143 protein-coding genes and 1 riboswitch (1 of these 144 only partly in view) are annotated in these 230686 nt (G+C 46.2%); of the genes, 63 read left to right on the forward strand and 80 right to left on the reverse strand.

The genetic code is table 11. The features are described 5' to 3' along the window. Positions 1-392 precede the first annotated feature (392 nt). From moaA to BLR32_RS07025, 8 genes are all read right to left on the reverse strand, one after another. Positions 393-1373, reverse strand: a complete 981-nt coding sequence (gene moaA / locus BLR32_RS06990) for a GTP 3',8-cyclase MoaA (RefSeq protein ID WP_089830031.1) — start codon at positions 1371-1373, stop codon at positions 393-395. After that, a complete protein-coding gene (locus BLR32_RS06995) occupies positions 1363-1971 on the reverse strand; it encodes a nucleotidyltransferase family protein (RefSeq protein ID WP_089832081.1) in 609 nt (202 codons plus the stop codon). The genes moaA and BLR32_RS06995 overlap by 11 nt, the downstream gene beginning before the upstream one ends. Before the next feature lie 11 nt (positions 1972-1982). Beyond that, complete coding sequence (locus BLR32_RS07000) at positions 1983-3101, reverse strand: XdhC family protein (RefSeq protein ID WP_089830033.1); 1119 nt, start codon at positions 3099-3101, stop codon at positions 1983-1985. Between the two features lies 1 nt (position 3102). Beyond that, positions 3103-3762 (reverse strand): hypothetical protein, encoded by a 660-nt coding sequence (locus BLR32_RS07005; protein ID WP_089830034.1) that lies wholly within the window; start codon positions 3760-3762, stop codon positions 3103-3105. A gap of 38 nt (positions 3763-3800) precedes the next feature. Then, entirely contained in the window at positions 3801-5984 is a 2184-nt protein-coding gene (locus tag BLR32_RS07010; RefSeq protein ID WP_089830036.1) for a xanthine dehydrogenase family protein molybdopterin-binding subunit, read from the reverse strand. Continuing rightward, positions 5981-6454 (reverse strand): (2Fe-2S)-binding protein, encoded by a 474-nt coding sequence (locus BLR32_RS07015; RefSeq protein ID WP_089830038.1) that lies wholly within the window; start codon positions 6452-6454, stop codon positions 5981-5983. The genes BLR32_RS07010 and BLR32_RS07015 overlap by 4 nt, the downstream gene beginning before the upstream one ends. Before the next feature lie 695 nt (positions 6455-7149). Then, positions 7150-7485, reverse strand: coding sequence for a hypothetical protein (locus BLR32_RS07020; protein WP_089830040.1), 336 nt, complete (start codon positions 7483-7485; stop codon positions 7150-7152). Next, positions 7485-11720, reverse strand: a complete 4236-nt coding sequence (locus BLR32_RS07025) for a DUF6443 domain-containing protein (RefSeq protein ID WP_089830042.1) — start codon at positions 11718-11720, stop codon at positions 7485-7487. The genes BLR32_RS07020 and BLR32_RS07025 overlap by 1 nt, the downstream gene beginning before the upstream one ends. Positions 11721-11771: 51 nt before the next feature. Here BLR32_RS07025 and BLR32_RS33965 point away from each other — a divergent pair, with 51 nt between their 5' ends. After that, entirely contained in the window at positions 11772-11945 is a 174-nt protein-coding gene (locus BLR32_RS33965) for a hypothetical protein (RefSeq protein WP_176842194.1), read from the forward strand. Positions 11946-12101: 156 nt separating this feature from the next. On the opposite strand, the gene BLR32_RS07030 is transcribed toward BLR32_RS33965, so the two are convergent. Next, the gene (locus tag BLR32_RS07030) at positions 12102-12767 is read right to left on the reverse strand and encodes an NAD-dependent epimerase/dehydratase family protein (protein ID WP_089830044.1); all 666 of its coding nucleotides are present in this window, start codon (positions 12765-12767) and stop codon (positions 12102-12104) included. 652 nt (positions 12768-13419) lie between these two features. On the opposite strand from BLR32_RS07030, the gene BLR32_RS07035 reads away from it, so the two are divergent. The 3 genes from BLR32_RS07035 (at position 13420) to BLR32_RS07045 (ending at position 16210) form a co-directional block, all read left to right on the forward strand. Next, entirely contained in the window at positions 13420-13740 is a 321-nt protein-coding gene (locus tag BLR32_RS07035) for a helix-turn-helix domain-containing protein (protein ID WP_089830046.1), read from the forward strand. Positions 13741-13760: 20 nt separating this feature from the next. After that, complete coding sequence (locus tag BLR32_RS07040) at positions 13761-14168, forward strand: ribosomal maturation YjgA family protein (protein ID WP_176842195.1); 408 nt, start codon at positions 13761-13763, stop codon at positions 14166-14168. Positions 14169-14440: 272 nt separating this feature from the next. After that, the gene (locus tag BLR32_RS07045; protein ID WP_089830050.1) at positions 14441-16210 is read left to right on the forward strand and encodes a cellulase family glycosylhydrolase; all 1770 of its coding nucleotides are present in this window, start codon (positions 14441-14443) and stop codon (positions 16208-16210) included. A 118-nt stretch (positions 16211-16328) separates the two neighbouring features. Here the strand turns inward: BLR32_RS07045 and BLR32_RS07050 are convergent, their stop codons facing one another. Continuing rightward, positions 16329-16700: a DUF779 domain-containing protein gene (locus tag BLR32_RS07050; RefSeq protein ID WP_089830052.1), complete on the reverse strand. Its 372-nt coding sequence runs from the start codon at positions 16698-16700 to the stop codon at positions 16329-16331. Positions 16701-16934: 234 nt separating this feature from the next. Further along, positions 16935-18467, reverse strand: a complete 1533-nt coding sequence (locus tag BLR32_RS07055; protein ID WP_089830054.1) for an aldehyde dehydrogenase family protein — start codon at positions 18465-18467, stop codon at positions 16935-16937. A 167-nt stretch (positions 18468-18634) separates the two neighbouring features. On the opposite strand from BLR32_RS07055, the gene BLR32_RS07060 reads away from it, so the two are divergent. Beyond that, positions 18635-19555, forward strand: coding sequence for an AraC family transcriptional regulator (locus BLR32_RS07060; protein WP_089832083.1), 921 nt, complete (start codon positions 18635-18637; stop codon positions 19553-19555). Here the strand turns inward: BLR32_RS07060 and BLR32_RS07065 are convergent. Beyond that, positions 19552-21432 carry a M1 family metallopeptidase gene (locus BLR32_RS07065; RefSeq protein ID WP_089830056.1) on the reverse strand — a complete coding sequence of 627 codons (1881 nt, stop codon included), beginning with the start codon at positions 21430-21432 and terminating at the stop codon, positions 19552-19554. The two genes, BLR32_RS07060 and BLR32_RS07065, sit on opposite strands and share 4 nt — an antisense overlap. A 97-nt stretch (positions 21433-21529) precedes the next feature. On the opposite strand from BLR32_RS07065, the gene BLR32_RS07070 reads away from it, so the two are divergent. Then, entirely contained in the window at positions 21530-21778 is a 249-nt protein-coding gene (locus BLR32_RS07070) for a hypothetical protein (protein WP_089830058.1), read from the forward strand. Between the two features lie 268 nt (positions 21779-22046). Here the strand turns inward: BLR32_RS07070 and BLR32_RS07075 are convergent, their stop codons facing one another. After that, on the reverse strand, positions 22047-22547 hold the full coding sequence (locus tag BLR32_RS07075; RefSeq protein WP_089830060.1) for a 2'-5' RNA ligase family protein: 501 nt from the start codon (positions 22545-22547) through the stop codon (positions 22047-22049). 248 nt (positions 22548-22795) lie between these two features. On the opposite strand from BLR32_RS07075, the gene BLR32_RS07080 reads away from it, so the two are divergent. Next, entirely contained in the window at positions 22796-25819 is a 3024-nt protein-coding gene (locus BLR32_RS07080) for a ligand-binding sensor domain-containing protein (protein WP_245705374.1), read from the forward strand. Between the two features lie 24 nt (positions 25820-25843). Continuing rightward, complete coding sequence (locus tag BLR32_RS07085; RefSeq protein WP_089830063.1) at positions 25844-26491, forward strand: response regulator; 648 nt, start codon at positions 25844-25846, stop codon at positions 26489-26491. Positions 26492-26890: 399 nt separating this feature from the next. Here BLR32_RS07085 and BLR32_RS07090 read toward each other — a convergent pair whose 3' ends face one another. From BLR32_RS07090 to BLR32_RS07100, 3 genes are all read right to left on the reverse strand, one after another. Continuing rightward, the gene (locus tag BLR32_RS07090) at positions 26891-27316 is read right to left on the reverse strand and encodes an SRPBCC family protein (RefSeq protein ID WP_089830065.1); all 426 of its coding nucleotides are present in this window, start codon (positions 27314-27316) and stop codon (positions 26891-26893) included. A 93-nt stretch (positions 27317-27409) separates the two neighbouring features. Continuing rightward, positions 27410-28072, reverse strand: coding sequence for a flavin reductase family protein (locus tag BLR32_RS07095; RefSeq protein ID WP_089830067.1), 663 nt, complete (start codon positions 28070-28072; stop codon positions 27410-27412). A 139-nt stretch (positions 28073-28211) separates the two neighbouring features. Beyond that, a complete protein-coding gene (locus BLR32_RS07100; protein ID WP_143011381.1) occupies positions 28212-36731 on the reverse strand; it encodes a T9SS type B sorting domain-containing protein in 8520 nt (2839 codons plus the stop codon). Positions 36732-37319: 588 nt separating this feature from the next. Here BLR32_RS07100 and BLR32_RS07105 point away from each other — a divergent pair. Continuing rightward, entirely contained in the window at positions 37320-37817 is a 498-nt protein-coding gene (locus BLR32_RS07105; RefSeq protein ID WP_089830072.1) for a DinB family protein, read from the forward strand. Between the two features lie 134 nt (positions 37818-37951). After that, positions 37952-38374, forward strand: coding sequence for a VOC family protein (locus BLR32_RS07110; protein WP_089830074.1), 423 nt, complete (start codon positions 37952-37954; stop codon positions 38372-38374). Between the two features lie 88 nt (positions 38375-38462). Here BLR32_RS07110 and BLR32_RS07115 read toward each other — a convergent pair whose 3' ends face one another. The 7 genes from BLR32_RS07115 to BLR32_RS07145 form a co-directional block, all read right to left on the reverse strand. Then, entirely contained in the window at positions 38463-39800 is a 1338-nt protein-coding gene (locus BLR32_RS07115) for an alkaline phosphatase family protein (RefSeq protein ID WP_089830076.1), read from the reverse strand. A gap of 92 nt (positions 39801-39892) precedes the next feature. Continuing rightward, complete coding sequence (locus BLR32_RS07120) at positions 39893-40945, reverse strand: acyltransferase family protein (RefSeq protein WP_089830077.1); 1053 nt, start codon at positions 40943-40945, stop codon at positions 39893-39895. A gap of 25 nt (positions 40946-40970) precedes the next feature. Further along, positions 40971-41825, reverse strand: a complete 855-nt coding sequence (locus BLR32_RS07125; RefSeq protein ID WP_089830079.1) for a PKD domain-containing protein — start codon at positions 41823-41825, stop codon at positions 40971-40973. Between the two features lie 18 nt (positions 41826-41843). Beyond that, positions 41844-43358 (reverse strand): RagB/SusD family nutrient uptake outer membrane protein, encoded by a 1515-nt coding sequence (locus BLR32_RS07130; RefSeq protein ID WP_089830082.1) that lies wholly within the window; start codon positions 43356-43358, stop codon positions 41844-41846. 14 nt (positions 43359-43372) lie between these two features. Beyond that, complete coding sequence (locus BLR32_RS07135) at positions 43373-46633, reverse strand: SusC/RagA family TonB-linked outer membrane protein (protein ID WP_089830084.1); 3261 nt, start codon at positions 46631-46633, stop codon at positions 43373-43375. Positions 46634-46823: 190 nt separating this feature from the next. Beyond that, positions 46824-47975, reverse strand: a complete 1152-nt coding sequence (locus BLR32_RS07140) for a FecR family protein (protein ID WP_089830086.1) — start codon at positions 47973-47975, stop codon at positions 46824-46826. A 58-nt stretch (positions 47976-48033) separates the two neighbouring features. Next, positions 48034-48615 (reverse strand): RNA polymerase sigma factor, encoded by a 582-nt coding sequence (locus tag BLR32_RS07145; RefSeq protein ID WP_089830088.1) that lies wholly within the window; start codon positions 48613-48615, stop codon positions 48034-48036. Positions 48616-48736: 121 nt separating this feature from the next. Between BLR32_RS07145 and BLR32_RS07150 the strand changes: the two genes are divergently transcribed. After that, positions 48737-49597: a hypothetical protein gene (locus BLR32_RS07150; RefSeq protein WP_089830091.1), complete on the forward strand. Its 861-nt coding sequence runs from the start codon at positions 48737-48739 to the stop codon at positions 49595-49597. Positions 49598-49777: 180 nt separating this feature from the next. Here the strand turns inward: BLR32_RS07150 and BLR32_RS07155 are convergent, their stop codons facing one another. Then, complete coding sequence (locus tag BLR32_RS07155) at positions 49778-50869, reverse strand: redoxin domain-containing protein (RefSeq protein ID WP_245705375.1); 1092 nt, start codon at positions 50867-50869, stop codon at positions 49778-49780. A gap of 324 nt (positions 50870-51193) precedes the next feature. Further along, positions 51194-51259 (reverse strand): hypothetical protein, encoded by a 66-nt coding sequence (locus BLR32_RS34580; RefSeq protein ID WP_394331200.1) that lies wholly within the window; start codon positions 51257-51259, stop codon positions 51194-51196. A 97-nt stretch (positions 51260-51356) separates the two neighbouring features. Here BLR32_RS34580 and BLR32_RS07160 point away from each other — a divergent pair, with 97 nt between their 5' ends. After that, a complete protein-coding gene (locus BLR32_RS07160) occupies positions 51357-51728 on the forward strand; it encodes a hypothetical protein (RefSeq protein ID WP_089830096.1) in 372 nt (123 codons plus the stop codon). Positions 51729-51826: 98 nt separating this feature from the next. Here the strand turns inward: BLR32_RS07160 and BLR32_RS07165 are convergent, their stop codons facing one another. Genes BLR32_RS07165 through BLR32_RS07180 form a run of 4 tightly spaced genes read right to left on the reverse strand, consistent with a single transcriptional unit; the run spans position 51827 to position 56233 of the window. Beyond that, positions 51827-52234 (reverse strand): hypothetical protein, encoded by a 408-nt coding sequence (locus BLR32_RS07165; RefSeq protein ID WP_089830098.1) that lies wholly within the window; start codon positions 52232-52234, stop codon positions 51827-51829. Positions 52235-52259: 25 nt separating this feature from the next. Then, on the reverse strand, positions 52260-53849 hold the full coding sequence (locus BLR32_RS07170; RefSeq protein WP_089830100.1) for an MFS transporter: 1590 nt from the start codon (positions 53847-53849) through the stop codon (positions 52260-52262). Further along, on the reverse strand, positions 53842-54909 hold the full coding sequence (locus tag BLR32_RS07175) for an HlyD family secretion protein (protein WP_089830102.1): 1068 nt from the start codon (positions 54907-54909) through the stop codon (positions 53842-53844). The genes BLR32_RS07170 and BLR32_RS07175 overlap by 8 nt, the downstream gene beginning before the upstream one ends. Positions 54910-54913: 4 nt before the next feature. Next, a complete protein-coding gene (locus BLR32_RS07180; RefSeq protein ID WP_089830104.1) occupies positions 54914-56233 on the reverse strand; it encodes a TolC family protein in 1320 nt (439 codons plus the stop codon). Positions 56234-56353: 120 nt separating this feature from the next. On the opposite strand from BLR32_RS07180, the gene BLR32_RS07185 reads away from it, so the two are divergent. After that, complete coding sequence (locus tag BLR32_RS07185; protein ID WP_089830106.1) at positions 56354-57139, forward strand: helix-turn-helix domain-containing protein; 786 nt, start codon at positions 56354-56356, stop codon at positions 57137-57139. 305 nt (positions 57140-57444) lie between these two features. Here the strand turns inward: BLR32_RS07185 and BLR32_RS07190 are convergent, their stop codons facing one another. Further along, complete coding sequence (locus tag BLR32_RS07190) at positions 57445-58974, reverse strand: choice-of-anchor Q domain-containing protein (RefSeq protein WP_089830107.1); 1530 nt, start codon at positions 58972-58974, stop codon at positions 57445-57447. Between the two features lie 210 nt (positions 58975-59184). Between BLR32_RS07190 and BLR32_RS07195 the strand changes: the two genes are divergently transcribed. Both BLR32_RS07195 and BLR32_RS07200 read left to right on the forward strand, forming a co-directional pair. Further along, positions 59185-59655, forward strand: coding sequence for a glycine zipper family protein (locus tag BLR32_RS07195; protein WP_089832085.1), 471 nt, complete (start codon positions 59185-59187; stop codon positions 59653-59655). Positions 59656-59810: 155 nt separating this feature from the next. Then, positions 59811-60887 carry an alpha/beta fold hydrolase gene (locus BLR32_RS07200; protein WP_089830109.1) on the forward strand — a complete coding sequence of 359 codons (1077 nt, stop codon included), beginning with the start codon at positions 59811-59813 and terminating at the stop codon, positions 60885-60887. A 97-nt stretch (positions 60888-60984) separates the two neighbouring features. Here BLR32_RS07200 and BLR32_RS07205 read toward each other — a convergent pair whose 3' ends face one another. The 6 genes from BLR32_RS07205 to BLR32_RS07235 all read right to left on the reverse strand — a co-directional run bounded on the left by BLR32_RS07205 (position 60985) and on the right by BLR32_RS07235 (position 69947). Next, on the reverse strand, positions 60985-61239 hold the full coding sequence (locus BLR32_RS07205) for a hypothetical protein (RefSeq protein WP_089830111.1): 255 nt from the start codon (positions 61237-61239) through the stop codon (positions 60985-60987). A 226-nt stretch (positions 61240-61465) separates the two neighbouring features. Next, positions 61466-62671, reverse strand: a complete 1206-nt coding sequence (locus BLR32_RS07210) for an MFS transporter (RefSeq protein WP_089830113.1) — start codon at positions 62669-62671, stop codon at positions 61466-61468. Between the two features lie 137 nt (positions 62672-62808). Beyond that, positions 62809-65022, reverse strand: coding sequence for a hypothetical protein (locus tag BLR32_RS07215; protein WP_089830115.1), 2214 nt, complete (start codon positions 65020-65022; stop codon positions 62809-62811). Positions 65023-65322: 300 nt separating this feature from the next. Continuing rightward, positions 65323-66792 (reverse strand): hypothetical protein, encoded by a 1470-nt coding sequence (locus BLR32_RS07220; RefSeq protein WP_089830117.1) that lies wholly within the window; start codon positions 66790-66792, stop codon positions 65323-65325. Positions 66793-67208: 416 nt separating this feature from the next. Then, a complete protein-coding gene (locus BLR32_RS07230; protein ID WP_089830121.1) occupies positions 67209-68282 on the reverse strand; it encodes a hypothetical protein in 1074 nt (357 codons plus the stop codon). A 369-nt stretch (positions 68283-68651) separates the two neighbouring features. Continuing rightward, positions 68652-69947 (reverse strand): cobyrinic acid a,c-diamide synthase CobB, encoded by a 1296-nt coding sequence (locus BLR32_RS07235; protein ID WP_089830123.1) that lies wholly within the window; start codon positions 69945-69947, stop codon positions 68652-68654. A gap of 29 nt (positions 69948-69976) precedes the next feature. Here BLR32_RS07235 and BLR32_RS07240 point away from each other — a divergent pair, with 29 nt between their 5' ends. The 3 genes from BLR32_RS07240 to cbiB are packed head-to-tail and all read left to right on the forward strand — an operon-like array spanning position 69977 to position 73394. Continuing rightward, the gene (locus tag BLR32_RS07240) at positions 69977-71455 is read left to right on the forward strand and encodes a cobyric acid synthase (protein WP_176842196.1); all 1479 of its coding nucleotides are present in this window, start codon (positions 69977-69979) and stop codon (positions 71453-71455) included. After that, a complete protein-coding gene (locus BLR32_RS07245) occupies positions 71452-72477 on the forward strand; it encodes a pyridoxal phosphate-dependent aminotransferase (protein ID WP_089830127.1) in 1026 nt (341 codons plus the stop codon). The genes BLR32_RS07240 and BLR32_RS07245 overlap by 4 nt, the downstream gene beginning before the upstream one ends. Continuing rightward, positions 72459-73394, forward strand: a complete 936-nt coding sequence (cbiB, locus tag BLR32_RS07250; protein ID WP_089830128.1) for an adenosylcobinamide-phosphate synthase CbiB — start codon at positions 72459-72461, stop codon at positions 73392-73394. The genes BLR32_RS07245 and cbiB overlap by 19 nt, the downstream gene beginning before the upstream one ends. A 32-nt stretch (positions 73395-73426) precedes the next feature. On the opposite strand, the gene BLR32_RS07255 is transcribed toward cbiB, so the two are convergent. From BLR32_RS07255 to BLR32_RS07290, 8 genes are all read right to left on the reverse strand, one after another. Further along, entirely contained in the window at positions 73427-81562 is an 8136-nt protein-coding gene (locus tag BLR32_RS07255) for an RHS repeat-associated core domain-containing protein (protein ID WP_089830130.1), read from the reverse strand. Between the two features lie 33 nt (positions 81563-81595). Continuing rightward, on the reverse strand, positions 81596-85087 hold the full coding sequence (locus BLR32_RS07260; protein WP_089830132.1) for a hypothetical protein: 3492 nt from the start codon (positions 85085-85087) through the stop codon (positions 81596-81598). Between the two features lie 48 nt (positions 85088-85135). Next, positions 85136-90706: a PA14 domain-containing protein gene (locus BLR32_RS07265; protein ID WP_089830134.1), complete on the reverse strand. Its 5571-nt coding sequence runs from the start codon at positions 90704-90706 to the stop codon at positions 85136-85138. Positions 90707-91191: 485 nt separating this feature from the next. Beyond that, positions 91192-91854, reverse strand: coding sequence for a hypothetical protein (locus BLR32_RS07270; protein ID WP_089830137.1), 663 nt, complete (start codon positions 91852-91854; stop codon positions 91192-91194). A 5-nt stretch (positions 91855-91859) separates the two neighbouring features. Next, entirely contained in the window at positions 91860-99818 is a 7959-nt protein-coding gene (locus BLR32_RS07275) for an RHS repeat domain-containing protein (RefSeq protein ID WP_089830139.1), read from the reverse strand. A gap of 33 nt (positions 99819-99851) precedes the next feature. After that, entirely contained in the window at positions 99852-103349 is a 3498-nt protein-coding gene (locus tag BLR32_RS07280) for a hypothetical protein (protein WP_089830141.1), read from the reverse strand. Positions 103350-103376: 27 nt separating this feature from the next. Then, complete coding sequence (locus BLR32_RS07285; protein ID WP_089830143.1) at positions 103377-103886, reverse strand: hypothetical protein; 510 nt, start codon at positions 103884-103886, stop codon at positions 103377-103379. A 23-nt stretch (positions 103887-103909) separates the two neighbouring features. Continuing rightward, complete coding sequence (locus BLR32_RS07290; RefSeq protein ID WP_089830145.1) at positions 103910-109474, reverse strand: PA14 domain-containing protein; 5565 nt, start codon at positions 109472-109474, stop codon at positions 103910-103912. 854 nt (positions 109475-110328) lie between these two features. On the opposite strand from BLR32_RS07290, the gene BLR32_RS07295 reads away from it, so the two are divergent. Together BLR32_RS07295 and BLR32_RS07300 are read left to right on the forward strand one after the other, a co-directional pair. Beyond that, positions 110329-111270 (forward strand): hypothetical protein, encoded by a 942-nt coding sequence (locus BLR32_RS07295; RefSeq protein ID WP_089830147.1) that lies wholly within the window; start codon positions 110329-110331, stop codon positions 111268-111270. 168 nt (positions 111271-111438) lie between these two features. Beyond that, positions 111439-113925, forward strand: coding sequence for an eCIS core domain-containing protein (locus BLR32_RS07300; protein WP_089830149.1), 2487 nt, complete (start codon positions 111439-111441; stop codon positions 113923-113925). Between the two features lie 133 nt (positions 113926-114058). Here the strand turns inward: BLR32_RS07300 and BLR32_RS07305 are convergent, their stop codons facing one another. The 9 genes from BLR32_RS07305 to BLR32_RS07355 all read right to left on the reverse strand — a co-directional run bounded on the left by BLR32_RS07305 (position 114059) and on the right by BLR32_RS07355 (position 131909). Next, entirely contained in the window at positions 114059-118492 is a 4434-nt protein-coding gene (locus tag BLR32_RS07305) for a WGR domain-containing protein (RefSeq protein WP_089830150.1), read from the reverse strand. 138 nt (positions 118493-118630) lie between these two features. Next, the gene (locus tag BLR32_RS07310; protein WP_089830152.1) at positions 118631-119164 is read right to left on the reverse strand and encodes a hypothetical protein; all 534 of its coding nucleotides are present in this window, start codon (positions 119162-119164) and stop codon (positions 118631-118633) included. Positions 119165-119650: 486 nt separating this feature from the next. Continuing rightward, complete coding sequence (locus tag BLR32_RS07320; protein WP_089830156.1) at positions 119651-119902, reverse strand: hypothetical protein; 252 nt, start codon at positions 119900-119902, stop codon at positions 119651-119653. Positions 119903-120072: 170 nt separating this feature from the next. Then, the gene (locus BLR32_RS07325) at positions 120073-120825 is read right to left on the reverse strand and encodes a hypothetical protein (RefSeq protein ID WP_089830158.1); all 753 of its coding nucleotides are present in this window, start codon (positions 120823-120825) and stop codon (positions 120073-120075) included. A 902-nt stretch (positions 120826-121727) separates the two neighbouring features. Continuing rightward, complete coding sequence (locus BLR32_RS07335) at positions 121728-122120, reverse strand: hypothetical protein (protein ID WP_089830162.1); 393 nt, start codon at positions 122118-122120, stop codon at positions 121728-121730. Between the two features lie 414 nt (positions 122121-122534). After that, complete coding sequence (locus BLR32_RS07340; protein WP_143011382.1) at positions 122535-122918, reverse strand: hypothetical protein; 384 nt, start codon at positions 122916-122918, stop codon at positions 122535-122537. Positions 122919-122922: 4 nt separating this feature from the next. Beyond that, positions 122923-127263, reverse strand: a complete 4341-nt coding sequence (locus BLR32_RS07345; RefSeq protein ID WP_245705376.1) for a DUF6443 domain-containing protein — start codon at positions 127261-127263, stop codon at positions 122923-122925. Positions 127264-127344: 81 nt separating this feature from the next. Continuing rightward, positions 127345-130830, reverse strand: coding sequence for a hypothetical protein (locus BLR32_RS07350; RefSeq protein WP_218124157.1), 3486 nt, complete (start codon positions 130828-130830; stop codon positions 127345-127347). Between the two features lie 80 nt (positions 130831-130910). After that, entirely contained in the window at positions 130911-131909 is a 999-nt protein-coding gene (locus tag BLR32_RS07355) for a hypothetical protein (protein WP_089830170.1), read from the reverse strand. Positions 131910-132384: 475 nt separating this feature from the next. After that, positions 132385-132584, forward strand: a riboswitch (cobalamin riboswitch). A gap of 138 nt (positions 132585-132722) precedes the next feature. On the opposite strand from BLR32_RS07355, the gene BLR32_RS07360 reads away from it, so the two are divergent. From BLR32_RS07360 to cobN, 20 genes are all read left to right on the forward strand, one after another. After that, the gene (locus tag BLR32_RS07360; RefSeq protein ID WP_089830172.1) at positions 132723-133082 is read left to right on the forward strand and encodes a (2Fe-2S) ferredoxin domain-containing protein; all 360 of its coding nucleotides are present in this window, start codon (positions 132723-132725) and stop codon (positions 133080-133082) included. After that, positions 133082-133909 carry a HoxN/HupN/NixA family nickel/cobalt transporter gene (locus tag BLR32_RS07365; RefSeq protein WP_089830173.1) on the forward strand — a complete coding sequence of 276 codons (828 nt, stop codon included), beginning with the start codon at positions 133082-133084 and terminating at the stop codon, positions 133907-133909. Before BLR32_RS07360 ends, BLR32_RS07365 begins: the two co-directional genes overlap by 1 nt. Before the next feature lie 2 nt (positions 133910-133911). Beyond that, positions 133912-134745, forward strand: coding sequence for an SDR family oxidoreductase (locus BLR32_RS07370; RefSeq protein WP_089830176.1), 834 nt, complete (start codon positions 133912-133914; stop codon positions 134743-134745). A gap of 9 nt (positions 134746-134754) precedes the next feature. Further along, the gene (locus tag BLR32_RS07375) at positions 134755-135684 is read left to right on the forward strand and encodes a sirohydrochlorin chelatase (RefSeq protein ID WP_089830177.1); all 930 of its coding nucleotides are present in this window, start codon (positions 134755-134757) and stop codon (positions 135682-135684) included. Positions 135685-135687: 3 nt separating this feature from the next. Next, on the forward strand, positions 135688-136395 hold the full coding sequence (gene cobI / locus BLR32_RS07380) for a precorrin-2 C(20)-methyltransferase (RefSeq protein ID WP_089830179.1): 708 nt from the start codon (positions 135688-135690) through the stop codon (positions 136393-136395). Beyond that, on the forward strand, positions 136392-137747 hold the full coding sequence (gene cobJ / locus BLR32_RS07385; RefSeq protein WP_089830181.1) for a precorrin-3B C(17)-methyltransferase: 1356 nt from the start codon (positions 136392-136394) through the stop codon (positions 137745-137747). The genes cobI and cobJ overlap by 4 nt, the downstream gene beginning before the upstream one ends. Continuing rightward, positions 137747-138931, forward strand: coding sequence for a precorrin-6y C5,15-methyltransferase (decarboxylating) subunit CbiE (gene cbiE, locus BLR32_RS07390; protein WP_089830183.1), 1185 nt, complete (start codon positions 137747-137749; stop codon positions 138929-138931). The genes cobJ and cbiE overlap by 1 nt, the downstream gene beginning before the upstream one ends. 1 nt (position 138932) lies before the next feature. After that, positions 138933-140765: a precorrin-4 C(11)-methyltransferase gene (gene cobM, locus BLR32_RS07395; protein WP_089830185.1), complete on the forward strand. Its 1833-nt coding sequence runs from the start codon at positions 138933-138935 to the stop codon at positions 140763-140765. Next, positions 140766-141524, forward strand: coding sequence for a precorrin-6A/cobalt-precorrin-6A reductase (locus tag BLR32_RS07400; protein ID WP_089830187.1), 759 nt, complete (start codon positions 140766-140768; stop codon positions 141522-141524). Then, a complete protein-coding gene (locus tag BLR32_RS07405; RefSeq protein WP_089830189.1) occupies positions 141521-142603 on the forward strand; it encodes a cobalt-precorrin-5B (C(1))-methyltransferase in 1083 nt (360 codons plus the stop codon). The genes BLR32_RS07400 and BLR32_RS07405 overlap by 4 nt, the downstream gene beginning before the upstream one ends. A 1-nt stretch (position 142604) precedes the next feature. Then, positions 142605-143300 (forward strand): hypothetical protein, encoded by a 696-nt coding sequence (locus BLR32_RS07410; RefSeq protein ID WP_089830190.1) that lies wholly within the window; start codon positions 142605-142607, stop codon positions 143298-143300. Positions 143301-143317: 17 nt separating this feature from the next. Beyond that, on the forward strand, positions 143318-144262 hold the full coding sequence (locus BLR32_RS07415) for a magnesium chelatase ATPase subunit I (protein WP_089830192.1): 945 nt from the start codon (positions 143318-143320) through the stop codon (positions 144260-144262). A 47-nt stretch (positions 144263-144309) separates the two neighbouring features. Then, positions 144310-145023, forward strand: coding sequence for a vWA domain-containing protein (locus BLR32_RS07420; protein ID WP_089830194.1), 714 nt, complete (start codon positions 144310-144312; stop codon positions 145021-145023). 102 nt (positions 145024-145125) lie between these two features. Beyond that, the gene (locus BLR32_RS07425; protein ID WP_089830196.1) at positions 145126-145629 is read left to right on the forward strand and encodes a bifunctional adenosylcobinamide kinase/adenosylcobinamide-phosphate guanylyltransferase; all 504 of its coding nucleotides are present in this window, start codon (positions 145126-145128) and stop codon (positions 145627-145629) included. A gap of 20 nt (positions 145630-145649) precedes the next feature. Next, entirely contained in the window at positions 145650-146696 is a 1047-nt protein-coding gene (cobT, locus tag BLR32_RS07430) for a nicotinate-nucleotide--dimethylbenzimidazole phosphoribosyltransferase (protein ID WP_089830198.1), read from the forward strand. Next, a complete protein-coding gene (locus BLR32_RS07435; RefSeq protein ID WP_089830200.1) occupies positions 146693-147496 on the forward strand; it encodes an adenosylcobinamide-GDP ribazoletransferase in 804 nt (267 codons plus the stop codon). The genes cobT and BLR32_RS07435 overlap by 4 nt, the downstream gene beginning before the upstream one ends. Beyond that, complete coding sequence (cobC, locus tag BLR32_RS07440; RefSeq protein WP_089830202.1) at positions 147481-148005, forward strand: alpha-ribazole phosphatase family protein; 525 nt, start codon at positions 147481-147483, stop codon at positions 148003-148005. The genes BLR32_RS07435 and cobC overlap by 16 nt, the downstream gene beginning before the upstream one ends. A gap of 7 nt (positions 148006-148012) precedes the next feature. Then, positions 148013-148591 (forward strand): cob(I)yrinic acid a,c-diamide adenosyltransferase, encoded by a 579-nt coding sequence (locus BLR32_RS07445; RefSeq protein ID WP_089830204.1) that lies wholly within the window; start codon positions 148013-148015, stop codon positions 148589-148591. Positions 148592-148630: 39 nt separating this feature from the next. Then, positions 148631-149677, forward strand: coding sequence for a cobalamin biosynthesis protein CobW (gene cobW / locus BLR32_RS07450; RefSeq protein ID WP_089830207.1), 1047 nt, complete (start codon positions 148631-148633; stop codon positions 149675-149677). A gap of 8 nt (positions 149678-149685) precedes the next feature. Beyond that, positions 149686-153483 carry a cobaltochelatase subunit CobN gene (gene cobN, locus BLR32_RS07455; protein WP_089830209.1) on the forward strand — a complete coding sequence of 1266 codons (3798 nt, stop codon included), beginning with the start codon at positions 149686-149688 and terminating at the stop codon, positions 153481-153483. Positions 153484-153486: 3 nt separating this feature from the next. Here cobN and BLR32_RS07460 read toward each other — a convergent pair whose 3' ends face one another. Continuing rightward, the gene (locus BLR32_RS07460; RefSeq protein WP_176842197.1) at positions 153487-155448 is read right to left on the reverse strand and encodes an amidohydrolase family protein; all 1962 of its coding nucleotides are present in this window, start codon (positions 155446-155448) and stop codon (positions 153487-153489) included. 330 nt (positions 155449-155778) lie between these two features. Between BLR32_RS07460 and BLR32_RS07465 the strand changes: the two genes are divergently transcribed. From BLR32_RS07465 to BLR32_RS07485, 5 genes are all read left to right on the forward strand, one after another. Then, the gene (locus BLR32_RS07465) at positions 155779-157296 is read left to right on the forward strand and encodes a ferritin-like domain-containing protein (RefSeq protein WP_089830214.1); all 1518 of its coding nucleotides are present in this window, start codon (positions 155779-155781) and stop codon (positions 157294-157296) included. 22 nt (positions 157297-157318) lie between these two features. Beyond that, positions 157319-159667: a hypothetical protein gene (locus BLR32_RS07470; protein WP_089830216.1), complete on the forward strand. Its 2349-nt coding sequence runs from the start codon at positions 157319-157321 to the stop codon at positions 159665-159667. Next, positions 159667-161052, forward strand: a complete 1386-nt coding sequence (locus tag BLR32_RS07475) for a radical SAM/SPASM domain-containing protein (RefSeq protein WP_089830218.1) — start codon at positions 159667-159669, stop codon at positions 161050-161052. The genes BLR32_RS07470 and BLR32_RS07475 overlap by 1 nt, the downstream gene beginning before the upstream one ends. A gap of 12 nt (positions 161053-161064) precedes the next feature. After that, positions 161065-162537 carry a flavin-dependent monooxygenase QhpG gene (gene qhpG, locus BLR32_RS07480; protein WP_089830220.1) on the forward strand — a complete coding sequence of 491 codons (1473 nt, stop codon included), beginning with the start codon at positions 161065-161067 and terminating at the stop codon, positions 162535-162537. 149 nt (positions 162538-162686) lie between these two features. Then, a complete protein-coding gene (locus BLR32_RS07485; RefSeq protein WP_089830222.1) occupies positions 162687-165041 on the forward strand; it encodes an ABC transporter permease in 2355 nt (784 codons plus the stop codon). Positions 165042-165209: 168 nt separating this feature from the next. On the opposite strand, the gene BLR32_RS07490 is transcribed toward BLR32_RS07485, so the two are convergent. The 11 genes from BLR32_RS07490 to BLR32_RS07540 form a co-directional block, all read right to left on the reverse strand. Continuing rightward, positions 165210-166748: a RagB/SusD family nutrient uptake outer membrane protein gene (locus BLR32_RS07490; protein WP_089830225.1), complete on the reverse strand. Its 1539-nt coding sequence runs from the start codon at positions 166746-166748 to the stop codon at positions 165210-165212. 21 nt (positions 166749-166769) lie between these two features. Continuing rightward, positions 166770-169868 carry a SusC/RagA family TonB-linked outer membrane protein gene (locus BLR32_RS07495; protein ID WP_089830226.1) on the reverse strand — a complete coding sequence of 1033 codons (3099 nt, stop codon included), beginning with the start codon at positions 169866-169868 and terminating at the stop codon, positions 166770-166772. A 474-nt stretch (positions 169869-170342) separates the two neighbouring features. Beyond that, positions 170343-172880 (reverse strand): zinc-dependent metalloprotease, encoded by a 2538-nt coding sequence (locus BLR32_RS07500; protein ID WP_089830228.1) that lies wholly within the window; start codon positions 172878-172880, stop codon positions 170343-170345. A gap of 18 nt (positions 172881-172898) precedes the next feature. After that, a complete protein-coding gene (locus BLR32_RS07505; RefSeq protein WP_089830230.1) occupies positions 172899-174269 on the reverse strand; it encodes a RagB/SusD family nutrient uptake outer membrane protein in 1371 nt (456 codons plus the stop codon). 12 nt (positions 174270-174281) lie between these two features. Next, on the reverse strand, positions 174282-177821 hold the full coding sequence (locus tag BLR32_RS07510; protein ID WP_176842198.1) for a SusC/RagA family TonB-linked outer membrane protein: 3540 nt from the start codon (positions 177819-177821) through the stop codon (positions 174282-174284). Between the two features lie 209 nt (positions 177822-178030). Next, a complete protein-coding gene (locus BLR32_RS07515) occupies positions 178031-179215 on the reverse strand; it encodes a FecR family protein (protein WP_176842199.1) in 1185 nt (394 codons plus the stop codon). A gap of 50 nt (positions 179216-179265) precedes the next feature. Continuing rightward, positions 179266-179856: an RNA polymerase sigma factor gene (locus BLR32_RS07520; RefSeq protein ID WP_089830236.1), complete on the reverse strand. Its 591-nt coding sequence runs from the start codon at positions 179854-179856 to the stop codon at positions 179266-179268. 141 nt (positions 179857-179997) lie between these two features. Next, positions 179998-180438 carry an SRPBCC domain-containing protein gene (locus tag BLR32_RS07525; protein ID WP_089830238.1) on the reverse strand — a complete coding sequence of 147 codons (441 nt, stop codon included), beginning with the start codon at positions 180436-180438 and terminating at the stop codon, positions 179998-180000. Between the two features lie 195 nt (positions 180439-180633). After that, positions 180634-181341, reverse strand: a complete 708-nt coding sequence (locus BLR32_RS07530) for a DUF3823 domain-containing protein (protein ID WP_089830240.1) — start codon at positions 181339-181341, stop codon at positions 180634-180636. Positions 181342-181356: 15 nt separating this feature from the next. Further along, the gene (locus tag BLR32_RS07535; RefSeq protein WP_089830242.1) at positions 181357-183180 is read right to left on the reverse strand and encodes a RagB/SusD family nutrient uptake outer membrane protein; all 1824 of its coding nucleotides are present in this window, start codon (positions 183178-183180) and stop codon (positions 181357-181359) included. Between the two features lie 12 nt (positions 183181-183192). Continuing rightward, positions 183193-186420 (reverse strand): SusC/RagA family TonB-linked outer membrane protein, encoded by a 3228-nt coding sequence (locus BLR32_RS07540; protein WP_089830244.1) that lies wholly within the window; start codon positions 186418-186420, stop codon positions 183193-183195. Between the two features lie 714 nt (positions 186421-187134). On the opposite strand from BLR32_RS07540, the gene BLR32_RS07545 reads away from it, so the two are divergent. Next, positions 187135-189039 carry a transglutaminase domain-containing protein gene (locus BLR32_RS07545; protein ID WP_089830246.1) on the forward strand — a complete coding sequence of 635 codons (1905 nt, stop codon included), beginning with the start codon at positions 187135-187137 and terminating at the stop codon, positions 189037-189039. 12 nt (positions 189040-189051) lie between these two features. Further along, complete coding sequence (locus BLR32_RS07550; protein ID WP_089830248.1) at positions 189052-191238, forward strand: DUF3857 domain-containing protein; 2187 nt, start codon at positions 189052-189054, stop codon at positions 191236-191238. Between the two features lie 107 nt (positions 191239-191345). Here the strand turns inward: BLR32_RS07550 and BLR32_RS07555 are convergent, their stop codons facing one another. The 3 genes from BLR32_RS07555 to BLR32_RS07570 all read right to left on the reverse strand — a co-directional run bounded on the left by BLR32_RS07555 (position 191346) and on the right by BLR32_RS07570 (position 198721). Further along, positions 191346-193583: a Kelch repeat-containing protein gene (locus BLR32_RS07555; protein ID WP_143011385.1), complete on the reverse strand. Its 2238-nt coding sequence runs from the start codon at positions 193581-193583 to the stop codon at positions 191346-191348. A gap of 437 nt (positions 193584-194020) precedes the next feature. Further along, positions 194021-197515 carry a T9SS type B sorting domain-containing protein gene (locus tag BLR32_RS07565; protein WP_089830253.1) on the reverse strand — a complete coding sequence of 1165 codons (3495 nt, stop codon included), beginning with the start codon at positions 197513-197515 and terminating at the stop codon, positions 194021-194023. Between the two features lie 243 nt (positions 197516-197758). After that, positions 197759-198721, reverse strand: coding sequence for a DUF5996 family protein (locus tag BLR32_RS07570; RefSeq protein WP_089830256.1), 963 nt, complete (start codon positions 198719-198721; stop codon positions 197759-197761). 249 nt (positions 198722-198970) lie between these two features. On the opposite strand from BLR32_RS07570, the gene BLR32_RS07575 reads away from it, so the two are divergent. After that, positions 198971-200089 (forward strand): pectate lyase family protein, encoded by a 1119-nt coding sequence (locus tag BLR32_RS07575; protein ID WP_218124158.1) that lies wholly within the window; start codon positions 198971-198973, stop codon positions 200087-200089. A 138-nt stretch (positions 200090-200227) separates the two neighbouring features. On the opposite strand, the gene BLR32_RS07580 is transcribed toward BLR32_RS07575, so the two are convergent. Beyond that, complete coding sequence (locus tag BLR32_RS07580) at positions 200228-203263, reverse strand: T9SS type A sorting domain-containing protein (protein WP_089830260.1); 3036 nt, start codon at positions 203261-203263, stop codon at positions 200228-200230. A 267-nt stretch (positions 203264-203530) separates the two neighbouring features. Between BLR32_RS07580 and BLR32_RS07585 the strand changes: the two genes are divergently transcribed. Continuing rightward, entirely contained in the window at positions 203531-205099 is a 1569-nt protein-coding gene (locus BLR32_RS07585) for a hypothetical protein (protein ID WP_143011386.1), read from the forward strand. Between the two features lie 153 nt (positions 205100-205252). On the opposite strand, the gene BLR32_RS07590 is transcribed toward BLR32_RS07585, so the two are convergent. The 3 genes from BLR32_RS07590 to BLR32_RS07600 are packed head-to-tail and all read right to left on the reverse strand — an operon-like array spanning position 205253 to position 206730. After that, positions 205253-205501 carry a hypothetical protein gene (locus BLR32_RS07590; RefSeq protein WP_089830263.1) on the reverse strand — a complete coding sequence of 83 codons (249 nt, stop codon included), beginning with the start codon at positions 205499-205501 and terminating at the stop codon, positions 205253-205255. After that, a complete protein-coding gene (locus BLR32_RS07595) occupies positions 205498-205704 on the reverse strand; it encodes a hypothetical protein (protein WP_143011387.1) in 207 nt (68 codons plus the stop codon). The genes BLR32_RS07590 and BLR32_RS07595 overlap by 4 nt, the downstream gene beginning before the upstream one ends. A 42-nt stretch (positions 205705-205746) precedes the next feature. Next, positions 205747-206730 carry a quinone oxidoreductase family protein gene (locus tag BLR32_RS07600; RefSeq protein WP_089830267.1) on the reverse strand — a complete coding sequence of 328 codons (984 nt, stop codon included), beginning with the start codon at positions 206728-206730 and terminating at the stop codon, positions 205747-205749. Between the two features lie 53 nt (positions 206731-206783). Between BLR32_RS07600 and BLR32_RS07605 the strand changes: the two genes are divergently transcribed. Next, entirely contained in the window at positions 206784-207233 is a 450-nt protein-coding gene (locus BLR32_RS07605; protein ID WP_245705377.1) for a winged helix-turn-helix transcriptional regulator, read from the forward strand. A gap of 42 nt (positions 207234-207275) precedes the next feature. Here the strand turns inward: BLR32_RS07605 and BLR32_RS07610 are convergent, their stop codons facing one another. The 5 genes from BLR32_RS07610 to BLR32_RS07630 are packed head-to-tail and all read right to left on the reverse strand — an operon-like array spanning position 207276 to position 214344. Next, entirely contained in the window at positions 207276-209459 is a 2184-nt protein-coding gene (locus tag BLR32_RS07610; RefSeq protein ID WP_089830271.1) for a peptidase domain-containing ABC transporter, read from the reverse strand. Between the two features lie 2 nt (positions 209460-209461). Beyond that, a complete protein-coding gene (locus BLR32_RS07615; protein ID WP_089830273.1) occupies positions 209462-210577 on the reverse strand; it encodes a glycosyltransferase family protein in 1116 nt (371 codons plus the stop codon). Positions 210578-210587: 10 nt separating this feature from the next. Further along, complete coding sequence (locus BLR32_RS07620) at positions 210588-211745, reverse strand: beta/alpha barrel domain-containing protein (protein ID WP_089830276.1); 1158 nt, start codon at positions 211743-211745, stop codon at positions 210588-210590. Next, the gene (locus BLR32_RS07625; protein WP_089830278.1) at positions 211735-213468 is read right to left on the reverse strand and encodes a galactosyltransferase-related protein; all 1734 of its coding nucleotides are present in this window, start codon (positions 213466-213468) and stop codon (positions 211735-211737) included. Before BLR32_RS07625 ends, BLR32_RS07620 begins: the two co-directional genes overlap by 11 nt. A 3-nt stretch (positions 213469-213471) precedes the next feature. Beyond that, entirely contained in the window at positions 213472-214344 is an 873-nt protein-coding gene (locus BLR32_RS07630) for an alpha-1,2-fucosyltransferase (RefSeq protein ID WP_089830279.1), read from the reverse strand. 263 nt (positions 214345-214607) lie between these two features. On the opposite strand from BLR32_RS07630, the gene BLR32_RS07635 reads away from it, so the two are divergent. The 7 genes from BLR32_RS07635 to BLR32_RS07665 all read left to right on the forward strand — a co-directional run bounded on the left by BLR32_RS07635 (position 214608) and on the right by BLR32_RS07665 (position 223858). Next, the gene (locus BLR32_RS07635) at positions 214608-215960 is read left to right on the forward strand and encodes an HlyD family secretion protein (RefSeq protein ID WP_089830281.1); all 1353 of its coding nucleotides are present in this window, start codon (positions 214608-214610) and stop codon (positions 215958-215960) included. A 2-nt stretch (positions 215961-215962) separates the two neighbouring features. Beyond that, positions 215963-218293 (forward strand): S41 family peptidase, encoded by a 2331-nt coding sequence (locus BLR32_RS07640; protein WP_089830283.1) that lies wholly within the window; start codon positions 215963-215965, stop codon positions 218291-218293. Continuing rightward, the gene (locus tag BLR32_RS07645) at positions 218280-219491 is read left to right on the forward strand and encodes a lanthionine synthetase LanC family protein (RefSeq protein ID WP_089830285.1); all 1212 of its coding nucleotides are present in this window, start codon (positions 218280-218282) and stop codon (positions 219489-219491) included. Before BLR32_RS07640 ends, BLR32_RS07645 begins: the two co-directional genes overlap by 14 nt. 34 nt (positions 219492-219525) lie before the next feature. Further along, positions 219526-219771 carry a class I lanthipeptide gene (locus tag BLR32_RS07650; RefSeq protein WP_089830287.1) on the forward strand — a complete coding sequence of 82 codons (246 nt, stop codon included), beginning with the start codon at positions 219526-219528 and terminating at the stop codon, positions 219769-219771. A 62-nt stretch (positions 219772-219833) separates the two neighbouring features. Then, positions 219834-222047: a lantibiotic dehydratase family protein gene (locus BLR32_RS07655; RefSeq protein WP_089830289.1), complete on the forward strand. Its 2214-nt coding sequence runs from the start codon at positions 219834-219836 to the stop codon at positions 222045-222047. Next, complete coding sequence (locus BLR32_RS07660) at positions 222044-222910, forward strand: thiopeptide-type bacteriocin biosynthesis protein (protein ID WP_089830291.1); 867 nt, start codon at positions 222044-222046, stop codon at positions 222908-222910. Before BLR32_RS07655 ends, BLR32_RS07660 begins: the two co-directional genes overlap by 4 nt. A gap of 9 nt (positions 222911-222919) precedes the next feature. Further along, positions 222920-223858, forward strand: coding sequence for an FkbM family methyltransferase (locus BLR32_RS07665; RefSeq protein ID WP_089830293.1), 939 nt, complete (start codon positions 222920-222922; stop codon positions 223856-223858). Here BLR32_RS07665 and BLR32_RS07670 read toward each other — a convergent pair. From BLR32_RS07670 to BLR32_RS07680, 3 genes are all read right to left on the reverse strand, one after another. Further along, a complete protein-coding gene (locus tag BLR32_RS07670) occupies positions 223851-224966 on the reverse strand; it encodes an alpha-mannosyltransferase (protein ID WP_089830295.1) in 1116 nt (371 codons plus the stop codon). The genes BLR32_RS07665 and BLR32_RS07670 overlap by 8 nt on opposite strands. Before the next feature lie 30 nt (positions 224967-224996). Then, complete coding sequence (locus tag BLR32_RS07675) at positions 224997-225626, reverse strand: glycosyltransferase family 32 protein (RefSeq protein WP_089830297.1); 630 nt, start codon at positions 225624-225626, stop codon at positions 224997-224999. A 91-nt stretch (positions 225627-225717) separates the two neighbouring features. Then, complete coding sequence (locus BLR32_RS07680; RefSeq protein ID WP_089832087.1) at positions 225718-226305, reverse strand: DUF4202 domain-containing protein; 588 nt, start codon at positions 226303-226305, stop codon at positions 225718-225720. A gap of 263 nt (positions 226306-226568) precedes the next feature. Here BLR32_RS07680 and BLR32_RS07685 point away from each other — a divergent pair, with 263 nt between their 5' ends. The 6 genes from BLR32_RS07685 to BLR32_RS07710 form a co-directional block, all read left to right on the forward strand. After that, positions 226569-227039 (forward strand): hypothetical protein, encoded by a 471-nt coding sequence (locus BLR32_RS07685; protein ID WP_089830299.1) that lies wholly within the window; start codon positions 226569-226571, stop codon positions 227037-227039. Between the two features lie 351 nt (positions 227040-227390). Next, complete coding sequence (locus tag BLR32_RS07690) at positions 227391-228176, forward strand: hypothetical protein (RefSeq protein WP_089830301.1); 786 nt, start codon at positions 227391-227393, stop codon at positions 228174-228176. 22 nt (positions 228177-228198) lie between these two features. Beyond that, the gene (locus tag BLR32_RS07695; protein WP_089830303.1) at positions 228199-228831 is read left to right on the forward strand and encodes a hypothetical protein; all 633 of its coding nucleotides are present in this window, start codon (positions 228199-228201) and stop codon (positions 228829-228831) included. Continuing rightward, entirely contained in the window at positions 228813-229625 is an 813-nt protein-coding gene (locus BLR32_RS07700; RefSeq protein WP_089830304.1) for a sensor histidine kinase, read from the forward strand. The genes BLR32_RS07695 and BLR32_RS07700 overlap by 19 nt, the downstream gene beginning before the upstream one ends. Beyond that, positions 229615-230247 (forward strand): response regulator transcription factor, encoded by a 633-nt coding sequence (locus BLR32_RS07705; RefSeq protein ID WP_089830306.1) that lies wholly within the window; start codon positions 229615-229617, stop codon positions 230245-230247. The genes BLR32_RS07700 and BLR32_RS07705 overlap by 11 nt, the downstream gene beginning before the upstream one ends. Before the next feature lie 112 nt (positions 230248-230359). Next, on the forward strand, positions 230360-230686 hold the beginning of the coding sequence (locus BLR32_RS07710; RefSeq protein ID WP_089830307.1) for a C25 family cysteine peptidase. Its footprint extends 2796 nt past the window's final position; 327 of the gene's 3123 nt are visible here — the first part of the coding sequence; the start codon lies at positions 230360-230362; its stop codon lies beyond the right edge, outside the window.

Here is a 230686-nt window from a genome sequence, read left to right on the forward strand (position 1 = left end):
CGGAGCTAATTGCAGCGGATGATCACATTATATTCTAATATCTGATTTGGCCTTTCTAACGGACGTATGCGTTTCATTCACGACCCGCATCATTTCCCCGGGGTTATCACCCATCCCGGGGTTATCATCCCGCGTTACAAACACGTCGCTCCTAACGGAGCTAATTGCAGCGGATGATCACATTATATTCCAATATCTGATTTGGCCTTTCTAACGGACGTATTCGTTTCATTCACGATCCGCATCATTTCCCCGGGGTTATCACCATCCCAGGGTTATCACCCCGCGCTACAAACACGTCGCTCCTAACGGAGCTCAATGCAGCGAATGATCATCGCATCGTATCATCAAAACATGCAGTTTTCGCTTGCAATTTATATCATTCGATGAAACTATCCTCCGATAGTGATCATACTCCTGTTTTTAATAGCTGCTGCCTCCACTTCTTCCAGTTTACCGGAGAATTGACCTCCCAGCGCTTTCGCCTTACTGAGGATGCTCTGCTGGATCAATGGCAATACATCTTCACCATTTCTCAGGGCAGTCAGCAGATCTGTTTCACCATTCGAGAAGAGACAATTCTTCATTTTGCCATCAGCGGTGAGACGCATTCTGTTGCAGGTATCGCAGAAAGGTGCAGTCATGGTACTGATCACAGAGAATGTACCAGCATGACCTGGTACAATGAATCCCTTCGCAGTATCATGTGCACCACCTTTTAAGGGCAGATAGTCATACTCCGTACTGATACCTTGCAAGATCTCCTGTAAAGACATTACCTTGTTGCTGGTCCACCTGTTACCACTGAAAGGCATAAACTCTATAAAGCGTACATGCACCGGCGTATGTTTCGTCCAGGCCACAAAATTGTTGATCTCTGTATCATTCAGGCCCTTCATCACCACCACGTTGACCTTTACATGAATGCCTTTACTGATCAGCAGATCGATATTGCTTTTTACCTGGTGAAAGTGATCGCGCCTTGTAATGAGCATAAACCTTTCGGCCTGCAGGGTGTCCAGGCTGATATTCAGGGATCGTACGCCTGCTTCTTCCAGCACATCTGCAAATTCATGCAGGCGAACGCCATTGGTAGTCATGGTAAGTTCCACAGGCAGGCGGGAAAGGGAAAGGATGATCTTTGCCACATCTTTTCTTACCAGCGGCTCACCGCCGGTAAGTCTGATCTTACGTACTCCGTTGGCTGCAAAGATGCCTGCTAAAGTGGCTATTTCATCGGCCTGCATCAAGCGGGAGGCCGGTGTAAAATCATAATCTTCTTCCGGCATGCAGTAAAAACACCGCATGTTGCAATTATCTGTCAGGGATATCCTCAGGTAATCATGCACACGGTTAAAAGAATCAATTATCATCTGCTAAAACTTGCCCTGTTAGTAATCGCTGATAGTCCTCAGCTGTATCGATATCTAGAGCTCCAAGCGGAAAAGGCACCAGGGCCAGGTCGTCTGTCGATTGCTGTAGTATCCTTTTAGCGCCTTCCTGCCCCTCTAAGGCCGTCAGCGCATCGAAATATGTATTTGTAAAGAGCACGGGCGTACCCGCGGTATTATCGTACGTACAGGCAATGATCCCTTTGCCGGCAATTAACTGCTGATCCATCAGCTGCCTTAACAAGGCTGCGTTGACAAAAGGCTGATCGCACACCATGATGATCACCCCTGCCAGGCCTTCGTGTTTTACCAACGTTTTCATCCCGGTACTGATGGAGGAACCCATGCCCTCAATCCAGTGATCATTCTCCACTATTTCAATCGCAAATCCGCAAAGCTTTTCCAGTATCTGGGGTGCATTAGCGCCCGTTACCAATACCACAGGACTCCCTACCGCCTCAATTGCTTCTTCCGCCATCTGACAGATCAGGGTTCTGCCCTTATACATCAGCAGTTGCTTCGGCTGTCCCAGGCGGGAGGAATTACCCGCCCCCAAAATGATTACACCGTAATTTTCCATATCCATACGATTTACAAAGTATGTATCGGGCCGTTTTTCTCTCTTAAAGGAATGCCAGTCCTTTCTGAAAGTACGCTTTTTATTTCAGCCGTCACAGACAATGCAATTTCTTCTGCCGTTTCTGCACCTATATCCAGGCCCACTGGTCCATGGATCCTGGATCTTGTCTCTTCCCCTATTGTGATGCCTTTCGCCGCCAGTTCGTCCAGCATGCGCTCCAGCTTCTTTTTAGGCCCCAGCGTACCGATGTAAGTTACTTCTTTTTGCAGGAGTAATTCCAGCAGTGCCAGGTCATAATTATAATTATGGGTCATCAGGACAAAAACAGTCCTTTCATCAATAGCCACTTTCTGCAGCACTTCCGCCGCTTTGCTCACGATCACCCTGCGTGCGCCGGGAAATCGGGCAGGCGTTGCATACAGCGCCCTTCCATCCACCACCGTCGTATGCCAGCCCTGGATACGGGCTATTTCCACCAGAGGCATTGCGTCATTTCCTGCCCCTGCGATGATCAGGGAAACGGGAGGTTTCAGTAATTCGACAAAACCATGCAATGCAGGTTTCTCGTCGCCATACTGTTTGACCATCCCCTGCCTGGTACTGAACACTTCCAGCACATCCCTGACGATCTCCGTTTTCAGTTCCCCATCTTCCAGGCTGCCTGCAAAGTTATTCCCTGAATAACGAAGACAGGTGCCAGGCTGCTGAGCAGCCTGGTTTAACCTGAAAAGAGTTACTAATACGGCATCTTCCCGTTTCTCCAGCACCTGCTCCAATAGCCTGATGGCATTATGCGGGGAGGCAGGGTCTATCGGTTCAAACAGGATGTGAACGATCCCATTACAGCCGAGCTGTACACCTATTTTTGCATCATCCTCATCTGTCGTATCATAGGTGACCAGTTTATTCTGCTGCTGGATGATGGCCAGAAGCGCTCTTCTCAAAGCATCTCCTTCCAGGCATCCGCCGCTGATAGCGCCGGTCATCTCACCATCTTCCGTTACCAGCATCCTGGCTCCCGGCCGGCGATAGGATGATCCTTCCACATGCACAACAGTAGCGAGCGCCACCTTTTTCCCGTTCTCGCGGGATTGTGCATATGCCCGTAAAATGTCCTCGATTTCTTTCATCTTATTTATCCGGCAAGTAAGCGCCCTTATCCAGCCATGTTTTAAAGTTTTTCACAAATTCAGCGCGGCTCATAGGTAAGTGGGCCAATCCTTCTGCGGGATTCCATCCGCTACCCACCAGTGAATCCTTGCTTACGTGCTCGATCAGTGCTTCATGGTCTTTGTGACCATTCTCATTCTGATTCAGCATAGTCATTGCCAGTTGTCTTGGCGTTTTACCCTGGAACACCATCTTCATATCAGCCGGTGGCAGATGCCAGTTCGGATTACCCGGAGGCATGTGTAATCCCGGTGTATTCTGTGGCTGGTGACAGTTGGAACATTTCATTGCGTAAAGCCCCTTACCGTCTGTACCACGCTGTACGTTCATGGTGTGTATGTGGCTATCGTCGCCCTGTAGTGGTCTGTCGCCTTTCGGATGACAGTTCATACACCTGGGATGCATCAGCACTTTATAAGCCTGTAAAAAGGCCTTTTTCGAGATCACACTATCCGGCTCTGCTACCTCTGCCTTTGCAAGGGTTGTTTTATCTTCCGAAGGTACTCCATTAAAAGCATCTGTACGGAAAGATACTACAACCGAAGAAATTGCCGTTGCTGCCAGCAGCAGATATACGGCTTTCTTTGTATTAAAAAACTGGTTTTTAGTTGATTGTGCCATAACATCTCATTACGTGTAAAAAATCAGGATATCTCTCCTTATGCCGGCAGGTTGGCCTTATTGAAAGGCATCTGTCTCAGGCGCTTTCCTGTAGCGGCGAAGTACGCATTCGCAATAGCCGGTGCCACTGGTGGTACGCCTGGTTCACCCACGCCACCCATTTTACCTGTGCTGTCTACAATATGCACTTCGATATCCGCCGGGGTGTCAAACATCCTGGCTACCACGTAATCATTAAAGTTGCCTTGTTTTACATGCCCCTTTTCCAGGGTGATCTCTCCAAGCAGGGCTGCGGATACCCCGAAATTGATACCGCTTTCGATCTGGGCTTTCACGCCATCAGGGTTTACCGCCAGACCACAATCAATAGCACTTACTACACGATGTACCTTAATTGTACCGTCTTCATTCAGGGAGATCTCCGCTACATGCGCTACATAGCTAAGGAAGGATTCATGTACAGCGATACCTCTGAATCGTCCGGCAGGCAGTGGCTTACCCCAACCAGCTTTTTCTGCTGCCAGGTTCAGTGCTGCCAGGTGTCTCGGACTGTGTTTCAGCAATTCCTGACGGTATGCCAAAGGATCTTTACCTGCTGTATGCGCCAGTTCATCGATCATAGCTTCCATTGCCATAGCGGTGTGGGTATGACCTACGGAACGCCACCATAATACCGGCACTTCATTCTTGGGAGAATGCAATGTTACCAGGCGGTCGGGGATAGCTTCCATATAAGGGGAATCAGACACCCCCTCTACAGAGGAACCGTCTATGCCATCCTTGATCATTCCTGCGAAGAGTGTCCCTTCCATAATGGACTGGCCCACAATCGTGTGTTTCCAGGCAATTGGCAGGCCCTGTGCATTCAGCCCGGCAGTTATCTTGTGCAGGAACGCCGGACGGTAATAACCGCCTTTTACGTCATCTTCACGAGACCATACCATTTTCACCAATGGCTTACCACTGGCTTTAACAATTTCAGCCGCTTCTTTTACGAAGTCGGAGGAAGGCGTAGCCCTTCTACCAAAGCCTCCACCCAGGAATACGGTATTCACCCTGATCTGTTCAGGCTTCAGTCCCAATACCTGCGCTGCTGCTCCCTGATCCAGGCCAGGCATCTGTGTACCTGTCCAGATCTCACACTTACCATCTTTCAGCTGAATGGTTACATTCAGTGGCTCCATCGGCGAGTGTGCGAGGTAAGGGAAAGTGTATTCCGCTTCCACTGTTTTTACTGCTTTCGACATCGCGCTGTCTACGTCACCTGCTTTATTAGCTGTAGCACCAGGTTTCTGGGCCAGTTGTTTATATTCAGCCAGCATAGTGCCTGAATCCACCTTCACACCTGATCCCAGGTCCCAGTCCACTTTCAGTGCTGCCCGGCCTTTTTTCGCTGCCCAGTAGTTGTCTGCCAGTACCGCTACCCCGCTTGGGATCTGTACTACCTGACGTACACCTGCTACTGCTTTCGCCTTTGCGGAGTCCACGGTTTTCACCTTAGCGCCAAAAACAGGGGCGTGCAGCACTACTGCTGTCAGCATACCTGGAAACTGCATATCCATTCCGAATTTTGCAGTACCGTTTATTTTTGCCGGCGTATCCAGGCGTTTCACGCCCTTGCCGATATACTTCCAACTCTTCGGATCTTTCAGCGGCACATCTCCCGGTGCTGGCAATGCTGCCGCTGCAGTGGCCAGTTCTCCGTAAGTCGCGCTTTTATCGCCTGCCGTCACCACACCGTTTTCTGTTTTACAGTCGGCAGGGTTCACGCCGAATTTCTGCGCGGCTGCCTGAACCAGCAGCGCTCTCGCAGTAGCACCGGCCTTGCGGTACCTGTCAAATTCAGACCAGGTAGTGCTGGAACCTCCGGTGATCTGTATCCCGAACATCGTGTGATTGTATGGTTTCCACGCATCTCCATGCTGTACCACCATCTTGTTTACATCTACATCCAGTTCTTCTGCTATCATCATCGATAATGTCGTCCAGATACCTTGTCCCATTTCAGCATGCGCCAGGTACACCAGTACTTCATTATCGGCTGTTATATTCAGGTATGCGTTTGGTGCGAATGCTGCACCGCTTTGTGGGCCCAATACCGCTGCTCCTGCTCCTCCGAGCTTTTTGGCGCCGGGTACTGTGAATGAGATCAGCAGTCCGCTGCCCAGTAAAGCGCCGGTCTTCAGGAAATTACGCCTGCTTGCGTTCAATGTTGTGCTCATTTGTCTTTACCTCCTTCCCGCTGCATTTTTGCGGCCAGGTGAATGGCCTTTCTGATACGGGGATAGGTGCCGCAGCGGCAGATATTCCCGGACATTGCGCTATCAATGTCTTCGTCAGTTGGATTAGGGTTTTCCCTTAATAACACGGCTGCAGACATAATCTGGCCTGACTGGCAGTAACCGCATTGTGGTACGTCCAGCTCTATCCATGCTTTCTGCAGGTAGTTATCCGGATCTGCAGATAATCCTTCAATAGTTACTATCTCCTTTCCAACGGCCCGCGACACCAATGTAACACATGAACGTACCGCTTCTCCATCCAAATGAACGGTACATGCGCCACACTGCGCCATACCGCAACCGAACTTGGTACCAGTTAATCCGACTACATCCCTGATTGCCCACAACAGTGGCATGTCAGGACTGGCGTCTACTGAGTACTCTTTCTGGTTGATCTTAAGCTTAACCATAAAGAATTGCTTTTCTGTAAATAATAGATCTAAATAGGTTGACTTGCGGCAGGGGACTATTGATAGATGAGAAAACCCGGAGTTGCGGTGCACTGTTTCACCGGAACTTTCCTGACTGGGTTATCCAATACCAAATTTGACCTTTGCTTCCTGAATCGTTAACGTTTGAAAGCAAATTTAGTTCGAAGAAGGGGAATGGCGATTGCAATATTCAAACAGATAAGTATAAATTTCAAAGGTAAATTTGAGGGGGTGAGCTGAATAGTATAACTTGCGTTGTTTCTTTTTAGATATAACGCATGTATGGGAGGTGTTGCGTTGCAGCGTCGGGGTTATGGTGAGGTTGCATTTTTCAAAGTATTGTCTGTTTATGTTTTGAGATGATTATATATCTCACGTCTGAGAACTGCGCGAATGAATATTGTTTTACTCCTTTTTCGGTGGTTGAGTTTTAGTTTTGTTCAGCGCAGGTCTTTTTTTGTGCGAATCATTACGTAGCTCGCGGTCTGAGGTGGGACCACGGGCTGTACCCCCTTTTCGAACGTACGATTGAGCTTTATCAAGCGTAGGGGCTTAGGAATGCTATTAAACCCCTATCAATCGTATCGGCTCTCAAATGGGCTAAGGCCCGTAGTCTCCACCTCTGACCGCCTGCTACTCATTGCGTCCCGAGGGATTTCTTGTGTCAAGATTCTTTAGAAAAAGAAATAGACGCCAGTGCCACGTTCGAGGGCTTCTTGGAAAAGGACTTTCAGTCGATCAAGGATGTCGTTGGAAACAGGCATGTTAAATACATCACTATTTAACACCTTTTCTAAGTTTTCTTTTTCTACAATTTGGGCGCTTTCAAAATCGTCAATCATAGCAAATGTCATGTCGTTTAGAGCGTCGAAGAAGCCTATACGCCATAACTCTTTAAATTCATCGTCGGTAAACGACACTTCGATTAGTTGGTCTGGAGTTGCCTCATCATAATCTAATGCACTTTCGGCATCTCTATCCCTAGGCACAGTCATTACTTTTGAGCTCATTATTGATCGGTATTTTTAAAGTGAGTAATTTGTTCGTATTCTGGTTGACTTCTTCCGTATTGTTTTCCATTGACTAGTTTATTATTGGGCACTTTTTCATTGAAATCTAAATAAACCCTTTTCCCCTTTAGATTTGTATTCTGTATTCTGAAATAATCACCAAGATTATCATATACAATCTGAATCTTTGTCTCACTATTAAGGTAGTAAGTCTTCTGTCCATTCTCTGCTAAGACCCCCTCCGCCCCAGGAGCAAATTTCTCTATCGCATCTTTCAAACTAGCTCTAGGCCAAGTATCCCCCCACTTCGCGGCACGCCCCGCACCATCCAGTTTGGCGTTCATTTGAGCGGTCACTTCAAACCCTTCCGCGGTCTTGGCACCTGCATCTGCGGCTTTTGAGCTGAGGGCGAACTCTTTGGCGGCAACGGTGCTGAGTTTTACTTCCAGGCCTCCGATGCCGGTGGCGGCGCCGAGGGGATTCTGGCGGAAGTCTCCAAAAAGGAGTTGAGGCGTTGTTGTGCCGGTCGCGATACGGTCCTTGAAATTATTGATTCCCTGCTGTACTTTTTCACGGATGAAGTTCTTTTGGTTGGTGGTGTTGCGTCGGAAGTTGTCTTTGGCGTTCGCGGCGAAATTGAGGAGCCGCGTGAAGAAGCCGTCGCCAGGGCCGGGCCAATCGCCGGAGGGGTCGCTGTAGCGGATTGGATTGTCGTAGTTGGAGGCGTAGGGCGACCAGGATTCCATGTGGTCAATCTTTGGATCGATCTGCTTCCATCTGCCAATCTGGGGGTCCAGGGTACGGTGGAAGGCGTCGTATTGGTGGAGGTTCAGATGTTTGCTGAAGTCGATTCCGTTGTATTTTTTGTTGTTTTCAGGGTACAGGCCTCCTTTTAAGGCGTTTCTGCTGATGCCTGCCATTGTTAGGCCGAACGGGTAATAGTGCGTTTCTTCAAGCAGTGCGCCTCCGTTATGGGTCACTACCAGGTTATCGAAGAATACATCCTGCCCGCTTTCATTGCTGGTGTAAATGTAGAGGAAGCCTGACTTCTTTATCCGCATCTTTTGTACTGCCAGCGTCTGTAAGGCGTCTATGGCGCCGCTTACCTGACGAGTGCCGGAGTTCTCGTCAACGAGGTTAAACTGATCGTCAAACATCACATAGCTGAGATAAGCTTTGGGCTTGTCTTGCTGGTTCTGAGAGGCGTCCTTGCTCTTTAACTGGTTATAGGTATTGCTGTTCAGGGTGTATACGGGTGAGGTATTGCCTGTTGCCTGATGGATACCGTCTATGACGCCCGCCTCGCTAAAGGCATCTAAAATGGCGGCTACCATGGCTGCGGCGGTAGTGCTGGAGGTGGCGGCTCCTGCGTTTTTGTATAAGGCCCTTACGCCTATTTGTATGCTGTCGCCTGCCATTACCCTCAATACCAGTGATGGCCCGATCTTTTGCCCGTTTATGGCGTTGAGCCTTGCCACATAGGCGTTGGGATTGGTGGTGTTGTCTGTCGGATAGTTGGCAGGTTTGGGCGTACGGGTATTGTCGATGTTGCTGAATAAGGCGTTCTCTACGCCTGCCATGCCTGATTCCATTGTGGCGGCATAGATAGCGGTGTCTTTCTGGCTGCTTAGTACCATGCGGACGTTGCCCAGTTGATCTTTTATGAAGTAGTCGAAGGTGTAAGTTACTGGTTGGCCTGTTCTGTATATGGGCCGGATCCTTCCCTCTTCATGAGAGATAAATTGCAGGCTATCCTGCTCGTATTGGAAATCGTTGATGTAATGGGTGGTACGGAAAAATTGCGGCTGCACGCTTACATCAGATACCATCTTTGCCAGCCGCTCACCAGTGCCTCCTGCATAGAGGTAGTAAATGGAGGCCTCTTTGTTCTTTGCATAAAGAATGGCAGGCAATTGCTGGTGGTTGTAGTAGATAGTGTCTATGGCTTTGTTCTTGTCTTTCGCGATGTTGCCGTTTGGGTCGTACCAGTAGTCCTGTACTTCCCGGTTGTCAGTTTCTGTGAAGTCGCCTAATGTGGTGGAAGGATTATTCTTTTTGTCGGTTACATAGCTAAGCCGGTGACTGTTGGGGAAGTACCCATATTTTAAACTGTCAATTGTTTGAATGATAGGCCCGTTCAGCCCTGTCTGCTTCATGGAAAAGATGTTGCCGCCTGCGTCGTAGGTTAGTCCGCTTACGGAGAAGTCCGCCTTTGTATTTGTCCAGGCGGTACTGCCGCTTTGTTGTTCTGTGAAGTCAGCGCGGGTCAGGCGGTCTGCTTTGTCGTAGTCGTAGCCGTAAGCACGAGGGATGCCGTCTGATATGCTCTTCCATTTGATGCCGGCGATGTTTCCGGTGTAGTCGATGCTGTCGAATCCATAGTCGTAGCAGTATTCCTGTCCGAACCAGTTGGTGGCGGCATTGGGAGTGCTGACGAACGGTTTGTTGATAGATTTTAGCCAGCCCCGGATGTTGTATTCATATTGCAGCTGTTCTAAGTGAGTGGCTGGTCCGCTTACATCCAACCGTTTTGTTTTCAGTCGTCCGAGTTCGTCATAGCTATTGACTGCTATGGTGCGTTGCAGGGCGGGATTGTCGTTGATGCGTTTTTTGATGCTGTCAATTCTGCCGGCAGCGTCATAGTCGAACTGTGTGAGTATCGTTGTCTGCGGCGTTAACGTGCTGCGCGGATTGGTGTGTTTCAGATAGGTGCTTAATACCTTACCACTGAAATCATAGAGGGTATTCGTAACATCCCTCCCTCCGGCCATATTCTCAGCAATGGTTTGGATGAGCCGCCCCTTCTCGTTGTAATAGATGGTGGTTGTATTGAACTGCTCCATGGCCTCAATACGGGAACGTTTACCGGTTACCAGTCCTCTGGTCATGGTGCTGGCAGTTGTTGGTAGTGGTTCTGCGTACGGATTGGCTCCTGCCTGTACCTTTGTGAGGTCGGTAGTGACATAGCTTTGCCTGCCGGGGAAGTTGTAGTTGTCGTAGTAGGTGTTTGTCAATACCCGTAAGGCGGATGCGTCGATGAATGGGAAGGCATTCGGCGGATTAAACCCTGCCTGATTGACGGCGGTCTGCATAGCGTCCCTGCTCCTTGTATCATAGAATAAAGCGGTTTGTTGTTCCCGGTCCAGCTGGTCGTACCAGGTGCCATGCCACATGCCTAATGTTTTCAGAATGCCATCCCGTTTGCCGATCAGCCGGCCTCTTTCATCATATACCATTTCGGTGCTGTCAGCGCCCGGTACCTTTTGTACGATGAGCCGGTGACGTTTGTCGTAACGGTAGCAGAAACATAACTCCCTGGCTATTTCGACGGATATCGCCCAATTATTGCGGATAGCCTCTATTGCTTTGGATGGGATAATAAACCGCAGATCTCCCATCCCATCGTAGACGTAATACGTGCAAAGCCAGCCTGTATGGGCGGTGCCGGGTGTTGTTGCCAGCTGGGCCTTCTTCAGTACTACATGTTCTTCTTTGTCCTTGTAGGTAATGGTTTGTGTGCCAGATTCATTGATGACGACTTCCTTCAGTAGCTCTCCGTTGCCATAGGCACGGCTGCTAATGGGTATGAGTGAGGTAGCTGGTATGTCCCAGTGTCTCACGGAATCGGCTATACTGTTTACCTGGTATTGCTGTTTTACTGGGTGATTGCCCCCTTCTTTTGCCCAGCTGTTTCCTGGCGCCCAGGTCTGTAATACACGGTTTAGCGGAGAGGCTTCATAGGCGGTTTGCGTGTAGTAGATGCTGTCGCTGCCTGTTCCGGGCATCAGGGTACTGTCCCTGTAAAAACCCTGCTGACTGGCAAACGGCGTCGTCTTAAAAAGACCGTCATTCACGTTCCCTGTCTTCGGTACATAAGGCAGGTACTTATACTGCTCCCTTCCGAAAGCATCATAATCTACCGGTGTAACCAGGTCTCTGCCTGCAGGACTAACACCCTTTTCGACGGTCTGAAGCAAGCGGCCCAGTCCATCGAAATACAGGGTTTCCTGTTTCACTTCCGTCACCGTTCTGGCGGCAGACATGACCACGGCGCTTTCAGACACTGGCATTGATGGAGTCCATGTGCGGACGGAATTGATCATGGCCGTGGTATAAGAGGCCGGCGTCGCTGCCGGAACAGCCATAGGCCTGCTTGTATTGGAGGGCCGGTTCTGCGCCCGTAAAGCCCCAACGATACATAAAGGAATCAATAAAAGAATACTGACAGTTTTCATGGTATGGTTGTAAATAATAATAAACTCAACGCGGATAAGTGACGCGCACTAATGACAATCAACATAGCAGCAGCAATAGCGGAAGCAGCATGGCTGCAAAGACAATCAACAATCAATGGAGGCTACAACAGCCAGCACTGCACAGATCCGGGACTAACAATCATCTATGTAAATCGGAAATTGATGGCTACAACGATAGGTATTGCAGATAGCAGTTTTTCATAATTAAAACAATGAATGATTATACAAAAAACAAATGGTTATTTGAACGATGCGAAGTACGGCTATCTTTTTGAGAAAAGAGTTAATGCGAAGTTAACGAAACGAAAAAGTTGCGGGAAGGAAGCATACGTTGATCCTTCCCGGTTAAAAAAGAAGATACTATGCCGGCTTTGCCAGCGCAATAATGTCTTTTCCTTCAATTATCTTCTTAGTGTAGCCATTCAATGTTACATTGATCATCGCCCGGCCTATCTCCTCCAGCTTTGCAAATCCGCCTGGAAACAAGGCACGCCCTATAGGGAACATCCAGCCAATGTATTTGTAAAAGGGATGCGTAAACTTCAAGCCTTTAATACGCCTGATAAAACCAGGCCGGAAGGCAAATACTGCCCTGAAAGGCAATTTCATCAGGTCGTTTTCAGTTTTTCCCTTTACCCTTGCCCAGTTTGACCGGCCTTTCTCCGTACTGTCGGTACCAGCGCCGGATACATAACAGAAAGTCATGTCCCTGTTCAGCAGACTCAATGTTTCCGCCACATGCATGGTCAGGGTATAGGTCATCCTGTAATAGGTCTCTTTGGCCATTCCTACGGACGAAACACCCAGGCAGAAGTAACAGGCATTATAACCGCTCAACTGGTCCCGTATAGGGCTAAAATCAAAGAAATCGGGGTGGATGATCTCCTTTAGCTTGGGATGTGTTACGCCACAAGGTCTCCGGTTGACGACCAGCACCGATTCTACTTCCTCACTTAACAGGCATTCATGCAGAACGCCCTCTCCTACCATACCTGTCCCTCCCGTAATGATGGCTCTTATTTTCATAGCTCTTGCTGGTTTTCTGGATTACTGCACACGAGTCTGGTATCTGACCCATTGTCCCGTAAAGATAAACGAAGCGCTCCAACTGCCAAAAGCCGTCTTCATACCCTTCCAGTAAGGAACGATTCGCTTCCATTACTCATATCTAAAACATCATCAAGCCATATATAACCCATATATAACCCATATCTCTTAAATATGGGTTATATATGGGTCATATATGGCTTATATATGGGTTATATATGGGTTATCTCACCGAATGCACTGGGATAGCGGCCTCACAAAGCATATTGTATCTGCTTAATTTATTACTGCATTGATAAATGGTTCGTAAGAAATAACAGATAATCCGTATATGGCAAACATTATGTTAAATCCCCCCGTTTCTCAGATGGTATATTTCTGCTTCATCGGATCGATCATCATCCCATCATGGTTCTTGCTGAGATGTGTAAAAAATCCTCCTTTCTCCGGGAAATCCGTCCGCTGCAGCTGGCTGAGGGTTAGCAGTGCCGGTGAATTAGGAATACCCAGTGCTGCTCCCGGAAGATATTTACCTCCGCAGGATCTTTCAGTCCCGATTCAAAATCCATGGGATTGCCACCTACACCGTTAGGTGAGTCGAAGGCCCAGTATCTTTTGCCGTCTGACCCGGATGTTCACCGACGCAGATCTGACGCTGGATAAACTCGCAGCAGCTATCGGCATCAGTAAATATCATCTTTCGGAAACACTGAACTGCTACGCTTGTAAAACATTCTACCAGTTCATCAATGAACTGCGCATTGAACGTGCTATTCAGCAGATACAATTTATGTGTAGTAAAGCGCTGCCCGTGAATGTACTGACACTCGCCTTTGATTGCGGGTTCAAAGCCAAATCTTCCTTCAACCAGTATTTTAAGAAAATAACCGGCGTTACGCCCACAGAATATCTACGCACCTTTGCAGGGAATATGAATGCGGAAACAATCTAATGTTTCCTATATTTGGAGCTATGAAACCTATGAGAGCGAAGAAGATCTTCCTATACTTTGTGCTGTTCCTGCTTACTATTCCGATTGGAATGGCCACCCGGCTCTACCCGAATTACTTTCCTGATCTTATCAGGATCTATGGAGGCGATGTATTGTATGCCACCTGCCTGTTCTTCTTCCTGCGGTTTTTATTCCCTGTTACAGAACTGGTAAAACTAGGTATACTCAGTTTCCTGGCATGCATTATTATCGAGCTGCAGCAATTATATAAAGCATCCTGGATCGTGCACTTAAGGCATACTTTTCCCTTTGGACTGATTCTGGGTTATGATTTCGCCCTTAGCGACTGCATTTGCTACGCCATAGGTTGCCTGTTGGGAATGAGCATTGCACTACTGCTGGAGAGGTCCTGGGCCCTCGGTAGGTGATATGTTTGATGCTTATGAAAGTGAAGAAGATATTCAAATACGTGGTATTGTTCCTCATCACTATCCTGGTAGCGCTGACAGTTCCTTATCTTTTGCCAGGGTGATGGTTTTATTCTTATAAGAGGCGATGTATTGTAAGCTATGAACTGTTTCCGGAACAGTCAGGAGGTTCCGTTAATCCCGTATGTCAACCCGCTTATCAATCCCCCTCCTTTTTCTACCTATAAATTCCTATTTTACCTTCTTGTCAATTTTTCGTCTAATTCATTGTTATGAAACTAAAACACGTCACGTTATTACTATTGGTCTCCCTCTCCTTTAAACCCATCCACAGCCGGAGCCAGGGCTTCCTCAGCGCCAAAGGCACACAGATCGTCAACCAGAAAGGAGAAAATGTACTGTTACGCGGCATTGGTCTTGGTGGCTGGATGTTGCAGGAAGGATATATGTTACGGGTAAACGGTCAGGGTCAGCAACATAAGATCCGTGCAGGTATTGAAAGCCTGATAGGGCCGCAGAGAACGCAGGAGTTCTATGATGCCTGGCTGGAGAACCACACCACCAAAGCGGATATTGATTCCCTGAAAGCATGGGGCTTCAATTCCGTTCGTTTACCCATGCACTTTAACCTGTATACTTTACCGGCAGATAAAGAGCCTGTAGCCGGACAAAATACCTGGCTGGAAAAGGGATTTGCTATGACAGACAGTTTGCTGGCATGGTGTAAGGCCAACAATATGTACCTGATCCTGGACCTGCATGCGGCTCCCGGCGGACAAGGCAATGATCTCAATATCTCTGACCGCGATGGTTCCAAACCTTCTCTCTGGGAGAACGAGGCTGACCGCTTAAAGACGGTGGCATTATGGAAGAAGCTGGCAGAGCGTTATCGCAATGAGCCTTTCGTCGGCGCTTATGATATCCTGAATGAACCTAACTATGGGTTTGAAGATCCGGAGAATGATAAGAATGGCCTCAAAGAACAAAACAACGTACCACTTAAGCAACTCCTACAGGATATTACCAAAGCGATCCGCGAGGTAGATGACCGCCATATCATTATCATTGAAGGAAATGGCTGGGGGAATAATTACAACGGCATGCTACCACCCTGGGACAAGAACATGGTGCTGAGCTTCCATAAGTACTGGAACCTGAACGATACCAAATCGATCCAGCACATACTGGATTTCCGTCAGAAATATAACGTACCGGTATGGCTGGGTGAAACAGGCGAAAACTCGAATGTCTGGTTCACAGAGGCGATCCGCCTGTTCGAAAAGAACAATATCGGCTGGTCATGGTGGCCCCTGAAGAAGTTAGGCGCAAACAATCCGCTGGAGATCAGGTCCAACGAGAAATACATGCGCGTGATCAATTATATCAGCGGCAAAGGCAGCGCACCTGCCAGCGACATGGCTTATGAAGGATTGATGGAGGTAGCCAGGGGAGCGAATATCAGCAATAACATCCTGCACCGTGATGTGATTGATGCGATGATCCGTCAGCCGTTTTCTGATAAAACGCTGCCTTTCAAAAACAATATAATTAACAATACTGGTACGCTCGATGCAGTGGATTATGACCTGGGCGCCAACCGTGCTGCTTACTTCGATACTGATACGGCGAATTACCGCATCAACAATCCCAAATGGGTAGGCGGCAACCGTGGCAGGGTATACCGGAATGATGGTGTGGACATTGTAGCTGATTCAGCGAAGGCAGGCAGTTATTATGTCACCGATTTTGTAACGGGTGAATGGCTGAAATACACAATAAATATCTCCCTGAAAGGAAAATATACACTTTCCTTTTTAGCGGCTCCGGGCAAAGCGCCGGGTAAACTGGCCGTTACAATAGACGGAAAACCAGTTGGCAATGTAATGGTGGCTCCCGCGAAGGAGCCGGTGAGTGGTGAATGGCAGACCTACAACCTACAGAACATTGTACTGAAGAATGGCCGCCAAACCCTCCGGCTATATGCAGCAACCGGAGGATTTGACTTGAAAGCCATTCGTTTTGAAAAGTCCCCTGTACCATAAAAATTTAACATGCCATACGGGCACGGGGGCATTATACACTGATCATCATAAGTTGTCAAAATGATGTGAAAAGTCCTGTCAGTTGAAACTGCAGGACTTTTCATTTTCGGGATAGTGTTTAAGTCAGCGGTTGTGTCGTTTCAAGCTCCGCTACCTCCTCATCGGAGAATACACGTGAGCGAATATGAAATCTGACTCCCAGTGGGATCTCCAGTGAAAAGCTACTGCCACGCCCCTTGATGACGTCCAGAATCAGTTGCGTGTGTTTCCAATATTCAAACTGGTCCCCACTCATATAAAATTTACATCCATCAACTTCGCCCAGACATACATCTGTAGCGCCTGTTTTGAACTCTCCCTCCGGAAAGCACATCGGTTGTGAGCCGTCACAACAGCCCCCACTCTGGTGAAACATCAGGGGGCCATGTTTGTGACGGAGCTCATTGATCAAGGATATGGCCTCCTCTGTTGCTATGATTCTCTTAGTCATGAAAAAAGTTAAGACACTGTATAAAAAAACAAGATTTAAGCATTTCGGAATACTGATTTACCAACTGCTATCCCTTGCATTAAGCTCCGTTAGGAACTTTATGTTCCCCTTCTCTGCCCTAATGGAATCATTCACTGCCATCGGCTCCAAAGGTGCCGTGTGTTTGTAGCCAGGGGGGATTAACCCCCTGGAACAAACGCCAATCAATTGTTAATTGCTGATCCATTATTATTTTTAGAAGAATCCTAGTTTCTGTTTACCATAAGATATCAGCATATTCTTCGTCTGCCGATAGTGATTCAACATCATCTTATGTGTTTCCCTTCCGAAACCGGATTTCTTATATCCTCCGAATGGTGCATGCGCCGGATAAGCGTGATAACAATTCACCCATACCCTGCCCGCCTGCAGCGCTCTTGGTACCTGGTACAGTTCATGTGCATCCCTTGTCCAGACACCTGCGCCCAATCCATAGAGCGTATCATTGGCGATCTCAATCGCTTCTTCTGTTGTCTTAAAAGTGGCTACACAAGCTACTGGTCCAAATATCTCTTCCTGGAATACCCTCATCTTGTTGTTTCCTTTCAGCAGTGTAGGCTGTACATAGTATCCATTTTCCAGTCCGTCGTTCTGATGATAAGCATCACCGCCGCATAATACTTCCGCTCCCTCCTGTTTACCGATATCCAGGTAGCTCAGGATCTTCTGGAACTGGTCATCACTGGCCTGGGCCCCCATCATAACAGTTGGGTCCAGCGGGTTGCCCATCTTGATAGCTTTTGTACGCTGAATTACCCGATCCATAAAGCGGTCATAGATATGCTCATGTACCAGTATACGGCTTGGGCAGGTACATACTTCACCCTGGTTCAGGGCAAACAATACGGCTCCTTCTATCGCTTTGTCAAAGAACTCATCATCTGCATCAGCTACACTTTCGAAGAAGATGTTAGGACTCTTACCACCCAGTTCCATGGTAACCGGGATCAGGTTTTCAGAGGCATACTGCATAATAAGCCGGCCAGTAGTGGTTTCTCCCGTAAAAGCTACTTTCTGTACTTTCGGAGAAGAAGCCAGTGGTTTACCTGCTTCCACACCGAAGCCGGTTACTATATTCAATACACCTTTAGGTAATACGTGACCGATCAGTTCCATCAACACCATAATACTGGTAGGTGTCTGTTCAGCAGGTTTTACCACTACGCAGCAACCCGCAGCCAGGGCAGGTGCAATCTTCCAGGTTGCCATAAGCAGCGGGAAGTTCCACGGAATGATCTGTCCTACAACGCCGATAGGCTCATGCAGGTTAATACTTACGGTCGTTTCGTCATGTTCACTGATCGTGCCTTCCTCACTGCGGATCACCCCGGCGAAATACCGGAAATGGTCTATTACCAGTGGCAGGTCGGCTGCTTTTGTTTCCCGGATTGGTTTTCCGTTGTCTATCGTCTCTACAACGGCCAGGTAATCCAGGTTATCTTCCACTATCTGTGCGATTTTCAGCAACAGGTTACTCCGGTAAGATGCAGCAGTCTTGCTCCATGTTTTAAATGCCTCATGGGCTGCATCTATTGCTCTATCAATATCCGTAGCATTGCCTCTTGCAGCTTGTGTGAAAACCTTACCATCTATGGGAGAAACGTTATCAAAATATTCACCGCTGGATGGTGGCACCCATTCCCCGTTAATAAAATGCTCATACCTGGTCTTAAATTCAGGACGTGCTGCCAGGGTTGAAGAAGGGGCAGCAGATGTTGCAACGCTCATAATTTGTGGAGTTTTTTAAACGTGAAATAATACGTGAAATTATACATGCAATATCCTGAACTGGGAACAAGAGACGGATATTATCGTACTTATTTATAGCACAATCGTACCTTAATTTTGAGATGGTGAGGAAATTGGTTAACTTGTTAGTAGTAAACAGATTTCCTATGCAGATAAAGAATTATTTGCAGACGATAGACCTTACTATTCCCCGGCAGCTGCAAACTTTAGTAGAGAACAGGCGTGTATTTAACCTCCGCAATTGTGAGCTGAGTATTTTTGAAAGTTATGAGCAGGCCTACGATGTGCCGCTTACTTTCAATGATCTCGTCATTACCAGTATGACGAGAGGTAAAAAGATCATGCATCTCACCAACAAACCTTCTTTCGATTACCTGCCGGGAGAATCGCTCATCGTACCGCCACAGGAAACCATGATCATAGACTTTCCGGAAGCTACATCGGATAACCCCACACAGTGTATTGCACTGGCTATAGATGACAGCTATATCCGGGAAACGATCAATTACCTGAATCTCTATTACAATAGTGACAATGAACAGCAAAACTGGCAACTGTCCTTCAGTCAGTACCATTTTGAGAACAATCATGAGATCACAGAATTGATCAATAAACTGATCCGCATCTGCAGTAGTAGTGATAAGTCAAAAAATATCTATGCTGATCTGCAGCTGAAAGAACTGCTGATCCGTCTGCTGCAAAGTCAGCAGTTGGGACAGGCGGAAGAGGGCAACAATGTAAATGGTAACAGGCAGAATTTTGTACTCAATTATATCCAGGAGCATCTGACGGAGAAGATCGCCGTAGATGCATTAAGCCGGAAGGCATATCTCAGCAGGAATCTGTTCTTCAAATGGTTCCGCGAACAGTTTGGCATCACTCCGCTGGAGTATGTCAATAAGGAAAGAATAAAACTCGCCAAACAGTTACTGGCAAAGCCGCAAAGCAATATTTACGATGTAAGTAAGCTTTGCGGCTTCACAGATGTTAACTATTTTATCAGGGTATTCAGGAAGGTGGAAGGCACCACTCCTAAAGTATATCAGTCCTCCTGCAACTGTAATTAGTTTGCTTTCCACGCATTATCTGCCGGGGTGTAGTCTGTATACAATACACCATCCAGCATTACTGCAGCCACTTTTTTGCTCACAGGCACTGTTACAGTCACCTGTTTATTGCCGCTCTTCCAGATAGCTGGTGTCTGGTGCACGGTTTTGGTGGTACCATCGTCATAAGTAACTACTATATCAAAGGGAATAGCGAAGCCGCCGGCATTGACAATTGCCAATTCAGCATTGTTGCCCTTTGTCTTAACGCCCGCCAGTTGCAGATCAATATAGTTATTGCTGAAGAACCAGTTATTCCAGAACCAGTTCAGGTTCTGGCCCGTGTAATTATTGAAGGCATTAAAGAAGTCCCAGGGAATAGGATGTTTGCCATTCCAGTCGTGCATATAACCATGCAGGCCTTTGCGGAACAGGCCATCACCCAACAGATCTTTCAGTGCGAGATAGGCTAAGGAAGGCTTTCCATAGGAATTGTTGCCATACCCTCTGCCACTTACCTGGTGTGACTGGGAAATAATCGGCTGATCTTCTTCTCCTGATGGGTCTTTGATATAGGAATCTACCCGGAAGATTTTGTAGAACTTATCGGCGGCGGCCTTACCTTTCTCTGATATTCCGATCAGGTATTCAAAAGTAGTGGCCCATCCTTCATCCATAAAGGCATAGCGGCTTTCATTAATACCCATATAAAAAGGGAAATAAGTATGTGCAATCTCATGGTCCTGCACCAGCTGTGCAAAACCGAGCTGGTCGCCTACGGTCGCATCATTGACCATCATAGGATATTCCATATCTGCAAATCCCTGGAAGGCGGTCATAGTTGGGAAAGGATATGCCACACCCGGCCAGTTACGGGAGAACCAGTCTAATGCATAGCGGGAAAAATCCACAGAATGGTGAAAGTCCGCAGCAGCGTCATCATAAGCGGCCTGCACACTGGTACGGCGGCCAGTAGCGCTATCCACCACCACACTGGCAGCATCCCATACATAGTGATTGCTCATACCGAAGGTCACATCTGCTATATGGGAGGCGCTGAATTTCCAGGTATTCCAGTCCTTCTGTGCAGTTACTTTACCCGTAGCCATTTCATCTTTACCGGCAATATGCATCAGGCGGTCTGAGGTATAAGATTCTTTCAGGCGCTGCGCGATGGCAGGCTGCAATACCTCTGCTCCGTTCTGCAATACGCCCGTACCCCATACTACATAATTCTTCGGTGCAGTGACTGCCACATTATAGTCATTAAAATCACTGTAGAACTCTACCCTGTCCATGTGTTCAATCACATCCCATCCGTTGTAGTCGTCGTACACAGAAATACGCGGATAAGCATAGGCCAGGAAGAAAGTGGTACTATCGATCTTTCCCTCCCTGCCGCTCTGTTTAGACAAGGTATAATGCCAGCTGATATGCAGGTCGAGACTGTCTTTCGACGCCAGGGGTTGTGTCAATTTAACCGTACCTACGGTTGCAACGTCATTGTCAAAGGGAACGTTGACGCCGTCAATGATCAGGGTATCGATAATCACTCCGTCTTCCGTCAGAAAATCCTTGCCGACATACCCGGAACGGGGCGCATTCACCTTATGCAGGTTACAGATCAGGCGGATGACGAGTTCCTGCAGTGTATCAGGACTATTGTTAATATAACTGATCTTTTCCTGCCCGTATACCAATCCTGAAGGTGCATTTACCTTCAACTGGATATCATAGCGGCCTTTATTTTGCCAGTAACGGGGGCCTGGAAGGCCATTCTTTGCCCTTGTCTGATTAGCATATGCCTTTTTGATGTTCCTGGGCATGTAGAGCTCCTGGGCAGACGCGGCGCCCGCATAGCCGAGCATGAGCGTCAGTGCGATTACGATCCTGATCATAAGTAGTGTTTAGAGATATCCGGCAAATATACAACCACCAGATAGTAATGTGAAAGTAGGCATAATGATTGCGCCTATTACCATAAAGATATTATATATGATTACGTTCACCATCGACCACAATAATGAACAGATCACAGTAATACAATCGAGCCAATGCCACTTTAAAGTGGAAAGACCTGGCGGAAAAATATTATTACTGCTGAAACAGGATAATGAAGGGGCCGACCATTGGTTTGAAGATGGCACTGATAACGAAACGCCTGAAACCAAGGCTATCGGCGCAGCGATCGATAATTATATGGCAAAGTATGATTCGCTGCCAACGCCCGATCCTTATAATTAGTCATGCAGTCCGCGTAAAGTAAGAACTTTATGCGGATTGTTTAAAAAGCAGCGCCGGCGATTGTGATGAGCGGTAAACCGCTGTCTGAAGACACCTAGCCATTCGTGTCATCATGCACCTGTGAACTAACGCTGTTAGGCTCCCCGTATCGGGAGAAACTCTCGCCTACCTGCGTAAAAAAGGACTGCATAAATAAGCGGTGCTTATTTTAGTACATACACTTGTAACCGTTAGACGATGCACTTTGTAACGAAGGTGCATCGTCTTCTTATTTACTGAAAGGATATGTTTCAAGCGCTTTCCATGGACCATGGAGGTAACGCCATGTCTGTAGCCCGATGGCTTTGATCTCAAAAGGTGTAAAGTCCTGTGACAATACCTCATGTACATGCTGGGCCTTAAATGCGGTGACTTTGTTCTGCACGGTAATATGCGGTCGTAGTGGCTGCCTGTCCTGCTTTATCAACCAGGGATCAAATGCATGTTGTAACTGCTGATGCATTATCAGCAATTCATCTGATACCAGTCTGTAGGCAACGCCCTTTCCGAAATTGACGATACCTGCTACCGTTAGTATCAGTGGACCTTTTTGTGCAACCTCCTGTAAAGCGGCTGTGATAGCGGGTTCTCCCAATGGCAGATGATAGAACAACGTAATATGAGCATCCAGGTAATTGGCATGAGCTGGAAAATAAAGTTGGCGCAAAGCGTTGAAATGTGCCTGATACGCTTCCTCCATCTGCAATGTAATAATCTGGATACTACTCATTGTTTGTATAAAATACTACTCAATATTAAACACTTCTGTGTAACAAAAAAACGTCGAAATCCGTTCAGGATAACAGTTACAGCAATACGATGTTGTAACATGGATAAAAAATTAACGTTAGTTTTATAAAAAATGAATAAATCCTTACAATTTAATATTATTAAACGTGTAAATTTGGTTTTCAACAAAATCAGCAGAGGAAGAAACCTATCATGAGAAAAACTTACCTTTTATTGGTAACGATAATCATGTTAACCCAAACCATTATAGCACAACAACAGACACCTTATTTCAATACATTAAGGACTGAAAACGGGCTTTCCCACAATAAAGTCAACTGTATATTACAGGACAAGCGGGGATTTATATGGTTTGGAACGGAGGATGGTCTCAATCGTTATGACGGTAAGTATTTTACCATTTTCAGAAGAACTCCCGGTGATAGCACCTGTATATCCGGCAATATTATCAGCGATCTTCTGGAAGATGAGAATGGCATTATCTGGATTGCTACTGAAGATGGAGGATTAAGCGCTTATGACTACCGTCTGTCACCATCAAAGCAGTTCAGGCAATACCGGTACACAGCAGGCAATGAAACCGGTATTCCGGAAAACCATATCAACGTCATAGTGGATGATCATAAAGGCTATCTCTGGGTAGGAACAGGTAATTATCGCACCAGGAGATTCAACAAGAAGACGGGAGAATTTTCACATCCCGTAAAGACAGGCACCACTTCCATTCTGTCACTTGGCATGGATACCCAGGACACGTTGTGGGTAGGCAGAACCGGCGGTGGCATACTGAAGGTGAATACCCGCACCCTGCGCTTCACTGGTGATAAACGATATGATGACCTATACGCAAGGCTTCCACATGTTTCCGTTACCTCCCTGTTCCTTGATGCTGACAAGGACATGTGGTATGGTGCGTGGGACAAAACTCTCTATCATTACGATCATATTAAAAAAACAGAGGAAGCATTCCGGCTTATACCGGGAAAGAACTCATTTCCGGATGATGAGATCAAAGACTTCGCTGAAGACAATGAACATCGTCTATGGATGGCAGGCAAGGATTCCGGCCTGATCGTGTATGACAGAAAGCATGATCATTTTTATCACTATAAACACGAACCCTATCTGGATGGGGCTATAGTGGATAACCATGTTAATGCCGTCTATATCGATAAAACGGGTATCGTATGGGTAGGTACCAACAACGGGATCAGTTATCACAACCCTTTGTATTACCCTTTTAAACAGACCTTCCTTCCCCGGACGGGAAAGGATATCTATATTTTTGATTTCTATAAGGATGCGGCCGGCCGCTTATGGATAGGCACCAATGATGGTATTTTTATCCAGGCTCCCGGTAAACAATCATTCGAGCACCGCAAACTAACCTACAAAGGGCAGCAGCTGGCGGTCACCAAGTTCTTTGCAGACAGCGACGGTACCTTTTATATCGGTACCGACTACACTGTCTTTATATATGATACGCTGAGAGGTACGCTCACTACTCTTCCCAATACAGAGAACGATCCGATAATGAAGAAACTCATTGCGTCGAGGATTGTATCTATTGTGAAGGATACCATGGCCATGGGTACACGCCCTGTGCTGATCGTATCGCCATATGGGCATTACCTCAGCTATTATGACTTTAAAGACAAGACCTGGGTGACCCGCAGCGATTCCACGAGAGCGATACTAAAGCGTTACAACCTGAAGGATAATCTCGTAAGGAAAATATCCAAGAGCTCGAGCGGTAACATCTGGCTGGCTACTGCCAGGCACGGACTTGGCGACTGGCCTCAGAAAGAAGGTTTACAGGTGAAATACCTGAAAGACATCAGCAGTGACGATGTCTTTGATATCCTGGAAGGAAAGCAGGGCCATGTATGGATCAGTACTTATGGCGGCGGACTGAATTACCTGGATGCGCATACGCAGAAAGTGCAGCACATTGCGGAATCCAGCAATCTGACAGAAGGGATGCAGGCTGATGACAAAGGCAATGTATGGATGGTGTGTAATGGCCACATACATAAGTATGATCCCGGCAGCAGGATCTACAGCTGTTATGATCTGCCTCCCCTGGAAAAAGATGGCGGCGTAAGAGGTTATATGTATAAGGATAACGACGGTATGATGTATGTGGGCGGTACCAACTACTACCTGTCGTTCCATCCGCATAATATAGCCAGGGTCAACGCCGAACCGCCGGTATACCTGACAGACTTCAGGATCTTCAATGACTCACACAGCGATCTGCTGCAAGAGCAGACCATTCAGCTGGACTACACCAAAAACTATTTCTCGATAGAGTTCTCCGCACCTGAATTCAGCGGAAACAATATCCAGTACTCCTACATGCTTAGCGGCGTGGACAAGGAATGGAACAATGTGGGCAAACGTAACTTTGTCTCCTATTCCAACCTGAAAGGCGGAGACTATACGTTTATGGTGAAGGCCAGTAACTGGAGGGGAGTATTCGGTAACAAGGTGACAGCTTTGCACATTACCATCATTCCTCCTTTCTGGACAATGTGGTGGTTCTACCTGTTGTGTGCAGTCGTGCTTGCAGGTACCATTTATCTGATTTACCGTTACCGTATCAATGAGTTGCTGAAACGGCAGGAGATCAGGAATCGTATTGCGCAGGACCTGCATGACAGTGTGGGGTCAACATTGAGTGGTATTTCCGTTTACAGTGAAGTTGCGAGAATTTACAGCGAACAGCAAAAAAGTGAACAATTGAAAGAATTGTTAACCACCATTGGCACTACAGCCAATGAAATGATCTCCGAGATGTCTGATATTGTATGGGCGATCAATCCGAAAAATGATCACGTAAGTAGTATTGTTAAGCGGATGGAGTCTTATGCGAAACCCTTGTGTACCGCTAAAAAGATCCATTTTATATTCGACTGCGACCAAAAAATTGAGACATTGAACCTTGCCATGCATCAACGGAAGAACTTCTATCTCATTTTCAAGGAAGCAGTGAACAATGCATTAAAACATGCAGCATGCAGTATTATCAGAGTGAACATTAGCTACCGCCGGAATATCCTGGAGCTGAACATCCAGGACGATGGTATAGGATTTGATCATCAGGCAGTGCAGGATCCTTCCGTCAGGACCCTGTCTGGCAATGGGCTCAGCAACATCAGGCACAGGGCCAGCGAAATGAAGGCCGACCTGGGGATAGAGAGTAAACCACACCAAGGGACATATTTAAAACTAAGCTTTCCCGTTGCCTAACCAGCAACAAAAAAACGACAAACCATGAGTATACGCGTTGCCATCTTTGACGACAACAAAAACATCCGTAACAGCATCACGTTATTGCTAAACACGGCCCCTTCAATTGAAGTAGTGGGCGTATTCAGTGACGCCCGTAACTGTGTGAATGATGTATTGAATTGTAACCCGGACATTGTGCTGATGGACATTGAAATGCCGGAAATGAGCGGTATTGAAGCTATCAAACTGCTCAGTAAAGAAGTGCCTCATGTACAGATCCTCATTCAGACGGTGTTTGAGGATGATGACAGGGTCTTTGATTCCATTTGTGCCGGCGCCTCCGGTTACATTCTGAAAAACCATCTTAACACACGACTGCTGGACGCTATCCAGGAACTGCAGACAGGCGGCTCGCCTATGAGTCCTTCGATAGCGCGCAGAGTATTGAACCTGCTTCAGAAAAGCGTAGTACAGAAGCCGGAACCGAACAATGACAGCTACAATCTGACAGCGAGAGAAAAAGAGGTATTGACCTGTATCGTCAACGGATTGAGTTACAAAATGATTGCCAGTGAACTTAACATCAGCTACGAAACAGTACGTAGTCATGTGAAAAAAATTTATGAAAAGCTGCACGTAGCTTCGCTTACAGAGGCCGTTGCGCTTGCAATCAATCAACGTATTGTGTGATACAGCTGTAGCAGCTCCCCACTCTGAGTCATCGGTTCTCCCCGATTTAGGTGATTTTCTAACATGTGAAGATGGTCTACATTTGCTATAGAAAAGGCGATGAGGCCTGTTCAAAGAAACAAGAACTTAAAATTATATCCTGCTAGAGATAAACTAAATTCAAATGATCTGTTTACGTTAATTTATCTGGTGTAGCCCTGTTCTCAGGGCTCTTTTTTTTTGTGTATGCGTTCCGCTGGCATACGTTTCCCCGGGGTTATCACCCCGCGCTACAAACACTACGGCTCCTAACGGAGCCGATTGCCGTGGATGATCATGTTATGTTATACCGGGTTATCACCTCATGCTACAACACTACGGCTCCTAACGGAGCCGATTGCCGCGGATAATTCAATGCTGTTATCCTTCCCGGTAAGGACTACCCTTCCCCTCTTCCAGGTATTGCTTCAAACTAAGCAGAAACATCGCCCAATGATAATTACAGCTGCGGTAATAGTCGGTTACCTCCTGCCAATTGTAATGCTTCAGGATAAGCGTGGTAACGCCTTCTTTTTCCGCGAGGATCTTAAAGCAGATGAAGGTGCCGATCCATTCCGGATCTGACTCTGTGCATTCCCAGAGTACCTTTTCTTCGGGGCGCAGTTCCAGGATCTGCATTTTCGTGATATACTCTTCCCCCCAGTTAAACTCATTCTCAAATCCGATCTCTGGTTTTACCTGCAGTTTTGTTGTCCATGTTGCTCCTAATCCTTCCTGTGTGGTAAGGGCCTCGTAAACTTTCGTCCGGCTTGCCCTGATCTGGAGCAGATGCTCGATTGCCACCATATATTCCGTTTTAGCTTATATCAAAAGTAACAATGTCGTGGTAGTAATGGGATGGCTAAACTGGACATATCAGCGAGGGGTTTCTGCCAACTATCATTCTCTGGCCAGTTCAATATCAGCCGTCCGGTATAAATGTTCAGGGATCTGTGCCAGTGTGGAGGGGTGTACTTTATTACCCAATCCGTAAAATTCCTGGAAACTCATGATCAGCGGTCGCCACTTGTCTGGGTCTACCTTATTGTCTTGTCCCTGCATTAAAATCGATTCATCCAGGTGTATCCGGGTGATCCGCATTTCAAATGTAACAATCTTTCCCCGTTGTGCCGCATTGTCTGTCGCCAAATCATGTGAAGCCGCCAATACAGCCTCCAGGTGTACAGGACATTCGAGTACCCGGGGTGCGGTAACTGTCTCGGCGGCAATGGGTGTTAAACCGGCTATCCCAAACTTATCTTCTTCATAGCGGTAGCCTTTCTGCTGCTTGCCTGCCGGTACCGGGTCGCTTCCTGTAGTACGCGCCAGGCGGTTCACAGCTGCTGCCTGGTGAACGGAAGGCAGGTTCAATACACATTGCCCGGTACGGAGAATGTTCTCTGTTGTTTTCGATAAAGCAGAAAGCCCCAGCATACACCGCCAGCCCAGCCAGAAGATAGATGACATAGGCGCCAGGTTGTAGGTCCCGTTTTCGTTTTCAGTGCCGATCAGCACTACGGGTGTACCAAAATAAAGGATCGATGGTTCGCTGCGGAGATGCATAAAAATATCGTTTAGACATCCCAAAAGTAGAGCGACTGCTATGGTCTTTCAACCCGGTTCTTGCGGAAGTAGGCTACAAATGAAAAGGCGCCCCGTGATCAACCCGGGACGCCTTTTTGCCTATTGTACTTTACACTTCTTATCTGATTACTGTGATCTGGCCTGTTACCTGTGTTATCGGACCTCCTACTTTCTTCTTGTAGCTAACCACCCATATATAAGAACCACTCTCAACCAGGTTTCCTACGTGTCTGCCATCCCATCCCGTTCTGTAATCTTTAATAAAGCAAACCATCTGGCCCCAACGGTTAAATACGCGCAGCTCATAGTCATACATCGGACCTTCTGCTGTTGGCTTGAACACATCGTTCTTACCGTCGCCGTTAAGCGTGAAGGCAGTCGGGAACTGCGGATTCGCTTCACAAGGCTTATAAGTCACCGCAATATGGTCAGATACGGATCCGCAATCGTTATATACCAATACTGTGTAGTAACCGGTGCTGGTCACATTATAAGTGCTGGTAGTAGCACCATCCTGCCAACGTACACTGTTACCCTCGCCGGCGTTCACCTTCAGCACCAGGGTCTTTTCAAGACACAGCGTGGTATCGCGACCCAGGTCAAATGCAGGGATGCCTGCTACTGTTACGTTCACACTATCCATCGTGATCTGGGAACAGAACCTATCCATCACAGAAACAACATATTTACCTGGCTTATTCACTTCCTTCACAGGGTTGGTATCACCGTCATTCCAGAGGTAAGATACCGCGTCGGCATTCTCCGCATTCAATACTACGCTGCCGCCGTTACAGATGGCACGCTCAGGACCGATATCGATATTCAGGTGTGATTTCAGCGTTACCCTTACAGTATCTTCCACCACACAACCATCGCGGGTAACAGTTACCCAATAATCACCCGGTCTTGATACTACAAGCTCGTTGGTTGTTTCTCCGCTGTTCCAGCGTACATTACCACCATCAGGATCTACTGTCAGTATGGCTGTTTCGTCAGGACAGATCTGTGTATCCTCACTCAGTACCACATTCGGAGCAGTGGCTACCGTCACGGTTACATCATCATGTGTGGTACAGCCATTCAGTGTTACATCCACACCATATGTACCTGCCATATATACTTCTATCGAAGCAGTAGTCTCACCTGTGCTCCATACGTAGGTAGCAGCAGGGATGTAAGCATTCAGCTTCACGCTTGAGCCTTCACAGATAGTGGTATCAGGTATATTTACTACCGGTGGATTATTTACTGTTACTTTCACTTCATCAGTAGTGGCACAGATGCCATTGAATACAGTCACACTGTAAGTACCGCTGGTGGTCACCGTAATGGTCTGGGTACTTGCACCTGTTGACCAGCGGATGTTATAATCTACGTTATTGATACCTGCATCCAGTGTTACAGATTCACCTATACATACTGATACATCCGGGCCCAGGTCAACTACTGGTTTCTCCAGGTATTTCAGATCGTAGGTAACGGTATCTGATACGCAACCGGTTACCCCGTTAGTTACTGTAAAGCTGGCCTGTGTAGCCCCATTCAGATCGAATACGTTACTGCTCTGTGTCAGTGGCGTAGTAACTGCGGTAGCTGGTACCACACTTACCAGGGTGAACTTCGGCTTGCTTACTTTATTCTTTAAGAGTATTGCAAATTTGGTATTGTTAGAACAGTTGGCTGGCAGGTTCGGATCCAGTTCCGGTTTAGGAGCCGGACTTACCGTAATAGTCTGCACACGTTCTATAGCGGCGTTGCCACAGGCGTCGGACACGTTCCATCTTCTTACAACAGTATATCCTGCACACTTATCTGCTACAAACGGATCCTGTACCATTGTTACCTTCTTAGGGAAGTTCACATCACAGTTATCAACCGCATACAGGGTTGCCGGAACAGGGAGCTTCTCATCATAACTGATCGTTACATCTGCCGGAGCCGGATCGATCTTCGGTCTGGTTGTATCTGCTACAGTGATCACCTGGCGGGCAACAGTGGTATTGCTACAAGCATCTTTCGCAGTCCATGTACGGATCAGACGGTAGTTGCCTGCGCATGCACCGTCGATATTCTCACGTACCTGCAAATAAGTCACCTTCACAGTACCACAATTATCTGTTGCAGTCAGCAGCGCTGGTGGTTCAGGTACTTTATTACAATCTACCGTAGTGTCAGCAGGTGCTGCAGAAGTGAATACTGGTTTTGCCGTATCCTGTACAGTGATTACCTGTTGCATGGTAGCGGTATTACCACAATTATCGATCGCAGTCCATACACGGGTCAGTCGGTAATTACTTGGACAGGTGTTGGAAAGGAACTCTTTACGCTGGGATACTTTCACTTTTACAGTAGCGGTACAGTTGTCTGTAGCTGTTACTGCCGCTACGTCCGGTACGCTGTCACAATTCACGGTGATCACCGGAGGTACTGTTACAGAGAATACCGGTTTAACGTTGTCCTGTACGGTGATGGTCTGCGTCAGGGCAGCCTTGTTGCCGCAAAGGTCAGTCGCTGTCCAGGTACGGATGATCTGGTAGTTACCATCGCAGTTGCTGCCTGCCACAGATTTACGTACATCCACCGGATTAACGGTGATAGTACCCGGCGTACAGTTATCAGTAGCCGTCAATGGTTGTCCTGCAGGCACCTGGTCACAGCTTACAGTGATGTTGGCTGGTGCAGTGCCATCGAATACCGGCGGCGTGACATCGCGAACAGTGATTACCTGTTTCAGGGTGTCGCTGGCATTACCGCAAGCATCCACAGCTACCCATTTACGGATCAGCTGATAGTTGCTCGCACATGCTCCTGGTTTGTCCACTCTTTCTTCTATCGGCGTGATAGTCAGGGCACCGGAGCAGGCGTCTGTTGCGGTGAGGTTTACTGCTACAGGGATCGCGTCACAGTTAACGGTCACATTCGCCGGAGCAGTGGCATCGAATACAGGAGCTGTTTTATCTGTTACTGTGATCACCTGCTGTGCCTGGGCGCTCAGACCACAACGGTCAGTCGCTGTCCAGGTACGCTCTATTTTGAACGTACATGCATCCACAGTAGTGGTTACATCGTTGCTGGTGACAGTCACTGGTTCATTATTATAAGGAGCGTGACTGAATACCGGCGTACCAAACTTCGTAGTGTAGTCAGTACCCTGTACGCAATCAACAGTGATTGGAGCAGGAACAGATACGACTACCGGCGGAGTGTTCATCAGCGTCAGCATAACTGCGTTACTAATGTTGCCGGTACAAGCGCCCGACATTACCACACGTCTGAACCAGGTGTTCCTGCTGATGCTGACAGGCGTATAGCTGTCGCTCGTGCCGCCGGTACCTGTAGTTACATTCGTAAAGCCGGTGATGGCATCGGTGGTACTTATCTGCCACTGGTAGGTAAATGAACCGGTACCGCCGCTTACTACGCCGCCGGTCAGTGTTGCAGGCGCATCGCTTGCGCAGAGTACCTGGTCGGCGGTGATCGTATTGCCCTGAATAGCAGGCTGATTGGTCAGCACAACTTCATCAGGTGTCGAAGTACAGATGCCATTGGCGATCGTCCAGCGGAGGGTGGTTGTAGTACCCGGCTGTAAGGTCACCTTAGCAGTAGGACTATGAATATCGGAGATGACAGCAGTAGCACCACTTACAATCGTCCAGGTACCTACAGCGGCAGCCGGAGATGCACTGTTGGCATTCATGATGAAGTTCGGATCATCACAATGTACCTGGTCGGCGCCTGCAGTAGCGTTGTTCGGCATTACGCTGTTAACGAGCGTAATACTATCCACCGAGTTACAGGTACTGTTAGAGATCACCCAGGCAATGGTAGCGCTGGTACCCTGAGGTACGGTCACTACGGCAGCCGGATTACTGAAATTACCGGCAGCGATGCTGGCGGAACTTCCGGCAGGCAGGCTCCAGGTAGCAGTACCTGTTACTGGTGTGTTGGCAGCCATTGTAAACAGCGCATTTTCACAATGCTGCTGGTCTACGCCGGCAGAGGCAGTTGTAGGTTTAGGTATGCTTGTCAGTGTTACTTCATCAAAATTGGAGCAGGTACCATTGGTCATCGTCCAGCGTAATACCGCTGTCGTGCCGGTCGGTAATGTCACATGCGCTGTATCCATATTAGCCTGACCAGCTGCGATGGTAGCAGTACCACTTGTTACAGTCCAGGTACCGGTAGCACCTGCCACTGTAGGTTTGTTGCCCGCCATCTTAAAGTCAAGGCCCGCACATTGTGACTGGTCAGGTCCTGCACTTGCCACATCCGGCAATGCGTAGTTAGTCAGTACCACAGTATCACTGGTCGTACAACCGCCATTCGCGATTGTCCATTCCAACTTCAGGACAGTACCCGCAGGTACTGATATATTAGCCGTCTGATTGTTTATATCTGCAGGAGGGAAAATAAATGTTGAAGGAGATAATACTCTCCAGGTGCCGGTACCGCCTGCAGCTGAATTAGCTGACAGCGCGAAAGCCGGTGTATTACAATGTACCTCGTCAGGACCGGCCACCGCAGGATTTGGCGCCAGGCTGTTGCTCAGGGTTACATCATCAGAAGAAGAACAGCCACCGTTGGTGATCGTCCAGCGTAACACCACTACTGTGCCCGCAGGAATACTCAATACGGCATTCGGATTGTTAACAGCAGCTCCAGGGAAAACAAAGCTTGCCGGAGATACTACACTCCATCTGCCGGTACCTCCACCTGCACCAGGTGCATTGGCTGAGAGGGTGAACACTGTATTATTACATTGTGCCATATCCGGTCCTGCGGCTGCCGTTACCGGCATTACAGAGTTGGTCAGCGTAACATTATCTGTACTGATACATGTACCGTTTGTAGTCTGCCATGTAAGCACCACGCTCACACCCACCGGTACAGTGACTACTGCATTCGGATTGCTGATCTGTGCAGCCGGGATGGTAGCGGTAGTACCTGCAGGCAGGATCCATTTGCCGGTGCCCACAGCTACCGGAGTAGCCGCCATCGTGAAGGTATTCACACCACACTGTGCCTGATCCGGACCGGCATTCGCTGTAGTTGGCGGTACTGCACTTGTTAATACTACATTATCGGTAGACACACAGGTCCCATTTCTGATCGTCCAGGTAGCGGTCACAGTTACACCAGTCGGTACATTGATCACCGCATTCGGATTATTCTGCTGGCCGGCATTAATGCTGGCAGTAGTTCCTGCAGGCAGGGTCCAGGTACCAGTACCTGTTGTTGCCGTATTCGCCTTCATGATAAACTGGGTGTTTCCGCACTGGGTAGTATCACGACCCGCATCAGCGGTAGTTGGAGGCGCGTAGTTAGTCAGTATAGCAGTGTCTTTCGCTACGCAGGTACCGTTTGTTACGGTCCATACCGCCGTCACACTTGTACCCTGCGGTACATTGATCACCGCTGTACGGCTATTCACCTGTCCTGGCGTAATAGTCGAAGTCGTACCGGTTGGCAGGCTCCAGGCGCCTGTACCAGGTGCAGGATCGCTGGCTGCCATTGTAAAGGCGGTACTGTTACAGTTAGACTGATCAGGACCAGCGCTTACTGCCGCCGGCATTGGTGTAAAGGTGACTGTTGTATTTACACAGGTGGTCGTATCACAACCTCCGAGACTTTCTGCTCTTACATAATAAGTGGTGGTAGCGCTCAGTGGCAGGGTAACGGTAGCGCCTGTAGCAAGGCGGGTACCAGTACCACAACCTCCGGCATACCATGCCCATACACCGTTTGGTGTTACTTTATCTGACTGTACACCCAAACTGCCGCCAACTACGGTCATCGTAACAGTATTGCCCGTACCACAGATGTTGGTGGCGCTTGCATTAATACTGGTAGCCGGTGTCGGTGCTGAGGATACATTTACGGTAAACGGAATGGTGGAATCACAACCAGCTTTCGCTGTCTTGTAACTCAGGTTGAAAGTATACACACCCGGTGCGGTTGAAGCAGGGTATGGAACTGTCAGCGGCCATTTCAGCGGCTGATCAATAATATTTACAAAACCAGGCATCGGAGATGTGCCAGGCGTAATAGAATATAAGGTTGGCGTTCCCTTGGTAGATAATGTATCTAATATAAAGGAGCCTTTACTGCTGCAGGAGGCAACAGGGGTAACCAGTTTGATCACCGGCTTACCTATTTTATGCAAGACAACAGTATCGATATTCGCCACACATCCGCCGGCATTTGTGATGCTCCAGGTGAGTACGACATCGCCCTCATTATCAAGCACTGTTACAGGTGTATTGTAAGCAGTGTCATAAGCAATCGTTGCATTACCGGATACCAGTTTCCAGATACCTTTCTCTGCTGCCGGACCAGAGGCCGCAGTATCAGCAAGCGGCTGACTGGCGTTCATAATAAATATATTGTCTGTACCGCACTGGGTCGTATCCTTACCTGCATTACTGTAAGTAGGATCTACCAGGAGGTGCAGGGTATCCAGTATGGTGGTGGCACAATTCAGGTTTGCCGGGCTCCTCACCGTCCATGATAATACTACAGAAGTACCTGGTCGTTTAATAGTCACCCTCGTACGCTCAGCAGAAGGCAGCAGAATCTTCACATAGTTATCGATCACATCGTCGGTAACGGCAGGACCGTAAACATCTTCCACTCTCCAGGTGCCGGTCGCACCTACTATCTTATTTACTTCCACGGTAAAGTTACCGCTCGGATTAGCAGATGCACAGTAGACGTTCTGGTTAGGTTTCAGGCTGGTACTAGGTGTAGCGCTGACATCTATAATTACCGGGTTAGAAGCTGCCTGGCAAACATTCGCTGCATCTTCTACCGTCACGGAGAACACAGTATCGGCCAGACTATTGATCTGTATCTGAGATGCCTCCACCATGTTATCATATTCCGGCATTTGTGTTTTGTTTCCACTTGCATCCGGACCTCTGAACCATTTAATGATATAACCGTTCAGTACATCATTGATCTTCAGGTTAACTGACTCACCCACGCAGATGTTGTTGTCTGAAACAGCCACATCTACCCTCGGAGAGCGTACCATCTTGATGTCGGTGCTGTTCTCGTCCATACAGGTATGTCCGTCAGCATATTCAACATATCCATATACCGTGATAACAGTATCCTTATCTACCTGGATAGTACGTTTGGTATCTGTATAACCAGGCAGGTCTTTCCATGTATAATAATCGAAACCACCCGAAGCTTCCAGTTCTACATAAGTACCGGAACACACCTCACTCTGCGTCAGGTTGAGGGTTGGCATTGGCAGTATCGTCAACCTGATCTGGGATGACGGAGAAGAACAGGTAGTAGAGTCACTACCTCTTTCATATATCAATACCTGGAACAGGTAATCGGAAGCTACTTTACGCGTACCTTTCAGTTCACCGGGTCCTATCACCAGTTGAGGCGCGTTGCCGGAACCATAAGGAACGTTCATCCATGTACGGCCTTCATCATCACTCATCTGCCATTGGTACACAGGATCAACGAAATAGCCAACCGGCTGGAAAGAAGCAGATAAAGTAATTGGTGCGCCTTCGCACAATACTTCCTGGAGGGTCTCACCATCACCATCTATCGTAGCAACAATGCTTGGGCTACAATAAGAAAATTCGATATCGTCTATAGCGATATCGTTACCACAACCTCCCGGTTTATTATTCGTGACATATACTATAACAGCATCCACATCAGAAGGAACAATAAACGTTCCGCCATATCGCTGCCAGGTGGGGCCGGCATTACCGAGCATCATAGAAACTGAATGAGTCCTGAATTCGTTCAGAACCCTTGCCGGATTGGCGGCATCTACCACTTTGAAGGTAACGCCCGCATATTGATATCCGCTGCGACATGTATTATTAAATGCATTGGCCGTATTCACGTTCATCAGCCAGGCGCTGAAATTGTATACGGAACCAGGACAGAGACCTGTGATTGTTTTCTCATAGAACTGTCCGGGAGTAACCGCTGAATTAGTTACCAGCATTGCGCCGCGATAACCACCGGTATGATCTGAAGTAGTGCTTACCCAGTCGCTCTTCGCAAAAGAAGGACTATTAGTGATGGCGTAGCTGTCATTATTCAAATCACCAGTAGGCTGATAATTATATAATACCACACCATCAACAGGATAATTCCTGCGGTTTACACCATCTGGCATGCTACCAAAATCTTCCGTGAATCCAGCCATAGTAGCGCCACCGTCACCGCAGGTGCTGATGGTACAGTCGGAAGCATACATTTTCACGGTACGTGTCACCGTCTTCAGTACACTATCAGCGCCTTTATAATAAAGCTTGATATTAAATGTATAGTTACCCGGTACCAGGAACTGCAGCGTCAGCGCTTTGGTATTTGTCAGCTTGTTAGCTTTGGTACCAACAGGATTCTCCGTGTAGAGGATCTCATAGTCTGCATCGGTATTGTTCGGAGATGTGATAGTCCAGTCGGCTTTCTGAGGGATTGCGAGGCCAGCGCCTTCTACCATCGCGTTCACACTGGTGAACTTGATCTGATTGGCAGTAGCGTTGGTTCTGGACATACATACCGTATCCGGTATATTCACGTACACTGTCTGTGCCTGCACGGTCCCGAATGCACAACACAACGACAGGCATAATAATATTAGAAGCTTTTTCATCAATAGGGATTTCGTGAACGGTCAGCAATAGTAAAACCTGGGCATTACCTCTTAGCTGACATACAATGTTTTAGTACTTGAAAAAGCCCCTTCAACCTTTCCCGCAACAACATGATGGGAAGTATAAATAGTCTTCATAGGCATATGTGGTATAGCGAAAAAATATTACTATTTTAAGATTAAAAGTATAAATAATATGAAAATATTAAAAATACGTCCGGGGGTAGAAGATGCACAGCGGGCATACTGACATGACGGACTCTGGTAATGGAATTTGATAGTCAGTCTTTTAAACCGCTAATGAAATGTTAAAAAAATTTAGCAAAAGTTATCCACAATAGGAGTTATCCACATTCTACTCATTGGCAATCCCGCTCTGTTTTACGGCAAACACCCTCCAACTCATTTATAATCAATAGGCCGGATCAACAAGCCTGTTTTTATACTTTATTCCTGCTCCTGTGAACCTGCAGCAAGTGATTTGTGTTTTTTTTAGAGCTCCGGAATGATGCTGACATAGGGTTGTCACCCTGCATGATTTCCTTTGTACTGTAAGCAATTTACTCATCTTTTAAACCCATTTGTAACATGACACAGCAACTGACCACTTCTGCCACAGTAATTACCCCTGAGGAACTCCTGGAACACTGGCAGGGACATCGCAGAGTAACCCGCAGGACGATTGAAGCCTTCCCTGAAACCGAGCTTTTTACCTTCTCTGTAGGAGGCATGCGCCCATTTGCAGAACTGGCCCTTGAAATGATCAATATGGCCAATCCGGGTATTGACGGCATCGTTACCGGTCAATGGTTACCCTACGGACAACAGGAACAATTTTCCGCTCCGCAGACCAAGGAAGCCCTGTTGTATCTCTGGGATGAAGTAACTGAAAAGCTTAACCGTTTATGGCCGCAGATCAAACCTGAGAGATTCCACGAAGTGGACCTGGCATTCGGACAATGGGAAGGCACCATTCAATTCCTCCTGTTTTATTTTATCGATAATGAAATTCATCACAGGGCGCAGGGATTTGTATACCTGCGGGCATTGGGTATTGAACCACCTCATTTCTGGGACAGGGCATAAGTAGCGGAATGATGTCGCAAACCCACCCCCATATTGTCTTGTATGGCCACCCTTTGAATCTGATTATCAGTCTAAATTTGAATTATTCCTTAACACGCGAAAGAAGTATTCTCTAACATTCAAAAAAAAATGACATGGCTGCACTTAACCCTTATCTGATCTTCAATGGTAATTGTGAGGATGCATTCAATTTTTACAAGTCTGTGTTTGGCGTAGAATTCCAAATGATTTCAAAATTCAAGGACATGCCGGATAACCAATGCCCTGCTGCTGATGAGAACAAAATCATGCACGTATCAATGGCTATTGGCAACAAAGGCGATGTGCTGATGGGCAGCGATAACGGCTCCGGAATGGGTGATGTTGCTGTTGGTAATAACTTCTCCATTTCTATCAGTGCAAGCTCTGAAGAAGAAACAAAGAAATTATTCGACGGCCTTGCTGCAGGCGGTAACACTACAATGCCGCTGGCCCCTACTTTCTGGTCGCCACTTTTCGGCATGCTGACCGACAAATTTGGTGTTAACTGGATGGTGGGCTACGACAAACAATCCTGATCTGCTACACAAACTGAGAAGCCTTTAAATCCCATGCGGGACTTAAAGGCTTCTTTTTACACGGGTATTTCATAGATAGTAGGTCTCTTTATTTCAGCACACCTGCCGGAATGTGCCCGTCGGCCGTGTTAAATGACAATCCTAACAACTTCGCGATAATCGGTGCTACGTCTGTCAGGTCCATCTCTTTTACCGTATTCCCTTTTGCAATACCAGCCCCATATGCTACAAAGCCAGTCTGGATCTCACGGAAGTCAGGATAAAACCCATGTGTACCACCCTTCGCAGCTTTCACAACAGTTCCCTTCACACCGGCACCGATGGTTACACCCGGAGCCGCTGCCAACGCCAGTGCCGCATTAGGATCTGCACCGATGGCATCCAGTTGTTTACGGTCAATTATTTTAAACAGTTGCTGCTGATCAGCCGGCAAATGCGCCAGGATCTCTTTTACCTTTTCCAGCGAAGCCTTATCATGCTTATCTTTCAGATGTAAGAATGCAGAACCACCTGCAGAGTGAAACCGCGCCTTCCAGTTACCACTGTCTATATCAGTGATCAGTCCTGCATCAGCCAGTAATACATTCGGAGAGAATGACTGCTGAATATCCACAAAGCCATGATCGCCTGTTACGATGACAGTAGTGCTGTCTTTGATGCCGGCCCTGATCAATGCCTCCAGGATAGTGCCGATAGCCCTGTCGGCGCCTGCTACTGATTTTCTCACCAGTAAGCCATCCCGGCCCTGCATATGCTCATAGTGATCTGTACAGGCCAGGTGTAAAGTGGTAAAAGCAGGTTTATATTTTGTGATGATATAAGCCCCCATTCTTGCCACGTTCTCATCCATCACCAGTTCCTCTCTTACCATGGAAAAATCATCCGCGCCCAGCTTACCGGTGGCATTGTCCTGCAGTTCCTGCCAGAGACCAGCAGGTGTGGTTGCTTCGGCGGTTGCTTCTCTCCTGTCGGTCGACTTACCAATCGGCCAGATATCCGGCACGTTATAGTCTATCGGACCACCCACCGTTACCGGCCAGATCACATTGGCATTCGTTTTACCGGCTTTATGTACGGCATCGTATAAGGTAGGCACCTTGATACCGCTATAGTAGAAATACCATACGCCACTGGCCTTTCCTTCCTCAAAAGGTGCATTGTAATAAATACCGTGTTTGGCAGGTTTTACGCCTGTAATGATCGTAGTATGATCAGGATAGGTCACACTTGGAAACACACAGTTCACACCATCAGCAGATACACCGTTCTCCTTCATCATCCTGAGATTATTCATGCCCCAGGATGCTTCCTTGTAGAAATCAGGACGGAATCCGTCAATAGTGATCAATACAACATGACCTGTCTGTTGTGCGGCGGCTGACAATGTTAACAGTAGCCCTCCTGCCATTGCATAGATTCGCTTCATCTTCGCTGTCTTGTTTATAGGAAGAACTGTAAGATGAACTGGTCACCGTCAGCAGGTCAGGTTAAGAAATTGTTATGAAGAGATAGCGGCCCTTATAACTTAAAGAAGATCTTCTTTTTATACAGCCAGTAGCACAGGTACCACTCCAGCGCCCAGGTAACCAGCGCCGCCATTATATGCCATGGCACAAAGATGCCCACTACCCCATTCACCCATTGCGCGCCGACCGTCTCAAAGAACAGGTAGATAAAAATAGCGTTCATCCCAACAACCACGGCTATCCATGTATATCGCTGATGGTCCCTTACATCTATCCACCAATAAAGGAAAGATAGTATGAGCGATACCCAGCCGGCAGATGCCAGTACAAACCCGGCTGTACTGATCCGCTTAATGATGGGTGAAAGTCCTGTCAGGTCTGCGCCAAACCCGAGAACCAGTAATATGACCCCAGCTACAGCAAGTATGCCCACCTTGCGTTTACCATCTACTGCTGAGGATAATAATTTCCCTGCTGTTACTCCCCACACTGTATGTGCTGCTGTAGGAATGATATTGATGGCCACCCAGCCATCCTGATTGATCTTTCCCATCAACAGCGTATCCATATAGGCGCCGAAGTTATGGTACTCCACAAAGGGCTGGTCATACCCCGGCATCAGGATGCTACGGTAGAGGATGTCATTCAGCAGGATCAGGAATAGTCCTGTACAGACCTGGACGGTATAGGACCGGCCAATCACCAGGTAGGCAATGATACCGGTTACAGACAATTGGGTCAGCACATTCCATAGTTCCCACACCAGTTTACCTGCATATACGCAATGCAGGCCCGTTCCTAACAGGAAGAGCTTTGCACTGCGTATAGCGATATGCTTAAAATTCTGTTCCCAGTTAATACCTTTTCGTCGTTTGCTTTCATAGGATATATACATCGCCGTACCCGCCATGAACATGAAGGCGGGTTGCACCAGGTCCCAGAAACGCAAACCATGCCAGGGATGATGAAAGAATTGCCGGATAAAAGCATTGTCATGCCAGTCCCTGATCGACTCATATACCCGGCAACTTTCGCCCGCCAGTAATATCATGATCACTCCACGCATGACATCCAGCGATAATAAACGGCCGGTCTGTTTTTCCATTATTGATTGTTGGGTTACGTAGGAATTATTCAAAGTTGATGAGCACCGAAGACTGTCCCTTGTCGGGCATATCTCCCAGTGTGGCAGACCAGTCGCCCTTTGTTGCCTCAATACCAATGCGCAGGGCAGTCGTAGCAGCCAGGCCTTTCAGCTTCGCACGGGAGAGGCGCAGCTCGAACTTCAGCACACCGCCATCCTGTTGTTTAGTACCCAGGGTGTAAAACTCCGTCACCCCAGATGCGTCGAAAGTGAAGGCATTCTGAGCGCCCTTGTGATAGAACGCGTCAAACCAGTCGGCCAGCACCGCTCCTTCCAGTAACACATCATATCCTCCGTCGGGGAAGGTACCAGTTAGCAGTCCGGTTGCCGGGTTGTTATCAGTGTCCATATAAAAATCGAATATATCGGCATTTTCCGCCTTAGAATTCATTTCCAGGTACACATACACATACGAGGCGTCATAATCGAATTTTGCCCGCTTAAAATACTTTTCTCCTGCACCGGAAGTGATCTCATGATCCGTTACATGATCCCAGTCGGCCAGTGAGTTATCATCCATCTTTACAGGGGAGGTCTTGGCGATATACAATACCGTCGAACCCTCTGTTACCTTTCCATCTTTGGTAGTCGCATAAAGCGTAGGCACATACTTGCCTTTACCGGGATAGGTATGTACAGGGCTTTCCTCTTCCGAAGTAGTCCCATCTCCGAAATTCCATTTGTAAGACACCGCGCCTTCTGTTTTGTTGGTGAAGGTCACGTCATTGCCATTGATGCTGACCTCATAGAAAACATCCGCATCCGGTGTTACTTTATCGTCGCTGCAACCGCCGATAAGTGCAGCTGCTATCATAAAGAAGGTATATCTGAATAAACGCATAGTGATCAGGATTTTAGATTAAGGATTCTGTGAGCACAGTTTGTTGGTCTGGGTCTCGTCGATCGGAATGTAATAGATCACCCGTTTATTGTCCGGGGCAATGATCATATTCTCATATCCCGCGGGCTTCTTACTGAGATCTATATCCGATTCTTTCAGTCCCGGCAGATGATAACCCCAGTAAGTCCTGTTCATGCTTAATTTATTGCGGTACACATCAAATGTGCGGTGTCCTTCAAAAGCCAGCTCTATTCTTCTTTCCTTCAGTACTGTTTCAAGCGCTGTCTTGCCTGCAGGCAGTTGTCCGTTATATAATGAGCCCTGCAATCCCCTGTTCTTCCTGATCATATCCACGTCTTCCAGTGCAGCAGTGACATTACCTGCTTTGGCTTCCGCCTCTGCCTTGTTGAGATACATCTCTGCCAGCCGGAAAAGTATCGGGGAACTGAGCGTAGGACTCCCTCCCTGGCCGGAGAATTTCATGATATAATACGTTTCAATGCCATTCTTTTTCTGCAGATTTCCTGATCCGTCTTTCAATGGTACAATATAAGACCAGCGGATATCTTCCGGATGAGCGGACATGGTATCGCGCAGCGATTGCGAAGCAAACTCCTCTCCCCAGCCGGAATTGCCATCAGAGTAGATCATGGAGGCAATAGAACCGGCCTTACCATAATCATCTACAGTGGTAAAAGCCGCACAAAGGATCGTCTCTTTACTGCCACCTGCATTGGCAAACATAGAGGTATAACCTGCTGCGGTTTCCAGTGTGAACCTGCCGGAATTGATCACTTTATTGCTATAAAAAATAGTACTGTCATTATCTCCTTTATAGAGATACGCACGAGACAATAATGCCCATGCAGCCTCGCGGGAAGCATACTGTACACCACGTTGCTCTGCCATCAGCTCAGCACCTTTTGCTGCATCTGCAATGATAGAGGCATATACCTCTGCTACGGTTGATCGCGCCTTGGATGCAGGATCACTGGTAGACGTACGCAGGATAATGCCTGCTGCGGATGCATCTTCTGCATAAGGACGGGCATAGAACTTAGCCAGGTTGAAGTGACAGAAAGCCCGTAGGAAGTAACACTCCCCTATCAGCTGTTGCACTGTTGCATCCGGGTTCTGGATACCTTCAGCAGCTTCTATCACGGTATTCACATCATTGATGATCTTGTAGGAGATATACCAGAAATAACGGCTGTTTGTTTGCGTGGGCGTATGGTTAAGCGAGAAGCTGTAATACAACGGATCAGTAGTGGTTTGTGCGCAGACAATATCATCGCTGGCAAAATCACTCATCTGAAAATACTGCCGCAGGTACATATTGTTCAGGTCTGTAGTCCCATTGAACTCCACGTGATCCTTGAACAGCGCATATGCTCCATTCAATGCCTGTTTCAATCCCTGTGTTGTTTGTGTCAGGTTACCCGGAGTCAGGGAGTCGCTGGGACTAATGTCTTTCAGACAACTGCCGAACAACAGCGGGAACGTAAGTATGATAAGAAGAATTCTTGTTGTCATGTGCTGATAGTTTACTAAAACCTGATATTGATGTTAAACAGATACTGGCGGTTGTTCGGATATTTGAAATCCGATACGCCAGGCATTACATAACTGCCAGAGGTAATAGTTGTAGCAGGATCCTGTCCGAGGAACTTCGTGAACGTATATACATTATCTGCCGTCAGGGAAAGCGTTACACCATCCATATGCCAGCGGCTCACCCATAATTTAGGCAGCTTATAAGACAGTGAAATATTACGGATAGCGAGGAAGTCGCCGTCTTTCAGGTAACGGGTGGATGTTTCTGTAGAATTAGCGGCGTTCTGCGGACTAGGCTCCGTAGCCACATCTCCCGGGTGTGTCCAGATCTTATAACCTGAAGGCAGTTTGATCTGGTTGTAGTAAGGCTCGTTACCATCATTCATCACAAAGCGCAGACTGTTACTGAACACCTTATTACCTGTCAGGTAATAGGCATTCACACTAAGAGATATGTTTTTGTATGTCCATTGTGAGTTAAAACCTCCCTGCAGTTTCGGCAAAGCAGAACCCACTTCCTGGTAAGTAGCACTGGCATAATCGGAAGTAGCCGTGCGTGAGATCTCTTTACCATTGGCGTCTCTGTTAATCACTTCCCATTGCGGCGCTCCTGTTTCTTTATTTACCCCCAGCCATTTAGGCATGTAAAACTCGTACAGGTTACCATCATTCCGGTATATCTGGGAGATGCTCCAGGTAGGCTGTGTACGTGTGATATCACTGGGCAGGTCTCTCAGTTTATTAGTGTTATAATTGAGATTCAGGTCTGTTGTCCATTCAAAGTCGTTCGACTTGATATTGATCGTGCTGATGGTGAACTCTATTCCATTATTAATCACCTGTCCTACGTTCTCCCAACGCTGTTCAAAACCTACTGACAGTGGTTGTGGCACCTGCAACAGCAATTTATCAGTTACGTTGTTATAAGCATCTATCGTAAGGTTGATCCTGTTGAACAGACCGATGTCCAGTCCCAGGTTCAGCTGTCTTTTACTTTCCCAGGTCAGGTCAGGACTGGGCAATTGTGAAGGCGTAGCGGCCGTACCACCGTTGTACTGACTGCTCAGAGAATAGAGTCCCAGGTAACGGGAAGAGCCTATATCCTGTGTACCGGTTACGCCATAGCTGGCTCTCAGTTTCAGGTTGCTGAACAGTTTATTACCCAACAGGAAATCCTCATTGCTGATCTGCCAGGCCGCAGATACTGCGGGGAAAGAACCATAACGGCGGTTGGAAGGGAATGCGGTAGAACCATCCACACGATAGGATCCCGTCAGGAAATATTTATCCCTGTAACTATAGTTAATCTGTGAGATAAGGGATTGTATAATAGACTGGTCATTAGAACCTGTTACCAGCTGGTTGTTAGATACGACATTCAATACTTTCAGTCCTTCCGGCAAGCCTTTACCGGACGCCCCCAATATTTCCGTTTTACTGTTTTCTATCGCAATACCGGCCAGACCACTGATGGTATGATCACCTTTACGGAAGTTAAACTTCAGCAGGTCATTGGAAATGATCCCGTAAGATAAAGTGCTCAGTTCATTCAGGAAACCAGTACCGTTATATTGTCCGGCCACTACTGATGAATAATAATCGGTCCCCTTATTGTAGCTCACAGCAGCCCTGTTGCTGCTGGAGAAAGACAGCCAGTCGGTGATATTTACATTCAGGCCCAGGTCATAATTGACGTCAAAGTTCTTATACGGGTGATTCGAGTTTTTAATGGTGTGTATAGGGTTGACTTTATCCCTCGACCACCATTTAAAAGTGGAGTTACCATCTACATATACCGGCTGACCGTTAGCATCGTAGGGATTATCCCATGGCATGTTCAGGTAAGCGTAGTATACATCATCGTAGTTATAACTTTTACCGGTAGATCCGCTGATGTTGATATTATTGCTGACACTCACATGTTTAGAGAAATGATAGGTGGAATTTCCACGCAGGTTGATACGCTGGTACCCGGTATTCATGAAAGTACCCTTTTCATTATAGTAGGAAAGACCAGTATAATATTCACTCTTCTCTGTGCTGCCGCTGGCTGACAAATAGATATTCTGCATAGGGGCTGTCTCGAACATGGTATTCAGCCAGCTGTAATTCTGATCGCGCAGGGTTCTGGGTCTTTCGGCGTAAAACTTGAGGATATCAATCTTATAGGAATTATTATCAGTGCCTGGGATATAGTCCCGGTAGAATTCTTTATGACGTTCATACAACTCGCTGCCGTTCATCATCTTCATCTTGCCAAAGTCTGGTTTGCGGAAGCCCGTAGTCACCTTTGCTTCAAAACGCACCTTACCCAGTTTAGCCTTTTTCGTTGTGACGATGATCACCCCGGCATTGGCCTGTGAACCATACATAGCGGTAGCGCCTGCATCTTTCAATACGGTGATGCTTTCAACGTCATTGGGGTCATAGTTACCACCAATGATACCATCCACCACAAACAGGGGGCTTTGTGAAGCATTCACGGAAGACACACCTCTCAGGCGGAGTTCCGCCGCAGTACCTGGCACACCGGAGCTGTTCACTACCTGCAGACCGGCTACCTTTCCCTGCAGCATGCTACCTACGTCATTGGTGGTAACATCCTTCAGTTTCTCAGATGATACAACAGTCACAGCGCTGGTCAGCTCACTTTTCTTTTTGTCGCTATATCCCACCACCACTACTTCATTAAAGTTGCGGGTATCTTCTTCCAGCTGCAGATGGATCTGCGCAGCGGCAGGTATTTCTTTGGTAGCGAAGCCTATATTGCTGATCACCAGCACATCACCGGGGTGCAGATCGCGCAATACGAAACGCCCTTGGCTGTCAGTCTGCGTACCTTTCTTTGAACCCTTCACCAGTATAGTGGCGCCGGGCAAAGGCACATTATTGCTCGTGCTGATCACGCCTGTTGCGGTAATGAGCGAATCGGCTGCCGACCCGGGGCTACTTCCCGGAGGGGCTAGTTTCTTAATAACAAAGTTCTTTCCTTCAAGTGCATATGCTATCTGCTGGTTGCGGAGGCAGAGGTCCAGTACTTCCTGTACAGATGCCTCTTTCACATGGAAGGTAACGGGAATGGTATTGGCAAGCACCCTTTCCGAATAGATGATAGACACACCGGTCTGGGTGATAATCTCTGCGAATACATCCCGCAGGGGCATATTTTTCGCGTTTAAAGTTACCTTCTGGGAATACCCGGCAGCACTCACATGCAGGATGGTTACCAGCAGCAGGAACGTGGTCAGTTTCATAACCAGGCAAATTTTGGTTGATAGCCCGCGCGGAGAGCGGGCCTGTACATAACAGTCGAAATGCATACTTTTGCAGTGTTTGGTGGTACTTAAATGGTCTTACAGCGATTATTATGAGAACACCAGATAAGTTGCCGGAGGTGTTGCGAGCATCTCCGGTTTATTTGATTGTCCTCCTGGTTGATATTTACTACGGTAATACGATTACCTTTCTTCCTTCGACCTTGAAATGATTATAGCCGTTTCCTTCCAGCAAAGCCAGTATATCGGTCAGCTGGAGGTTTCTTCCAATACCGCCCCCATACAATTCCGTTCCGGGACTGGTCGTGTAGACGATATCTACATCGTACCAGCGGGCCACTTCCCTCAGAATAGCGGGCAAAGCCATGTTATTGAATACAAACAATCCGTTCTTCCACGCGGTTACTTTTCTGATGTCTGCTGTTCTGACCGTAAGCTGATGGTCTTCATTGTTGATTACCGCCTGTTGGCCTGGGCGTAACAATTGTTCATGGCTGCCTTCCTTCACCTGGATGCTGCCTGTCAGTAACGTGGTATTAATAGTGGCTTCGTCCCTGTAAGCCATGATATCGAAGTCGGTACCCAGCACCTGTACCTCCATATTCTGCACTTTTACCTTAAATGGCTGCCGGGCATTGGCAGCTACTTCGAAGTATCCCTGTCCCTCCAGTTCCACCACTCTTTCATTGCCGGTAAATGCGGTAGGATAACGCAACATGGAGGCTGAGTTCAGCCATACTTTGGTGCCATCGGGCAATACCACTCTGAATTGTCCTCCTCTGGGGGTAGTCAGCTTGTTGTAGTGTACGCTGCCGTCTGTGGGCTGATTGCCATATGATAATTGTCCGTTTTGCTGCTGAATAGCCACTCCTCCCTGCCTGATCACCTGTTTGCCGGCACTGTCCAACGTTACCACCGAACCATCTGCCAGGGTCAGCATGGCCCTGTTGCTGCCAGGCGCAATCAATACCATACCTTTCTGCACTGCCAGCTCTGGCTGCTGTCCGGCTTGTCTGCGTCCCAGGAGCCAGTAGGCGGCGCCTGCCAGCAGGAGGACCGCTGCTGCCGCAGCTACCCGTTTCAGGATGATGACCGTCCCGCGGGATGGTGACACCGGCTTTATCTGCTGGTATGCCTGCTCATAATCGATATCCGGTACCGGCAGTTCGGCATGCCAGCTCTCTTCCAGGAAACGGTCGAGCGCTTCCGGATCATCTCCCTTACCAATAGCTGCAAAAAGCTCATCCAGCTCTTCCCGGCTGCATGATTTATTCACATAACGTTCTAAGAGATAAGCAATTCTTGTTTGATGATCAGGCATATAATAGTAAAGACGGATGTCAAAGAAAAAAGGACCGCGGATATGTAAACTTTTTTTTTCAGGGGGTGACCAGCACGAACAGGACAAATAATAATTCCGAATGCCGGGACAGGAATTGACGAAGGAACCGCAAGGTTTCCACCTGGACGTTTTTCACCCGGCTTTTAGACAATTGCAGCCGGCTGGCAATGGTGGCGTGATCCAGGCCCTCCTGCCGGCTTAAATAGAAGATGGTACGCTGTTGCTCGGTAAGTCGGGAAAGGGCGGCATTGATCAGTTGCTGGCTTTCCCGGGCATCCAGTTGCAGGTCAAGGGCATCTGCCACGCCGGAGATATTCGACCATACATGGTCCACCAGTTTTTGCTGCTGCGCTATTTTCCGGAGATGGTCCAGGGTTTTATTCCTGGCGATAATAAAGATATAATTACCGGGATTGACGATGGGTGGTAATTGCTCCCGGTTGGCCCATAGTTTCAGAAAGGTGTCCTGCAGGATGTCTTCAGCATCTACGGCAGAATGGGTCAGATGGAACACAAAAGCAGCTACCTGCCTGCTATGCCGGTCATATAACTCCTTAAAGGCGCTTTCATCGCCTTTTTTCATCCTTAATAACAGGTCGGTATCGGTATCTGGCTGCATGCGTAAAACCGCTGTTTCCCTTTAGCTGCTTAAAATGTTATCCAGCTAAAAATACAAAAAACTAGACTTATCCTTCCTATATTGCATCCCAATTATTATATCAGATAAATCCCCTATTCCTATGCATGCTCCGGGTACCCTCTACGAGGCTTCAGGCCAGTTCATACCCAAACGCCTGGCAATTTCAACACTGATCGGTATAATACTGGCGGTCTTTATAGGCTGGCTGTATTATCTTCTCAGCCTGGTCAATCCAATTATATACCTGAATTTCATTGTACTGGGCCTGGCAATGTTTGGCGCCGCCGCGGCATTCACAATCATTCTTTATCATAGCCAAAGCAGGCACACAAAGCTCAATACCGCCATCGTCGTCTTGCTCTGTTATTTGACCTGGTCGTCACAATGGGCATTTTTCAATCTGCACTGGCATTTGGGGTATTCCTTCTGGGGAGGCCTTTTAAATCCCCTGACCACTTTAAAGATCATTAGTGCCCGGGGAGACCAGATCGATATAGGGCACTTTTCTTTTCGCGGAGGATTCCAATACCTGTGCTATATAGCAGAACTGGCAGCTTTTATGCTGGCAGCCAAATGGGTAACCGCTTCCAAAGACTATTTCTGTGAAGACTGCAAGCAATTTTATACGCAGCGGGCATCTCATCTTGTGGAACCGGAAATAGAAAACTTCCATCTGCTGCAGGAAATGGGAGGAACAGATCATCAATACCGGTTCCTGCCCCAGCTTGTATTTGTAAAGAAGCTGACACCGATATATGCAGCGCAAAAGCCTGTTGTGAAAGTAACGCTCCACTATTGCGCTAAATGCCACGAGAATAACATCGTGAGCGTATCTTCTTTTATGCAGGACCTGGACAGTACTAATAAGTTAACAACGCCGCTGATAAAGGAACAGCCAATAACGACGGGTATGTATATCGCTAAAGCTACAGCAGATGCCTTACAGCGAAAATTCGCCTGACAGGTATTCACAAACAATACATTCAACATAACGCAAAGGGACCCCTACTGGAGTCCCTTTCTGTTGGTTTCGACGAATCTGAACGGAACCGCTGCCAAGGTTGCCCTGAGACAGCAGCCTTATATTGTTGCAAAATGTAAGGCAGCGATCCCCTTCAGATAGTCCCCGTTTATATTATGATCACTTTTTCCCGATTAAGCTGGTCAGCTTCTCTTCCAGCTGATTTCCCTTCAGGTTCCTGGCGATGATCTTTCCTGTTTCATCTATCAGTACGTTCTGAGGTACTGCGGAGATTTTGTACAACTGGGCTATTTCGTTCTTCATGAACTTCAGATCAGACACATTATAACCAGTCAGTCTGTCTTCACTGATCGCCTGATTCCATTGTTCCCTGCGACTTTCCAGCCCTACGTTTATCACCACAATCTTCTTGCTGTCATACCCTTTCACGATCTGTTTCAGTTCCTGGTTCTCGATCCTGGAAGCTGAGTTCCAGCTACCCCAGAAGTTCAGTAATACAAGCTTTCCTTTGAAGGAAGAGAGTGTTACCTTGTTACCATCCGGATCCTTCTGTGTAAAATCAGGAGCCTCAGTACCTACAGCAGCCTGTTTAGACTCGAGCAATTTCTTTTGAAATGCCTTTCCCCGTATAGTCTTTTTAGTTTTATCACTTAATATTTTATAAAGTGGTTCTACATCCGCATAGTCTACGAAGGCGCCTGCATATTCATCCAGCACATCAATGCTGATATACAGTTCAGGATTCTGCTGAATAAACTCCTTCATTTTCACTTTCCGCTCTTCCATTGCAGCGCGGAAACGTTCCATGTAGTTTCTCTTCGCAGCAAGTCCCTGTGTACTAACGTCAGAGAACATAGTATTGGATGACTCCTCGGTCAGTTTTTCAATCTTCGCATTGATCTCAGACATAAACGTCTGGTACTGTAGGTATTCGTCCTGTGTCTTACTTCCTGTTGCTTCGAAGTTTGCGATATCTTCATCGGAAGTCAGCCAGATGTTGGCGCCGGGTTCGATATACAAATGCGCAATGTTCTTAGCGCTGAAAAAATTCACTGGCTCACCATTCCTGCTTACCATCAACAGTGCGTTCACCGGGTAAGGTACGTACTGCATAATCTTGAAAAAACCATTCTCTACGTATGCTGAATCATATACAACATCACCGTCTACTGAATAACCTAAATAAACCACTGCCGGTGCTGGTAGTTTCCCGAGTTGGCCCCTGATATAGAAACTTGTCTGAGCAAACATTGGCATCGATATCAAGCACGCCACGAGAAACATCAAAATTCTGTTCATCTGTTATAACCTTTATAAAATGCTATATGAAATGTTGGAGATAATCAAAAAGACAAATGCGCATTATCGTTTGAATTATTCGTTTGACTATATGACAACATTTTTCACCCAATAAGCGTACAAGCGTTAAAAATTTTTTTAAAGTATTTGTTTCTGGCCCTGTGAAGTGATTTTTTGACAATCGGGCATAAAAAACGCGTAACTGATTTTGTTTCCGCTATTTAAAAGGCAATCTGGATAAAAATCCCGGATAGTAGCCACAGTCAAGTACTTTCATCAAAACAATTGATTATCACCGATTGAATAATTTTTTTCCTCGTATGAGCATATCCGTGAAAAAATATTTTATCCCCATAAGCAATAAAAGGCCTTCTTATATATAATAAATTATTAAATTGTATCCGGAGATAAGAAAAATTCTATCAAAAAGACAAGGCCTATGAGCAAAAAGCTACTTACCCTATTATTTTGTATTGCCGTTTCCACGTTCTCGTTATTTTATGGAAATGCTGCAGATGCGAAGGTTGCTAAAGCAACATTTACTGAAATCGGATATCAGAAAGATGCTGATTACTATTATACCTTTTACGTAAATCTTGGTAAAGACGATACAACACCACTGGCATATATTCAGGTACAGAAAAATGCTACCGGCACCGTATTGAAGCTGGAAAACTTCAAAGGCAATGTGGCGTACTGGAAAGGCTCACAGTTTACGATCAGAAATGAGGCAACCGTTTCGTTCTATGATGGAGAGAAGCTGGTGGAGAAGAAGTTGACAGGTGTGATTGAAGGTGGGGTAAAGATGTAAAACTAACCGATCAAATAAACAGGAAAGTCCTGAAGGCTGTTGCAAAAACAGTTTTCAGGACTTTTATAAATTCTTCTAATAATCGACCATGTCCCTTTTTAATCCCAACTCCCCGACAACGTCACCTCAAACACCTCATTCCCTACTTCCATTGCCAATGGGAAAATGATCTTGTACTTATCCATATTCACCTTTGCAGAACTAATCATCCCATCAGTATCACCCCATAACTGCACATAACATGTATTTTTATAAAACGGTTGTTTCACCGCCGATTCCAACCCAAGCGTAGCCGGCAAGGGCAGATCTGACGGATAGGATGCCGACTTGCCAACAACTCTCGCTGTATCCGCTGCATCCACGATCTTAATATAAATACGCTGCTGGCTCAATGCGGCTCCTTTATAAGCAGTAAGCGTAACTGTCTTTAATTTAAATTTCTCGTCTTTCTTGCTGCATGCGCTGATACCAACGACCAGCAGGAAAGCTAATATGATATGTTTCATTTGCTTTGATTAATTGAATAAATGATTATGCCGGCGACAACCTGCGGGAACGCAGATAAATAACCGTCCGATTCAGATAAGGAAAGAAGACGATCAACAACAGCGTGACAATCAGCATAACCGACATCAGCTCATAGTAATCCATCGCGAACCTGATCTGTACCTGTTTATTAACCGCATTTACCAGCAGCTTACTCGCTCCCCTACCCGATTGCTTCAACGGCAGCCCTTTGGATAACAGATTTCCCGAATGCAATAATAAAACCTGCCGTGCAGCATTATCGACTTTAGTCAGATGATCCTGAAACGCATTGTAATGCCTGCTCTTCTCATACAGTTCGCAAAAATTGATGACAGCAGCACTCGCACAAAAACCAATATATCCCATGGTGGAGCAGATAGATGTGGCAGATGGTCCGGCCGCGACTGACACAGAAGAGATTGCGTATATAATGGTTGGCACCAGGATTATACCTACGCCCAGTCCCTGTACCAGAAGTGGTAAGTAAAAATTATCTTCATTCGCCTCTGTATTGAACAGAAAAAACATGACCATATGAAAACCAAGCAACAGTAAAAAGCCCGGAAACCAGATCCACCGGATACTCTTCTTTTGCAGGATCATTGCACAGGAAATAATAACCCCGACTATAAGTCCTGCAAGATTAAAGCTGTTAATATAACTGATGTGCATAGGGTCCAGCCTGAGCACTGATGCGAAAAATGAATTGGTCACATTCATCGCAAAACGGCATATATACAGCACAAAGATCAGGAAGATCGCAAACCTGAAATTCCGGAACCGGAATATCTCCAGATCAAGGTAAGGGCGTTTCATGCTCTTTTGTCGCGCGATATAGATGATAACACTTACCGCAATCGCCAGTACACTATAAAAGATACGCGTATCTTCAAGCCAGTAATACTCCTGACCATAGATAGTTACATAGCCAAGCAATGTCAGTATCAGACTCCAGTATACAAAACTCTGCCAATCCAGTTTATACAAAGGAAAACGTACATTCAGCCTGACATTGTTCATACACGCCATTATCGAGCATAGACAAGGCAGGTAAGAGAACAACGCTACTTTATATACCCAGTTAAAATCGTACGAATCGATCAGATCTGCCGTCACCAGGTTGCTGAAAGGCAGGATACAGATCAGCATACCGAAAAATACGGAGAAGCTGATCTCCCTGGCCCTTTCACTATGCAGTCTTGTAAACATCAGGGATAAGGACAGGTTTACTGTACTGGAAAACAGCATGCCCTGGAAAAAGCGGACAGGAAAGAGAATATACAGCTCATTCGTATGATAGCAGGCCAACGTAGTTAATATTTCCAGTACTGTGAATATCACAAAGTATTCCTTTGCCGCCAGGTATCTGAAAAAACGCCGTTCCAGGCTATAAAAGCCTACATAACCGGCATAGAACAGCGCTACCGAAAACTGTATGTCCGCCGGCTCACTGCCATAAAATCCAGCCGCTGCATTGATATTCGCAAAGGGTAGAAAAAACAGCACCAGTGTGGGCAGGATAAGCGAGAACAATATGATCTTGATCGCCCATTCCGGCACCCAGTGTTTGAATATCGGGATGCCGTTAACCATTATGCTGCTGATTTTTATGCACGTAAACATTCACATTCATTCCCACCTTGAGGAGTGACCGCTGTTGTTTGTCGGCATCCACTCTGATCCTCACCGGCACACGCTGTACGATCTTTACATAGTTGCCGGTCGAATTGTCCGGTGGCAGCAGCGAAAAGCTGGAACCTGTCGCAGGCGACAATGAAATAATCGTCCCTTTGAACTCACGGTCGGGATAGGCGTCTGCGGTGAACTTCACTGTATCGCCGATATGCATACCTGCAATCTGCGTTTCTTTATAGTTGGCCACTACCCATTTATCAGTTTCATTATTCACGATGTAGGCCAGCACTTCGCCGACATTGATCATCTGCCCCACTTCCACTGTACGGCGGCCCATTCTGCCATCATAAGAAGCGGTGATCACGGTATAACTAACGTCCAGTTTATTCCGGTCCAGCAGGGCTTTCAGTCGCGCGATCTCAGCCTTTACTACGGCCTTTTCCGCAACAACATCTCCGATCTTCGATTCCGCAGCCTTATAATTTTCATTGGCTGTTTCATATTCACTTTTATTGACGTCCAGCGCCGCCTGAATATCCTCCAACTTTTGTTTGGTGGCAGATTCCTCCTTATACAACTGGGAGTACCGGTCAAAATCAAGCTGCTGTTTCCATACTCTGGCAGCATTGGCGTTAATCTGCGCCTTCGCTGAGCTGGCGCTCTTTCCCAGGGTGACAGTATTACTTTCCAACACCTGCAACTGCGCTTCCGCCTTTTGTATGGCAGCTTCCGTCTGGGCTACCTGCAGCGTGTATTCCCTATCGTCGATCAACAGCAGCGTGTCCCCCTTTTTCACATTCTGGTTCTCCTCAAATTTCACCGCAACAATAAACCCTCCTGCCCTGGAGATCACCGGGTTTACATATTCCTGTACCTGGGCATCATTTGTCAGTTCATATTCCCTGTACTCCCAAAGTGTGTATCCGCCCCAGATTGCCAGCGCTACGATAGTGATACCGGCGATCCATCCGGTGATCCTGGTAATAATACGATCTGTAACTGTGTATTTCTTTTTCATTTGTTTAAAGAACTCCGATAATATTTTGCAGTAAGTAATATTTATTCTGCGCCATAATACGCGCGGCGGCAAGTTCAAAGCGGGTTTGCAATAACTGTACATCCGCATCCAGCAGGTCTGTGATCAGGGATGTCTGACTGAAATAAGCGTTCCTGATAATGCGTGCATTCTCTTCAGCATGAGCTACATTCGCTTCTGCCACACCAATCTGCACCAGCGATTCCTTATACCGCAGGTAGGCTTCTTTGACCTGCTGCCTCACTTTATCTTCCGTATCCTTATGGGCCACTTCCTCTTTCTCCAGTTCCAGCCTTGCAGCACTTACCTTGTGTGTATTGTGGTACAGCTCCGATAAGGGAATTGAAGCCTTTAGACCGGCCACCCCAAGTGAATACCAGGCGGGATTGTATGGGAACAGGAAGATCTGAGGATTGGCATACGAGAAGTCGCTGTAGAGTCCAAGCTTCGGCCTGAAATTAGCCTTCACCTGTCTGAGATGCACCCTGCTGATCTCCGTTTGTTTCTCCGAAAGATGATATTCAAAAGAAGAATGTAAAGCAGACGCCAGATAATCTTCGTAAGACTGGCCAGCTACTTGTTCCTGCTCAAATTCTGTCGGCATGACGATCCGTTCATCAGGTTCACCTATAATTATATTGAGCTTTTGTGCAGCAACAAGAATATCATTCTCTATCGTCACAAGCGCCATCTTACGCCTTGAAAGTTCCAGCTCCACACGTAGTACATCGCTTTTCAACACAACGCCATGCTGCTGGAATGATCTGATCTCACGTAACTGCTTCTCCTGGTCGCTGATATCCTGGATGATCAGTTTCCGGAAGATCTGTGATTTCTGCAGGTCCAGATAAAGCGCCGCTGTCTGATAGCGGATGTCTGATGTCGTCTCATCACGCCTGATCTCTGTCAGCTGATGTAACAACTTACTTTCTTCGATCTTCAGGTTTAATTTATTACCGTTGTACAGGTTAAGATAAAGGTCCGCACCGGCCTTATACAATGTGTGGATGATCTCATGTTGCTGTGTATGCGGGGAGAAAAGGCCATTCTCATAGATGGGCATATTCGATGCCTTTTCCACGCTACCCGACATTTTTATTTCAGGTAATCGTTCCATTCTGGCATCCTTAATCTCTTCTTTGGCAATAGCGCTGGCCTTTCTGGTAATTTCAATCTGCCGGCTGTAAGCTTCTGCCTTATGCCAGGCTTCCGGCAATGTCAGCCGTATCGTATCTCCGGCCTGACCAAATGAGGCATTGCCGGCCAATAGTCCGGCCAATGCGATGATAATCTTTCTGTAATACATATTCGGAGCGCAAAGTTATATGGCCTGCTCATGTGTCATTTTTCCGAAATAGCCAACTTTTTCGGTATTCCCGCCAATTTTTGAACTAGCTTTGAAGCGAGAGAATAATCCGAAGATAAAATGGGACTTATTGCTGCTTTACCCGATATAGACAATCGGCCGGATAGCGTTTTTGTTATGCATGAGCGGTCTGAAAAGTTGATACCCCTCCATACACACAAGAAAGGACAGCTCAGTTATGTGGAAGGAGGTCTTGCCTACATTACTACCGAAAGCAAAACATATGTGGTACCCGCACGCCATTACTTCTGGATTCCCCCAGGCATTGTGCACGAATTGAAGATGGGTATTTCAGCAACTGTTCTGAGGTCATTATATTATTATGCAACTGACGATAGCAAGCATGAGTTTTATCAACGCTTAGGCATCTACCCTGCCAGCGAGCTGCTGATACAGATGATCAAATATACGGAGCGCTGGGATGAACGTCATGTGGATTGGAAAGATGATAATTTTGAATTCCTGGTAGCCCTGAAGAATATGTTACCAACCCTCAACCAGACATCGTTACCTGTTATACTGCCCAATACGGATCACTTGCAAATGCAGGCGATTATGCAATACCTGGAAAAACATTTAGACCAGAAACTAACGATCGCCGACATCAGCAAACACTTTGCCATGAGTGAACGCTCCCTCTCCCGCCTGTTCCAGACCGAACTGCATATTTCCTTCTTACAATATGTGAAAACACTTCGTATGATCACCGCTATAGAGATGATCGTCAAGACTCAGAAGCCGATCTCCGCAATCGCTTACGAAGTGGGTTATACGAATGCAGGCGCATTCAGCGACGCCTTCTACGACTTCACTATGCTTCGCCCTTCAGATCTCAGATCACATTGATGATATCACATTGATGATAATGACAAGAGGCGTATCAAACATAATTTGATACAACCTCCTTTCACCTGATAAGCTAAAGACCCCAACCAGTTATAGGAGCGCGCAAGTAGCACGCGGTTTCAGATGGGAATGTCGGGCCTTCGGCTCTCTGGTGATACGACCGATGCTGTCCAATCCATATTCAGCGCCCCTATTCGCTTGACAACGTCCAATAGCATTCCAGAGAGGCGCCGACCGACATCCCATACTGAAACCGAAGCTACTTAGCGTAACCATTTTCGTTGGTAATCGTTACAATAGTCCTTTTACAACGCCGTTTCATCCGCACCTATATCCACCCTGTTATTCTGCTTCCTCGACTGTTTATCTATATCCAGCTCTCCTGATGCCGGCACAAAAGCAGGATCACCTGCATTGATACAAGCCGAGCCACTGGCCAGGTGCAGATTCAGCGCTGCTGCCGTATTATTCACGAAAGAAGGATTACCATAAGTCGAATGCGCATCCAGTCCTGTACCCGCCTGAAAACCAGCCAGTGTGGTATAGAACCCGTCATTGCCCCAATCAAACGTGGAAGCACTTCCTGAACTGGTATAATATCTGTCATAATCCATTGCCAGATTGGTAGTAGTGTATCCCAGTAATTTGATCACTACGATATCGCTGGCTGATTGTATAATGTTATTGGAGAATGTTACGTGATCAGTATTCTGCAGACTGATCTCGCCTCCCCAGCCGCCTTTTGTATAATTTTTAAAAAGTGTGTTATTGCTGATAGTAGAATAAGCCACCTTACTACCAGAGGCATTCGAACCTATCAATAATCCTGCATCTATGTTATTATAGATAAAATTGCTGCGAATATTGATCCCCTCAGCCGTATTATTAGGGTTCTCACAACCAACAGTAATACCTGCGCCGTTATTAAAAGAAGTATTTCCTTCAATATTGATCCAACGGCCGCCATCTACATAAATACCTCCGCTGGTAGCTACCGGCGAAATACAGTTATAGACAACATTACCTTTTACATTTCCATTCCTGGCAAAGTTTACGCTGTCAGGCGCACCTGTCCAGCCATAATGTCCGGTCATATCTATTCCTATATTCCTGATATGGTGTACGATGTTATTTTCAATCAGGAAGTTATTGACGTTCCCCCCAATGGTCATCGCCTCACTATAACCGGGATTACAGGCATATACCTGGTTGCTGCCGAAATATATCTCGCTATAAGCAGTAGGTGTTGAGCCAACCAGTATCAGCGGATTGGCATTGTTTCCGGAGTTCGGCATCGCGGTGGAATCTGCTGTCCAGCCGATGTTATAGATCCGACAGGAGGTTATCTGCACATCTGTACCCGTTCCTTCGATATGGATACCGAAAGCACCCGGCCTGATATTATTGGCGATACGGATGTTATTGATCCGTATATGGCTTTTACTGACCACATGAAGCAGCGCAGGTCTGCTGTCATTCGTGGCGCCTACACCATCAATAATGACAGTACCGCTGGCATAGTTTGTCAACGTGATGGGTTCAGCAGCAGAAGCGCCGGAATGAGGCCACTCAAGCCGTTCCTTATAGGTACCGCCTGCTACATATATAGTAGCTCCAGCCCCTTCGGTCGTCTTGTCCAGCGCCTTCTGAATAGTTTTGAGGGCGGTGCTCTCTGAAGTACCGGCGTTGGCATCATTACCGGAAGTTCCGTTAACATAGTAGCTCGTGATAGCCAGCGCACCGGCTTGCAGGGTGTCTTTTTTGATCAGTTCACTTTCTTTTTTACTACATGAAATGAGGGTGGCCATTAACAGGCATGCAATAGCATTTTTCATTGTTGTTGGGTTTAATGGTTATGTCAATACTGTTAAAGACGAAACTCCCGATAGAAAGGACCGTTTAAGCGGATAATTCCTTGAAAATAAATAAATAGTAAAAAAATACCATTTACATCAATTTAATTTACAGTGGAATTAGGGAGAATTGACAAAAATGGCATAGTTTTGTCTACTGTACTGTATATTGATAAACCAAAAAATCAGGCTATGAAACAGTTATTTTTGAGCTTAGCAACAATCGTCACGCTATTCGCCTGTAATAACAAACCATCTCAGGAAGAGGCTATTGAAGCTGCCAAACAGGAAGCAGTAGACTCTGTTAATGCTGTTAACGAAGTAAAACAGCGTACCATCGATTCAATGAAGACTGTTAAAAATATCCGTGAGCACAGTGCACCAGCCACTGTTCATCACAGCAATAGCGGTAACGATAACAGCGCGCCGGCAGCAACAACTGCCACCACCACTACTACTGAAAAGAAAAAAGGTTGGAGCCACACTGCAAAAGGTGCTGTAGTGGGTGCAGGTACAGGTGCAGTTACCGGTGCTATTCTTAACAAGAACGACCGTCTGAAAGGTGCGGCTATCGGTACTGTTGTGGGTGCTGGTGCAGGTGCAGGTATCGGCGCGATCGTAGATCATCAGAAGAAGAAGAAAGAAGCTGCCAAACAGCAGTAAGCGCTTGTCAGCTTGAAATTATAAATAAGTCCCGGGTACGTAATGTGCCCGGGATTTTTTGTTATAAGCCCGAGGCCGAAAAATGACCAGCGGTTATTAAAACCGCCTGATTATACCTACTTTTTCATTCTCGTTGCAAACCAACGCTTATTGTCATGCTGAAGAAGTATTCATCTCTACTGCTGTCTCTTTTCCTGTTTGCGCAAATAAAGGCACAGTCATCTTATCCAACGCCTGTAGAAGGCACCTATACCGTTGAAAATTACATTTTTGAGAATGGGAAAAAACTGCCCCTGATGAATTTGCACTATTACACGATAGGCACTCCGCGTAAGGGCAAGGATGGAAAAGTAATGAATGCAGTACTAATCATGCATGGCACTACTGCATCTGCTGCCGGATTCATGGGAAAACAGTTTGCCGGCCAGTTATTCGGCCCCGGTCAGTTACTGGACGCCAGCAAATACTTTATCATACTGCCTGACGCTATTGGTCATGGTAAATCCAGCCGCCCGAGCGACAGCCTGCATATGCATTTCCCGGCATATACTTACAACGACATGGTGACTGCTGAATATATACTGCTCACTAAACATCTGGGTGTCGACCATCTCCGCCTGGTAATGGGTACTTCCATGGGCGCCATGCACACCTGGATATGGGGATACGCCTACCCCAACTTCATGGACGCTATGATGCCGCTGGCCTGTCAGCCAGCCCCTATCGTAGGCCGTAACAGGATGATGCGCAAAATGGCCATTGACCTGATCAAAATGGACCCGGCATGGCAGAATGGGGAATACAAATCACAGCCAACTATGGGATTGACGGGTGCCCTGTCCTCTTTCTTCTTCATGAATAGCAGTCCGCTGCAACTGCAACTTTCTGCGCCTACAAGAGAGACCGCCGATTCACTGGTAGTGCGAATGAGGAGAGCCAGTCTGGCCTCCCTGGATGCGAATGACGTTATTTATGCACTGGAAGCCTCGCGTTATTATAATCCTTCTCCTTATCTCTCGAAGATTAAAGCGCCTGTTTTCGCTATCAATTCAGCCGATGATGAGATCAATCCTGCAGAACTGGGCGTAATGGAAAGAGAGATCAAAAAAGTAAAGAACGGAAGATATATTCTGCTTCCTATTACAGACAAAACAGTTGGTCATGGCACTAATTCACTGCCTGCCGTGTGGGGACACTATCTGAAAGAGCTGTTAGAGATTTCAGAGAAATAATATGCAACTATACAGCGTGCCCCTTAAAGAAGCCTGGGATTCTTCTTTAAGGGGCACGCTTTTAAATAAGGTAATGTCTCAATTTGAAATGATGCTACTATCTCACAATCCCAAGGCTGTCAAGTGAAGCCTGGATATTTATCAATCGGGCATGAACGGCTCCAAGCTGCACCTTTTCTTCACCAGCTTTGGCGTTAAGGCCTTTGTACATATAGCCCGCTATCCTTTCATTTATATTATTAGCGCTATCCTTAAGCAATTTCTGTTCACTTAAAAGGCTTGTCTGCAGGTTATTGCGATTGCATCCACAAGCAAATATCACGAGAAGGGATAAGATGGCTGAAAATTTCATCTGAAGTTTTATTTAACGTTGGAAAGGGATATATTTCATGCAATATAACAAATACATGTATACGCTGTCCAGCGTTTGAGCGCCTTATTTATAGTAATACTTGGAAAGCATTAAGAAACTTACGGTAACTTTACGCCATCTCAATCATGGCACATGAAATACTCGGACTCGTCGGCGGTACCAGCTGGGCTTCTACCATAGACGACTATGCCCTGGGTGAGTGAACCTACTTCCTCCCTGCCCTCAAAACCAGGAGGAATCCTGCTACTACCAGCAGCAACAGTGAAAATATAAACGTCGCCCATCCCCATCCTGTCAGTACAACACCCGTAGCTGTACCGATGATGGCGGAACCGGCATAGTAGAACAGCCAGTAAAGCGAAGTGGCACTGCTTTTCCCCTCCTTTGCCTCCTGCGATACTATTCTGCTGGCCAGTGTATGCGTACCGAAAAAGCTGAAAGTGAAAATTCCGAGTCCGCAGATAAAGACCACCAGCTGCGATACCAACATCAATAGCAGTCCTGCCGCTATCGCTGGAATGAAGAAACGGATCAGTTTCGCCGGTGCTATTTTATCAGATGATCTTCCGGCTACCATCGTGCCCCATACACCTACCGTATACATCAGGAAGATACAGGCGATCACGTAATGCGGTAAAGAAAAAGGAGCTTCCTCCAGGTGAAAACCAGTGTAGTTATAGATGCTCACAAACCCTCCCATCAGCAGGAACGCCGCCAGGTAAATGAAGACGATCACCGGCTGCCGGAAGAATACACCCATGTGCTGCCACTTCTGCCCGATATTGACCGGCAATGGTATAAAATGTTTGGAGGCAGGTAAACGCTTCATGAAAAACAGACCTAAGATCAGGCTGGAAATACCTATAAACCCTGCCGCCCATCGCCAGTTCAACCACCCTGCTATCAGCATCACTACAATCCTGCCCGCCATGCCGCCAATGGCATTACCACTCAGATAAAGACTAATGGCTAATCCCAATGCATTGAAGCTTACCTCTTCCGACAGATAAGCCAGGGCCACAGCTGTAACGCCCGACAAGATAGCTCCCTTGACAAAACTTACCGCTATCAGCAAATGAAAATTATGAATGAACACCGACAACAATGTCAGTACAGCAGATGCAAGCATAGCAAATCCCATCAGCTGCTTCCGCGGCAAGGCGTCCGCTTTTAAAGAGAAGATAAACAATCCTACTGCCATGCCCATCGTTGATGCAGACACCGCCCAGCTGCTTTCAGCAGGCGAGATCTTAAACTCTTTGCAAAGCAGGGGTAATACGGGCTGAAATAAATATAACTGCGCAAATACGGAAAGCCCTGACAAAAATATGCTGTTCTTGATACGCCGGAAACGGAGGCTCCCCCTTTCGGCTTTTATAATTGATGATGATGCTGTCGTTGTTACTGCCATCTCTTTGATCCATTCTCAGCACAAAGGTCTATAGATTGAGGGAATCTAAAAATGATATTTTACGGTTTTTGCATTGATGCAAAAAGCATGGGAACAGCCTTTTGCCATTCCCATGCCTTGCTATTCATCCATCTTTACTAGGGCAACACAGCGAATCCAAGATATTTTTCCGCATAATGGCTGGTAATATTATAGATGTACGAGCCATCAAGGAAGGTGATCTTATACCCTACCAGCGACCTGTCTGTCGCACTCAAACGGATGGTATATCCGCATGACTGGAGGTATTTTGTATCTATAGTAAAACCAAGACCATTGTTTCCCTGATCCACCAGGCTGACACACGACCTGGAAGAAGGAGTGATAATCGTACTCAGCGGCGTACCCGGAGGAATGATGTGCGCGGCTGGCTGCAGATCGAAGCTCCAGTGACTGAAGAACTTATCGATCGCTTTCAGCTGGCCATTGATCACGTCTCCTTTCTTATAGAATTTACAATCGCCACCGGCAATGATCACATCCAGTGTACTGGCCGGATCGAGTGTGGCTGAAGGCGCACCGTTGACAGTATAACCGGTATTATCCAGGTAAACAAATATTTCAGATGAGTAACTGATATTAGCCGGAGCATGCAGCGGATCTTTCGTGAACAATACTCTCAACTTGTACAAGCCGTTCCTGTTACCGCTATCCCAGAATGCCAGCAGGGACAGTTTCTCTGCTTTGAAAGGCACCGACGGCAGATAAGTCAGCCAACCACCGGTCAATGACGGATCCTGGTCATGCAGTGTCAGCACGCTGCTTTCAATGATCTGGAACTTCTGTTTATCCATCACATCCTGCCAGGTACCACCACTGGTATCGAGGAATTGCACCTTGTAGAATGTGGTGCCAGATGGGCCACTGTTTGTAAACATACCACTCAGTTTGATCAGACCACCAAAAGGATAGGCCGCTCCCGGGAAAACAGCACTGCTGTAAGCCAGGCCCCTGGTAGATATCGCTACCTGGTCGATGTTGCTCACTGCTACTCCGTTCACGTCAAAGATGTTGATACCCACCTTGCCACCGTCCTGTATGCCAGGTCTCAGCTGTACCCTCACATCTACGCGGTTGCCATAGAAGTTCAGGGCGTTCGGATCTGTAGTGGAAGGTAATGTCTGCCAGGACAATACCCCGCGGATTCCGACAACGTTAGGCATCTCACAGCTTCTCAGGCGTTTGCAGAGGTCTAATGGTAATGCCACATTATAGTACAAACCATCATTAGGAATATTGCTGACATCATGTACAGTGACGCTGACAGTACCCAGGTATTCATCAAAAGTGCCGTCGTTATTCCAGTCTGCCCAGAAAGCGACATATTCTTTTGATCCGGAAGTACACAGGTTACCACTGAAACCAGTGCTCTTTTTTACTTTGATCACAGCGCCAAGGGTATCTGAATGGGTATTCAACCCTACGCAGGTAAGCTGCTCATAAGTAATATTAGCATTGTCTTTTTCAAATATGGGGTTGGTGATTATCTTCGTAATATCAGCAATATTCACCCCTATTTTACTAACGATATCCAAGTCGAATGCTGGTTCAGTATTGGGTATCTCGGCCACCTGTGGCAGCTGCGGTATGATGCTGCTGTAGAAGGTACGATGATCTTCAACGCCTGCCCCTTTGTACATTTTGTAGAACTGCTCTACGGGCGGCAAAGGCTTGTCGATCACCGGCAGCTTAAATTCTTCATCCACCTGTGGCAACACGTCCAGTTTCTCTTTGATATTCAGTTCTTTGATAAGGTCACCCCAGAAGATGATCCGTTTCCTCTTCAGCTGAATATCAACATCCACTACGTTACCAAAATGCGGAATGTCATTCGGATTTGGTGAAGGAATGCTGTTCCACGATAATATCGCCCTTACAGTTGGTATGACGGCTATGTCACAGGCGGTGAACCGGCGGTGTGCTTCGTCATTGAGGAATATATACGCCATGTAATGAAGCGGATGCTTCTTGAATGGCGCCGGATCGGGAATATCCGCTACTTTGAAGCTGGTAAAGCCAGCATCCTGGAAGCCGGCGCCATCGTGGTAGTCCACGAAGAAGCGTACAAATTCATGTGATCCTGTGCTACATAATCCACCGCTGTAGCCATTAGGTTGCTTGATCCTCACTACGGCTTCCAATCTGGATACATCAGGGTTAAACCCTACACACATCAGCTGTTCCCAGAAGGTGATACCAGATGTTTGTTGCGGCAGGAATTTCGAGAGCAGTAAAAGTTTACGGTTTTCCAGATACTGTTTGATCTGCTCATCATTGAGGTTGTCTGTTGCAGTTGCGGTTGCTTTGTCCATTTGTTTAATTTTTTTGAGGTTACGAAACTGGTGATAGCAGCTCCTGACAACGCCTGTTGCGTTGCAGCGTACATGACAATGGAAATTCTTTTGGGGTCTGTAATGTTTAACTGTTAAAGTTGCTGTGATCTCTTATTTGTTATGTTGCTGATGCTTCGGGGTCAACGTGTCAATGCTCGTGATTGTTGTTCAAATGCTGCTGTGATTCTGATATAAAGGTCTATCAGATAAAAGAATATGGCAAGCGTATAAATACCTGGTTTCCTGGTAGAAAGTACTATACTTTTGGGAATAGTTCGCTTAATATCCAAGTAAGGACCAGGGCGACCACCCGGTCTGCTTCTTTTGTTTCTTTTTTAAATAGGTCAGATAGTTCTGTGCGTTTCTTAGCTCCATTACTGATAGTCCTCCCTTTCCAATCTGCAGTTCCTGTTGTAATGCTCTCATTTCTTTTCCAGGTAAAAAAGTATCCTGTCTTACACCTAGCGTAAGAGGATTATGATCAAACAGATCTGTTTTTCTATTGTCAATTCGCTCAAATGTTATTTGTTTCCCTAATTCCAGCATATCATTAATCTCGGTCCAAACCGTATTGATAAATAAGATAGCCTTGTATTGCATGTCTTCCGACTTGAATCCTTTAATGTTCTCTATTACAGAAATAAGCCAGGTAGGTGTCTTTTCCAGGATCTCCTTTTCCATCGCCCACAATCTATCTGACGTAAACAGGTTCAAACCATACGACAATAGATCTGTCTTGAGCCAAACAGAGGTCCTGTCTTTAATGAAGGATGTGGTTTTTGCAATAGCGTCTAAGCGACTCACAAATTTGTTATCCTGCAATACTGTCAGGTCGTTTGCCAGCAATTCCTGTCTCTGGCGAAGCTCTTTCAGATATGGTACTACTGTCTGCTGCCTGAGCACGCGGGCTAATTGCATATTAAACAACCTCAACTGCGCTCTTTCCCCGTCTGAACAGTCATTCGGGAAACTATTTTCGAGCGAATTGAATATCAGCTCGATACTTGATAAATAGTCCTCATCCTTCCCTAATCTACTTTGGGTATTTTCAGATGTTTCTTCATAAGTAATAGCATCTGTGGCTACATTTATTTGATAATCTTCTTTGGGGTTCAACAATACATCCTGTATTTTCGTTTTCGTCCAGTCAATACTCCCATCGCCAATTCCCTCTTTTAAATCTTTTTCTGTTCTTATGCTATTGGAAGACCAATTACGGCTTGAGATGTTCTTTTCTATTGCTGGTATTGGCGTCATTGTTGTCAAAAATGGCTTCCAGATACCCAGCAAATCTCCCATCGTTTCTTTACCGTCCACTACTTGTCGAAGCCCCTCCTGTTGCGCATCAATTAGTTCCTTTAATTTATCATAATCAGGCTCAGTAGAACCCGGTGCACTGTTCTTCACGAAAAAAGGCGGCGCAACATATTCCAGGCGGTTTGAGCTTTCCGTTTCCAGCTTGTGTCTGACGCCGGTTACCTTATCTGGAGATTGCGCCAGCTCAATATGACTCATTCCACGGAAAGGGTAACTATCCTGGTCCAGGGTAACAATATTCCATTCCAGCCCCACTGTTGTGTAATTACCATTAAAATTCCGTTGTTCTTCCAGCTTCCTTTGCTCAACTACAATTTCGTGCATTGGTTTACGCTGAACAGCAGGCCTTGAAATTCCGGAAGCACTGACATGGAAGGCAGCAGCACGGGGCCAAACATGAACAGCGCCGGGCTTTTGGTATTCTTGTGGCATGAGGGAAGGTATTAGATTAACAATTCTAATATAAGCATTCCCATAAGGATTACGATCAATTTTTAATAATAAAGACTACCTGTTACGCATCAACAGACACGAGAACCTGGAAAGCAAAATCCAGGTGTAATCCTGTTTACAAAAAGATGATGAATCTGGTTAGCAGTGAAAGGGCTGATCGTCTATTGAACGGATAATACTTCAAAGCGTCCTGTTGTGGAGGTCCGCCGATGGCAGGAGATGTTAATGAGATCATCGGCAGGATCCTCCACATGCAGGCGCTTTACATTTACAAAACACCCGTTATATTGCACAGCAGATTGGCGGAAAATCCCCACCATAAGGTGTTGCATGCTATCGAATTGTTCGGGATAAAAATTGCGCCGGCAATCAGGAAAGCCTTGGGCAAATAAAGCTTAATCCGTCAGCCGGGCTTTTATACCCCAGCCGCCAAAAGTCTCCGATATGGCGATCAGTAATTCATTTCGTCCCTTTTCCAGGGGAAGATAGAGTGCATCCCAGTACCCTACAGTACCAAGGAAACGGTAATCGCGGGTAAGAAATTCATCGTTTCCTTCGTACAGCAAGCGGCCGTTCAGGTATACACGTGCTTTATCTGAAAATCCGAAGGTAAGCTTCCTGATACGTGGCGAGCTTGCATCGATCACTTTGCGGACAAACACCGTGTTTTTCTCTTCTGTTACAGCAGACACTAAAGACACATTCGTAAGACCATTGTGGTCCACCCGAAGGGTTTTCCAATGAAGCGAGGCAGTATCTGCTGCCTGCAGCTCCGTACGTCCATCCACCTGCTTTTCGCTGAATACAGTGCTCACATCCCAGCTGGTGATCGTACCCTCCGGCAGTTTGGGGAATTGCCGGGAACTCTTAATGGTAACAGCGTCTGTGGAGGTATACACGAAATTACTGTACCATGCTACTGCGTCCCAGGGATTGGCAAGGGATATCATACCGGCAATAGGATCACGATCCAGTGGATTAATGTAAAGTACCGGCTTGGTTCCATTATCAAAATAGATCTCGGCCTCCTTTTCCTTTACCACCATCCTGATGTGTAGCCAGCGGTCAAAAGGCAGCACCACCGCATTGTTGTAACCGGTACCGTAATATAGCTGAAAGCCTCCATCACGGTTATAAACCGGTGTATACTGCATCGCATCAGGATTTCCGGACTGGTGGGGCCGCAGATAATATTCTTCGAAATTGGCATCATCCTGTATACGGAAATCAATACCCGGGAAATAACGGGCTTTAGACAATGCAATATCAAATTCAATAATACCATTCTTAAAATTGGCATCTGTCAGTAAGGCGTTACCCAATTTCAGTTTAAGGGCTGGCTGTCCCAGGTGATCTTCCTTCACCGCTTCCTGTCCCGTGATTTTCCAGCGCGGTGAATCAAATGGGACGGCAGTCTGGGCCATAACATTAAGAGAAAAAAAGAACATGATAAACAGGAGACGATACATAACGGGTTAAAGGTTTTGTGATTGAAAAATGAACTTCGGATGCGCATCCAGGGGTAAATTAGTGCATCCGGTCAGTTTGCCCTCTTCAGCAGGGAAACAAGTTCGTTCAAGTTCATTCACCGACTTATCTAACTGATTATCAATACAAATACGTGATCATTCGCGGCAATAGACCCCGGCAGGGGTCTAATTGTTTGTAGCCCGGGGTTTTCAACCCCGGGGGATGACGAACGGGGTTTCCCCGAAACCGACGAATGGGTTTCAACCCCAAAACGACAAATGAGTTTTCACCCCAGGTTACGGAACGGTTCCGTAATCCGGACAATAATGCGGGCGTCCCGAATAACGAAACGGGTTTCGCCCCCTGCCCTAAAAAACATGCAACCAACCGGGATTCTCCCCCCAATAGAGGTGTATGTAAGACGCAATAACATTCTCCTTTCTGTATACCGGGGTCGGCACCTCCTTCCCCCTGGCATTGAACACCCTCCCTATCTTTGTAAGACACTCCGTCTCCATACACCCGGAATAGTGAAATTCATGCCCTTTAAAGCGATTTAAGCCCATTTCTATCTCCCGGTAGCCAAGTGACAGCTTTGCATCCTTCATCGTCGTTTTCAGGCCTAAAAATCCCACCATCGGATATTCTTTTCCGGTACTGTCTGCCAGGGTCTCTCCCAGGTACATCATCCCCCCGCATTCAGCGATCACCTTTCCTCCATTGGCGCAATAGTCAAGAATGGATGCCCGCATAGTAAGGTTGGTTGACAATTGCTCGAGGAACAGTTCAGGATACCCTCCGGCCAGGTAGAGCAGGTCTGTGGCGGGTAATTTGTAGTCGTAAAGGGGGCTGAAAGTGGTCACCTCTCCGAGGCTTTTCAACATCTCCAGGTTCTCTGCATAAGTAAAATTAAACGCCTCATCCATGGCAACCGCTATTTTCATCGTACGAACAGGTGGCAGGACTACCGGCACAGGAACCTGCAGCACTGGTCTGCGGGTGATAGCCAGCAGCTGCTCAAAGTCCACCGTTTTACTGATATGGGTGGCCGCCCTTTCGATAACAGCGTTGTAGTCGTTTTCCGGAGAAATGGCCAGTCCGAGGTGACGGGACGGGATCTTAATATCGTCACTGGCAGGGACATAACCCAATGGAGTAACGCCAATATCTTCACAGGCATCCTTCAGGAACTGGTAATGGCTTTCTGTATTGACAAAGTTGAAGATCACACCGGCTATCTGTACCTGTGGATTAAAATGCATGAAGCCATAGATCAGCGGGGCGACTGAATAGGCCATTGCCTTCGCGTTTATGACCAGTATCACCGGTAGACCCAGCAACATAGATATCTCTGCGCTGCTTCCCTTCATCCTGTCTGCACCGTCGAATAGTCCCATAACACCTTCCGTGATCACCACATCCGCGTCTTCACTATATTTTGAATAGAGCAGGCGCAAATGTGCTTCACTCATCATGAAGGTATCGAGATTAATACTCTGGGAATGTGCTGCGAGGGTATGATGTTTGGTATCGATATAGTCCGGACCACACTTGAACGGCTGTACTTTTAAGCCCCTGTTATGCAACAGTCTTAACAGACCTAATGTGAGTGTCGTCTTGCCGGAATTACTGGATGGTGCTGCAATTAAAAACTGAGGCTTCATTCCGGCAAAGATAGTACATTCGCAATCTTATGCAGCCACTAAGGTCTATCATGTTTGCCGGCACTGCATCAGATGTTGGCAAAAGTTTTATCAATACAGGCTTCTGCCGCATTTTCAAACAGGATGGTTACCATCCTGCTCCTTTCAAAGCACAGAACATGTCGCTCAACAGCTACGCCACACCGGATGGCTTTGAGATAGGACGCGCTCAGGCGGTACAGGCGGAAGCCTGTGGCATTGCCTGCAGTACCGATATGAATCCGGTGTTGTTAAAACCTACCAGCGATAAAGCCTCACAGGTAGTCCTACTGGGTAAACCTGTGGGTAACCAGTCGGCCTATGACTACTTCATGGGCAACAATAAACAGGAACTCTTCAAAGAAGCCAAAGCCGCCTATGATCGTCTGCAGACAAAATACAATCCTGTTGTGATGGAAGGCGCCGGTAGTATCAGTGAACTAAACCTGAAACACCGCGATATTACCAATATGCGTATGGCGCTTCACGCACAAGCCGACGTATACCTCGTGGGCGACATAGACCGGGGTGGCCTTTTTGCCAGCGTATACGGGACGATGGCCCTGCTACCACCGGAAGAAAAACAACTCATCAAAGGGATCATCATCAATAAATTCAGGGGCGATGCCCGTCTGTTTGATTCCGGCAAAACAATGCTGGAAGATCTCTGTGGTGTACCGGTTGTCGGCATTATTCCCTACCGGAAAGATATCTATGTAGAAGAAGAAGATTCCGTCGGACTGGAACACAAGCACAATCAACTGGCGTCAGGTAAAGTGAACATAGCGGTTGTTTTACTGAACCGCCTCTCTAATTTCACAGATTTCAATGTACTGGAACAGGACGGGCGTGTACACTTATTCTACAGTAACAACCCAGCGGATATAGAGAAGGCTGACATCATCATCATCCCAGGTAGTAAAAACACCATTGCGGATCTCATTGACATCAAAAACAATGGTGTGGCGAAAGCTATCGTCCAGGCGCATAAAAGCGAAAAAACGGTGATCGGCATCTGTGGTGGTTACCAGATGATGGGGAGCAGTATTGAAGACCCTTATCACGTGGAAGGCACTGTGGAATCAATGCCAGGACTGGGTATTCTACCTGTAAAGACAGTCCTGACAGAGAATAAGGTAACAGAACAATGCCGCTTTTATTATAAAGGCAATGCTGCTCCCTGCAATGGATATGAGATCCATATGGGTATCAGCACTGCTACCGGAACGGAAAGTCCACTCAATAGAACTGCTGCCGGCAATAATGATGGCTATCTCCTGCACGAACATTGCTGGGGTACATACATCCACGGCATCCTGGACAATGCTGTTGTAATAGACGATCTGCTGAAAGCATATACATCTCAGCAGTCCTCCACTCTTTTTGACTACCTCGCTTTCAAAGAAGCCCAGTATGATAAACTGGCGCAACACCTGCGTGAACATGTAGACATGGCATATATTTACGAACAATTAAAGAAGGAAAGATGATCAACGGCCACGGAGATGACAGATACCTGTTTAACTATAACATCGTTGCTGACTTCAGCTCCAATGTATATTACAAAGGCTTCTCGCAAGAGTTAAGCAGTCATTTGATGGATTGCCTGTATAAGATCAACAACTATCCGGAATCCAATGCCCAGCGACTGCAAGTCGCGTTGGCAGATTGGCACAGATTGACACCCGCGCAGGTGCTCGTGACCAATGGGGCAACAGAAGCTTTTTACCTGGTAGCACACGCATACCGCAGAAAATCAGCGACTATTGTCATTCCAGCGTTTGCCGAATATGAAGATGCATGTCATACCAACGATCTTCAGATAAGCTATGTGCATTGGGATGAATTACATCCCCACACCTTTTTTGGTACCGACATTGTTTTCCTGGGTAATCCCAACAATCCTACCGGCGCCGTTCTCGATCGGCTCACTATTCTACATCTGGTGGAGAGGAATCCGGAAATAATATTTGTGATCGATGAAGCATATATTGATTTCACAACAGATGCTATTTCCCTGGTCACATATATACGTCTATATCCCAATCTGATCATCATCAAATCCCTTACAAAGACTTATTCTATCCCCGGATTGCGTTTGGGATATATTCTTAGCAATGAAAATATCATCAATCATATTCTTCCCTCAAAAATGCCCTGGTCTGTTAATGCGCTTGCTATAGAAGCAGGACTATTCATTACCCGGAACAGACACGATATGTCGTTCCCCGTGTCAACACTCACCCTGGATACACAAGCGCTGATCAATGGCTTAAATGCACTTGGCAATATTTCCATCGGTAAAACACATACTAATTTCTTCCTCTGCAAGACAGATAAGGGCACTGCTGCTGATCTGAAACAATTCCTGTTACGGACCGCGGGGCTGCTGATCAGGGATGCTTCCAATTTCAAAAGCCTGACGCCACAACACTTCCGTATTGCGACACAGCGTCCGGAACAGAATGCATTACTGATAAAAGGGATCAAAGCATGGATGGAAAGTTTCTGATTATAGCTATTCCACTTTTAGCAGGTTACCTGCTTGATCTGTTATTAGGAGACCCGAGATGGTTGCCGCATCCCATCCGCTTGTTTGGCACTGTGATAGGCAAAAGCGAATCCTTACTAAATAAAGGGAAGTACCAATTACTAAAAGGAGCATTACTGACAATCGTATTATGCGCATTGGTGTTCTGCTTCTTCTATTTCACACAACGCTGGTTGCTAAGCATAAACACTACATCTTATTACATCTTCGCCAGCATCTTCGTCTTTTATGGCCTCGCTAATAAAAGCCTGTTACAAGAAAGCAAAGAAGTCTTTGACACACTACAACATCAAGGCCTTGAAGCAGGACGCAAACGTCTTTCCTGGATCGTTGGCAGGCAGACTTCCGCTTTAACCGAAAACCAAATCCGGACAGCTGTATTTGAAACCCTCTCTGAGAATTTAAGTGACGGAGTAATAGCGCCGTTGTTCTATTATGCCATCGGCGGAGTACCCGCTATGATGATGTATAAAATGATCAATACCCTCGATTCTATGATCGGGTATAAAAGTGAACGATATTTCTACTTCGGAAAATTTGCAGCGAGGCTTGATGATGTGGTTAACTTCGTTCCGGCCAGGTTAACAGCGTTGCTGATGGTATTAGTGACGTTCAGCAGACAAGGGATAGTATATATTCTAAAATACGGGCATCAACATGCCAGTCCGAATTCAGGTTACCCCGAAGCGGCACTGGCAGGTATTCTGCAATGCCGCTTCGGAGGCCCGAACACTTATCATGGGCAGGTGGTGGTCAAGCCTTATATTGGCGAGACGCCACGGGAGATTGCACATGACGAGCTAAAAAGAGTCATGTATGTGAACCATGCGGTGACCATAGTGAGCGTCTGTATGATACTGCTGCTGATCATGATATGACAGGCTGATCCCATTTTATCTTCCACTAGTTTTTACTGTATTAAACGTCCTGTAGTTTGATCGTACCATAATGCCTGTGTTGTTACCGGTAGTTTTCCATTTGTTATTTCTTTTCCAAATTTGATGATGCTTGTAGTTGTTCCCGCTTTAAAATCAGCAGTATTAACGCCGGGAGTCCATTTAGATCCAAAGTACATAGATGGATGAAGCCCACTTATCACCTGCACATCCGGTCCTTTCTCCCCTCTTCGGGCAAAATAGAATTGCGTAAGGGGATACCTGTTCTGCAGCTCGGAAGGAAGCGTCGCTATTCCCGCTCTTAATGGCCCGCCATTGATCCGATCATAATGCAGGTGATTCCCCAATTCCCTTTTCGATAGTGTAGACAAATCAATAGCATTCCTGTTATTCGCAGATCCTGACTGAGTTGCCTGGCTGGATGTACCGGCATTCGTCGTGGTAGTCGTGGTTGTAACAGGCACGTCCATTTCAGTTGGCGCTATCGTCCTCACAGGAGCAACTGTCTGAGTCGTCGCCGGCTTTAATACAGGAGTATGAGGAGAAGTCTGAACTACCACTGGTGTTTGGGGAGTTCTCACGGGTACCTTAACACGTACATTCACCGGCATTTCAATAAATCCAGGTGTACCCATTGTCGGTGTAATGGCAGCTTCCATCATCCCATATCCCATCATACCTCCCAGTGCTGTAAAAGCTTCCCCGTATGTATAGGATTTTTTGTCTGCCGGAATAGTAGCCTGGTCGAGATAGGAAAGCGCCATTGCCGTACTGAACTCGCTTGAAGAATTCAACCAGTCCTTCAAAGCCATCCAGGCACGTAGCGTCCCTATTCCGCCCTCCAACCCATCAATGTCAATCGCCCATAAAGGCGTATTGCTTGCAAACTGATATGGCGTCAGTTCCGGATATTTTGCACTTAGAGGATCAATAGACAAGAACCTGCCGGCTCTCGGATCGTATATCCTCATTCCATAATCCTGCTGATTTCCCGTTCCCTTTACATCATTATCATTTTCCTTTCCATTAAACCCATACCTGTACCGCTCACTATTACTGCCTCTTCCCGGCATGCCCATACCAAAAGGATAGTATTCCTGCGTAGAGAAAATATCAGGTGTAAAATAGCTGACAGTCGTACTGTCTGTAGAAACACCCCGTTTCTTATCAGACACAGTCGCCAGTATATTCCCAAGGTGGTCACTCAGTTCAAAGATCTTTTTGCCGCGAAGGAAACCGATACCTATCCCATTTCCCAACCCGCGCACAGGAACCACATCAGGCGACACAACACTTTGTACGTTTATATTCAGTGTACTTAACCCTAAACGTCCACTGCCATACAAGGGGATTTCTGTCTGCGTAAGGCTACCACCGTTAGCAGTATTATCTCCCCTGGTATATACGCTCATCACGTTGCCGGAAGCGTCGCGCACATACCATGTTTGCACACCATTCACTGTTTTACTGATACGGTTTCCACTCACATCATAGGTATAGGCAATAGTCGTCCCGTCGGTTTTAGTGACGGTCGCTATCTTGCCGTATACCGTCCATGTAATACTGCTGATTCCTCCTCCGCTATCCTTTATAAGATTACCTGTACTGTCGTAGACATAGTTCCCGGCAGTCTGGCCGTCGATGTCGCCAGTATAGTTTATTGAGCGTACTGAATCTCTTATGAAATCCAGCTGATTCCTGCCTGCTTTGTAGCTATACGTAAGACTATCCATCGCCAGCGGACTACCGGCAAATGTGTTATTTCCATTACGGCTATAAGTTAAGATGTTGCCATCGGCGTCATAAGTAATTCCCTCCTTGAAATCCTGAATAGCTGCAGGCGTCCATTTATTGGTGCTTGTATTTAAACCACGGAGCACCTGCGTTCCTTTCAGGCGGTTCAGTACATCATAGCTATAAGCAGACAGCAGCGATTCTCCCAAAGCCGGAATGTGATGACTGATCGCTGCAACGTTTCCTCCAAACAGGGGTTTAAACCCGGAACCTTCAATCGGAGCAAAAGATACCTGGCTGCCGATAGGGCTATACTCTCTGATGCCGTAGTAATACAAACTATATCCTATAGCGTCTCTTGCTACAGCACTACCCGCTAGGCCATCCTTACCCATATCTGTGCTACCACCAACCGAAGTCGTATTCACTCCTTTCAGCCATCCCTGCAATGTATAAGCATAGTCCACCCCCTGCACCTGCTGTTGTCCTAATACTAACCTTGCAAGCGGGCCATGCTTGTAATAAGTGTAATAAGCATCATTTTCCCAGTAGACACTATCCTGACTGGTCTCCACATTAATCAGCCTGTTCTCGGCATCATAAGTATAACGATGATAGAATGCATCTGCCTGAGAGGGTTGATAAGCTACCTGACGCACCTTTCCACTAATCAGATCATATCTGTACACGATCTTCTTAAACCTGTTCCCCGCATCTGCCATTCCTCCCAGCTTATAATCCTGCAGCAGCGTATCCACATTACCATGCGCATCATAACTATAGAAAGTACCAGCAGCATAATTGCCATTACCTAAATCCGTGTTGTTATTATAAGTTGCCGTCCACGCCACCCGGTTACGCAAGTTACGGGCCGATAACACCAGTTGTGACAACGGCGTATAAGGAACATCATATGTCGTACGCGTGATCTGTGTATTGGTTCCCTTTGCCGCCGACAACCATTGCGTCAGCAACTGCGGATCACGGCTGATGCTGTCTGTTATTACATTAGTGCTGTTCGTTTGTCCAACCTCTACTATTCGTCCAATCGCGTCATAACTAGTATAACTATAGTTACGGTCTGCCTTCTGCTGTGCATTCTGCGACACAACCCTCCTTCCCAGCCTATCATACCAGAAGCGCGTAATCCCCCCATCCGGCGACTGTTGCTCAACTATTTGCTCAAGGGTATTGTACCTATACTGTGTGATCTTTTTATGCGCAGGTATACGCTGCTGCCTGGCCTTCCGCGCCGCTCGCACACTATTCAGCCAGCTATCCGACCTGTCTGTCACCACACCTGCCGGAGGCACGGTCTTCACCAGGTTCCCCGCCTGATCATAGTAGAACAACGTATAATGATACTCGCTCGTGTTATAATTTACCGTGAACACTTCCTTATTAGCAGCCTGCAAACCGGTACTGATATAATCCTTTTCAAAGTTACCTTTCACCGAATCACGATACGCCTTGTACAATTCCGTACCCTTGCTGATAGCAAAGAATTCATTGTCAGAACAGTTGTTGATCTCATTTACATCCACCGGCGGGAAAACAGGTGTAGACTTACCACAGAGCAGCGGACCGTCATAAGGGCCAACAATAGTGTCCGCCGGGTCCGTAGGCGTAGTTGATCCTCCACCGCAAAATCCTGAAACAGCCCCGCAATTCACCAGAAACATACTATCTATCTGAGCCGGTGAATATGAAGTATGAAACCAATAGTTAAACCTGACAGCCCATTCATCACACACAGTTGCCTTAAAGTTTACACTAAACCATGGAACAGTTGTATTAACAGTCGACGTCGGACTATAAGTGAACACGTAGGAATTATTACTGGCGCCGGCCTCCGTTGCATCATCCATTCTTAATATCAATCCATAATATTTTCCTTTCTGGTATGCATCATACATATCAATAGCCAGATCAGTGCAGATAAAGGCTTGCTGGCCCGAACTGGCTCCTGCAGGCAATTTGGTCAGCGTAATCCTGTGTTCAGTTGTAACTGCCGGCTGTGTTGAAAAAGTTGTCACTCCCGGTATAACCGGGCCTAAAGCCCGCTCCAGATAGCCAAAGGCGGTACCATTAGTACTGTAGTGAGATTTTATCTCTTTGAAAAAGTCGATGCTTGGGCTGGCCTGTTTCCCGGTCATGATTATTGTTGCCCTGGTTATCCGCGCATTGTAAGGCACTCCCAAAACATTGGCGGTTGAGCCAATAGGAATTACCAGATTATCCCTCAACCTGAATATGCTGTTGCTGCTGTCCTTCCACACAGCCGCCGCCAATGCCTCTGTTCCAGACCATGCGGGCCGGTTATCTGTGGAAATAACATGCGTAACTATACTCCCTACTAATGTGCGTGAAAGAGTAAGTGAGTCGCCCGTTAGTGATGGAAACAGTCTCAAAAATTCATTCTTGGCCCACGTAAGACTGTCACATATATTAGTATCTGGCGTTGGCGTTTTTGGACAGCTATCCCTGAACTGAAGATACTCCCATGCCTGCTTGCTGAATCCAAGACGGATGTTCATGTAGTTGGCAAACACCTTGTTCTTTTTCTGCTGAATAGTATCTGGCTCTGTCTTCTGGGGAGTAAAATCAGGATATGCCGATAAATAGCTCTGGTAGAGATCTTCCACTACTTTACATGACACACATATCTCCCCGCTGTTACACTGCAAAGCCGGCGGTATATTAATCACCTGCTGGAAATACGTACAACTACTTGTCGTATTACATGCATTCAGCAACTGCGTCAGATCAGCATCTGTCATACTGATCTTCCTTGTACGCGACAGATACCCTGCAAAATTACTATCCGTAGATTTGCCATATTTCACATACTCCGCCTTCAAACTATTGAGCTTAGCACACTCACAACTATCCGGCTTTGTATAAACAGGCTTATTGGTATAAGCTACCTGCTTGTCATAAGGAGCAGGCGCCGTGATCATATCAGGATAACAATCCCAGGAATTAGTAATGCCATTCTGCTTATTATATGCATCCAGCACCTCCTGGAAGCTCTTGTATGTATTCGTACTACCCGGTTTCACAGAACCGGATCCCAGCGGATGCGATACATCCGAACCTTCCTTACACACCTGTACCAATCTTGGTATAATGATATTCAATGCTGTCTGACTGTACTTACAAGGAGCCAGCTGCTGCACCCATGCTTTTGCATAGGCATTGCAATTATCCTCATAAACTTTTGCCAGCGCCTTATTTGTAGAATCCGTAGCTGCACTTCCTGTTGGATTATTATTAAGATAACCCAGTCCGCTCTGCCCCAGGGCATCTGCTGCATTGTTGAAATTGGACTGTTTACCAGCTGAGGTCAATTGTGCGGAAGTAGGGTTCACTACTCCCGCCGGACAAGCAGCATTCTTTATCTTATCGCTCAGCATACCCCGCTTCACATTCTGGTACAGCTGGCGGAAGTTGCGCCATGCCATATCCAGGTCAGCCGTACATAAAGTGCTCTCATTGAATGCCTTGGCCGGTGTATTATAAGTATCGATGCAGGTACTGCTGTTATCGGGACACTTCACCGTAATGGTGGCCATACTCCAGAGTGAGAGAATATTAGCGCCGCTTCCCCCGTTGAAATTATTCAGCTTCGCTTCCAGCGCGGTTTTATTGGCCGTACTTTCTGTCGACAGCGGATCTCTGTTGGCCGTCACTATCGTGAAAGGAAAACTGCTATTGCCAGTAGGGTTCAGATAACCTTTTGCCTTTGCTTCCGCATAAGTATCGACAATTGCAAAAGCCCTGTCCCAGGTATAACTGGCCGTATGTTTCTGGAACTCCAGCCACTTACAATATTCCGGATGGAACTTCAGTAATGCCGCGGCCCAGGTAGGTTTGAACTTAGCAGCAAATTGATCTGGCCTTAACCGCTGCGGTATGACGTAGCTATTGCTTAACTCATCATAGACCAGGTCCCGCTTACCCGCTTCATCCAGGTAAGTCACCGTATCCCGTTTATAGATAGGAAGCGTATTTTCGTCTTTCTGATAGAAGATAGAATAGATATCCAGTGTATCGTCGGGATTAGCGTACTGTCCTGATGGTGCAGACATATCGAGCAACATGGCGTTCCTGGTATCCGTCACCTCGCTGGTTTTGTTACACAGCGCATCACAGGCAGCAAGGGCCTCTTCGTAAGCGGCCATGGCTTCTCCACGATACCCAGCTGAATCGGCTACTGCAACACCTGCACCTTTCATATATTTCGCCCTGAAAGTGGTCCAGGTACCCAGACTATCCTGGCAGGATTTACAATCAGGTATACACTTCGTATTGATAAGCAGATCACGCTGTTGCTGTATAAACTGGTCCAGTGTAGTACAAAGGTTCTTCTTCATAAATACACTGTCCCTGTAATAATCCATCGCATCCCGCCTGATACTCAGTTGTTTGGAGATCCGGTAGGTACCGCGTGTAAGGCGCTTCGTGAAAGTCACATCAAAAGGTGTAGGCGCAGCACAGTCGGTAACAATAGCCCCTGTATAGTTGCGGATGATGGTATCAAACGCTTTACCTCCCAGGCGCTGATTATAAGCGTCATCTGTGATCGTGATCCTCAGATCATACAGTGCATTATAACAAACCAGCACATTATTGCAATCACGCTTCTGCAACACCGGCGGCGTCAGTGTGTATTTGAACAGGTAATCTCCATCAATCGGCACCAGCTGACTCTGCGTACTCTCCATCACCATATCAGTGATCACATTGCTGTTGGCACGCGATAAAGTATCTGTTACAGGAAATTGCGAATAAGAGCCCAGATTGTCCATAGCAGCACTATCCGGCGCACCAGCCAGCGCAGTGGCAATGGTACGGCCATACATATCCAGGTAGGTAACAGCGATCTGCCCATTGGCATCCTGCACCATGTTCTTGAAGTAATGTGTTCTGTCGCCCGCATCAGTACCAAACAATACATCCAGATCGTTCTCCCCCGGTGTACCATAGAAGTACCTTTTCTCATGTTTGCTACCTAATTTAAACACGGGTCCTACGTCACTCTGCCGGCTTATTCTACCGGTATTGTCCTGTGTATATTCTGTTTCTGTAAACGGATATTGCCCGGCATTAGGAATGAACTGGTTCACACCCGTATTCTTATCCGGATTACTGCCTGAGTAGTACTGAGACGCACCGCTTGCATTAGACATCGCAGACGCGCTGCCTGTCAGATAAGCGGACGGTGAGCTAAGTTTGTCGTAATAACTCTTATCATATTCAGTACCGCTGGTATTCGCATTGAATTTAGGCGTATAGCGCATGACGCTGTTCAAAGAAGGCGCAGGCATTACTTCGACAACAGGTCTTCCCTGGTAGTCATAGAACGTTTCACCAACAACGGTCTTGTTCGTCACATTATCTTTCGTAACAATTTGCCGTTCCCTTAACGAACCGTCAAAGTAGGTCACAACCGCCTTGCGCTTTCCCTCTTCAGCATAGGCGATAGACGACTGCCAGTTCATTAGTCGCTGGTGCCCCCCAAAAGGGAAACTACCCAGCCCTCCTGAATAGTCAGAGCTCCAGGCAGTCTCTATTCTCGCTTCACGACTTTTCTCCTGCACCGCTCTTACCCTGAAAAACAGGATACCCCCATTATCATACAGCAATGGGATGCGGTAGGTATTACCTGTAATGGTAACACGGGAAGTATTGTTCCTGAATAACAAAGCCGCACTAACCGGGTTACCATACCTGTTCGTGAGGTATGCCGAAGAATCGACATATGCCCATTCCAGGTCATACACATTCGCACCTGTCACTACCGGCCATACAACAGTCAGTTCATCTGTAGAATCAATATTGGCAATGCTGTTAGCAGAGATACTCTTCACTGCATCATCCGTACAGGACAGCTTATACACAGGACTTACCTGCATCTCATTATCCAGCACCAGTGCCGACATCACTCTTGCAGGTGCAGTGCCGATGCTGGCACTTACCACTTTCACTGTCACCTTATGCGCATTATTAAATACGAAACTGCTACGGTTAGTATAACTGGCGTTAATATCATAGTTGATACTCAGGTCCTTCTCTACGGAATCTATAGTGAGATTCGGCTTCGTATAAATGATCCTGACCTTTACTGTTGCAGTAAACTGTGCAGGCAGGTATACTCCGGCATATTCATTGATACGGAAAGTGACAATGTTCTTCACATAGTAAGGCGTATCCAGCTTACTGATCAGGGTGGAATTAAAGTATACACTATCCTGTACGGTAACAACAGAGTCTTTAGCCAGCTGCTGTTTACTGCCATCCAGTGTATTCTTCAGCAGGGTTATATTGCCGGTCTGCGCCTGGCAGTAAGCTGCTATCAGCAGGAGCAGCATAGTCAGACACCATTGAACGGTCTTTTTTGGCAAAAAATGCATAATATCTTATTTAGCGCAGTATTATGTTATCTATTACTTTATCAGGGCACTCCTCGATTCCTTGATCATCTTAATGCCGCTTTCTGTTTCCTTCTTCAACCTGATGAGCGTTCCATCATCATCATACTCATAGAAAGTGGCATAGTTGTTCTCATCCAGCTCCGCCATCATACGGAGGTCTGAAGGACTGTACACAAAGGATCGCATATTGGCATTGTAAGGATGGATACGCAGATCATCCAGGTATACGGCAGAAGTTTCCGTAGCCAGGAGTGTAACAGACAGCGATGTAGCATCTGCAGGCAGGTCCACTACCTGCTCATAACGTTGCCAGCCATCGATGGTCCCTCCCTTCGGATTCGCGGTCACCGTTGTAACGGTTGCCCCTCTCTTCACCGTGATATTCATCTTATTACCTGTATAGGTAATGCCTTTACAATCCTGCTGTTCCTTTACCCAGGCACTGATCACGATCTGTTTACCAGGCAATGGCGAGTATACCGGCAGAATAGCATCCTTGTTGGTGCGTATACCACCTAGTACCTGTCCTGTCGTTACACAGCTGTTCGTTTCCTTATTGAACGACAGATTAAACGCAGTACCATTATCTGCCAGGATATCAGCACTGATACCTGCACTCTGACCCGCGGCTATGCGCAGGCTGTACTTACCGGTGTGCGACTGTAAAGAATCGAGGTTATTCCTGTAACCGGAAAAATCAAAGCTGCGGCCAATACTGCAGGAAGTGTCGCAGTAAGTGCTACCAAAGAAGTAGTCTTCAAAGCCCTCATAAGCGGCCTCCCTGTAACGGCTGTTCTGCACCACCGCTACTGCCAGTGCATCGTCAAAACCATAAATACCGGCATTGAATCTTCCCAGCGGATCTTTGTTTTCCAGCTCCAGCCCCCTTTTATTAAATAGGGTGCTCTCGCTGTTCCATACCCAGCGACTCTCATCATATTGTGGCGCTATACCCGTACCATTCAACTTCCAGAAGGATTTAAAGTTCTTAATAGTACCGTCTGTCCGCAGGTTCACCGTCTGTGCAGTACTATTTTCCGTTCTTGCAGCATAATATGTATAGCTCCTTTGCGGACGCCAGTTGCCCATCAGGCTGTAAGCATACGGATTCACACTGGTATCAGTCACCGCGCTGTAACAACTCAGGTTATATGGCGCCAGTTTCACCAACACATCAGCCTCAATAGGCTGCATACAGATATCTGAATAGATAACAGCATGATAATTTCCTGCACTGTTGACTGTAACAGGAGAAAGCACAGGATTCTGCTGAGGGCTCGTAAAGCCGTCCGGACCTGACCAGGCATAAGTGATAGCAGTAGTAGGCAGGTTAATGATATTAAAAATGATCCTGTCTCCGATACAATATTCCGGTTTGTCTGTCTTTGCCAGTTCCGCAGTTTCGAAGTCTATTATTTTCAGTGTCTGTACAGCTGCACTTCCACACTCATCTTCTACACGTACATCATAGTTCTGATCTTTCATCAGCGTATAAGCGCCGCCGGAGGTAGCAGTACTGAACCTGCCGGTAGTATTGGTTGCCAGGTAAGGTCCGGTAGCACCTTTCCCCTGTGCGGCAAGTTTATAGGTATACACCCCTGTTTTTATTTTACTGCCGCCGATAGCATTGGCCTGGATGGTACCGGAATTGTCCGGCTGCCCGGGACAGATCCATCCGAGGGAATTATTCACATCGATGATCAGGGGCTGATATTTGAAATTAATGTCCTTAAGCGTCACACCATTTCCATAGGCACTAAACTCCTGCACCACTGTAGGGTACGCCGATACACCAATGCGATAGGTTCCTTCAGACGGCAACAACAGGGTATCGCCGGATGTGACGATCTTCCTGTCAAACCCTACAGCCCCAAGGGGGCCTCTGAGGATCTGGAAATAGGCCTTTTGCTCGGCCCCCTGGTACATCGCTTTACCAGTAGGTACGACGGCAAGTCCTGTACAGGTCTGGGCAGTAACAACATTCCAGGTATAGCGATAAACGTCATTTTCTGTTACTGTTACCGGCATATCATAAGTACCACAGGTATCTGTAAGCCTGAACGTATAGGTACCCGGATAAAAGTAACGCCTGGGATTATCGTCACTGATGGATACAGCCACGCTGTTAGGCCGCTCTGTAGTAACGGTATAGGAAAAAGTATAGGTAGATGGACTTATCAGCTTTATATTCAAACCTGTAGGCAATGATCCTCCTGTTTTGCTGAAAGCAAAAGTGATGGCCCCATCATTGCCGGTCACACCTTCATTCGGCTGCAGACGAATGATATATGGATTGGCAGGAGGCGCTGCAACATCCAGGATAAAATTATCACGCAGCTTCGCACTATCTGCAGTCACCGCATTAAACGCGTAATTGCCAAACGGTACGTTTTTAATCAATCGCTGCGGCTCAGGCGTCTTCAGCGTATCATACCGCATTGCATTAGTAGAAGTATTCCTTAAAGTGATGTAAACAGGATAACAAACGATTCTCGTCGTATCGATAAAATACCCCGCATTGAAGTCTTTACTGCAATTATATTCGGAATAATTGCTCATGGAAGGCATTGGTATTACATATGGAATAGCAACCTCGCCTCCGCAGGGAGTTTTGAAATAGTACATCGCCGTATCTCCATAAGTACTGGCAAAGGTCTGTCCTGCAGGCAGCGTAATCGTATCTAAAGCGCCTATTGCCCTGTAAGGAGTTTTTGCCCCGCCATTGTACGACACAGCAAAAGTCAGCGGTGTAGCGCCCAGAAAATAGAGCGCATACGGACTACTGCTCACACTACCGGGCGATTTAAAGACGATCCTGTTACAGGTATTCCTGATCATCAGTGGCTGTATAAAGTTCAGGTCACCCGCATTCAATTGTCTTAATTCAGTGATGCTGACCGTCTGTGTAGAGGCAGCAGCACTACAGGCGTCCGTTACCGACAGCGTATAATCGCCGCCCCACAAACTATCGATCATGAAACTGGTAGTGGCCGTAAAAGTTTTCCGTCCTGTATAAGCAGCAGGTGCATTGGTGATGGTCACGGTGTAAGGCGTCTTACCATCGCTGAGTGTAACATATGCCTGACCGGTGTTACATTGGTACAGGGACACCTTGTTCTGTGCAACTGCCGCTTTGAAGGGTACATAGCTCCCCGGCACCGTTACGTTGACCGTAGCAGATACCTCCTGGCTGTTACAGATCCCTTTTGCCACCGCTCTATAGTTGCCCGCCGGTACATTTTCAAACACGGAGGAAGTACCGGGAGCGACGGAATATCCGCCTGCCGTCAGCGGTTCCAGGCTGTACAACATATTGCTGACATTACCTGCTCCTGTGCCTGTAAAGGAAAGTGTGATCTTCCCGTTGGCAGCACAGGTAGAAGCCTGCGCTACCGCACTGATACCCCAGGAGGTACATTGTGCATTCACAGCGCTTGTTGTCCACAGCAGCGCCGCCAGCAGCAGAACGAGGTATTTATTTTCAGTTATTAATGTACGTTTCATAGTATCACAGATAAGGACTGTTACTGACTTACTTTTTTAAATAGATGATCAATTAGCGCAAACCGCTTTCTGTTTCTTACGGTCTGCCACCTGCCAGTCCTGTTTATATTCTGTTACACTGGCTTTGATGACCTTTGAGGTTTCGTCTATGACCAGCTTCCAGGTCGTTCCACTCTTTACTATCGGATTATTCAGCATGGTGACGGTTCCTACAGGAACATCCATGTTTCTCCTGCCAGAGCGTACCACCTTCAGCGACACATCATTGCCCGTAAATGGCGTACCATTGCCATCCACCAGGTAGATATCCGGAGTGCCTCCCGCCTTAGCATTGGCATCCACCGCATACAATGTGCTGAACGCCGGGAAAGAGGCGATCTCCGGTGAACAATCTGCCCCGCCTGTCTTCACTTTCGACGCCACCAGGATCTCATCTCCTCCGTAGAAATAAGTAGCTGGAGTAGCCTGTCCAAGACCACTGGTGATCTTTCCTTTGCTGACATAGATATCGTCCAGCACCACATTCAGGTTCTTATAAGCGCCGCTCATGCCTTCATAAGCCCAGCCTGAAGGCCACAGGAACTGGTATACAGGATCATCGAAAAGGTTCTGCGTACTGCTCAGTATAACGCTTCCTGTCTCACTGTTGTAAGCAAGATTGCGGACCGTCACCTTGCTGCCCTTATCAGTAACCACGCTACTGTCCAGTATGCCATGACGGTTAATCACTTTGGTTACTGCCACAGATCTGAACTTCACCTCTTCACGCTGTGCAAGGTTCCAGAGAGTAGGTATGATCATAATGGGAGGAATACCAAAAGAGAACAATTCCGTGTTCAGGTTAAAGTTATTGGCATTGGTAACGCTCTTATGTTCACGCATGTCTGTCATTACCTCTATATCCTCCCCGATCACTGCTGCAGTATCGACGGCGCCATTAGGCGCTATCGTGGTGACAGTATTCTTCAGATGCCTGAAAGTTGCGGCAGGATCGTCCTCCCTGTAGAAAAATGTTGTTGAAGCAACAGGATTATCAGGATCATTCTCGGGGTATACGGCCGTTGACCTGGGTTTACCATGCATGTCATTCAGCTCTATTTTAAAGCCCTGGCTTACCGCTACAAAATGCCGGGCATTAATACGCAGGAAATTGGCCAGTGCAGGCTTAAAACGCTTCTTACCATCTGCCAGCAGGGTCATGTCTGTAATGACCGGGAATTCATAATTCGTGTAAAAGCAATATTCCTGGTAGCCATTGGCAGAGCGTACACCTGTACTATTAATAGAACGTACCCTCACTTTGCGATAGCCCACTGAAGGCGCCGGGAAGAACGACTCACCTAAAGGATACTCCGTATACCCCAGTTCCACAGGGGCCAGTACAGAAGCCTGTTGCGTATATTCTATCGGCTGCCGCCATGGATTCTCATCTCCTCCCAATGTGGGCTCATAACTCGCCACACCGCTGCTGATCGTTTCAACGCCTGCAGCAGTCGTCAGCTGGGTTGTATACTGATATTCAGTACCATAAACAGATTCCTTCTGCTGGGTCATCTTAGTCCAGTTATCATAGATCCTGATCCTTTTCACACGCAGGCCACCGCCGAACTTCCTGTATATCGGACTATTCAGGCGCACCAGCGAGCGTAGTGTATCGATCGTTTTCATCCAGCCTTTCGCCCGGGCAGCAACATTATAGGTAGCCAGGGTATTAGTGACGTTGTCAGCCTGCGACAACAGGATCTTGATCGCATCACTCAGGTCTACATTATCGCCTACATCGGAACCGGGATATGCTTTGGAAGGAAGGTTCAGGCGTAAGTATTGCAGCGCAGTCTGTGCCATCGGGCTGAATATGCTCAGTGGATCTCCTACATCACCATGGGCGTCAATAGCCCTCACCTTGAACCAGATAGTTGACCCATTATTGAAGAATCCATAACTATCATCCAGCGTTGCATACACCGGTACATACTCATTTCCTGCACCGAATTTATCCGAAGGCACCTGTACCGACAACTTAAAGTAGATCTTCTCCATACCTTCCAGGTAACGCCTGTACAGCTCTTCATTGCTGCTGACTGGTTTGGGTACATTCACGGCCACATACAGATAGTCGGTAAGTCCATACAGTGAATTACTCAGATCACCCGTTGCTGTCGGTTTTGAAGCGGAAAGACCAGCCACATGGAACATCTGTGCAGCACGTTTGTTCTGCACATAAGCATATTCATCACTTTCATAGTCAATCTTCATATGTGCTCCTGAAGGCAGAATGATGGAATCCAGTGTCCAGGCAGCCGCATTCTTTGCCATCTGAGCACTGTCTCTCAATGTATAAGGATATTCGCCGTTGTAAATAGGATTGTTGGTAGTAGCGCCGGGGTTCTGCAGATTATCCTTGTAATTCCCCCAACGGTCATATGCCTTCATATTATAAGGCGGGTTGAAACTATTGTAAGCAAACACATAAGGGTTACGCTTACCCTTGTCATTACCATTATAGGTAAACCAGATACGTTTGAGCGTCAGTTTACCTGTGGTGTTTATCCCTCTGTTGGCGCCGGGACACAGTTCATAGGTATATTCAAAATGTACTGTCTTCACGGGTCTGGCCGCGGTATTATACTTCTGGAAATCAGCCTTATTATACAGGTTGATCTCTTCCAGCTTCTTGGTCACCCGCGCAGACTGTTTAGCCCCATCTTCAGTAATGGCGAAGAGATCATCCCTGTCGCTCAGCTTAAAGGTAGCGATCATGTTCTTCGACTCAATAGAGTGCAGGTACCACAGCTCTTTATCGCCTGCCACATAACTGCCTTTGTCATCCCTGTTATCTGTCAGCAAGCCTTCGCTGTAGCTGGCGCTATCATTAGCCGGTGATCGCCATTTATAAGGGTTCTTAATACCTGCTACCTTGGTGTAATTAAATTTGATCGCATTCCCCGGATCATCATCAGAAATACCATCTCCTGTGAGGTCAGTATAATCAGGCGACAAAATGCCTGTCAGCAGGAAGCTATGTGCATAAGCCGGGATCTCTTCGCTATTGAAATAATTGTCGTTGCCTTTGTTATTGTTGATGGTATTGTCAACGCCAGCTGTATACTTCACCAGCCCTTCCGCACGTTTTCCCGTACCTGCAGCTACCGAGAAAGTAAGATCCCGCTGTTTCAGGTTATACACAGGAATACCATATACATAGCGTCGTCCGTCGGTATTCAGTACATCTATCTCAGATATATGATCTGCCTTACGGAAATCGTTCACGCGTTTTTCCTTCGACAGATTAGCACCTACCAGGAAAGTATCTTTAACAGGCATCAGGTAAAGACTTGCCGTAGGCACCACTACTTCAGCAGTAGCCAGTGGCCGCCATTGCAGTTTCATGATCACATTACCACGCGCCTGGTAGTATTCTGTCTTAATATTATACAACTGATCCGCCACCAGGTTGACCCAGGCAGTATCCTTTGTGTTAGCATGGTCATTCCAACGGTCAATGAGCAGTGTATCATTGAGGTATACCCTTACGCCATCATCACTGTTGGTACTAAAACGGTAACGGCCGGTAGATGGCACTTTTATTCTCCCCGTCCAGCGTACAGAGAAATCATTATCCAGCCTCGCAGCACCGGAAGGCAGGTTTTGATTGAACTCGTCTTTATTGCTAAAATTGATGGTAGCATCCGTTCTTTCGAAGAGTTTTGTTTCGAACTTTCGTCCTTTGAAATACTCGCCCTTCAGTCCTACACCGTTGCCATCCACATCATCAGGGAAAGTATTACCACAGTTGCCAATGCTATACACATTACGGGCATAGTTGTCGATGTATTTAGACAGACCGGCAACGCTGGCTTCCGCCGCCGTCAGATAAGAAATGACCTGTCCTCGTTTGTCCCTTTCTGTTTTATAGACATTCGCCGATGACAACTGTTTATTACCGGCGAAACGTTTGTTCTTATATATGTTCAACCTGTTGGACGTCTCTATCACGGAGCTGCTGTTACCCGCCTGATAGAGATCTACAGATACTACATCCTCACCGCCAACAGCATCATAAAAGGCCCTGGTATTGATGGTCTTCTCTCCGGGATTTCTGAAGTAAGCGCTTTCAAACAGCTTATCCGTCTTCCTGAAGGCGATGGTGGTAGCCAATGGATTCTGTTCCGTCCAGGGTCCACTCTGTGAATATGCCCTGGTAATACCTAAATCCACACCTGCATGTGCAAGACTACCCAAACCAATGTCAACGCTACCACGGGAAGAGTTATCTCTTGTCTTTACTGCATGATCATATATAAACCCGATATCGCTACGATAGGCGCGGAACATTCCCCCGGTACCTTCTCCCGAAATGGAGAATACATCGTAAGTATAAGACGGCACTGCGATATTGGGTACCGTTGGTTTCTCCCGGTAAGCAATTTCCTTTTCCCGGTTGTAATCCAGTAAAGCGCCTTCATTACCATTAGCAGATTGATAGTTGAGATAGCCATATGCCGGCAGCGCAGCACGTTTATCATCAGGTGCAATTCTTTGTTTGGATACATATCCGCTCACATAAACACTGGGATGTATTACCTGTGCTTCCCAGCCCACCTTCGCGGTATAATTGTACAGTGTATTGGTAAACGGCATATTGATAGCCGGCGTGAAAGACGGATGCGCAAAAGAGATATAGGAAGCAATGTTGGAACTCTGTACGGCTGCCCTGTTTTTGTCGTCCATCGTATATTGTCTCAAACCGGCTGAAAAGGTCAGCGCTTTCAATCCCTCCCTGGAGTTATACCCCCATCCCATAGATACACTACCACTCAGGCCACCATTTGTTCTCGCCTGTTCATCAGCGAACTTATATCCCAGTGATCTGCCAATGGTTAGTCCTTCCTGGGAACTGTTTGTAACAGACAAGCCGGTTGTAAACCATCCCATACTGTTGGAACCAGCACTGATACTGGTATTGACACTGGTTTCCAGACCAATACCCTTATAAGAGTTATGCAGGATACCCAGGCTGGCGCCTGCACCGAATTTTGCATAATCGCTTAATCCGACGATCTCCACATCAGCGCCCACGGTGACGCCTACTGTCCGGTTTTCTTTCACGGATGCCATCTTCTGAATGGTATCCCTGCCGTTAAAGTCGTCCGGTAATCCGCGCATATTACGGGTAATAGCGCCTGGGTTAATATTCCATCCAAGGCCTACCCAGCTGGCTTCCTGGTCCATGGAAATCCCGCTGTTATAGCCGATAGCCAGGGGATAGCCACCTACATCCATCAGTGGAATGCTATAGGAAAAATCTCCTGTGAACAAGTCGACCATGTTATCGCTGTTCACGGAATGAAAGGCCCGGCTTTCCGGCTGTCCGGGACCGCCAAAGCCGGCTATATCCTTCACTTTCAGTGAAGACGCCGTGCTGGCTTTAGCAAGACCGGGTGTGTACGTATTAACTTCCTTTACAGCTATAGGGGCTGATCTCCGCCCGGTATAACTGCGGTGATCTGCACGCCGTGGCGCAAACGCGTAGGCGGGCAATACTGCATCACAATAAAGGAGCATAAGCATCGTGATCGCAAACGCTCTCTTATGTCTGGCAACAATCTCCAGTATCATTTAATGTATATTTTAGTATAGGAAAAAGCGTTCCTGGTTCCTCCGGAGAAGAGGAATCTCGTATAGGTCTGATAATGCCCGCAGGCTTATTCTTTTATTATAATAAAATGAACCGGACTATAAATGATGTCACACATACACTTATCTGGCTGGCATTGTCGGATAGGGATAACTGATTTCATTGATAGAACTTTTATGACTGATTATTGGTTTACGTGCTACTTGAAAGAGTACTATTGTCTGTTGTGATATCAGATTGTGGTTACGTTCTCACTGTTTACTGCTAGTTGGGCAACATTACTCTGGTGCGGTGCCTCTTAATTGTCCTCTGTATTCGTTTTGTTGCAAACTGATCTAGGTTGTAAACGTACGGACAATAATGTAGATTTCAAAACATTTAAAAAAAATATCCGGTATGCCGGGCCTCTGCCATGCATACCAGATATTGGCAACAATTTCACAAATATAAACTGGAAGACAATAGCTTAATGAAGCAGTCGTCTTGCGATTCTGTAATTAATCTTTACATCATCCTTTAGATCTACCTTCAGGTGAGCAGTATCTGTCTTTATTAATGACATCTCCCCTCCTGCTATCTTATACTTGTTGAGTTTGTACAAAAAGGTAGTATCATTTATGTAATCAGGCGTATCAGTAGTTAAAAACGTTGAACTTTTCTCATCTATCCAGACTAGGCTAAAAGAAGTCCGGACATCACTATTAAGCACTTGCTGAGACTGGAGATTCAGGACATACACGGATAGAAGATTATTCATTCCAATTAACGGTAAGATTAAAATGCTATCGTGTACAAGATAATAGCTGGATTGCCTGAATGAATCTCCACTTATGATTCCTACTGATGTATCAGGGAATACTACGTCCGAATAATCAAAGTACTTAAAACAAAACTCCTTATAAGCATTCGTATGATTCAGGCGGTACTTCAGGCAAATTTCTCCATCTTTTTCCTTAGATGCTTTTAAATAAAAACTGGAGTCCTTTGCTTCAAGTTGATCAGGACTATCCGCCTGCGAAATCATCCCCTGTTTCTGCTCCTGGTCAACTTCCGCATTAGCTGGTTTCGTCCCGCTTTTACAACTTAAAGAAGCAAACGTCAATACTATATACAAAACTATCATCTTCATACTAATTACTGATTTACATCTTTTTTTACCGCTTCGTACCTTTCATTCTGTTTGGTCAATTCGGCTTTTTCAGCATTCAGTTTCTCAATTGTTTCCGTATTCCAGATATGCGCTTTAAGCATTTCATCAATCTGCGCTATTCTGGTATTATTACTATTTATTTGATAATCCAGACTTCCCACAAAACGTTTCCTGAAATCGCCCATTTGTTTTATCAATCGCGAACCATAATTGTTATTATTCGTTTTTGTTTTCTCTTCAGTATCGTCTGCGTTATACGAGCCATGCCCCGTCTTATTTCTTTCCTTCTCAAATTCAAAATATTTGCCCGTGTAAAACGCTTTATCTATATCATCTGATGTAAATGCTGGTTGTTTTATCAATTCATCTGATGCCGGCCATTTCCTTGCCTTACGTTCAAAATAATCATCAATAGAACCTTTCCACTTCCCGTTATTGGAATAATCTTTAATCTTCCCGTGCTTATTTTTAATTTTATAATCGCTTCCGAGTGTCATCACACCAAAAAGATTATAATCCCCTCTGTCAATGGCATCCTTACCATATAGAGATTCAATGCTCGCCTGTGCCATCACTAACAATGCGCCCTGCCCTGACGCCCCTTTGGCTTTTGCTGCATCGTAAATATCCAGGGCTACAGTTATCAGGAACTCGTGGTGCAGGGGATCCCCAGGCCCCTCTCCATTGTCATCAATAAGCCTTATTGGATTGTCATACGCGTACACATATGGTGACCAGTCAGGATATTCCCTGCTCCTTGGATCTAAACTAAGGAATCTGCCAATTCGCGGATCATATATCCTGGCTCCGAAGTCCACGCTATTTCCCTCTCCTTTGATTTCATTATCGTTCTCCTTCCCGTTAAAACCATACCGGTATTTGTCATTACTGCTGCTCCGTCCTGGCATCCCCATTCCAAAAGGATAATATTCGTGCGTAGACAGCACATCCGCCACAAAATAACTAATGCTGGTGCTATCCGTAGAAATTCCTTTCTTCTTATCTGATATTGTTGCCAACACATTCCCCAAGTAGTCCGACAGCTCAAAGAGCTTTTTGCCACGCACAAAACCCATACCTATCCCATTGCCCAAACCTCGTAAAGCGACTACGTCCAATGGCGAAACGTTCTGCACGTCAGTATTCAATATACCAATCCCCAGGCGCCTACTGCCATACAGATGTGTCTCTGTTTGTGTTAGATCACCACTATTGACAGCACTATTTCCCGTGGTATATGTACTCATTACATTTCCGGAAGCATCACGCACATACCATGTCTGTACGCCATTCACGGTCTTACTGATGCGATTAGCCGCCACATCATATGTATAATTGATAGTCGTGCCGTCGGTTTTAGTGATGGTTGCAATCTTACCATATACATTCCAGGTTATGCCGCTAATTCCCGCGGCAACATCCTTAATAAGATTGCCTATGCTATCGTAGGCATAGTTGCCGGTTGTCTGGCCATCAATATCTACATCATAATTAGCCGCACTTACAGTATCTCCTATAAAATCCAGCTGATTTTTGCCTGCTTTATAGTTATAGGTAAGATTGTCCATTGCCAGTGGTTTGCTGGCAAACGTATTGTTGCCATTCCGAATGTAAGTTAAGATATTTCCGTCTTCATCGTAGGTAATACCTTCTTTGAAGTCCTGTATAGCTGCGGGCGTCCACTTGTTGGTTGTTGTATTTAATCCCCGTACTTCCTGCATTCCCTTAAGGCGGTTTAACACATCATAGCTATAGATAGACAATAAGGACTCTCCCATATCCGGAATATGACGACTGACTGCCGCAATATTTCCATTATACAAAGGCTTATACCCAGTGCCTTCAATTGAAGCAAATGGCGACAGGCTTCCGATCTGGCTATAATCCCTGACACCGTAATAATACAAGCTATAACCTATGGCATCTCTTGCCACCGCACTACCCGCTACACCATCTTTACCCATATCTGTACTGCCCCCGATCGATGTTGTATTCACGCCTTTCAGCCATCCCTGCAATGTGTAGGCATAATCCATTCCCTGCACCTGCTGTTGCCCCAATACCATCCTTGCAAGCCCGCCATGCCTGTAATACTGATAATACGCATCATTCTCCCAATACACACTATCCCTGCTGGTCTCTACGTTAATCAACCTGTTCTCCGCATCATACGTATACCGATGATAAAACGCATCCGCCTGTGAAGGCTGATACGCCACCTGCTTCACATTCCCGCTGATCAGATCATATTTGTAGACGATCTTCTTAAACCTGTTCCCCGCATCAGCCATACCACCCACCTTATAATCCTGCAGGAGTGTATCAACATTTCCGTGTATATCATAACTGTAGAAAGTAGCAGCGGTATAACGCCCTGCGCCAAGTTCCGTAGCATTGTCATACACCGCCATCCACGCTATCCGGTTACGCAGATTACGGGCAGACAATACCAGCTGTGATAGTGGCGTATAAGCTATATCATATGTCGTTTTGGTAATCTGAATGCAAGTCTTCCTTGCACTTGAATAGAAATGCTGCAGCGTTGACGGATTACGGGTGAGATTGTCGTTCACAATAGTATTGCTCCTCAATTGGCCAACCTCCGTTATTCGGCCCAATGCATCATAAAATGTATAACTGTAATCCTTTCCTACCCGCTGTTGCGCATTCTGAGATAATACCACTCTTCCCAGGTTGTCGTACCAGAACTTGGTAATACCTGCATCCGGTGTTTGCTGTTCGACAACTTCATTCAACGTATTATACCTATACTGCGTAATCTTCTTATGTGCAGGCACCTTTACCTGCCCTGCAGCCCTTGCCGCTTTTACACTATTCACCCACGTAGAAGACCTGTCTATCACCACACCAGCCGGTGGCACTGTCTTCACCAGGTTACCCGCCTGATCGTAATAGAACAATGTATAATGATACTCACTCGTGTTGTAACTCACCGTAAACACCTCCCTGTTCGCCGCCAGCAGGCCGGTATTGATATAGTCCTGACCAAAGCTGCCCAGTAATGAATCACGGTAAGCATTGTATAACTCCGTTCCTTTACTGATAGAGAAGAAAGCAGTATCAGAACAGTTATTTACTGTATTCACATCCGTCGACGGGAATACAGGTGTTGATTTTCCGCATAACAATGGTCCGTCATACGCCCCCGGCGGCGTCGTAGGCGGCGCACTGCCACAAATGCCGGAAACAGCGCCACAATTCGCCTGATAGAAGCTATCTATCTGGGCCATGGTATAGTTAGTACCCTGACCGAAATTCTCGTTGAAGTAGATTTCAAACTCATTACACCTGTGCGCCCTGTAAGTAACATTCAGGTAGGGCGGTTTAGCGCTGGCATTAGTAGTGGAATTTGACCAGAACACAAACGCATTACGCGTCTGTGCAGGCTCCGAACTCAATCGCATGATCAACCCGTAATCAGTACCACTACGGGAAGCCGTATACATATCCCTCACCAGGTTGGTACAAACCTGGTTCAGATAATTGGCGCTGCTCTGTGTGCTCGTGATCGGAGGTATGGTGAGGGTATTAGCAGCTACCGTTCCAGGTTGCGCCGCCCATGTCGTCACATTGGCCACTACAGGTCCCAGTGAACGGGAGAACAACAGACTAATGGTGCCCGGATTAGCAGCGTAATGCGACAGCGTACCACATACCAGCTCTCCACCTGCAGAAGCGGGTTTCGCAAACAGGTTCATATCAGCATAGGTGATATTGGCGCCCTTCGCAACTCTGGCAAAGTTGAACACAAGGTTGTCCCTGAAAGTAAACCATACACCACCATTCGTCCATACCGCTGCTCCGAGCGTCAATGATGAAGCGTATGCTGTGGCCCTGGTACTCAGCAGGTGGGTGATCCTGAGCGTCGGCGCTGTCTTATTCACGGTAATAGAATCGCCCAGTGTAGCGGGATACAGGTTCAGGAAGTTGTTCTTAATATTAGTGATCGTGTTACAGGTAGCTGTTGGTTGTGGGGCTGCCGGACAATCATTCTTAAACTTCAGATATTCCCAGGCCTGTTTATTAAAGCCCAACTCATTATTCATGAAATTGGCAAACAGCTTATTCTTCTTTTGCTGTGTAGTATCCCCTTCCTCAATAGTCGGTGTGATACCCGGGAACTTAGCAGTAAATCTTGTATACGCATTATTCACTGTACCACAAGTCACACATGTCTCACCGGTATAACATTGCAATGCAGGCGGCAGACTGATGATCTTTGTAAAGTAAGTACAGCTGCTGGTAGTATTACATGCATTCAGCAATTGGGTGAGATCAGCATCCGTCATGTTGATCCCCCTTGTACGGGACAGATAACCGGCAAAGCCCCCATCTGTATCAGTATTATACTTAAGATACTCTGCGCGGAGATTATTCAGCTTACGGCATTCACAGGTATCCGGTTTGGAATATACCGGCTTGTTACCATAAGCGATCTGCTTGTCGTATGGAGCAGGCGCAGTGATCACGTAACCATTACAATCCACACTGTTGGAAATACCCTGTTGCGCATTAAACTCTTCCAGTACCTGCTGGAAGGTTTTATAAGTATAAGTACTGCCAGGTCTTACAGAACTCGATCCCATCGGATGGGAAACATCAGATCCCTCCTTACACACCTCCACTAATCTCGGGATGAGTATATTCAACATCGCCTGCGTGTATTTGCAAGGCGCCAGTTGCTGTACCCAAGCCTTGGCATAGGCATTACAATTGTCTTCATAATGCCTTTTCACAGCATTATTAGCAGAATCTGATGCTGGTCCTGACGCCCCGGTATTATTCAGATATCCGAGTCCATTCTGTCCTAAGGCATCAGTGGCGTTGTTAAAGTTGAGCTGCTTTCCGGCAGCGAGCAACTGTGCCGCTGTCGGGTTAGACACACCCGAAGGACAAGTCGCATTCTTTATCTTATTATCGAGGATGGCCCTTTTCGCAGACAGGTACAACTGTCTGAAGTTACGCCAGGCCATATCCAGATCACCGGTACACAAAGCACTCTCATTAAACGGTGCCGATGCCGATGCATAAGCAGTCACACAGGACGCATTATTGCCATCACATTTTACCGTAGCAGTAGCCGTACTCCACATCGTTAATATCGAACTACCTGAACCGCCGTTGTAGTTGGTCAGCTTCGCCTGCAGGGCATTGAACATCTCCGTGCTTTCCAGCGACAAAGGATCTCTATTCGCCGTCACTATCGGATAAGGGAAGCTGCTTTGTCCGGTGGGGTTCAGATACCCCTTCGCTTTCGCTTCGGCATAAGTGTCTACCTTCTCAAAATCTCTGTCCCATGTATAACTAGCCTGATGCTTCTGGAACTCCAGCCATTTACAATACTCCGGATGGAACTTCAGCAATGCCGGCGCCCACGAAGCTTTGAATTGGTTAGCAAACTGCTCAGGCCTTAATCGCTGAGGGATGACGTAGGTATTACTAAACTCGTCATATGCCAGATCAGGCTTGCCTGCTTCGTCCAGGTACGTAACCGTATCACGCTTATAAGGCGGCAGTGTATTCTCATCCGGCTGATAAAATATGGAGTAGATATTCAGCGTATCCTCCGCATCCGCATACTGACCGGAAGGCGCTGATACATCCAGCAACAACGCTGTCTTCACATCAGTAGATTCAGTTGCCTTATCACATAAGGCCTCACAGGCAGCTACCGCTTCCGCATATGCCGCCTGCGCCTCTCCTCTATAGGTGGCACTATCAGCAACAGCGATACCGGCCGTTACCATGTAACGGTTCCGGAAATTATCCCAGGTGCCAATGCTATCCTGACACGCAGCACAACTTGGAACACATTGTGTATTCGCCAGGAAATCACGTTGTTGCTGTACAAACTGCTCCAGCGTAGTACAAAGATTCTTCTTCATGAAGATGCTATCCCTGTAGTAAGCCATCGCCTCTCTGTTAACAGTCAGGCGCTTGGTGATCTGGTAATTACCTCTCGGTAAACGCAATGTGAAAGCTACCTGCAAAACCGGCGGTGTATTACAATCCGCCACAATCGTTCCTGTATAATTGCGGATGATCGTATCAAAGGGTTTTCCGCCCAGACGCAGGTTATAAGCGTCATCCGTAATCTTTATTTCAAGATCATACAGCGCAGTATAACAAACAGTATTGTTATTACAATCCTTCTTCTGCAATACCGGCGGTGCCAGTGAATACTTAAACTGATAATCGCCATCTATGGCTACCAACTGACTCTGGGTATTCTCCATCACCAGGTCTTTGATCACATTACTGTTCAACCTCGACAAAGTATCTGTTACCGGGAAACTGGTGTTCGAAGAAAGGTTATCCAAACTGGCGCTATCCGGTGTGCCTGCTAAAGCTGTCGCCACCGTACGACCATACATATCCAGGTAGGTAATCGCATACTGGCCATTGGCATCCTGCACCATGTTCTTAAAGTAATGACTCTTGTCGCCAGCCTCCGTACCAAACAACACATCCAGATCATTATCACCAGGTGTACCATAGTAATACCTCGTTTCATGATTGCTGCCAATCCTGTACACAGGGCCTAATCCACTTTGCCTGCTGATCCTCCCTGTGTTATCCTGTGTATATACTGTTTCAGTAAAGGCAAAGCCTCCCGCATCCGGGATGAACTGGTTTACACCGTTGTTCTTATCAGGGTTGTTGGCTGAATAATACTGGTTTGCACCAGTTGCAGATGACATCTGATTCGCCCGTGCCGTCAGATATTCAGACGGAGCATTCAGCTTGTCGTAGTTAGACTTATCATATTCAGCGCCATTCAATGCACTGTTAAAACGAGGCGCATACTTGATCACCGAATTTATCGAAGGAGCAGGCATCACTTGTATGGCCGGTCTTCCCTGATAATCATAAAAGGTCTCTCCTACCGTTGTCTTATTCGTGGTATTATCTTTTGTTACCACCTGCCTGCTGCGCAGACTTCCATCATAATACGTAACAACTGCTTTTCGCTTTCCTTCCTCCGCATAATTCACTGTCATCTGCCAGTTCATCTTTCGCTGGTGACCAGTGAAACTGTAACTTCCCAGTCCGCCGCTATAGTCAGAGCTCCAGGCCGTCTCTATCCTGCTTACATTGCTTTTCTGTTGTACCGCTCTGACCCTGAAAAACAGGAGGCCACCATTATCGTACAACAGCGGAATACGATAAGTATTATCAGCGACAGTTACACGCGTGGCATTGTTCCTGAACAGCAATACCGGGTTAACAGGATTGCCATATTTATTGCTGGTATAAGCAGAAGAATCCACATATGCCCATTCCAGGTCATATACGTCGGCACCTGCTGTAATAGGCCAGCTGACAGTCAGTTCATCTGTAGAATCAGTATTGGGTGCACTGACAGCACTGATACTTTTAACGGCATCATCCGTACAGGATAGTTTGTATACAGGAGCAACCTGCATCTCATTCTCCATTACCAGTGCATTCAAGACCCTGGCAGCAGCGGTAACAGAAACACTGAGCACTTTCACCGTTACCTTGTGTGCGTTACCAAACACAAAACTACTCCTGTTGGTATAGCTTCCTGCAGCATCATAGTTAATGATGAAACTCTTATCGACAGAGTCTATCGCAAAGTCAGGCCTGGTATAGATCAACCGGGCATTGACAGTAGCAGTGAACTGCGCAGGCAGGTATACATTGCTGTATTCATTCACCTTAAAGGTGACGATATTTTTTACCTGGTAAGGCGTATCCAGTTTACTGATCAGCGTCGGATTAAAATAAAGGCTGTCCTGAACAGTGGCAACAGAATCTTTCGCTAACTGGCCTCTGCTACCGTCCAGTATATTTCTCAATATTCTGACAGTACCGGTTTGCGCAAAGCTGTTGCCTGCTGCCATCAGCAGCATCAACACCGTCAGCCATAAAGCGCTCTTTCTTGGCAAAGAATGCATAATATCTTATTTAATAGGGGGTACCAGGAATAATTAATCTTTTAACAATGCGCTTCTAGTCTCTTTGATGGTCTTAATACCACTTTCTGTTTCCCGCTTCAACCTGATCAACGTACCATCATCATCGTACTCATAGAAAGTTGCATAGTTATTTTCATCCAACTCTGCCATCAGTCGCAGGTCAGCCGGATTGTACACAAAAGAGCGCATAGTCGCATTATAAGGATGTATACGCAGGTCATCAAAGTAAACAGTAGATTTGCCGGTTGCCCGCAAGCTGACGCTCAGTTCAGTACCACCCACAGGTACTTTTACCACCTGCTCATATCGTTGCCATCCGTCGATAATAGCTCCCTTGGGCGTTGCGACCACTGTATAAGGTGTCGTACTCCGCGTCACTGAAATAACCACTCTGTTGTTCGTATAGGACAATCCCTTACAATCCATTTCTTCTTTCACCCATACACTGACCACTATCTCCTTACCTGCAAACGGCGAGTACACAGGAAGTATAGCATCCTTATTCGTACGGATACTACCGAGTACCTGACCTCCACTCACACAATTGTTGGCATTCTTGTTAAAGGAGAGATTAAACACCCCTGCACTATCCGGTAACATAGGAGCACTGATACCCGCACTCTTGCCTGCAGCTACGCGCAGACTGTATTTTCCCGTATGTTGTTGTGTAGAATCCAGATCACCTTTGTAGGAAGAGAAGTCAAAGCTTCTTCCACCGCTACAAGCCGTATCACAGGTAGCGCCACCAAAGAAATAATCCTCAAATCCTTCATAAGCCACTTCACGATACTGGCTGTTCTGTGCTACAGCTGTGGTTAATGCATCGTCAAATCCATAGATGGCAGCGTTAAAGCGCCCCAATGGATCTGTATTCTCCAGCTCAAATCCTTTTTTGTTATATAAAGTGGTGGTATTGTTCCATACCCAGCGGGAGGTATCATATTGTGGTTGCCATCCGGCACTGCTACCCTTCTTCCAGAAAGCAACGAAGTCTTTGATGGTACCATCTGTCCTCACGTTGGTAGCCGTTGCCGTGCTACTTTCCGTTCTTGCTGCATAGTATGAATAACTCCGCTGTACCTTCCAGTTACCCAGCAGACCATAGGTATATGGGTTCACACTAGTATCAGTTACTGCACTGTAGCAGGTCAGGTTATAAGGAGCCAATGTGACATTAACATCTGCATGAATAGGATTCATACAGATATCAGAATAGATCACTACGTGATAATTACCGCCGCTGTTGGGTGTAACCGGAGATAATACCGGGTTCTGTAAAGTACTGCTGAAATGATCAGGACCTGACCATGCATAGGTGATGGCTGTTGTAGGCAGGTTGATGATCTTGAATTCGATCCTGTCGCCGATACAATAGGTCAGCTTATCGGAAGTGGCCAGTTCTGCGGTTTCGAAGTCGATGATCTTTAATCGTTGCACAGCAGCCGCACCACATTCATCTTCCACGCGCACATCATAGTTCTGGTTTTTTATCAGCTCATAGGCCCCACCGGAAGTAGCGGTACTGAACTTACCAGAGGTATTGGTGGCCCAGTATGGCCCTGTAGTACCTTTTCCTTCTGCCGCCAGTCTGTAGGTGAATACACCTGTAACCGCCTTACTACCACCTGCTGCAACAGCCACTATACTACCGGAATTATCAGGCGCACCGGGACAAACCCATCCCAGTGAGTTATTGACATCAACGATCAATGGCTTATAAGTGAAGTTGATCTCTGTGATATTCCTGCCATTCCCGACAGAAGAGTAGTCAGATATAATACTTGGATACGACGACATACCTAAGCGGTATAAGCCTTCTGTTGGCAGTAGCAGGGAATCTCCAAGTGTAACGATAGAATTATCAAAACCTACAGAACCCTGCGGCCCTCTGAGTATCCTGAAATAAACAGGCATGCTGGTACCATGGTACATACTCGTACCTGTAGGTTTTATTTTCAGTCCGGTACAGGTCTGCTCCTGATCATAGGTGAAGTTGTACCTGTATACATCGTAGTCTGTTACCGTCACCGGCAGATCGTAAGTTCCGCAACTATCTGTGACCCGGAACAAATAGCTGCCCGGATAAAAATAACGGGTAGGGCCTGTCGTAGGGCTATACACAACCCAGGTGTTACTTATGTATGAACTGTCAACCGTTCCCGTATAAGTATAATTAGAAGGGCTGAGCAGGGTCACGGTGGTACCTCGCGTGAGATATCCGGTAGACTTATAGATCATGAATAATACAGCGCCATCGTTTCCTACATACCCTCCGTTGTCGCTTATAATCACGGAATATGGGTTTGCCACTGTTCCATTCACAACCACGTTTCCATCAAATATGGTAGTACTGTCTGCAGTCACTCCTTTCAGGCGGTAATTACCAAAAGGAACGTTCTTCATTGTCTGGGGCCCTGTGCGGCTCTTTATAGTATCGTAACGGTATTCATTGGTCGTATTATTCTTAAATGAAACGTATACCGGATAGCAAATAGGATAAGTGGTATCTACATAATAGCCTTCATCAAAGTTGACATTGCAATTCAACTTATAATAGTTATACAGGTAGGGAAGATTGATGTTGGCAGGATAAACGAATTCATCACCACAAGGTGTTTTTATGTAGTAAGTAATCTTTTTGTTATAAATATCTTTAAAGGACTGTCCGGCTGGCAGCGTAATTGTATCAATATGTCCGAACTGTGTGTAGGCAGTTTTCGGCATACCATCATATGATATGGCATAGGTAAGAGGGGTATTCGGCCGGATATAATCCATAAACAGACTGTTCGTATTAGCAACGGGCGATCTGACAATAAATTTATTGCAGGTATTCTTTATCCCACCTACTTGTTGCGCATAAACGTCACTGGTTGTCATGAGTGGCAGCTCATCGATAGTCAGCGTCTGAACAGAAGCCGCTGCTCCGCAGGCATCTGTAATAGAGACATTATAATTCCCGGGAGGCATACTATCAATCACAAAACCACTGCTGGCAGTAAACGATACCCGTCCGGTATATGCCGCTGGTTTATTCGTGATACTTACCTGATATGGCAAGCGTCCATTCGAAAATGACACGTAAGCCTGTCCTGTACGACAACCACGCAGCGCAACACGTTGCTGGCTGATGGCGGCCCTGAAAGGAACATAGTTGCCCGGCACTACTACATCAACAGTAGCGGAGACTACTGCGTTATTACAGATCCCTTTAGCCAGGGCGCGGTAACTACCCGCCGGAATATTTTCAAATACAGAAGAAGTATTGGGGGCCACACTGTAACCACCGGAAGTGAGCGGATCCAGGCTGAATAACATATCTGTCACATTCCCTGCGCCGGTACCGGTAAAAGACAGCGTGATCTTACCGCTGGCAGCGCAATTGGAGGGTTCAGCAACAGCGCTGATCCCCCAGGCCGGACATGTTTGCGCCCTGGTTATACCGGCAAACAACAACAGTAATGCTGGCAAAAAGAGAAAATACTTACACCTGAATATCTTGTATATCATTGGTATAGCGATAAATCGGTTAACGAACTACTGTTTCTTTTTATAGTAACCGGTACACTCCTGCACCACCGGAAGATTTCTGCCAGTGTCCATAAAGGAAGACCTGGGCAATTCAATTACCAGTATACCTCCATTCTGCATCTTATACTTGTAGGGCAGATATGGCGCTTCCAGGGGTGGTTGTCCGGGCACTGCACTCTGTGGAGAATGCATCTCTGCTTTCTGATATAATAGCACATCTTTCCCTCCCAGGCGGTACTTGCCGGTTTCTACGAATCCTGAAGCATTGGTTATTCTGCAGTTCTCTCCATTCACTTCTATCTTTACCGGAACAAAGCCTGTCACATCCTTAAACTCAATTTGCTTCGTTATTGTCTTCTCTTCCAGTACCTTGTTATCCTGCTGAGACAACAACCTGGTCTCAATCTTCACTATCTCCCACTCTCCAGTAACGGTGGGCTGGCTTTCCTGCGCAGCAGCAACACCATAACCCGCTACAAGTACTATCAACAGCGCAAGTATTCTCTTTATAAACATGTCATTCGATTTTTTATAGTCATTTAATTAGCGCAAACTGCCTTCTGTTTTTTCTTATCAGCTACCTTCCAATCCTGCTTATATTCAACAGCATTCGCTTTTATCACTCTTGAACCAGCATCTATCACCAGCTGGTATTTATCGCCTTGTTTCACCAGCGGATTATTCAGCATAGACGCCTCTCCCACCGCCGTGCTCATATTCTTTCTACCCGAACGCATGATCTTCATCATCACATCATTGCCAGAGAATGGCACACCATCTGCGTTCACGAAATAGATATCAGGCGTACCGCCGCTCACTGCATTGGCATCTACTGCATACAATACACTGCTGGTACGGAAGGTCGCGATCTGCGGTGTACAATCTGTGCCACCTGTCTTTACTTTAGAGCCCACCAGGATCACATCTCCACTGCTGAAATAGTTTGCCTCTGTACCGGCAGTAATGCCTTTCGTGATCTTGCCCGCGGAGATGAATATATTATCCAGCAGCACATCCACGTTCTTATAGGCGCCACTCATACCATCGTATGTCCAGCCTGAAGGCCAGGTAAAATGATACACCGGATCGCCAAAGAGGTTCTGGGTACTGGTCAGCACCACATTGCCGGTTTCATTGTCGTATGCTATGTTGCGTGTCACTACCCTGCTGCCTTTATCAATTACCACCACGCTGTCAAGCAAACCATGGCGACTGATCACCTTAGTGGCTGCAACAGATTTGAACAATACCTCCTCTCTTTGCGCCAGGTTCCATAAGGTCGGGATGAGGAATACCGGTGGTAGACTGAATGAGAAGAAGTCGCCATTCACGTTAAAATTGTTGGCATTGGTGACGCTCTTCTGATGACGCATATCCAGCATCAGCTCTACATCTTCACCCACTGTAGCCGCTGTGTCTACCACACCATCCGGATTAATAGTAGTAACAGTACTGATCAGGTGTTTGAACTCAGCTTTAGGTACCTCTGTTCTGTAGAAATTCTCTGTATAAGAAATAGGATTGTCAGCGTCTGTTTCCGCATAAGTGCCCTGAGAACGTATCTTGCCATTCATGTCATTCAGCTCCACTTTAAAGCCCTGACTGATGGCTACAAAATGTTTCGCATTGATACGCAGGAAGTTGGACAGTGCCGGCTTAAAACGTTTCTTGCCATCTGCCACGAGGGTCATATCTGTCAATACCGGGAAATCATAGGTAGTATAGAAGCGGACTTCTTCAAAACCACTGGCAGAGCGTACATTCTTTGAATTAAGAGAACGTACCCTTACTTTTCTGTATCCTACGGATGGTGCAGGAAAGAACGATTCGCATAAAGGCTCTTCGGTATAACCCAGATTCACAGGCGCCAACGCAGCCACCTGTTGTTTATATTCTAATGGCTGACGCCATGGATTCTCTTCATTGCCTATCATCGGTTCATAACTGGCCACACCACTGCTGATCTCCACAGGTGTTCTGTTCACTTCAGTTGTAGTCGTATACTGATATTCTGTCCCGTATACAGACTCCTGCTGTTTGGTCATGGCATTCCAGTTATCATATATCCTGATCCGTTTTACACGGAGACCACCGCCGTATTTCTTATAGAATGGATTATCCAGTCTTACCATCGTGCGCGAAGTATCTATCTCACGCATCCAGGCTTTGGTCCTGGCAGCTACGTTATAAGTCAGGAAGGTATTATTGATATTATCCGCTTGTGAAAGCAGGATCTTGATAGCATCGGAGAACCCGAAATCGTCTCCGGTATCTGATCCGGGATAGGCTTTGGAAGGCAGGTTCAGGCGGAGATACTGGATAGCTGCCTGCGCCATCGGACTGAAGATGCTCGTTACCTCACCCGTATCGCCTCCTGCAGTAATGGCTTTTACTTTGATCCAGATCGTATTGCCATTATTGAAGTAGCCATATTCGTTATCGTCGATGATAGCATAACAAGGTACATATTCTCCACCGCTGCCAAACTTATCTCCCGGCACCTGTACATATAAGCGGAAGTAAAGACGGCCATTCAATCCTTCAAGATATCGTGAATATAGATCCTGCCTGCTGCTTACTGCTTTGGGTACATTTATGGCAACATACCTGTAATCTATCAATCCATACAAAGAGCGGTTCAGATCACCTGTACTATTAGGAGCTGTAGCCGAGAAGCCGGCTACTTTAAACATCTGCGCTGCACGCTTGTTCTGTACATAGGCATAGTCATCACTCTCATAATCAATCTTCATGCGACCGCCGCCGGGCAATATGATAGAATCCAGCGTCCATGCTGCCGCATTAGCAGCCGCCAGTGAGCTGTCCTGTAATGCATAAGGATACTCTGCATTATTGATCTGGTTTGACGATGTATAACCCGGGTTCTGTGTTGCAGGTTTATAGTTGCCCCAACGGTCATACGACTTGGCATTATACACCGGGTTATTTTTATTGTAACTAAACACATAAGGATTCCGCTTGCCCTTATCATTGCCGTTATAAGTAAACCATACGCGTTTCAGCGTCAACTTACCATTATTATTCAAAGGCTTGTTCACACCAGGACACAACTCATAGGTATATTCAAAGTGAACGGTCTTGATAGGTTTTGCCCCTGTATTATATTTCTGAAAATCTGCTTTAGCATATAGGTTGATCTCATCCAGCTTGCGGGCTACACGTCCGGACTGCTTTACACCGTTCTCGTTGATCGCAGGCAGATCATCACGGTCGCTTGTTTTGAAGGTAGCGATCATTGTCTTTGACTCAATGGAATGGAGGTACCACAACTCTTTCTCCCCTGTTACGTAGCTGCCTTTATCGTCCCTGTTATCTGTTCTCAGGCCTTCATTATATGCAGCGCTGTCATTGGCCGGTGTTCTCCACTGGTAAGGATTTCTTATACCTGCAATCTTTGTATAATTGAATTTAACAGCCGTTCCCAGGTCATCATCAGAAATACCATCTCCTGTAACATCAGCATAGTCAGGAGAGACGATGCCAGTCAGCAGGAAGGTATGGGCATAGGCCGGGAGCTCTTCACTGTTAAAATAATGGTCATTACCTTTGTTGTTATCCAGTGTATTATCAGATCCAATGGCATATTTCACCATTCCCTCATTCCTGTTGCCACCGGAAGCAGCTACGGAGAATGTTACATCCTTCTGTTTCAGATTGTATACCGGAATGCCGTATACATAGCGGCGTCCGTCGGTATTCAGCACACTGATCTCCGAGATGTGATCAGGCTTGCGGAACTGGTTCACACGCTTCTCTCTTGAGAGCAGGCTATTACCTACAACAAAGGTGTCCTTATCCGGCATCAGGTAGAGATTCGAAGTAGGAATAGGCACTTCAGTGGTACCCAGCGGTTTCCACAACATCTTCATTACTACGCGCCCACCTGCCTGATAATACTCTGCCTTCAGGTTATACAATTCGCCTGCTACCAGGTTTACCCACGCGGTGTCCTGTTTATCCGCGTGATCATTCCAACGGTCTATCAGTAATGTATCATTCAGGTATATTCTTACACCGTCATCACTACGTGTGCTTATACGGTAGCGTCCTGTAACATCCGCTTTCAGTCTGCCCGTCCAGCGTACGGAGAAGTTATTATCCAGGTTTACACCTGGGGGCACGTTAAGTCTGATCTCATCTTTATTGGCAAAGTTGACAAGGGGATCGATACGCTCGAATAACCTCTCTTCAAATTTCTTTCCTTTGAAATATTCTGCTTTCAACCCTACACCCTGTCCGTTTACATTATCAGGAAATTCAACACTACAGCTACTCAGGCTGAATAAGTTCGGTGTATAGTTCTCAATATATTTTGAAAGACCACCTACACTCGCTTCACTTGCCGTCAGGTAAGAAATCACCTGGCTGCGTTTATCGCGTGTAGTTTTATACACGTTATCAGGTGTGAGGGTCTTTTTTGCTACCAGTTTCTTATTACGATAAGCATTCAGTCTGTTTGTCGCCTCAATAGTAGGACTGCTATTACTTGGCTGATACAGGTCTACAGCCACCACATCATCACCACCAATAGCATCATAAAATGCTTTTGTGTTACCACTCATTTCTCCTGGGTTCCTGAAATACGCGCTTTCGAATGTCTTATCAGACTTCCTGAATGCCACGGTACTTGCCAGTGGATTCTGTTCCACCCAGGGTCCTACCTGTGTATAAGCGCGGGTAAGACTCAGGTCAACACCACCATGCACCAAGTCTCCGATACCGATATCCGTACTAAGCCTATCTGATTTATCCCTTGATCTCATCGCGTGATCATACACATACCCGATGTCTCCACGGTAAGCGCGGAACATACCGCCACTGCCTTCTCCGGAGATGGCAAATACATCATAGGTATAGGAAGGAACGCCGATATTAGGCACGGCAGGCTTTTCCCTGTAAGCGATCTCTCTGTCACGATTGTAATCCAGTAAGGCGCCTTCATTGCCATTCGCTTTCTGGTAGTTCAGATATCCATAGGCAGGTAAGGACAGGCGTTTATCTGCATCAGCAATATCCTGTAAGGATACATATCCTGTGATATAGAAACTGGGGTGCACTACCTTGGTTTCATAGCCTATCTTGGCGGTATAGCTGAATGATGTATTGGTATAGGCAAGATTCATCGATGGCATGAAGGCCGGCTGTGCAAAGGAAATATAACTGGATACAGAACTACCCTGCTCTGCAACGCCCCTGCAATTTTTGTCGTCCACTGTATACTGGCGCAGGCCTGCGGAGAATGTCAGTGCCTTCAATCCTTCGCGTGCATTATAGGAAAGTCCTGTAGATACGCTGCCACTCATTCCACCATGCTCTGATGCATATTGATCTGCGAACTTGTAACTGAAGGAAGTACCCAGTGTCACGCCATCCTGCGAGCTGTTGGTAATAGAGAGTCCATTGGTGAACCGGCCCATGCTGCGTGAGCCTACATTGATATTAGCGTTCACGCTGGTTTCCATTCCCCAGCCTTTATAGGTGTTATACAATACGCCCATACTGCCACCAATGCCGAAGCCTACGAACTTACTCAGCCCTGTTACTTCCACATCAGCGCCGGAAGTAACGCCAATCGTTTTGTTCTCCTTCATATTGGACGCCTTCTGCACGGTATCCGTACCGTTAAAGTCGTCTGGCAGTCCGCGCATGTTCCTGGTGATGGATCCGGGATTGATGTTCCAGCCGAGTCCTACCCAGCTGGCCTCCTGATCCATGGAAATGCCGCTGTTGTAGCCGAGTGCCAGCGGATAACCGCCTACGTCCATCAGGGGGATGTTGTAAGAGAGGTCGCCGGAGAACAGGTCCACCATCTTATCGCTGTTGACGGAGTGAAAGGACTGGCTTTCCGGCTGTCCGGGACCGCCAAAATGTTTTTCTATAGCCGGCTCTTTTAATTCCACATCTGCAGCAACAAGGGGTGCCGTCAGTGTGTTTCGTATGCTGCCTGTCGTAGTATGGCTGTAATGCCAGGTTATCCGCGGTGCGGCAAATGCGTATGCGGGCAATACTGCTTCACAATAAAGTAAGATGAGCATGGTGATGGCAAATGCTTTCTTACCTTTTGCAGCGGTCTTCAGTATCATTGAGAATATATTTTAGTATAGGAAATAAGGGTCCTGTTCCTCTTGAGGAGAGGAAGCCACAGGTATATGATTATCCGGCAGGTGATGTACCTGTTAGCTGATATACATATTTAACCTTGTATGCGCTGGATAGTACATTGCTGGACTGGTATCGCCCATAGGGATAACTCGTTTCATGAGTAGAGGTTTTTATATTATTGTGCTACGTGAAAGATCCGCCTGTTGTCTGTGTTACAACATCAAATCGTCAGTTACGTCAGATTATTTTTTGGTTTACTGGGCAACAATGCTCGGGCTCGGGTGTCTCTTAATGAAATATCGGTTCGTTGCTAAATTAACTCGAGTAGTAAACCTACGGACAATAACGTATATTTCAAAACATTTATTAAAAAAATTTATGGTGTTAGGTGATAGTGAAACGTATAAAAGCTTTCCGCTGATTTCTTCGTATATTTATAGTGTATACAGGTATCTCTGATGCCTGTTTTTCCTCAGTACCGCACATGTCTTTTATAGGCTGACGTTATTATTCCATGTACAGGCTTTTACTGCCGGTTTTCCCCTTGCCATTCCCAATGGCCCTTCACCCCTGATTTTCTTTCAAATACTAACAATCTCCGACATAAGCATTTGCCTTGATCAAGTCCAACTCAAGTCCTACTCATGTTCGATTGAAGTTCTATACTATAGGCTCATTACAGGCTGATTATAAGGTTCTTACAATAGCCCATAGGGATATGCAAGCGTACCTTTTATGTCCTTGTCATGTATTTAAGGAATAAAGGAAATATGCTACAAAGAAGCTGCTTTAATACCAACTTTTCCGTAAATTGAATAATAATCTATTGCATGTTATGGCCCAAAACTTTAATATCCTTACACAGGGTCTTTCCGGCCACGTCGGAGACCTGATCTATTACGAACGCAACGGCAAACAATTCTGCCGTAAAATGCCCCAGTATGGCCCGGACAGTATGTCCGCCGCCAGTAAACAAAGCAGCCGCGAATTCGCAAAGGCCAGTAAGGCCGCAAAATCGATCCGTTCTGCCCTGAATGGCATATGGCAGCCAGCGCAGGACGAAACGACCGTATACAGGCTAAATAGTGCCGTTTATGCGGCGCTGAGAGAAGACTACCATCCAAGAGGCAAACGTATATTCACTGCCGCTGCTTTACACCAGCATCTGAAAGACTTCCGGTATAACAAAAAGGCCGTCATGACCATTGGCGGTATAGACACCATACGCCAGGAGAACGGCAATGTAGTAGTGAAACTGCCTACTAACTGGCAACACTGGCTGAAACCGCCTAAGGATGCCCGTTATATACAGCTCCAGGCGGTGGCACTGGATATGGACCTTGAGCAGAATATCTGCCTTGGTAGCACGACAGCTGCGAGTTGTGTTCCTTTGGGAGAGCAACAACATAGCCTGGTATTGCCGGTAAGGCCGGCCAATGCCACTGCTACGATCGTTCTTTTGCAGATCCGTTTTCTGCATGCGAATACAGGTATTCAGGCCGCGGGTACTGTCAGCAGTGAACAAGCTTTTGTAACAGCGGTATTGGAGCCGGTATTGCCATTGGAAGAAAAGGGGCAAGCGGCTAAAACACCGAGGATAGCGAAGAAAAACCGCTCTGCGGCGGAGATGCTGGCTGTTAGTCGGCAGGGTAAAGTACGTGTGCCTGTTAGCAGGGAGGAGATTGAGGAACCTCTTATTCAAAGGATGAATATACCGGAAAGAAGCGTTTCGCTGGCAGTATTTCATCAATATGATTATGATCAGTTCCTGGTTTGATGTAGTGTCTTTTAAAGCTTAAAGATTATTCACAGTGATGCGATGCGAGTCGTGCCTTTTCCCATGCAAAAGAGCCATGGGCAGGGGCGCAATCCACGTGCCATTCCTCATATTTTAAAAAACTGTTCAAAATTATTCTCTACATTGTAGGCATATTCCTACAACTCTATGCCACATGAACATCAGGCAACTCAGGCCAACCAGACTGCTACTCGTTCCATAGCAGATAACCAACATTCATCAGGGCTATCGAAACCTGCTGTTCAGCCATTTCAAAAGATGCCATCCTCCGCACCTGCGGGGAATAACAATAGCCATCCCGGATCGGCCAACACACAACCGTTTCAATTAAAACCAAACGATACAGGTCTGCCGGACGATTTAAAATCTGGTATTGAAAGTTTGAGTGGATACTCTATGGATGATGTCAGGGTCAATTACAACTCTGCCAGGCCAGCGCAATTGCAGGCGCATGCTTATGCGCAGGGCACAGACATTCACATCGCCCCGGGACAGGAAAGGCATCTTGCACATGAAGCATGGCATGTAGTACAACAGAAGCAGGGAAGAGTATCACCAACGGTCCAACTGCAGAAAGATATTCCCGTGAATGATGATGCGGGGCTGGAGCAAGAGGCAGATATCATGGGGGCAAAGGCATTGCAACGCGCCACTATAGGCCCAATACCTTTGCAGTATAAGCGTATAGAAAAGCCTGTATTGCAAGGTGCTTTCCTGGATATAGCCGCCAACAACTTTAAAGATTATATCACGGAGCAGGAAACAAAACAAGCGGAAATAGGTGCACACAGGGAATCATTTACCACTGTAGGCTTCGAGCATGAATTCACCCAGACAGAAGGCGAAGGAAATGTGTTAGCAGGTATATCGCATCTGGAGCTTGCCAAAGCCCGTCCGCTGGCATTTACCAAATTACCGTTTATACTGGAAACTGACGCCGCCAATGCACTGGAACTGGTAAGTCCTCCATTCCTGATCAAAACACTGTCAAACTCGATGATCCCTGATCCTGCAGATGTAGAAAAGGTGGATAGTATCATACGGGCCAACCTGGATACATTGTCGAAGAAGGGAACCATTGATGGAATGATCAAGGGATTCCAGACAACAGGGCTTGACTTTTCTGCGGCCGAAAACCTCAAGATCCAGCAGAAGAACGTATCCCATAAGAGTGGGGTAAAAGACTATGCCAGCATGCCTGAGCTGGATTTTACGGAGCTGAAAAAGATAAAGATCAAACCTTCTGAAAAAGGTGGCGGCATCACCAGCCAGGTAAACTTTGCTACAACAGCGCAGACCTTTGATGATCTGCAAAACATTAATAAAGAAGATGTGCTGGATACTTCCGGAGCCAGAACACCCGGATTTAATCCCAAAGCGATACTGGCCACTCTCGAAGCCGGCATTAAGGCAGCCATTGCACAAACCGGTATTGCAGATACACCTGGTCTCAAGATCTTTATTAACCAGCTTGCACGTACGCTGAGCGGACAGTTTGCCGTTCCGGCTATAGAGCATGTAATGAATGAACAGAAGAAGATATATGATGGCACTTCTGACCTGGCCAGTACTCCGGCAGCCACCTCAAAGTTCCGTTTCAATGCTTATTTGTCAAGCGCAGTAAAGGATGTGGACGGGGCCTGGATCAAGGACAGTCTGATGAACATAGGGCTAGGTGTATTAGACAACGAAGACTGGACAGCCATCAAGAGCATGGTAGCCAATAGCAGACTTGCGGATGGCATCAGAGGCCTGGCATTGCCGGAGTTTACGAACATAAACGGATTTGAAAAAGAAACAGATAAGGAAGCCGGAAACGTGCTGATACAGGAAACATTGAGATTGGCAAAGGAAAAAATGCTGGCGGCACTTCCAATTATTTCAGGGCAGATAGACATGGTCTATAGCCATGATCTTATGACCAAAGAAGGTAAAAAGACTACGGAGCTGGGCATTTTCCCCACTGAAGCGGTAGCCTTTATGGGGCACAATGATCAGATGATAGGTGCAAGACAGGATACTTATATCGATACAAGAAAAACACAGTTGCCCCAGGTAACCGGTGAACGCCTGCATGTAGCAGAAACACGCAGAGACGGTATAGATAGCCTGTATAAACTGGCTTTTAATACAGATAAGCTGGATGACAAAGGATTGGACGCAATGTGGGATTTTCAGGCAGCTAAGGTGGCGGAGATAAATACACAGATTCTGGAGTTACAGCTGGCTAAGGCCGACGCAGAAAAAGACATCAAAGACATTAGAGATAAAATAGAGGAGCTGGAGCCCATGGCAAAAACGCTTTACGAAGGGTACGACGCTGCGTTGGAGGAATTTAAAAAGACCTATCAGGGCAAGCCCAAACAACTTGTAGCGCAGTTCGAGAAAGCCTTTGATCCTGGAGGTATCAAAGATAAACTGGCCAAGCAACAGAAAGCATTACCAGGAAAAGTCAGACAGCAAACACCCATTATTGAAAAGAAGAAAAAAGAAATTACGGCCAAGCAGGAAGAACAGGCGCCATACAAGCTTTTGATGAAAGAGATAGAAGCACGTAAAAAGCAAAGAAAGATAATGCAGGAAGTACGGCAACAGATATTGAAGCAACAGATGGAACAGCAGCAACTGTTCTAATACTGCATACGCCCTTCACAAGACAAGTCTGAAATTTTCACAGCCTATGGCAAAAGCTGACAAGCCTGTATCGCCTATAGCAAAAAGAAGCCCGGCTTCTTTCGAAACCGGGCTTCTTTTACAAATACCTAGATTATAACTTTACCTTCTCAATATACTCGTCACTTAATAAGCCGTTCTCTCTCAGCTTCAGTTTTTCGATCTTAGCCACCACCTTTTCCAGGTCCTTTTTATAGCCAGGATCAAAGCTCATAGCCTTATGCAAGAGCAAGGCCTGGGTTTCATAGAAAAGATTTAATACATCCTTTTCCTCGATTGGTGCTACCGTCTTCATGGTTGTTTTGATATGCTTAAGCCCTTCTTCTACCCCTTTCAGATCTGTTGCCGTTTCATAGCAATGGTAGGCCAGATTATTATGAGCGCTACGTAACGCCGCTCGGATAGGATTAAACTCTTCCAGGTAATCCCACAAAGTGATCTTACTTAATTCGGCAATGGTATTACGGCATACTGCAAGCGACTCCTCTTTCCAGCCAGCCTCGTAAAGCGCGTAGCGCTGGTGATCCCATACAAATGCCCACAGCCTCATTTCAGAACATTGCGCATCCCTGAGCAGCTTTTCCGCCTGGCTGAGTATATCAATTGCCTGGACATAATTTTTATCCTGTACCAGTAGGGACGCCTCCTGCATCTGCCTGCCAAATTCTTCCTGGCTGAATTCGTATACCCCCGGAACATCCGGTAGCTGGAAGTTAGCATAAGGATATGTTAACCAGTCTTCATCCTCTATCTTTTGCGCTTTGGCAATGTCCTGCGATTTACGGTAATATTCAGTGGCTTTGCTGGCATCTCCTTCCAGGAAGTAAGTCCAGCCGAGATAGTAAACCGACTGATGAAGGTGTGAGGCATCAACATTCTTAGTAGTTTCTATTGCTGTTAATTGCTTCCTTGCCTCGTCATACTTCTTATCGATGATCAGTCCCAGTCCGCGGTTCACGAGCAGATAATCCAGGGAAAATCTGTTTTTATACTTTGCCAGAAGCATTTCGAAAACGGCACTATACTGCGCATGCGGAATATATTTACTCAACTTGCGGTCACTCAAAACAGCTCCTGCACAAAACGCTACCGTGCGCAGTTCAAGGGGTACAAATTTTATGTTGGTAATATCCCTTCCGATGGCAAGCTCACAAACCTTCGCCGTACGCATGGATAAAGGAACATATTCAAGGGCCGTACCATAATCCATAGAGCAAGCCTTTTCACACATCTCCTGTGTCATAAAGTGTTTCGGCACAAACTGGAAATCATATGAATCCTTCTTTACTGCAATATCACAGATCCTCTGTGTCAGATATTTCTGAGGTACGTCATAGATACGTTCACTGGACCCGGATCCATTGGCGGTAATGGCCTTAATGATAAAGTCCTCATCCCAGTAACAGGCCCATACCTTATCAAAGGTGTCATAGTCAAACTCGGTCTGTTTAAAATATTCATCCTTCACTTTGCTCCGTTCGTCCCAACCAGCAGCTGCAGCCTTCTGAGGGAATCCTGGTAGCTGCCCCAGATGTTTCCCGTAATAAGCATAGCTCTGCTTGTTTATCCGCTCAACATCGATATGATCGAAGATGCTCATGCCATATTTCTTTACGGCTTTTCCCATCTGTTCCAGATCTGACTGGGATCCAAATCGCCATCTGTCCCTGTCGTACAATTCAACAATAAAAGGCCATTCGGGGTCCTGGCTATACTTTCCGGCAGCATACTGGTATATTTCTGTATCCACCAGTCGTGGCGGTATGTTTTTAATCACCTGAACACCCAGGTCAATGGCCTGCTTAATGTATTTATTGGTATAGTATTTTGAAGGCAGGTCCTTGCAGTGTGTATCCCTCAGATTACCACCGGCAATAAGTGCAATATTCATCCGCTCATCTCTGAATGCAGCAGGTACATGGTTATAGTTGTATTGACTACCGATCACCGCGCGGAAACACAGATCATAGGTTAATTGTTCCTTTGGCACATATGCAAGGTCTATGCCATGCGGATGGATCTGGTAGATCTCTTCTGACAGGAATTCAGCGGGAATCTCATTATAAAAACAAGGTTCCTCACGGTTTACTGCCAGCAGGATAATGTCGGGTGTATATAGTTCCCGTTTGAAAAGCACGATCACCCGGCCTCTTACATCATAATCTCCCTTTGTCTTATGTTCCAGCAATGCCTGTAGCATGTCTCTCGTCCTGTATTGCTCAGGTATCGTTATTAGTTTAGCGCTAAGCCATTCGTCGGGGAATTTACTGGTCTTCTTATACATATCCGGACCGTATTTACCCAGCATGTCGGTAAAGAACTGATCCCAGTATGCCTGGTCTTTGACTGTCGATGTAGCAGGCTGTGTATCCCAGTTCACTGTTACCGGGTCTCCGTACACATAGTGAAGACTGGTATGTTGCGTATAAGGTTGTGCCCTGATACTCTTTTCTGCCGCCTCTTTGTAGAACTTGTCTGCTTTTTTATCTTCCCCCTGGAGATGGTAGACCAATCCCAGTAACCAGTTATTCGTAAAAATGCTTCTCGCGTCAACCGATCTTTCCAGGTAGCTTTTAGCTTCTTCGAGTTGCTGTTTATAGATAAGCGCCTCTCCTATTACGCGCAGGGCAAAATATGCAGATTGGCTCTTTTGCAGGGCTTTATTTGCCAGTTCGATCGCTTTATCATATTCTCCGATCTGCACAGCGGATAGGGCAGATTCTTCCATGCAGGCAAGCTCGTATTTAACTTTCTCAGGAGTATAAGGAATGCCTTTGGCAAATATTTCCATAGCCTGTTTATAGGCCTTCTGCTCGAACAGGCATTTACCGGCGTGATAATAGGCAAGGTAATAAGCCGGAGATTTTGTGATAGCCTCTTTGAAACATTGATAAGCTCCGGTAATATCCTCCTGATTCTTCAGGCGCAGTCCTTCCCGGGTTAGTTTAATACCTTCCGGGGTAACGCCTTTCTGTAAAACAGGCTGATTGTTCTTCAGCGCTTCGTAGACGGACCGTATACTGATGTTCAATGTATCATGATGGGATTCTTCCAACGTATAACAGAACTCCGGAACGAATGCATAAGCATAATCATGCCAGGCCAGAAAGGCATTATCTGTCACATAGGATGACAGTTCATCATAGTTGTACAAGGCGGTAATAAGCGTCTCTGGTGCAAACTCAAAACAGCCCAGATCATAGAACCAGGAAAAGAAGTACGGCGCATTAATGCTCCGGAAAGGCATAGAATGTACCACTTCATCGTCCTCTCCCCAGGCAGAGGCAACATACCGGATGGTTTCTGTACCTATTGTTTTCTGAAAGTATCCCAGTTCCAGGTAGTCAACGGTAGTATTACCGGTAACATAGTAAGCATAGGAAGAACTAATCTTCCCCCTTATGGTCATATTACCACGCACCACAAGAAGATCAATATGAGCCTGTGGAATTGCCAGATCGCCTTCAATATGCAGATCGCCGTCGCAATAATAAATAGCACTACTATATTCTTCAAAATACTCCCTTTCACTTTCGTAATTGCTGGCATAAGAGTTATCCTCGTCATCCCAATAATCTGATAAATGTTCAACGTTCAGGGCTTCAAGTACTTCACCATATGAGACAGCTTTTAAGCCATGCTTTTCGAGGAAGGCCTGCGTTTCTTTATTTTCGTCCTCCTCTGTTTCCGTTTCGGGCTCAGCTTCGCTTGTATTACGGGCTAGTGCTTCGAAAGCCGCTGCTCCAATGATTGATTTCATTGAAGCCTTTGCCTCCAGCACAGGTGATAATGCCTGGGCAAAAGCCTCGTCACTGGTATTTCTTAACGCCTGTGGGAAATGAATACTCTTTATCGTTCCTAATGGATCACTGACAAATATCCTCATCGCCTCCCCGTTGATGATCATCCCCAGGACCCACCAGCATTTCGATAAGTAGCCTGCTTCCTCGTCAATCAGTTTGAATTTGCACCTGTAGAAATGCTGATAAAAGTTCAGTAAGCCATGCAGATTGTTACCATTGACACCTTCAGCGTTATAACAATATACTGTGCAAATGAAATCATCTTTACTAAAAAAGAGAGAGCCTTTCTCCAGCCAGAAATCAACGTATTCCTCCGGCATCTGAAAACCGGCGACTGCTTCCATTTCTTCAATATTCTCGTCTGTTACATCAACAGTCTCCAGTTCGCCGGGATAATTGCCGTCAGCCAGATGCCGGGCGAGGGCCAGCAAGTCCACAAATAAATGTTTAGGAAGTGCATCGCTGGCTGTTTCGGAGATACCTGCCAGGGTGCTAACTGGTTCATCGCTAGCATCTTCGGCAACCTGGCTATAACCTTTCTTCACTTTTTCAGCGATCAGCTTATCAGCAGCCTTTCTGCATTCCTCTTCTGATGTGTATTCCTTGGTTTGGGTTTGTCCCTGGGTACCAGCTTTACCAAAATAAACTGTAAACTGGTTTCTGTTAATTTCAATGTCCCAGAATTTATTGGAATTTCCGTCCTGGTAGATAAATTTGCTTCTCATGTAAAGTCTTTATTGTTCCTGTTGTTACCATTACCAATAATGGGCTACGTATAACCAGCACAGTATATTTGGCAAAGGGGGCTTATTGGTCGGCTAAAATAGTATAAAAGTCTAAATGATAGTATTTGTTGATTCACATCAACGGATAGCACCTATTGCATTCTTCAACATGTCATTGGCTTCAGCCACTATCTTCGGATCTATTTCAGAGGTTTTATTAGTCAGCCTGAAAGTGGCTTGTTGTCCCGTAAACTCCATATGCATCATCACATTTCCGCTTCCCCAGAAATAATCATAAATAATGGCAACACCTTCATCGCCTGCTTCCATATAACTTGCAATACTTTTTAACCATGCCAGCATCGGCAGGATTTCCGTATAGTTCTGGCTGAAAAGTGCGATGGCGAGCTCCCATTCCCCCTCTTCACTTACCTGTTCACGCGTTCCTGTTTGTGGGTCAGACAGATAGGAGTCAACGAGGCCACGATTTGTCTTTATCCAGGCATAGACAGGGACTTTTGTCAAAGGGGATTTGGAATGCATTTTACGGCTATTCCACCAGGCCGTCCAATCCTGGTCTATTTCCGGAGGTAGCGGCTTGTCCTGAAAGAATCGGTTAAGGTTTTCCTTATTGGTTTTGATTTTCAGGTAGAGAGAGCGAGGCTCTGACATAGGGTTATATATTAAATTGGGTGTAATATATGGGGAAGTTTTTGATTTTGCAAGGTGGGAGCTTGTGGGAGAAATAACGGGAAAATCCTGCTCAAATCTAAAGTATAAACCTTCCTAATATCAAACTACAACTTCCTATTATTATAAGTAATAGAATCATCATATTCACAACAACCTTACCTATCAAATCCTGACTCTTATTATGATTCGTAAATTTGCCCTGAGTCGTATTCACCTTTTCTATAAAATATGGCCTGATCAGCTTCGGAACGTAAATAATGAAAAGTACCATAAAAGGAATCAATATAACATAATAGAGCCCCCTCAACAGTTTAACGGAACAGAGCATTACCGTTGGAATTACCATTATAAGAGCAACTGCCGTAAGTATCCTCACACGGCGACTAAATGGGTCATATGAGTTTGTGTAAGTCTTGTATAGATAGTATACCAAATAATCTATCATATTCTATATATAACTCCCCCCTACATTATATTTACCGGTTGGCCTTTATATCGGGCCTCAAACTTGTTTTTCTCAGCAAATATTGTAATCATTGTTTTTTTATTTACCACTCCAACAGCGATGTTCAAACTGCAGTCATCTACTCCAATTTCTTCGTCCGAAACTGACAGTTCAATATTTTCATTGGATGGCAAACGAAAAACATCACCAATTGGTTCAAATATGACGCTCATTTCAGTGTCTGTGGTATTCGTGAGTTTAAACTTCTTCATATATCAGTTAATGGTGTAAATCCTTTGAAACCATAATAAATATAACAGCACAAAACAACAAATTCTTTATTAAATAGTATACAGGGAGCTAACGGAGTAGTTTCTTCTGTCAGGCAGAGATAAAGGAGATGATTCTTCTGTGCACAAACTGGTTCTGTTCAATCCCAAACTCATCTGCCCCAATCCACCAAAGTCCCGAAGCTTTCAACCGCCTCCCTGGTCAGATTTACTTTTGATTCCAGGTTAGCTTTATCACCCTGGTAAATGCGAATAATACCATTCAACAGTGCTGATACAGACGCTATATCTTTCCGTACAAGATCAACATAGACAATTCTATCTCCATTATCTCTCCGATAACCAAAATATTGACGGTAATACAAGGGTAACTCAACATTCGCATAAATTTTGTGCAGTTTGACGATCTGTTCGACCTGTAACTGCAAGACCTGTTCTGTTAATTCTATATCTTTGCAGCCGAGCTCAATATCTACAATGTCCTCGTACTCTACAGTATGACCATAGGCTGCTTCCTTGTGAAATACAAATCCCTGATAATCCTTTCCCTCGCAGAGAAATGACGGCAGCTTTTCATGCATATGGTTATATATCCAGATAACATCCTGTGCTTTTAAGGTCAGATCACACATGAGCGCTTTATCACTTGCCGTTTTAAACGGTATTAAAGGATGGTCTAAGACATTCAGCTTGTGCTCGATATGTTGAGATTTCAATACAACGCGGAGATTTTTGTAGAAATCATCAGCGGTTTGAGGTGTTACATAGCCCTTTTGCTTGTCAAATGCAAGGGGGGTAAATTCGAAGTAAGTATTGGTAATATACAGCCACCAGCAAGCAGCAGCGATGCAAATGGCTAACAATGAAGCGATAATAGAGATTTTAAGTACTCGTTTCTTAGGCATAGGTAGTGGGATTTCTGGTCAATAATAGGAAAGTTTTTTTGTACTTGTTCCTCAGTGTTGCCACGGAGCAATGTTTTCCCTATTTTGTGTCTTTATGACGAATGAAGTATTTGAGGGCTTTGTATCAAAATGATGTTAGGATGTACTTTTAGAACTGGAGATGCAAGGCGCTTCAAAAATGGTTATAGAAAATATTCATGGAAAATAAAAAGTATTAAAACCCTTCCTGGCTTTCTATTTTCCCTATAGCTATCGACTATTATCCCAAGTGAATAATATACGCCCCGCCAACAAAAGCGGCATAATAATAAAACTGCTTAATATTCTATGCCAACTGCTGTTGGAATTGATAAGCTCCATTCAATTTATCAACAGATACTTTAAAGCGATGACGCCGAAGACAGCTAACGAAAATACCGACTGTTTCTTTAACCCCATATACTATTATTTCATTGTTTTGCTTCAGTTAGCCTTAATAGTTTTAAAGACAGTAAAAAAACTCGCAAAAGTAGCATGACTGCTCATCGTTAGGGAAATAAGCTGCAAGCACCTTTAGTAGTTTATTTACATGCCCTTCGTTGTCACTGGGCTATGTTCTATTTCCTGGTGCAAAATTCAGATGTAATATTAACCCACCAAAATAAAAAATAACCGTGCCTATCTTCAGTTAGCAGGATAAATTAAATCTTGGAGGATGATTTCCATTGACGTCAGAACGAGCATTTTTCATACCTATTTTATGATCAAGATCTTTCCCTTTAAATCCCGGTGTATTTCACAACACGCTTTATTCAGGGATCTAAAGTCAAAAGTGCTATCAAATTCATCCTCACCTTCCCATAAAAAGGCATTAGCCACCTTATCCTTAAACTGTATAAACAAATCATTTCTAAAAACTGACATCATCTCTTTGTTCCCCGCTGAATTGCAAAATCTTCGAGAACACCAATCAAATAATATAAATCAATTAAAGAAGGATGACGATAGTTAAAATCATCCTGAAGCAGCAGATCAAAATTGGAAAGGCTGTCTGGCTTATTCTGCCAATCGGAGTGATTGATCCATTTCCTTATATTTTCATTATCAAAAAAACAAGAACTAGTGTTCAAAGTAGTCTGTAATGACGGTAGATTGGTAAATAACATCATGTGGCCGGTTTCGTTAACCAACCATTTATCAATATCATTATCAACCAGGTCAGTTCCCCATACCGTAAAATAATGGTGCCCTTCATAAATAACTTCTATCAGGTACTTACGATACTCTTCCGAAACGATATTTAATAGTTCTTCCATATTCAAATTTACTGGGGGCTTTTACCTCTAAACCATTTAATAATACTTCCATTAAGAGCTCCCTGGCCATGTGACATATCTTTCCCTGTTAATTTATCTACAAAATCCTTGTCTCCTTTGCTTAAAGAACTGAACGCCGAAGTTTGAAGATATGCTCAACCTGTACCTGCAGGAGCCGTTCTACCATTTCTATATCTATAAGCAGGGAGTCCGTTAAACTCCCTACTTAATTACTTGCCTACAAAATGTCATACAGCCTTCATCACTTTCTAACATAAACTAATCGATCTAAAGTCAGCAACACACTCTAATGGCCGGAAAGATATCCACGATAGCGGCAGGCTACCAAAGCAGCTTCACGGGAATCAGATATAGTAAAACCGATAAAAACGGCAAGGCCGGCAGAGACGCAATTTAAAGCTTCCTGGTAAACCTATTTCCTACTTGAAGAGATTTGGGAAGGCAAAGATAGCTACCATTTGATTTTAGCTCATTTCCTGATATGACATATTCCACGGTTTTAAAATAACATTCAATATCATTCGGTGAAGAATTAGTAAGGACAATGGTATCATTCTTACTAATCCATGTGCCTATAAAATTAAAACTCTTCATTTTTTTCAGCCTACTATCCTTCTTCTTATATGTTAAAGTAAACGTTCCTTGTTCCTTCAATTCCAGTTCCCATTGTTTTGTTACCGCGTAATCATAATAACTAATGACGTCTTCTTTTGAATACACCTTCTCTATTTTAGACTGAAACAAAAATAACATTGATAATAAAACAAAAATTTTCATCCTATCATGGTTTATATGGTGTAACTATTACTGATGTTTTCGGTATATACGATGATCCATATATTGTATACTCATATTCTTTGGCACGTTGCAATGCGCCGCGAGACTCTTCAGAATAAGGTGTATATACATTGTTATAGATACGCATCGCGGTATAAGAAGATCTCTGACCCCAATAAGAGCCGGTAACAGTCGAAAGCTCGCTTCTTATTTGATTACCAATTCTATCTGGTAAATCTATAAGACCAAAGTTACTTTGAATTAAAAAACCATGCGCGGCACCTCCACCTACTTCCGTATGCCGAAATTCGTGTAATGACACCATCCCATAACTGGATGTAAGCGGATTCAAATCGGAAGAAGTACCTGCTACCATTGCATCAACTTGCTCTGGATTAATTGTGATATTATTTCCATTCGTTTGCGACGACATTTTAGTAGAAAAGTCAATTGTTGTTTGCCCTTTTCCTGTCACCATCTCCATAACCTCTTTTCTGCCAGTCTCACTATACTCTCCCTTCTTATTGCCTTTAAATTCGACCTCTCCAGTTTTTTTATTCATACCCAATTTCACATTTCCTATCTTACCCCACTCCTTCATGGTTCTTTTAGCCAATTCTGCACCGCTAACCTTTTTGCCATTGACTGTTAATGTTTCATTACGTGATGCTCCAAAGCTAGTCGTATCACCTAAGAAATCCGACTTTAGAATGGGGTTATTCCCCATAGCAGCATAGAGACTTAATCCATCTTCGGGTTTAGGATCTACTTGCCACCATCGCCCTATTTGTGGATCCATATTTCTATAAAACGCATCATATTGATTAAGGTCCAGATCAACTGAATGCTCTATTCCATTGAATTCTTTCCTATTTTTAGCATAATCAGTTCCTTTTAACGCATTCGTAGATATTCCAGCCATTGTCAACCCATACGGATAATAATGCGTCTCCTCCAACAATGGACCACTATTCACTGCCAAAACAACATTATCAAAGAACACATCTTGTTGGCTCTCATTGCTTGTATAAACATACAAAAATCCGCTCTGTTCCACCGCCATTTTCTCCACTCCTAACTCCTGTAGCTCATCCGGGCCCTCCTTCACCTGCCTTACCCCACTATTATCCTCCACTAATTTAAAATCATCATTGAATAAAACAAAGTTCAAATATGCCTTCGGACGGTTTGACTGCCCATTGTCCTGGTTCTTCTCCTTTAAACGTTGATAATTACTGTTATAGAAATCCGCGTTGAAAGGCGTATTGTTAGCTATTGCCTCAGAGCCATGCGACCCCTTTTCGCTTCCTATACCCCCAAACGCCTGCACAAGTCCCGCTATCATATCTTCTACCGGGGCATTTCCCTTTTTATCTGTTGGACCCTGGGACTTATAAAATGCTTTCGCCTTGATTTGAACGGTATCACCGGCCATTACCCGTAATACCAATGAAGGACCTATCTTCTTCCCTCCTGCTTTCGCATTCAACTTCGCAGCAAACTTATTCTTTTCAGTAGTCTGGTCTGTAGGATAACCAGAAGGTACTTCTGCACGGGTCTCCTCCACATTGCTGAACAGCGCTACTTCCTGAGCCGCTAATTCTGTCTCCATTGTGGCAGCATACATTGTAAAGTCTGTCTGGTCTGTCAAAACCGTTCTTACATTCCCCAGGTGATCCTTCTCAAAATAATCATATGCATATTGCACCGCCTGCCCGCTTTTGTAGACAGGGCGGATACGACCTTCTTCATGACTAATCAGCTCGAGACTGTCTTGCTTATATACAAATGGTCCCGCATAGTCAGTTACAGTTGTCTTGGAAGGACTACCAGTATTATCCAATACAGTTTTACTTAGCTTGTTACCAGTGGCATCGTACTGGTAAGTAATTGTCCCCTTGCCGGCAATAGTGATCACTGTAGGAAGATTCAGATAATTGTATACAATTGAACTGATATGCTTATTGGAATCAGCCACCATATTGCCATTTGCATCATAGAAATAATCATTACCACTGTTAGTTCCATCAATAAAATCTCCCAGTTTCGCAGATGCGGTCTTTGCAGGATTAGGATCAGCAACCATTGCCAACTTGTTACTATTAGTTAAGTAGGTATAGCTTAACCGGTCTACCGTATCAATTTTTGTTCCTATCATTCCCTTCTGCCACATGGATTTAATATTACCATTAGCATCATAAGTCAGATTACTAACCGTAAAGTCCTTTTTATCCTGCGCCCAGCTACCTCCATTCTTCTGAGTGAAGTATGCACCTGTCAAACGATTAGCTTTATCGTAACTATAACCATAAGCCCAGGCACTATCTGCACGGGTCTTCCATTTCACACCAGATATGTTGCCGTTATACAGACTGGAATCAAATCCATAATCATAGCTCAGCTCCTGGCCGAACCAATTAGATGTACTCGCTCCGCTGTTTACAAAGTTCTTGTTGATGCCCTGTAACCAACCGCGAACATTATATGTATAGTTTAAACTGTCTATTACACTATTAGAAGCACCTACACCTAAACGTTTCAGCTTCAATTGCCCCAGCTCGTCATAATCGTTTACTGCAATCACTCTCGCCTGGCTTACATCATCATTTAACTGTTTCTTCACTGTAAGCAACCTACCACCATGGTCATATGTCATACTTGTTAGTAACGTAGTTTGCGGGGTAATGCTTTTAGGATTCTGATGACGAAGGTACGTTGCCAAAGCAACACCTTTGAAGTTGTATAAAGTTGACAATATGTCCCTCCCGCCCAGATTGTTTTCACTTACCACCTGAATAACACGGCCCTTATCATTATAATAGGTAGTCGTCGTTAACCATTTTTCTGTCCCAAGCACTCTCACTTTACCACCGGTCACCATACCACCGACAACATTACTTACCGGCAACTTCTCAGGATATAAGGTGTCCGCAGCCAATAACTTTCCAGTATCGTTGCCCACAAAAGCCAACTTTCCGGAATAATTATAATTATCGTAAAAGGTATATGTCATTGGAGTCAACGCCGATGCGGATATACCAGGCAAAGGATTTGTGGCGGTAATCAGGGTAGTATCACCAGCCGCGGCCGGATCAATCTTTACCTCTGTTTCACCTCCGCCAGAATCAAATCCATCCAATATAGTGATGCTATTGGTAGCTGTATATAATGGACTTCCATCGTGGCTATACAAGGCCAAATCCGTTTCGGCTGGCGCCACATAAGAGATGGCCTGAGACGTAGATGCCGAATTCATGCTCGCCTGTAAGGCCTCCCTGGTAGATGTCTCCTTATAAATAGCCGTCATTGTAGGTCGGTTCAATTCATCATAAAAAGTCACCAGCCATTCCATAGGAGATTTCGTCCGTTGAATGGAATCTTGCGTAAACACAAGCCTGTCCCGTACGTCGTACACCATGAACGCTCTACCAGCACCAGGCACCTTTTTTACCACCATACGCTTCCTTCCATCATACTGATACTGGAAACACAGCTCATCAGCAATAGCAGTACTTATTGTCCAGGCACCTTTTATCGCCTCCACAGCCAATGGGGGTATAACAAATCGGAGATTCCCAAGATCATCAAATACATAATAAGTACATAACCAACCTATATGTCCTGTACCTGGAGTGCCCGCTATCTGCACCTTTTTCAATACCACCTGTCCATCCTTATCCTTATACTCCACCACCTGGCTGCCTTGTTCATCTATAGTCACATTTTTCTGTAACTGGCCTGCGGCATAACTACCTGTGCTGGTCGGTATCCCGGTTCCGATATTCCACAATCTCACCGAGTCAGCAACAGCGTTAATTTGGTACCGCATTTCTACAGGACGGTTGGCCCAGCTATTGCCTGCTGAGTAGGCTTTTAATGGCCTGTTAAGCGGAGATTGCTCAAATTCCTGCTGACTGTAATAAATATTCTCACCTATGACTCCCGGATTAAGCACGCCATTTTGATAAAACGCTTTCTGCGCATTAAAAGGGTCTGTTTTAAACTTCCCATCGCTCAAGTTACCTGATTGCTGTACATAAGGAAGGTACTTGTATTGCTCTCTTCCAAATGCATCATATACTACAGGAGCCACCAGATCCTTTCCGCTACCACTGGTTCCCTTGGAAACCGTCTGTATAGGACGGCCAAGGCCATCAAAATACTGTGTCGTCTGCTTAACTTCACGTACTTTTCTTGCTGTAGATATAACAGCAGCTGTATCTGTTAACGGCATATCAGGTTCCCAGCTCCGGACATAACTAACAGAGGTGGTGCTATATGCAGCAGGAACTGTAACAGCAGTTGCTGTACTACGTGTTCCTCCGGGTTTATTTTGGGCTGACAAAATATTGGGGACTATACTCCCAATCAAAAATCCTGCAGCAAGTATAAAATGTCGCATAAAATTCATATAGGGATCTGATAACTATTTTGTAATGGATGCCTGGAACTGGTAGTCGTATTGTTTCAATACTCTGCCATCCACATCTTTAACGACCTTTAATCTGCCAAAATCATCATATTGATAATACACGAACTGGTTATTCTGATCACACATCGCGGTAATTCCATATAAAGGTTGATAGGTGAAAGTGCTCATTAACACAGAAGATGGATACAATCTTACATCATCGATGATCACACTTCCCTGCACAGTTACTGTTGTGGCTCCAGCAGGTATTATATGCTCGAAGTAAGTCCATCCATTCCTCGTGGCACCTTTTACTGCGGCGACACCATTGACATTCGCTGCAACAGTCTTACTCCAATAGGAGACTTTATAGGATTTACCAGATGAAAGGCTGCTTTTCGAAATCGCTCCTGCAGTAAGATTGTATACCTTTCCGCCGGACAATGCCGCAGCATCAGTAGAAGGCGCTCCGCTGTAAGACCAGTTTCCTTTGCCATCCTCATCGAATCCGCTATATGCGATCTCACTTGCCGCCGCATTCTTTACCTCTGCTATAACATAATTTCCCTTATAACCATATATGTATGCCTGAAGAAGATCATTTACCTTATTCTGCTCATTAAGAAAACCTTTTGCTGTATACTGGCTAAACGAAATGAGTTTCTTAAATAAAGTTGTGTCCCTGTTGAATAAGGCGGGATTGAAAGCCGCAACTGAGGTTGAAGGAATAATATCAGCACTGTTAAATGCTGCTATCCCCGTGCTTCTCAAACCTGAAGATAGTTGCGTATACTGATTAACATATCCTCCCGCGAGGTACTTTGTCGTTCCTTTTGTCTTCCAGTTTTCAACCGAAATCTCAGGGCTATACATGTTCTGCGACTTCATTGCAGCAGCAACTGTATTATTATACTCGTAGGGATAATAAGAAACCTTTTCGATCTTCTCTCCTTTGCTGTTCGAACTTGTAACTGTCTTAACGTTAAACGCAGTATCATAAGCATAGCTCACATCGGAAACCATGCTTTGACCATTACTGTACTCCGTAGTCGTAGTCTTAACAAGGTCTTTTCTACCAGCTCCAGGAGTGAAAGTGCGTGAAGCATAGTATATCGGCTGCACTACCTGGTTCCATGAGGTGATCCCTGCCGATTGTCCAACCCGATATTCATATACTACAGGAGATAGAGCAATTGAAGTGAAATTCAATAACCTTGGTGTACTGTAATAATAATTATCCAAAGATGTCTGGTACTCATTGACTGTCACCTTTATAGAATCATTGTCTTTATTATAGATCACCTCCTTCTCCAATTGTCCAAAGCTCCAGTCGAAATACGTAGGCGGTGTAAAAGGGAATGGATTATAACCAGCCAATCCACCCGGAGTATATGAAGTGAAATAACATTCCTTCTTCCCGTTACTCAGACCATTATTGGTATAATTTTCCACCACTCTGCTGTATGTAACCGGACTACCATTAATTGTAGCCAGCGACTGAGTGGGCGAACTGGCTCTGGCTATATAGTTACTAAGGCCATACCCGTTGTAATGATTATTTGCTGGCAGCAATTCAGCACCATTAACATCAATACCTTCATAAAATTCATAAAATACATGATATTCATATTCAGGTAGAACACCCAGAGTACCAGAAGATACTGCGCTGTTCTTTTTCACATATTCATATGTTCTGGCATTGGCTGGCGTCGCATTGATCCCATCATAATCTTTTATGGACTTTACTCTCAATCCCCCGATATAAAGATCCTTTCTAACCGTTATCGTTGTATCGGGATGATTGTTAAGCTGTTCAATCCTTTCCAACGTCATATAATTATCGTAATCCATGCTTTGCACATATACAGCAAGCGAATAATTACCTGGCTGCATAAGACCAATTGTAAAGGGATTATCTTCTTCCTGCCAGGATCCGGTGCCATTAATATTCAATTGTTTAATGATCTGGTTCGAGCTATTCTTAACCTCTACCCGAAAATAACAGGGACTTCCTAAGCAGGTACCGTTCTGGAAAATCTTCAAGTTAAAGGAGCAAGTAGAACCAGGATCTCCACCAAAGGTAAATGGCAAGATCCCCGGCGTACTAGAACTAACATACAAGCCATCACTAAAACTTCTTTGTTTCACAATCGTATAAGTAGTATCCGACAACCTCGGATCTTCCGCCATATTGGCCTCCATTTCGAAATCTGTATACCCATCTGTAGGGTATTTCATTCGCGTCAGAGAACCATATTTCACTCTGCCAGGATCAGTAGAACGGGTACCGCCTGACAAGGCCGCATTATCTTCCTTAACGTAATACGCAGGAATCATATCCTGAGATGGATTGTTGTTATAAAATCCCCAGTGGTCCTGTTCATTGCTGAGAAAAGCCGGCAGTGAACCAGTGTAAGTAAATTCATATCCCGCGCTTTCTCCAGAAGCACTATATGGCGTTACCTTTTTTAAGGTTAGCCTATTAACAGAATAATCATGATATAAATTATACCCCCTGGAAAACGTTCCGTCGCTGATACTGATCTGCTTTAAGCGATATAATGAGGACGTGCTGACTTGATCCGTGCGAAGAGTTGTATCATAAATAAAACTTATACTTACCTGATTAGGGAAATTGATCTTCTTTAATCTTTTCCCTGTGGTAATAACGGTACTATACGACGTTTCGGGTGTATTCTTTCCTGGCGGTATACCACCACCTATTGCATACGAGCTGGTCACAAATCTACCTGCTGTATACCGGCTAAACTCATTTTCATATTCCAGGGTTATACTATCTGTGGAAAATGGAGCGACTATTTTTGTGAGATACCATGCCGAAGCATGAACATGAAAGTTAGCGGCTGACCCGTCATCAGAACGTTCTATTGCATCAAAAATGTAACGGGCTCCTTTTTCATCAGTGATCGTAAATGCCTGTATTTCATCTGAACTGATAATCTTTTCTACTTTCAGCTTGTTGGAGGTAAGCATGAGAAAATCGCCATTTCTTCCAAACATGAATTTCCCTGACCTGCCCCCAAAATTAAAATTGAATATGTCATTCTGCCCATCATAATTATTGGTAGCCACCCGTCCAAAAAAGTTAGGGTAATAGTTATTATAACAATCATTACCTACTCCCTCATCTAATATAGCAGGGGCATTCATGAACCCGTAGGTGGTAACCTCATCCTGTATACCTCTTCGTGTTCTCGTCACAGCACCACCGGCATTCAACACCCAGCTGATGCCAACATCAGAGGCCATTTCATCTACCCGTACACCGCCTGCATGATAATCCAGTGTCACATCCAGGTTAAGCGAGTTATCGCTGTTGCGAAAGCTATATAGCGGTACGTTGATCTGCGGAATACCGGTTGCTAAACCTACCGGGATATCTCCAAACTTACCCAAAGCTGCCGCATTGGGAGCCGGAGGGGTGATTTTACTCAGAGAGGGTTGGTCACTAACACTACTTTGTGCCGATAATCGGGCCACATTACACATCCAAATAGCAACAATCAGGCAAATGGAATAAACTTTTTGCTTCATATATAAGTCTACGAATCAAGAATATCTTACTTAGTCTCCTCCTTCTCGAGAGCGTTTATCTTCTTCTCTAACTCTATCACATGCAACGTCAACTCCTCAATCTTCTTCAACAACAACTTATTCATCTCCGCTACATCTATCCCCTCTTTCTCCACTTCCTTCGCAGAAGGCACCTCCGGTAAATGATTATTCTTCTTCACATATGCCTCCAATTCCTTTAACGGCATCAACTTATAGCTCTCCCCAAACACATAATCCGGCCAATTAGCAAATGCCTTCACCTGTATCCTTGTAAACATCGCATCTCCGTTAACCGCCAGCTTATACCCTCTCGTATCGGTAGTTCCAATTCCAACATTGCCATTCACTGCATTCCGTGCGCCTGCCAGGATAACATCTCCATTTGACTTGAAAACCATTGGGGCAATATATCCACCCGTTATTGCTCTGGTGGCGTAAAACTCAAGGGTCGGACCAGTCAGATCATTGCTGAAATAACCATCCTTTCTCAAAGAAACCAGCCACATGTTCGGTTTACCTGAGGCTAATCCTGTTGTTGTCTTTATACTAAATTTCAAGTCTGAATATGCAGCAGCATCGCCATCACTAATCATATTTATTGCACTCCTGGTAGCGCCCATATCTATAGTCACCTTATCAGTTGCCGCCGCAGTACCTATACCAACATTCCCCCCTGTTGTCAACGTCCCCTTCATATTCAGATTACCATTGTTATCAAGGGTCATCAGCTGGTCTGTGTCTGTAGTATAGTCTATAGCACCATTATCATGTGCAAGCCAACGAAATTTAAACCCAACGCTCTTAGGTCCAAACAATCCGTAGTTTATAGAGGCGTTGGACTGGAAAATGAATCCAGACCTGTTATTGGACGTAAACAAACCTGTAGTAATGGTATTTGTGTAAGTATTAGGAAAATCAACGGTAGTAAAGGTGCCCGTCGTTTGTCCGTTTACGTACAGAGATGACAATAATACTGCTGCTAAACTTAAAAGTCCCTTATTCATGGTATATAGTTTGTATTAAAATGTAAATATGCTGAGCTTCGCCTGTAAAATGACTGTCCCGGGTTAACACACTCGTCTTTTACGATAAGTACCAACAAGGTTATACAGATTATTATAAGGAGACTCACAATAATCCGGTAGTTCGGTTATATAGGCTAAGATCTAAATTGAGAATTATGACTATGCTCGAACAAAGTATAGGAAACCTACGATTTAGGTATAGGGCAACATCAAATTTCAACCAGCCACAAAGGTGATAAAATGATGCGACAAAATACATAACATATTAGTTGTACGCGTATTACATCACATCAATAACTCCTCCTCAGCACAAAGAAAGACATACATTGCGCATTGTATATGCGTATAGTCAACCCGCCGGGCCATTTCATCCTTATCAAAATCCCCCTTTTTTAACTCTATGAAACCCACCCCATGATTTTCCTCCCCCGAGGAAAACACCAAATAATTCCCTACCTTCACGCCAGTTTTTGGTTTTCAGTCGCCAATACCGGCTGAAATTAAAAGGGAATTTGGTGTAATTCCAAAACAGTTCCCGCTGCTGTAAGTTCCAAACCAGCTCTTAACCTATGCCACTGTCCAAGGCCAAAACGCGGATGGGAAGGCGTTAAGAGTGGAACAAGTCAGAAGACCTGCCAACAACCATGTTTATCCAACGCTTCGGGAAAAAAGCACAGGAATGAGCAAGCGTCATGTCATGTGATCTGCATTGCCCCACCCTGCTATTTCCCCTGAAGTTTTGTTTAATCATTAACGGGTAATTAATGTATTAAATTAAATGTAGGCAACAGTATGGCGATCAAAGACCTGACTAAAGTTCAGAAGATCCTTTTCATTTGCAATGGCGGCACCTGTAGCAAAAGCGGCGCTGACGAAAACACCAACCAGTTAAGAGCACATCTTACCGAGAATGACCTCAACGACGAAATCCACACCGTTCGCACTAAATGCCTGGGACAATGTACCTGGGGACCAATGATCTTTATGCATCCGGAAGGACTCTGGTATAAAGGCGTTACCCTAGACACTACCAGGGAGATCGTCACGCAACACCTCATGCAGAACATACTGCTGGAAGAACATGTACACTTCCCTGCAGCAGAACTGGTAGATACCAAACCACTCACCTTCAGCGGACAACCGAACGAATAATGGATTTCTTACAACAGGACCTTAGCGGGTTCATTGTCCTGTCGGTATTAGGTTTACGACACGGACTGGACCCCGATCATATTACCGTCATAGACGGTTACACATATCGCCTGCACCTGCATAAAAGTATCTGGACCCGCTGGGTAGGTACCTTGTTTACTTTCGGACATGGTATCATGGTAACAGCCATCGCGCTGTTCCTTTGCATACTGAAGAACAACTTTGAAATGCCCTCCATGCTGGACATCATAGTGGAATGGCTTTCCTCCGTGATGTTGTTGTTCATGGGCATCTCCAACCTGATTTCGCTGACCCGCAGAGATAATACACAACTGAGTGGATTCAGAAAAAAACTGCTGCCAAAATCATTCAGCAACAGCCTCAATCCGTTTACAGTAATTGTAACAGGCATCATCTTCGGATTCATCTTTGATACCTCTTCCCAGATCGCTGCCTTCGGGTATGCTGTATCTGTCTCCAACCAATGGATCTATGCAATATTAGGCGGCGTAGTCTTCTCCCTCGGATTGATACTTACCGGCACCTGCGACTCCCTCCTGCTAAGCAAGTTGCTCAAAACATTTGATCAGAAAAAGATCCAGAGCCATCGTTTTAAACTGAATGTGCTGATCACGATCATGTGCTTTGCCATTCCTCTCTATAAAATCGCAAGTACAATGAATCCTGCGCTGGAACTAAGTGATTTCCAGAATAATATTGTCGGTCTGGTTTTTATCAGTATCATTATATCGTTATACGCTGAGCTGTACCTGCGACATAGGTATGCCAAAAGCGAAGCGGTATTGGAAAGCGTTAAGGACAATTGACTATGACTAAAGAAACACTGACAAATACGATCAGCATCCTCGGTTGCGGCTGGCTGGGACTACCACTGGCAGCACACCTTGTACAGGAAGGGTACACCGTTAAAGGTTCCGTTACCCAGCCCGAAAGGTTTGAAGAGTTGACACAAAGAGGGATCACACCTTATCAGGTAGAGATCACTGATACAAGTATTACCAGTAATGACCTGACAGGATTCCTGGAAACCGGGATCCTGATCATCAACATTCCTCCTTCCCGCCGGGAAGACGTGCTGCTCTATCATCAGGCGCAGATGAAACTACTGCTGGACCAGGTCCTGAAAAGCCCTGCAAAGCATATCATCTTTATCAGTTCCACCTCAGTATATCCTGATCTGAACCAGGAAGTGACCGAACTGGAAACGGCTTCGCCCTCTAAAGATAGTGGCAAAGTATTGCTGGCAGTAGAGAAGCTGTTCCGGACGAACCCACACCTTATTACAACGATCGTAAGATTTGCAGGACTGGTAGGATATGATCGCCTGCCGGGACGATTCCTCGCTGGTAAAAAGAATGTAGAGAATGGAGATGCGCCTATCAATGTCATCCACCAGGATGATTGTATTGCTCTCATCACCGGGATCATACAAAAGCAGGCATGGGGAGAGATCTTCAATGCCTGTTCCGATCTGCATCCTACGCGGAGGGAGTTCTATACAAAGGCAGCAGCAAAAGCGGGACTTGAACTACCCACTTTCGCAGCTGAAACAGATCCCCATTTTAAGATCATTAATTCCGATAAGATCAAACAACGGCTGAATTATTCGTTCAGGTATCCGGATCCACTCGGACTATTATAAAGTCATCTCATGAAAGGGATATTAATATGTGGTCATGGCAGCCGGGATCCCGAAGGGGTACAAGGCTTTAAAGCATTGGTGGCATTACTGCAGAAACGCTATCCGGAAAGGATAGTGGATTATGGTTTCCTTGAATTTTCCCACCCGGTATATGCCGCCGCTGTAGAGCGCATGTACCTGGCTGGCGTCAGAGATATCATTGCAGTGCCGGCAATCCTCTTTGCTGGTGGCCATGCCAAAAATGATATCCCCTTTGAAATGAATACACTGCAAAGCCTGCATAAAGACCTGAAGATTAAACTGGGCAGGCATATCGGCATTACGCCATCTATTCTTCAGCTGGCGAAGCAACTGATAGAACAAGCGGAAGTTACAGCGCCGGCGCTTGACAGAAAAGAGGCTTGTCTCTTACTGGTAGGCAGGGGCACATCCGATCCTGACGCTAATTCTGACGTGGCTAAACTTACCCGCATGCTGGGCGAAGGACTGGGTTTCGGATTTTCTACCACCGCCTTCATTGGCGTAACACAGCCACTGTTGAAAGACCTACTGCCAGTCATCGATCATCTGCCATACAAAAGGATTGTGACATTGCCCGTATTCCTTTTCACCGGCGTGTTACTCAAGAAGATCTATGCGCAACTGGATGAGTTTAGGGCAGTGTCAAATAAAGAAATCATTACTACCGCTTCATTCGAATGTGATGAATTGCTGCTGCAAACCATTGATGAGCGCATCAAAGAAGTAGAGCAAGGCGATCCCAATATGAACTGCCAGTTATGCAAGTATCGTACACAGATCATCGGCTTTGAGGAAGCAATAGGCAGTCCACAGGTAGGCCATCACCTGGCAGTGAAAGGGATACTCTTTGAAGAAGATGAAAAACCCGGTGAGAGTAATACAGTGTTTAAGAAAGTTAAAAAGATCCTCGGCATCTGATACATGCATAAACAAGGAAAGATATATGGCGTTTCATTAGGTCCCGGCGATCCGCTGCTGATCACTGTAAAGGGTTTGCAGACACTGCAACAGGCGGATAAGATCTATTATCCGGGATCGCTGTTGCCTGATGGGACCACCTCCAGTTATTCGTTACAGATACTGCAACACTATCAGCTGGATGAAAGTAAACTGCATGGCATGTTCCTGCAGATGTCTGACAACCGCCAATCTGCTGAACAGACCTATGCGACTACCTTTCAGCATTTGCTGGCAGATTATCAGCAGGGCCTCAGCGTAGCGTTTGTCAGTGAAGGAGATATTTCCTTCTACAGCACTTTCGCCTACCTGTTGAAACACATCCATGCACATAGACTGGACCTGGAGATTATTGCCGGCGTGCCATCCTTTATACTGGGCGCTGCCCAACATCAATCATCCCTGGCTATTCTTAATGAGAAAATAGCTATTCTTCCGAGGATGAAAGACAGAGATACCCTTGGGCGCTACCTGGAAGAGTTTGAAACCGTCGTACTGATTAAAGTACGCAGCGTACTGCAAGAGATCCGTACACTCATCCACCAGGCAGGATTACAGATGGTCTATTGCGAACGACTGGGAACAGCGCAGCAATATATTACAACAGATATCAGGGACCTGGAAGAAAGGGAGATCCCCTATTTCTCTTTACTCGTTTTAAAAAGAATATGAAGCTAAGTGTAGTTGGCATAGGACCCGGCGGTAAAGATTATATTTTACCTGTAGCCCAGCAGGTATTGGCAACAGCTGATATTGTGATCGGGTATAGTTATTACTTCCAGTTCATTGCACATCTTTTACAAGCGGATTGTGAATGCATCGGGAAAGACCTGACGGAAGAAGAAGCCCGCGCAGTACTGGCAGTCAACCGTTGTGAGCCGGGCAAACATGTAGTAGTGATCAGCTCCGGTGACGCAGGCATTTATGCCATGGCCTCCCTTGTCTATCAATATGCCAGTACACTTACCAATAAAGAGATTGAACTACAAACCATTCCCGGTATCAGTGCATTTATTGCAGCAGCTGGCAGGTTAGGCGCTCCACTCGGACATGACTTCTGTTGTATTTCACTTTCAGACCTCATGACGCCCTGGCCGGTGATCGAAAAGAGGATACAGGCAGCGGCTATCGGCGACTTCGTCACTTCGCTTTATAATCCGCGGAGTAAAAAACGTTACTGGCAACTAGCCCGTTTTAAGGAGCTGTTCCTGCAACACCGGGAAGCAAATACACCAGTCGCCATCATCCGGCAGGTAACAAGACCGGAAGAAGAGATCACGATCACTACACTGGCAGAGCTGTCTGTTGAAGATGTCGACATGTTTTCGCTCGTCATGATTGGCAACTCACAAACTTACCAGTTTAAGAACTTTCTTGTCACCCCCCGCGGATATATGTCAAGAAAGCCACAAAGCGGTCAGGAAATACAAGACGAAAGTTTCCGTCAGATAGCTGCGCAGCTGAAGCGACGCGACGTTACCGAAGCTGACAGATGGGCTATTATGCGCTGTATCCATACAACGGCCGACTTTGAATATGAAGACCTATACCTTTCTAACGCGAACGCCATCACACAATGGCACCACTATCTGAAGGAAGGAGGTACGATTGTTACCGACGTGACCATGGTGCAGTCAGGCATTACAAAAGAATTTCTGAAGAAATATAATGCCAATGTATACTGTTATCTGAATGATGAATCAGTGCTACCACTGGCAGAAAAAGAAGGGCTCACCCGCAGCCAGGCGGGGATGCGTATCGCTATTGAAAAACATCCGGACGCACTGTTTGTAGTGGGTAATGCCCCTACTGCCTTATTTGAGCTTTGCGACCAGTTGCAGGAAAACAGGTTTAGCCCTGCGGGTATAGTCGGCGCACCCGTTGGCTTTGTGAATGTAGTAGAGTCCAAGCTGAAATTACAGGCGATGAAAAACGTGCCTTACGTCATCATACAAGGGCGCAAAGGCGGCAGTAATGTGGCCGCCAGTATTGTGAATGCAGCTTTCACCGTAAATGATAAGTAGTGGAATATATCGTGATCGGCATATCAAATGAGCCTGACTGTATCCTGCCGGATGTGGTCAGACAGTTGCTACCCTCGCACAGGATATTCTCCGGTGGTAAGCGACACTATCAGCTGGTAAAGAAATACCTGCCGGCACATCATCAATGGATCGACATCCAGGGTAATATGCCTGTGCTGTTTGAACAGTACCGCGAGCATAACGAACCTGTAGTGGTATTTGCTTCCGGCGATCCTTTATTCTATGGGTTTGCAGGTACTATACAAAAATTTGATCCGGCAGCAAATATGAAGGTCTATCCTTACTTCAACAGTATACAGTTGCTTTGTCATGCGAACAATCTTTGTTATGCCAATCTGGTGAATGTTTCCGTACATGGACGTACATGGGATGAGCTGGATAATGCTCTGATCTCACAGACGCCTATGATTGGCGTGCTGACAGACCAGCAGAAAACACCAGCAGCCATCGCGCAGCGTATGCTGGAATACAATTTCACTAATTACAGGATGATCGTCGGTGAAGATTTGGGCGGCCTTCATAACAGCTCCATTGTATTAGAACTGGATGAGGCAGTCAACTATACAGCCCATCCACTGAACTGCGTGATATTGATAAGAACAGCCAGACAGGCATTCTCTCATGGCATAGCAGATCATCTCTTCTATGGTTTGGAGAACCGCCCGAATATGATCACTAAGATGCCAGTCCGCCTGACCAGTCTTTCCTGCCTGGACCTCGCGGAGCGTCATGTACTGTGGGATATAGGCTTCTGCACCGGTTCTGTTTCCATTGAAGCAAGGAGGTTATATCCGCACTTGCGCATTGTTGCCTTTGAGCAACGGTCTGAGTGCAGTGAGTTAATGGACAGGAATATGCGCAGACATTCCACACCCGGCATTACAACCGTAATGGGCGATTTCTTTGAGACAGACCTTCTCCTCCACCCTGCTCCTGATGCTGTTTTTATCGGCGGACACGGGGGCCAGCTGGAAGAGTTGATACAAAAACTGGATACCATTCTCCCCTTGCAAGGCAGGATCGTAATGAATGCCGTAAAAGAAGAAAGCAGAGATCAGTTTATGAAGATTGTGCAGGCATTGGATTACATATTATCAACCCCTATGGTGATACAGGTGGATGAGCATAATCCTATCACCATATTAACGGCAGAAAAGAGATAACATGAGTAAGACAGTTATTATAGCCAGTACAGATAGCGGTGTTGCATTAGGCAACAGGATCAGGACAGAGTTTCCAAAGTCCCTGTTAGTCAGCACCCGTCATCATGAGCGGGCCACACATATTAATAGTATTGCCTCTTTCCTCGAAGGGAACTTCAACACCTTTGATACATTGATATTTATCGGCGCGCTGGGTATCTGTGTAAGGAGTATTGCCCCTTATTTACAGGATAAAAAAGAAGATCCTGCCGTCATCAATATGGACGACAGCGGTCTGTTTGTGCAGTCGGTGGTGTCCGGACATATCGGCGGAGCCAATGACATCACCCGAAAACTGGCCGCCGCTATTGGTGCGCAGGCGGTGATTACTACCAGCAGCGACCTGCAGGAGATCTGGTCGCTGGATACACTGGCAGAACAGTTTGGATGGAAGTCGGCCACCAGCCAGGACATGAACAGCATTATTTCCTTATTTGTCAATAACCAACCGACAGCACTGCTGCTCGACATCAAAGACAGGGGCACGGCTCATCTTGAAAAGACGCTGCCGGCCTTTGTGGATGTCTTTTACGATCTTGATCAGGCAGACCTGTCAAAGTATGCGTTACTAATTGCTGTGACCTATAGAAAATATCCGGTCACAATACCCGTGTTATACTTCCATCCACCGGTATTGAATATCGGGATGGGTTGCTCGCGTGATATAGAAACAGACCTGTTGGAGGCTTCTGTATATCAGCAGTTAGCGCAACAACACCTGCCTATTGAATCTATCAAGGCCATTGGTTCTATTGATGTAAAACACGATGAAACAGCCTTCATTGCATTGGCTGAAGCACTGCAGGTTCCCTTTGTTACTTATCCGGCAGATGAATTGAATACACAAACTGTTCTTAATCCATCCGAAGTGGTGATGTCCAAACTGGGCGTACATAGCGTATCAGAGGCATCAGCGATGCTATTGTCCAGGAATAAAGAACTGTTGCTGGAGAAACAGAAGATCACTGTTAGTTCAGGTAAGAAACATACGATTGCTATTGCTGTTGATCGACAAGTTATCCGCAAAGCAGTGATCGCCATTGTAGGTGCTGGTCCGGGAGATGCGGAGCTGATTAGCCTTAAAGGCAAACAGCTGGTGGAAGAAGCAGACCTGATCTTATACGCTGGAAGCCTGATCCCGGAAGAGATCACACACTATGCAAAGAAAGAAGCGATTGTGAGGAACTCTGCCAGCATGACGCTGGAAGAGCAGATCGGCTTAATGGAAGAGCACTATGCAAAAGGGCACCTGATAGTAAGACTACAATCCGGTGATCCAAGTATCTACGGTGCGATACAGGAACAGATGACCATCTTCGACGAGAAAGGCATGGACTACTTTATTGTACCTGGCATCTCTTCATTCCAGGCAGCAGCCGCTAGCCTGAAATCGGAATTCACGATTCCAGAGGTGGTGCAGACTATCATCCTGACCCGTGGTGCAGGTAAGACACCGCTACCTGAACACGAGAAGCTGAATGAAATGGCGAAACATAAAGCCACTATGTGCATCTTCCTCAGTGCTACCATTGCAAAGTCAGTACAGGAACAATTGCTGGAGCACTACGATCCTGAAACACCGGTAGCAGTATTATACCGGGTAAGCTGGAAAGATGAAGAGATCTATACCGGACAGTTGAAAGACCTGGCACAGATCGTACGTGATCATAAACTGACGCTGACTACACTGGTGATTGTAGGCGTAGCCATCGGAGCAAGAAAGAACCGTTCATATTTATACAATCCTGCCTGGAAGCATACTTTCAGAACAGGAAAAGCGATAAAAACAAACTAAATGATCTTAGTCTTTGGCGGAACAACAGAAGGTAAAAAAGTGGCAGGCATTCTGGAAAAGGCCGCATGCCCTTATTACTATTCCACCAAAACAAGCATTGATTTCCAGGCGGGCGAATATGGCAGGTACCGGCATGGGGCCTTAACAGCAGCAAAACTACAGATATTCTGTAAAGAGTATGCCATCAAGGCCATCATTCATGCCAGTCACCCGTTTGCCACCCTGCTGCATGCCACCATTCATGAAGGCGCACAGGCATTGTCACTACCAGTACTTCGGTTTGAACGAAGTTATCCGGACAGGCAGGAACATCCGCTTATCAGGTATTGCGCTTCTTACGCAGAAGCGCTGGCCTGGCTGGAACAGCATCCGGTAAAACGACTACTGGCATTAACAGGTGTGCAGACCATTGCACCGTTGGCCGATTACTGGAAAAAGCATGATACCATCTTCCGCATACTGCCGAGGGAAAGTTCCCTGGCACTGGCGGAACAGGCAGGCTTTCCAAGGGGGAACCTGATACAGGAGATGCCGGGAGATGATCTGCAACAGGAACTGGCTATCATCGGGCAATACAACATCGACTGTATCCTGACAAAGGAAAGTGGAGAATCCGGTTTCCTGGCTACCAAAATACAGGCAGCCCTGCAAAGTAATATTCCCATCCTGATCATTGAACGTCCTGCCCTGCCGGACTCGTTCATACCGGTCAGCGATGAAGTTTCACTCATGGCTGGGATCAATAGGGTGTTGTCATGAGCCTGCAACCGGTACCTGAAGGTCCCTTAAGACAAGGGTATACAACAGGCGCATGTGCAACTGCCTGCACAAAGGCAGCGCTACTGTCACTGATCATACAGGAACCGGTGACTGAAGTGGAGATTACACTACCGCTGGGTGAGAAAGTCACCTTTCGGATGAGTTCCTGCACCTTTAGTACAAACAAGGCTACCTGCACCACCGTAAAAGATGCAGGAGATGATCCGGATGTAACCAATGGCGCGACTATTGGCTGTACGGTGTGGTTCAATGATACACCCGAAGTGAGGTTCTTCCGTGGAGAAGGCGTTGGGGTAGTCACTCTTCCAGGTTTGGCAATTAGTGTGGGAGAACCGGCCATTAATCCGGTACCCAGGAAAATGATGACAGACGCAGTCCAATTCCTGACACACCGTTATTCGCTCAATAAGGGGGTAAATATCGAGGTTTTCGTAGTGGGTGGCACTGAGATAGCCAAAAAAACTTTAAACAGCCGCATTGGCATTTTAGGAGGCATTTCCATATTAGGCACGACCGGTATCGTGAGGCCCTTCAGTTCCTCCGCCTACATCGCCAGCATCACGCAGGGCATTGATGTGGCGCTGGCCAACAACTGCGGGGAGATCGTTATCAATTCCGGCGGCCGTTCAGAGAACATCCTCCGGAAACGCTTTCATCACCTGCCGGAGTTTGCCTTTATCCAGTACGGTAACTGGATCGGAGAAACGCTGGCAAAGATCCGCTCTGTTCCCCTGCAAAGGGTGACCATGGGTATCATGCTGGGGAAAGCCGCCAAACTGGCCCAGGGCGAACTGGATACCCATAGCGGGAAATCGAGCTGGGATAAACAGTTCATCTATTCACTGGCCAGGGACTGCGGTTATAGCGAAGAACAATGTGAGCCGATACTGGAGCTGAACATGGCCCGGCGACTAACAGAACTGTTCCCCTTCAATGAACAGGAATCTTTTTTCCGGGAACTGGCCGCACGCTGTTATGCGGTCTGCGCACCGCTGGTGCCAGCCGTGCAGCTACAGCTCCTGCTGATTGACGCAAATGATACTATTCTAACTTTTTAATATGATCGGATACTTATTTACAGATTCTATTTTGCTGGGCATCCAGCACTCATTCGAACCAGACCATATGGCAGCCGTATCTGTGCTGGCATCGGAAAAGGCGAACAACAGGATCGGGCTTTCAAAACTGATCTGGCGTTCCTCCCAATGGGCACTAGGGCACTCCACTTCATTGATCCTGTTCAGTTGCTTTGCCCTGCTGCTGAAGTCCGCCCTGCCACTGGATATTTCCTCCTATGCAGAAATGGTGGTTGGTCCCGTGATGATCTGGCTGGGGATATCCGCCATCCGCCGCAATCACAAACTGAAACAGATGATGGCTACACATAAGGTATTCGCCGAACATGAGCATATCAACAACGCGCTGCACATTCACGGCAAACAGGGACAGGAGATCGCCATGAATCCCCTAAGCCGTTCCTTTTGGGTAGGTATGTTACATGGACTGGCCGGCACAGGGGGAGCCTGCGCCATTGCATTGATCATGGCATCCAGCAGTACCGGCATTGCTATCGGCATCATTGTATTGCAGAGTGTCGGTATCGTGGTGGCTATGACCACCTACAGCTGTGTACTAGCCTTCTCAGTGTCAAGATTTATAGAACGTAACCAGCTTGCTTTTAAATCGCTCAACGCTGTTGTAGGCATCTTCTCCATTGGCGTCGGCTGCCTCTGGATCTATAACAGTTTCGCTTAACCAATAAAGACCTGCTGATGAGATCATTTCCTTTTACAGCGATATATGCACAGGAAGACTTTAAACTGGCCCTCATACTCTGTATGATAGATCCGGGACTGGGTGGCGTACTGGCACTGGGCGATAAAGGCACGGGCAAGACCACTACGGTAAGAGGGCTCAGCCAACTGATGCAACGCAGCATCACGGACTTCCCGTTCGTCAATCTGCCTATCGGCGCTACGGAAGACCGGGTACTGGGTACCATCAGACTGGACATCCTCATTAACGAAAAAAGAACGGAAGTACAACAGGGCCTCCTCGCTGCTGCCAATCAGGGTATCCTTTATATCGACGAGGTCAATCTCCTGAATGATTACCTCATGGATGTACTGCTGGATGCTGCTGCCAGCGGAGGATATCACCTTGAACGGGATACAATATCCAAATGGTTTGAAAGTAAGTTCTGCCTGGTAGGCACCATGAATCCTGAAGAAGGCGAACTACGTCCGCAACTGCTGGACAGGTTCGGACTGAGTGTAACAGTAAAAACACCTATGGACAGGTTGGACCGCATGGAGATCATTAACCGTCGCCTACAGTTTGATACTGATACACCTGCCTTCCTTAAGAAATATGACGCGCAGGAACAGCAACTGGTGCAACAGATCATGTACGCAAGAGAGCAGCTGAAAGAGGTCTCCTACTCAGATATCATCCTCGCCAATATAGCTGACACCTGTATCCAATACCAGGTAGAAGGACTTCGTGCAGACATCCTGCTACTGAAAGCAGCCAGAGCGCATGCTGCTTTCTATGGCAAAAAGGAGGTCTCTACTGATGACATTCACAGGGTAATGCCTTTCGTACTGTCTCATCGTTCTAAACATTATTCCTCCACACAAAATACTCCGCAGCAAAGGGAAAGTCAATCTCCGCGGGAAGAAAAGGAGGGAGACTCGATAAGGATCCGCATAAACTGAGTAACAGCAGGAAATACCTGTTACAGGCGGCAAAGACAGAACAATATGTGCAGTTGAAGGCACGGTCTGCCGATGCAAGGAAAGGGATCACACTAAAAGTGCCTCTTCCCCGGCAAGGTAAGCAACAAAAGACTGCTGTACCATCTGCACAGCCAGATGTATTGGAAACAGTAAAATACTATCTGACACATGATAAGGTAGAGATCAGGCACAAGCGTCACCAGTCAAAGGCTGCTATGCATGTCTTCTTTCTGATAGATTCCAGCGGGTCTATGATAAAGGACAGGCAGATTGCCTACATCAAAGGACTGATCGCTGAAACCATTGCCCGTTATAAGACAAAGCGAATAAAATATGCCGCAGTGGCCCTGAACAATGGAGATGCGGAATTACTATCGGCGCCTACATTAGGTGTAGAAGAATTGATCAAGGCATTGTCACAACTGACCACCGGAGGAAAGACAAATATGAGGGCAGGATTTGGCATGATCAGTCAATTGCTGAAGAGCAACATACGCGAACATGTCACGCTCTATATTTTCACCGATGGAAAGATCAATACCGGCAGCACAGATGATCCATTCCGCGAAGCGGTAACGTTTTACAAACAGTACCTGACAGTTATTAAACAAACGACCATCATTGATAATGAGAGCGGCTTTGTAAGACTGGGATTAGCTGAAAAACTGGCAATGTCCATCGGCGCCGGATACCAGCATATGCAACAAAACGCTGCCATCCCCGCCGATCAGCTCCGTTAGGAGCTGCGTGTTTGTAGCGCGGGGTTTCAACCCCGGAAACGCATCAATACGACACCGCGGGCAAACAACGAACGAACCCATAAACATAAAATTCATCATCGAATGATTCATTACATATCAGGCGGTCAACGCTCCGGCAAAACAAACTACGCGGTCCAGCAGGCACTACTCCTGTCGGAACACCCCGTATACCTTGCCACGTCCCGCATCTGGGATGATGACCATAAAGCCCGTATCCTGTTACACAAGCAGAGCCGGGATACACGCTGGGAGAATATAGAAGAAGAAAAAGACATCAGTAAGTTACAGCTGGCAAACAAAACAGTCGTACTGGATTGCGTCACCTTATGGCTCACCAATTTCTTCGTAGACAACAACTACGATGTAGATATGGCACTAGCTGAGGTAAAGCAGGAGTTTGATGCGTTTATACAACAAGACTTCAACCTGATCATCATCTCCAATGAAATAGGCATGGGCGTACACGCCTCTACAGAGGGAGGCCGGAAGTTTGCCGACCTGCAGGGCTGGATGAACCAGTATATCGCACAACGGGCAGATAAGGCAACCCTCCTGGTATCAGGTCTGCCACTCACATTAAAATAACCAATCACCAGACACTTCATATGGCAACATTCAACATCTCACCGGTCAATAAAGACATTGTAGCCGCGCTACAACAAAAGATAGATAACAAAACCAAGCCGCATGGTTCATTGGGGCAGCTGGAAAAGATCGCCTTACAGGTGGGCGCTGTACAACAGACACTCACCCCGGCATTACGCCAGCCCACTATTGTTGTCTTTGCCGGCGATCATGGTATAGCAAAAGAAGGCGTCAGTCCCTTCCCACAGGAAGTAACTTATCAGATGGTATTTAACTTCCTGCAGGGCGGAGCAGGTATCAATGTATTTACCCGGCAGAACTGTATGGAGATCAGAGTAGTAGACGCTGGCGTTAACTTTGATTTCAATCAGCATCCCGGTCTCATACATGCGAAAGTAGGCATGGGCACCAACAGCTATCTGCATGAACCGGCTATGACACAGGTACAATGTGAGGAAGCAATGGAAAAAGGCGCTGCCATTGTCCGCGAGATACAACAGGAAGGTTGCAACGTGATCGGCTTTGGTGAGATGGGCATCAGCAATACCTCTTCTGCTGCCATTATTATGAGCCTGCTTTGTGATATACCACTGGAGCAGTGCATCGGGCGGGGAACGGGATGGAATGATGAAGGACTGGCCAGGAAGAAAGCGATCATTACTGCCGCAATGGTCCGCCATAAGAACATTGAAAAGACCCCTGTAAACGTACTAAGTACCTTCGGTGGTTTTGAGATCGCGATGATGTGCGGTGCTATGTTACAGGCAGCAGCGTCGGGCATGATCGTCCTGGTGGACGGGTTTATTTCCACTTCTGCACTGCTGGTGGCATCCAAAATGAGTGCACATATACTTGATTACTGCATCTTCACACACCAGTCGAACGAGCAGGGTCATCACCTCATGCTGAGCCACATGAAAGCTGTACCTTTACTGAGCCTGGGCATGCGTTTAGGAGAAGGAACAGGCGCCGCTGTGGCCTACCCCATTATCCTGTCAGCCGTGAATTTCCTGAATGAAATGGCCAGCTTTGAATCTGCCGGCGTATCCAACAAAGTAGACGCATGAAAAAGGAGGTCCGCATATTCTTCACAGCACTGATGTTCTTTACCCGGATACCTGTACCCAAAGGTATTGACCATAATACAGCTGACCTGAACAGGTCCAGCCGTTACTTCCCTATGGTAGGTATCATAGTGGGTATCATAGGCGCTGCCTGCTTTGCCGCTGCGCACAGTCTGTTTAAGGACATCTTTACCGCAGTCATACTCTCCCTCATTGCCACACTACTCGTCACCGGCGCATTCCATGAAGACGGCCTGGCAGATGTAGCTGACGGCTTTGGTGGCGGGTGGACAAAACAGCGTATCCTGGAGATCATGAAAGATTCGCGTACCGGCGCGTTTGGTGTCGTGGCACTCATCGTGGTATTACTCCTCAAGATATGCTTGCTGGCAAAACTGGCGCTGCTCATGATCAACACGCACCTGTTAGCATTCTGCCTGCTATATATTGCCGCACACGCTTTTAGTCGTACCATGCCGGTATTCTTCCTGAGGTACATGCAATATGCAAGAGAAGATGATGCCACCGCCAAAAGCAAACCACTGGCTACGAAGATCAGCTTGCCGGGTCTTCTTGTAGCGCTGGTTACCGGACTGATACCATTACTGCTGTTGACATATGCGCTCCATTACTCTTACCTGTTATTGCTTGTCGTGCTCCCCTGCGGATTGCTGACTTTATACCTGGCCCGTTTCTTCCTCAAATGGATCAATGGATATACCGGCGATTGCCTCGGGGCTACACAACAACTGAATGAGATCACCTTTTACATGGGCATACTGGCAATATGGAATTATATCTAGTACGGCATATTAAACCGGATTTCCCGGAAGGCACCAACTACGGACAGACAGATGTTCCCTTGCCTGCAGATTATGATGCATTGCATGAAGAGATCATCTCTCTCCTGCCGCGGGAATATGACGCTGTCTACAGTAGTCCGCTGACAAGGTGCAGGCTGCTGGCACAGGCGATCACTGCCACTCCCATTACCGACAATCGCCTGATGGAACTACACTTCGGCGATTGGGAAGGCCGGAAATGGAATGATATACCAAGGGATGAACTGGATCCCTGGATGGCAGATTATATCAATCTCGCGCCTCCTAATGGAGAGTCATTGCAGCTCTTAGTTGACAGGTTTACAGCCTTCGTCAGAGATGTACGGGCTAAACAACATCAGCGTATAGTGATCATTACCCATGCTGGTATTATACGCGCCGCCATGCATCTGTTCAATGGTATTCCACTCAACCAGATCATGATGGAGAAAGTGGATTACGGAGGCATTTACACATTCAACCTGAAATAATCAACACATGAAAATATATACCAGGAAAGGAGATAAAGGCACCACAGCACTCTTCGGCGGCAGCCGGGTGTATAAAGACGATGTACGGGTGAATTGCTACGGTACACTGGATGAGGTTAACTCCACTATCGGGCTGCTACGCGCAAAACTGGGCGCAGACCACGAATGGCAACCCAACCTGCACAAGATCCAGAAAGATATGATGGACATGATGTCTCACCTGGCACGCCCGTCTGACTGCAAAAAGGAGAACCCTAATCCTAAACCCGAGGATGGCCCCGGCTTCTGCGAACAGTGGATCGACGCGCTCGAAGCAGGCATCACCACAAAGTCAGACTACTTCCTCTTACCCGGTGGTAATGAAATATCTGCACTATGTCATGTAGTAAGAACACAGATGCGCAGAGGAGAAAGACTGCTGGTCACTTTAATGAAAGTAGATACAGTGGACGATTACATCCTGTCATACATCAACCGCCTGTCGGATCTATTCTTCATCCTGAGCAGGGCGGAGATGGATAAAGCTGGTGTGGCGGAAGAAAAGTGGCAGTTGTTCCTGTATAAGAAAAAGAAAACCGTAGAGTAACAATCAAGCACCAATATTATACACTTTAAAAGATACACAATGGCAACAAAAATTCCTGTTACTATCATCACAGGTTTTCTCGGTTCCGGTAAGACAACGCTGATCCGTAACCTTATTCAAAATGCCAATGGCCGCAGACTGGCTGTTATTGTCAACGAGTTCGGCGAAATGGGCATAGATGGCGAGATACTGAAATCCTGCTGTTCTAATGAAGAAGACGTACTTGAACTGAACAACGGTTGCCTCTGCTGTACCGTACAGGAAGAATTCCTCCCGGTAATGCTGCAGCTGATGGAACGTAAAGACACTATCGATCACATTATCATTGAAACATCCGGACTTGCATTACCTAAACCTCTGCTGCATGCTTTTAACTGGCCGGAGCTGAAACCACAGATAACAGTAGATGCAGTGGTAACGGTGGTGGATGTAGTCGGACAGGCTACCGGTGAGATCTGCGACAGGGAACGCGTACAGGCACAAAGACTGGCAGACGATTCCCTGGATCATGAAACACCGATAGAAGAACTGTTTGAAGACCAGTTGTCATGCGCCGATCTGGTAGTCATGACAAAGAAAGACCTGGTAGATGAAGCGAAATACGATGAAGTAAGAACTATCATCGCAGGTAAAGTACGCCCGGATGTGAAGATGGTGGCTGCGGCTAACGGTGTACTGTCCGCAGAGATCCTCTTAGGTGTAAATGCAGCCGCAGAAAATGACCTGGACAGCCGTCACTCCCATCATGAAGAAGATCACGCCAATGGCCTGGAACATCATCATGATGATGATATTGATTCCGTAGTAGTAGATATTCATGCACCGCATACACCGGAAACACTGGTAGAAGTGTTGAAGGAGCTGATTGAAGAACATGAGATCTATCGCATAAAAGGATTCATAGATATTCCCGGTAAGCCTATGCGGATGGTACTACAGGGCGTATCCAACCGTTTCGATCACTATTTCGATCGTAAATGGAAAGATGGTGAGACACGTAAAACAAGCCTGGTCATCATCGGAGATGAGTTACACGACAAGGACCTGGGCACTATTATCAATGAAAGACTGAGTGTAGTCAGCTAATATCAGACATGCATCTTATTCCAACTATTCCGGGAGGATGGAACCCTAATGGCGAAGGGGTCTTCCATATACAACAACAGCCGGGCGATATTGTGTTACTGTCAGCCGCTGATACAGAAATCCATTCCCTGAACAATGCGTACAGGGATCTGTATCAGCAAGCGGCAGCTGCACTGTTATCCAATGTATCAATAACAAAGAATGCGGGCTTGCCTTCACTACGTATTTCCAATCTGGTGTACCTCAAACAGGAACTGACGATTGATAAATATGTTGAGGAAGTGATCGGGGAAGCGAAACTGGTGATATGCCGCTTCCTCGGCGGTAAGAACTATTATCCTTACCTCTTCGAAGCAGTTAGTATTGCCTGTGAACTAAAGAAGATCCCCGTACTATTCCTCCCGGGATATGATGTACCTGATATTGAACTGCTCAATAGTTCTACTGTCGACATGCACATTGCAGATACCGTCTGGAAATACCTTTGTGCAGGCGGCAGACGTAATCACCTGCAATGCCTGCAATACATCTTCTACACTTTCTTTCAGCTGCCCTATGTGTTTGAAGCGCCACAACGCTTACCAGACCTCTTCCTCTTTCACCCCGATAGAGGGATCATTGCGGCAGGGGAAGAACATACAATCATCCCACAGCAAGCATCTTCAGGGAATGCAGTGATACTCGTCTATCAGACCCATTATCTGGCGGATAATCTGGAGCCGGTACATTATCTGGCAACACTACTGGAACAACAAGAGATCAACCCAATCATTGCCTTCGCCAGTAATCTTCGCGACCAGGCCACCTGTGATGAACTGTTCAACCTATTACACAAGATAGGCGCCTCCATGGATGTGATCATCAACACGACCAGTTTTTCTATTAAATCACTGCTGGATACAACAGATGATCAATTCATTTTCAGGAAGATGAATGTACCTGTTATACAGGCCATCTTCGCTTCCTGTACAAAGGAGATCTGGCAGGAGAACCTGTTTGGCCTGACACCTACAGATGTAGCCATGAATATTGCGCTGCCGGAGATAGACGGAAGAATTATTACTACAGCAGTTTCATTTAAGTCATCTTTAGGAAGGGATGCACTGACAGACTCTGATATCCTTAAATATACCACCCATGAAGAAGGTTGCGACTTCGTCGTGGAATTCGCAAAGCGCTGGATCGCCATCAGGAATAAAGAAAATAAAGACAAGCGTATCGCCCTGATCATGCCGAACTATCCGAATAAGGATAGTCGCCTGGCCAACGGTGTAGGTCTGGACACACCTGCCAGCATCATAACCATACTGCATGCGTTGAAAGCAGACAATTATCATCTCGGAGATTTCGTACCAGCAGATAGTGCGGAACTCATAGAACTGATCACACATTATATCACCAACGACACGGATACTGCCTTATACCGGCCATACCAGGTGAGTTTGAAGATTCCCCGGTTCTACCAGTATTACAATGAATTATCTCCTGTACTGCGACAGAAGATTGAACAGCAATGGGGTCAGCCCGAGGATTCGCCTAACTATAACACAGATGAATTTATCATCCCGGGATTTTTACTGGGCAACACTTTTGTAAGTATTCAGCCTGCCCGCGGTTATAATCAGGATATTAAAGCCATCTATCACTCTCCTGATCTGCCGCCTACATATGCTTACCTCGCTTATTATTTCTGGGTGAATAGTGTATTCCATGCCGACGCAGTAGTGCATGTAGGCAAACATGGTAACCTTGAATGGCTCCCCGGTAAAAGCGTGGCCCTGAGCAGGGAAACCTGTTTCCCCGCCGTATTGTTAAATCCCATCCCACATTTTTATCCTTTTATCATCAATGATCCAGGTGAGGGCACACAGGCCAAACGCAGGAATCATGCTATTATCATCGATCACCTCATACCGCCTATGACAAGGGCGGAGAGTTATGGCGTGCTGACAAAACTGGAACATCTCATTGATGAGTATTATGACGCCTACAGTATAGATCCCAAACGTACAGCAGTGATCAAAACACAAATCACTCAATTGGTAAGGGAAGCTAATCTTGAAGCTGATCTGCAATCATCGGTGAAAGATATTGATGAATTGCTGGTAAAACTGGATGGTTATCTCTGTGAACTGAAAGAGGCTCAGATCAGGGATGGTTTACATATTCTGGGTAAGGCACCGGAAGGAGAACAACTCACTGATCTCCTCGTAGCTTTGCATCGTGTGCCTGTAGCCGGAAAGATGGGCATCACACAAGTACTGGCCCAGGACCTGGGTTTACCAATGGACCCTTTGAATTGCGACTACCAGGCTGCTTTCGCTACTGATGGCCGACATGCTGTATTTGCAGCATGCAGGATCAACGGAGATGTGATAGCAGCGCTTGAGAAATTAGCTAAAACACTGATCGGTGAAGCACTTATCGCACCTGATCAACTTCCTGAACAATACCCGCTCACCAGTGAATACTGCCGGTTTATCATCTACAATACATTACCTAAGATACAGGCTACGAGTGAGGAGATCACTCATCTCCTGCAAGGGTTGAATGGCCAATACGTGCCTTCGGGCAGTTCAGGTGCTCCTACCAGAGGACGGCTGGATGTATTGCCAACAGGTCGCAACTTCTATTCTGTAGATGTTCGTGCTATTCCGACACAAACCGCCTATAACCTGGGTGTAAAGAGCGCCAACCTGATCATTGACAGGTACCTGCAGGAACATGGAGATTATCCGGAATCGATCGGACTATCAGTATGGGGTACGTCCACTATGCGTACAGGTGGGGATGATATCGCACAGGCACTGGCGCTGATGGGCGTTAAACCTGTATGGCAAGCAGCGAACAGACGGGTGAGTGATTTTGAGATCATCCCACTCATCACACTGCGGCGTCCAAGAGTAGATGTCATGCTGCGCATCTCCGGCTTCTTTAGAGACGCCTTCCCGGATGTGATCTCCCTCTTTAATGCCGCCGTTGAGAAAGTCGCACAACTGGACGAATCCCCTGAACAGAACCCCATCAGGAAACGATTCCTGAAAGAAAAACAGGAGTGGCAATCCAAAGGACTGGCTGAGGAAAAGGCGCACAAACGTGCTTTATTCAGGGTGTTCGGCTCCAAACCAGGCGCCTATGGAGCGGGGCTCCAGGCAGTCATTGATGAGAAGAACTGGCAATCAAGAGAAGACCTTGCAAAGGTATATATCAACTGGAGTGGTTATGCCTATGGTGCAGACCGCATTGGTGAATCAGCCCATGAGGTATTTGAAAAACGTCTGTCTGATATCCAGATCATCATGCATAACCAGGACAACCGCGAACATGATATACTGGATTCCGACGACTACTACCAGTTCCAGGGAGGTCTCGCAAATGCAGTACAAACCATCACGGGCGCACAGCCATCCATTTATTTCGGGGATCATGCCCGACCGGAAAATCCTCAGGTGAAAACTTTAAAGCAAGAGTTATTAAAAGTATACCGCTCCCGTGTGATCAACCCTAAATGGATCGCAGGTGTAAAAAGACATGGGTATAAAGGTGCTTTTGAAATGGCAGCTACGATGGATTACCTCTTTGCTTATGATGCCACTACCGACCTGGTGGATGATTTCATGTATGAGGGTATTACCCATGCCTATCTCTTCGATGAGGACAACAGGCAGTTCATAGAACAGGTCAATCCATGGGCCCTGAAAGATATGACAGAACGTATGCTGGAAGCCATCCAGCGGGGTATGTGGAAACAACCGGAGAAGGAAACATTGGAACGTCTGCAGCAGTTGTTTATAGATCAGGAATGAGGCTTAGTCGCGCACATCACTGTCAGTGAGATCCCTTGATTGCTCTTTCTCCTGTCCATTCTGCGGTACCCCGGGTTTCTCAGGCTTGCCAATAATGATAATTTTGGGCTGATCGGGTATATTTAAATTCAGGTATTTCCTTGGGTTCACTCTCGCCACCTGGTCAAAGTCTTCTACCGAAAGTCCTCCCATCATATCGGCCAGCATATTCTTGTCTGATTTATGATTGCGTACTACAAAGAAATCAGTACCATACAACACCTTCTCCCGAAGCCCTTTATTCTGTAAAGTCTCCTTCAATAAAGGCAGGACGCCCGCATCGTTGTGCAGGATATAACTGATATCTGCATACACATTGTCATACTGTAACATCATACTGCAGATAATGGAATACCAGTCAGTATAACGCCAGAGCTGTTCTGGTTTTCCCGGCGCCAGCTTCCCATCCCGCCTTTTAAGGAACTCGATACCTCTGTCAGGATGTTTGGTGAGTTGACTACTGTAATTATACCTGTCCTTCTCGAAGTAACGACACCATTCATCATCTCCGCCAAAATGGCCCATGCAGAGCTTTAGCTTGCTCAGATCACGCGTTAAACCGGTACTGGTATATCCGAAGAGCGTTTTTACCCGGTCAATTTCCTCCTGACTGGCCCCTTCCTTTGCTGCCTCTACACTTATTACCCTATGCAGCAGTGTTTTATCCAGCAGGCAGAGATAGTTCATCGGATGCGTAAAGTTTGTACTGAAATCAACGTTCTTCGTTTGCGGAAGATCCAGTGGCACATAATCTTCCTTCAGACTATCTTTAGTCTCCCTTTCTTCATCCGTTTCAAAGCCATCAAACCCATTCTTCCCATTCTTTCCGTTCTTCTGTTTGCTCATTGCCTGCTCAAATACAGGATGCTGATACCATGCAGTCTGCTTTCGTCCCCTGTAAAAGATAGTTCCCCTGATGCAATGTGTAAGTATAGGGATATTATTATCTGCCGCATACTTCCATAAAGGCAGCAGTCTGATATCAAAGGGGAAATAACCCAGCGCAGGATAGATCTTGATCCCACTGAACTGCTTCTCTTCCAGGTAGTCCCTGATAAAACAATCTTCCAGGATAACCTTGACTCCTACCTGCTTCCATGCGAAGAAAGGTTTATCTCCTTTCTTAAACCGCTTTTCCTTTCTTACGGGCACACATCTCCTGGGATCAACAAACACGAAAGGAAAGAGCGTTTCTTTATTATCATCTTTTAATTCCGCCAGTTCCTGCATCTGATCACGATACCTGGTCCTGCTTTTACCGGCGCTCATATAGTCCATGTCCATCGGCAACACAACAAAGCCGGTACCAGCAGGATACTGAGATTTCAATTTTGAGAAGATTGTACTTTGATGCCTGTGAAACGCATAACGGCCTATGTTCAGATACCGTCCTATCATCTCTCTCGTTTGCTTGCCAGGCAACATCGCCAGGAACTTCTTTAGCCCGCTGCTCATCCATGCCAGCAGGTTCCTGATAGTCGGAAAGAACAACAATACGAAGATGACAAAGCATACCTGTAAGAACAGGCCGTTGATCGGCAACATATAGGGCGAAAGCCATGCACTGAACTTATCGGTTAATTTTGACAACCAGTTTCCCGCAGGCAACACGGGAGGCAACAACTTGTTCAATATAAAAAACGTCTGAAAAAAAAGATAATACTCCAGGATGGTATTGAACGGCCAGCATTTATTATAGATCAGGTTCACATGCGTAAACCCTTTGCGTAGCCATTTAAACCAGAACTTATGCGGTATCCTCGCCGGCCACCTATACCACCAGCGGAAAATACTGACAAGTACCTTGAGTGAGATGAGAAAATGAAATGGTTCCGGCACAAAAGTGCGTGCCAGATAAGGAGGCACATGATCACCTGTAAATACATGCGTATGACAGTTGATAATGGGGGCTTTTTCTTCCGCCATGACAATCATTTTAATGGTATCCCTGATGTATGCAATGTAACTGTATTTTCATCCACGGGAAATACAAACTAGTTGGTATTTTCAAGTGCCGGGATGCATCGGAAAGGATATATATGTTTTCTTATCAATTCAAAAATCATTTTGATAGCTCCGGAAAAAGTAGTTAACTTTAAAAGACCTCGAATTGACCGGCTCATTCTAAGTACAATTACTGACAGACATAATAACTATTACAAACAAGTCATGTGCAACCGCAGTATTGCAGGTTAAGAACTCTATTATTGTTTCATTCCATACAGACTCACTAACTATTCTAAACACCTACTGATCATGCAACGTAATTTCGAACGTTACCTTGGACCCGTATTTAAAAGAGCGCAACTCAACCGCCTGCGGACAGAAGCACTAAAGTCCGCCCAGTTCACAGGAAAAGGCATTCAGCCAATGGAATACTCCACTTTCGAAAGCGATGAAGCGCCGATTTCCATTCCTCCTGAATTCAATGGCAAAGACTATGTTTCATTCCTCTTATGCATTGACGCGGAGATTGAGCATGGCCTGATGCTGCAATACCTTTACGCAGCCTATAGTCTTGGCGGACCACAGGTGCCGCCGGATTATCAGAAAGACATACGTAATGCACAGGAGGTGATCCTGGGTATTGCCAAGGAAGAAATGGGACACTTCATTTCCGTACAGAATGTCCTGAAACTGATTGGCGCACCCCTCCACTTCGAAAGACAGGACTATCCCTGGGATACGCCCTTCTATCCATTTCCCTTCAAGCTGGAACCGCTCACCTTAAATTCACTGGCGAAATATGTATATGCGGAAGCTCCTCAGAGCTGGCTGGACAGCGACGATGAATACGCCAAAGAAATAGTCAGTATCGTTAAAGAGGAAGTGCCACATCCTAATACCGTCAGTGCGTTATTTGAGGTACTGCTCAAGCTGATCAAAAATCCCGATGTTATTCCCGATGAAGCCTTCCAGGCAGAGACATATCCCTTCCAGGCAAAATTCGATGAATGGGGCCGCGGTTACAAGGGCGGACACCGGGGCAATACACTGGAGGGTTTACCCGGCACTCCCGATGTACTGGTGATGCCACTCGCCAGCAGGGATGATGCCTATAATGCCATCAATGAAATAGCTGAACAGGGAGAAGCTACCACAGAGGATACTAAACACCCTTCACACTTTGAACGCTTCCTCACTTTATATAAAACCCTTAAACAAATAGCAGCCGATTCCGGTGGCAACTGGTCCTTCTCCCGTAAACTGGCTGTCAATCCTGAAATTCCGTCTGCTGCTGATGATCCGGAATCTTCACCATCCGAAGGGCAGATCACCGACCCTACCGGTGAAGAACTGGACTACATTACCAATATAGAGGCACAGAACTGGGGCCACCTGTTCAATATCCGTTACCGGATGTTATTGAACTTCCTTACACACAGTTTTGTACTGGACAATGGCTACAACAATGCAGGCGCCATCTCTCCACGTGGCATGATCATCAATTCCACTTTCGGTGAAATGTACAATCTACGGAGTATTGCCACTGTCATGGTACAATTGCCGCTGCTGGAAGATCCTGGCACCATTGATACAAACACTAAATATGCGGGTCCGCCGTTCCTGGTACCGTACACCTTATCATTACCTACAGGAGAGCATAACAGGTGGCGTGCGCATAAAGACCTTATCCTGGCATCGGGGCCACTCATTCAAACCCTGCTAAATCAATCCAAAGAACAAAATCATCGTTACCTCTATTCACTGCTTGAAGCAGATGCGAAATTATTACAGGTAATAGAGGAGCTTACAAGCGTTTGCAACTGTTAACTAACCAGTAAAAACAAACCTTATGCAAATCCAAGAAATCCGTATCCTACCCCCGATAGCAATAGGCCGTCTGGGCGCTTCTCCGCTGCCAGTAGCCGCATATGATCTTGTCATTCCGGATAACAAACCGCTGGATTTCCGGCAGATAAAGCCTCAGCCTACGCTCACTGTCGATAATCTTTACAATACGGTCAGCGCCAGTGTACCAACCCAGATCGAATTCAAGGATCCGCCGCAAAGTGATGGCTATATTCGTCCCGTAGCGCCCTTCCTGGAACTCTTTGCCGTTACTTCCGACAATCCGGATATGCTCGTTCCGCTTACAGAAGCATTATTACAGCGTGCAGGCCTCACCCTGGATAATATCAGCTGGTCAGTTACCGTGGGCAACTTAAAATTATTCCGCAGAACAGGTGATGTAAAGGATAAGATCATTGCCACAAAGGATGACATCAAAGACTCTTATGTATACAAATTGGTTGGAGAATGTCAAAATTTCCACGATGGTAAAACGCTGCCCCTTGGTTCAGTGCAATTCATTAAACCATCAGACGACTTCCCCGGCTTGCGGCTCCGCTTCACACCAGCTGCCGGCAACGTATATGGTTCTTCCACAAAGAGAATAGAAAGTGAAGGCGCAGCAGCCACTGATGATCCGGTTATCACCAGTGAGCACCAGGTACTATATGACCCGGGTAAAGGCGGTTGGCAGGGATATACTGAGTCAGCTAAATTCAATCCCAACTATACCATGCCCGCACAGATATTTGCCGGTTACAGTACCAAACATGGCGACCAGGTAAGCTGGGGCTACCTTGATGATGAATGCGATGGTATAGTTACCGCTACCCTGCAACCCAATGACAACAGCCTCGCAACACTCACCGCTACTGCACATATAGTGGCTGGTCCGCCGGCATTTGCCCCGGATATCCTACCTATACGTGCCGTATCTGATGAACTGGAACAGATCATCATGGGTACAGAACCTGACAAGGAAGTGCCTATTGAAGTAGCAGAAGAAGTAGTCCGCCGCGCCTTTGAATCCATTACGCTCATGAACACAGCTGTCATGAACGGCAACCCCATTAATGGCAGGGAGAATGTGGCCAGCACCATGGTAAGACAGGACACCAACGACTTTGGCCGCCTGTTTGAACCTATTATGGCGAGTTCTATTGTAGACAACCTGGCCCTTCGCACCCTGCATGAAAGAGTCTTTAACGGATTAAGTACAGGAGCCGCCACCTGGTTTGCCTCCGCCCTCCGCAGGCCGCATAAGATCGGCGACCTGTCTGATACAGAGCGCCGCAAGATGCCAGGTCTTATGAGAGGCGCTGATGGAAGAGCGCTGACACTCACCCACCGGATGATCAACAGTGTGATACAGGCAGCATCCAATGCCATGTTCCAAGCTAGTGATGGCAATACGCCTCCTCCACCTGCACCGCCTGTTCCGGGGCAGCCGCTGAAAGCTGATGACCTCATTGCGCAATTACATTACCGTGGTGAAGGCAACCCATACAGCGTATTGCCAAGGGCTGCTATTTCCAACTGTTTCCCCGGACTCGAATTCGACTTCAGGAACTTATGGCGGCATACTTTCCAGAACGTTACCATGAGTGAAAATGATAACTATGTACTTGACGATACGACCGGCTTTAACCTCAAAGGCCGGCGACTGGTAGCGGTAAACGGACATCCTACCATGGTGCGTGGCGAAGGACCGGTATTCCCCGGAGGAGACAATGTCCATCTAACCACTACGGACAATCCGCATGGCGCTGCCTTTATGGAATGGTCCAACCTTATTGCCGGTTTTAAACTGACACCCGGACAAACCGTACAGGCGCAGTTCACCGCAGGTGAAGCCACGCTCCCGGTGCTGGTGAAAAAGGATGATCTGACTGATAAGACAAAATATCCGGAGTTTACATTGACGGTGAACAGTTATATGACGCCTGGTACCGCGGCACTGTCGCCCACAATCGTTAGTCCCGGAGAACTGACACACGGTCTCTGTGCTCCCTGGCAGAACGACTACCGCGAATGCGCCTGTTATTACTGGGCAGCCAGCCGGCCTGACTACGTGAATGTAGAACCAGGTGAAGATGGCCTCAGTCACGGCGATATGTGGCTGGCTAAACGGCGTACAGGGGAATATATACCCGACAATCGTACTGACTCCCGGCTCTTCTCTTATGATGATCTCTTCAGGGACTGGCAGGGAGAGCTCAGCTTCATTATCAACGGCCGCGATGCTGTAGCCTCACCTCCATACTCCGCATCAGGAGATACCGGCGGACAAAGTGATAAAACTGCTACACCCGGTACACAGGCGCATCCCAATCCTTCACTAATCGATAAATAATGGCTCCTGCTACTACACTACAACCAGGCGCTGATTCACTGGCAGTCATTGCCAGTGAATTGGCCTCCCTGATCAATAAGAAGTCAGTCCCGCGCTCTCCCCAGGTTCACCTGGTACCTACCGCCCACGATACCCAGTTGTTTGTTGCGAACGGCAGCCGCCTGCACAACATTTCTGCATCCACAGAAGCACGTATAGAGCAGCTACTGCAACAACAGGATGAAGCAGGTATCAGCAATGAACTGATCGGCCTCGGACTGGAAATGCCGCCCCTTATCAATGACGAACCACTGACAAGCCCTAAGATCTATGCACTGTCGCTGGCCATTGCCCAGAAATGTAACATGGGTTGTACCTACTGTTATGCTGACCAGGGCGACTTTGGAGGGCCTGTGAAAAACATGAACATCGATACCGCCCGGCAATCCATTGACCTCCTGTTGAAAGACTGTGAACCCGGCAGCAAGGTACAGGTTACCTTTCTGGGTGGCGAACCGCTCATTAACAGGAAGGCATTAAGAGAAACCACCGTATATGCCTTTGAGGAAGGGCGCCGGAAAGATGTACAGGTTAATTTCTCCCTGACCACCAACGGTACACTGCTGAAGGAAGATGATGCCGCATTCTTTGAAGAATATGGTTTCGCTGTTACCGTTAGTCTTGACGGCATCGGCGAACAACATGACCAGCTACGCCCGCTGAAAAACGGCGCCGGCACCTATCAACAGATCATTGAAAAGATCCGTCCCTTACTGACCACCCAGCGCAGGATGCAGGTCTCCGCCCGGGTAACAGTCACACCTGCTAATATGGATCTCACAAAAACGCTGCAGGAGTTTGTGGACATGGGCTTTCACAGCGTGGGCTTCTCTCCCTTGCTGCGTTCCAGCAGTGGTAAAGGTGAGATGTCAAAGGAGGACCTGGACAAAATGCTGCAGGGCATGATAGCCTGCGGGTTGCTCTTTGAACAGCATGTTATTATGGGGAAGCGTTTTCCTTTCCTGAACATGGTCAACGCCTTGAAAGAGATCGCCAAAGGTACTCACCGGCCCTATCCCTGTGGTGCGGGCGCTGGCTATATGGGCGTATCTGCTGATGGTGAATTATCCGCCTGTCACCGTTTTGTGAACGAACCGGCCGGCCATATGGGTGATCTTATTAACGGAATAAATCCTACCTTACAAAACGACTGGTTAGCAGCAAGACACGTGCATACCCAGGAACCCTGTCACCGGTGCTGGGCCAGGTATCTTTGTGGTGGCGGCTGCCATCATGAAGTACTCGAAAGAGGCCGTACCGCGTGCGACTACATCCGTGGCTGGCTGCACTACACGATGCAGGCCCACGAAAGACTTGCCAGACTGGCGCCCCATTGGTACAAGTAGCTATTTAAATACATGATGCCCCCGGAACAAACAACAGACGTGCTTATCATTGGAGCTGGCCCCGCAGGCACCTGCGCTGCATTACGCCTGCTCGCCCTCGGCCACAAAGTGGCGCTGGCAGAAAGTGAACCCTTTCCACGCCCACAGATCGGTGAATCCCTGTCGCCCGGCATCAGGAACATCTTTGACTACCTGGATGCGACAGACCTCCTTACCAATCGTAATTACCTCCACCAGCTGAACGCACAGGTGGTATGGGAAACTACTACCCCGCAAACGGTCAGCGCCGCACAACGTGGGCCCGGTGTAATGGTAGACAGAGGACAGTTTGACAAAGACCTGCTCGACCTGGCGGTGCAACGCGGCCTGCAGCTTTACCAGCCTGCCCGTTTTGAATCCTGCAAGCAGGTGGATGGCAGGTGGCAATCACAGCTCCGCCAGTATACACAACTCATTACCGTTGAGAGTAAGTTTATACTCGATGCCCGCGGACGCCGGGGCAACAATATGCAGGACAGGGTGCTTACCGCTCCCCCTACAATCGCAATATGGGGCCATTTACCGGCAGATGTCATGCCGGCTGATACATTAGTCGAGGCTACCGAAAAAGGCTGGATCTGGGGCTCTCCTACCCCCACCCGGCAATTCAGGGTCATTACCTTCACCGATCCACGGGAATTAAAGGGCAATACCGTTCCTGGCGTATTCCATCATCTGCTTTCCGGAACGCGATTTTTTCACAAAGCAGCTGACAGCTGGAAGATAAATGATCTGCAGACCTGTACCGTATTTACTTACGCACATACGTTCCCCTGGCAGGACAATTACCTCCGGCTGGGTGAAGCCGCTTTCTCCCTCGATCCGCTTTCTTCCACCGGTGTAGAAAAAGCCATGCGTTTCTCCCTGCAGGCAGCCATCGCGGTAAATACAATTCTCAAAACCGGTCATAAAGACATGGCACAGACCTTCTATGAAGACCGGATGATCGAATCCATCTGCAGTCATACTCACTGGACCAGCGCCTACTATGCACAGGCCTGGCCGGGACAGCAACGTGCTTTCTGGAAAGAAAGGTCCGTTCCGTTCATCGATCAGACACCGGCGCCAACAGCTTTCTACGAGCGACTCAGTCATAAATTCACCGCTCCAAAAGAAAAAGGGCCGGAGCGGCGGATCAATGTTCAACAGGAACTGCAACGCCTGTGGCATGAGCAGATACATCTTTCTTCAGCACTGATATTCAAAGAAACACCCTGTGTGATTGATGACGTACTACAACTCCGCACAGCTATCCAGCATCCCAACCTGGAACGTGAAATGGCCTACCTGGAGACAGTGGAGATATCTCCTTTGCTATCTGTAGCAAATAAGGAGGCTACATTTGGCGCTATTGTACAGGAATGGAGCAAAGTGTTGCCGTTCGAACAGGCTGTCCGTATCGCCTTCTTTTTGTGGGACAAAGACATCTTGTGTACCACCGCATAACAAAAGCGTCCGGAAATGGACGGAACTCATGCCGAAAGCGGACATTTAAACGGATTCACACACACGCAATTTATTGACTGTAAACATATTGGAAGGTGGCATTGGCTTTGTTTCCTATCCGGACATCCTCCACCTAAACGTAACCTTATATGTTCAGGAACTACTTTATCATCGCTATCAGACACCTGAGACGCAATCTTAACTATGCCACACTGAATATCATTGGGCTTACCCTGAGTATTGCCGCCTGTCTGATCATCTTTCTGATCACCAGGAATGAACTAACGTTCGACACCTATCACCGTAAGGCCGACAGGACTTACAGGGTTACAATGAATGCACTGGACTTCAATCCGAGTGTATCTCTCGCCATTGCTCCTGCTATGCGCAGCGCTTTCCCTGAACTGGAAAACGTTTCCCAATACTGGCACCGTTATGATGGTCTTGTAAAAGTGGGCAACGAACGTTACATGGAGAAAGATTATTCATTTGCCGACGGTTCATTTACGAACATCTTTGATTATGAGTGGTTGTCCGGTAATCCGCAAACTGCACTATCGGCGCCTAATACGGTCGTTCTGACCGAAAGTGTCGCCCACAGGTATTTCGGTAACCAGAATGCCCTGGGTAAAACATTCCAGCTTGACAACAGGTATCTGCTGACAGTAACCGGCGTTATCAAAGACTTACCTCCCAATACAAGTACGACCTTCGGTTTCCTCGCATCCTTTGCTACAGTTGAAAAAGAGATGAAAGATGCCATGAGCGAGTTCTATGCCATCGTGGGCGCCAATACCTTTGTCGTCGTTCCTCCTCACTATGATATTAAAAAGATTGAAAGCCGTTTACCCGGTTTTATCAAACAGAACTGGGGCGCAGCCATTGCGGCAGAAGCTAAACTGCTGATGCAACCCCTGAATGAGGTCCATTTTGATCAACGTTATATACAGAGTACAACCACCTCGCGCAATACTTACCGGGCACTGATCGCTATTGCGATCTTTATCATTGTGACAGCCTGTATCAACTTCATTAACCTGGCCACTGCACAGGCTATGAAACGCGCCAGGGAAACCAGCGTCAGAAAAGTGCTCGGTGCCCATCGCTTTCAGCTCATACGGCAATTCCTGGGTGAAACCAGTGTACTGGTGCTCACTACGGTGGTACTGGGCCTTGGTATAGCCTACCTCGCACTGCCACAGGTGGCATCCTGGCTGGATGTACACATCGGCATCGCACAGTTAAATCAGCCGCTGGTATACGTATTGCTGGCTGCACTCACGCTCATCATTATTTTACTGGCAGGACTATATCCTGCGTTTGTACAATCCTCATTTCAGCCTGCCGTCAGCCTGAAAAGCACCACCGGTCAATCATCCCGTGGCTTAACCCTGCGCAAATCGCTGGTATTCGTCCAATTCCTGGTATCACAGGTACTGATCATCGGCACATTGGTGGTGGCCAAACAAATGGACTTTTTCAAAAACCAGGATCTCGGCTTTAATAAAGAAGCCGTGATCTCTTTCGGCATTCCCGATGGAACAAAACGGGAAGTACTGGAGCAGCAACTGAAGGAGAATACCGGCATTAAAGAGATGTCCTTTTCAACAGGCGCGCCGTCTTACAATCAGAATTTCGCCCCTTTCTCCTGCCCGGAGAGAGGCATTACAAAAGATGATGTAGTGGAGTTGAAATTCGTCGATGAGCATTTCATGAAGATGTTTGACATGAAGATGCTGGCGGGCGAAGGCATTACTCCCGCAATACGTAAAGATTCCGTTCCCCGTGTAGTCGTTAACGAGGCATTGATCCGGAAACTCGGCATTGCACGTCCTGAAGATGCGCTTGGCCTCATCATTACGCAGGGCCGGGGAAAACTGGAGATCAAGGGCGTAGTCAAGGACTTTCAGAGTGAATCCAAACACAAGGAAAAAAGACCCTGTATCCTCTTTAACAATCCGCGTGCGTTTAATACCATCAGCGTAAGACTGTACCCACAGCATATGCCAGCCACCATTGCCCGCATAGAAAAAGGCTGGTCAGCGCTTTTCCCGGATGATCTCTTTGCCTATGAATTCCTGGACGACCATATTGCTGCGATGTACAAACAGGAGCAGAAACTCTATACAGCATACAGGCTGTTCTCCGGACTGGCCATTATCATCGGTTGTCTGGGACTATATGGCCTGGTGGCATTCGCTGCTGTTCAGCGCAATAAGGAGATTGGGATCAGGAAAGTATTGGGCGCTTCCATTCCGGATATTGTCGTATTATTCGGTAAGGAATTCATGTTACTGATTGCACTGGCATTCCTGGTAGCTACGCCGCTGTCTTATTACCTGATGTACAACTGGCTGGGCAACTTTGCCTATCATATTTCGCTCAGTGCAGGCATCTTTATCGTGGCTATTGTGACCTCGGTGCTGATAGCAGCTGTAACCATTGCTCATCAATCTATTAAAGCGGCTTTGTCCAGTCCTTTGAAGAGCCTGAGAACAGAATAACATAAAAAATCATAAATACAAGAACGAGAGGACGGATCAAAAATAAACGAACGTCTTCAGAATCGTCTAAATGACTACCTGATTCCATCGGGTACCCGTATAAAGAGAGCCTGCATCATACTTTTGATACAGGCTCTCTTTATTTAGGCTTGTATTTGCTACAAACATTTACTGCCAACCCGGCGTCTGCCTGAATATCTTATTACCATAAGCAGCCGCTATATCCATCTCTGACTGCGGCACCGGCCACAAAGTATCACGCAGAGGGAATTTCCTCGGCGACCCACTGGGATCTTTTAATGTAGGAATAATAATCCTGTCAGTTCCCCAACGTTTCAGATCAAAATACCGTTGCCCTTCCATAGCAAGTTCAATCCTTCTTTCATGACGGATAGCGGTACGCATAGCATCTTGTGAAAGCCCTACAGGCAATACCGGCATTCCAACACTGGGCCGTGTACGTATTGCATTCACAGCCTCATACACACTCCCGTCGGCTCCTGCAATTTCGTTCTGTGCTTCTGCATACATCAGCAATACATCTGCATAACGCAGATACACCCAGTCCTGATCACTCTGTGTACCGATGGCGGTTGCGCGGGTAGAATCAATACCTTTTTTATTCAGAAAACCAGATGAAGCACCAACAACAGCAGGATCAAAAGCAATCCCTCCTTTGTACAATACACCAGGCACTAATATAGTAGCCAGTAATCGCGGATCTCTGTTGTTATATGGGTGAGCCGGATCATATAAAGAAGACGTCGTAATAGGCTGACCATCGATGCATTCATAATCATTTACGAGGTACCCCAATGGCTGAAAGCTGGCGCTGTAAGTATACAGGTATTCTGCCGGGCTATAGGCATTTGGCACCTGGTAACGACCAGAGAACATAATTTCCGGATTATTATCCTGCCCCGGTTTCAGGAACAATTTACGGTAACCACCTGTATACAAACTGAAGCGGCCCTCTGTCATGATCGTTCTGGCCGTAGCAGCTGCTTCCTGGAAGTTGTGGACAGTAAGAAATACCTTCGTAATATATCCAAGGGCAGTACCTCTTACTACATGTCCTTTGTAAGCAGTATTCGGCAGATTAGCCGCAGCAAAACGGAAGTCGCTCATTACTGAGTCGAGCACCAATGCTTTCGGCGATCTACCCAGTTGATAAGATGCCGCATCCTTTCCCAATGGTTGAAAGGTCAGTACCACATCACCATACAACTGCGCCAGCAGGAAGTAATAGTATCCACGCATGAACCTGACCTCAGCTATATAAGTATTCTTTTCTGTATCGTCCATCGTTACATTGCCAATATTAGCCATGAAGACATTACAGGCTTCTATGGCCCTGTACGAGGTATTGTAAGCATCAGATTGAATGGTACCGGTTGTAGGTTCTATAGAACCATTAGCAACATTTGAAAAGGCGCCACTGTATGCATTGTCTGTCAGCGTTTCCCAATACGGTGTACCTGCTCCCCAACCCTGCCCTGTATTGTTGGCATTGGTATAATTATATCCCTGTATCAGATAACTGTAAATGGCCGTCAGCGCCTGATCAGCATCAGCTTTCGTTTTCCAGAAAGTGCCTGATGACTGCTGGTCCAGCGGATTACGGTTCAGAAAGTCCTTGCCGCAACTATCGAATAGTATGATCATTACCGGCAACAGGATGATCCAGTATTTTATGTTGTACTTCATTTTTCGTAAGATTAAACTGTTTTAGAAAGCTGCTTTAATACCAAAAGCAAATACCTGGTTCTGCGGATGCGATACAAATCTTGTGTTGTTTGAAACCCTTTCCGGATCAAGTCCTTTGAACCCGGTGAAAGTGAGCAGGTTATCACCCGCAAAGAATACACGCAGGCTACTCAGGGCCACCCGTTTTACCAGAGACGCAGGTAATGTGTATCCTAACTGCACGTTCTTAAGTCGTAAAAAGGAAGCGCCTTTCAGATAATAGGTAGATGCAGTGCCGATATTACTGCTGGCATCTCCCTGTCCGGTAATGTAGATCAAAGGCATATTAGTGCTGGGATGTTCCGACGTCCATGCATTCAGCCAGTCTGTTGTTGGAGGAGATCCCTGGTTAAAGGGCTGCACACCCCAACCATTCACAAACAGTTTCTGTCCGTAGGAACCATACAGGAAAACAGAGATATCAAAGTTCTTCCAGGAAGCGCTGGCATTGAAGGAGTAATCAAACTTTGGGAACACACCCGGCACAATCACCCGGTCACTGGCGTTCACTGTATCGTTACCAGTAACATCTTTGAACTTCAGATAGCCTGGTTTAGGATTATATTGCTGAATGGGAGATCGTGCAACTTCATCGGCCGACTGGAAGATACCTGCATACTCATAGAGGTAAAAACTGCCATAAGGCTGTCCTTCCTGGATGATGGTGTTGTTCCCGGTATTGATAGAAGGTGCACCAAACTTGATGACCTTGTTTTTATTTGTCTGAAAAGTGGCTCCCGCTGAAAACCTGACATTGCCTATGTTGTCTGTATACTGCAAGGAAGCTTCCAGGCCCGTATTCTTCATTTTACCCTGGTTAAGAGTAGGCGCATTCAAACCCAGGTAGGCCGGGATCAAAGGCGTATACAGGATGTCATAGGTCAGTTTATTATACCAGTCTATAGTGACATCCAACTTATTGAACAGCGTCATATCTGCTCCAACATCAAAGATACGCGTGGTCTCCCATTTGATGTTCGCATCTACCAGCCCATTCTGCGCCACCCCTGAATTCAGTCCATTACCTGAAAATGAATAGGCATAACCGGTATTGGGATTGTAGGCATTCTGAGTGGTGTATACATCCTGGTAAGGGTAATTACCGATGTTCTGGTTACCCAACTTCCCCCATGAGCCACGTAGCTTCAGATTATTCAGCCATGCAATGTTATGAAGGAAGTTCTCACGTGTGAGCACCCAACCTGCGGAAACTGAGGGGAAAAGCCCCCAGCGGTTATCAGGAGGGAAACGAGAGGATGCATCATAACGTGCATTGACTTCCAGCAGGTATTTTTCATCGTAATCATAATTCAGTCTTCCGTAATATGAACGCAAGGCCCATTCTGCCGAAGTGCCTGTTGCAATCTGGGAACCTGCAGGACCAGCATTCAACTCATGCAGACTATTGCTGGGGAAAGGCGTATTACGACTGCCTACCATTCGTTGCGATTTGTTGTACTCTGCCTGGGTACCGACGAGCAGCTTAAAATTATGTTTATTGATTGCCTTCGTATAGGTGAGCTGCGTATACCCAACCGGGTAAACCATGTTACTGTCTGTCACTACCAGGCCCTGCCCATTTACGTCCAGCGGACGTTCCGGAAGATCGTTTGGCTTTGCGAACCAGTTATACTGGCTGATCACAGGCTTGAAATCATACACCTTGTTGAAATTGAAGTTAAGCCCTCCACTTGTTCTCCATTCCAGTCCTTTCAGCAGACGAATATTCAGAAAGAGACTACTCTGCAGAAAGTAGTCATTACTGTTCACCAGCGCATTCTCTGCAATAGCCACAGGGTTTTTATTAGGTGTCTGCACACTGGGATACACAGAGTTCACATAACGGCCGCTGCCATCCGGCAGTTTAGGTCCGTACATCGGCGATTGAGAAAGCGTAGACAGGAACATATCCTGGCTACCCCTCGAGGCATATGTTCTCTTTCCGTAATTGAGTGTAACACTGGAACCAAAAGTAGCCCACTCATTGATCTTCGAATTCAGGTTAAACTGCAGGTTATACTTCTTGTACGAAAAACCTATCATGATATCCGGCTGATCTACATAGCCAATGCCTATGTTATATACAGTTCCGTTACTACCACCTGTCATGCCGATATGATGGGTATGCACCTGTACAGTTCTCATAACGGCGTCCAGCCAGTTGAAATTAGGATACCGGACGGGATCAGACGGATTGGTATAAGCAGCAATCATCTCCGGAGTAAAGCGGTTGCCGTAACCTGAATTCGCAGCCGCCACATTGTACATCTGCATATACTGTGCAGAGTTATAGATCAGGTTATCAGGTAAAGCCGTGGGTTTGGTGATACCGATACTGTAGTCGTACGACAACTGAAACCGCCCTGCTTTGCCTTGTTTGGTGGTCACCAGCAACACACCATTCGCTGCCCTTGTACCATAAATAGCAGCAGATGCAGCATCTTTCAAGAGCGTCACTGACTCTATATTTTGTGGGTCAAGCACAGTAAGATTTCCTGGTAAGCCGTCCACAATTACCAACGGACTGCTCCCTGCCGAGCTATAAGTACCCAGTCCTCTTACCCGCAGTACAGAGCCTTCATTACCCGCTTCACCCGAACCTTGCGTGAGGGATAGCCCGGGCATTTTCCCCTGTAGGAGTTGTACAGGATCTGTCGCAATCCTTTTATTCAGTTCGGCGCCATTCACGGAGGCAATAGCCCCTGTCAGGTCACTCTTCTTCTGCGTACCATAACCTACTACCAGTACTTCGTTCAATCCCTTACTGCTTTCAGCCAGTGAAATATCTATCTGCTGACGGCCATTGACAGGGAGTTCCTGTGTCTGAAAACCAATAGCGGTAATTACCAGTGTAGCATTGGCAGGCACGTTTGCGAGGGTGTAACGGCCCTTATCATCTGTAGATGTTCCGGTATTAGCGCCTTTTACTCTTATAGTAACACCGGGAACGGGTTGCTTATCGCTGTCGCGGATGATTATTCCGCTTATTGTCCGTACCTGGGCATTAACTGCCGTCCAGGTGAACATTAGTGTAATGCACAGGAGTAATAGCCTGATGCGAGGTCTGTAAGCATTAATCATAACGTATGGATTTAAGTGATGAAAGACATGTTTACCGGATCAACAGCTGCAATAAAAGACAGTCACAGGGTAATATTTATCAGAAGTGCAAACGTTTGCATATAAGTACCTGATTTTAACGCGGGAAATGGGATAACGTGCCGTAAAGTCGGGTGATTGTTGTTACTGACGAGCTACAGGTATGATACCGGATACGAAAGAATCAGTTATTGGGTTAAATAGCTCTCATAATTTTCTCCAATACAGGTACTTTTTTCACTTTTTTGAAAGAAGCTGGCGAACAGTACTGAGGTAATACTGCGTCTTATGGATAATTAAATAAAAACAGGCTATCGCGAAAGTTCGGACAGCCTGTTTTTATCATGATGTATATGTGTGCCTTTACCATTCAAGAGGTTGCACCCCGCGCTGCAAATACATCGCTCCTACGAAGCTCAATGCAACGGTGTATACCTCTTATGGTTAGTTATACTATCAGAACTTCAATTCCTTCTCGCCCATCTTCTTGATCTTCACATTCAGCTCTTTCAAATGCCGCTGGGTTTCTTTATCCATACGCGGGTCCGCCTGATACCGGGCAATCAGTTGTTGTTCTTTCAACAGCACTGATTTTACAATATCACTCATATCTGTCAGGTAGTAAGAATACATCTGGTTCATAGCATTGAATGCCTGATCCATATTATCATTGGGATACACCATGTCCAGCAGCTTGTTAATATAGATCTTCTGCAAGTTACGCCTGTAGAAGCTTACGCTTTTACCTGCATACAGCTCTTTGAAGACCATCTTGTCCATATCCTCCAGCAATTCCTCCACGGTATATGTCTTTGTTTCCTTGTCATCATACTGTGCCCCCAGCATGGAAGTCAGGCGCATACGGTTCAGCAGTCCGTTTAGGGCTGAGCGATACATATCAGTGATATCTATACCAAACTTGTCAGGTATCCGCTCCATAAGAGGTTTTTCATTCAACCATTCAGGTACAGTAAAGAGCTCTCTGTCCAGGAATGCCATGGCATCTTTCTGACGTTTATATTCCACCTGCTGATATACTGGTCCCGGCTGACTGCCCACCTTCTCGTTGTGATACTGTCCGCCGATGCTCTTCATCACATGCCCTACATAGGTCACATACTGATTGTACACTGCCGACAGCATCTCGCGCATATTGGTGACATCCTTTTCTGGCTCATAGGTCCATTCGCCCAGGTGTTTGATGATCCGTTTCAGGTTCATGATACCATAAGTACTTGCCTTCACTGCATCGTCTCCCAGGTCTTCATTCTGGCTACGGGGATCCAGTGGTTCCATCTCATTGCCAAACCAGAGCCGCCTGTTCTTCAGACTATCTGTTACTATCGCGGTCAGCGCCTTCTGTTCTTCCCACTCGTCTTTAAAACCGGGACGCCATTTGTATCCCCATTCAATGGCCCACTTATCATAATCATTGATACGTGGATACAAGCCGGCGCGGCTGATATTGTCTTCCGGCTGAGCCACATAGTTGAAACGGGCATAGTCCATAATGGAAGGCGTATGTCCATACTTCTCTACCCAGGCCTTGTTGCGCAGGTTCTCTACCGGAACAGTAGAACTGGAACCGAAATTATGCGCCAAACCCAGTGCATGTCCCACTTCATGGGAGGATACAAAACGGATCAGCTCTCCCATCAGTTTATCGTCAAACACCAGCTTCCTGGCGCCGGTATCTACGGCAGCACACTGCACGAAATACCATTTCTGTAACAGCGACATCACATTATGATACCAGAACACATGGCTTTCCAGGATCTCACCGGAACGGGGATCGGTTACACTGGGACCCATCGCATTTGCAATAATGGAAGGACGATACACGATAGCAGAGTGCCTTGCATCTTCCAGGCTCCAGGTACTGTCTTCCTCACGGGAAGGTGCTTCCCTGGCATAAATAGCATTTTTGAAACCTGCTTTCTCAAAAGCTGCGCTCCAGTCATTTACCCCCTGTATCAGGTAAGGCACCCATTTCTTAGGCGTTACCGGGTCAATATAGAATACGATTGGCTTGGCAGGTTCTACCAGCTCGCCCCTCTTATATTTCTCCACGTCTTCCGGCTTAGGTTCCAGTCTCCAGCGGATAGCATAAGTAGTATTTGCCACTCCCTGCGGATGGGCGTCAAAGTCCCTGTGCGTAACAGAGAAAAAGCCTACACGTTTATCCTGTAAACGGGCGCGCAGCGGTGTTTCCGGCAGCAATACCATGGATGAATTCAGCTCCACACTGTAATTGGAGGAAGTAGGATTCCTGCCCGCGCTGTATGTTTTAAAAGCACGTACTTCCAGGTTGGTAGTATAAGGATGCACATACTTGATATAACTACGGTCATTCTGTTGCGCCCCCATACCTGCACGGTCTTTAAATGCCTGTTTGGAAAAGTAAAATACCTCATTATCGCTGTTGAGGAACTCACCCATATTCAGCACAGCCGCAGTTGAATCAGGGTTGTAGGCCACGACAGGGAAAACTGCCGCAATGGCCTGCACGTTGTTCTTTTGTACACTTGCGTACATAGCTTTGGTACTGTCGCCGGTATATTCCGTAAAAGAGATCCTGCGCAGGTAGAGTTTATTGCCTCTGCCCCGCTCGAAACGGTATACGCCCTGTCCGATATCATCGCCTACCAGGCCCCATATGCCATTACGCATATCCACAGAGGCTTCGGCCACACGGTTCACGATCAGGATGTCTTTACCCATCAGGGAAAACGGCACTTCAAAGTAGTAGTCATCTTCTTTGGAATGCACAGTAATAAACCCTTTGGAGGTATGCATATCGCTGGTGATCACCTCACTGTATTTCTTCAGTTTGGGAGGTTCCGGCTTCTTGCCGGTACTATCAGCTTTTACTTCCGCAGCAGGAGCTGCATTGTCCTTTTTGTCTTTCTTCTTTTGTGCTGTCACGTGTACAGACGCGGCCAGCATGGCGCATGACAACAGCCATGCCCCCGGGCTAGATTTTAATCTTAACATATGCTTTGTTAGTGTTTTTTACCTTGGATTTTGTGAGATCTCGGGATTGAATTGAATATATGTTGTAGCGATAGGAAATACATACCGGTTACTGTTTGGCTCCAGCGTATAGGTCTTACCCAGGTAAGTACGTGTAAGCGTTGTGGCAAAAGCCGGCTCCAGGTTCAGTCGCTTCTGATCAAACCAGCGAAGGCCGGTGCCCATCAGCTCCCGGCGACGTTCTTCCAGTACCAGGCGTAAGGCCTGCTCCGGTGTTGCTGCAGCCAGATCTGTATAGGCATCCGCTGTAAAGCGATTGACACGTAATGCTTTCAACAGTGCCAAAGCCTCCGCCGTCTTACCATCACGGGCATCACATTCAGCCCTTATCAGCATCATCTCTGCCACACCTGGCCCTGTCCATGCACCTGTAGTGGTCAGCATGGGGCGCCAGAATCCTCTGCCTGTAAAAGGTGCCCAGGCATACGCTGAGCCATCGGCAGTAAATATGCTATACCGGAGATCTCCTGCAGTAAAGAGTTGCACTAATGCAGGATGCAGGGCATACACTTGCCCCATGGCACGCACCTCTTTTGCCAGCATCACCTCAGGATCCTGGTACAGGAGCGGTAAGGCGATTACATTGTCAACATACTTCCGCAAGTCAAGCAGCGTTGATTGCCTTGCCAGCGCACTGTCTGCATATCTTGCTGCATTTGGATAGTCCGCCATATAAAGAGCAGCACGCGCCAGCAAGCCATAAGCAGCGGTAGCAGATGGCACCATGTTGATGATGGCATGATCGGGCAATGCAGGAATAGCCACTTCCAGGTCTGCTTTCAACTGGTCGTACACCGCTTGTACCGATGCCCTGTTCAGTGATGCATATAAGTCTGGCTTCAGTAACACCGGCACACCGGGATCAGTAGCAGCAGTTGCTTTATTATAATGTTTCGCATAACTATTCACCAGTATCAGGTAAGCGTATGCGCGGTGTACCAGCGCTTCTGCACGTATGCGTTCTTTCTGCGCCGCAGTGCCGCCTGCACTGCCAGGCACACCTTCAATGATCTGGTTGCAGACATAGATCTGCTTGTAAAACCTGGACCAGTCTGGATCGTCTCCCTCTCCTACAAACGAGACTGCCCAGCTATAGACCGCTCCCTGTACTTTGTTCATATTCGCTTCAAAGTTGGCATCGCTAACGCCATAGTCGTCAGATGCATACGCAGGGAATGAAGCAGAAGGCTGGAAGTCTGTTGTATTATATAACAGCTGCTGATAGTCGCCTGTGTTCACCAGCGCCCTTTTTCCAATGGGTGAGACCTCCACATAATCCCTGCACCCTGCGCTCCAGCACAATAATGCGCCACCCAGCACGAAATATATTAACCTGTTTATGATAGACATGATCTGTAAGGATTAAAATGAAACAACGAAATTGAAGGTGTAGGTAGGTGAAGGCTTCATACTGCCGAAGTTGTTCTCCAGCAAATACATAGGATCAATCCCGTCCTTATTCTTGCGCCATATGACACCGAGATTACTCACCGTAGCACCCATAGTCAGGCTCCTGATGAAGGGCCAGTTTCCAATGATACGGGAGCCTGCCATATAATTCAGCGAGATCTGCTCCAGGCGTGCATGCGAAGCGCTGATCACATTGATGTCTGCATCCGCATAGCGGGATAGACTGGTAAAATTGGAATGGATCACGCCGGGAATATTGGTATACGCTTCATCACCGGGTTTCCGCCAGCGGCGTACCAAAGCCTTCGAAGTACCCAGGAATCCCGGCGCATTACCACCTTCCGGATAAAGCCCTGGCACCACATCCTGCTTCATGATGTTATGTCCCATATAGAAGACCATGCGTGCAGAAAAGCTCAGCTGCTTATAGCGTATTAAATGCATAAACCCTCCGAATACCGGTGGTGTTGAACGTCCTTTATACACCCGGTCTTCGGGTTTTACTATTTCGCCGTCAGTAGACGTCAGGATCTTATCAGCACTATTGTAGATCAGCGACTGTCCTTCCTGGTCCAGCCCGGCCCATCTCAGCGCCGTCAGGTAGTCAACCGGGCGCCCTGCCACGGGCGAACCACTTTCCAGCGTACCGGTATTCACGCCAAAACGTGTATCAGTGACCTTATTGGTATTATAAGCGAGATTGAAGCTGGTGCTATATCCCCAGCTTTTTGTACGTATGATATTCGCATTGATACCGAACTCAAAACCATGACTGTTCATGGATGCAGTATTATACAGCAATGAGGTCCAGCCGTAGGTGGCATTGTAAGGCAATGCGGCCAGTATACCGGAAGAACGTTTACGGTAAATATCAAATGTGATATTGAGCAAACCATAAAGGATATCCGCATCAATACCTCCATTCAACGTGGCTGTTGTTTCCCAGCCCAGGTCCTGGTTACCCGGTGTACCGATGCTGGAATATGCCAATCCCGTCATAGGATCGGCAGGCATGATATTTACAACAGGGTAATTGGAACCACTGGCAGGCGCAGTACCTGCTGTACCATAGGTAAGTCGCAGGGCCAGTCCTGTCAACCATTTCTTTGCAGGCATGAAGTTCTCTCTTCCGATATCCCATTTCAGCCCGGCAGACCATAACGGAATAGCCCTGTTACGGCGTTCTATGCCCAGCATACTGAAATCATCGAAACGTACACTACCTGATAAGAAATACTTTTCGTACAGGGAATAGTTGCCGTTAGAAAAATAAGAGAGGTAACGTTTAATATCTGACATCAGCGCTCCGTCAGCATATCCCAGTGTGCGTGTTCCAAAAAAGAAGGTCCTGTAAGGCACTGTAGGATTCCAGGCCTGCGCCGACCCAGTATTGGGATCATATCCATATTGCGTTTGCCGGTAGCCTTTTGACTTTGTTTCACGGATGTCTGCACCAGCAAGGAAATTAATATGATGAATGCCCTTCCAGTGTTTATCTATATTCAATTGTCCCCTTACACCATAATCACTTGACCAGGTATTGGTATGCCTCACAATATCGCCTATCGGGATCCCATATACCAGTTTACCGTTCTGGATAGAGGTGGCTGTATTCAGCAGATCCCTTGTGGCGTAGCTGTTCAGTTCATCTATCAGCTCGATCTCCTGAGAGCTGCGCTGGTACATGCCTGACACTTGCAGGTCTGCCCACGAAGTGAGACGGGTAGTCAGCGATGCCTGTATACGGGTAGTCTGCTTTAGAAAACGGTTGTTAGAATAATTCAGCTGTTCAACAGGACTGTAAGTCCACGGTAGCAGGCCTAATCCCCTCAGACTGTCTGCCACTTCCGGCTTGAACATAATACTGTAATTCTTCGGCTGTCCGTGCTCATCTACCACAAGATCATAAGGGCGCAAACCAAAGCCGCCGGGGTTCAAAGCGTTCAGTGCAGCGGTATTCACCACACTGTTTGAATGAGTGTAATTGATCCCGGTAGACAATTTCACTCTACCATCCAGCAGGTCTGTAGTGAAATTACTGTTCACGAAATAGGCACTATTCTGATTGCCTTTGAACACAGGCAGGTTTTTGGAATAGTTACCAGACATATAATAGCTGGTGTTCTTTCCGCCGCCGGTAACAGACATATTATACTGTTGTGTTACCGCCTGACGCAAGAGGTACTCCCTCAGCTGGGACTGGTTGTTTGTATTAGCCAATTTTTCCAATGCCTCGTCCCGCTGCTGTGGCGTGATATCACCACGCTTGCCCAAAAACATATATCTCACTGCTTCACTTGGATTCGTATAACGCCAATGCGTAAAAGGGTCCTGGTAAAAGTTGGCATCAAACATCTCCTTTTCAAAATCAATGTACTCCCGGCTGTTCATAGCATTCATGTTCTTCATGTTTGCAGGCGCCGCAATACTGATTGTTCCACCCAGGCTAAGCGTTGTCATGTCACCTTTCCTGCCCTTCTTTGTTTCCACCACGATCACACCATTTGCTGCGCTTGATCCCCAGATGGAAGTAGCAGCAGCATCTTTCAGGAAGGTGATACTTTCAATATCTGCAGGGTTAAAGGCATTTAACACATCATAACTTGTTCCTGCCTGATCGCCCAGCAGTGGTGTATACCCCGGACGTAAAGCCAGGTTCTGATCGATGGCAGGGAAACCATCAATGATGATCAGCGGGGGGCTATTACCGAAGTTGTTCACTCCTCTGATCTGGATACGGTTGTTACGGATGTCAAAACGCACACCGGGCACCTTTCCTTCCAGCCGCTTCATGATATTGATATCCGGCGTCTCTTCCAGTTCCCTTGCGGTAATTAAGGAATAAGCACCGGTAGTAGCCGATTTTTCAATCTTCTGAAAACCTGTGCTGATCACGACACCCTTCAACTCCCGCTGCTGCGGCGTCAGGGAGATCGTCACCTTCACATCTTTATCAGTCACCACAATCCTTTTCTGTGCCGGCAAAAAGCTCAGGTGCCTTACTTCGAGTGTATAGTTACCCGGCGGTACTGCCGCCATAATAAAGGAGCCATCTTCTTCAGAGAGTGTACCTCTGTCTTCCGTAGGTAGCAGACGTACAACAGCTCTCGCCACCGGTCTTCCTTTTTCATCGGTAATAATACCCGATACGGCGGGAATCTTCATTGGCAATACATAAGGCACCTTGTCCGGCAGAATCTTCCTGGATATAATGATCGTTTTATTCTCAATGGAATAATCCAGCGGTTGATCGTCCAGTGCTTTTCTGAGAAAGGACTCCAGCTCCAGATTTTTGACTGTCAGGGTCACACGTTTGGTCTTTACCAACAGTTCCTGGTCATAGAACACGACGTACCCGGTTTGCTGTTTAATGACTTTGAACACCTGTTCAAGCGGAGCATCTTTACAGGTATAGGTAATACTTTGCGAATGGCTGGTTTTTGCGCTTGCCTGCAGAATGCAGACCAGCAACAACATGGTTGATAATCGCATAACACGTAGGGTTTGGATCAATAACCGGTAGTCCTTCCGGACGGGCATAGGCTTCCCCTGCCGGTTACAAGAAGCTTGAAAAATCATACTTTTGTACTGGTTGTGGTTGATAAATAAAATAAGCGTCTGACGAAGACTGTTTGTTTGCCGGCCATGGCTGCAGTCGTTCTACGGGGGTAGAACGACTTTTATTTTGGTTGATATTCCTGCTACATTACAATCAGTTTGTTACCTTTTTCAATTCTGCATTTTACATCCATCCTTTCCAGTATACGCAGTACCTGTTGCAGGGAAAGAGCACGCTGCATTTCGCCACCGAATTTCCGGGTAGGGATCTTTCCTTCATATATGATCTCTACGTCGTACCATCTTGACAACTGTCGTAATACTGAAGGCAGGTCCATACCTTCGAAATTGAACATACCGTTCTTCCAGGCCATTACCTGGTCGATGTTCACCTGTTTACTGAGCTGCAATTGTTCTTTATCTGCTACTGCCTGCTGCCCCGGATCCAGCACAACGCTCCGGAGTGTTGCATCATTTTTGGTCATCACTACTTTACCTTCCAGCAACGTTGTACTGATCCGGTTTTCATCGGAATAGGCATGGATATTAAAGTGTGTACCGAGCACCTCTACGGCAGTATGTTCATCTATCTGCACGCGGAAAGGTTTCGCGGTATTTTTAGCTACTTCAAAATAGGCCTCCCCTCGCAGCATGACCACTCTTTCATTGCCATCAAAGGCGGTAGGGTAACGCAGTGAGGTAGCGGCATTCAGCCACACAGCGGTACCGTCTGGTAATACTACACGGAATTGTCCGCCACGGGGAGTGCTCAGCGTATTAAAACCGGTAGCGTGCATACCAGCACTGTATTTCAACAGACCGCCCTGTTGCTGAATGCCCGTATTCCCCTGCACTACCTGTCCTTTACCCGTACTATCCAGCGTCACTACTTTTCCATCTGCCAGTGTCAGCCTGGCTTTATCTGTACCCGGCGCCTTATCATATACGACTGCCATGGTAGCCTCCTGCGCTTGCGGACGACGCATAAAAAACCAGGTACCCGATATGAGCAATAAGAGAATAGCAGCAGCGGCCCACCAGTAACGGCGGACAGAAAATATGCCTCGGAAGCCCCGTTGTTGCTGCAAATCATCTGTCAGGAATGAAAGACGATTAAATACCTTGTCAACAGGATGTTGGTACCGGGCATACAATTCCCCGGCAGTTCCTTCCACCGCCACATGTTCCAGCAATTCCTCCCATACAGGCCTCAGCTGGTTCACACCAGCATACTCCATCAACCTTCTTATTTCTGCTTCTGAGCAGTTTCTTTCCAGGAATTTACCGAACAGGCGACGCAGTTCCTCCTCATGAAAAATATCTTCCATAATAGCCATTACGAACAAGCTTGAATAAATAACTACTCCGGGGGAAAAAATTATTTAAATAAAAAATAGAGCAGGAGCATTCCCGTAATATCCGGACGACTGGTCAGATATTCCCGCAGGAATTGGGTGGCCTTAACCACATGATTATTAACGGTAGATGGCGAGATGCCTAATAAACGGCTTACCTCCTCATGACTCTTGCCTTCCAGTTTACAGAGGGTAAATACCAGTTTACGTTGCGGAGGTAAGGCATCAATGGCCGTTTGGAGCAGGAATGCATTCTCTTTTTGCTCCAGCCTTTCTTCTGTATGTGTATAATGATCGATACTGGCTTCCAGCAGGCGGTTGATTAACTGTGTGCTACGGTTGGCCTTCCGGAAAAGATCTATGGCCAGGTTATCTGCTATTTTGAACAGGTAGGACCGGAATGATCGCTCAGGGTCAACCAGGGCATGTTTCTGCCAGACGGTAATAAATACTTCCTGCAGCAGCTCTGTAGCCAGATCTTCGGAATGTAAGAGTTTCAGGAGCTTACCGTATATCCTTGGGGCATAATGATAATAGATTACCTGAAAGGCGTCCTTATCACCTTTCGCCATTCTCTCAAGTAAGGCAGTTTCATTTTCCAGGATCTCCGGCATGGATCACTATTCCCTCAATTTTTTGGTTGAAATCGGGGACTAAAGTAATAAAAAATGGCTCTTAAATTATAACAGCACAAAAAAGCCGTTCCCCGAAAGAGGAACGGCTTTATAATAATATGACGACCATGGCAAGGTGTGCTAGTGTTCTTCCGACAACTCCTTCACTTTTTCCAGCGCTTTCGGCCAGGTGTTGGTGAAATAGTCTTTATACTCATCCACAATATCCATGTCTACTACTAATACAGTCTGTCCGTTTGCACTTTTCAGTGTATAATTTTCATGAGCGCCTGCCCATTTCTTTACCTCTTCACTCTCCCTGTCTTCAACACCGTTCTTTACATATCCGAGATGTTCTATCGACATGAACTCATTGGGAATATTCTCTTCCACCCTGGATATCATTCCGTCATTCTTTTCATCCAGGAACTGGATCTCACTGCCTTTCTTCCAGTCTGTTTTAGCGCATGATCCGGGAGCAAAAACTGAAGTCCATTTACGGTAGGAAGCGTCATCCCAGAGTACCTTCCAAACCTTTTCCCGGGGTCCGTTGATAGTGATTTTGAATTCATGTTTTTCCATAACATGTGTTTTAAGTGTTTGTAAACGTATAAGTAATGGAAATCTTAGTTCGCAGAACAAAGATGGAATTCTTTTCACTTTTACAGGCGGTGCAATTACGACATTTTAAAGGGGCAAACCAGTCGCCTGGAATGCCCCTCAGTTCGCTATCAACAGAACAGGCTGTTCCTTATTTCCCCTGCTGTGTGCACCAAATTATGGTACTTTAACTTCGATTATCTGCGAATAATTAAACTGTTTAAAACTATCGTCCACTCTTACTCCAACCCTCGCATAGAATGTACGGGTTGTCTTCAGATTGGGCACCTGTATTTCGTAGGTCTTTGCCGCGATATCGGCCGACCAGCTACTATTGATATCGATCTTATTAGGATCGGTATACTGACTGATAGTAGCGCCACTGCCTACATACTCACTTGTATTCACGAAAGGCTTGACATCCAGTATCCTGGGCAGACCTGTTTCCACCGGTGCTGACAACTTAAACCGCATGATCAGCGTAGTGCCCTGCAACTCATGCGTGAACTGGGTGATGCGCAGGTAAGGTGTCAGTGTGAAATCCTGGGTAGCCGTACCATTGATATCCATCTCAATACCCTCAACCGGCCAGAAAGCACCATTGACAGGCGTCACGCGATAATGCCCGCTGAACAATTTTGTATCTTCAAAAGTACCATCACTTTTGGAAGGAATGTATTGCGGCGTAGGCGTGGCACTCCAGCTCAGTTCTTCCAGTTTGATCTGTACACCGCCTGTTTCTGTCAGGAAGTTCTCTTTTGAATCATTGTCAAGCAGTCTCCCTTTAAAAGCTGCATTCGGGCCATCAAAATTATCTTCCTTGGTACAGGAAGATACCATCATGGCAGTAAGTAAGACAAACAATCCTTTTATGATCTTTTGCATGGTAGTCGTTTTAATTTAGTGGTTAGGGTTATTGGGATAAAGGTTCGGGTTCTTCCCCAGTTCTCCTCCGGGTATAGGCTCGTAGTAGTATTTCTTCTCAAAGTTGTAGGAACGCTGGAAAGGTTCAAACTCACGGAGGAAGATGTATTTCTGTTCATCGGCAATATAGTATGGCATCATGGCGTGATATTTTGTGTTATCCAGTAGCCTGTCTGCTATCCGCCATCTTCTGAGATCCCACCAGTATTGTTTCTCGAAGGCCAGTTCTTTGCAGCGTTCATTACGCACGGTGTCTATTGTAAATGTTCCTGTGAGGAGTGGCGCACCTGCACGGTCCCTGATATCATTGATCATATTCCTGGCATCAACGATGTTGTTCAGTTCAAAAGCCGCTTCTGCCCTGTTCAGCAATACCTCCGCATAGCGCATATCTATCCAGCTCTGTGTGCTCATGTACAATCCGCATTGGGATTGGGCGCGGTTATAATCCACGTATTTGCGGATATAGAAACCGGTACGGCTAAGGTCATCACCATCGGTACTGATACCCGTAAAGCCAATGATACGCATGCCATTGAATAAGGTTTCTGTTTTACCCGCCAGGTGTCTGAACTGCCTGTTCGGAGGATTCTGCCCCAATTCATCAGCAGCGGTACCGGCAAAGTGCTCATAGATACCGCGCTGCATATCAAATTGCTTCCCCCTCAGGGTAGCACCGGGAAAATAGATCGTTGCCAGCAGACGGGGTTCCAGTCCTTGTGCCAGCTGACTGGTATTATCAAAACGACGGGGCGTACCATCAGCATTTACCACCGGCAATAGCCCTGTAAAACGCTCAACAAGTTCGAGGGTCGGATAAGCACGGGAAAGGCCATCCGCAGTCATGAAACGGCAGGTCATGGTAGCATCCCAGCTGTGAGCCGTACCTGTGGTCAGCGAATAGTCCCTCACCAATATATTCTCTGTGCTTTCCTTGTCAAGGAAAAGGTCAGCATAGTTCAGTTCCTTATCTGTCTTCTTGCGGTACAAACTATAGTGCCCTTCCAGTAGTTTGGCCGCATCCCAGGCCCTTTGGAAGAAACCAGCTGCTGCAGCTGCCGGAATACCCACATAACCCTGATCGCGGGCAGCGCCGGCTACGAAGTTCTCCGAACCATACTTCGCGATACTGCCTGCATACACCATCGCTCTGGACTTCAAAGCCGCTGCCACATAACGGTTGGCCCGCCCTCTCTCACTAGCTGCCGGCATTTTATTATAAGCGCTATCCAGGTCGTCGGATATAAAATTCCACACATCCACTTCCTTGTCTCTATGTACCTGCAGCTCTTCCAGGCTTTGCTCCGGATAATGCTGTACCTTCCTGATAATAGGAATACCACCATAACGTTTAGCCAGCGCAAAGTAGAAGTAGGCGCGACAGAAATAAGCCTCGCCTAACCAGGCATCAACCTGTTCCTTTGAAAAGCCGGTGCCATACACAGGCAGGTTCCCGATAAAATAATTGACAGTACGGATGTCGCCATAGGGCCAGTAACCAAAGCCCCCAGCGCCGTCATAGGTACTACCATACGGACCTACCAGTTCTCCGCACAATGCGCCGGGATGATAAAAGTGTTCCCATTGCCTGTTAAACCCTGAACCCTCCTGGCGATAATAGAAATCTTCTATTGGCAAGGCCCTGTATATAGTAGCCAGGTATCCCTTTACACCTGCTTCTGTCGCGAAAACATCCTTATCCTGTATTACATTCAGCGGATCGATATTCAGGTCCTTGCAGGAGGGCTGTAACAATACCGCCAGTATGGTGATGATGCTTATATATATCTTGTTCTTCATGTTGTTTTCAGTTTAAAAAGTAACACTGGCTCCTACACTGAATGTCCTGTTCATAGGATATTTATATCCGCCCTGGGAATAGTTCCAGTCCGCACCATTAGCTACCGTACCGGGATGCTCCGGATCGCTGTTCTTTAATCCCGTAAACGTGGCGAGGTTATAACTGTTGACGTACGCCCTGAGATTACTGATCCCCATATGACTGAGTAGTTTCTTCGGAATAGTATATCCTATCTCCAGGCTTTTAATTCTCAGGTAAGAGGCATCCTGCACAGCCTTGGTACCTTCCGCCACTGGTGAACCCATCGCAGGATATTTGCCAGGTACCCACTGGGTATTAGGGTCAAACACATCTGCATTGGGATCAGCTGTATGCCATCTATCCAGGAACTGTGTAAGCGCGCTACGGCCATACATCAGGGGCTCTGCCATCTGCTCGGCATATTGTACATAAAAATCAGTAGCGCCCTGTAAGAGCATGTTAAAGTCAACACCCTTCCAGGCAGCACCAAGTGTCATCCCGAAGTTGATGAGGGGAAGATCCCTCACTGCGATAGGTGATTCGTCCTTGCCATCTATTACTCCGTCATTATTCCAGTCCTGGTAATAGTAATCACCCGGCACCACGTTCTGGTTGCCGCCGCCGGTATTGACATTGTAATGGTAGATCTGGTCGTAGGAGGAAAACTGACCACCGTATTGTTTACCCCACCAGATGTTCGTATAGCGGTTTTGCTGGGAATTCTTCCAGTTCTCATAAGAGTTCCCTGCTTTTGTCTGCTGCACAACACGCAGCATAGTGCGGGTAGAAGCCACATTGGCACTGATATTATAGCTGAAATCGCGGATAGTGTTCCGGTGTGTCAACACGATCTCGATACCTCTTGTCCGGTCGCTGTTCAGATTCTCCTGAGGCAGGTTGGTCCCCACAGTACCTGGTAGTGTGGTTGTTCTTGTAGCCAGCAGGCCGTCCCTGTTCCGGATGAAGTAATCCACTGAACCTCCTATCATCCCTTTCAGCAGGTCGAAATCGATACCCATGTTGAGCGTCTTAGCCGTATACCAGGTCAGATCCGGATTTACCACACCCCGGGAAGCCATCCCATTCACATAATTGCCGCCAAAGAAGTAACCGGGAGAAGGATAGTTATACCCTGATATGTACTGGAAGCCGGTAGCACCATCATCCCCGGTTCTACCATAAGACGCACGCAGTTTCAGGTTGCTCAGGATGTTGGGAGATACGAACCTTTGGAAGAAAGGCTCTTCTGTCAGACGCCAGCCGCCCGATATCGCCGGGAAAAAGCCCCATTGCGCCCCTGGTTTAAACTTACTGGACCCGTCATACCGGAAACTGAAATCAAGCAGGTATTTACCCTTAAAATCGTAATTCACTTTACCAACGATGCCCTTATTCACGGTCTCCCATAAACCGTTACCATCCATGCTGCCCAGCTGATTACCTGCATCGCCGGCAAACAGGTAAGGAAGGCCCAGGGAGAACTCCCGTTGCGCGTAGAAGTTGTCGGCTGTCGCATGACTTTCTTCATACAGCACTAATCCGGTCACATTATGCCTGCCGGCGAATTTCCTGGTATAGTTCAGCGATAACTGGTACAGTGTAGAAGTATTGTTGCCATAAGTGCGGTTAACGGTGGACGGAGCATTGACCAGCGTGCCGATATACTTATCATTCTGCCGGTCATATTCAAAGAGTGAATAAGACTTCTTCACGAGCGTGTTGTCTACGATATTGAAACCGTAGTTATACATGCCCCTGGCCATCAGTCCCTCAATAGCCGGTATGTCATATTCCAATGCCAGTTGTCCCTGGAAGTTCTTGTTCTTAAACGCCTGGCTACCTACGTAGCCGGCATTTGTCATGATCACCGGATTGGCATTGTCCGGCATCAGGTGCGGATACTGGGGATTGTTATTCGCATAGATCTGGTCGGTCGGCAGCTGGTTCCAGGTGTATTTGAACATCTCCCAGATACCCCTGCCGCCCGGCTGGTTCTTGGTATCCGTATAACCCGACAGCAGCAACTGCGCCCGCATTCTGTCAGTGATCTTAGCGTTGATGTTGGAGCGGAAGTTCCATCGGTCATAGTTCATGTCCCCGCTGCGGAACAAACCATCCTGGTTGAAATAGCCCAGGTTAAAGAAGTAGTTGGCCTTGTCGTTGCCCCCATTCACGCTCAGAGTATGCTGTATCTCAGGGGCAAATTCCTTCATCGTAGCGCCTACCCAGTCGGATGATTTCAGTGTACCATTCCTGTACAGTTCCATATCCGCATCTGAGAAAGAAGGCGGCATCTGGTTATAGAAGTTATTTCCAAAGTCACGTTTCTGTTTCTCGTTCTTCAGCATCATATATTGCAGTGCATCCACTCCCTGCGGCACATTCAGGAACTGCTGCCAGCTCTGGTTCACCGCATAGGTGATATCAAACTTGCCCGTCAGACTGCGGGTACCTTTTTTACTGGTCACCAGGATCACTCCATTTGCAGCGCGCACCCCATAAACAGCGGCGGCAGCATCCTTCAGGATAGAGATACTCTCTATTTCATTGGGGTCCATCCTGGAAAGATCACCGCTGCTTCGTGGTACTCCATCGATAACCACCAGGGGATTTCCCATCCCGCGGATGTCGAACACATTGTCATAAGCGCCCGGCTCACTGCTTTTCTGTACTACGCGCAGGCCGGGTAACTTACCCGTCATCATGTTAATGACATTTTCATTTTTGGTCACGACCAGCTCACTGGCCCGGATCACGGAAACAGCCCCCGTTACCGTGGCCTTTCGCTGGGTACCATATCCGGTTACGATCACCTGGTTCAGGCCAGCCGTCGTAGCCGGCAGGCGTACCACTACATTCCCGGAACCGCTGTAAGGAATTCTCAGCTCCCGGTATCCCACCAGGCGGACGTACAGGGATATGGGTTTCCCATCGGGAACTTTGACCGTGAAACGGCCTTCCCTGTCGGAAATGGCGCCTGACTGGGTACCAGCAACACCGATAGTCACCCCTTCCAGCACATTCCCGTTAGCCGAATCCACGACCTGCCCGGTAATGGTTTTGGGTAATGCCTGGCCGGCATCATCCCGTTTTTGTGCGGCGCCTTTCTCCACCCCGGATAAAATGAGGGCGCCGATAAACAATAATTGTAACAACAGGCTCTTTCCGCCCGTGTTTTTCATAACATGGACGCATGCGTCAAACGTGGGTCTTTTCATATTTGCAAGCTTTGCTTTTAACAAGGAGGTCTGTAGATCTCTGATTTCATAACAGGAATAAATGCTTTATGCTATTTAATTACTTTTAATGCTGATCCAGGAAGAAGGCATGACATAGATTCGTAAGGTCCCCTTCAATGAGAACTGATAATCAGACCTGTACGCAACTGAGTGTAATAAACTATCCGGGAGATTAAAAAAGGCTTAACAAAGGGGTTAATGGGGGGATTAACTATGAAATTTCTCTAAAAAAAACAGTACCACCGCGTCGATTAACAAAACACCTGTCAATCCGCCGCGGCGTCAAACGGGAATTAACAAAACATCAATCAACCCCGCTAAGGGTTGTCTTGTTTGTAGCCCGGGGTTGCAAACCCCGGGGAATGTGGGATCACATCTCCCAATTTTTTAACCCATTAAACGAATTAACAACAAAACACCAATCAACCCCGCTAGGGGTGTTTGTAGGATACGTATTCGGTATATATTCGGTAGAGATTCGGTGGAGGCTATAGCCTATAGGCTCTCTACTATATGTCGACCGAACCTCCGGGCAGCCAGAGGCTATTTCTACTACGGATAGTTACAACCGAGGTAATACGCCTGTACAATGACAAACCTTTCATAGATAAACCAACCCATTTTATTTTTTAATATAAAATAAGCTCTTTTTTAGTACTTTAGCTCCCAATATTTATCAATCTTTCCCTTACTATGAAGCTTCAGGTGCAAATCTGTTCCCATGCCAGACGGCTACTCCGTCTGAGTATCTGTTTATTCTTATATTATCCTCTTTCTATACATGCTCAGAAAAATGATGATAACATAGAACTGGCCAACGTAGATGAAACGTATGAATTTCAATACGATATTCGTCAGAAGCAGATAACCGTCAAAGAAACCCTTCATAAAGATTTTATATGCAACGGCTTCCGTTCCGCCATTCCCTTCTCTGAAAGCTACAACGGCCAGGAGGAGATTAAAGATGTGACCATTGTCGTAGATGGTAAAAAAGCCAGAAGTATAGAACCTTCCTATGACTATCTGAACATAGACGAATACTTCTATTCAGATCTGAAAATCTGTCACTTTACCCTGCCGTTTACCCGCCAGGGCTCCCATAGTGAAGTGACCATAGAAAAAGAGATCAAAGATCCACGTTACCTCACTACTGTCTATCTGACCGAAGATTATCCGGAAAAGCATAAGAGGGTCACCGTTATTGTTCCCCGGTGGATGGATGTTGAAATTCATACCTTCCATTTTGAAGGACAGCAGATTAAAACTGAAAAAACTTACAATAAGGACAAAGACGCTGATGTCTATGTTTATACCGCTACGGGGCTTCCCGCCATGAAATCGGTAACTATGAGCCCCGGCCCTACCTGGATCTACCCGCATATTCTTGTACGCAGTAAAGCGGCTAATTACAACGGAGAAAAAAACGTCTATTTTAATACGACGAACGATCTTTACCGATGGTGTCATAACCTGGCCACCCAGCTACACCCCGATACCGCAGCATTGGGCGCCAAAGCACGTGAGATCACTGCCGGCATTACAGATCCATTTGCCCGGATGAAAGCTATCTTTTACTGGGTAGAAGAGAACATTCGTTACATCGCCTTTGAAGACGGCCTGGCCGGCTTTAAACCTGATGAAGCCCATGAGGTGATGCGAAAAAAATACGGTGATTGTAAGGGCATGGCTAACCTTACAAAGGAACTATTGCTACGCTGTGGCCTGGATGCACGCCTGTGCTGGGTAGGCACTAATCACATCATGTACGATCATAGCATCGCTTCGCTTAACGCTGACAACCACATGATCTGTGCGCTGAACTACAACAACAAATGGTGGTTCCTCGACGCTACAGAAAAGTACATGCAGCCGGGTATCTACGCAGAACGTATAGCAGGTCGCCAGGTAATGATAGAGAACGAAGACAACTGCCTGCTGGCGAATATCCCGGAGGTCGGCCCGGACCAGAACGTCCGCTTGTTCAAAGAATCACTGACCATAGATGGCACCAGTATAAGCGGTAAGGTGAAATATCAGTATAACGGCGAGAGTAAATCAGATCTGCTATATACCGTTAACCTCACTAAAAAAGACCGTGTACAGACAGCCCTGGAAAACTACATTACCAATAATAACCGTCACTATAAAATCTCTAACGTAAGCACCTCGCCGCTGGACCAGCGTGATGGCAACCTGGAAGTAGCTTTTGATCTCCTCTATCAGGATGCGGTGTCCTCTTTCGGTAAAGAAATATACATCGATATTGATTATAACAAGGAATTCAACAATGCAGTGATCGATACCGCGAAGCGTACGACAGATTTTCGTTTTGGCACAAAATCGAATTATATCACTGAAACGGAACTTATCATACCAAACAGCTATAAAATAGTTACACTACCCGAAGACCTGCATATCACAACTCCTAATTTCAGTTTTGATATCACTTATAAAACTACCGGCAATAAGATCAGCTACCGTAAACAACTGAAAATAAATAATACCTATCTGGCAAAAGCCAAATTTGGTGAATGGAACAACGCCATAACTGCGCTGTCGAAGAAATACCTGGACCAGATTACTGTTTCCCAACAATAAATTCTATTACCTATGCATAAATATAAATTTGTATTCCTTTCCGCCTTTCTGCTTAGTACAGGTTACCAGGCGTTGGCCCAGTCAAAGCAAGAAAGAGAGTACCAGGAAGAGGCAACACAGGTGAAACAGGAAATTTGGGACGCTAAAGACCCTGCTTTCGCCAGAACAGATATCCCCGAAAAATATAGCAATGAATCAGCCGTTATTATTGCTATGAATTTCACACTAGGCGCAGATCATAGCCGTCGCCAGGATCATATCGCCATGACACTGCATGAGCGTATCAAACTCCAGGACAAAGCTGCGCTGGAAAATTATTCTGAGTTTAACCTGCAGAAACTGAAACGTGGCGGATGGTCCAGTGGCACCAGGCTTACCTCCTTCATGGGCATACGCGTAATTAAGGCCGATGGCCAGCAACGGGATATTGACATGAAAGACGCCGTGAACGTAAAAGATGAGCAGGACGACAAAAAACAAAAGATCGCCATCTCCGATCTGCAGGTGGGAGACATCATCGACTTCTATGTCAGGATGAATAAAGATGCCAGTAGCTTTTACTCGGATCCTGATCCACTCGATTTCTCAATAGGCGAGAAATACCCTATGCTGGACTTTTCATTAAATGTGAATATCACCAGGAAAATGGGCGTATCCTGGCGCTATTTGAATGATGATCCGTCTGAACTGAAAAACAGTAAGGACGGGGACGATTATGTGTTCTCCATTCACAAAACAGACGTACCTAAGGTTACGGACGAGCGCTGGTTCTATGAACAAAGGGCATTACCAACCCTTCGTCTGGCCTACAACGGGCTAAAAAATACTGAATTCACGAACGGAATGAATGAAGACCGTATCCGCCGTTTCCTGACATACGAGATTATCAGTGTAAACGCTGCATACCCTTCCCTCGCAGCTATTGTAAGAGGTTTTCCAGATCTACTGGAAGATTATGCCTCAAGAACCGGTGTAAGGAAAAAGGATATAGACAAAAGGACCATCGCCGAACTGGCTTTCTATTATATCCGCTACGCCTCTCTTTACAAAGAAACTGGTATTGGTAGTTCAATAGAGGTAGGACAACAGAGAAAGACATACACTCCCCGCGAACATTATACAGCGAACGTATTCAGACAGCTGCTGATCAGATATGATATTCCTACCGTACTGGCTGCCGCTGTGCCACGTAGAGTAGGCACCCTGCAGGACGTAGTCTCACTGGACGATCTGGATTACTTCATTATTGCCTATCCGGATGATAAGCCCATGTACTGCTTTATGACCAACATGCTTAGTTATCCCGATGAGCTGCCTACTCAACTGGAAGGTCAACAGGCCTATACGGTAAGTGTAAGCGGCAGCTCTAAAGAGAAAGATGCTTCGTTCAAAAAGATTTCCCTTCCGATGAGCACCGCAGATCAGAACGTTGACGAAGAGAAGATCAATGTGAACTTTGCAGCAGACAATATGCAACAGCTAAGCATCGACCGTATTATCCGGGCGAAAGGACAATATCGCTACAACTATATTGACATGCTGCTGTATGAAGATATGTTGAGTGAGGAACGCAAAAACCTACATGTAAGTTCTACGAGAGATGAAGACCTGCTGGCTACGGGCGCGTACAGGAAAAGATCAAATGAATTTGACATTGCCTTCAGTAAAGCGCGCAAAGACATGGACGAGACGGTGAGTGCGAACATTGCCAGCGAGTATGGAACTAAACCTACTGCTGTTACTTATTTTAAAGTGGCAGAGCTAGGATTGGAAAAGCAGAACAAGCCTCTTACAATGCATGAATCATTCACAATGGATGGCTTTGTAAAGAAGGCCGGTAATAATTATATGCTGGATATCGGCAAACTGATCACGGAGCAGATAGCGCTCTCAAACGAAGAACGTAAACGTACTTACGATGTGAACATGCCTTTCCCCCGTACCGTATCATACGATATTCTCGTTAACATTCCTGCAGGATACAAGCTGGAAGGTGCAGAAAACCTCAACAAGTCTGTTAACAATGATACAGGCTCATTCGAGAGCAGCACGAAAATGGAAGATGGAAAACTCATTGTAACAATTAAAAAGGTTTATAAACATCATCATGAATCATCTGTAAACTGGCCGCAAATGATCGCATTTATGGATGCGGCATCTGATTTTAACAAACAAAAAGTGTTGCTAAAGAAGATCTAACAAGCGCTAAAGAAGCTAAAAACATCCCATGGTTAATGTATAAACCATGGGATGTTGTCTTTCGGGCGTCTTCCACTGTGCCGGCATCAGCATTCCGGATATTGCTGCTACCTTATCACATCGTTGAACGACTTATAAAACTCCTCCCCATAAATATCCCTATAATCCTTTACGAACTTCTCGTAGGTATTATTCGCCAATGAATACCGCTTTAACTGTATCAGGCTCTTACACTTATACTCCAACGCCTCCTCATTCAACCGGTCAAAGAGAAAAATGGCGTTAGCCACTCTGATCACAAATTCCGGGTCTTCCCCTGCCTGCCTGTCTTCTTTCAGGTATCCCAGGCTGAGGTCTATAACGGCATTACTTACCTCCGCCTTGATATCATCCAGCCAGTCATATTCCGTCTTGGCCAGGAAAGCACCGGTTTCGACTATCCTCAGCAGGTCGGTCATCACCAGCCTGTCTGCCGTAGCCTTTCGTTTAGTCAGGTTAACAAACCATTCATAATCAAGGTAGAAATGATCTTCCGTATATTGGAACTGCCAGTAAACCGACTTCTTATTGACCATACAATTCCCGATCCTCTCCAGTATGCTTTTCAGCTTCGCCAGGTTGACTGATCTGTTATTCTTGGCATCTTTGGCCGATTTACCATTCCAAAGGATCTCATTCAGTTCGTCGGCAGTGATACCCTGACCGGTCCTCACGGTGTAAATAAGGATCAGGAGCAGCAGTTCTTTCATTAACGGGGTGAATAATCCAGTCAACTCTTCCTCCCCGTTAAAGGCCTGAAAAGGGCCAAAAAGGCGTATACTCGAACGGGGTACTTCCGGCAGTTCCGTCAGTTCTTCTTCAGGTATTGTTGCCTCTTCCGGATGCGGCTCTTCCACTACAGGTGCTGTCGTAGTATCCGGTTCTTCTGATACCGCCTTTACCTGCTCCCGTTCATTGGTAGCACTGCTTCCCTTTTCCGGCTGTAAGCCTACTTTCCGCAACCTCCACCATAAAGCGCCTATCGCAGCCACAAAAAACAACAATATGAAAATGAGCCACTTACCTAACATTCCTCTCCTGCCGGTTGCTTTATCTTCTACAGGGTTCAGATCCAGCGGCGGGAAATCAATCGTATAAACATCCACTTTCGTTTTCCGCTGACGAAGCTCCTGATCGCCATAGAACAAGGTTACTGCGATCAGCTTACCAACACCGGGCGCATAATACAGGTCTGCAAAGGACTGCACGTCATAAAAAGAATAAGGAATTGGCGTGCCGGTAAGCTTGTATACCGGCTTGTCCAGCGAACCCTGGAGCAGTTGCAAACGGGAGTTAAAACTATCCTTGGAAAATACCAGTCCGTAATATTGTCTTCTCTTAGCATCTATGATCAGGCTATTGGCAAAAGTGAAGCTGCCATACACGGAATCCAGGCTAAACCGCTTGCTGAAATTCCTGGTGCGCACGTCAAAAGCAAAGAGATCATTATAACCACGGGGATCCAGCATCTGGTCGCCCGTGATACTACCATAGCCGCCGATGATAAAAGCCGTATCGCCGGTGGCATTCAAGCCCAGACCAGCCAGATAACGGGGTGGAAAAAAGCTGCCCCTTCCAGGTAACATCTCCCATTTACCGGTACGGGGCTGCCATCGCTGTATCACGTTTTTATATTTCAACTGCCCGTATCCGCCGATGATGTACAAAGCAGTATCTACAGGAGAAATGAATTTATTGGCATGCCAGAATTCTGTAAGGATGGTATCAGGGAAAGTAGTCGTCCACTGCGGATGTTTGGGGCTGTATGCAGCCACTTTCTTATGGTCGATGTAGACGTTATACAACTGGTTACTGAATGTATCATAGATACTCTGGCAACCTATCAGGATATTTTCCTGCTCCACAGCTTTTGCTGTCCGGGCATGTTGTTGCTGCCGCAGATCATACGTAATAATAGAATCAATCCCGGTGAGCAACAGTTGCTCATTCCGCTGGTCAAACGCCACCACGGCGTTCCCATTCATCTGAAAGGAACCGATCGTTTTCCAGTACTGATGCCCAGGTTTCAGCCATACACCATTCTTGACTTCTGCAGGCTCCTGACGGAGATCATCAGTGCAGCGTGTATCCGCCACTTCTTCCAGTGGCCAGTGATAGCTAAGCTGTTCACCCTCAAAGATCCTGATATCCTTGATGCGCATGGGAGGAATATCTCTGGTGTGAAATCGTTCATCATCGTTGGCCCCATAAAGGAATTTAAAACAGTTCCCCTTGAATGAGAAGGGAGAGCGCCCCACACTTTTATCGTTAACAGCTAATGCAATCTGCTGTTTATTCAGGTCCATGGTTACTGATACCCGGTTCCATTCATTGTACAACTGATAAGCATCGCAGGTGAAGGAGATATTAAAAAAATGTTCGCCGGAAATAACCCGGAAGCGCCCGGTCTTCTGATCATAGATCAGATCAATATTCTGGTTGTCGTTAGTATATAGCCAAAATAAATATGATTGTAGGATACAAAGTTCAGATCAAATTCGAGACGTACTGTACCGGAAAAACAGAGCGGTTTATCAGTGCCGATTTCAAAAGCAGTTCTTTTTTCAGCAACAGCCTCATGTCCATTAAACGCCAGCCCATAGGATAAATAAGATTGTGCCTGTCCTATGGTTTTTAAAATGAGTAACAAAAATAGAGTAAGGAGGGATCGATACATACTTAAGCAAAAAAACAATATTAAGTTGTATTGCGCAATCCCACACGTATTTTTTTATTACTCGGATCAATAGACAACAAGTACTGCCCCCTTCTCCTGTACAGGATGCCCCAGGATGTCAATTCCCTGTATCATCCACACATAAGCACCCGCGTCAACCTTCTTACCACGATAGGTTCCATCCCATCCGGCCTCAATATTTTTGGTAGTGAACACCACATTCCCCCAGCGGTCCATTACGCTAAAGTTATTGTAAGCCGCTACACCATATCCTTTAGGTTTGAATATATCATTGCGGCCATCCCCATTGGGCGAAAAGGCTGTCGGCGCCACTACTTTAATGCCATCTATCACATGTACCTGGATCGTGGTAGTCGGACTTATACAATCTCCAAACTGATAAGTCATTCCGAAAGTTGTAGTTTCGGTAATACCCGGAATCCTGAACAAACCTGTATCATTGCTTGCTGACCATTCCGTACCAGGCTTGAATAATGTATAGATACCGACACGTTTATCATTCACTTTGATCTCTGCAGTCATTCCTTTTAAGATAGTCACATCCTTAGCTGCCGGAGCCAGCAGGAGGATATCTACCATCAGTACAGGGAAAGGAGCACTATACACAATACACCCGTAACCATCAGTTACCTGCAGTGTATAACTTCCACCGGGCAGGCCGTCTGCACGCAGAAAAGCCGAAACAACCGTACTATCCTCATTCAGCCAGGCGTATGATATCGGCTGTTTTCCGGCCACACTGATACCCGTTATCATGCCGGAAGTAGTATTACACACGTCATCTATTACATAGGCAGATTTAGTATCTATTACAGGCAAATCGGGTGTTTTCAGGGTGACGGTCGTTACCAGCTGTTCACATTGTTCAGTATCTGTGATATACACCTTGTAAGTGCCATCGCCAACATTTACCAGATCTCTGTTCTGGCCGACCAGGGCTCCGCTGTCATCAAACCACTTATAGCTGGCAGGCGTTCCTCCTACAACCACCAGCCCTGTTACGCTACCATTCTTCAGGTTGCAGACAGGGTTCTGTGTATTGATCTGCGTAACGTTCATAGGTGAAGGCTTGTGTTTCGGAACGGTGAAATCAGCCATTGCGCTACATCCTATGGTATTTCTGATCTGTAAGGTATATGTACCGGCGGGCATATTGGTCAGGTCGAGACTATTTCCAACAGTCACTCCGTTCTGATCCATCCAGCGTACAGTCTCCGCATTAGTGGCCTGCAAACCGGTCACTCCGCCATCATCCGCAGCACAGGACGCATCTTTTATCACGACGCGGCTCTGATCGATAGTGATCAAACCTGGGGCTGTGATGGTAAAAGGAGCAGAAGGCAGGGCCGGACAGGAAGATTCGTCTGTGAATGACAATACATACACACCTGCCGGCATATTGAGCAGATCAGGAGTAGTGCCTACTACCTGCTGACTGGCATCTTTCCAGGTATATGTGATAACACCGGTACCCGTCACTTTCAATCCTGTGACACTACCGGTCGGCTGACTGCATATAGCATTTTTCACTATAGCACCAGTGGCGTCCAGTACCGGAGCGACAACACCTTTGACCACAAAAGGACCACCTGTAGCCGTACATCCGTTAACAGTATCAGTGATGGTCAGTGTATAGCTATCCGGCGCCAGGTTGCTAAGAGTCGGACCTGTTCCAACCACAGCATTTGCAGCATTGCGCCATTGATATTTCAGGTTGATACCCTTGATCTGCAAACCGTTGATGCTACCGTTATTAGCACCACAGGTAGCCGGTGTTATAATCACCGTACCTGTCGTTATTGCTGGTGTTTCATCTTTTACTTCATAAAAAGCAGAATAGACGATACACTCAGGCTTGTTACATCCTCCTCCATACATCACCAGCCTGTATTGACCTGCCGGTACATTATTCAGTGAGGTATCCGTTCCAACAGTATTGCCAGCCCCATCTTCCCAGTGGAAAGGCGTCGCATTATAGAGTAATTTATTAGGAATGCTACCAGTGCTTTTACCACAGGCAGTATGCACAATACCGCGTTCGAGTTCAATATGATCGCTCCATACAGGATTGCTATAATCCGAGGTGGCCCCCGCTGCGTCCGTTGCAGATATGATGACGCCGTCCCTGCCTTTCAGGGCATAAGTCCACTTACCATCTGCTCCTGCGAAGAATGTCTCAATATAGTTCCTGCCATCGCATTTCAATGAGCCACTGCATCTGTAGGGAGTGAAAACCTCCATCTTTGCATTGGGTGTAGCTGTTCCGCTTAATGTAGACGCAGTACAGGCAATGACATGCACAAACGGCATTGGTCTGCCGTCAGACGGGTTCCAGTTTCCCAGCTGAATACTGTTTGCCGGATATCGATTAATGGAAGTGACATTATTACAGAACATTTCATTCTGTGATACGGTTACGCGATAAGCATTAATAACGTTAACAGGTGCATCATAACATCCCGCAATGATATTTTTGTCAGCCAGCGAACCTCCTATAATACCCTGATTACAGTCTGTGATCAGTATCCCAGAAGAACGCTGTCCCAGTACATTCTGGCCGGTAACCTCTGTCCCTATTTTATTCCTTACGATCCTGAAAGTAGCATTCTGCAAACCCAATATGCCAATACCACGATCACTGACACCGGCCACCTGGTTATCGCTGATCATTACAGTGCCGGTGGTAGTACCATATATACCCAACATCTCGTCCCTGACACTGAAGTTCATTACACCGGTGCCATTGACATCTGTACCAATTTTATTAAAAGAGGCCACTACATTCCCCGCATCGGTTCGTAAGGATACCCCATAATAGTTGCCCATGATCACGTTTCCCAGGGCCGCACTGTTACCCCCCAGTGTAACCCCATTCAGATGCGTAAGCAGAATGGGCTGATAACTGGATAACTGGGCGGTGGTAGTTACACCATCCTCTTCAAAACCAATGATATTGCTTTGTATTACCAGGTTGCTGATAGTCTTAGGGTCGAAGTTGCCTGAATCACCGTAAATGCAATACTTGTAGCCATTAATGATATTTCCTTTGCCGGGGCTACCAATGATAATATCAGAACAGGCTCCCCTCAGTTCAATACCATGCCCTTCTATATTGCTATTCAATGTGTTCTTGATAGCCAGACCGTATATTTCTACCTGTTGTGCATTGTCTGCCATCAACGCATAATATGTTGCAGGTGCCCCTGTTACCTGCCGGTACAGGATTACCCTGGCTCCACTGGCGCCCAATAAAGGAGCAGCCTGTGTAGAGGCGTCAACAGCGATATTGCCTCTTAGTCCTGGCAGATCGGTGAGCAATGTAATAGTCACATCAGCTGGCTGAGTACCGGGAAGATTAAAATAGATATAGTCTTTCGTAGCAGTACCGTTACTGTTAGCTTTAGTGATTGCATCTCTTAAAGTTCCTGGTCCGCTGTCCGCATTGGAAGTGACGATGAAATTGGCGGCCATGGTTGGAGTAAGCACACAAAAACAAGATATGGCGACGAGCAGGAGTAATACACCTGTTGTAGGTTTCATGTTAATCGATATTCGGGATATATAGGTAGCATCTTTTATCTACCGGGTCGAAAAATACATATATTTATTAAGAATATAATATAGAAAGCGGGTTCTACAGATAAAATAACATTAAATGGCCTGTAATAGGCCCAAAACATCGATTCTAGTAGCACAAAAGTGTTACTAGCTACTACCTTTTAGATGCAGAAAGCGGACATACGCCATGTCCGTATGTCCGCTTCCCGGTATACAATTATTTGCTTACAGGGGCCTGAAACACCCATATTCATTTTCGTAGTGGGAAAGATCACATTCCAGCGACTTGCGGTCCCAATGACCCGTATTTGCCGCGGCATCATAAGTTGACTGTAAAAAGGCCAGCAGTTCTCTTTCCGGGTCCTTTGCCTGCTGAACAATATCGTAGTGCAGGAAGAATTCGCCCATTTCCTTGCTGTAAAACGCACCCTCCGGCATAACAGGTTGTTCTCCAAACGCCTCATTAACAGGGTAACAATAAGAGTAAAAGACCACATGCGGATATTGTTCATTTCCCGGCCAGAAGCCGCAGGAGCTTACTTCTTTGGAATAAGCCTCCTTCATTACATCGGCAGGCATGTTAGGCGCCTGTCCTGTGTGTGGTGGTGCATCCCTTCCTGAAAAGCGGGTAACAACCAGGTCTAATGCGCCCCAGAATAAATGTACGGGACTGCATTTGCCTGTAAAGCGCGATCTGAAACGTGTAAATACATTATGGATCCTGACAAGTGCCTGCCAGTAATCTTCCATCCTTTGCCGGTCGTACGTACGTGGCGCATGATCCTCCTCAAAAGGAACTGCATTCTCCATTTCACTGGGCGTTGTATAGATGGTAACGTCTACGCCTGATGTATTTAGTTTATCAAACACCTCCTTATAAAAATCAGCGATCGTCCGGGACTTCAATTCCACCGTTTCTCTTTTACCAGTACTGGTAATAATGATTAACTGATGAAGATGGAAATCAAAGTCTACCTGGAAAACACCATGCTCATAAGGCATGCTGCCCGTGCTCAGGCCGTAAGGTGTAACATACAAGGTAACATGCCAGGAATGGTTTAACCAGGGCATCTTCCTCAGACGGATCTTCCCTACTATCTGCGTCCACAGATGAACCGCGGCCAATGTATCTTTAAGATCATCATAATTTAACACTGGCCATGTGTCTTGCTTCAGGGTATTTTGCATAACGAACTATTGAAGAATGAAGAGAGTATCTTTTTATAGTAATTTAAAGAAATAATCCCTTCCACATCCCTCCCTCGAAGAAGTAGTTTTATTTCAACGTATAGCAAATAATAATCAATTTTCCTTATATCATTTTCTTTGTACATTTGTTTCGAACAATGAGCACTAAATAAACCAAAGCAACTTCAGGGCCCTTCACAAACAGTGAACATTTAAATCAAGTCAACATTAAAGAAAAACCAAGTATCCATGAAAACCAATTACCTACGCAACTTAGGGATAACTGTTGTAATGACATTTATTTTCGCAGGTTGTAAGAAAAACGAAACAACAGACACGGGCATCGCAAATACGGATACTGTCAGCGCGGCAGCCGAAGTAGCTACCGCCACCACAACATGCTCTGCACCGGCATGGGCATCTATGAATGGAGGCACTACAGGTGGAGACACGGCAAAACCTACCGTCGTTTCTACATATGATGCATTAAAAGCTGCTATTCAGAATACCAGCATTAAAGTAATACAGGTAGACGGTACCATTACTATCCCATCAGGAGGCAGGATCTCCTTCCAGGACCAGACAGGCAAGACTATCTTCGGTAGTCCGGGCGCTACTTTAGCTTCGACCGACCAGACTAAAGATAAATCAGGCATCATCTACGTGAAGAGATGTAAGAACATCATTATCCGGAACCTGATCTTTGATGGTCCGGGTGCATATGATACTGATGGCTGGGATAACGCCACACTGGATGCGTGTACGAATGTATGGGTAGACCATTGTGAATTCAGAGACGGCTTAGATGGCAACTTTGACATTAAGAACACCTCTGACTACGTTACTGTTTCCAATTGTAAATTCACTTACTTAAAGGCACCTAAGGCAGGCGGTCCTGGTGGTTCTGACGACCACCGGTTTTCTGACCTGATTGGTTCAAGCGATGGTGCTACCGCAGACAGAGGCCATTTCCGCATCACATTTGTAAGATGCTGGTGGGCACAAGGTTGTGTAGCAAGAATGCCACGCGTACGTTTTGGCCAGGTACATATTGTCAACAACTACTTCAGCAGCACTGTAAGCAAGAGTTGCATACAGGCTGGGTTCGAAGCAAACCTGTTGGTAGAGTCTAACATCTTTGAGAACGTTAAAAATCCGATCGACTTGATGGATAAGAACTCTACAGCCGTACAAACGAGAAGCAATGTGTTTACAAACACTTCTGGTACCAACGCGGGTAATGGCATTCAGGCATTTGTACCGCCTTACAGCATTACTGTGCTCGATACCGCTAATGTAAAATCAACTATAACAGGAACAGATGGCGCCGGGGCTACTTTAGCAGGCAATAGCTGCTCGTCTTTATAGTTAAAGAAGGGCCCTGAATATTAAAGGTTGTATCGATGGATACAACCTTTAATATTTTATGTTGAATAGCGCCGGTTTCGGGCTTTTCATTTACGCTAGGTAGCGCCGGTTTCAGCATGGAATGTCAGTCGGCGCTGACTATTCCACTACTAACTTCTTTGTTTCGATTTGCACATTGGAAATAGTCTTAACTAAGTAAACACCCGGAGTAAGGTTACCTGTAGCTACAGGTATACGCTGTTCTCCCGCCGGAATATGCTGTCTCAAAATCTTTACGAGCGTTCCGTTTGAATGATAGATCTCTATCACAGCATCTGCGGCAGCAGGCAATTGATAATGCAGTGTCACCTGTTCTCTCGCAGGGTTCGGATAGATCTTCAGACCGGCCTTTGCCACTTTATTTTCCACCTGCTGTACCTGTGTTGGTGCTAATCTGGCTGCAGATGTAGTGCCCCATCTGAATGTCTCCCATCCGCCAATGGCAGTACGGTTACAGTTCATCGGTTTCGTAGCATTCTCAGAACAGATATACAGACCTTTCAGACTCTGGAATGCCACCGTATTGCTGCTCAGCGCGATCCATTTAAATCTTGTAGTGCTATCAAGGGTAGTGCCTGTGCAGTACATAGGACTGGTTGCAGTTACATACAGTCCGTTATTCCCTTTGAGGGCGATCGTACTGTTTCCTCCGTCCACTACTACAAATTTCTCCCATGGGCCTAAGCCGGTACGGTTACAGTTCATGGCCTGTGTGCCGTTTTCTGAACATACCAGCAGTGTATCATTGTACAGGTAAATAGTACTGCCGATTGGCGCTGGTGACGGCGGATTAGTGATAGTGGTATCTTTTGCATCTTCAATGATGATATCATCAAAGTAGGCTGTAAAGTTGCCGCTCAGCGCCGGATTATCATACGCGATGCTGATACCGGTGATCTCATCTCCTATCAGTTCTCCCTTACCGATCTGGCAGGAAAACTGTTCCCAGTTGCCTACAGTACCACGACCTACATTCGGATGCATGGCATTACCGTTGTTATCCTTGTAGGCAGTCAGGTTACGTAGTACCTTGCCTGATTTGAATGTCAGGTCTACAGAAGTATACCTGCCGGAATTGTTCACCGTATATTTCCAGAAACTCAACTGCATATTGGCTTTCACCGCAATCTTTGTTTCAGATATCTTATAGTAATAGGAAGAAGCTCCTGCAGCCGTACCATTGATTTTGACAGTGTATACGCCACTCTTTGAAAATGCGGCTGCATTGTCGATTGTTACAGTTGTATTGCTTACACCAGCAGACGATAAAACTGCATTCTTATAGAAGCAGGCATCAATCGGGGAAACGATATTCTGTGGCACATCGTTGATGAGACAATTTGCTACCCTGCTTTCAAAACTGTTCCTGTAGTAAATTGGTCCCAGGGAATAAGGGATCGGTATTTCTGCCGGTGTCTCTGCACTTGTCAGCAAGCGGGCTGCCTGTCCGGCGAGACGCAGGTAATAGTCAGACGAGGTCCAGATACCATCCATAGAGAGTGTACCGAAATACTGATCTGTCGGTATATCAAAATAATCCACCGCGGAGCTGATGATATTGGTAGATTCTTCAAACTCATCGAGCATAGCGTAGTACATCGACTTCACTCCAATACTCTTGATATTACGCGCCTGCTTCCAGAGGAACTTACCCCCCAGTCTTCGGGTATCATTCGGATAACCAGATACGTGCTGCGACCAGGCGCTTCCCGGGAATATCACAGGATAGAATCCCATGCCGTTCTGATCACAATACTGTTTGTCAGGGATCAGGTATTGTGTCCTGAAATTATCGGCTCCTGTGGTATCGCTGTATACGCCCACTGTCCAGGGAGAGATCATGTTATATGCCTTATAAACATCTTCAAAATCAGGACGGGAACCGGCATCTCTCAACCGCCAATCTCTCGGTACACCCGCAATTACATAACAACCACGGTCTTTAAAGAACTTCGCCAGTTCAAGCGCCTGGGCTTTATCTACGAGGATAGTTGAATATCCTAATCCCCAGAGTTCTACGACTGGCTTGCCATTTACGGTTGCATAAGCACCCGATTTAGTCAGTTCATAGATCTGCTCCATCTGGTACACCCAGTCGCGTTTAATGCCTTCCACCAGGTCGATCGAATTCACCTCGCCATTGTTCTGATCTGGCATACAGTACATCACATAGAATAACCTGCCATTGGCTTCGCAGGCATTCTTGATATGGACATAATAATCATCCGTAGAAGTATATTTTATATTCCTTCCAACAGGTGCATTGCGTTGAATAGCCACACCATCAAAACCAGTTCTTTTCAGCAACGCCATCTGCACATCTATTACACCTTTATCGGTAGAATTATACAGTTTGGCGGGCTTGCCATTTCCAAGGTTCGCGAAGTTGGTAGCATACATCGGTACATTCGGATTATTCTCATAATCTGCCAGCAAAGGGAATGTTTCTGTGTTGTGATTACCTCTTCCGGCAGCAGGTACTTTATCGTATGCCCAGTGGCTCCAGTCCTCCGCCTTAGGGCCTGCTTCATGCCATAACTGGTAGCCTGCGAAAGATTTACCAACGAATTCAGAAGCAGGGTTATTAGGTCTGGCTGGAACAGGCTGCGCATCGGGATTCAATGAGCCAACATAAAACGTGATATCTTTTACGTAGGTATCTTCAGAACCATAGCCCAGACGAATATCTCCACCGTAACCCATGCTGCCGTCCAAACCGGCATCTTCCAGGAATACCAGGCGGGTCACCCATTTCCCGGTATTGGACTTTTTAAAGTCAGCACCGCCCCAGCCGGAACCTGAACGGGTGTAGTTCAGCCACACGAAGTTCATGCTGTTATCATAGTAGGTAATAGACATGATGACTTTTTTAGCTGTAGTAGGGACAGCGGCCCTGTCGCAACGTACATACATAAACTTACCCGCAGGGATCTTTCTGCATGGCACACCATCCACCGTGGCTACTTCCGTGTAGCCTTCACCGCTCTGGTTATTTTCAACACCATAGGATAGGCTGCCGGATTGGACGGGATTGGTGAATTTGATCCAGGCAGATACCGGTGGCAGGACAATATCACCTGCCTTAAGGAAGCATGCGCATAGCAGGCATGCAAATAGTAATAGAGAGTGTTTCATATATAGTATTTAAGTGGGAAAAGATGCTTAGACGTTGATGGGTTTTCTACAGATGATACTGTATATCAACAGGTATGGAATCAGGTGATGGGTTTACAAGGTGTAAAAGAATATGGTTTCGGGGTAAAGATACAAAACCTCCTAAAACAGCAACGTGATTAATCTGGGAATAACGACTGGGCCATTGTCAATTAAAAATACAGGATCCTGGTTGCCATTATGTTATTTCCAAAAAAAAGCCGATATTATGGTAGAACTACCTCTACCTTGAAACAAGTACAAAATAACAAGAGCAATTCTCAGGAATCTCCATCGGCATCAATCCAGACAGGAAACGGCGGTAAGGCCATTCCCGCCGTGCCTGTATTACAGTGGAAAAACGAAGCAGGCGGATCTGCAGACCACACTAACTTTGCTCATCAAGTTGGTCCATTTCAATTAAAAAATGATTCTGCCCTATCAGTCCAAAATAGAGTTGCTAACTCAGACAAAACTGCTCCGCTACAGGCCATCGCCTTCGCACAGAGGCCGGATATTCCCGTTGGTGAAGGACAAGAAAAACATTTACAGCACGAGGCATGGCATGTTGTTCAACAGCAACAAGGCAGGGTAAAACCGACTGCGCAAATGAAAGGCAGTTTAAATGTAAACAATACAAACATTTCCCCTATTCAGCGTAAAGTTCAGGCTGTCCAGGTTACATGGGACGTAACACATCTTGTTTATGAAGTTGACGGAAGCCTGTTCGGCGGGGACGATTTCGCGGAGAATGAAGGACAGGAATTGACTGCCGGAACGAAGTTATTAATTGATGATGCCTCTACCTTTATTTCGCGAAGAGGATCAAATCAGGAAGATCGGGGCAAAAGAGCAACTGAAAAAAACGACCTGCCATCCGTAACCTGGTACCAGGTTATGCAATTACCCAATGGCTTAGATATTAGTAGCCGGAATCTATATATACGCAAAGGGACTTTCATGACAGACAATACTAACGTGCCCGGGCAACTATGCAGAGAGGATAAATACTGGCTCGAAAAATTTGCCAGTGAAGCCAGAGGTTTAGGGGAAACTACAAGCGACCTTTGGCGCGATCGCACAAACGTCTGCACCCACGATCGCGAGTCAACACATACGACGATACGGCACATGTTTTCGCTGAAATCACTAGGTGAAATGATTGTTCAAAATGCCGGCATATTCCGGGTTTTCTCTGATAGGTCAATCAGCCCGGCTGCTGCAAGTGATCTTATCGCAAAATACGCGCTAATATTGTCAGCTAATCCGAGATATATTGGAACAATCGTTCACGGACTGCGAGATATTGTATGGGGGTCATTGCAAAATATGGCGGATTACCTGGCAATCCCCTATAACACTTTAGTTTCAACCTTTGAACAAATGGACTCTGTTGAAAAACAGCGGGGAATGTTTCGGGCTTTGGCCCAGTCCGAGCAGAACATCGAAAAATATACTACACTTCTTACGGGTAGATTAATGCTGGAAATGGTACGCGGGGGAGGGATTGTGGAAGAACTGAAAGCAATGCTTTTGGGTCACCCTACGGCAAAATATTCTTTAGAACTGCTGATAGATGGTATTGCAGGCGACTTTTATACACAATACGTGAAACTTGTAAATGCTGAGGACGAGTCAATGAAAAAGTCCCTATTCAACACATGGTTATCCGGCAGAGGATTTACATTGGATGCATTTGTAACAGCCCTTAGTTCCCAATTTGAAACAGTTGATCGGTCAGTGGTAGCAAGCAGATGGAAGGCATTTATAAAAAAAGGGTTTGAACTGTATGAATCCGATAGTGATACTGAATCATAAACTATATCCTAATTAGTTCTATCTGCATCCATATGTAGTCCTGGCTGTTCACATTTAATACGCCCTTAGAATCTACAGATACAGCGGTATATTTGTAACAGCGGGTAATTGTACCGGGCAAAAAAAGCCGGAGTTGAATCCGGCTTTTACATTTTACAATCTTATTTTCTCAAACTCGTCGCTCAGTATTCCCTCCTCTTTCAGTTTCAGCTTCTCAATCTTCGCAACAAGGTCGTAGTGCCAGGAGAAGAAATACGGTGCATTGATCTCTCTGTATGACATTATTCTTACTACTTCATCATCTTCTGCCCAGGCAGACGCAACATACCTGATGGTTTCTTTGCCAACCGTTTTCTGAAAATCAGACAGGCCGATATAATCAACGGTAGTATTACCGGTCACATAAATGGCGAAGAGACAATCCCCTGAATATTCATGTTGCCGCGTACGACTATAAGCTGCTGGATCATCAGATCGCCGTCAATGTTCAGGTCACCATCATAATATTGTATGCTCATACAGTCTTCGAAATACTCACGCTCACTTTCATAATCTAATGCGTAGTCGCTGTCTTCATCATCCCAGTAGTCAAATAGCTGGTCCACTCCCAGCAACTCAAGCGCTCCGTCATAAGATATTTCTGCCTGCTAAGGTCTAAGAATAATGCTGCCAGTAGTCTTGCGCGACTCCATGTCAGCATGTGCGACAGCAGCATCGGCTAAGGAATAGACCGAAGGCTGTTGTACGTCAAATATGCCTTTTTCAACCTGTTCGAATACTTCTTTTAATGCCTCGCCTTTCTTATTTTGATAGCCAGTATAGTTATTGAGTTGAGCTGATACATACCGGATGTTTTTCTCAGCAAGCGGCAGGGATTCTACCTGTGGCCAACCAGATGCACCGCCATAAGATACAAAGGCGCCACCTGTTTTGATCAGCTCCATGGATTTGTCGAAAATGTCTTTGCCAACACTGTCATATATTACATCCACACCGGAACCGCCTGTGATAGCATTCACACGTTCAATAAGACTTTCATTTTGTAAATCAATTACATGCTCAAAACCCCGCTCTTCTGCCAGCTGTTTTTTAGCCGGGCTTCCTACCGTGCCAATAACAATAGCCCCCAGCGATTTAACCCATGCACTTAACAAGGTGCCTACACCTCCTGTCATTGCAGAAATAAGTACGTATTGCCCGGCTTTAACCTTATAACTATCCCTGATCAACATTTTGGCTGTAAGTCCTTTTACCATAACTGCAGCTGCTACATCAAAGGTGATGGTATCAGGCAATCTGAAGATATCATCGACACTGATCACTCTTCTTTGCGCATAAGCTCCCGTGGTGGCATAATAGGCTACCCGATCCCCTACAGCGAATTCCGTTACGCCCTCACCGATAGCGGTTACTACACCAGCGGCTTCCAGACCAATTGGCGCAGGATATGCCGGCAGTGGGAATCTCCCACTTCTGAAGAAAATATCCAGGAAGTTTACAGCAATAGCTTTTTGTTCGATTAAAACTTCATTGGATCCCGGGGCTGGCAAATCAATCGTTTCATATTTAAGAACTGCTGGTCCTCCAGGTTGTTCAATAAGAACAACGCCGCTTCTTGTTAAAATGCTCATTTATTACGATTTTTAATTCCCTGCAAATTTACCTGCGTTCCTATCCATGGTGGATGCCAGGCTACTTTAGGGAAGTAGTTCCCTGCAGGGAAGTGCTTTCCCCCAAAGGAAGTAGTTATCTTTGTGCAATGGGAACATCAAGGCTTACTGAAGAAACATTATCCAAAGCATGCATACAGCATTTTAAAGCCATTGAAGATACACAGTACATATTGAGTGGAAAATGGCGGGTATTGATCATTTCAATGCTGGCATTCAGGACAATGCGCTATCTGGAATTACAACGCTTCCTGAGTGGTATTGGCACTAAGATGCTGTCTAAGGAACTGCAACATCTGGAAATAAATGGGTTGGTCAATCGTACTGTCCGAAATACGAAGCCTGTTACGGTGGAATATGAGCTTACATCATATGGAAAATCGCTGAAGCCATTATTGGACGAGATGGCACGCTGGGGCCAGGAACATAAAAAACGCATTGTAAAGGAAGTGAGCGGGAAATAAGCGCTGGCAGGATTAAACAGGACCTCCTTCATCCCATATTCACTAATCACCCAACTCCAGCTGGTTTTTTACCAGCTCAAAATAATGTCCTCTTAAGGTGGTCAACTCCTGGTGATTTCCCTCCTCCACAATCCTTCCGTTTTTTAGCACCACGATCTTATCGGCGTTCCTGACCGTACTCAGACGATGGGCAACAATTAAGACCGTACGGTTCAGGAAAAACTTTGCCAGGTTCTCTACAATAGCTTTTTCATTATTAGCGTCCAGTGCATTGGTAGCTTCATCGAAGAACATAAAGACCGGATTCTTATAAATGGCCCGGGCGATCAGCAACCGCTGCTTCTGCCCCTGGCTAACGCCTACGCCATCGGTACCCAGCTGAGTATTAATGCCATTAGGCAAGTCCTGGATAAAAGCAGCGATATTCGCTATATCAAGGCAGGTAAGCAGCCTTTCCAGGTCCACCTCTTCATTACCTACAGAAATATTATTGGCAATAGAATCATTAAATATATAACCATCCTGCATGACAGCCCCACTGTTGCGGCGCCAGAAAGAATGGCTGATATGTTTGAAATTAGCAGGCCCTACCCTGATCTCTCCTTCATACTCCGTATATACCTTCATCAGTATTTTAAGCAAAGTGGTTTTGCCGCTACCACTCACTCCTACAATGGCAGTTACTTTTCCTTCGGGAATGAGTAGATTAATATCGTCCAGCACAGGGGTTCTGGAACCCGGGTATGAAAAACGCAGGTTCTTCAGCTCAATGTCCTTCCTGGCAGGGAGTTCTCTCGCAAAGGTTTCCCTGACAGGTTCCTCGTCGTCCATCTCGTGTACTTCATTCAGCCTTTCGAGACTTATCTTGGCATCCTGCGTACTCTGGATCAGGCCAATAAAATCACCAACAGGCCCATGCAGCTGTCCGATGATATATTGAACGGCCAACATGGCGCCGAATGTCAGTTGCCCTTCCACCACATATCTCGCTACGATAAAACTCAACAGGATATCTTTCCCCTGTGTAATAAGCAGACCACCCAGGGATTGCCACTGATTAAACGTCATTGCTTTGAACGACAGTTTGAATATTTTGGCCTGAATGTTCTCCCACTCCCACCGTTTCTGCTGCTCTGCATTATTCAGCCGGATTTCCTGCATGCCCTGCACCAGCTGCAGGGTAGCGTTGTTCTCCCTGGCAGAAAGATGAAACGTCTCATAGTTCAGTTTACGACGTATGCCCAGGAAGAGCCTGATCCAACCCATATAAATCAGGTTACCTATCAGGAAGATGAAAAACAGCTGAGGACTGAAGATCAGCAGGATCACACTGTATACCAAAAAGTTAATGACAGAAAAAATAGTGTTTAGCGCAATGTTCGTGATATAACTCTGAATAAGCCTGTTATCACCTAATCGTTGCAAGGTATCTCCCGTACGATGGTTGTCAAAATAAGACAGTGGCAGACTGGTTAATTTGATCCAGAAATCTGATAGTATAGAGATATTGAGCATGTTGCTCAGCCGCAGCTGTAGCCTGCCACTGATAAAACCTACAATGGTTCCACTCAGCACAAGCATCAACTGCGCAAACAGCACAACTGTGATATAGCTAAGGTTTTTGGTATTAATACCAATATCCACCACAGACTTAGTTAGGAATGGGAAAACGAGTCCGATGCCGAAATTAATGACCAGTGCCAGGAAGATCTGCGGTAGCTGTCCGTTGCTATGCCGCAGGTATTGAAAAGCAATATCCCAGTTTAACTTACGTCCCTTTTCTGTATCCTGTTCATAGAAAGCAGGTGAAGGTTCCATGAGCAGTACCAGCCCGGTATCATCGCCATTATCATCCTTACTGGAAAGCCAGTAACGCAGGAATTCATCTTTCCTGAACGTAATAATGCCGGTAGAGGGATCTGCTACTTTACACTTTTTATCGTCTATAGACACAAGCACAACAAAGTGGTTCTGATTCCAGTGCAGCACAGCCGGTAAAGGAGCTTCTTCCAGCACCCGGTAAGTCAACCGGCCGGCACGGGTACGCATACCAATTTTCTGAGCGCTATCGCTTAGTCCCCACATAGACACGCCATTCTTTGAATATCCGGAAAGTCTTCTCAGGGATTCTGCGCTATAAAGTTTACCATAACTGTTAGCAATCATGCGCAGGCATGTAGGCCCACAGTCCATAGCATTCAGCTGTTTATAGAATTTAAATGCCATATCTAAGCCAGTACCAATTGCTGTAAAAACTGATCAATATTCCTGTTCGATATCAACTCCCCGGAAGGAATCTCACTATCCTCCTCCTGCACCGCCAGTTCACGGATATAGTCCGCAGTTTTCTCAGAAAGGAGGTGTATATCCGGTGTGAATAGATCTGCAGCCATAGCCAGGGGCGAGCTTAAAACAGGAATATTCATACGCAGACTCATTTGTGGGAAAGTGCTTTTGATCTCCTTTTCTGACAATAATATCACCATGTCAGCTATCTGAAGAAACGGTGTGAATGTTTTTACATCACCCAGGAAACTTGTTCTGCATAGCAGACTGGTGTCTGACAGCGCTGGCCGCCCGGTAATAAGCAAGCGGAATGGAGGTCTGTTCAATTCCGCCATCAATGCATCGAATGATTCCACCAACACCCCATCGTAATAGAACAGTACTACAATCTCCCCGGGATGAAGTGACAGCCTTCGTCTTGCTGTCATGCGTTCTTCATCCGAAAGTACCGGAATATCTTCATCTTCGCTTATATAAGGCCAATACAAAGCTTTAATGTTATACACATTTTCAATAAATGAACGACAGGCCTCGTTATAACACCACAGCACATCAGCCTTTTCAAAAAAAGTCCGTTCTTCTTTATTACGCAGGGGTTTTAACTTTGTCTGATCTTCCTCATTACTCCTGAACAGGGAGGCATTCTTTACGTAATCTTCTCCTTCCCGCTGTTCCCAGTTCAACACATCCACATATACAACAACTTTGGACTTTTTAATCCTTGACTTTATAGTATCAGCAATGAAATGCAGGTTGGCATTGTTAAAAATGAAAGTAACGGTTGATTCATAGTCTATTACCCCATTTAATATCAGGAAATCAGTCACCCTATGCCCCAGTTTCTCCTTCATGGTATGGTCTGCTGTTCCTTTCCAGATCAATGGCATATGTAACTCTGCTGCCGTGTTCATACCAACCCGGAAATTACTCCAGTTGCCCAGATGGACGTGCAGGATAGTGATGTGCGGCATATAGGCTTGCTGGCCTTTTATGAAATGGTAAAGGTAGCCGTCGCGGGTGTATTCATCGGTGATGAGGATGATCTTATTTTGAGACATGTTTCACTTTTTAATTGTACATCAGTGCTTTTTCCCAGTTGGTTTTTTCAGGCAGTACACGGTCCAGGAGCATCAGACCCAAACCCGCAAGCCCGGTAACCCCAATGTTTAGTGTAACCGGATTGAGGACAAACTGATCTACCAGATCCGCTTCTTTCTCCAGATAGTCGACCAGCCTGTCTACCTTCGCATTGATAGCGTCTTTCAGCATAGGGTGCTGCAATGCGATATTGATGGTATCCATAAGCGTAATGCAGGTCACCTCCACTGGTACATTGAGTTTTTCGGTCCTGCCACCTGTGTTCATGATAAGGTAGTTTTCCATTTTCACAAAGCAGGATATAAATGTCTGTGTCATTTCTTCTTCCGGCACACGGAGTTGCAGCCAGGCATTGAAACAGATAAGTAACTGGTTTTGTAGCTGACGGATGTGGACCGGATTGAGTGCTTCATTATCTTCCAGGAACTGATGCATTCCATTGATGATACCTGTAAGTTTATCAGCAATCACTATTGATAAGCGATCTACCATTTCACTGTATATGCTATGCTGACGAGCTTTCCTGAGCACAACTGCCGCAGAGAAATACTTCTCGGCGCTCTTGTCGAGCGTGGCCTTCGGGGAGTCTTCCAGCATTTCTGTCAGTTCTCTCCGGGTGAAAGGTTTTTTGTTACCTTCCAACAGGGCGATTTCTTCTATATGGGCCACCAGTCTTTCCACAAACAATAATTCTATCAGTTCGCCTTCGCTTTCTTTGTTATAATCCTTCAGGCGCTCATACACATAAGTACATATACCTGCCGATTCAACAGTTTGAAAAAAACGGGGATATGATTTTAACAGGGCCTTATCCACGTTGTCAAAGATGGCAGTACCAACAGAGAGATCAATAAAATCCGCACCGGCCAGGTAAGACATGGCCCAGGCGATACCAGTCACACCGTCAGAATAAAATATCTTGTCTTCATCCATACTTTGGGAGATGGACATTACCAGCTCATCGGCAAAGCTGGCATAGAACTCATTCTCACTATAATTGTAATAATTATACAGGAACATTGATGCGCCCGACTGCCCCACGAACAAGCCTTTGTTTTTATTGAAGTCGCCGGTAACAAGCATAATCCTGGCTATTTCTTCCAGCAGGATATCTATTTTAGTATGCATGAACAGTGGAATTTTTCCAGTTAGAGATATAAAGCTGCAGCTCGTTTTTAGTCATGTTGCACACCCGTATGTATTCACGGAGGCTGTTAAGCGTTTCAGCTTCGTTGTAAAAATACGAATGTGTTCCCCGGGGGTGGTGCAGATGAAAAAGCGGACCGTCTGCGCGGAATACTTCCATACCTAATATCTTTGCCCGCTTAGGCGTTTCCTGATCTTCAAAACCCCATCCATTGAACTGTTCATTGTCTACACCCATTTCATAAAAGGTTTCCCGGTGCAGTATAACACACCCCCCATAAGAAGGCTGCGGACTGTAAGACATTTTCAGGTATTTATAGAAGGACTTCATGTCAAGCGTTCTTATGAACCAGGTACGCAGTACTCCGTACACATCCACAAACCTCCCGTCATAAGGGTAACTGATCTTATGCTTACCGAAACGGATACTATTCACAGCACTGTTCATTTGAGAGGGAGGTACAATGATGTCCACATCATATTTCACAACGATAGGTGTAGTAGCAATACGCAATAGATAATTGTTGTAAGGCTGACGGAAATACAGGTCCCGCTCATCTTTAACAAAGATATGCCGCACATTATCGGGTAGCACACCGGCAGGTATACGGCTTTCCACGTCTGCTTCCAGTAAAAGGAAGTTTGTATCGATGTGGGTATTTATAAAGCGCAGCACGGTGATGAGATTCTCCAGCCGTTCGTCGGAATCTACCCTTACCGTCATTGTAAACGTTACATCCTGCATGTTATACCGTTTGCCCTTTGCCGTTTCATATATCATCTGCACATAGTTATAACTGAGCATGCTGGACGCTACATGGCTAAAATCATCTTCATAAGGAGTCCGCTCCATATAGTATGCTTTGAAGAAGAAGCGATTGCTCATGGCGGCGCTGATACCTGCATTATGAAAGATCTTTTTCTTCTCCCATGAATCCTGCGACTCATGTGGCCAGCAGAAGTCCAATTCGCCTGAAATCCTGACCTCGGCACGCTTAAACCCGTTCCAGAGAATGGCCCACATGTCCGAGCACCATGCCTGCACAGGTGTATAATGTGTTTCATACCCTGCATTCTCCTCCAGGTATGTTTTTTTATAACTATCCCTGTTGTCTATCAGTAGGCAGAAGATCTTTTCCGAATCGCTTTCCAGCTGATCCCAGAAAGTATAGTCCACATTTTTAAGCAGCGTTTGTGCACCACCTGCATTAGCATCATTATCTATGACCAGCTGTTCGTCGATATCCATAATCCTGCACATATCAGTGAACACACCCTGGCCGGCAGCTCTTATATAATCCGAATTCAGGTAGTGACGGGCATCTGAAACGTACCAGGTATCACCCTGCACCAATTGTTCAAAATCGGGCAGGCTACTGGTGAACACAATATCTGAATCATGGTAAAAAATAGCTTCCTGCGCTAATTCCGGATGTTTAAAAAAATGCTGCTTGATGATATGCGGACGAATAGATGGGATATATCTTCTTTTCAACCGTGTATCCGGATAAAAGAAAAAGCGGGCTAAATGGGGATTAGCGGCGGTAAAATCCTGAAAACAGCTACTAATACCTTTTACAGGATCATACCCTATCAATATATGAATATTGTCTGGTGATATACCGAACGAAGCAAAGTTGTGCAACTGCACTTCCAGCTGCCACATGAAATAGGGCGTGTCCGGCTGGGCTGACAAATAAATCATGAGTTAAGCAATTATAGTTATTTCGGGATCATATGGCGTCCATTCGGGTGGATGAAGATCACTGGTATCGATTGGGACCTGGAACCATTTCACAGGTACAGTTACCTCTTTATGATCATAGGTACTTAACCATGCAGACCACCAGCAGAATGAACTATTGGATAAAATATAATAGCGGCAGCTACACATCAGCTGCAGATAAAAGTTATAACGATCGTCATAGTAAGTTTCATCCACAAAGAACAGGGGGCTGTCAGTCATGATGTTCTCTTTGCACCATCGCACATCATCAGAGAAAACGAAAAAACTTACTTCCGGCAGCTTATTACTGTACTGCTGCATAGCGCCATTGACATACGCCTTGCTTACCACACCATGAAAATCCAGTTTACCCAGGTAATCTCCCCTCCTTACATTCACCATTACAGACTGTGTGTTATTAATCTGTGCCTGCAACTCCTTCCAACGCCCGGTTGGTGGCGTCATGAACTGAAAATCCTGCCGCAGGATGTAATCTATTGGTAACAGGTATCTGTAAGATTGCCAATATCCTTTCAGCATCAATACTACATCCCGCTGGTACCGCAGGTAATGATCCACGCGATGGAGAAATGGCTCATTATACCTGAAATCATCTTCTTCCATACGGATAACCTCTTTGCCATATACCAGCTTTGCCAGCGGTATATGCCCGCCAATAATGACATCGCTGCCTAACCTGAAAATATCGAGATCAAAAGTCCGGTTGGACAGGCCATTATCGTAAATGCATCTATTGAGGAAAAGTGGCACATTATATTTCAATGATAGAAATCTTCCAAAGGCATATTGAAACATTTGATTACCGATGCCCCCCATCATTATCATTACAATCATGGGTTGTACAATTAAGTTAACAATTTATCATGGGTACATAACGAGGTTCTTAACCGAAGATATAATTTTGTTTTGAACAATTTTGATAAAATATTCCGACCGCTCAAAATATTTTTCGCTATTTGAAAATATATTCTCTATTTTTATTTGACGTTATAAAAACCCGTAGTTCACGTAAAACCGTTAGGAGATGTTACCCATTCCTCAATTCCGAAGTTGTAGTTTAATATTATTGTTTCATTAACCAAACTTAATGATACACCATGGATGATACAACGCCTTCGCAATCTCCCGGCGATGCCCGGGAAACCGTGTTGCCTTATATCATTAACCTCAATGATAAAACCAAGTTACGTTCGGAGATTGCCCAGGACATTATCTCCCGAAGACCGGGAGGGGTGGAACGGTATTCATTGTTACTGTTCCTGCTTGCATTGATAATAATTTTTATTACCTGTATGTTCATACATTATCCGGAGGTCATTGAAACCCGGATGAGGCTTACCGCTGCCAATGCACCCAAAGAGATCATAACACATACAGATGGTAAACTGGTGCGATTACTGGCACACAACGACCAGATAGTGAGCGCCGGAACACAGATCGGCTGGATGGAAAGCATCGGCAGTCACCAATCCGTATTGCGCCTGTCAGACATGCTTGACAGTGCTGTAGTATTACTAAACAACGGCAGGATACAGGAATGCTCAGAAGTATTTGAAGAAAACATCGATAAGCTGGGTGAGTTGCAGGATACTTATCAGCGTTTTATGCTGGCCAGGCAACAGTTCAATGACTACCTGATCAATGGTTTTTTTGCCAGAAAGCAACATTACTACCGGGATGATATTAAGTCGCTTAAAGCGATGAAAGCTGCATTTGCAAAGCAACTGGAGCTGTACAGACGGGACCTTGAATTGTCCAATGAATCTTATAGCATGAACAAGACATTGTATCAAGAGCGGGTAGTTTCAATTGAAGAATTCAGGAATGCACATAGCCGTTCTATCAGCAAAGAGCTGGCGATACCTCAGCTGGATGCATCTATCATTGGTAATGAGAGTCAGCAACGGAGCCTGATGAAAGAGATTGATCAGTTGTCGCACGACACAAACATACAGCGCTTTCTGTTTGCACAGGCATTACAATCTCTTAAGTCGGCCGTAGACGACTGGAAGCATAAATACATATTGCTGGCGCCCACCAGTGGAAAAGTATCCTTTATAACTTCCGTGCAGGAAAATCAGTTCCTGAGTTCAGAACGTTTGCTAGGCTATGTAAATCCGCCCAACAATCAGTTTTATGCGGAAGCTTACCTTTCGCAGAGTAACTTTGGGAAAGTAGATACAGGGCTGCAGGTGCAATTGCGATTTGATGCCTATCCTTACCAGGAATATGGCAGTCTGAAAGGGAAAGTAAATTATATTTCTAAAGTAGCCTATGATAGCGGCTTCCTCGTTACTGTTAAACTGGATACAGTGCTTGTTACAGATAACCACCAGGTCATTCCCTACAAAAACGGCCTGAATGCAGAAGCGATGATCATTACGAAAGACATACGTTTATTACAACGGTTATACTATGATGTTACAAAGTCAATAACCCTCAAAAGATAAAAATGCTGCAATTCAGGTCCACGTTTATCCTTTTACTGCTCATCACGATATCTGCGCGGTCAGCGCCGGGGCCACAGGAAATAAGGAACCTCTGTGCATTTGCGCGGTTATATGGTTACGTACGATACTTTCATCCTTCTGATGAGACACAGCTGGTAAACTGGGATCACTTTGCCATCTACGGCAGCAGTGTGGTCCGGAAAGCCGAAAATGATGATGCACTGCTGGCTTCACTCCGCCAGTTATTCCTGCCAATGGCTCCTTCCATTAAGATCTTTAAGCGTACTGATAAAACAACTTTTAATATAAAGGATATTACACCTGCTTCACTGGCAGGGTATCATGAAATCTCCTGGCAATACACCGGTCTGAGTATGCGCCTGGTAAATGATTTCGCGCGCCTGGGCACACCCACCGTACGACTGAACAGAAGTGCCTCTGATAAAAAAGAGAAAGTAATAGCAGATTCCCTGTTAAGTGGCACACAGGCACAGTTTATCCCCGCCTCCCATGCTGGCAGTGAATTCAGGCTCAGCGCCAGTTTTAAATTAATATCTGACAATGGCGCCTCCGCAGGTATCGGCCTGACCAACATCAGTGCTTCGGGTCAGGGTAGCAGCTTTACAACACCAGTACACAATGAAAGCAACAGTAGCTGGAAGCAGTATACCCTCGCCGGTAAAATTGATAAGCTCTCTCAACAACTATTGATAGGCATATCGCTTAAAGGCAAAGGCGTGCTGCTGGTTAAAGACCTGCAATTTATTGCAGTAGAAGATGGAAAAGAATATCCCATCCAGCTGCCCAACCAGGATTTTACGGTTGCAGACGCAGATGGACGACCAATGGCCTGGATCAATCCCGCTGCGGATAATGGTCATTATCAGTTTGAGGTAACTCCTGAACCAACATCTGCCTCTGGCGCTGCCATGAAGATATCCTTTAAGGCAGGACAGCCCCTTGATAAAAAAGCAGATGCCCCACTTTATGCTTACCAGGCAAAGGTCGGTGATGTGGTCAATAAGGAACTGGTGCCAGGTATACAATGCATAGTCCCTATAGCGCTGTATGGTACGACCGACGCTACTTATCCTTCCGGAAATAAAGCCGCCCTCGCAGCACTTATCAATGCAACAGCGGCCATACCTGAACCATTGACGGCCGATTCACTCCAGGTAAGACTGGGCGATATCGTGATTGCCTGGAATATTTACCGGCATTTCTTTCCTTTCTGGCAGGATGTGGCGGTCAAACCTGAACAGCTGCTACAACATGCATTTACCAAAGCATATGAAGATAAAAACCCCGCTGACTTTAAGCATACGTTACAATTGATGACGGCCCCTCTGAAAGATGGGCATTTATGGGTGGTGATGAAAACAGATTCCGCTTACAATGCCATGGCGCCTGTTACATTCAGCACGGCCAACCACCAGGTGCTAGTAAAAGATGTGCTGGACCCGGACCTGCAGGCTATTATCAAACCCGGAGATGTAACAGACTCTATTAACGGCAAAACGGCCTGGCAACAAGTGGAAGAGATCAGCCGGCACGATGCGGGATCCACTCAGCGTAACCTGCACCAGGGATTATGGAAACTAAGTTTCGGTTACCCTGGCAGTAAGATGCAGATGACGCTCAGCAGGGACCACAAACGCTACCGGGTGCTGGTGAACAGGTCAGTCACAGGCTTTGATGAAAAAGTATCCCTCCTGCAAAAACTACCCGCCAGTGGCACTACAGTAGCCAGCAATATTTACTACATCAATCTGCTGGAGCCAGGGGATAAGGTAGATTCATTGATCCGTATCGCAGCCGGCGCCAAAGCTATTATATTCGACATGCGGGGCTATCCCGGCTATGATCTGTTTGAAATGGTATTATCACGCCTGATAACAGAAAAAGTCGGCAGTCCCGGAATACTATATGATCCCCAGATCATCTATCCGGATTTTGAAAAGGTAAAGTATACCCGGTCCCCGCTTGATGTCAGCCCCCGTACGCCACATCTGACAGCCAGGTGTTATTTTCTCACAGATGCCAGCATAGGTAGTCACCCGGAATATTTCCTGGCGTTTATAAAACATTATAAACTGGCTACGATAGTAGGACAACCCACTGCCGGTATTGACGGCACCATTAATGGCTTTTATCTGCCCGGAGGATATGAACTGACCTTTACCGGTATCAGGGTAGATGGATTGCCTGGGCATCATCGCCTGGATGGTGTGACGCCTGATGTAATTGTAAACCCGTCTATGCCTGGCATTAAAGCCGGCAAAGACGAAATCTATGAGACCGCCTTAAAATTAGCCACTCATGATAAGCACTGATGTTAACCCACTATTATTTAAAACAGTTGTTCATCAGGAATATGCTGCTGCCAACCGGCCCGTTGACATATCATTTTTCTCCGGAGATACCGGTATGTTGCTGGCACAGGTCATGCTCATGGGAACAGATGCGGACCCGGAGATGCAGGCATTACTGGAAGCAAACCTAAACAGTATCCTGGATACCGTAGAAGCAGCTGTTTACGTCAAACCCACATTCGGCGACGGATTAGCTGGTATAGGTGCTATCATACACCAGCTTTGTGAGAACGGGATACTGAAGACAGACCCTGAGGAATTTCTCTGTGACGTAGATGAGTACCTGGCCAGTACATTGACGGCTATGATCAGCAATAATAACATGGACCCGCTACACGGCGCTATTGGTATAGCCAATTATTATTTACTGAGAGGTAAGATCTCCCCTGTTGAGCAGATGGTGGATGCATTACAGGATAAGGCTGTATATGACGGCCACCAGATAAAGTGGTCTTATTATTACAAAGACTTTGAGCAGGAAGTATTTGACTTTGGTGCCTCGCATGGTATAGCAGGCATACTTCGTTTTCTGACACAATGTGTGCGAAGAAATATACGGGTGGACGTTTGCAGAAAACTGATCAGGGGCATCTTTGCTTTTTACCTGGACCATGAACAGGATGCGCTGATTGTTGGATCATGGTATCCTGATCTGTTGGATCGTAATGCTACAGAACCGGCTCCCGTACAGCGGTCCAGGATAGCATGGTGTTATGGAGATCTGGGCATTTTATACCACCTGCTGCTTGCCGCCAAAACCATCGGAGATCAGGTTCTTGAAAGGAAATTTGAAAAAATGCTTGAACATACAGCAGGCAGGAGATTGTCTGCAGAAGAGCGGGTATCTGATGCTGCATTCTGCCATGGCAGCACAGGACCTGGTCTTATCAACTGGCTGCTGTTCCGCATAACAGGCAATACCGTGTTTGAAGAGGCATTTCACTACTGGCGCAAAGTAACCCTTGACCACCTGACCGAATCCGTTAACCCGGAAGGAGAAGAGCACTTTCTTTCGTCAGCACCCTATGTAAAAGATATACGCCGGCGCGGACTCTATACCGGCTTTGCGGGCATCGTGACATTTCTCATCATTACTTCCGCTCCTGCTTCCCTACAGGATCAATTTCTGGTCAGCTGGAAGCATTGTTTCCTGCTTTAATAGCATTTGTTTTTAATACCAAAAATCCAAACACATGAAAAGAAAAAAGTTATCCCTCGACAAGCTCGTACTGGGATCTTTGTCTGAAGCCGAACAGAGTAATGTTATCGGTGGTGATGACGGAACCGGTTCCGTTGTTTATGTAAACAATGTTTGTGTATCCAACACCACTTATCAGAAGACCAGCATTACGGCTACCTGCCCGTTGACCCAGCTGGGTTGCGTCACAAGCCCGAAAACAGGTACTAACATTACCTGTGTCAGCACTCACCAGTATTAATTCTATGCTGTAAACGTAAGCATCACTTTTAGTGGTGCTTACTTTAACATTTCAACATTTCCATGAAACAGTCCTCCATTGAATTACCAGCGGGATATGAACCGTTTGAGAACTTTGTTTTCCGTGTGCCTGTTTTCAATACTACCAAACCTTTTGAAGATCCGGCCCTGCTGAAAGATCCCGTTTTTAAAGAAGCCCTGTATCTGGCTTCAAAGGCATTGTATGAAAGAATGAAACTACAGGAAGATGTGCCTTTTGATGCCCTGCCAGACAAAATGAAGAAATCGCTGTTCAAATATTTCTCCAGGATGACCACCCGCTGTACACCCTTCGGCCTTTTTGCAGGTTGTGGTCTTGGTACGATCGGAGATGATTCTTCCATATTACTTCCCTCACAGGATGGGTACCGTTCCAAAAGTACGATCAGTATCCTGCTGCTGCATCATATAGCCACGCGCATCAATAACAATTATGGCTTTCAGGCACCCGTGCTTTATTATCCCAATACCAGTCTGTTCAGGGCGCATACTACTTACCGTTATGTAGAAGCCACAATGAAAGAGGAAGTGTTTGATTATGTCATGGCAGAAGTGCCGGTTTCGTCCTATCTCGATAAAATTCTGACAATGGCATCACCCGGCATTACAAGAAGCGCCCTTGCCCTTATGCTGGAGCAGGAAGAAGAGGTTGAATATGAAGATGCGCAGGCTTTTATTGAAGAACTGGTGAAAAATCAGGTGCTGGTCAGTGAATTTAGCATTCACATCACCAATGAAGATAACCTGAATTTGTACATTTCCAGATTGAAACAAATAGAAGGCTGTACGGACCCTCTTCTGCTGTCTTTACTGCAGGAGATCAGTGAGTTACTAAACCGCCTCGATAAGGCCCCGCAGGGAGAAAAACTGCCACACCTTGAATTGCTTGACAGTATTATTGCTGAGCGGCTGGGATTTCAATCAGAACAGGAGTTCATCCGTACTAATCTATTCGTACAGGCAACACATGCTACATTAAGTAAAGCGTTGGTGGATAAAGTAAAAAAAGGGATGCATGTGCTTAACCTGTTCTCCCCTCCTGCAGAACATCATCTACTCAGGGACTTTAAAGAGAAATTCTACCGCCGTTATGAACATGAAGAAGTGCCGCTTGTAGAAGCACTGGACCCGGATATAGGTGTGAGCCTTGGTAACTACTCTCCTTCCGGCATTGGTGTTGTTTCACTTTTGTCCGGCATATTTCCTTCAACTGATACGATAAGAGGAAGTAATAACAATATAGGTATTCCTGTAGCACTCAATAGTTTTATTCTTCAGAAATACCAGCACTACATCAAACAAAGGGAAGATGCCATCTATATTACAGAGCAGGAATTACAGGGGCTGGAGCCCCGCTGGGACGATATACCGGCTACTATATCTGTAGGTATCGATGTGCTCTCTACCAGCAACACACAAACACCTGCCGTATTGATCAAATATGCAGGCGGCATGTCCGGCGTTAATACCACCTCACGGTTCAGTAACCTGGATGAAAGTTTCAGGCAATATACAAAGGAGATCATCGCTTTTGAAGAATCCTGCTTCCCGGCGGATACAATCATTGCAGATATTGCGTATACAGTACAGGACCCGGGCCTGGCCAATGTCATGCAGCGTCCCGGCCTTCGTAAATATGAGATCCCCTTGTTATCGCTCCCCTCCGGAGATGCTGTGGCCGTGCCTGTTAAAGATATTATGGTATCCCTTACGGAAGATCATCAGTTAAGGCTGAGGTCCCGTAGTCTGAATAAATACATCATTCCCAGAAATTCCACTGCCCATAATTTTACGATGAAAACAACGCCGATGTATCACTTTTTGTCTGCTTACCAGGGAGAGGGCAATCTCAGGGGAGCGCTTATATTTAACTGGGGTGATCTGGCGCCTGAGAATGGCTATTTTCCACGGATAGTATTTGAAAAGGATATTGTACTCTGCGCTGCCCGTTGGAAGATACAAGCCTGGGAAATTAATGCGGGAAAGGATTTTACCACACAGATGAAAGCATTGATGAAGGCTCGCAATATACCCAACAGGGTTTACCTGACTTCCGGTAATGAAAACAAATTGCTGCTTGATCTGCAAAGGGAAGAAGTATTTGCGCTGTTGAAATCAGAAATGAAAAAGGGAGAAATACAACTGGAAGAATACCTGATGGACGAAACCGCACCACTTGTTTCCGGGAATGGCGGTTCTTATAATCATGAGATCATCCTTAACTTTTACAAAAGATGAATATACAAAGAAGATTCATGCCGGGTGATGAGTGGCTCTACTATAAGGTCTATGCCGGCACCGGCATACAGGAGAAACTGCTCGTCAATGAGATCTATATGGTGGCGGGCCGGTTATATAACAGCCATGCTATTGACCGTTTCTTTTTTATCCGTTACAGCGACCAGGAAGGTCCCCATCTGCGGCTGCGTTTCCACCTGACAGATAGCAGTCACCTGTCTGAAGTCATGCTCCAGATGCAGACTACGCTTAAAACTTATCTGACAAACAGGATAGTGGCAAAGATAGTCATCGATACCTATCAGCGTGAACTGGAGCGGTATGGCGAAGGCAATATATGGCACATAGAAACTCTCTTTAGTGTCAACTCATGGGCCATATTGAACGTCCACAGGCAACACTTTATGCAGGAAGCAGTTTACTGGCAGGCCGGCATCAAACTGGTGGACGATCTGCTGGACGATATAGGCCTGGGACTGGAAGGAAAATATGCTATCTACAAACAACTATATGATGCATCCTGGAAGAACCAACCAGTCAATACCGTTACTAATGCAGCATTAAGCATGAAATACCGGCAAAACACACCTGATATTAACAGGCGCATGGCTCTCCCGCTTGACTATGACAACACTATACAATGGGTAAGCAGGGAAGTTCAGCAACAGGCACTGGCAGCTATTGTTGCCAATGCTTCATCTGGTGGTCCCTCATTGGAAAGAATTGTGAGCAGCATCATTCATATGTGCTACAACCGGATGTTCCCTACCAGCCAGAATGCCATTGAAATGGTCATTTACTATATGATGCATAAATTCTACAAATCAAAAGCGGCACAGGAACTGACGAAAACCAAACTTTAATACCTATTTATGTTGCAAAAACTATTTGAAGAAGTAAGTGCATTACCTGAGGAGGAAAAGGAAGTAGTGAGTCAGATATTGCAAAATTTTCTTAACTCCTCAAAAGAGCTGAGCGGCGTACTTGAAAAAAATGCAGATCACTACAACCGGATGGCGGCCCTTTCAGCTTTTACCGGTAAGCTCCTGGGGCCATATTCCAAAGGATTACTGACGCAAACCCGGGATGCCATTTTCCTGATAGACCCGCAAGACTATGCCATCGGGTGGCAATTAAGGACAAATGGAGCATATGGAGCCAACCAGCTGGCGATACTGGACCAGGTACTGGACGAAGACAGCCGCCTGCTGATCATCGGCGGTCATGTTGGCACCATTGCGATTCCTGTGGCTAAAAAAGGGATTCCTACTGTGGTCCTGGAAGCCAACCCGGATACGTTCCGCCTCCTGGAGTTAAACCTGTTGCTCAATGCCGTGAATAACTGCGAGATCCACCCAATAGCAGCCAATGACAAAAAGGAAGAGATCCGTTTTCTCCTGAACCGGTCCAATTCAGGTGGTAGTAAAAGGAAGCCACTGATAAACCAGCACATGTATAATTATGATAACCCGAATGAAATTGTTGTGCAGGGTTATGCCCTGGATGACTACCTGCAGGGACAGGTGTTTGATACTATTTTCATGGACATTGAAGGCTCGGAATATTTTGCGCTGAAAGGGATGCCACGTTTACTGCAACAATGTTCTACTTTAATTATGGAATTTTTGCCGCATCACTTAAAACATGTCGCTGGTATAACAGTGGATGAACTGCTCGCCACGCTGCCTGCATTTGAAACACTTATCATCCCTTCACTTAAAATAGAGGTACCGGAGGCGGAGTTTAGCAGTACACTTCAGCGGATGTACGATAATAACCTCGGTGACGATGGAATTATTTTTGTCAGGTAAGCTGGAATGCAATATTACCCATAAACCTGTTTCTGGCCAGGTGTGTATATAACAGGAATTTTTTGTAGAAGGGAGCATCTCTCAGCTCCTGCAACATGGCCAGACAATCATGTTCCAGGTCGCCCAATTGTTCTCTGAAATCCGTTTCCATATACGCGCCTTCGAAATCCATAAAGTTATGTGTATTGCTGGGTGTTGTGAATATGCGGATCTGTTCACCAGCATCTTTACCGAAGCTTTTAATTTTCTCCCAGCATATTTCCCGGGGCAGCGTAATATCCCATTTAACCAGGTTACGGTGCAGGAACAGGATTTTGCCCTCCAGATCATGCTGTACCATGGTGTTGCCCATAAACTGATGACCATTCATATAGCCACAGGTAGCTACGGGCGTCTGCACCATATAAAATGGTTGATGAAAGGCTCGCCAGGCAAAACGGAAAGTATCTTTATCTCCCATTAGTAAACGGTAATAGATATCTGTAAGCCTGTTAAAATACAATGACAGGTTTAATGGCTGCCAGCAGCGTTCCTTGTCAATCACCATCTGACCACTCTCCTGTTCAAAAGTGTCTTCATAAGGGATTCCTATAATCTTCCAGATGGGATTATCCTTCGCTGTTTTCCAGAAGTCAGGCCAGAATATAGCGCCATATTCTTTGTAAGCTGCTGTTTCAAACAGGAAGGTGGGATCAGACACACAGATATTATCTGCATCAAGGAAAAACACTTCTTTGAAACTGCTTCTGACAATGCTGAGCGGCTTGAGCATACAGCCTTTCAAACCAATGTTATCGTAGTCGAAAAAGTCCCGGCAGGTTACATTATACTGTTCCAATTCCTGTATAATGTCGGGCGAGAGTTCATTGCCGGCATGCCATAACTCTATGGGTAACTGGCAGCCTAAAGCTCTTAATTTTCTGATGGCTATCCATGCGCAGGTAAAGTAGCTAAGACCGCCGGCGCACATGACGATACCTCTGCCGCTGAAAGTGTCGGGGTAAGCAGAGATAGGATGGTCCTGCCAGGCGCTCTTAAGTTTGCCGATAACAGGTTTTGAGATTGTATATTCAATGGTTCTGTATCCATTACGTTCAAAACGGCTCATACGCGGTAAGGTAGTGGGGGTATTTAAATGTTAAATCCAGGAATGTATCCAGTAATGAATCAATGGCTGGCTGATCTCTCTATCTGGCATTTCCCGTATTTCTGTATAGTCATATGCAAATACTTCTTTTACGGGCAGCAACAGTTGGGCAGTACAGGAATTAACCAGCGAATCTCTCATACGAAAAGGCCCTGAATACTGGGGTGTGCCCATATTGTCCCTTTCATTGCTATTGTACAAATGAACAATATCAGTGACCAGGTCGAGCAGGTAAGCTTCATTTTTCTCTGCGGAAAATGCTTCCGATGCCAGTGTCCCATTAGCAGGATCTATAACCAGGAAACCCTGCGGCGTTCTTTCCAGCAAAGTAAAAAACTGTTCAGGGATCAGCAGCTCCACATCCCAATCCATATAAATTCCACCGGAATGATGTACCAGCAGATAACGGGCAATGTCTGCTGCTTCCGCATGGTTCCTCGCGTTTCTGAATGCCTGCAATGCCCAGGAATAATGGGTATCGATGAACTCTTCAAGGGTATCGTCATTCCAGGTTCTGATCTCGAAACCATAATCTTTGATGACTTTCCAGGAAGAAAGGCATTGGTCTATTAAGGGATTGGTCTTTGGACCTACGATCTGGTGAAGTAATTGAGTTACCATAACAATGTGGAAAAGTATAACTACAATATAAGCATTCTTTTTTGGGGTTCAAAAAAGAATGCTTAGTCAGGGATAAACTAAAAGTCAGCCATTATCCAGCACCCTTCAGCGCTTTATTCAATAGCATCTGTCCGGCCTCACTATAAGTAAGAGACAGGGCCACCTGCCTTCCTTTTTCGCTCATCTTTGCCCATGTTTTCTGCAAAATGCCAATCATCTTTTCTTCTTCATGCTTCTTTATAAGATCATCATACTGGAATGACAGAAACACCAGGCAAAGGGCATCCTCCATCGTTTGAACTTCAGTATCCGTTTTAAGTCTTTTCTTCAGGACAATTTCGTTAACCCGGGCAATGATGTCCGCGTCATATCCCAGCGATTGCAATATTTCCGTTGCCTTCTGAGCGTGAAAATGCGACAAATCGTTTCTCCATTTCAGATAGCCTACCCTCCCGTCAGGATAAGTTTTCCTATCGATCTCCCATCTTCCTATGTGCTGGCACCTCGAAGCAAGTAAAAGCGGCTCGCTGGCTTCCGGATTAAGTTTCTTCACCCATTCATACAATTGAATGGCGTAAAAATATTCAGATGGATAACGATTACCATCCCATATTACCTCGGAAGGATCCTGTTGGTTATAAGCATCAAATAACTGAAAAGCCTGTTCAATTTTTGTCATAAAGACCAGTAATTTAATAGTGTCATTGCTCAAGTTGCTGTAAATATAAAAAAGAAAATACCATATACCATGAGTGAAGTTCATTGTGGTCACTCCGGTAAATATCTCCGGAATCACATCGATCATCTATGAATTGCAAACAATACATTTATTTTATCATATTTAAATAAATAATGTATTTTTATTTCGAAATTAGCCCTATAGACTATGAAAAGTCTAAGCTATACCCTTAAATAAGTAACATTAAATCAGTAACAAATCCCATGATCCGTACAATCTTTATTGCTTTACTAATTGCGTTTTCCTCAACTTCTGTATTTGCAGGCATCAAAATTCCAATGGGGGAAAGAGAAGTGCTGAACAAAGTGTATGACTTACCTGATACAGATGAATTTAAATCAGAGCATGGCAATTTTATTGACGTGGCAACACTTCATAAAGAATACAACATTGCCTACATCCTTCCATTATACGTCATAGAAGAACCTAGATTAGTTCTTTTTGATGAAAAAGCAGACTCTTTCTATGATCTGCCTCAGGACAAGGTAGATGCAATTTTAGCATCACAAAAGATAGATAAAGAAAAACTAAATAAATTGCCTTTCTACACAAGATATGGCGGTAAAATAGTTGCGCTGTTGATTATCGGTCTATTGGTCTGGGGCGTTATTATTTCAAGAAAAGACGATGCGGAAGAAGAAGCAAGAGCTGAAGCAGCACCTAAAGAGGTTTAAACTTAACCTGAAATACTTTCATACATTTCAAAGCCTTCAAGTCTAAAGATTTGAAGGCTTTTTACTTATACAAATTCCCATTACCATCAATGATACAATAGTATAATCTATGATCTCAGACGTGCTTGTACTGTAAATGTATCGGGACATCTACGATATCACGATACGTATATTTACGGTATCTGGAAGCCGGGAGATAAGGCCCCGGTTCATGCAGATCATTTACTACAAGGCTTTCCATGAGAAGAAGCTGTCATTGTAACGTTTAGCGCCTGTATTTTCCCGGAAAAGAGACTTACCTTCAACATAAAATTTCCCTTTTTTTAATCATTAACCTCAAACAGATTTGTTATGAAGCCTTTACTCTTTTCCTTTGCCGGGATTACCCTGTTAACACTTGCAACAATATACCATCAGCAACAAAAGAAGGAATCCCGGGCTGTCAGCCCTCAGAGTGGCGTACAGATTATACGCACTTCCTGCCCCGATCCCTGCACGGGCCCAATGAAATGGGTTAAACTGAACGAGGCAGTAGAAATGATATCAGAATACGGCAAACATCAATATAAAGGCATTCATGAGAATATGGTAAAAGACCTTCAGGCTACAAAAGGCCCGCAGGCGAATCTTTTTGCAGATAGCCGCTATATTACCTTCCCTTTGGATACCATCAAAAAGTTCATATGCAAAGTCGAATCCATGCTGGGACGGGAAGCACATCTGAATTCCGTTAACCAGCCCATAAAGTCCTGCGACCTTGGGATCAAGTTTTATTATGCCGCTTATCCGGGAATAGCAGCTGAAGCAGATATTGAGCATACCAAAAAAGGCAGACACACGCTCATCATGGTGCCCACCTATTGGGATACTGCTTTGAAGAATTATGTAGAATTCTTTCCGGGCTTTTTGCAGGCAAATAAACATCCAATGACTATTGAGCAGGTATTGGACGTTTATACGAATCCTCAAAAGACGAAGCAACTTCTTACCCTGCAGAAACGAATGCCGGTGGGAATGGGACCAGAGATGGTTAGCCTGGAAAGCGAAAAGGAGGTTGGCAAAAACCAGGGTAATCTTTGTCCGCCGCCCGATGGATGCAATGCCGCGCTCTTATCCCTGGCAAAAGTGAAGGAATAGATAACAAGGAATATTTACGATCATGGACTATTTTCTCTCGGCCCTCGAACTGGCCTCATTTTCTGTTGCCTGGATAAAATCTGGCATGTTGAAGCGAAGAGGATTGATGTTTATCCCGGTTTTGCTCACCGTCGTAGTTATCAGCGAGACGGTGGGCTACCTTTTATTGGCAAAGGGGAATAAATGGATATCCAATGGCGTCTGGTATAATTACATGACACCCCTGCAATTCATTTGCATCTTTCTGCTGTTCTGGCAGAATGCCCGATCGCATGGCTGGAGACTGGTTATTCTGGGTTTCATAGCACTGACTGTTTTATTGACCTTGCTGTATGTTATCCTGCCACATTCCCGTCAGTTCAATACCCTGAATTTCACAGTAGAAGCTGGCTGTGTTGCCATCTGCTGCCTGCATTATTTATATGAGTGTATGAACAGCAATAGTATAACCGCTATTGAAAGGAATCCCTTGTTTTACTTTGCGCTGGGCACCCTATTTTTCTATCTGGCTATATTGCCGTTCCGCTCAATGTACAATTATCTTTACGTGCATTACCGGGTGATTTTCCATGGCTACTATCGTCTTTCCATGATTTTGAATTATATTATGTACGGATTGATCATTTTCGGAATACTATGGGCGAAGAAGAAATAGGTGTTTTTTTCCTGTCACTGGCATTGACGGTGATCATCATGGTAATGGCCATTTGTTTCATTATCATCAGCATCCGGCGCAGAACACGTGCTTTTGAGCGGGAGCGCGAGCACGCCGTGCTCCGCCACCAACAGGAACTGTTAGAAGCCCGCCAGGAAATACAGCGGAGCCTGATGCAAAGTCTTGGCTCAGAACTGCATGCTACCGTAGGACAGAAACTTACGCTCGCTTATCTACAGATGGAGAATGCATTACAGCTGGATGATGTGCAAACCCTGAAACACCATATTGTCCTGCACAATAACCTCGTGCAGGAATCACTGCAGGAGCTGAGAAGCCTCAGCAAGATCCTGATCTCACACACCTTGGCAGACTTCAGTCTGATCCATTTTCTGGACAAGGAACTCAATCGCCTGCAACAAAGTCACTTGTGTAATGCTACCCTTCATTATCCCGAAGGCATTTTCCGGATTGCCGATGACAGAACAGAATTGCACCTGGCGCGTATTTGCCAGGAATTTATCCAGAATAGTCTGAAACATAGCGGTTGTACATTGATCAGTATTGATATTACTGAGGATAATGATATATTTGAAATACGATGTCGCGATAATGGAGCCGGCTTTGATCCTGCAAAAGCGAAACCTTACGATTCCCGTTCAGGCAGCGGTGTGGCCATGATCAATAGTCGTGCAAAATCCATCGGCGCACACTGTATATGGACGACTGACGACGGCACAACATTACTGCTTACTATTAACCCCAATCAGAATACCCACACATATGAAACATAACATCGTGATCGTAGATGATCATATCCTTATTGCAGAGGCACTGGCAACAATGATCAATACCATTCCCGGGTTTGATATACTGTATGTATGCAGTACCGGACGCGAGCTGATTGAAAAGTTCAAACAACCGCGCAATATTCCGGACCTGGTAATACTGGATGTGCAGATGCCTGTTATGAATGGCTACGAAGTGGCACAATGGCTGACCACCAATCATCCGGAAATATTGATACTCGCACTCAGCATGCAGGATGATGAAGACCAGGTCATCCGTATGATCCGGGCCGGCGCCAAAGGTTATCTGCTGAAAAGCATCAAACAGACCGATCTTGCCGATGCCCTCGTAACTGTTATGAAAGAAGGGGTTTATTATACCCCACAGGTCAGCAGAACGCTATCTAATGACTATATAAAAAAAGCTGTTGTGAAAACAGAGCTGAGCGATAAAGAGCGGGAGTTATTGCCACATTTCTGCTCAGAAGCAACCTATCGTGAGATCGCCGCACAGCTTTTTCTCTCGCCACGTACGGTGGAGGGACATGCCAATACCATTATGGAAAAACTGAATGTCCGCAATCGTATCGGTTTGGTACTACTGGCACAGAAGAAGGGCTGGATATAAGTACAGCATTTCCTCAGGCACCGTAAAAATACCTATCATAATCACGCAGTTATACGCAGTATTAGCAACATAGCAGGTCGTAGCTTTAATACAATAAAAAACCATTTTTTGTATGAAAACAGATCTGCATCGTCGCGTTGACGAAGATAGCCCCAATCAGATGATATCCTTCACCGTTACAGTAGATTCAAAGACGGTGAAGATCCAGGAAACCCCATTTGGTGTCAGGTTTGACCTGGGACAGGATTTTAAAGCAAGCACAGCCCCAGGTACACCTTCTCTACCTTCAAAGATCGTACAGATAGCACTCCCGCTGGATGCAGGAGACATCACAGTGAGAGCGGAGTCGCTCGTTTCACGTAAACTATTTGACAAACCTGTATTTATCATGCCTGTGCCAGAGCTCCGTATTGCAGGCAAGGCGCGTCAGTTAGATAAA

It is taken from the genome of Chitinophaga filiformis, assembly GCF_900102545.1.
Taxonomy (GTDB): domain Bacteria; phylum Bacteroidota; class Bacteroidia; order Chitinophagales; family Chitinophagaceae; genus Chitinophaga; species Chitinophaga filiformis.

What these genes read in the sequence shown, in the direction of transcription:
- moaA (WP_089830031.1), bottom strand. Translation starts at nt 1,373, where the DNA reads ATGATAATTGATTCTTTTAACCGTGTGCATGATTACCTGAGGATATCC.
- BLR32_RS06995 (WP_089832081.1), bottom strand. Translation starts at nt 1,971, where the DNA reads ATGGAAAATTACGGTGTAATCATTTTGGGGGCGGGTAATTCCTCCCGC.
- BLR32_RS07000 (WP_089830033.1), bottom strand. Translation starts at nt 3,101, where the DNA reads ATGAAAGAAATCGAGGACATTTTACGGGCATATGCACAATCCCGCGAG.
- BLR32_RS07005 (WP_089830034.1), bottom strand. Translation starts at nt 3,762, where the DNA reads ATGGCACAATCAACTAAAAACCAGTTTTTTAATACAAAGAAAGCCGTA.
- BLR32_RS07010 (WP_089830036.1), bottom strand. Translation starts at nt 5,984, where the DNA reads ATGAGCACAACATTGAACGCAAGCAGGCGTAATTTCCTGAAGACCGGC.
- BLR32_RS07015 (WP_089830038.1), bottom strand. Translation starts at nt 6,454, where the DNA reads ATGGTTAAGCTTAAGATCAACCAGAAAGAGTACTCAGTAGACGCCAGT.
- BLR32_RS07020 (WP_089830040.1), bottom strand. Translation starts at nt 7,485, where the DNA reads ATGAGCTCAAAAGTAATGACTGTGCCTAGGGATAGAGATGCCGAAAGT.
- BLR32_RS07025 (WP_089830042.1), bottom strand. Translation starts at nt 11,720, where the DNA reads ATGAAAACTGTCAGTATTCTTTTATTGATTCCTTTATGTATCGTTGGG.
- BLR32_RS33965 (WP_176842194.1), top strand. Translation starts at nt 11,772, where the DNA reads ATGACAATCAACATAGCAGCAGCAATAGCGGAAGCAGCATGGCTGCAA.
- BLR32_RS07030 (WP_089830044.1), bottom strand. Translation starts at nt 12,767, where the DNA reads ATGAAAATAAGAGCCATCATTACGGGAGGGACAGGTATGGTAGGAGAG.
- BLR32_RS07035 (WP_089830046.1), top strand. Translation starts at nt 13,420, where the DNA reads ATGTTCACCGACGCAGATCTGACGCTGGATAAACTCGCAGCAGCTATC.
- BLR32_RS07040 (WP_176842195.1), top strand. Translation starts at nt 13,761, where the DNA reads ATGAAACCTATGAGAGCGAAGAAGATCTTCCTATACTTTGTGCTGTTC.
- BLR32_RS07045 (WP_089830050.1), top strand. Translation starts at nt 14,441, where the DNA reads ATGAAACTAAAACACGTCACGTTATTACTATTGGTCTCCCTCTCCTTT.
- BLR32_RS07050 (WP_089830052.1), bottom strand. Translation starts at nt 16,700, where the DNA reads ATGACTAAGAGAATCATAGCAACAGAGGAGGCCATATCCTTGATCAAT.
- BLR32_RS07055 (WP_089830054.1), bottom strand. Translation starts at nt 18,467, where the DNA reads ATGAGCGTTGCAACATCTGCTGCCCCTTCTTCAACCCTGGCAGCACGT.
- BLR32_RS07060 (WP_089832083.1), top strand. Translation starts at nt 18,635, where the DNA reads ATGCAGATAAAGAATTATTTGCAGACGATAGACCTTACTATTCCCCGG.
- BLR32_RS07065 (WP_089830056.1), bottom strand. Translation starts at nt 21,432, where the DNA reads ATGATCAGGATCGTAATCGCACTGACGCTCATGCTCGGCTATGCGGGC.
- BLR32_RS07070 (WP_089830058.1), top strand. Translation starts at nt 21,530, where the DNA reads ATGATTACGTTCACCATCGACCACAATAATGAACAGATCACAGTAATA.
- BLR32_RS07075 (WP_089830060.1), bottom strand. Translation starts at nt 22,547, where the DNA reads ATGAGTAGTATCCAGATTATTACATTGCAGATGGAGGAAGCGTATCAG.
- BLR32_RS07080 (WP_245705374.1), top strand. Translation starts at nt 22,796, where the DNA reads ATGTTAACCCAAACCATTATAGCACAACAACAGACACCTTATTTCAAT.
- BLR32_RS07085 (WP_089830063.1), top strand. Translation starts at nt 25,844, where the DNA reads ATGAGTATACGCGTTGCCATCTTTGACGACAACAAAAACATCCGTAAC.
- BLR32_RS07090 (WP_089830065.1), bottom strand. Translation starts at nt 27,316, where the DNA reads ATGGTGGCAATCGAGCATCTGCTCCAGATCAGGGCAAGCCGGACGAAA.
- BLR32_RS07095 (WP_089830067.1), bottom strand. Translation starts at nt 28,072, where the DNA reads ATGCATCTCCGCAGCGAACCATCGATCCTTTATTTTGGTACACCCGTA.
- BLR32_RS07100 (WP_143011381.1), bottom strand. Translation starts at nt 36,731, where the DNA reads ATGAAAAAGCTTCTAATATTATTATGCCTGTCGTTGTGTTGTGCATTC.
- BLR32_RS07105 (WP_089830072.1), top strand. Translation starts at nt 37,320, where the DNA reads ATGACACAGCAACTGACCACTTCTGCCACAGTAATTACCCCTGAGGAA.
- BLR32_RS07110 (WP_089830074.1), top strand. Translation starts at nt 37,952, where the DNA reads ATGGCTGCACTTAACCCTTATCTGATCTTCAATGGTAATTGTGAGGAT.
- BLR32_RS07115 (WP_089830076.1), bottom strand. Translation starts at nt 39,800, where the DNA reads ATGAAGCGAATCTATGCAATGGCAGGAGGGCTACTGTTAACATTGTCA.
- BLR32_RS07120 (WP_089830077.1), bottom strand. Translation starts at nt 40,945, where the DNA reads ATGGAAAAACAGACCGGCCGTTTATTATCGCTGGATGTCATGCGTGGA.
- BLR32_RS07125 (WP_089830079.1), bottom strand. Translation starts at nt 41,825, where the DNA reads ATGCGTTTATTCAGATATACCTTCTTTATGATAGCAGCTGCACTTATC.
- BLR32_RS07130 (WP_089830082.1), bottom strand. Translation starts at nt 43,358, where the DNA reads ATGACAACAAGAATTCTTCTTATCATACTTACGTTCCCGCTGTTGTTC.
- BLR32_RS07135 (WP_089830084.1), bottom strand. Translation starts at nt 46,633, where the DNA reads ATGAAACTGACCACGTTCCTGCTGCTGGTAACCATCCTGCATGTGAGT.
- BLR32_RS07140 (WP_089830086.1), bottom strand. Translation starts at nt 47,975, where the DNA reads ATGCCTGATCATCAAACAAGAATTGCTTATCTCTTAGAACGTTATGTG.
- BLR32_RS07145 (WP_089830088.1), bottom strand. Translation starts at nt 48,615, where the DNA reads ATGCAGCCAGATACCGATACCGACCTGTTATTAAGGATGAAAAAAGGC.
- BLR32_RS07150 (WP_089830091.1), top strand. Translation starts at nt 48,737, where the DNA reads ATGCATGCTCCGGGTACCCTCTACGAGGCTTCAGGCCAGTTCATACCC.
- BLR32_RS07155 (WP_245705375.1), bottom strand. Translation starts at nt 50,869, where the DNA reads ATGTTTGCTCAGACAAGTTTCTATATCAGGGGCCAACTCGGGAAACTA.
- BLR32_RS07160 (WP_089830096.1), top strand. Translation starts at nt 51,357, where the DNA reads ATGAGCAAAAAGCTACTTACCCTATTATTTTGTATTGCCGTTTCCACG.
- BLR32_RS07165 (WP_089830098.1), bottom strand. Translation starts at nt 52,234, where the DNA reads ATGAAACATATCATATTAGCTTTCCTGCTGGTCGTTGGTATCAGCGCA.
- BLR32_RS07170 (WP_089830100.1), bottom strand. Translation starts at nt 53,849, where the DNA reads ATGGTTAACGGCATCCCGATATTCAAACACTGGGTGCCGGAATGGGCG.
- BLR32_RS07175 (WP_089830102.1), bottom strand. Translation starts at nt 54,909, where the DNA reads ATGAAAAAGAAATACACAGTTACAGATCGTATTATTACCAGGATCACC.
- BLR32_RS07180 (WP_089830104.1), bottom strand. Translation starts at nt 56,233, where the DNA reads ATGTATTACAGAAAGATTATCATCGCATTGGCCGGACTATTGGCCGGC.
- BLR32_RS07185 (WP_089830106.1), top strand. Translation starts at nt 56,354, where the DNA reads ATGGGACTTATTGCTGCTTTACCCGATATAGACAATCGGCCGGATAGC.
- BLR32_RS07190 (WP_089830107.1), bottom strand. Translation starts at nt 58,974, where the DNA reads ATGAAAAATGCTATTGCATGCCTGTTAATGGCCACCCTCATTTCATGT.
- BLR32_RS07195 (WP_089832085.1), top strand. Translation starts at nt 59,185, where the DNA reads ATGAAACAGTTATTTTTGAGCTTAGCAACAATCGTCACGCTATTCGCC.
- BLR32_RS07200 (WP_089830109.1), top strand. Translation starts at nt 59,811, where the DNA reads ATGCTGAAGAAGTATTCATCTCTACTGCTGTCTCTTTTCCTGTTTGCG.
- BLR32_RS07205 (WP_089830111.1), bottom strand. Translation starts at nt 61,239, where the DNA reads ATGAAATTTTCAGCCATCTTATCCCTTCTCGTGATATTTGCTTGTGGA.
- BLR32_RS07210 (WP_089830113.1), bottom strand. Translation starts at nt 62,671, where the DNA reads ATGGCAGTAACAACGACAGCATCATCATCAATTATAAAAGCCGAAAGG.
- BLR32_RS07215 (WP_089830115.1), bottom strand. Translation starts at nt 65,022, where the DNA reads ATGGACAAAGCAACCGCAACTGCAACAGACAACCTCAATGATGAGCAG.
- BLR32_RS07220 (WP_089830117.1), bottom strand. Translation starts at nt 66,792, where the DNA reads ATGCCACAAGAATACCAAAAGCCCGGCGCTGTTCATGTTTGGCCCCGT.
- BLR32_RS07230 (WP_089830121.1), bottom strand. Translation starts at nt 68,282, where the DNA reads ATGTATCGTCTCCTGTTTATCATGTTCTTTTTTTCTCTTAATGTTATG.
- BLR32_RS07235 (WP_089830123.1), bottom strand. Translation starts at nt 69,947, where the DNA reads ATGAAGCCTCAGTTTTTAATTGCAGCACCATCCAGTAATTCCGGCAAG.
- BLR32_RS07240 (WP_176842196.1), top strand. Translation starts at nt 69,977, where the DNA reads ATGCAGCCACTAAGGTCTATCATGTTTGCCGGCACTGCATCAGATGTT.
- BLR32_RS07245 (WP_089830127.1), top strand. Translation starts at nt 71,452, where the DNA reads ATGATCAACGGCCACGGAGATGACAGATACCTGTTTAACTATAACATC.
- cbiB (WP_089830128.1), top strand. Translation starts at nt 72,459, where the DNA reads ATGGATGGAAAGTTTCTGATTATAGCTATTCCACTTTTAGCAGGTTAC.
- BLR32_RS07255 (WP_089830130.1), bottom strand. Translation starts at nt 81,562, where the DNA reads ATGCATTTTTTGCCAAAAAAGACCGTTCAATGGTGTCTGACTATGCTG.
- BLR32_RS07260 (WP_089830132.1), bottom strand. Translation starts at nt 85,087, where the DNA reads ATGAAACGTACATTAATAACTGAAAATAAATACCTCGTTCTGCTGCTG.
- BLR32_RS07265 (WP_089830134.1), bottom strand. Translation starts at nt 90,706, where the DNA reads ATGATACTGGAGATTGTTGCCAGACATAAGAGAGCGTTTGCGATCACG.
- BLR32_RS07270 (WP_089830137.1), bottom strand. Translation starts at nt 91,854, where the DNA reads ATGAAGATGATAGTTTTGTATATAGTATTGACGTTTGCTTCTTTAAGT.
- BLR32_RS07275 (WP_089830139.1), bottom strand. Translation starts at nt 99,818, where the DNA reads ATGCATTCTTTGCCAAGAAAGAGCGCTTTATGGCTGACGGTGTTGATG.
- BLR32_RS07280 (WP_089830141.1), bottom strand. Translation starts at nt 103,349, where the DNA reads ATGATATACAAGATATTCAGGTGTAAGTATTTTCTCTTTTTGCCAGCA.
- BLR32_RS07285 (WP_089830143.1), bottom strand. Translation starts at nt 103,886, where the DNA reads ATGTTTATAAAGAGAATACTTGCGCTGTTGATAGTACTTGTAGCGGGT.
- BLR32_RS07290 (WP_089830145.1), bottom strand. Translation starts at nt 109,474, where the DNA reads ATGATACTGAAGACCGCTGCAAAAGGTAAGAAAGCATTTGCCATCACC.
- BLR32_RS07295 (WP_089830147.1), top strand. Translation starts at nt 110,329, where the DNA reads ATGGCCCAAAACTTTAATATCCTTACACAGGGTCTTTCCGGCCACGTC.
- BLR32_RS07300 (WP_089830149.1), top strand. Translation starts at nt 111,439, where the DNA reads ATGCCACATGAACATCAGGCAACTCAGGCCAACCAGACTGCTACTCGT.
- BLR32_RS07305 (WP_089830150.1), bottom strand. Translation starts at nt 118,492, where the DNA reads ATGAGAAGCAAATTTATCTACCAGGACGGAAATTCCAATAAATTCTGG.
- BLR32_RS07310 (WP_089830152.1), bottom strand. Translation starts at nt 119,164, where the DNA reads ATGTCAGAGCCTCGCTCTCTCTACCTGAAAATCAAAACCAATAAGGAA.
- BLR32_RS07320 (WP_089830156.1), bottom strand. Translation starts at nt 119,902, where the DNA reads ATGAAGAAGTTTAAACTCACGAATACCACAGACACTGAAATGAGCGTC.
- BLR32_RS07325 (WP_089830158.1), bottom strand. Translation starts at nt 120,825, where the DNA reads ATGCCTAAGAAACGAGTACTTAAAATCTCTATTATCGCTTCATTGTTA.
- BLR32_RS07335 (WP_089830162.1), bottom strand. Translation starts at nt 122,120, where the DNA reads ATGGAAGAACTATTAAATATCGTTTCGGAAGAGTATCGTAAGTACCTG.
- BLR32_RS07340 (WP_143011382.1), bottom strand. Translation starts at nt 122,918, where the DNA reads ATGAAAATTTTTGTTTTATTATCAATGTTATTTTTGTTTCAGTCTAAA.
- BLR32_RS07355 (WP_089830170.1), bottom strand. Translation starts at nt 131,909, where the DNA reads ATGAATAAGGGACTTTTAAGTTTAGCAGCAGTATTATTGTCATCTCTG.
- BLR32_RS07360 (WP_089830172.1), top strand. Translation starts at nt 132,723, where the DNA reads ATGGCGATCAAAGACCTGACTAAAGTTCAGAAGATCCTTTTCATTTGC.
- BLR32_RS07365 (WP_089830173.1), top strand. Translation starts at nt 133,082, where the DNA reads ATGGATTTCTTACAACAGGACCTTAGCGGGTTCATTGTCCTGTCGGTA.
- BLR32_RS07370 (WP_089830176.1), top strand. Translation starts at nt 133,912, where the DNA reads ATGACTAAAGAAACACTGACAAATACGATCAGCATCCTCGGTTGCGGC.
- BLR32_RS07375 (WP_089830177.1), top strand. Translation starts at nt 134,755, where the DNA reads ATGAAAGGGATATTAATATGTGGTCATGGCAGCCGGGATCCCGAAGGG.
- cobI (WP_089830179.1), top strand. Translation starts at nt 135,688, where the DNA reads ATGCATAAACAAGGAAAGATATATGGCGTTTCATTAGGTCCCGGCGAT.
- cobJ (WP_089830181.1), top strand. Translation starts at nt 136,392, where the DNA reads ATGAAGCTAAGTGTAGTTGGCATAGGACCCGGCGGTAAAGATTATATT.
- cobM (WP_089830185.1), top strand. Translation starts at nt 138,933, where the DNA reads ATGAGTAAGACAGTTATTATAGCCAGTACAGATAGCGGTGTTGCATTA.
- BLR32_RS07400 (WP_089830187.1), top strand. Translation starts at nt 140,766, where the DNA reads ATGATCTTAGTCTTTGGCGGAACAACAGAAGGTAAAAAAGTGGCAGGC.
- BLR32_RS07405 (WP_089830189.1), top strand. Translation starts at nt 141,521, where the DNA reads ATGAGCCTGCAACCGGTACCTGAAGGTCCCTTAAGACAAGGGTATACA.
- BLR32_RS07410 (WP_089830190.1), top strand. Translation starts at nt 142,605, where the DNA reads ATGATCGGATACTTATTTACAGATTCTATTTTGCTGGGCATCCAGCAC.
- BLR32_RS07415 (WP_089830192.1), top strand. Translation starts at nt 143,318, where the DNA reads ATGAGATCATTTCCTTTTACAGCGATATATGCACAGGAAGACTTTAAA.
- BLR32_RS07425 (WP_089830196.1), top strand. Translation starts at nt 145,126, where the DNA reads ATGATTCATTACATATCAGGCGGTCAACGCTCCGGCAAAACAAACTAC.
- cobT (WP_089830198.1), top strand. Translation starts at nt 145,650, where the DNA reads ATGGCAACATTCAACATCTCACCGGTCAATAAAGACATTGTAGCCGCG.
- BLR32_RS07435 (WP_089830200.1), top strand. Translation starts at nt 146,693, where the DNA reads ATGAAAAAGGAGGTCCGCATATTCTTCACAGCACTGATGTTCTTTACC.
- cobC (WP_089830202.1), top strand. Translation starts at nt 147,481, where the DNA reads ATGGAATTATATCTAGTACGGCATATTAAACCGGATTTCCCGGAAGGC.
- BLR32_RS07445 (WP_089830204.1), top strand. Translation starts at nt 148,013, where the DNA reads ATGAAAATATATACCAGGAAAGGAGATAAAGGCACCACAGCACTCTTC.
- cobW (WP_089830207.1), top strand. Translation starts at nt 148,631, where the DNA reads ATGGCAACAAAAATTCCTGTTACTATCATCACAGGTTTTCTCGGTTCC.
- cobN (WP_089830209.1), top strand. Translation starts at nt 149,686, where the DNA reads ATGCATCTTATTCCAACTATTCCGGGAGGATGGAACCCTAATGGCGAA.
- BLR32_RS07460 (WP_176842197.1), bottom strand. Translation starts at nt 155,448, where the DNA reads ATGGCGGAAGAAAAAGCCCCCATTATCAACTGTCATACGCATGTATTT.
- BLR32_RS07465 (WP_089830214.1), top strand. Translation starts at nt 155,779, where the DNA reads ATGCAACGTAATTTCGAACGTTACCTTGGACCCGTATTTAAAAGAGCG.
- BLR32_RS07470 (WP_089830216.1), top strand. Translation starts at nt 157,319, where the DNA reads ATGCAAATCCAAGAAATCCGTATCCTACCCCCGATAGCAATAGGCCGT.
- BLR32_RS07475 (WP_089830218.1), top strand. Translation starts at nt 159,667, where the DNA reads ATGGCTCCTGCTACTACACTACAACCAGGCGCTGATTCACTGGCAGTC.
- qhpG (WP_089830220.1), top strand. Translation starts at nt 161,065, where the DNA reads ATGATGCCCCCGGAACAAACAACAGACGTGCTTATCATTGGAGCTGGC.
- BLR32_RS07485 (WP_089830222.1), top strand. Translation starts at nt 162,687, where the DNA reads ATGTTCAGGAACTACTTTATCATCGCTATCAGACACCTGAGACGCAAT.
- BLR32_RS07490 (WP_089830225.1), bottom strand. Translation starts at nt 166,748, where the DNA reads ATGAAGTACAACATAAAATACTGGATCATCCTGTTGCCGGTAATGATC.
- BLR32_RS07495 (WP_089830226.1), bottom strand. Translation starts at nt 169,868, where the DNA reads ATGATTAATGCTTACAGACCTCGCATCAGGCTATTACTCCTGTGCATT.
- BLR32_RS07500 (WP_089830228.1), bottom strand. Translation starts at nt 172,880, where the DNA reads ATGTTAAGATTAAAATCTAGCCCGGGGGCATGGCTGTTGTCATGCGCC.
- BLR32_RS07505 (WP_089830230.1), bottom strand. Translation starts at nt 174,269, where the DNA reads ATGTCTATCATAAACAGGTTAATATATTTCGTGCTGGGTGGCGCATTA.
- BLR32_RS07510 (WP_176842198.1), bottom strand. Translation starts at nt 177,821, where the DNA reads ATGCGATTATCAACCATGTTGTTGCTGGTCTGCATTCTGCAGGCAAGC.
- BLR32_RS07515 (WP_176842199.1), bottom strand. Translation starts at nt 179,215, where the DNA reads ATGGAAGATATTTTTCATGAGGAGGAACTGCGTCGCCTGTTCGGTAAA.
- BLR32_RS07520 (WP_089830236.1), bottom strand. Translation starts at nt 179,856, where the DNA reads ATGCCGGAGATCCTGGAAAATGAAACTGCCTTACTTGAGAGAATGGCG.
- BLR32_RS07525 (WP_089830238.1), bottom strand. Translation starts at nt 180,438, where the DNA reads ATGGAAAAACATGAATTCAAAATCACTATCAACGGACCCCGGGAAAAG.
- BLR32_RS07530 (WP_089830240.1), bottom strand. Translation starts at nt 181,341, where the DNA reads ATGCAAAAGATCATAAAAGGATTGTTTGTCTTACTTACTGCCATGATG.
- BLR32_RS07535 (WP_089830242.1), bottom strand. Translation starts at nt 183,180, where the DNA reads ATGAAGAACAAGATATATATAAGCATCATCACCATACTGGCGGTATTG.
- BLR32_RS07540 (WP_089830244.1), bottom strand. Translation starts at nt 186,420, where the DNA reads ATGAAAAGACCCACGTTTGACGCATGCGTCCATGTTATGAAAAACACG.
- BLR32_RS07545 (WP_089830246.1), top strand. Translation starts at nt 187,135, where the DNA reads ATGAAGCTTCAGGTGCAAATCTGTTCCCATGCCAGACGGCTACTCCGT.
- BLR32_RS07550 (WP_089830248.1), top strand. Translation starts at nt 189,052, where the DNA reads ATGCATAAATATAAATTTGTATTCCTTTCCGCCTTTCTGCTTAGTACA.
- BLR32_RS07555 (WP_143011385.1), bottom strand. Translation starts at nt 193,583, where the DNA reads ATGGACCTGAATAAACAGCAGATTGCATTAGCTGTTAACGATAAAAGT.
- BLR32_RS07565 (WP_089830253.1), bottom strand. Translation starts at nt 197,515, where the DNA reads ATGAAACCTACAACAGGTGTATTACTCCTGCTCGTCGCCATATCTTGT.
- BLR32_RS07570 (WP_089830256.1), bottom strand. Translation starts at nt 198,721, where the DNA reads ATGCAAAATACCCTGAAGCAAGACACATGGCCAGTGTTAAATTATGAT.
- BLR32_RS07575 (WP_218124158.1), top strand. Translation starts at nt 198,971, where the DNA reads ATGAAAACCAATTACCTACGCAACTTAGGGATAACTGTTGTAATGACA.
- BLR32_RS07580 (WP_089830260.1), bottom strand. Translation starts at nt 203,263, where the DNA reads ATGAAACACTCTCTATTACTATTTGCATGCCTGCTATGCGCATGCTTC.
- BLR32_RS07600 (WP_089830267.1), bottom strand. Translation starts at nt 206,730, where the DNA reads ATGAGCATTTTAACAAGAAGCGGCGTTGTTCTTATTGAACAACCTGGA.
- BLR32_RS07605 (WP_245705377.1), top strand. Translation starts at nt 206,784, where the DNA reads ATGCCAGGCTACTTTAGGGAAGTAGTTCCCTGCAGGGAAGTGCTTTCC.
- BLR32_RS07610 (WP_089830271.1), bottom strand. Translation starts at nt 209,459, where the DNA reads ATGGCATTTAAATTCTATAAACAGCTGAATGCTATGGACTGTGGGCCT.
- BLR32_RS07615 (WP_089830273.1), bottom strand. Translation starts at nt 210,577, where the DNA reads ATGTCTCAAAATAAGATCATCCTCATCACCGATGAATACACCCGCGAC.
- BLR32_RS07620 (WP_089830276.1), bottom strand. Translation starts at nt 211,745, where the DNA reads ATGCATACTAAAATAGATATCCTGCTGGAAGAAATAGCCAGGATTATG.
- BLR32_RS07625 (WP_089830278.1), bottom strand. Translation starts at nt 213,468, where the DNA reads ATGATTTATTTGTCAGCCCAGCCGGACACGCCCTATTTCATGTGGCAG.
- BLR32_RS07630 (WP_089830279.1), bottom strand. Translation starts at nt 214,344, where the DNA reads ATGATTGTAATGATAATGATGGGGGGCATCGGTAATCAAATGTTTCAA.
- BLR32_RS07635 (WP_089830281.1), top strand. Translation starts at nt 214,608, where the DNA reads ATGGATGATACAACGCCTTCGCAATCTCCCGGCGATGCCCGGGAAACC.
- BLR32_RS07640 (WP_089830283.1), top strand. Translation starts at nt 215,963, where the DNA reads ATGCTGCAATTCAGGTCCACGTTTATCCTTTTACTGCTCATCACGATA.
- BLR32_RS07645 (WP_089830285.1), top strand. Translation starts at nt 218,280, where the DNA reads ATGATAAGCACTGATGTTAACCCACTATTATTTAAAACAGTTGTTCAT.
- BLR32_RS07650 (WP_089830287.1), top strand. Translation starts at nt 219,526, where the DNA reads ATGAAAAGAAAAAAGTTATCCCTCGACAAGCTCGTACTGGGATCTTTG.
- BLR32_RS07655 (WP_089830289.1), top strand. Translation starts at nt 219,834, where the DNA reads ATGAAACAGTCCTCCATTGAATTACCAGCGGGATATGAACCGTTTGAG.
- BLR32_RS07660 (WP_089830291.1), top strand. Translation starts at nt 222,044, where the DNA reads ATGAATATACAAAGAAGATTCATGCCGGGTGATGAGTGGCTCTACTAT.
- BLR32_RS07665 (WP_089830293.1), top strand. Translation starts at nt 222,920, where the DNA reads ATGTTGCAAAAACTATTTGAAGAAGTAAGTGCATTACCTGAGGAGGAA.
- BLR32_RS07670 (WP_089830295.1), bottom strand. Translation starts at nt 224,966, where the DNA reads ATGAGCCGTTTTGAACGTAATGGATACAGAACCATTGAATATACAATC.
- BLR32_RS07675 (WP_089830297.1), bottom strand. Translation starts at nt 225,626, where the DNA reads ATGGTAACTCAATTACTTCACCAGATCGTAGGTCCAAAGACCAATCCC.
- BLR32_RS07680 (WP_089832087.1), bottom strand. Translation starts at nt 226,305, where the DNA reads ATGACAAAAATTGAACAGGCTTTTCAGTTATTTGATGCTTATAACCAA.
- BLR32_RS07685 (WP_089830299.1), top strand. Translation starts at nt 226,569, where the DNA reads ATGATCCGTACAATCTTTATTGCTTTACTAATTGCGTTTTCCTCAACT.
- BLR32_RS07690 (WP_089830301.1), top strand. Translation starts at nt 227,391, where the DNA reads ATGAAGCCTTTACTCTTTTCCTTTGCCGGGATTACCCTGTTAACACTT.
- BLR32_RS07695 (WP_089830303.1), top strand. Translation starts at nt 228,199, where the DNA reads ATGGACTATTTTCTCTCGGCCCTCGAACTGGCCTCATTTTCTGTTGCC.
- BLR32_RS07700 (WP_089830304.1), top strand. Translation starts at nt 228,813, where the DNA reads ATGGGCGAAGAAGAAATAGGTGTTTTTTTCCTGTCACTGGCATTGACG.
- BLR32_RS07705 (WP_089830306.1), top strand. Translation starts at nt 229,615, where the DNA reads ATGAAACATAACATCGTGATCGTAGATGATCATATCCTTATTGCAGAG.